Origin of the sequence: Terrisporobacter hibernicus (assembly GCF_020809405.1) — a bacterium.
Taxonomy (GTDB): Bacteria; Bacillota; Clostridia; order Peptostreptococcales; family Peptostreptococcaceae; genus Terrisporobacter; species Terrisporobacter petrolearius.
This window is the reverse complement of the sequence record NZ_CP081135.1, coordinates 3,575,630-3,806,315: the sequence shown is the minus strand read 5'-3', so window position 1 is coordinate 3,806,315 and position 230,686 is coordinate 3,575,630. Positions and strand designations below refer to the sequence as shown.

At 28.4% G+C, this 230,686-nt stretch carries 248 protein-coding genes, 1 tRNA gene, 1 pseudogene, 2 riboswitches and 1 other annotated feature (1 of these 253 only partly in view); of the genes and pseudogenes, 41 read left to right on the top strand and 209 right to left on the bottom strand.

Annotation, left to right across the window (positions count from 1 at the left end; all coding sequences use genetic code 11):
- Nucleotides 1–8 precede the first annotated feature (8 nt).
- Both JW646_RS18610 and JW646_RS18605 read right to left on the bottom strand, forming a co-directional pair.
- Nucleotides 9–410 (bottom strand): hypothetical protein, encoded by a 402-nt coding sequence (locus tag JW646_RS18610; RefSeq protein WP_228415977.1) that lies wholly within the window; start codon nucleotides 408–410, stop codon nucleotides 9–11.
- A 242-nt stretch (nucleotides 411–652) separates the two neighbouring features.
- On the bottom strand, nucleotides 653–829 hold the full coding sequence (locus JW646_RS18605) for a hypothetical protein (protein ID WP_228415976.1): 177 nt from the start codon (nucleotides 827–829) through the stop codon (nucleotides 653–655).
- A 249-nt stretch (nucleotides 830–1,078) separates the two neighbouring features.
- Between JW646_RS18605 and JW646_RS18600 the strand changes: the two genes are divergently transcribed.
- Nucleotides 1,079–1,285 carry a hypothetical protein gene (locus JW646_RS18600; protein ID WP_228415975.1) on the top strand — a complete coding sequence of 69 codons (207 nt, stop codon included), beginning with the start codon at nucleotides 1,079–1,081 and terminating at the stop codon, nucleotides 1,283–1,285.
- Nucleotides 1,286–1,351: 66 nt separating this feature from the next.
- Nucleotides 1,352–1,864, top strand: a complete 513-nt coding sequence (locus tag JW646_RS18595; RefSeq protein ID WP_228415974.1) for a hypothetical protein — start codon at nucleotides 1,352–1,354, stop codon at nucleotides 1,862–1,864.
- Nucleotides 1,865–1,904: 40 nt separating this feature from the next.
- Here JW646_RS18595 and xerA read toward each other — a convergent pair whose 3' ends face one another.
- Entirely contained in the window at nucleotides 1,905–2,900 is a 996-nt protein-coding gene (xerA, locus tag JW646_RS18590) for a site-specific tyrosine recombinase/integron integrase (RefSeq protein ID WP_228415973.1), read from the bottom strand.
- 137 nt (nucleotides 2,901–3,037) lie between these two features.
- On the opposite strand from xerA, the gene JW646_RS18585 reads away from it, so the two are divergent.
- Nucleotides 3,038–3,232 carry a helix-turn-helix domain-containing protein gene (locus tag JW646_RS18585; RefSeq protein ID WP_228415972.1) on the top strand — a complete coding sequence of 65 codons (195 nt, stop codon included), beginning with the start codon at nucleotides 3,038–3,040 and terminating at the stop codon, nucleotides 3,230–3,232.
- A gap of 399 nt (nucleotides 3,233–3,631) precedes the next feature.
- On the opposite strand, the gene JW646_RS18580 is transcribed toward JW646_RS18585, so the two are convergent.
- The 66 genes from JW646_RS18580 to JW646_RS18260 form a co-directional block, all read right to left on the bottom strand.
- On the bottom strand, nucleotides 3,632–5,158 hold the full coding sequence (locus JW646_RS18580) for a fibronectin type III domain-containing protein (protein WP_228415971.1): 1,527 nt from the start codon (nucleotides 5,156–5,158) through the stop codon (nucleotides 3,632–3,634).
- Between the two features lie 493 nt (nucleotides 5,159–5,651).
- On the bottom strand, nucleotides 5,652–6,425 hold the full coding sequence (locus JW646_RS18575; RefSeq protein WP_228415970.1) for a peptidoglycan recognition protein family protein: 774 nt from the start codon (nucleotides 6,423–6,425) through the stop codon (nucleotides 5,652–5,654).
- A 2-nt stretch (nucleotides 6,426–6,427) separates the two neighbouring features.
- Nucleotides 6,428–6,829: a phage holin family protein gene (locus JW646_RS18570; RefSeq protein ID WP_228415969.1), complete on the bottom strand. Its 402-nt coding sequence runs from the start codon at nucleotides 6,827–6,829 to the stop codon at nucleotides 6,428–6,430.
- A gap of 80 nt (nucleotides 6,830–6,909) precedes the next feature.
- Nucleotides 6,910–7,095 carry a hypothetical protein gene (locus tag JW646_RS18565; protein ID WP_228415968.1) on the bottom strand — a complete coding sequence of 62 codons (186 nt, stop codon included), beginning with the start codon at nucleotides 7,093–7,095 and terminating at the stop codon, nucleotides 6,910–6,912.
- 248 nt (nucleotides 7,096–7,343) lie between these two features.
- The gene (locus JW646_RS18560; RefSeq protein ID WP_228415967.1) at nucleotides 7,344–10,622 is read right to left on the bottom strand and encodes a metallophosphoesterase; all 3,279 of its coding nucleotides are present in this window, start codon (nucleotides 10,620–10,622) and stop codon (nucleotides 7,344–7,346) included.
- Between the two features lie 51 nt (nucleotides 10,623–10,673).
- Nucleotides 10,674–10,802: a CD1375 family protein gene (locus tag JW646_RS20180; protein ID WP_255701452.1), complete on the bottom strand. Its 129-nt coding sequence runs from the start codon at nucleotides 10,800–10,802 to the stop codon at nucleotides 10,674–10,676.
- Complete coding sequence (locus tag JW646_RS18555; protein ID WP_228415966.1) at nucleotides 10,802–10,969, bottom strand: hypothetical protein; 168 nt, start codon at nucleotides 10,967–10,969, stop codon at nucleotides 10,802–10,804. Before JW646_RS18555 ends, JW646_RS20180 begins: the two co-directional genes overlap by 1 nt.
- A gap of 7 nt (nucleotides 10,970–10,976) precedes the next feature.
- A complete protein-coding gene (locus tag JW646_RS18550) occupies nucleotides 10,977–14,138 on the bottom strand; it encodes a hypothetical protein (RefSeq protein ID WP_228415965.1) in 3,162 nt (1,053 codons plus the stop codon).
- 11 nt (nucleotides 14,139–14,149) lie between these two features.
- Nucleotides 14,150–18,481 (bottom strand): hypothetical protein, encoded by a 4,332-nt coding sequence (locus tag JW646_RS18545; RefSeq protein WP_228415964.1) that lies wholly within the window; start codon nucleotides 18,479–18,481, stop codon nucleotides 14,150–14,152.
- A gap of 26 nt (nucleotides 18,482–18,507) precedes the next feature.
- Nucleotides 18,508–20,628 carry a distal tail protein Dit gene (locus tag JW646_RS18540; RefSeq protein ID WP_228415963.1) on the bottom strand — a complete coding sequence of 707 codons (2,121 nt, stop codon included), beginning with the start codon at nucleotides 20,626–20,628 and terminating at the stop codon, nucleotides 18,508–18,510.
- Nucleotides 20,621–23,206 (bottom strand): phage tail tape measure protein, encoded by a 2,586-nt coding sequence (locus tag JW646_RS18535; RefSeq protein WP_228415962.1) that lies wholly within the window; start codon nucleotides 23,204–23,206, stop codon nucleotides 20,621–20,623. Before JW646_RS18535 ends, JW646_RS18540 begins: the two co-directional genes overlap by 8 nt.
- Before the next feature lie 287 nt (nucleotides 23,207–23,493).
- Nucleotides 23,494–23,895 (bottom strand): hypothetical protein, encoded by a 402-nt coding sequence (locus tag JW646_RS18530; RefSeq protein ID WP_228415961.1) that lies wholly within the window; start codon nucleotides 23,893–23,895, stop codon nucleotides 23,494–23,496.
- Nucleotides 23,896–23,911: 16 nt separating this feature from the next.
- Nucleotides 23,912–24,487, bottom strand: coding sequence for a hypothetical protein (locus JW646_RS18525; protein WP_228415960.1), 576 nt, complete (start codon nucleotides 24,485–24,487; stop codon nucleotides 23,912–23,914).
- Between the two features lie 15 nt (nucleotides 24,488–24,502).
- Complete coding sequence (locus JW646_RS18520) at nucleotides 24,503–24,811, bottom strand: hypothetical protein (protein ID WP_228415959.1); 309 nt, start codon at nucleotides 24,809–24,811, stop codon at nucleotides 24,503–24,505.
- Nucleotides 24,812–24,859: 48 nt separating this feature from the next.
- On the bottom strand, nucleotides 24,860–25,210 hold the full coding sequence (locus tag JW646_RS18515; RefSeq protein WP_228415958.1) for a hypothetical protein: 351 nt from the start codon (nucleotides 25,208–25,210) through the stop codon (nucleotides 24,860–24,862).
- On the bottom strand, nucleotides 25,203–25,592 hold the full coding sequence (locus JW646_RS18510) for a hypothetical protein (RefSeq protein WP_228415957.1): 390 nt from the start codon (nucleotides 25,590–25,592) through the stop codon (nucleotides 25,203–25,205). The genes JW646_RS18515 and JW646_RS18510 overlap by 8 nt, the downstream gene beginning before the upstream one ends.
- On the bottom strand, nucleotides 25,582–25,887 hold the full coding sequence (locus tag JW646_RS18505) for a hypothetical protein (RefSeq protein WP_228415956.1): 306 nt from the start codon (nucleotides 25,885–25,887) through the stop codon (nucleotides 25,582–25,584). Before JW646_RS18505 ends, JW646_RS18510 begins: the two co-directional genes overlap by 11 nt.
- 78 nt (nucleotides 25,888–25,965) lie before the next feature.
- Nucleotides 25,966–27,063, bottom strand: coding sequence for a major capsid protein (locus JW646_RS18500; RefSeq protein ID WP_228415955.1), 1,098 nt, complete (start codon nucleotides 27,061–27,063; stop codon nucleotides 25,966–25,968).
- A 17-nt stretch (nucleotides 27,064–27,080) separates the two neighbouring features.
- Nucleotides 27,081–27,479: a hypothetical protein gene (locus JW646_RS18495; protein ID WP_228415954.1), complete on the bottom strand. Its 399-nt coding sequence runs from the start codon at nucleotides 27,477–27,479 to the stop codon at nucleotides 27,081–27,083.
- A gap of 15 nt (nucleotides 27,480–27,494) precedes the next feature.
- Entirely contained in the window at nucleotides 27,495–28,160 is a 666-nt protein-coding gene (locus JW646_RS18490) for a phage scaffolding protein (RefSeq protein ID WP_228415953.1), read from the bottom strand.
- Between the two features lie 136 nt (nucleotides 28,161–28,296).
- On the bottom strand, nucleotides 28,297–28,458 hold the full coding sequence (locus tag JW646_RS18485) for a hypothetical protein (protein ID WP_228415952.1): 162 nt from the start codon (nucleotides 28,456–28,458) through the stop codon (nucleotides 28,297–28,299).
- A 4-nt stretch (nucleotides 28,459–28,462) separates the two neighbouring features.
- Complete coding sequence (locus tag JW646_RS18480) at nucleotides 28,463–29,419, bottom strand: phage minor head protein (RefSeq protein WP_228415951.1); 957 nt, start codon at nucleotides 29,417–29,419, stop codon at nucleotides 28,463–28,465.
- A 43-nt stretch (nucleotides 29,420–29,462) separates the two neighbouring features.
- Nucleotides 29,463–29,720, bottom strand: coding sequence for a DUF3307 domain-containing protein (locus JW646_RS20375; protein WP_228417405.1), 258 nt, complete (start codon nucleotides 29,718–29,720; stop codon nucleotides 29,463–29,465).
- Nucleotides 29,721–29,747: 27 nt separating this feature from the next.
- Nucleotides 29,748–30,125 carry a hypothetical protein gene (locus JW646_RS18470; RefSeq protein ID WP_228415950.1) on the bottom strand — a complete coding sequence of 126 codons (378 nt, stop codon included), beginning with the start codon at nucleotides 30,123–30,125 and terminating at the stop codon, nucleotides 29,748–29,750.
- Nucleotides 30,126–30,135: 10 nt separating this feature from the next.
- Complete coding sequence (locus JW646_RS18465; RefSeq protein WP_228415949.1) at nucleotides 30,136–30,363, bottom strand: hypothetical protein; 228 nt, start codon at nucleotides 30,361–30,363, stop codon at nucleotides 30,136–30,138.
- Nucleotides 30,348–30,665 (bottom strand): hypothetical protein, encoded by a 318-nt coding sequence (locus JW646_RS18460; protein ID WP_228415948.1) that lies wholly within the window; start codon nucleotides 30,663–30,665, stop codon nucleotides 30,348–30,350. Before JW646_RS18460 ends, JW646_RS18465 begins: the two co-directional genes overlap by 16 nt.
- Nucleotides 30,658–32,229, bottom strand: coding sequence for a phage portal protein (locus tag JW646_RS18455; RefSeq protein WP_228415947.1), 1,572 nt, complete (start codon nucleotides 32,227–32,229; stop codon nucleotides 30,658–30,660). Before JW646_RS18455 ends, JW646_RS18460 begins: the two co-directional genes overlap by 8 nt.
- Nucleotides 32,230–32,240: 11 nt before the next feature.
- Nucleotides 32,241–33,620 (bottom strand): PBSX family phage terminase large subunit, encoded by a 1,380-nt coding sequence (locus JW646_RS18450; RefSeq protein ID WP_228415946.1) that lies wholly within the window; start codon nucleotides 33,618–33,620, stop codon nucleotides 32,241–32,243.
- Nucleotides 33,604–34,449, bottom strand: a complete 846-nt coding sequence (locus JW646_RS18445; protein ID WP_228415945.1) for a terminase small subunit — start codon at nucleotides 34,447–34,449, stop codon at nucleotides 33,604–33,606. The genes JW646_RS18450 and JW646_RS18445 overlap by 17 nt, the downstream gene beginning before the upstream one ends.
- A 57-nt stretch (nucleotides 34,450–34,506) precedes the next feature.
- On the bottom strand, nucleotides 34,507–34,983 hold the full coding sequence (locus tag JW646_RS18440; protein ID WP_228415944.1) for a hypothetical protein: 477 nt from the start codon (nucleotides 34,981–34,983) through the stop codon (nucleotides 34,507–34,509).
- Between the two features lie 39 nt (nucleotides 34,984–35,022).
- Nucleotides 35,023–35,454: a hypothetical protein gene (locus JW646_RS18435; protein ID WP_228415943.1), complete on the bottom strand. Its 432-nt coding sequence runs from the start codon at nucleotides 35,452–35,454 to the stop codon at nucleotides 35,023–35,025.
- Complete coding sequence (locus tag JW646_RS18430; protein WP_228415942.1) at nucleotides 35,444–36,148, bottom strand: NUMOD4 domain-containing protein; 705 nt, start codon at nucleotides 36,146–36,148, stop codon at nucleotides 35,444–35,446. Before JW646_RS18430 ends, JW646_RS18435 begins: the two co-directional genes overlap by 11 nt.
- A 408-nt stretch (nucleotides 36,149–36,556) precedes the next feature.
- Nucleotides 36,557–36,626 (bottom strand) — tRNA-Tyr (locus JW646_RS18425).
- A 302-nt stretch (nucleotides 36,627–36,928) separates the two neighbouring features.
- On the bottom strand, nucleotides 36,929–37,246 hold the full coding sequence (locus tag JW646_RS18420) for a hypothetical protein (protein WP_228415941.1): 318 nt from the start codon (nucleotides 37,244–37,246) through the stop codon (nucleotides 36,929–36,931).
- Complete coding sequence (locus JW646_RS18415) at nucleotides 37,246–37,740, bottom strand: hypothetical protein (protein WP_228415940.1); 495 nt, start codon at nucleotides 37,738–37,740, stop codon at nucleotides 37,246–37,248. The genes JW646_RS18420 and JW646_RS18415 overlap by 1 nt, the downstream gene beginning before the upstream one ends.
- Nucleotides 37,741–37,759: 19 nt before the next feature.
- The gene (locus JW646_RS18410) at nucleotides 37,760–37,948 is read right to left on the bottom strand and encodes a hypothetical protein (protein ID WP_228415939.1); all 189 of its coding nucleotides are present in this window, start codon (nucleotides 37,946–37,948) and stop codon (nucleotides 37,760–37,762) included.
- Nucleotides 37,949–38,221 (bottom strand): ASCH/PUA domain-containing protein, encoded by a 273-nt coding sequence (locus tag JW646_RS18405; protein WP_228415938.1) that lies wholly within the window; start codon nucleotides 38,219–38,221, stop codon nucleotides 37,949–37,951.
- Nucleotides 38,222–38,230: 9 nt separating this feature from the next.
- Complete coding sequence (locus tag JW646_RS18400; protein WP_228415937.1) at nucleotides 38,231–38,506, bottom strand: MazG nucleotide pyrophosphohydrolase domain-containing protein; 276 nt, start codon at nucleotides 38,504–38,506, stop codon at nucleotides 38,231–38,233.
- 1 nt (nucleotide 38,507) lies between these two features.
- The gene (locus tag JW646_RS18395) at nucleotides 38,508–38,690 is read right to left on the bottom strand and encodes a hypothetical protein (RefSeq protein WP_228415936.1); all 183 of its coding nucleotides are present in this window, start codon (nucleotides 38,688–38,690) and stop codon (nucleotides 38,508–38,510) included.
- Nucleotides 38,683–39,075, bottom strand: a complete 393-nt coding sequence (locus JW646_RS18390) for a hypothetical protein (protein WP_228415935.1) — start codon at nucleotides 39,073–39,075, stop codon at nucleotides 38,683–38,685. The genes JW646_RS18395 and JW646_RS18390 overlap by 8 nt, the downstream gene beginning before the upstream one ends.
- 65 nt (nucleotides 39,076–39,140) lie before the next feature.
- Nucleotides 39,141–39,398: a hypothetical protein gene (locus JW646_RS18385; RefSeq protein WP_228415934.1), complete on the bottom strand. Its 258-nt coding sequence runs from the start codon at nucleotides 39,396–39,398 to the stop codon at nucleotides 39,141–39,143.
- 11 nt (nucleotides 39,399–39,409) lie between these two features.
- Nucleotides 39,410–40,402: a nucleoid-associated protein gene (locus tag JW646_RS18380; RefSeq protein ID WP_228415933.1), complete on the bottom strand. Its 993-nt coding sequence runs from the start codon at nucleotides 40,400–40,402 to the stop codon at nucleotides 39,410–39,412.
- A 2-nt stretch (nucleotides 40,403–40,404) separates the two neighbouring features.
- The gene (locus JW646_RS18375; RefSeq protein ID WP_228415932.1) at nucleotides 40,405–40,653 is read right to left on the bottom strand and encodes a hypothetical protein; all 249 of its coding nucleotides are present in this window, start codon (nucleotides 40,651–40,653) and stop codon (nucleotides 40,405–40,407) included.
- Between the two features lie 13 nt (nucleotides 40,654–40,666).
- The gene (locus JW646_RS18370) at nucleotides 40,667–40,786 is read right to left on the bottom strand and encodes a Spo0E family sporulation regulatory protein-aspartic acid phosphatase (protein ID WP_228104868.1); all 120 of its coding nucleotides are present in this window, start codon (nucleotides 40,784–40,786) and stop codon (nucleotides 40,667–40,669) included.
- An 86-nt stretch (nucleotides 40,787–40,872) separates the two neighbouring features.
- The gene (locus JW646_RS18365; RefSeq protein WP_228415931.1) at nucleotides 40,873–41,853 is read right to left on the bottom strand and encodes a radical SAM protein; all 981 of its coding nucleotides are present in this window, start codon (nucleotides 41,851–41,853) and stop codon (nucleotides 40,873–40,875) included.
- 102 nt (nucleotides 41,854–41,955) lie between these two features.
- Nucleotides 41,956–42,384, bottom strand: coding sequence for an HNH endonuclease signature motif containing protein (locus JW646_RS18360; RefSeq protein ID WP_228415930.1), 429 nt, complete (start codon nucleotides 42,382–42,384; stop codon nucleotides 41,956–41,958).
- 85 nt (nucleotides 42,385–42,469) lie between these two features.
- Nucleotides 42,470–42,724: a hypothetical protein gene (locus JW646_RS18355; RefSeq protein WP_228415929.1), complete on the bottom strand. Its 255-nt coding sequence runs from the start codon at nucleotides 42,722–42,724 to the stop codon at nucleotides 42,470–42,472.
- Between the two features lie 4 nt (nucleotides 42,725–42,728).
- On the bottom strand, nucleotides 42,729–43,322 hold the full coding sequence (locus JW646_RS18350; RefSeq protein WP_228415928.1) for an HNH endonuclease: 594 nt from the start codon (nucleotides 43,320–43,322) through the stop codon (nucleotides 42,729–42,731).
- Between the two features lie 14 nt (nucleotides 43,323–43,336).
- Nucleotides 43,337–43,696 carry a VRR-NUC domain-containing protein gene (locus JW646_RS18345; protein ID WP_228415927.1) on the bottom strand — a complete coding sequence of 120 codons (360 nt, stop codon included), beginning with the start codon at nucleotides 43,694–43,696 and terminating at the stop codon, nucleotides 43,337–43,339.
- Nucleotides 43,686–43,835 carry a hypothetical protein gene (locus JW646_RS18340; RefSeq protein ID WP_228415926.1) on the bottom strand — a complete coding sequence of 50 codons (150 nt, stop codon included), beginning with the start codon at nucleotides 43,833–43,835 and terminating at the stop codon, nucleotides 43,686–43,688. The genes JW646_RS18345 and JW646_RS18340 overlap by 11 nt, the downstream gene beginning before the upstream one ends.
- Before the next feature lie 9 nt (nucleotides 43,836–43,844).
- Nucleotides 43,845–44,567: a hypothetical protein gene (locus JW646_RS18335; RefSeq protein WP_228415925.1), complete on the bottom strand. Its 723-nt coding sequence runs from the start codon at nucleotides 44,565–44,567 to the stop codon at nucleotides 43,845–43,847.
- A 2-nt stretch (nucleotides 44,568–44,569) separates the two neighbouring features.
- Nucleotides 44,570–44,743 (bottom strand): hypothetical protein, encoded by a 174-nt coding sequence (locus tag JW646_RS18330; protein WP_228415924.1) that lies wholly within the window; start codon nucleotides 44,741–44,743, stop codon nucleotides 44,570–44,572.
- Between the two features lie 9 nt (nucleotides 44,744–44,752).
- Nucleotides 44,753–45,493 (bottom strand): sigma-70 family RNA polymerase sigma factor, encoded by a 741-nt coding sequence (locus JW646_RS18325; protein WP_228415923.1) that lies wholly within the window; start codon nucleotides 45,491–45,493, stop codon nucleotides 44,753–44,755.
- Nucleotides 45,494–45,546: 53 nt separating this feature from the next.
- Nucleotides 45,547–46,065 carry a hypothetical protein gene (locus JW646_RS18320; protein WP_228415922.1) on the bottom strand — a complete coding sequence of 173 codons (519 nt, stop codon included), beginning with the start codon at nucleotides 46,063–46,065 and terminating at the stop codon, nucleotides 45,547–45,549.
- Nucleotides 46,066–46,112: 47 nt separating this feature from the next.
- Complete coding sequence (locus JW646_RS18315; RefSeq protein ID WP_228415921.1) at nucleotides 46,113–46,529, bottom strand: YopX family protein; 417 nt, start codon at nucleotides 46,527–46,529, stop codon at nucleotides 46,113–46,115.
- 44 nt (nucleotides 46,530–46,573) lie between these two features.
- Nucleotides 46,574–47,464, bottom strand: coding sequence for a phage replisome organizer N-terminal domain-containing protein (locus tag JW646_RS18310; protein ID WP_228415920.1), 891 nt, complete (start codon nucleotides 47,462–47,464; stop codon nucleotides 46,574–46,576).
- 9 nt (nucleotides 47,465–47,473) lie between these two features.
- On the bottom strand, nucleotides 47,474–47,791 hold the full coding sequence (locus JW646_RS18305) for a phage replisome organizer N-terminal domain-containing protein (protein ID WP_228415919.1): 318 nt from the start codon (nucleotides 47,789–47,791) through the stop codon (nucleotides 47,474–47,476).
- 42 nt (nucleotides 47,792–47,833) lie between these two features.
- Complete coding sequence (bet, locus tag JW646_RS18300) at nucleotides 47,834–48,751, bottom strand: phage recombination protein Bet (protein ID WP_228415918.1); 918 nt, start codon at nucleotides 48,749–48,751, stop codon at nucleotides 47,834–47,836.
- Nucleotides 48,741–49,049, bottom strand: a complete 309-nt coding sequence (locus tag JW646_RS18295) for a hypothetical protein (RefSeq protein ID WP_228415917.1) — start codon at nucleotides 49,047–49,049, stop codon at nucleotides 48,741–48,743. The genes bet and JW646_RS18295 overlap by 11 nt, the downstream gene beginning before the upstream one ends.
- A 90-nt stretch (nucleotides 49,050–49,139) precedes the next feature.
- On the bottom strand, nucleotides 49,140–49,430 hold the full coding sequence (locus JW646_RS18290) for a hypothetical protein (RefSeq protein WP_228415916.1): 291 nt from the start codon (nucleotides 49,428–49,430) through the stop codon (nucleotides 49,140–49,142).
- Nucleotide 49,431: 1 nt separating this feature from the next.
- On the bottom strand, nucleotides 49,432–49,698 hold the full coding sequence (locus tag JW646_RS18285) for a hypothetical protein (RefSeq protein WP_228415915.1): 267 nt from the start codon (nucleotides 49,696–49,698) through the stop codon (nucleotides 49,432–49,434).
- Complete coding sequence (locus tag JW646_RS18280) at nucleotides 49,691–49,873, bottom strand: hypothetical protein (protein ID WP_228415914.1); 183 nt, start codon at nucleotides 49,871–49,873, stop codon at nucleotides 49,691–49,693. Before JW646_RS18280 ends, JW646_RS18285 begins: the two co-directional genes overlap by 8 nt.
- Nucleotides 49,866–50,615: a Rha family transcriptional regulator gene (locus JW646_RS18275; RefSeq protein ID WP_228415913.1), complete on the bottom strand. Its 750-nt coding sequence runs from the start codon at nucleotides 50,613–50,615 to the stop codon at nucleotides 49,866–49,868. The genes JW646_RS18280 and JW646_RS18275 overlap by 8 nt, the downstream gene beginning before the upstream one ends.
- Nucleotides 50,616–50,630: 15 nt before the next feature.
- The gene (locus JW646_RS18270; RefSeq protein ID WP_228415912.1) at nucleotides 50,631–50,819 is read right to left on the bottom strand and encodes a hypothetical protein; all 189 of its coding nucleotides are present in this window, start codon (nucleotides 50,817–50,819) and stop codon (nucleotides 50,631–50,633) included.
- A 78-nt stretch (nucleotides 50,820–50,897) separates the two neighbouring features.
- The gene (locus tag JW646_RS18265) at nucleotides 50,898–51,095 is read right to left on the bottom strand and encodes a hypothetical protein (RefSeq protein ID WP_228415911.1); all 198 of its coding nucleotides are present in this window, start codon (nucleotides 51,093–51,095) and stop codon (nucleotides 50,898–50,900) included.
- A 54-nt stretch (nucleotides 51,096–51,149) separates the two neighbouring features.
- Nucleotides 51,150–51,404, bottom strand: a complete 255-nt coding sequence (locus JW646_RS18260) for a helix-turn-helix transcriptional regulator (protein ID WP_228415910.1) — start codon at nucleotides 51,402–51,404, stop codon at nucleotides 51,150–51,152.
- A 188-nt stretch (nucleotides 51,405–51,592) separates the two neighbouring features.
- Between JW646_RS18260 and JW646_RS18255 the strand changes: the two genes are divergently transcribed.
- The 4 genes from JW646_RS18255 (at nucleotide 51,593) to JW646_RS18240 (ending at nucleotide 54,489) form a co-directional block, all read left to right on the top strand.
- On the top strand, nucleotides 51,593–51,934 hold the full coding sequence (locus tag JW646_RS18255; RefSeq protein ID WP_228415909.1) for a helix-turn-helix domain-containing protein: 342 nt from the start codon (nucleotides 51,593–51,595) through the stop codon (nucleotides 51,932–51,934).
- Between the two features lie 293 nt (nucleotides 51,935–52,227).
- Nucleotides 52,228–52,461, top strand: coding sequence for a helix-turn-helix domain-containing protein (locus JW646_RS18250; protein ID WP_228415908.1), 234 nt, complete (start codon nucleotides 52,228–52,230; stop codon nucleotides 52,459–52,461).
- Complete coding sequence (locus tag JW646_RS18245) at nucleotides 52,458–53,972, top strand: recombinase family protein (RefSeq protein WP_228415907.1); 1,515 nt, start codon at nucleotides 52,458–52,460, stop codon at nucleotides 53,970–53,972. Before JW646_RS18250 ends, JW646_RS18245 begins: the two co-directional genes overlap by 4 nt.
- 37 nt (nucleotides 53,973–54,009) lie before the next feature.
- Nucleotides 54,010–54,489 carry an ABC transporter substrate-binding protein gene (locus JW646_RS18240; protein WP_228415906.1) on the top strand — a complete coding sequence of 160 codons (480 nt, stop codon included), beginning with the start codon at nucleotides 54,010–54,012 and terminating at the stop codon, nucleotides 54,487–54,489.
- A 71-nt stretch (nucleotides 54,490–54,560) separates the two neighbouring features.
- On the opposite strand, the gene JW646_RS18235 is transcribed toward JW646_RS18240, so the two are convergent.
- From JW646_RS18235 to JW646_RS18180, 12 genes are all read right to left on the bottom strand, one after another.
- Complete coding sequence (locus tag JW646_RS18235) at nucleotides 54,561–58,058, bottom strand: FAD-dependent oxidoreductase (protein ID WP_228415905.1); 3,498 nt, start codon at nucleotides 58,056–58,058, stop codon at nucleotides 54,561–54,563.
- A 17-nt stretch (nucleotides 58,059–58,075) separates the two neighbouring features.
- Nucleotides 58,076–59,824, bottom strand: coding sequence for an NADH-quinone oxidoreductase subunit NuoF (locus JW646_RS18230; protein WP_074916560.1), 1,749 nt, complete (start codon nucleotides 59,822–59,824; stop codon nucleotides 58,076–58,078).
- A gap of 15 nt (nucleotides 59,825–59,839) precedes the next feature.
- Nucleotides 59,840–60,349 carry an NADH-quinone oxidoreductase subunit NuoE gene (gene nuoE / locus JW646_RS18225; protein ID WP_074916559.1) on the bottom strand — a complete coding sequence of 170 codons (510 nt, stop codon included), beginning with the start codon at nucleotides 60,347–60,349 and terminating at the stop codon, nucleotides 59,840–59,842.
- Nucleotides 60,350–60,950: 601 nt separating this feature from the next.
- A complete protein-coding gene (locus JW646_RS18220; protein WP_074916558.1) occupies nucleotides 60,951–61,817 on the bottom strand; it encodes a kinase in 867 nt (288 codons plus the stop codon).
- A 104-nt stretch (nucleotides 61,818–61,921) separates the two neighbouring features.
- The gene (locus JW646_RS18215; RefSeq protein ID WP_074916557.1) at nucleotides 61,922–62,623 is read right to left on the bottom strand and encodes a DUF554 domain-containing protein; all 702 of its coding nucleotides are present in this window, start codon (nucleotides 62,621–62,623) and stop codon (nucleotides 61,922–61,924) included.
- A gap of 26 nt (nucleotides 62,624–62,649) precedes the next feature.
- Nucleotides 62,650–63,747 (bottom strand): SIR2 family protein, encoded by a 1,098-nt coding sequence (locus JW646_RS18210; protein ID WP_228415904.1) that lies wholly within the window; start codon nucleotides 63,745–63,747, stop codon nucleotides 62,650–62,652.
- An 84-nt stretch (nucleotides 63,748–63,831) separates the two neighbouring features.
- The gene (locus tag JW646_RS18205; protein WP_228415903.1) at nucleotides 63,832–65,112 is read right to left on the bottom strand and encodes a methionine gamma-lyase family protein; all 1,281 of its coding nucleotides are present in this window, start codon (nucleotides 65,110–65,112) and stop codon (nucleotides 63,832–63,834) included.
- A 150-nt stretch (nucleotides 65,113–65,262) separates the two neighbouring features.
- Nucleotides 65,263–65,511 carry an RNA chaperone Hfq gene (hfq, locus tag JW646_RS18200; RefSeq protein WP_074916554.1) on the bottom strand — a complete coding sequence of 83 codons (249 nt, stop codon included), beginning with the start codon at nucleotides 65,509–65,511 and terminating at the stop codon, nucleotides 65,263–65,265.
- Between the two features lie 67 nt (nucleotides 65,512–65,578).
- Nucleotides 65,579–66,520 carry a tRNA (adenosine(37)-N6)-dimethylallyltransferase MiaA gene (gene miaA / locus JW646_RS18195; RefSeq protein ID WP_228415902.1) on the bottom strand — a complete coding sequence of 314 codons (942 nt, stop codon included), beginning with the start codon at nucleotides 66,518–66,520 and terminating at the stop codon, nucleotides 65,579–65,581.
- Nucleotides 66,521–66,532: 12 nt separating this feature from the next.
- A complete protein-coding gene (mutL, locus tag JW646_RS18190) occupies nucleotides 66,533–68,515 on the bottom strand; it encodes a DNA mismatch repair endonuclease MutL (protein WP_228415901.1) in 1,983 nt (660 codons plus the stop codon).
- A 57-nt stretch (nucleotides 68,516–68,572) separates the two neighbouring features.
- On the bottom strand, nucleotides 68,573–71,416 hold the full coding sequence (mutS, locus tag JW646_RS18185; protein WP_228415900.1) for a DNA mismatch repair protein MutS: 2,844 nt from the start codon (nucleotides 71,414–71,416) through the stop codon (nucleotides 68,573–68,575).
- Between the two features lie 498 nt (nucleotides 71,417–71,914).
- Nucleotides 71,915–73,186 (bottom strand): nickel pincer cofactor-dependent isomerase, group 22, encoded by a 1,272-nt coding sequence (locus JW646_RS18180; RefSeq protein WP_228415899.1) that lies wholly within the window; start codon nucleotides 73,184–73,186, stop codon nucleotides 71,915–71,917.
- 124 nt (nucleotides 73,187–73,310) lie between these two features.
- On the opposite strand from JW646_RS18180, the gene JW646_RS18175 reads away from it, so the two are divergent.
- Nucleotides 73,311–73,922: an NUDIX hydrolase gene (locus JW646_RS18175; protein WP_148556744.1), complete on the top strand. Its 612-nt coding sequence runs from the start codon at nucleotides 73,311–73,313 to the stop codon at nucleotides 73,920–73,922.
- A 32-nt stretch (nucleotides 73,923–73,954) separates the two neighbouring features.
- Here the strand turns inward: JW646_RS18175 and miaB are convergent, their stop codons facing one another.
- Entirely contained in the window at nucleotides 73,955–75,391 is a 1,437-nt protein-coding gene (miaB, locus tag JW646_RS18170; RefSeq protein ID WP_074916542.1) for a tRNA (N6-isopentenyl adenosine(37)-C2)-methylthiotransferase MiaB, read from the bottom strand.
- 186 nt (nucleotides 75,392–75,577) lie between these two features.
- Nucleotides 75,578–76,039 carry a C-GCAxxG-C-C family (seleno)protein gene (locus JW646_RS18165; RefSeq protein WP_206923548.1) on the bottom strand — a complete coding sequence of 154 codons (462 nt, stop codon included), beginning with the start codon at nucleotides 76,037–76,039 and terminating at the stop codon, nucleotides 75,578–75,580.
- A 107-nt stretch (nucleotides 76,040–76,146) separates the two neighbouring features.
- Between JW646_RS18165 and JW646_RS18160 the strand changes: the two genes are divergently transcribed.
- Entirely contained in the window at nucleotides 76,147–76,803 is a 657-nt protein-coding gene (locus tag JW646_RS18160; protein WP_074916538.1) for a DUF421 domain-containing protein, read from the top strand.
- 11 nt (nucleotides 76,804–76,814) lie between these two features.
- Nucleotides 76,815–77,195: a DUF4363 family protein gene (locus tag JW646_RS18155; protein ID WP_148556741.1), complete on the top strand. Its 381-nt coding sequence runs from the start codon at nucleotides 76,815–76,817 to the stop codon at nucleotides 77,193–77,195.
- Between the two features lie 291 nt (nucleotides 77,196–77,486).
- On the opposite strand, the gene uvsE is transcribed toward JW646_RS18155, so the two are convergent.
- Entirely contained in the window at nucleotides 77,487–78,446 is a 960-nt protein-coding gene (gene uvsE, locus JW646_RS18150; protein ID WP_228415898.1) for a UV DNA damage repair endonuclease UvsE, read from the bottom strand.
- Nucleotides 78,447–78,637: 191 nt separating this feature from the next.
- Here uvsE and JW646_RS18145 point away from each other — a divergent pair, with 191 nt between their 5' ends.
- Nucleotides 78,638–79,018: a DUF6483 family protein gene (locus JW646_RS18145; protein WP_074916532.1), complete on the top strand. Its 381-nt coding sequence runs from the start codon at nucleotides 78,638–78,640 to the stop codon at nucleotides 79,016–79,018.
- A gap of 78 nt (nucleotides 79,019–79,096) precedes the next feature.
- Here JW646_RS18145 and nhaA (JW646_RS18140) read toward each other — a convergent pair whose 3' ends face one another.
- From nhaA (JW646_RS18140) to nifV, 13 genes are all read right to left on the bottom strand, one after another.
- Nucleotides 79,097–80,317 (bottom strand): Na+/H+ antiporter NhaA, encoded by a 1,221-nt coding sequence (nhaA, locus tag JW646_RS18140; RefSeq protein ID WP_228415897.1) that lies wholly within the window; start codon nucleotides 80,315–80,317, stop codon nucleotides 79,097–79,099.
- A gap of 102 nt (nucleotides 80,318–80,419) precedes the next feature.
- Nucleotides 80,420–81,583, bottom strand: coding sequence for a cytochrome c biogenesis protein/redoxin (locus tag JW646_RS18135; RefSeq protein ID WP_228415896.1), 1,164 nt, complete (start codon nucleotides 81,581–81,583; stop codon nucleotides 80,420–80,422).
- A 29-nt stretch (nucleotides 81,584–81,612) separates the two neighbouring features.
- Entirely contained in the window at nucleotides 81,613–82,167 is a 555-nt protein-coding gene (locus JW646_RS18130) for a class I SAM-dependent methyltransferase (protein WP_228415895.1), read from the bottom strand.
- 100 nt (nucleotides 82,168–82,267) lie between these two features.
- A complete protein-coding gene (locus JW646_RS18125) occupies nucleotides 82,268–82,606 on the bottom strand; it encodes a rhodanese-like domain-containing protein (RefSeq protein ID WP_206923554.1) in 339 nt (112 codons plus the stop codon).
- A gap of 78 nt (nucleotides 82,607–82,684) precedes the next feature.
- The gene (locus JW646_RS18120) at nucleotides 82,685–85,180 is read right to left on the bottom strand and encodes a CoA-disulfide reductase (RefSeq protein ID WP_228415894.1); all 2,496 of its coding nucleotides are present in this window, start codon (nucleotides 85,178–85,180) and stop codon (nucleotides 82,685–82,687) included.
- A 238-nt stretch (nucleotides 85,181–85,418) separates the two neighbouring features.
- A complete protein-coding gene (locus JW646_RS18115; protein WP_228415893.1) occupies nucleotides 85,419–85,946 on the bottom strand; it encodes a hypothetical protein in 528 nt (175 codons plus the stop codon).
- 23 nt (nucleotides 85,947–85,969) lie between these two features.
- On the bottom strand, nucleotides 85,970–86,713 hold the full coding sequence (gene ymfI, locus JW646_RS18110; protein WP_074916521.1) for an elongation factor P 5-aminopentanone reductase: 744 nt from the start codon (nucleotides 86,711–86,713) through the stop codon (nucleotides 85,970–85,972).
- Between the two features lies 1 nt (nucleotide 86,714).
- Nucleotides 86,715–87,296, bottom strand: a complete 582-nt coding sequence (locus tag JW646_RS18105; protein ID WP_228415892.1) for a hypothetical protein — start codon at nucleotides 87,294–87,296, stop codon at nucleotides 86,715–86,717.
- Nucleotides 87,297–87,501: 205 nt separating this feature from the next.
- Nucleotides 87,502–88,110, bottom strand: a complete 609-nt coding sequence (locus JW646_RS18100) for an SAM-dependent methyltransferase (protein ID WP_074916517.1) — start codon at nucleotides 88,108–88,110, stop codon at nucleotides 87,502–87,504.
- Nucleotides 88,111–88,310: 200 nt separating this feature from the next.
- Nucleotides 88,311–89,120 carry an MBL fold metallo-hydrolase gene (locus tag JW646_RS18095; protein ID WP_228415891.1) on the bottom strand — a complete coding sequence of 270 codons (810 nt, stop codon included), beginning with the start codon at nucleotides 89,118–89,120 and terminating at the stop codon, nucleotides 88,311–88,313.
- A gap of 57 nt (nucleotides 89,121–89,177) precedes the next feature.
- The gene (locus JW646_RS18090) at nucleotides 89,178–90,170 is read right to left on the bottom strand and encodes an isocitrate dehydrogenase (NAD(+)) (RefSeq protein WP_074916513.1); all 993 of its coding nucleotides are present in this window, start codon (nucleotides 90,168–90,170) and stop codon (nucleotides 89,178–89,180) included.
- Between the two features lie 70 nt (nucleotides 90,171–90,240).
- On the bottom strand, nucleotides 90,241–92,178 hold the full coding sequence (locus JW646_RS18085) for an aconitate hydratase (protein WP_228415890.1): 1,938 nt from the start codon (nucleotides 92,176–92,178) through the stop codon (nucleotides 90,241–90,243).
- 38 nt (nucleotides 92,179–92,216) lie between these two features.
- Entirely contained in the window at nucleotides 92,217–93,374 is a 1,158-nt protein-coding gene (gene nifV / locus JW646_RS18080; protein WP_228415889.1) for a homocitrate synthase, read from the bottom strand.
- 914 nt (nucleotides 93,375–94,288) lie between these two features.
- Between nifV and JW646_RS20395 the strand changes: the two are divergent.
- Nucleotides 94,289–94,605: pseudogene (locus JW646_RS20395) on the top strand (transposase); the annotation flags it as partial.
- A gap of 111 nt (nucleotides 94,606–94,716) precedes the next feature.
- Here the strand turns inward: JW646_RS20395 and JW646_RS18075 are convergent.
- From JW646_RS18075 to JW646_RS18035, 9 genes are all read right to left on the bottom strand, one after another.
- Complete coding sequence (locus JW646_RS18075; protein ID WP_074916507.1) at nucleotides 94,717–95,592, bottom strand: MurR/RpiR family transcriptional regulator; 876 nt, start codon at nucleotides 95,590–95,592, stop codon at nucleotides 94,717–94,719.
- A 157-nt stretch (nucleotides 95,593–95,749) separates the two neighbouring features.
- Nucleotides 95,750–96,325 (bottom strand): tRNA (mnm(5)s(2)U34)-methyltransferase, encoded by a 576-nt coding sequence (locus JW646_RS18070; RefSeq protein WP_228415888.1) that lies wholly within the window; start codon nucleotides 96,323–96,325, stop codon nucleotides 95,750–95,752.
- Between the two features lie 9 nt (nucleotides 96,326–96,334).
- Nucleotides 96,335–97,048 carry a pseudouridine synthase gene (locus JW646_RS18065; RefSeq protein WP_148556724.1) on the bottom strand — a complete coding sequence of 238 codons (714 nt, stop codon included), beginning with the start codon at nucleotides 97,046–97,048 and terminating at the stop codon, nucleotides 96,335–96,337.
- 149 nt (nucleotides 97,049–97,197) lie between these two features.
- Nucleotides 97,198–97,800 carry a tetratricopeptide repeat protein gene (locus JW646_RS18060; RefSeq protein WP_228415887.1) on the bottom strand — a complete coding sequence of 201 codons (603 nt, stop codon included), beginning with the start codon at nucleotides 97,798–97,800 and terminating at the stop codon, nucleotides 97,198–97,200.
- A 158-nt stretch (nucleotides 97,801–97,958) separates the two neighbouring features.
- Nucleotides 97,959–99,254, bottom strand: a complete 1,296-nt coding sequence (gene lysA, locus JW646_RS18055; protein WP_074916498.1) for a diaminopimelate decarboxylase — start codon at nucleotides 99,252–99,254, stop codon at nucleotides 97,959–97,961.
- 13 nt (nucleotides 99,255–99,267) lie between these two features.
- Nucleotides 99,268–100,464, bottom strand: coding sequence for an aspartate kinase (locus JW646_RS18050; RefSeq protein WP_228415886.1), 1,197 nt, complete (start codon nucleotides 100,462–100,464; stop codon nucleotides 99,268–99,270).
- An 85-nt stretch (nucleotides 100,465–100,549) separates the two neighbouring features.
- A riboswitch (Lysine riboswitch) is annotated at nucleotides 100,550–100,791 on the bottom strand.
- 82 nt (nucleotides 100,792–100,873) lie between these two features.
- The gene (locus JW646_RS18045) at nucleotides 100,874–101,479 is read right to left on the bottom strand and encodes a hypothetical protein (protein ID WP_074916494.1); all 606 of its coding nucleotides are present in this window, start codon (nucleotides 101,477–101,479) and stop codon (nucleotides 100,874–100,876) included.
- Between the two features lie 130 nt (nucleotides 101,480–101,609).
- Nucleotides 101,610–103,292, bottom strand: coding sequence for a hypothetical protein (locus JW646_RS18040; RefSeq protein ID WP_228415885.1), 1,683 nt, complete (start codon nucleotides 103,290–103,292; stop codon nucleotides 101,610–101,612).
- 117 nt (nucleotides 103,293–103,409) lie between these two features.
- Nucleotides 103,410–103,973, bottom strand: coding sequence for a hypothetical protein (locus tag JW646_RS18035; protein ID WP_074916490.1), 564 nt, complete (start codon nucleotides 103,971–103,973; stop codon nucleotides 103,410–103,412).
- Between the two features lie 329 nt (nucleotides 103,974–104,302).
- On the opposite strand from JW646_RS18035, the gene JW646_RS18030 reads away from it, so the two are divergent.
- Nucleotides 104,303–105,967, top strand: coding sequence for a glutamine--tRNA ligase/YqeY domain fusion protein (locus tag JW646_RS18030; RefSeq protein WP_228415884.1), 1,665 nt, complete (start codon nucleotides 104,303–104,305; stop codon nucleotides 105,965–105,967).
- A gap of 591 nt (nucleotides 105,968–106,558) precedes the next feature.
- On the opposite strand, the gene JW646_RS18025 is transcribed toward JW646_RS18030, so the two are convergent.
- The 16 genes from JW646_RS18025 to JW646_RS17950 all read right to left on the bottom strand — a co-directional run bounded on the left by JW646_RS18025 (nucleotide 106,559) and on the right by JW646_RS17950 (nucleotide 121,684).
- On the bottom strand, nucleotides 106,559–107,443 hold the full coding sequence (locus JW646_RS18025; protein WP_074916486.1) for a YegS/Rv2252/BmrU family lipid kinase: 885 nt from the start codon (nucleotides 107,441–107,443) through the stop codon (nucleotides 106,559–106,561).
- An 11-nt stretch (nucleotides 107,444–107,454) separates the two neighbouring features.
- Nucleotides 107,455–108,096: a lactate utilization protein gene (locus JW646_RS18020; RefSeq protein WP_228415883.1), complete on the bottom strand. Its 642-nt coding sequence runs from the start codon at nucleotides 108,094–108,096 to the stop codon at nucleotides 107,455–107,457.
- A 121-nt stretch (nucleotides 108,097–108,217) separates the two neighbouring features.
- On the bottom strand, nucleotides 108,218–108,433 hold the full coding sequence (locus tag JW646_RS18015; protein ID WP_074916482.1) for a hypothetical protein: 216 nt from the start codon (nucleotides 108,431–108,433) through the stop codon (nucleotides 108,218–108,220).
- Nucleotides 108,434–108,565: 132 nt separating this feature from the next.
- Complete coding sequence (locus JW646_RS18010) at nucleotides 108,566–109,480, bottom strand: N-acetylmuramoyl-L-alanine amidase (RefSeq protein WP_074916480.1); 915 nt, start codon at nucleotides 109,478–109,480, stop codon at nucleotides 108,566–108,568.
- 146 nt (nucleotides 109,481–109,626) lie between these two features.
- Nucleotides 109,627–110,619, bottom strand: a complete 993-nt coding sequence (locus tag JW646_RS18005) for an ABC transporter substrate-binding protein (protein ID WP_148556717.1) — start codon at nucleotides 110,617–110,619, stop codon at nucleotides 109,627–109,629.
- A gap of 239 nt (nucleotides 110,620–110,858) precedes the next feature.
- A complete protein-coding gene (locus tag JW646_RS18000; RefSeq protein WP_074916477.1) occupies nucleotides 110,859–111,167 on the bottom strand; it encodes a DUF4387 domain-containing protein in 309 nt (102 codons plus the stop codon).
- An 18-nt stretch (nucleotides 111,168–111,185) separates the two neighbouring features.
- Entirely contained in the window at nucleotides 111,186–112,547 is a 1,362-nt protein-coding gene (locus JW646_RS17995; RefSeq protein ID WP_074916476.1) for an acyclic terpene utilization AtuA family protein, read from the bottom strand.
- Between the two features lie 16 nt (nucleotides 112,548–112,563).
- Nucleotides 112,564–113,811 (bottom strand): methylaspartate ammonia-lyase, encoded by a 1,248-nt coding sequence (locus JW646_RS17990; RefSeq protein WP_228415882.1) that lies wholly within the window; start codon nucleotides 113,809–113,811, stop codon nucleotides 112,564–112,566.
- A 32-nt stretch (nucleotides 113,812–113,843) separates the two neighbouring features.
- On the bottom strand, nucleotides 113,844–115,301 hold the full coding sequence (locus JW646_RS17985; protein ID WP_330676881.1) for a methylaspartate mutase subunit E: 1,458 nt from the start codon (nucleotides 115,299–115,301) through the stop codon (nucleotides 113,844–113,846).
- Nucleotides 115,288–116,670: a methylaspartate mutase accessory protein GlmL gene (glmL, locus tag JW646_RS17980; RefSeq protein WP_228415881.1), complete on the bottom strand. Its 1,383-nt coding sequence runs from the start codon at nucleotides 116,668–116,670 to the stop codon at nucleotides 115,288–115,290. Before glmL ends, JW646_RS17985 begins: the two co-directional genes overlap by 14 nt.
- Nucleotides 116,648–117,088 carry a methylaspartate mutase subunit S gene (gene glmS / locus JW646_RS17975; RefSeq protein ID WP_074916473.1) on the bottom strand — a complete coding sequence of 147 codons (441 nt, stop codon included), beginning with the start codon at nucleotides 117,086–117,088 and terminating at the stop codon, nucleotides 116,648–116,650. The genes glmL and glmS overlap by 23 nt, the downstream gene beginning before the upstream one ends.
- Before the next feature lie 12 nt (nucleotides 117,089–117,100).
- Entirely contained in the window at nucleotides 117,101–118,015 is a 915-nt protein-coding gene (locus JW646_RS17970) for a lantibiotic ABC transporter (RefSeq protein ID WP_074916472.1), read from the bottom strand.
- Nucleotides 118,016–118,340: 325 nt separating this feature from the next.
- The gene (locus JW646_RS17965; RefSeq protein ID WP_228415880.1) at nucleotides 118,341–119,429 is read right to left on the bottom strand and encodes a dipeptide epimerase; all 1,089 of its coding nucleotides are present in this window, start codon (nucleotides 119,427–119,429) and stop codon (nucleotides 118,341–118,343) included.
- Nucleotides 119,430–119,574: 145 nt separating this feature from the next.
- Entirely contained in the window at nucleotides 119,575–119,904 is a 330-nt protein-coding gene (locus JW646_RS17960) for a DUF3870 domain-containing protein (protein ID WP_074916470.1), read from the bottom strand.
- A 56-nt stretch (nucleotides 119,905–119,960) separates the two neighbouring features.
- Nucleotides 119,961–121,121 carry a DUF819 family protein gene (locus JW646_RS17955; RefSeq protein ID WP_074916469.1) on the bottom strand — a complete coding sequence of 387 codons (1,161 nt, stop codon included), beginning with the start codon at nucleotides 121,119–121,121 and terminating at the stop codon, nucleotides 119,961–119,963.
- Nucleotides 121,122–121,474: 353 nt separating this feature from the next.
- A complete protein-coding gene (locus tag JW646_RS17950; RefSeq protein WP_074916468.1) occupies nucleotides 121,475–121,684 on the bottom strand; it encodes a cold-shock protein in 210 nt (69 codons plus the stop codon).
- A gap of 175 nt (nucleotides 121,685–121,859) precedes the next feature.
- Here JW646_RS17950 and JW646_RS17945 point away from each other — a divergent pair, with 175 nt between their 5' ends.
- Nucleotides 121,860–122,555, top strand: a complete 696-nt coding sequence (locus JW646_RS17945; protein WP_228415879.1) for a CPBP family intramembrane glutamic endopeptidase — start codon at nucleotides 121,860–121,862, stop codon at nucleotides 122,553–122,555.
- Between the two features lie 90 nt (nucleotides 122,556–122,645).
- Here the strand turns inward: JW646_RS17945 and JW646_RS17940 are convergent, their stop codons facing one another.
- The 8 genes from JW646_RS17940 to JW646_RS17905 form a co-directional block, all read right to left on the bottom strand.
- The gene (locus tag JW646_RS17940) at nucleotides 122,646–123,446 is read right to left on the bottom strand and encodes a TrmB family transcriptional regulator (RefSeq protein WP_074916464.1); all 801 of its coding nucleotides are present in this window, start codon (nucleotides 123,444–123,446) and stop codon (nucleotides 122,646–122,648) included.
- 176 nt (nucleotides 123,447–123,622) lie between these two features.
- On the bottom strand, nucleotides 123,623–125,269 hold the full coding sequence (ilvD, locus tag JW646_RS17935) for a dihydroxy-acid dehydratase (protein WP_228415878.1): 1,647 nt from the start codon (nucleotides 125,267–125,269) through the stop codon (nucleotides 123,623–123,625).
- Between the two features lie 10 nt (nucleotides 125,270–125,279).
- Nucleotides 125,280–125,492 carry a tautomerase family protein gene (locus JW646_RS17930; protein ID WP_074916460.1) on the bottom strand — a complete coding sequence of 71 codons (213 nt, stop codon included), beginning with the start codon at nucleotides 125,490–125,492 and terminating at the stop codon, nucleotides 125,280–125,282.
- 36 nt (nucleotides 125,493–125,528) lie between these two features.
- On the bottom strand, nucleotides 125,529–126,515 hold the full coding sequence (locus JW646_RS17925) for an ornithine cyclodeaminase family protein (protein ID WP_228415877.1): 987 nt from the start codon (nucleotides 126,513–126,515) through the stop codon (nucleotides 125,529–125,531).
- A 551-nt stretch (nucleotides 126,516–127,066) separates the two neighbouring features.
- Nucleotides 127,067–128,242 carry a CD0519/CD1768 family membrane protein gene (locus tag JW646_RS17920; RefSeq protein ID WP_228415876.1) on the bottom strand — a complete coding sequence of 392 codons (1,176 nt, stop codon included), beginning with the start codon at nucleotides 128,240–128,242 and terminating at the stop codon, nucleotides 127,067–127,069.
- Nucleotides 128,243–128,626: 384 nt separating this feature from the next.
- Nucleotides 128,627–130,252: an ABC-F family ATP-binding cassette domain-containing protein gene (locus tag JW646_RS17915; protein ID WP_228415875.1), complete on the bottom strand. Its 1,626-nt coding sequence runs from the start codon at nucleotides 130,250–130,252 to the stop codon at nucleotides 128,627–128,629.
- 218 nt (nucleotides 130,253–130,470) lie between these two features.
- Entirely contained in the window at nucleotides 130,471–131,196 is a 726-nt protein-coding gene (locus JW646_RS17910) for a hypothetical protein (RefSeq protein ID WP_074916451.1), read from the bottom strand.
- Nucleotides 131,197–131,219: 23 nt separating this feature from the next.
- The gene (locus JW646_RS17905) at nucleotides 131,220–131,720 is read right to left on the bottom strand and encodes a QueT transporter family protein (protein ID WP_074916449.1); all 501 of its coding nucleotides are present in this window, start codon (nucleotides 131,718–131,720) and stop codon (nucleotides 131,220–131,222) included.
- Nucleotides 131,721–131,937: 217 nt separating this feature from the next.
- Here JW646_RS17905 and nhaA (JW646_RS17900) point away from each other — a divergent pair, with 217 nt between their 5' ends.
- Nucleotides 131,938–133,095, top strand: a complete 1,158-nt coding sequence (gene nhaA / locus JW646_RS17900) for a Na+/H+ antiporter NhaA (RefSeq protein WP_228415874.1) — start codon at nucleotides 131,938–131,940, stop codon at nucleotides 133,093–133,095.
- 207 nt (nucleotides 133,096–133,302) lie between these two features.
- Here the strand turns inward: nhaA (JW646_RS17900) and JW646_RS17895 are convergent, their stop codons facing one another.
- From JW646_RS17895 to JW646_RS17840, 12 genes are all read right to left on the bottom strand, one after another.
- The gene (locus JW646_RS17895) at nucleotides 133,303–133,614 is read right to left on the bottom strand and encodes a hypothetical protein (RefSeq protein ID WP_074916446.1); all 312 of its coding nucleotides are present in this window, start codon (nucleotides 133,612–133,614) and stop codon (nucleotides 133,303–133,305) included.
- A 133-nt stretch (nucleotides 133,615–133,747) separates the two neighbouring features.
- On the bottom strand, nucleotides 133,748–134,692 hold the full coding sequence (locus JW646_RS17890; protein WP_228415873.1) for an L-lactate dehydrogenase: 945 nt from the start codon (nucleotides 134,690–134,692) through the stop codon (nucleotides 133,748–133,750).
- A 156-nt stretch (nucleotides 134,693–134,848) separates the two neighbouring features.
- A complete protein-coding gene (locus JW646_RS17885; RefSeq protein ID WP_074916442.1) occupies nucleotides 134,849–135,715 on the bottom strand; it encodes a methionyl aminopeptidase in 867 nt (288 codons plus the stop codon).
- 27 nt (nucleotides 135,716–135,742) lie between these two features.
- On the bottom strand, nucleotides 135,743–136,981 hold the full coding sequence (locus tag JW646_RS17880; RefSeq protein ID WP_148556700.1) for a peptidase U32 family protein: 1,239 nt from the start codon (nucleotides 136,979–136,981) through the stop codon (nucleotides 135,743–135,745).
- Nucleotides 136,982–137,222: 241 nt separating this feature from the next.
- Nucleotides 137,223–138,653, bottom strand: coding sequence for an MATE family efflux transporter (locus tag JW646_RS17875; protein WP_228415872.1), 1,431 nt, complete (start codon nucleotides 138,651–138,653; stop codon nucleotides 137,223–137,225).
- A gap of 229 nt (nucleotides 138,654–138,882) precedes the next feature.
- Nucleotides 138,883–140,259, bottom strand: a complete 1,377-nt coding sequence (locus JW646_RS17870) for an NCS2 family permease (RefSeq protein WP_074916435.1) — start codon at nucleotides 140,257–140,259, stop codon at nucleotides 138,883–138,885.
- Between the two features lie 277 nt (nucleotides 140,260–140,536).
- Nucleotides 140,537–141,133: a TIGR04100 family radical SAM protein gene (locus tag JW646_RS17865; protein ID WP_228415871.1), complete on the bottom strand. Its 597-nt coding sequence runs from the start codon at nucleotides 141,131–141,133 to the stop codon at nucleotides 140,537–140,539.
- Nucleotides 141,134–141,156: 23 nt separating this feature from the next.
- A complete protein-coding gene (locus JW646_RS17860; RefSeq protein WP_074916431.1) occupies nucleotides 141,157–141,690 on the bottom strand; it encodes a TIGR04002 family protein in 534 nt (177 codons plus the stop codon).
- 144 nt (nucleotides 141,691–141,834) lie between these two features.
- Nucleotides 141,835–142,059 carry a hypothetical protein gene (locus tag JW646_RS17855; RefSeq protein WP_074916429.1) on the bottom strand — a complete coding sequence of 75 codons (225 nt, stop codon included), beginning with the start codon at nucleotides 142,057–142,059 and terminating at the stop codon, nucleotides 141,835–141,837.
- 60 nt (nucleotides 142,060–142,119) lie between these two features.
- A complete protein-coding gene (locus JW646_RS17850) occupies nucleotides 142,120–143,373 on the bottom strand; it encodes a HAMP domain-containing sensor histidine kinase (protein WP_228415870.1) in 1,254 nt (417 codons plus the stop codon).
- Nucleotides 143,345–144,025, bottom strand: coding sequence for a response regulator transcription factor (locus JW646_RS17845; RefSeq protein WP_074916425.1), 681 nt, complete (start codon nucleotides 144,023–144,025; stop codon nucleotides 143,345–143,347). Before JW646_RS17845 ends, JW646_RS17850 begins: the two co-directional genes overlap by 29 nt.
- Before the next feature lie 138 nt (nucleotides 144,026–144,163).
- Entirely contained in the window at nucleotides 144,164–145,522 is a 1,359-nt protein-coding gene (locus tag JW646_RS17840) for a M20/M25/M40 family metallo-hydrolase (RefSeq protein WP_228415869.1), read from the bottom strand.
- 250 nt (nucleotides 145,523–145,772) lie between these two features.
- On the opposite strand from JW646_RS17840, the gene JW646_RS17835 reads away from it, so the two are divergent.
- Both JW646_RS17835 and typA read left to right on the top strand, forming a co-directional pair.
- Nucleotides 145,773–146,294 (top strand): 2'-5' RNA ligase family protein, encoded by a 522-nt coding sequence (locus JW646_RS17835; RefSeq protein ID WP_228415868.1) that lies wholly within the window; start codon nucleotides 145,773–145,775, stop codon nucleotides 146,292–146,294.
- Between the two features lie 184 nt (nucleotides 146,295–146,478).
- Nucleotides 146,479–148,311 (top strand): translational GTPase TypA, encoded by a 1,833-nt coding sequence (gene typA, locus JW646_RS17830; RefSeq protein WP_074916419.1) that lies wholly within the window; start codon nucleotides 146,479–146,481, stop codon nucleotides 148,309–148,311.
- Nucleotides 148,312–148,527: 216 nt separating this feature from the next.
- Here the strand turns inward: typA and JW646_RS17825 are convergent, their stop codons facing one another.
- The gene (locus JW646_RS17825; RefSeq protein WP_228415867.1) at nucleotides 148,528–148,728 is read right to left on the bottom strand and encodes a DUF1450 domain-containing protein; all 201 of its coding nucleotides are present in this window, start codon (nucleotides 148,726–148,728) and stop codon (nucleotides 148,528–148,530) included.
- Nucleotides 148,729–149,275: 547 nt separating this feature from the next.
- Nucleotides 149,276–149,501 (top strand) — a binding site (T-box leader).
- A gap of 57 nt (nucleotides 149,502–149,558) precedes the next feature.
- Between JW646_RS17825 and thrC the strand changes: the two genes are divergently transcribed.
- The 3 genes from thrC to JW646_RS17810 all read left to right on the top strand — a co-directional run bounded on the left by thrC (nucleotide 149,559) and on the right by JW646_RS17810 (nucleotide 153,312).
- Nucleotides 149,559–151,040, top strand: coding sequence for a threonine synthase (gene thrC / locus JW646_RS17820; RefSeq protein ID WP_228415866.1), 1,482 nt, complete (start codon nucleotides 149,559–149,561; stop codon nucleotides 151,038–151,040).
- Between the two features lie 8 nt (nucleotides 151,041–151,048).
- Nucleotides 151,049–151,945, top strand: a complete 897-nt coding sequence (thrB, locus tag JW646_RS17815) for a homoserine kinase (protein WP_074916413.1) — start codon at nucleotides 151,049–151,051, stop codon at nucleotides 151,943–151,945.
- Nucleotides 151,946–152,376: 431 nt separating this feature from the next.
- On the top strand, nucleotides 152,377–153,312 hold the full coding sequence (locus JW646_RS17810; protein WP_074916411.1) for a magnesium transporter CorA family protein: 936 nt from the start codon (nucleotides 152,377–152,379) through the stop codon (nucleotides 153,310–153,312).
- A 108-nt stretch (nucleotides 153,313–153,420) separates the two neighbouring features.
- Here JW646_RS17810 and JW646_RS17805 read toward each other — a convergent pair whose 3' ends face one another.
- A complete protein-coding gene (locus tag JW646_RS17805; protein ID WP_228415865.1) occupies nucleotides 153,421–155,274 on the bottom strand; it encodes an SEL1-like repeat protein in 1,854 nt (617 codons plus the stop codon).
- Nucleotides 155,275–155,522: 248 nt separating this feature from the next.
- Between JW646_RS17805 and JW646_RS17800 the strand changes: the two genes are divergently transcribed.
- A complete protein-coding gene (locus JW646_RS17800) occupies nucleotides 155,523–155,675 on the top strand; it encodes a hypothetical protein (protein ID WP_175487630.1) in 153 nt (50 codons plus the stop codon).
- 65 nt (nucleotides 155,676–155,740) lie between these two features.
- Here the strand turns inward: JW646_RS17800 and JW646_RS17795 are convergent, their stop codons facing one another.
- Together JW646_RS17795 and JW646_RS17790 are read right to left on the bottom strand one after the other, a co-directional pair.
- The gene (locus JW646_RS17795; RefSeq protein ID WP_228415864.1) at nucleotides 155,741–156,763 is read right to left on the bottom strand and encodes a TDT family transporter; all 1,023 of its coding nucleotides are present in this window, start codon (nucleotides 156,761–156,763) and stop codon (nucleotides 155,741–155,743) included.
- 219 nt (nucleotides 156,764–156,982) lie between these two features.
- Entirely contained in the window at nucleotides 156,983–158,143 is a 1,161-nt protein-coding gene (locus JW646_RS17790; protein ID WP_228415863.1) for a ComEC/Rec2 family competence protein, read from the bottom strand.
- 214 nt (nucleotides 158,144–158,357) lie between these two features.
- Here JW646_RS17790 and JW646_RS17785 point away from each other — a divergent pair, with 214 nt between their 5' ends.
- Both JW646_RS17785 and JW646_RS17780 read left to right on the top strand, forming a co-directional pair.
- Nucleotides 158,358–159,218 carry a YitT family protein gene (locus JW646_RS17785; protein WP_074916403.1) on the top strand — a complete coding sequence of 287 codons (861 nt, stop codon included), beginning with the start codon at nucleotides 158,358–158,360 and terminating at the stop codon, nucleotides 159,216–159,218.
- Nucleotides 159,219–159,298: 80 nt separating this feature from the next.
- Nucleotides 159,299–159,601: a hypothetical protein gene (locus tag JW646_RS17780; protein WP_074916401.1), complete on the top strand. Its 303-nt coding sequence runs from the start codon at nucleotides 159,299–159,301 to the stop codon at nucleotides 159,599–159,601.
- A 30-nt stretch (nucleotides 159,602–159,631) separates the two neighbouring features.
- Here JW646_RS17780 and JW646_RS17775 read toward each other — a convergent pair whose 3' ends face one another.
- The 13 genes from JW646_RS17775 to cbiQ form a co-directional block, all read right to left on the bottom strand.
- Nucleotides 159,632–159,865 (bottom strand): hypothetical protein, encoded by a 234-nt coding sequence (locus tag JW646_RS17775; protein ID WP_083399280.1) that lies wholly within the window; start codon nucleotides 159,863–159,865, stop codon nucleotides 159,632–159,634.
- A gap of 14 nt (nucleotides 159,866–159,879) precedes the next feature.
- A complete protein-coding gene (locus JW646_RS17770; protein WP_148556685.1) occupies nucleotides 159,880–160,461 on the bottom strand; it encodes a TetR/AcrR family transcriptional regulator in 582 nt (193 codons plus the stop codon).
- Nucleotides 160,462–160,559: 98 nt separating this feature from the next.
- On the bottom strand, nucleotides 160,560–161,192 hold the full coding sequence (gene thiE / locus JW646_RS17765; protein ID WP_228415862.1) for a thiamine phosphate synthase: 633 nt from the start codon (nucleotides 161,190–161,192) through the stop codon (nucleotides 160,560–160,562).
- Between the two features lie 10 nt (nucleotides 161,193–161,202).
- A complete protein-coding gene (gene thiT, locus JW646_RS17760; protein ID WP_148556683.1) occupies nucleotides 161,203–161,820 on the bottom strand; it encodes an energy-coupled thiamine transporter ThiT in 618 nt (205 codons plus the stop codon).
- Nucleotides 161,820–162,482 carry a thiaminase II gene (tenA, locus tag JW646_RS17755; RefSeq protein ID WP_074916393.1) on the bottom strand — a complete coding sequence of 221 codons (663 nt, stop codon included), beginning with the start codon at nucleotides 162,480–162,482 and terminating at the stop codon, nucleotides 161,820–161,822. Before tenA ends, thiT begins: the two co-directional genes overlap by 1 nt.
- Nucleotides 162,483–162,499: 17 nt before the next feature.
- The gene (gene thiM, locus JW646_RS17750; protein ID WP_228415861.1) at nucleotides 162,500–163,303 is read right to left on the bottom strand and encodes a hydroxyethylthiazole kinase; all 804 of its coding nucleotides are present in this window, start codon (nucleotides 163,301–163,303) and stop codon (nucleotides 162,500–162,502) included.
- An 18-nt stretch (nucleotides 163,304–163,321) separates the two neighbouring features.
- The gene (gene thiD / locus JW646_RS17745; protein ID WP_074916390.1) at nucleotides 163,322–164,116 is read right to left on the bottom strand and encodes a bifunctional hydroxymethylpyrimidine kinase/phosphomethylpyrimidine kinase; all 795 of its coding nucleotides are present in this window, start codon (nucleotides 164,114–164,116) and stop codon (nucleotides 163,322–163,324) included.
- A 108-nt stretch (nucleotides 164,117–164,224) separates the two neighbouring features.
- A riboswitch (TPP riboswitch) is annotated at nucleotides 164,225–164,319 on the bottom strand.
- A 38-nt stretch (nucleotides 164,320–164,357) separates the two neighbouring features.
- Complete coding sequence (locus tag JW646_RS17740) at nucleotides 164,358–164,663, bottom strand: GIY-YIG nuclease family protein (RefSeq protein ID WP_074916388.1); 306 nt, start codon at nucleotides 164,661–164,663, stop codon at nucleotides 164,358–164,360.
- Nucleotides 164,664–164,764: 101 nt separating this feature from the next.
- Nucleotides 164,765–164,953 carry a ferredoxin gene (locus JW646_RS17735; protein ID WP_148556680.1) on the bottom strand — a complete coding sequence of 63 codons (189 nt, stop codon included), beginning with the start codon at nucleotides 164,951–164,953 and terminating at the stop codon, nucleotides 164,765–164,767.
- An 83-nt stretch (nucleotides 164,954–165,036) separates the two neighbouring features.
- Nucleotides 165,037–165,552, bottom strand: a complete 516-nt coding sequence (locus JW646_RS17730; protein WP_228415860.1) for a flavodoxin family protein — start codon at nucleotides 165,550–165,552, stop codon at nucleotides 165,037–165,039.
- Between the two features lie 61 nt (nucleotides 165,553–165,613).
- Nucleotides 165,614–166,222, bottom strand: a complete 609-nt coding sequence (locus JW646_RS17725) for an NUDIX hydrolase (protein WP_228415859.1) — start codon at nucleotides 166,220–166,222, stop codon at nucleotides 165,614–165,616.
- Nucleotides 166,223–166,316: 94 nt separating this feature from the next.
- Nucleotides 166,317–167,087: an energy-coupling factor ABC transporter ATP-binding protein gene (locus tag JW646_RS17720; protein WP_228415858.1), complete on the bottom strand. Its 771-nt coding sequence runs from the start codon at nucleotides 167,085–167,087 to the stop codon at nucleotides 166,317–166,319.
- Nucleotides 167,087–167,899 carry a cobalt ECF transporter T component CbiQ gene (cbiQ, locus tag JW646_RS17715; protein WP_074916377.1) on the bottom strand — a complete coding sequence of 271 codons (813 nt, stop codon included), beginning with the start codon at nucleotides 167,897–167,899 and terminating at the stop codon, nucleotides 167,087–167,089. The genes JW646_RS17720 and cbiQ overlap by 1 nt, the downstream gene beginning before the upstream one ends.
- 193 nt (nucleotides 167,900–168,092) lie before the next feature.
- On the opposite strand from cbiQ, the gene JW646_RS17710 reads away from it, so the two are divergent.
- Nucleotides 168,093–168,320 carry a hypothetical protein gene (locus JW646_RS17710; protein ID WP_018591093.1) on the top strand — a complete coding sequence of 76 codons (228 nt, stop codon included), beginning with the start codon at nucleotides 168,093–168,095 and terminating at the stop codon, nucleotides 168,318–168,320.
- Nucleotides 168,321–168,413: 93 nt separating this feature from the next.
- Here JW646_RS17710 and JW646_RS17705 read toward each other — a convergent pair whose 3' ends face one another.
- The 3 genes from JW646_RS17705 to recQ all read right to left on the bottom strand — a co-directional run bounded on the left by JW646_RS17705 (nucleotide 168,414) and on the right by recQ (nucleotide 172,071).
- Nucleotides 168,414–169,136 carry an EcsC family protein gene (locus JW646_RS17705; RefSeq protein WP_074916376.1) on the bottom strand — a complete coding sequence of 241 codons (723 nt, stop codon included), beginning with the start codon at nucleotides 169,134–169,136 and terminating at the stop codon, nucleotides 168,414–168,416.
- A 162-nt stretch (nucleotides 169,137–169,298) separates the two neighbouring features.
- Nucleotides 169,299–169,547, bottom strand: a complete 249-nt coding sequence (locus JW646_RS17700; RefSeq protein WP_074916374.1) for a hypothetical protein — start codon at nucleotides 169,545–169,547, stop codon at nucleotides 169,299–169,301.
- 46 nt (nucleotides 169,548–169,593) lie between these two features.
- Entirely contained in the window at nucleotides 169,594–172,071 is a 2,478-nt protein-coding gene (recQ, locus tag JW646_RS17695) for a DNA helicase RecQ (protein ID WP_228415857.1), read from the bottom strand.
- A gap of 253 nt (nucleotides 172,072–172,324) precedes the next feature.
- Here recQ and JW646_RS17690 point away from each other — a divergent pair, with 253 nt between their 5' ends.
- Together JW646_RS17690 and JW646_RS17685 are read left to right on the top strand one after the other, a co-directional pair.
- Entirely contained in the window at nucleotides 172,325–173,584 is a 1,260-nt protein-coding gene (locus tag JW646_RS17690) for an ArsB/NhaD family transporter (RefSeq protein ID WP_074916370.1), read from the top strand.
- A 16-nt stretch (nucleotides 173,585–173,600) separates the two neighbouring features.
- Nucleotides 173,601–174,065 (top strand): hypothetical protein, encoded by a 465-nt coding sequence (locus JW646_RS17685; protein ID WP_148556675.1) that lies wholly within the window; start codon nucleotides 173,601–173,603, stop codon nucleotides 174,063–174,065.
- 51 nt (nucleotides 174,066–174,116) lie between these two features.
- On the opposite strand, the gene JW646_RS17680 is transcribed toward JW646_RS17685, so the two are convergent.
- From JW646_RS17680 to JW646_RS17630, 11 genes are all read right to left on the bottom strand, one after another.
- Entirely contained in the window at nucleotides 174,117–174,488 is a 372-nt protein-coding gene (locus JW646_RS17680; protein WP_148556674.1) for a NifB/NifX family molybdenum-iron cluster-binding protein, read from the bottom strand.
- Nucleotides 174,485–174,856 (bottom strand): ArsR/SmtB family transcription factor, encoded by a 372-nt coding sequence (locus JW646_RS17675; protein WP_206923615.1) that lies wholly within the window; start codon nucleotides 174,854–174,856, stop codon nucleotides 174,485–174,487. The genes JW646_RS17680 and JW646_RS17675 overlap by 4 nt, the downstream gene beginning before the upstream one ends.
- A gap of 168 nt (nucleotides 174,857–175,024) precedes the next feature.
- Nucleotides 175,025–175,915: an NAD(P)/FAD-dependent oxidoreductase gene (locus JW646_RS17670; protein WP_074916364.1), complete on the bottom strand. Its 891-nt coding sequence runs from the start codon at nucleotides 175,913–175,915 to the stop codon at nucleotides 175,025–175,027.
- Between the two features lie 25 nt (nucleotides 175,916–175,940).
- Nucleotides 175,941–176,258 (bottom strand): thioredoxin, encoded by a 318-nt coding sequence (trxA, locus tag JW646_RS17665; RefSeq protein ID WP_228415856.1) that lies wholly within the window; start codon nucleotides 176,256–176,258, stop codon nucleotides 175,941–175,943.
- A gap of 122 nt (nucleotides 176,259–176,380) precedes the next feature.
- On the bottom strand, nucleotides 176,381–177,610 hold the full coding sequence (locus JW646_RS17660; RefSeq protein WP_074916360.1) for a sensor histidine kinase: 1,230 nt from the start codon (nucleotides 177,608–177,610) through the stop codon (nucleotides 176,381–176,383).
- Nucleotides 177,600–178,271: a response regulator transcription factor gene (locus tag JW646_RS17655; protein ID WP_018591104.1), complete on the bottom strand. Its 672-nt coding sequence runs from the start codon at nucleotides 178,269–178,271 to the stop codon at nucleotides 177,600–177,602. Before JW646_RS17655 ends, JW646_RS17660 begins: the two co-directional genes overlap by 11 nt.
- An 80-nt stretch (nucleotides 178,272–178,351) precedes the next feature.
- Entirely contained in the window at nucleotides 178,352–179,170 is an 819-nt protein-coding gene (locus JW646_RS17650) for a hypothetical protein (RefSeq protein WP_228415855.1), read from the bottom strand.
- Between the two features lie 49 nt (nucleotides 179,171–179,219).
- Nucleotides 179,220–179,828: a DNA-binding protein gene (locus JW646_RS17645; RefSeq protein WP_228415854.1), complete on the bottom strand. Its 609-nt coding sequence runs from the start codon at nucleotides 179,826–179,828 to the stop codon at nucleotides 179,220–179,222.
- Between the two features lie 184 nt (nucleotides 179,829–180,012).
- A complete protein-coding gene (locus JW646_RS17640; RefSeq protein WP_074916356.1) occupies nucleotides 180,013–180,801 on the bottom strand; it encodes a metal ABC transporter permease in 789 nt (262 codons plus the stop codon).
- A gap of 2 nt (nucleotides 180,802–180,803) precedes the next feature.
- Complete coding sequence (locus JW646_RS17635) at nucleotides 180,804–181,490, bottom strand: metal ABC transporter ATP-binding protein (protein WP_074916354.1); 687 nt, start codon at nucleotides 181,488–181,490, stop codon at nucleotides 180,804–180,806.
- A gap of 25 nt (nucleotides 181,491–181,515) precedes the next feature.
- On the bottom strand, nucleotides 181,516–182,448 hold the full coding sequence (locus tag JW646_RS17630; RefSeq protein WP_228415853.1) for a metal ABC transporter substrate-binding protein: 933 nt from the start codon (nucleotides 182,446–182,448) through the stop codon (nucleotides 181,516–181,518).
- A gap of 213 nt (nucleotides 182,449–182,661) precedes the next feature.
- Here JW646_RS17630 and JW646_RS17625 point away from each other — a divergent pair, with 213 nt between their 5' ends.
- Nucleotides 182,662–183,078, top strand: coding sequence for a Fur family transcriptional regulator (locus JW646_RS17625; RefSeq protein ID WP_074916350.1), 417 nt, complete (start codon nucleotides 182,662–182,664; stop codon nucleotides 183,076–183,078).
- Nucleotides 183,079–183,143: 65 nt separating this feature from the next.
- Here the strand turns inward: JW646_RS17625 and cysS are convergent, their stop codons facing one another.
- The 8 genes from cysS to JW646_RS17590 form a co-directional block, all read right to left on the bottom strand.
- Complete coding sequence (cysS, locus tag JW646_RS17620) at nucleotides 183,144–184,562, bottom strand: cysteine--tRNA ligase (RefSeq protein ID WP_228415852.1); 1,419 nt, start codon at nucleotides 184,560–184,562, stop codon at nucleotides 183,144–183,146.
- A gap of 539 nt (nucleotides 184,563–185,101) precedes the next feature.
- The gene (locus JW646_RS17615; RefSeq protein WP_074916346.1) at nucleotides 185,102–185,869 is read right to left on the bottom strand and encodes an ATP-binding protein; all 768 of its coding nucleotides are present in this window, start codon (nucleotides 185,867–185,869) and stop codon (nucleotides 185,102–185,104) included.
- Between the two features lie 148 nt (nucleotides 185,870–186,017).
- Nucleotides 186,018–186,113 (bottom strand): nitrous oxide-stimulated promoter family protein, encoded by a 96-nt coding sequence (locus tag JW646_RS20305; RefSeq protein ID WP_334302577.1) that lies wholly within the window; start codon nucleotides 186,111–186,113, stop codon nucleotides 186,018–186,020.
- Complete coding sequence (locus tag JW646_RS20255) at nucleotides 186,098–186,220, bottom strand: hypothetical protein (RefSeq protein ID WP_331478038.1); 123 nt, start codon at nucleotides 186,218–186,220, stop codon at nucleotides 186,098–186,100. The genes JW646_RS20305 and JW646_RS20255 overlap by 16 nt, the downstream gene beginning before the upstream one ends.
- 12 nt (nucleotides 186,221–186,232) lie before the next feature.
- Nucleotides 186,233–187,906, bottom strand: a complete 1,674-nt coding sequence (locus JW646_RS17605; RefSeq protein ID WP_228415851.1) for an amino acid ABC transporter ATP-binding/permease protein — start codon at nucleotides 187,904–187,906, stop codon at nucleotides 186,233–186,235.
- Nucleotides 187,899–189,671 carry an ABC transporter ATP-binding protein/permease gene (locus JW646_RS17600; protein WP_228415850.1) on the bottom strand — a complete coding sequence of 591 codons (1,773 nt, stop codon included), beginning with the start codon at nucleotides 189,669–189,671 and terminating at the stop codon, nucleotides 187,899–187,901. The genes JW646_RS17605 and JW646_RS17600 overlap by 8 nt, the downstream gene beginning before the upstream one ends.
- Nucleotides 189,664–190,050: a DUF454 family protein gene (locus tag JW646_RS17595; RefSeq protein WP_074916338.1), complete on the bottom strand. Its 387-nt coding sequence runs from the start codon at nucleotides 190,048–190,050 to the stop codon at nucleotides 189,664–189,666. The genes JW646_RS17600 and JW646_RS17595 overlap by 8 nt, the downstream gene beginning before the upstream one ends.
- A 266-nt stretch (nucleotides 190,051–190,316) precedes the next feature.
- A complete protein-coding gene (locus JW646_RS17590; RefSeq protein WP_228415849.1) occupies nucleotides 190,317–191,087 on the bottom strand; it encodes an arginase family protein in 771 nt (256 codons plus the stop codon).
- A 197-nt stretch (nucleotides 191,088–191,284) separates the two neighbouring features.
- Here JW646_RS17590 and JW646_RS17585 point away from each other — a divergent pair, with 197 nt between their 5' ends.
- From JW646_RS17585 to JW646_RS17575, 3 genes are all read left to right on the top strand, one after another.
- Nucleotides 191,285–192,334, top strand: coding sequence for a hypothetical protein (locus tag JW646_RS17585; RefSeq protein WP_228415848.1), 1,050 nt, complete (start codon nucleotides 191,285–191,287; stop codon nucleotides 192,332–192,334).
- A gap of 104 nt (nucleotides 192,335–192,438) precedes the next feature.
- On the top strand, nucleotides 192,439–192,849 hold the full coding sequence (locus tag JW646_RS17580; RefSeq protein ID WP_228415847.1) for a hypothetical protein: 411 nt from the start codon (nucleotides 192,439–192,441) through the stop codon (nucleotides 192,847–192,849).
- Nucleotides 192,850–192,951: 102 nt separating this feature from the next.
- The gene (locus JW646_RS17575; RefSeq protein WP_228415846.1) at nucleotides 192,952–193,698 is read left to right on the top strand and encodes a DUF6873 family GME fold protein; all 747 of its coding nucleotides are present in this window, start codon (nucleotides 192,952–192,954) and stop codon (nucleotides 193,696–193,698) included.
- A 105-nt stretch (nucleotides 193,699–193,803) separates the two neighbouring features.
- Here JW646_RS17575 and abc-f read toward each other — a convergent pair whose 3' ends face one another.
- Nucleotides 193,804–195,342, bottom strand: a complete 1,539-nt coding sequence (gene abc-f, locus JW646_RS17570; protein WP_331478037.1) for a ribosomal protection-like ABC-F family protein — start codon at nucleotides 195,340–195,342, stop codon at nucleotides 193,804–193,806.
- A gap of 455 nt (nucleotides 195,343–195,797) precedes the next feature.
- Here abc-f and JW646_RS17565 point away from each other — a divergent pair, with 455 nt between their 5' ends.
- Both JW646_RS17565 and JW646_RS17560 read left to right on the top strand, forming a co-directional pair.
- Nucleotides 195,798–196,187 (top strand): GntR family transcriptional regulator, encoded by a 390-nt coding sequence (locus JW646_RS17565; protein WP_148556654.1) that lies wholly within the window; start codon nucleotides 195,798–195,800, stop codon nucleotides 196,185–196,187.
- Nucleotides 196,180–197,283 carry a DUF1648 domain-containing protein gene (locus JW646_RS17560; RefSeq protein WP_228415845.1) on the top strand — a complete coding sequence of 368 codons (1,104 nt, stop codon included), beginning with the start codon at nucleotides 196,180–196,182 and terminating at the stop codon, nucleotides 197,281–197,283. The genes JW646_RS17565 and JW646_RS17560 overlap by 8 nt, the downstream gene beginning before the upstream one ends.
- Before the next feature lie 57 nt (nucleotides 197,284–197,340).
- Here JW646_RS17560 and JW646_RS17555 read toward each other — a convergent pair whose 3' ends face one another.
- The 4 genes from JW646_RS17555 to JW646_RS17540 form a co-directional block, all read right to left on the bottom strand.
- Nucleotides 197,341–198,438 (bottom strand): FUSC family protein, encoded by a 1,098-nt coding sequence (locus JW646_RS17555; RefSeq protein WP_228415844.1) that lies wholly within the window; start codon nucleotides 198,436–198,438, stop codon nucleotides 197,341–197,343.
- Nucleotides 198,439–198,449: 11 nt separating this feature from the next.
- Nucleotides 198,450–198,884 carry a MarR family winged helix-turn-helix transcriptional regulator gene (locus JW646_RS17550; RefSeq protein WP_074916324.1) on the bottom strand — a complete coding sequence of 145 codons (435 nt, stop codon included), beginning with the start codon at nucleotides 198,882–198,884 and terminating at the stop codon, nucleotides 198,450–198,452.
- A gap of 267 nt (nucleotides 198,885–199,151) precedes the next feature.
- Entirely contained in the window at nucleotides 199,152–200,747 is a 1,596-nt protein-coding gene (locus JW646_RS17545; protein ID WP_228415843.1) for a putative ABC transporter permease subunit, read from the bottom strand.
- Nucleotides 200,740–201,450: an ABC transporter ATP-binding protein gene (locus tag JW646_RS17540; protein ID WP_228415842.1), complete on the bottom strand. Its 711-nt coding sequence runs from the start codon at nucleotides 201,448–201,450 to the stop codon at nucleotides 200,740–200,742. Before JW646_RS17540 ends, JW646_RS17545 begins: the two co-directional genes overlap by 8 nt.
- A 238-nt stretch (nucleotides 201,451–201,688) precedes the next feature.
- Between JW646_RS17540 and JW646_RS17535 the strand changes: the two genes are divergently transcribed.
- A complete protein-coding gene (locus JW646_RS17535; protein WP_228415841.1) occupies nucleotides 201,689–202,462 on the top strand; it encodes a sulfite exporter TauE/SafE family protein in 774 nt (257 codons plus the stop codon).
- Between the two features lie 95 nt (nucleotides 202,463–202,557).
- Here the strand turns inward: JW646_RS17535 and JW646_RS17530 are convergent, their stop codons facing one another.
- The 6 genes from JW646_RS17530 to JW646_RS17505 all read right to left on the bottom strand — a co-directional run bounded on the left by JW646_RS17530 (nucleotide 202,558) and on the right by JW646_RS17505 (nucleotide 210,784).
- Complete coding sequence (locus JW646_RS17530; protein WP_228415840.1) at nucleotides 202,558–203,487, bottom strand: alpha/beta hydrolase; 930 nt, start codon at nucleotides 203,485–203,487, stop codon at nucleotides 202,558–202,560.
- Nucleotides 203,488–203,558: 71 nt separating this feature from the next.
- On the bottom strand, nucleotides 203,559–205,310 hold the full coding sequence (gene dhaK, locus JW646_RS17525) for a dihydroxyacetone kinase subunit DhaK (RefSeq protein ID WP_228415839.1): 1,752 nt from the start codon (nucleotides 205,308–205,310) through the stop codon (nucleotides 203,559–203,561).
- 106 nt (nucleotides 205,311–205,416) lie between these two features.
- Nucleotides 205,417–206,547 carry a glycerol dehydrogenase gene (locus JW646_RS17520; RefSeq protein WP_228415838.1) on the bottom strand — a complete coding sequence of 377 codons (1,131 nt, stop codon included), beginning with the start codon at nucleotides 206,545–206,547 and terminating at the stop codon, nucleotides 205,417–205,419.
- A 383-nt stretch (nucleotides 206,548–206,930) separates the two neighbouring features.
- Nucleotides 206,931–207,953, bottom strand: a complete 1,023-nt coding sequence (locus JW646_RS17515) for a PocR ligand-binding domain-containing protein (protein ID WP_228415837.1) — start codon at nucleotides 207,951–207,953, stop codon at nucleotides 206,931–206,933.
- A gap of 51 nt (nucleotides 207,954–208,004) precedes the next feature.
- Complete coding sequence (locus JW646_RS17510) at nucleotides 208,005–208,784, bottom strand: M48 family metallopeptidase (RefSeq protein ID WP_228415836.1); 780 nt, start codon at nucleotides 208,782–208,784, stop codon at nucleotides 208,005–208,007.
- A gap of 14 nt (nucleotides 208,785–208,798) precedes the next feature.
- On the bottom strand, nucleotides 208,799–210,784 hold the full coding sequence (locus tag JW646_RS17505) for a GTP-binding protein (protein ID WP_228415835.1): 1,986 nt from the start codon (nucleotides 210,782–210,784) through the stop codon (nucleotides 208,799–208,801).
- Between the two features lie 276 nt (nucleotides 210,785–211,060).
- Between JW646_RS17505 and JW646_RS17500 the strand changes: the two genes are divergently transcribed.
- The 3 genes from JW646_RS17500 (at nucleotide 211,061) to JW646_RS17490 (ending at nucleotide 213,576) form a co-directional block, all read left to right on the top strand.
- On the top strand, nucleotides 211,061–211,783 hold the full coding sequence (locus JW646_RS17500; RefSeq protein WP_206923638.1) for a helix-turn-helix domain-containing protein: 723 nt from the start codon (nucleotides 211,061–211,063) through the stop codon (nucleotides 211,781–211,783).
- Between the two features lie 123 nt (nucleotides 211,784–211,906).
- Nucleotides 211,907–213,109 (top strand): sodium/glutamate symporter, encoded by a 1,203-nt coding sequence (locus JW646_RS17495; RefSeq protein ID WP_074916300.1) that lies wholly within the window; start codon nucleotides 211,907–211,909, stop codon nucleotides 213,107–213,109.
- Between the two features lie 158 nt (nucleotides 213,110–213,267).
- Nucleotides 213,268–213,576 carry a DUF1540 domain-containing protein gene (locus JW646_RS17490; RefSeq protein ID WP_228415834.1) on the top strand — a complete coding sequence of 103 codons (309 nt, stop codon included), beginning with the start codon at nucleotides 213,268–213,270 and terminating at the stop codon, nucleotides 213,574–213,576.
- A 32-nt stretch (nucleotides 213,577–213,608) separates the two neighbouring features.
- On the opposite strand, the gene JW646_RS17485 is transcribed toward JW646_RS17490, so the two are convergent.
- Nucleotides 213,609–214,349 (bottom strand): lysophospholipid acyltransferase family protein, encoded by a 741-nt coding sequence (locus JW646_RS17485; RefSeq protein ID WP_148556640.1) that lies wholly within the window; start codon nucleotides 214,347–214,349, stop codon nucleotides 213,609–213,611.
- Between the two features lie 148 nt (nucleotides 214,350–214,497).
- Here JW646_RS17485 and JW646_RS17480 point away from each other — a divergent pair, with 148 nt between their 5' ends.
- Complete coding sequence (locus JW646_RS17480; protein ID WP_074916295.1) at nucleotides 214,498–214,770, top strand: hypothetical protein; 273 nt, start codon at nucleotides 214,498–214,500, stop codon at nucleotides 214,768–214,770.
- 46 nt (nucleotides 214,771–214,816) lie between these two features.
- Here the strand turns inward: JW646_RS17480 and JW646_RS17475 are convergent, their stop codons facing one another.
- Nucleotides 214,817–216,424 carry a Na/Pi cotransporter family protein gene (locus tag JW646_RS17475; protein WP_148556639.1) on the bottom strand — a complete coding sequence of 536 codons (1,608 nt, stop codon included), beginning with the start codon at nucleotides 216,422–216,424 and terminating at the stop codon, nucleotides 214,817–214,819.
- Nucleotides 216,425–216,811: 387 nt separating this feature from the next.
- On the opposite strand from JW646_RS17475, the gene JW646_RS17470 reads away from it, so the two are divergent.
- On the top strand, nucleotides 216,812–217,003 hold the full coding sequence (locus JW646_RS17470; RefSeq protein WP_228415833.1) for a hypothetical protein: 192 nt from the start codon (nucleotides 216,812–216,814) through the stop codon (nucleotides 217,001–217,003).
- Between the two features lie 90 nt (nucleotides 217,004–217,093).
- Nucleotides 217,094–217,285 carry a DUF2992 family protein gene (locus tag JW646_RS17465; RefSeq protein WP_018591147.1) on the top strand — a complete coding sequence of 64 codons (192 nt, stop codon included), beginning with the start codon at nucleotides 217,094–217,096 and terminating at the stop codon, nucleotides 217,283–217,285.
- A 103-nt stretch (nucleotides 217,286–217,388) separates the two neighbouring features.
- On the opposite strand, the gene moaA is transcribed toward JW646_RS17465, so the two are convergent.
- The 4 genes from moaA to JW646_RS17445 form a co-directional block, all read right to left on the bottom strand.
- Nucleotides 217,389–218,300 carry a GTP 3',8-cyclase MoaA gene (gene moaA / locus JW646_RS17460; RefSeq protein WP_074916289.1) on the bottom strand — a complete coding sequence of 304 codons (912 nt, stop codon included), beginning with the start codon at nucleotides 218,298–218,300 and terminating at the stop codon, nucleotides 217,389–217,391.
- A gap of 119 nt (nucleotides 218,301–218,419) precedes the next feature.
- Nucleotides 218,420–218,560 (bottom strand): hypothetical protein, encoded by a 141-nt coding sequence (locus tag JW646_RS17455; RefSeq protein WP_175487602.1) that lies wholly within the window; start codon nucleotides 218,558–218,560, stop codon nucleotides 218,420–218,422.
- A gap of 18 nt (nucleotides 218,561–218,578) precedes the next feature.
- Nucleotides 218,579–218,896, bottom strand: coding sequence for a YbjQ family protein (locus tag JW646_RS17450; protein ID WP_074916287.1), 318 nt, complete (start codon nucleotides 218,894–218,896; stop codon nucleotides 218,579–218,581).
- 83 nt (nucleotides 218,897–218,979) lie between these two features.
- Complete coding sequence (locus JW646_RS17445; RefSeq protein ID WP_228415832.1) at nucleotides 218,980–220,320, bottom strand: sodium-dependent transporter; 1,341 nt, start codon at nucleotides 220,318–220,320, stop codon at nucleotides 218,980–218,982.
- Between the two features lie 179 nt (nucleotides 220,321–220,499).
- Here JW646_RS17445 and JW646_RS17440 point away from each other — a divergent pair, with 179 nt between their 5' ends.
- Entirely contained in the window at nucleotides 220,500–221,486 is a 987-nt protein-coding gene (locus JW646_RS17440) for a DMT family transporter (RefSeq protein ID WP_228415831.1), read from the top strand.
- Nucleotides 221,487–221,519: 33 nt separating this feature from the next.
- Here the strand turns inward: JW646_RS17440 and JW646_RS17435 are convergent, their stop codons facing one another.
- From JW646_RS17435 to JW646_RS17425, 3 genes are all read right to left on the bottom strand, one after another.
- Complete coding sequence (locus tag JW646_RS17435) at nucleotides 221,520–222,098, bottom strand: HDIG domain-containing metalloprotein (protein WP_074916281.1); 579 nt, start codon at nucleotides 222,096–222,098, stop codon at nucleotides 221,520–221,522.
- A 322-nt stretch (nucleotides 222,099–222,420) separates the two neighbouring features.
- Complete coding sequence (locus tag JW646_RS17430) at nucleotides 222,421–223,353, bottom strand: peptidylprolyl isomerase (protein ID WP_228415830.1); 933 nt, start codon at nucleotides 223,351–223,353, stop codon at nucleotides 222,421–222,423.
- A gap of 13 nt (nucleotides 223,354–223,366) precedes the next feature.
- Nucleotides 223,367–224,263, bottom strand: coding sequence for a polysaccharide deacetylase family protein (locus tag JW646_RS17425; RefSeq protein ID WP_083399275.1), 897 nt, complete (start codon nucleotides 224,261–224,263; stop codon nucleotides 223,367–223,369).
- Nucleotides 224,264–224,515: 252 nt separating this feature from the next.
- Between JW646_RS17425 and JW646_RS17420 the strand changes: the two genes are divergently transcribed.
- Complete coding sequence (locus JW646_RS17420; protein WP_228415829.1) at nucleotides 224,516–224,677, top strand: hypothetical protein; 162 nt, start codon at nucleotides 224,516–224,518, stop codon at nucleotides 224,675–224,677.
- A 72-nt stretch (nucleotides 224,678–224,749) separates the two neighbouring features.
- Here JW646_RS17420 and hisIE read toward each other — a convergent pair whose 3' ends face one another.
- The 8 genes in view from hisIE to JW646_RS17380 are tightly spaced (at most 23 nt apart) and all read right to left on the bottom strand, a layout consistent with a single transcriptional unit that may run on beyond the window.
- Nucleotides 224,750–225,412: a bifunctional phosphoribosyl-AMP cyclohydrolase/phosphoribosyl-ATP diphosphatase HisIE gene (gene hisIE, locus JW646_RS17415; protein ID WP_228415828.1), complete on the bottom strand. Its 663-nt coding sequence runs from the start codon at nucleotides 225,410–225,412 to the stop codon at nucleotides 224,750–224,752.
- 16 nt (nucleotides 225,413–225,428) lie between these two features.
- Nucleotides 225,429–226,187 carry an imidazole glycerol phosphate synthase subunit HisF gene (hisF, locus tag JW646_RS17410; RefSeq protein WP_228415827.1) on the bottom strand — a complete coding sequence of 253 codons (759 nt, stop codon included), beginning with the start codon at nucleotides 226,185–226,187 and terminating at the stop codon, nucleotides 225,429–225,431.
- Entirely contained in the window at nucleotides 226,181–226,891 is a 711-nt protein-coding gene (gene hisA, locus JW646_RS17405) for a 1-(5-phosphoribosyl)-5-[(5-phosphoribosylamino)methylideneamino]imidazole-4-carboxamide isomerase (protein WP_074916274.1), read from the bottom strand. Before hisA ends, hisF begins: the two co-directional genes overlap by 7 nt.
- A complete protein-coding gene (gene hisH, locus JW646_RS17400; RefSeq protein ID WP_228415826.1) occupies nucleotides 226,888–227,493 on the bottom strand; it encodes an imidazole glycerol phosphate synthase subunit HisH in 606 nt (201 codons plus the stop codon). Before hisH ends, hisA begins: the two co-directional genes overlap by 4 nt.
- Nucleotides 227,493–228,071: an imidazoleglycerol-phosphate dehydratase HisB gene (gene hisB, locus JW646_RS17395; RefSeq protein ID WP_228415825.1), complete on the bottom strand. Its 579-nt coding sequence runs from the start codon at nucleotides 228,069–228,071 to the stop codon at nucleotides 227,493–227,495. Before hisB ends, hisH begins: the two co-directional genes overlap by 1 nt.
- Before the next feature lie 8 nt (nucleotides 228,072–228,079).
- The gene (gene hisC, locus JW646_RS17390) at nucleotides 228,080–229,105 is read right to left on the bottom strand and encodes a histidinol-phosphate transaminase (RefSeq protein WP_228415824.1); all 1,026 of its coding nucleotides are present in this window, start codon (nucleotides 229,103–229,105) and stop codon (nucleotides 228,080–228,082) included.
- Nucleotides 229,106–229,128: 23 nt separating this feature from the next.
- Nucleotides 229,129–229,764 carry an ATP phosphoribosyltransferase gene (hisG, locus tag JW646_RS17385; RefSeq protein WP_139216744.1) on the bottom strand — a complete coding sequence of 212 codons (636 nt, stop codon included), beginning with the start codon at nucleotides 229,762–229,764 and terminating at the stop codon, nucleotides 229,129–229,131.
- Nucleotides 229,765–229,776: 12 nt separating this feature from the next.
- Nucleotides 229,777–230,686 carry the 3' portion of an ATP phosphoribosyltransferase regulatory subunit gene (locus JW646_RS17380; RefSeq protein WP_074916264.1) on the bottom strand. Its footprint extends 35 nt past the window's final position, so 910 of the gene's 945 nt are visible here — the last part of the coding sequence; its start codon lies off the right edge, out of view — the gene reads right to left on this strand; it ends in the stop codon at nucleotides 229,777–229,779.

Here is a 230,686-nt window from a genome sequence, read left to right as displayed (position 1 = left end):
CCCTCCTATTAAAATTTAATCATAGAAAATAATTTAGGATACAACTGTAACACAATATAGAATATAAAATATTGCAACCCAGCTCCTGTAGCTTCTTTTATATTTGCGCCTTGCAACATTTCCTCTATCATTGATTTTATTCCTATACCTAAGCATCCATATTTACCAAATATCAATACCATGTGTATTATTTCACTTGCTGCAGTTCCTAATCCAGCTTCTAAACTTTCTGCATAGATATTATTGTTATTATTTAAAAATACAGCTAATAAAAATACTAACTTAGTATACTCTTTTTTATTCTTCTTAAGATTTCCTAAAAATCTATCTATTAAGTTTAGTTCGTGATTATCTAATTGCATAAACTCACTAATTGTATAGCTTTCTGTACAACACTTTTTTGATAACATTGTATAAACCTCCTTGAATCTGTATAAAATATAACTACAAAATTATAGGACGGTGAATGCATATTATGGGTGAAGCGATATTTTGGTTTGGATGTGCTCTTGCTTTAGATATGATAGAAAAGATTCTATTTTAAATAGAAGGGTTTTTATAAATTATTATAGAAGTAATAAGAGAATTGTATTTATATGCAGTTCACATACCTTAAGAGTGCTATCTATTTGACCGTAGGGGCACTCTTTTATTATTCATTTTTTTCTATTTCTCTTTTCATTTCTGCTTTTAAAACTTGTTTAATATAATTACTTTTTCCGTATACTTCAAACTTATCTTCTAACCAATCCAGTAACATCTTATCATCTAAAGTTGATGTTTTAAAAGATACTGGTATAACTATAGGTTTATTGTTTCTATTTGCCATAACTATCACCTCTCTAAAATTTATTCTATTGTTAATTAAATAATTCTTAAATAGTACCTAATAATTAGTTATACAATTTTTAACTAATACCCTTTTTTACTTTTTATATTGTTAATTAAATATATGTTAATGTTAGTTAATTGTTACATTGAAATTATAAAAAAATTATTTATTTTTTAATTATTGTTAGTCAACTCTTGATTAATTATTGCATATATATAAGCAAGTAAAAAATAAGGAGGATATATAATGAAAGAATATAAAGTTAGTTGGTGTGATTTAGAAGGTAATGAGTTCTTTAGTGAAGAATATGGATACGATGAAGCTTTGCAACTATATAATGAGATTTGCGTTGATAAAGTTGACGATGAACAAATAGAAGCTCGTTTATATGACTTAAATAATGTCATTCTAAAACAATTTGATAATAAAGAAAATAAATACTATATAATGTAGTATTTATGACTAGAGATTAACTTCTCTAGTCTTTTCTGCTACTATATTAAATAAGGGGTGTATATAATGAAGAAAATATTAAGTTTTATAATAAGTGGAGTAATTTGTATTGGTTTATCTGGATGCACTAATAGTAATACTACTAAGGATGAACCAAATGAAGATACAAAAGTTGAACAAAATAAAGATAATAATAATGAAAAAGAAACTGATAAGTCATCAAATGAGTCCGATAAATCATCTGATAAAACTTCTTCCGGAAGTGAATCTGGTACTAAATCAATTAAAAAATCTACTAAAAAGAATACTAAAAAAGAAAATCAAGACGGATATATTAAAGATGGTACTCATTTAGGCGAAGAAGGCAAAAAACAAGATGAAGGTTATGTTTATGATCCTGATGCAGATACAAGGGATAAAGAATATTGGGATAGTTTTAAAGAAGACGAAGATAAAAATACAGATGAACAGAAAACTAAATATTATATAAATGGAAAAGAAGTAAGCTATAAAGAGTGGTTAAAATCTAATAAAAAAGCTCAACAAAGTGAAGAGTACTGGGATTCTAACAAAGAATAATAAAAAAGGCTAACATAGAAATATGTTAGCCTTTTACGCTTTATATATTTAGACATTGTTTATATTGATATCTTACTTTATCCATACTAGTTTCTGCATAAATTTGAGTCGTAGTAATACTTTGGTGCCCTAATAATGCTTGCACTGTTGTTATATCTGCTCCTCCTTCTATCATCTTTGTGGCCATTGTATGTCTTAACACATGAGGTGTAACCTTAGCTTCTATTCCAGCTTTTTTCTTTATCTTGGATATTATATCCTGCATCGCCCTTGAGCTTAATCTTCCATAAGGTTTTCTTACTGATACAAATAAGGCTTTATTATTATCAGTTCTGGTGCTTAAATATCTTTCTAAATAGAATTTAGTTTTATCTGAAAAAAATGTTTTTCTTTCCTTATCGCCTTTGCCTATAGTGATTATGCAGTTATTTGACATATCTAAATCTTTTATATTAACTTCTTTTATTTCACTTACCCTCATACCTGTTGCAAAAGCAAACTCAACTATAGCTCTGTCTCTATCCTTAGTACAATTTATTCTAAGTTTCTCTAAATTTATAGTATTAAGAGACTTAACTAATCTAGTAGGTTCTTTAGATTTCTTTAGTTTTTTAGCAGGGTTCTTTTCTATGTAATCTTCATCCACTAGCCACGCAAAAAAAGTTTTTATTTGAGTTATTATACCGTTTACAGATGTAACTTTAAGTTTTTCTTGCTTATGCATTATGTACATCCTTAAGTCCGATAATGTAATTTTGTCATATGATTTATTTAGATATTTGTCCAATTCTCTTAAAAGATAATATCTATTTTGCAATGTGCCTTTTTCAAGTCCTTCTATTTTCTTTGTTTGAATATAAAGATTTAATATTTCTGAAAAAGAACTCTTTTCTTCTTCTATTTCATAGATATCGTAATTTAATGTACATTTATATATTGTATCTAACACTCTTTGTTGTGAATCAATAGATAATTCAAGACTTTCCCCTATTTCACAAACGCATTTCGTTATAAATTTTTCATTATTTGTTTCCACAAACATTCCCCCTTTTCGTTCTTATATATATCATTAGTTATATAATATTTCTTTTTAGTTATATTTGCAACAAAATTATAACTTTTTATTTATTTTTTATTCCATTTTAGTTATAATATTATAGAAGGGGTGATGTTATGGATATTATAAAAGAAATAAAGAAAATTATGATAGATGAAAATATGAATATGGTTAGCCTAGCTGAAAAATTGAGTACTTCTCAACCTAATTTATCTAAGAAATTTAAAAGGAATAATCCAACTATAAGTGATTTAGAGGAAATAGCAGCTGCTTTAGGTAGAGAACTTGAAATAAGCTTTGTCAAAAAATAAAAAAAGACTGGTAAGGAACTTTATTTCCCTACCAGTCTTTTAAAATTGCACTATAACACGGATTATTAAAATTATGGACATACTTCAAAGGTCCTATACATATTATAATAGTACCTATTATTTAAAAATTATTTTTATTGTTTCATTACTTTAAGGTGGCTAACGGAAAGCCACCTTATTTTTTATTTAAATATAAAAAATAGTAAATGTAAATAAATATAGTAATTTCGATGCATTCACTCTTTTTATTATCAAACTATTTGTTAAACAGAAATTTTAAGACTTGTTACGATTTTAGGAAATAATTTACATATTTATTATAATAATTAAATTAAGTTATATTGTTTAAAGCACCGCCCAACTAAACCTTTGGTAATTATTGTAAGCCTATAATATCATTTACATAGCTTTTGTGTTTTTAATCGGACTGTAATTTCCATATATTGTCTTGCCATTTACAATTCTATAAGCCCTTACTTTGTAATAATATCTACCACCTTTTTTTAATTTACTATTAGTGTAGCTTGAGCTAGTAGTAGTTTTTATTAAGCTATATTTACCGTTTTTACTTGTGCTTCTATAAATTTTATACCCCTTTGCACCATTTATTTTAATCCATTTAATAGTGATTTTCTTACTTCCTGCCTTTAATGTCACATTAGGAGTCTTTAATACTGGTTTTGCAGATACAGTATTAGAGTAACTACTGTATATTTTTTTACCATTAACTACTCTATATGTTCTTACTTTATAGTAATAAGTTTTTCCTGTTGTTAAACTTGTATTTATATAACTTAAGCTACTTGTTGTTTTTACTTTTGAATATGTTCCAGTCTTGCTTGTGGCTTTATAAACTTCATATCCATCAGCCTCTGATACTTTATTCCATGTAATTTTATTTGAGCTATAAGTATTTGGAGTAGCCTTAGCTTTTGTTGAGGTTAATGTAAGTTTTGCAGTTGCGTATGAAGATTTAGACTCAATACTATTATTTTCTGAATTATATGCCTTTACTTTATAGTAATAAGTTTTTCCATATTCTAATCCTTTGTGAGTATAAGATAAAGTATCACCATTTTTTATATCAGCTAATTCAACGTAGCCACCATCAGCGTTAGAGTATAATATTTTATAACCACTAGCATCATGTACTTCATCCCACTTTATCGTATTGGTGTTCTTTAAATTAGTCACTGTTATTGTTGGAGTTTGTAATTTAGTTAATATTTCAACTCTTCCTGTTAAATCACTTAGTACTTCAACTCCGTCTACTATAACATAACTTGCTATTTTATAGTAGTATATTTGATTTGCGACTACATTTGTATCTTCAAAGGTTTGTGTATTTTCTCCTATATATTTAACAGTCCCAATCAATTCATACCCATTATATTTATTTGTAGACCTAAATATTTTATATCCTTCTGCTCCATAAGACTTGTCCCATGTAACTTTATTGCAACTACCATTTATTGGGCACACCGTTACATGGTTAGGGGCAAATAATGTATGTTTTACTGAAATAACATTGCTATAATCACTATAAATAATTTCGTTTGAAGGTAAGACATTATACGCTTTTATTTTAAAATAAAATGTTTGTTCTTTTGGTAAATCACTCATAATATAACGTGTACTCTCTATACTATCGTCGCCAAGGTTTTCAACCTCTGCTACTTCTTCATATTCACCATATTCACTAGTTGACCTAAAAACTTTGTATCCCATAGCATTTTCAATTTTATTCCAATAAAACCAGACTGTATTTGCACTTAATCTAATTGTTGGTGTTGATAGAGACTCATTAACGTTATTAACTTCAACGTTACTACTAATCTCATTTGCAAAAGTTGTACTCGGTAGCATTATATTACTTACTATTAAAACCCCACTTAATACTATACTTGCTAATTTTTTAAATTTCATATAAATCCCCCTTTAATAATATATCCTTTGGGAAGAATAATCCCTATATGTTAAATATTAACATATTTGATTTATAATGACATATTTTTTCTTATATTTATATCTCCTTTTAGCTGATAGTGTTCACCTTATTTAGACTACTTTCACACTGTATTAACTGTACTAGTTCATCATGCAAATTCATAATATTCATTTTTATAACTCTAAAACAGAATATACAACATCTTTATGAATATATTACCTTCTTACTTTTATTGTTATATGGCTCTTTTAAAGCTTCATATCTTTTTACAAACGCATGATTGAGTTATAAATAGTTATTATATAGTACTCATGTGTAGCATATTGAAGTTTTGTAACTCTAATATATAAATAAAAAATACTCTTGATAATATACATTTAGAGGGATGATCAAATAGAAGAAGTAATAAAAAAGCAAAATAATTTCAAAAATAGCTAGGTTGGATAATATAATCCTTCCTAGCTATTTTATTTATACTAATTTTATATACTTACTACTAGTATTTATGTAACCCATATCACCTTCTACCCAAATAGAAGCCCATCCATTAAGAACATATCCTACTTCTATAATATCTCCTTCTTTTAATTTAAAATCATATTTACCAAGCTTTCCATTCTTATCTGGTCTTGATTTTCTTACATTAAGTGTAGGAGTTATTACTATTGCTTTCTTGTTGTAATCTCCATTTTTTAACTGTACATATTTTTCTTTCGAATATACTAAATTAGTAAACCAATCCCAAGTATAGCCTTTCCATTTGGCTCTTAGTTTACTTGGGCAGTTCTTTCCGCTCCAATAGTTGTGTTGTACTACTTTTTTAACTGTTTTAATTTCTGCTAATATAATTTTTACTAATTCAGCTGCATTCTTATAAGCTTTTTCTTGTAATGCTTTATCATCATATTGAACAACTTCTATCCCTATACTAGTTGAACTTCCTGTTCTATTTCCTGCATGCCAACAAGTTCTATATAAATTTACACACTGCATAATTTTTGTTGCAGATACACAAATCTGAAAAGATGCTTGCTTTCTACTTGTATCACTGTTTCCATTCTTTAATGATTTGTATATTTGTTCTGAAGATACATTAGGCATATCTGTCTCATGTATTGTAACAGATGATGGTGTAAATGATACATAAGGTATCATCCATCCTTTTTTTAATAAACCAGAACTATCAACAGTAGCAGTTCCTATTTTAGACCCATTCTTTATTACTCCATTATTAATATAGCTCATAACTATTTTACCTCCTTATTGTCTCTTAATTGAATAAGAGTATCTTTTAATTTATCTGGGATAGGTACAAACTCACCAGCATTTTCAAGCAATGATAAAGATTCATTAGCTATAAAAAATAGTATTGTTATTTCTCTAAGTGGTATTGCATCTCCTACTATACCTTGGATAACATAAGCAGTTGCTATTACAACAAATATAATTATTTTTCTAATCAACCCTTTAAATCCTATTTCACTTGATAGGGATTTGTTATATATAGCCTTTAATAATCCTGTTACATAATCTAGTACAACTAATATTACAATTGCTTTTAGTAACATATCCCAACCTCCTAAGAACTTGCAAATAAAACCACCTATTAAACCAAACCCTACACTTATTTCATTAAAATATTTTTCCATTTCCTTTTCTCCTTTCGTTTTTTGCATTAAAAAAGGACCTAAAATTAATTAGATCCTTTTTTATAAACTAAAATATAATCTTATAATTTATATTTCTTTTTAACTGCATCATATACTTCTTTTGATGCTTGGTATCCTTTGTTATTTACATAAACCATATAATCTGTAATTTCTTCGCTAACTATATCCGTTATAGTATCTACTTCAACATCAGCATCATCTTGCATTATAACTTTAAATCCTTTAATATCTGTAAAACTATTCATAACTAAATCCCCCATAATATATATTTTTCTAACTAATTCTACATATTAGGAGGATATTCCTTCTATAAGCCCTTAAATAATCCTATCATTACAAATAAAGATATAACTAACACCACAAATATACTTGCTAAATATATAAATAACCCTGTTACTAAGTCCACATAATCACCTCGGTAGTGATTATTGACACTATTGATAGTAACTAAACTTATTGCGCAATTGATTCAAATTGTGTATTAGATAATGTACTAAGACACCGTAACGTTGCATGATGCAACAACAGTACCCGATTCATTTATAGCAGTAATTGTGGCTGTACCAGTGTTGATACAATAAACCTTTGCTGTTGTACCAATATTACCATCTAAATAATCAGCCCATACTTTCAGTATAGTTTCATCACTAGATTTCCACACAACAGCTTCACTCGTACTATCTATTGTCGCCGTTAAAATAATTTCATCTCCAACAAATTTATTTTCACTATTAGAAGATAAATTAAGTGTAGTACTTGGCGTATAAGTAAATGGGGCTTTCCAATGATTTAATCCATATATTTCACCGTTTCCTTTTGAAGCCCCTGATACGTTCCAAATTTCAACATCACTATTTTTACGGTCAATTAATGCAAATGTAACTGTATAAGAATTCGCCATATATGCTACTGCACCACTCTTTGAAGTATAGTTATATAAGCTATCAATGCAAGCATCACTATTTATATCGAAATACATGTTTTTAAACAAAATGTCAAGTACTCCAGTACCACTTTGTCCTACATGATACCAACCGTTTGTGTGAGTATGACCATGCAATCCACATAATACATTTCCGTCAAGATTAGTAAAATCAAAACTATGTGGATTACCATAAGAATCAAGTACTGTCCCTGCTTGCTTATTAGCAATACCATTCCATAATTCTACGGCAAGATTATCGTTTTTTTCCCAAACTGCCCAGTTATAAGAATCAAAAGCATAATCTCTTTGTGTTGTTCTAATTACATTACTTTTTTGTTTTTCAATCGCTAATGGACAATGCGAAATAAAAATAATATCATATCCATCATTTCTTTCTAATTCTTTAATAATTGAATCTATTTGGTCTGACGTATTAGCATATGTTCTGGTGTCTACAAATTCCCAACCATTTACACAAACGTATTTTACATTAAATCTATTATCATATAATACAAAATCACCAGTTGCATCATTAAAATATTTAGCCCCTGGATTTGTAAAATATAAATTAGTTATATCCATATCAGATATCCAAGTAGGGGATTCTAATTTAAATACATCATGGTTACCAAGAATATTCATTTGTTTTTCTTTGGGAATACCATCCAATACAGCCTTCATTGTATTGTATACTTCCTCTGAACCATCTGTATTATATTTAGTATTATTAAATACAGCATCTCCAAGATTTATAAATTTAGATACATTATCCCAAGGAACTATGTGTGAAAGATATTTAAATATTGGCTCTCCTTGTTGCCATGTGCCATGTACATCACTAACAACAATAATAGGAATTTTTTTTGTACTACCGTTCCATGCTGTCATCCATGATTCTTTAGCACTCCATAACCAATTTGCAACTTCCGAGTTTAATCCAAAAGATAAAAAAGCGTCTAATGGTTTTACCATTGTTCCTCCAAGTGATAAATCAGTTGAGGTTTCATATTTTTGTGTATCAGCGTAAGCTGTGACAGTTATAGCACTATTATCGTGAATTGCAATTGCTGAACTAGTTCTTTTTGTAGTATCATCTGTTGTGTTTACACTATTTCCAACACACGTTACAAGTTCAATAATTACAAGAGCACGATGGTTCTTTGGAACTACCACATCTAAATTTCCGTTTAATTTTAAATAACGGAAATTATAATAATAGTTCATTTTATCATACATAGCATCTGTTACAACTGAAAATTCACCATTTATATCGTCCATGTATGCATCTGAAAATACAGTTTTAGCCATTTTTTCATTTTTATCAATAAATACAAATGTGAAATTTGCTTTACTTATTTTAGTTGTATCCATAGTTATGGATATTTTGCCACCATATATATCACTTTCAAAGAAAGCATATCTTATACTACCATTATTGTATCCTTCATCAGCATGACCTGTATAATATCTTATGTTATCAATAGTTGTAAAATAGTTATTAAATCCTGTCCATGTAAGATAATATGGCGTTATTGGTTTTGATTTTTCTAGTATAAAATGTTCTTTTTTAAGAGTTAAAATATCTTTTTCTAATTGTGAAATTGTATTTTTTATAGGAGTCGATATAATTGTTGTTAAATTATTACATTCTGAAATTGTTATTGTTGAACCGTCTGATTTGAATAATGTAGCATGAACCTTTAAGTTATCACTTGTTGATGTGAATACTTTGTTAGCAGTTTTTTCTGTATATTTTCCTACTACTTGTCCATTGCCTTTATTTACAACATATATATTGACTTTATACCCATATGCCACCTCGTAAGTTATCGTTGTTCCTTTTGGAAAATTATCAGAGTTTACTAATGAATCTGCGGTACTTATACAAGTAGTACTATCTACAAAGTTAATTGTATTTTTTGTTATATTAATTTGAGCGTTCTTATTATACCAGTTCGTAAAATAAACATCATCAAATATTTTATTATTAATTATATCGTTTATATCATTTAAATCACCTATTTGTGTTCTAATAGCATTACCAATATTCGCATAAGTGTTACCGTCTGCTCCAATTCTTCCATCTATTAATTCAGCATCTCCTGTAGTAGAACCTGTAGTCAAAGTAGTAAAAGAATTTATCCTTTGTCTTTCTACTTCAACTTCTTGTTTTGTAGCTTTGTTAAACTCTATATTATCAACTTGAGTTTGTATATTTGTTGTAGTGGCTTTATCTGCTTTTTCCTGCACAATCGTATTAAATTGCACATCAACGTTAGTGAATTTTTCATCTATTTTCTTATTTGAAAACGTCTTTGTATCAGTTATATTTACATCATCTATGTTATTTACAGTCTGTGCTGTTTCTTTGACTTCTTTTATTAATTGTTTCAATATAGGTAAATCTGGATCTGTTACTATTTCAGAATTTAACCCAGTAAGTTTATCTGCTTCAACAGTATAAGCAAAATACTTCATTGTTAAATTTTGAGTTGAGTTCTTTATATATGTTTGGCATATTACTTCTCCGATTTGATTAGTAAAATCTTCACCTAACTCAAATTTCCATATTGCACAAGTTTCATCTGTCAAATCAGTACTTAATACTCCTGGAACTGTTCGAATCTGATTAGTTTTAGGTTTTATTACATCAATTTTTACTGTATAATTACTTGCTTCATCTACTGCTACTTCTTTTTGCACTCCATCTGAACTTGTTGCCATCAATTTCATATATATGTTTGCAACATTTTTGTCGGTGTTGTAATACTTAATACTACCTTCTTTTGTTATGCTTCTACTCATAAGGTCTGCAGAAAGCAAGTCCTTTCGATCTAAATATGACATTGATTATCTCCTTTCTTTTGCAAAATAAAAGAGCCTACATTTATTAGGCTCTTACTCTATTACTAAGTGTTCACAACCACTTTGGATTAATATTTCTTTTACTTGAACTTTTAAACTTGTTGGTACTTGTTTATAAGTCATATAATCGTACATTATTCTATATGCTAAAAAATTTGCCATTACACTATACCTCCTTCCATAGTTGAAATTATTAAATCTTGCATAGCACTCTCTAAAATTTCTAGTCTCTCATTTTCATTTAAACTTATAGTTGATGGTTGATCTCTATCTAACATTGCTTGTTGTTCTTCTACACTAGGTATATAATCATCAAATTCATTTGCCATGTTATCACTACTCCTTATATGTTATTGTAACCTTAGCCGTACCGCTACAGCCTCCATAACTACCACTTGCAAAATTACTATCATATAATGCAAATCCTTTTAAAGTACCTGCTTTAATTCTATCTAATACTGTTTGATTAGTAATAGTAATACTTACATAGTCCCCACTATAAGCTCCTATATCAGTAGATTGGAAATAAGCTGGCATATAAGGAGTTGTTTGTTTTCCTGTTTGATTATGAAAACCTAGCATAAGACTTAATTTGCTACTCCAAGCCCCAATTTTTAGTCTATTAACTTTTAGTACAACTTTGCTTATTTCACTACAACCTTTTAAGTCTAGGAATTGTGAACCAAAGAACCAATATCCTATACAGTTTCCAGATCCATAAGCATTACCTTGTATTACACCACCATCGTTTCTCCAGCTTGAGTATGTAGTTCTATAAGTATTACCACTATTACTCGTATATGTAACTGATTTTGTTGTATTAACGGTAGTACTTGTATTACTTCCACTTTCTGCCGTTCCTACAAACGTTGCACCACTTCCTGGTATAACTTGCCCTCCACTACTAAAATATGTATTATCTTTAGTTCCTCCTGTATGACTTCCATTACTTAATGTGATGTATCCACCACTTACTGATATAAATCCATATTTACTAGCTTTACCACCACTACTATCTGAGTGTATTCTTCCGTGAGAATTAGTTCTAAAACCATACTCACAGTTTATAGGAGTTACATTACTCACATATGTATAACCGTTATTACCACTTGCTACTGCAACGCTCTCTGTACACCCACTTGCTAAGTTAGCAGCTTTATAAACTTTCATATTGTATAATGAAGTATTAACGCTTCCATAGTTCACAAAAGACGCTGATACACCGCCTTGGTTAAGTCCGATATAAGGCATAATACTACCAATAGCACCGTAAGGATCTTCAACACTTCCTCCAAACATTTGAGTTAATGTTGGAATAGATTCTATTCTTACCCATCCGCTAATTTTATGTCCTTCACAGTAAAATCTAATTCTGCCACAATAAAAATAACTGCTACTTACATTTTCCGTAATATCAGTTTTAAAACTAACATTTATTGTTCTGCCATTAAGATTCTTAGGGCATTTATTAAAAAATCCACCTATGGTTTGAAATGTAGCTCCGTCTTCTAATTCTATATCATCATTTCCATTTGTCTCATCTATATTTATATTCATACTTCCATCTAAAGCTTCTGGATATTTAGGATTATTAAAAGTAGTAATAGCTAAATTTGTACAATATAATTCACCTTTTACTCTTAAGTCTTGAACATCCATATTTCCTTGTTGATCTAATGCAAAGTTTCCCCCATCATTACTTATGTAACCATTCAAATTTATGTTTTTAGCGGTTAAACTTATAGTTTCTGTTAATACTTTAAATAAAGCATCTGTTAACTCCATATTAGATTCACTTGTTCCACTTTTTACTATCCAAGAAAACTTTTCTTTCAATTGTTTATACTGAGTATATACTTCTGCATTAGCTTTCCACGACTGGTCACAAATAGGTGTAGAATACACATAATTAGCGTTATTACTATATTTAATTCTAGTTCTAATCCATAAAAAATAACCCTCTTGATAAGAAGGCATACTTGTACCCCAACCATCTGCAGGAGCATTTATAGTGCTTGTGTTTTTCGAATATTGAATTATAACTTCTTGAACAGATGCGCCATCTTGACCATCTTTTCCTTGTATTTTAATAGGTACACCCCATGTTCCAGTTGTAGAACTACTAGCAACTTTTTGAGACATCCATATCACACTTGAAGTTACATTTGTATGCCAACCATTCGTAGTTCCATTTCCTGTAGGTGTAGCAGGTTGAGTTGCACTATCATTGTAAGTCACGAATATGCTAAGTCCATTTTGACCGTTGGCCCCGTCTTGTCCATTACTTCCATCATAAGTCATAACTTCCCATGCTAAACCAGTGTAGATATATACAACACCATTATCAGAATCTTTATATGTCCAATTTTTAACAGGATTACTAGGAGGACTTGATAACTCTCCTTTATATTCAATTGATAGGCCGTCTTTACCATTATTACCATTTAGTCCATCTTGACCATCAACTGTCATTTGATACCAATTATCATCTTGATATACAAAAGTTTTGCCTTCTGTAGTATTTCTGTAATACCAGCCATTTTGTGGATTAGAAGGATGTGCAGTAAATTCTCCTTTATAAGTCAAACTAACTCCATCCTTGCCGTCTACACCATCTGCTCCATTAAGTCCATCTTTTCCATTCGAACCATCTTGACCAGATATGCATATTGGAGTTGTTTCTTGAGGTAATTTATCTTTGTCTAAGAACGTTGTAACAGTTTTTATCCATAGAAACTTACCTTCTTGCTCAGATGGAGTTGGTAGTACATCTACCCAGGTTCCTCCAATTAATTCAGTTTTAGATGTAGATAAATAGTATTTATTTACTATTTTATTTACGGAATTACCTGCACCTGTATCTTTAACTACCATGTTAATAAAATTTGGAGTTAACTGTATTTCTCCTTCATTTTCTCCATCTGTAGCAATAAGATTTAACTTTTGTACTAATACTGTTAATTCTGGTATTGCAGTTCCATCCATAAGCACATTGCCATCATCATCTTTGTATAGCCAAGGTTTCCTTCCATCATCAGTTAATATATTGAGTATTTCATCAGTAGTCGCTCCAACCATTCCATCTGCTAATTCTTGTACTCTTTCTTCTAATGTTTTCTTTTGTATTACTTCTGTATTTTCCTTAATTGAGTTATAAGCTTCTGAATACTGTTCTTTAACTTGTTCAATTTCTACATTGTCTTCTGCAGTTATTTCTCCCTTTTCGAGTATCGATGTGAATATAGCTACAAGTTGTTCTTTTGCATTTTCGTAATTTTCTTTTGCTTCTACTGTAACTTCCTGTATATTGTCAAACTCTTCTTCCTCTTCACCTTCTTGCACAATATCATTTTCAACACCTTCATAGAATGAATCCGGCTGTTCTTCTAATCCTAAATCTTCTTCTATGAATACATCATCCTCTTCAATTGTTTCTATAAGCTCTCCATTTTCATCAATTTCAGGAGTGTCAAACTCCTTATCTATGTCAGTAAGCATTTGACAACCTCCTAAGTTATTTTTATTCTACCTACAAACAGTACATTTTTACTTGATAATGTACTTACATTTACTTGTTGCACAACATTACTATTATTAGTACATTCAATAACTTCTTTATTTCCTACATATATAGCTGTATGAGATATTCCCATAAACTCATTATTATTAACTGAATCTGAGTCCATGAAAAGTATGTCCCCAGCTTTTAAGTTAGTATAATTTGTTATGTCAGCTTGATGAACTATCCACCCTTTTTCAACAAAGTATTTTGCTATATTTGCTTCATGCCCTACATAAGATTGTGCCCAATTGACTTTTTCATTTTTTTTCCTATGATTTCTTGCAGTTTGATTGCCAAAATGAGAAGTTTTGTAATCATATCCCATGAGTACATAATTCAAGAAAGCTGAATCATCTATATGCATTTTACCGTTACTATCTTTCCAATTAGCTATGTTTGTTAAAGGTTCTGAATAATCTAATGGAGTAGTATTGTTATATGCAAATTTACTTTTGTTAGTTAAAAATGTTTTAGCATAACTCACTAAATTACTTGCATATTTAAATGTATATTGAGTTCCTGCTACTGTACCTTTTCTATATGCTGTAACACTTCCTAAAAACTTTTTAGAAGATATTTCTTGGTCTGGATTATAATATACCTTTATATCATAAGTTGTATTGTCTTTTATTATTAACTGTCCTTTTGATGTATCTGTTCCCATAAGAAATAACCAACCACTTTGAATATACTTTGTGTTAGATCCAGTAGTAAATATTATCCTACTATAAAAGCTATCATCATATAGACTAGGCATTCTTATTTGCATTGATTTTACTTTTTTATATTTAAATGTCCTCTGAGTCCTAAGAAGAACATTCACTGATGTAGAAGTACTTGTTACTACAGGAGTTGCTAGAGATAATATAGCTTTTTTATATGCAGTATAATATATATCGCATGAGGTCTTATCTTTCATACTAAATCCATCATTAGTTAGTGAAGCACTAATACATCCAGTTGAACTATCTATCATTGATGATTGAGTATTTACAAATATTACATATCTTGTTCTATTTGAGTAATCCAGCATCGCATTATTAAAATTATCTATTTGAATATTAATATCTTTGTAGTTGCTTCCGTATTGTGAGTTAACATGATATTCTTTTGCAATAAAAATAGGCTTCTTAGGATATTTCACCATTAAAGCCTTAATAAGAGATTTATAATTTTCAATACCTGTATCTGTTAGATCATTAATTCCAAAGTGGCAAAATACATGACTAACTGTCTTAGGGTATTTATCATCATCATTTATATTATTTATAGTTATATCTTCAACTAGAGTTTTATCATTGTAGTAATCGCTTGGGACTGCGCCATTTAATCCTTTTAGATTTACCTCATTTGTTTCAACTACCTTGGGTGCATTTGTTGTAGTTGTGGTTGGTGCTTTAGTTGCTTCACTATCTTTTTTTGCTAAATCCCATGGTCTTAATATAAAACAATAATTCCATAATCGGTAATCCTTTGTTCTAAATATATTATTATAGGCATCAAAACTCTCATATCTAATTGCTTCTGGATGATGCGCCCACTTTGATGCATGAGCTAACATATGCTTTCCATTTACTTTTCCACAATATATAGCAGTATGGTGAGTGAAATCTTTCCTGATTGCCTGTTCTCTAGTAAATGACGAAGGACACTTATTGTTACAAAACATAATTATGTCTCCTGCGATTGCATCCTCAATTGAAGATTTAGTTAACTTGAACATTTTATAACCGCTTTTCTTAGTAGCGCTAGCCACTAAAGTACCATATTTACAACTTCCAGCATAAGCAGATTTTAGGCCAGCATTTAAATACGAACAAGATACTAAACCACTACAATCATATACATATGGATTCGTCATTCCATAATGTCTACCATACCATCTAACTCTTTTTGTGTCATCTACGGTCCTTGGCGTTTGATTATAAGTTGCTTTTTTATATTTAACATGAAGATTAACTATTTCCTTAGCTTTTGCTACAATCTTATTTCTTACAGCAGTAGCAACACCTGTCTTTATTGTTGTATTTGGATTACTTGTTATAGTAGAAGTTTTATTTGCTCCGTAACCTCTTTTCTTGCCGTTCTTATCTAAAACATAAGGCAATTGTCCATCAACTACCTTATACCATCTCAAATAGTATTCTATATTTGTAGGTGTCCCCCATCCTGTATGTTGTTTATATGTTTTTCTGTAATTACTCCATCTACATTTCATATTTTCAAGTTCTTTAAAATATAAATCTTTAACTTTACTAGATTGTTTGCTTAATAATGTACTATCTACGAAAGTCAAATTATTTTTATTAGCAACATATTTACAAATTACCCAATCTGCTCCACCTAATCCAAAGTTGTATCCAACTAGTGAAGCAAATATATTGTATTGAAATCTTTCTAAAGACTTTCTAAACTCATGACATCCAAACATTATTTGGTTCGATATATTCTTATCTACCTTAACACCATTTATAGTAGTTTTACCACCGCTTCCTGGCCTCATGGTATTGTAAGAAGGTGTAAAGCTCTTAGTAGTTCCATCTAGGAATTTTATAGTTTGTTTTCTGTTAAAATATGCACCTCTTTCACATTGCATTAATCCATATCCACCAACAGAAGATTTCGTAGCACGGTAAGGATGTCCACTACTTTCACCATAAATCATTGCATATACTAATTCTGGATCCAATCCGAATTTTTTACTCCAGTACTTAACTATAGTAGAAATTTTATACTTATTAGAACTACTTTTTAATTTACTCATGCATGACCAATTAGCTCTAGTTCCTAATGAAAATTTAGAATAATAAGCTACTGCATTTTTATACTCGGTAGCACTTGCACTGCTTGATGAGGTAGTAGCTGTATTTTCAGTTTTTTTGCTAGTAATAGTTGCACATTTATTTTTTTTCACTCCATAAATTCTGTTATCACCTAGCCAAAGTCCACCATCAATTTTACTAAGTTTAATAGCACGATAATCTTCACTGTCTTCAGCTATTTCAGTTTTTTCTGTAACGGTATCTTCTAAGCTATCTTCATACTTTTTTAATAACTTTTCTATTTCTTCTGATTGTATATCAAGACTAGCTAAAAACTCTCTTATTCTATCAATATCAGCTTGAGTAAGTTTACCTGTAAATCCTGTTAGTTTATCTATTGTATCTTTAATAATTGTATTACTATCAATATTTTTTATTTTGCTCCTTACTTCTTTATAATTAGAAAGGGTTATTTTATTTTTGTCTCTATCAGTGAAAGAAATCTCTAAATATCCTATTCTAGCTTCTAATTGTACGGGTGGGGCAAATTTATCATTTATTACATATACAGTATCTCCTAAATCAGTATTCTCATAATCTTCATCAGTCATATACACTGGTATATCATAATCAAATTTAGTTTGCTTTATTTCTTGTAATTTATAATAGGTATCCCACAATAAATCAATTGGAGTGGTAGCATCACTCTTATATTTTCCTAGGATAACTTTGCCACCATTATTAAGCATTTCGTGAGCCTCTGGGTCTATTAGAAAGTCATCCCCCATTGGTTTGAAAAGAGGAGGGTTATCTTCCGGTCTCCACTCTATGTCTTTGAATGTAATTCCATTTACTCCTACACCAATAAGTCCAGAACAGAAGTCAGTAATATCACCTTTTCTTTTCATTCCATAGCTATTAAAGTTATACTCAAATCTTTTATAAGTTTTATTGCCACGTTCACCATTGGCATACACATTGATAAGAAATTTATATTTGCCAAGTATGCAATCTATCACATCAACATCAAATTCAAATTCGCAGTTATCGTATAAAGTAATTACGTTTTGTAATATAGTATACACTGCAGTAGGTTCAGAAATCGAATAATACGCTGTTATTGCATCTACATCAGGACTAACATATCCTATTTCGTAGTTAGTTCCTTGAAGTATAGTGCCGAGTAATTTAGTCATATTCCCTTCATGTTTAAATTCTCTTGCATAACTATTCAATAACTCTATTCCTACAAACTCAGAGTATATATTTTTCAAGGTAGAATCTATGTGCTCAACATCCTCAGTTGTTTTGATTTGAAGCATCTTATTTTTTTTATTCCATTCAAATAATACATATTCTCCTTCTTCAATATCACTTAAATTTGTATCAGTCTGAAATGTTTCAGCTCCAGTTGACAGGTCAGAAGTGTATTTATCGTTAAAAAAAATATTATCTCCTTCTGTAGAAGATAATATATGTTTTAATTTTTTATTCTTATCCAAGATTTTAATTTCCATATCCAAGTTATATCTCCTCCAATCAACTAATCTACTATTCCAGACCAATTTTCTCTAAATGTTATATCTGCATTCAATTCGGTGTCATCCGAATTGAATTTTATTTCTGTATCACCAGTTCCTACATTAAAAAATCTGCTTCCTATATCAACGATATCATTACATTCATCATGATTAAGATAAGCAGATCTTGTATTAAAATCTATATCTAATATATCTCCTTCTTGAAAATATATTTTATTATTTTCAACTACCTCTGTTCCGCCACTTGGATTGAGATTGTATATTTTTAAATCAGTTAAAGACATAGCACATGATTTTGCCATAGATGCTGCATTAGTTCCTATGTATAGTACCGCATAAGCTAGCTTATTAATAGGTAAATCCGTATATTTTATATTATGAGTTGCCATAGTCTTTTTCACTACACCATCAACAATCTTTTGAACTACAACATCCCAAACATATTTATTATTTTCTTTGTATCTTTTTAAGGTAACTTTTCCATAAAATTCATTCCAGTCTCCTAATTGACCACTTAAATAATTAGTTGTTTTTAATGTTCCGTTATCATCGACTATACTTGATTTAGGTTTAGGTACTTTTGTTGTGTCTTGCAATACGGTTCTGCTACCTATTCGAACCAAAGGTTTAGTATATTCAAAATACTTTTGCTCATCGATAAATTCTATTTTTGCTAATCTGGATCCATTAATATCAAATAAATATAAGGAAATTACACCTGTTTTATCATCAGCAATGTTTGCATCACTGCTATAATCATAATCCACACTGACTGCGCTTGCACTTTTAAGATTTCCAGTACATATATATCCTGCATATTTACCTTTATATTTTTTTGCTAATTTATAATAATACCTTACATTTCCATCTTTATCTTTATCAGTATGTTTGTATTTAATTACCCTTACTGCTTCTCCTGTTCTTATTGTTGTTACCAATTTCCCAGAATAGTGTGGTGTTGCTCTAAGATTTACATTGCCTTTTCCACTTGATACAACTACCATATTTTGTATTTTTACTGATACTTGACTTGTTTTAGTTACTTTTTTGCAGTGATCATCGCACACATAACCAGTTTTACTAGAAGTATACTTAAACTTTATCCAGCCTTTTTCTAATGTATAACTTGTTATCTTGTGACCTCTTTTTAATGCACCGATTTTTTTATGTTTTGTCCCTGGACCAGTCCTTACATTTAAGCTTGCTACTTTAACTTCATAATAAACAGTTTTTTCATCTACTTCTCCGGTTGAAGTATCAGATTTAATATCTAATATTGTTGGGTCACCGTTTTTCCCAGTTGAATTATGCCTAAAATATGCTTGTACTGAAAATTCATCAAGTTCTTCACTTAAATTTTTTGTTTTCATACATGCACCCTTCCAAGAAGTACTTCCATCTCCCATGGTTGCTAAACATATCGCATTGCCACTATCAGTTATTCCGAATGTACCATTGGAACTTCTATCGCTGTCTATACTTGATCCACTTTGTGACCAATAACTTAAAGTAGTGCAATCATCATGAAGTATTAACGATTGTTTTTTAACGGATATTAGACTTAAACTTGGATAAGCTCCAACTAATATCCTTTGTCCAGTTTCCGTATTTTCCAATTGAACATAATGAGTATCTTTCGAAAAACCAATACTAATAAATGGTATTGCAGGTTCTCCGCCTTCATTTGTAACTACAATTGTTTTATTATTATCTTCCGTATTAAAAAGCTTTAGGTCATTTGAATAGCAATAAGGAATATGACAAATAATTTTTATTGTTGCATGCGATGATAGCTTTGTTTTATTTACTGGCCTGAATTCATCTGATACTATTCCAAATAAAAACTTGTCTTCACTAAAAGCAACCTTTACTTCTTTTGTTGTTTTAAAAATTTCATGTAATGTTTTTAATCTATCTTGATAATCAGCTTCATTATCACCTTGTATAAGCATAGATATTTTTACTTCTATGGGATCATAAGAGCAACCATTGAATATTTCTCCATGTCTAGAAGGGATATTAATTGTATCAATTTGTTTTTTAGACAATGATGGCTTATCTATCTCGTAAACAATTGCTATATCATTTATAACATTGTCATTAAATTCAAAATAATTATACATAATCTACTTCCCCTCTAAATCTTGATTTTTGTTTGTTTGCTATTTTATTTTCTTCATTTACTGTTTTAGCTGTCATTTTACCAACGACAGTTTTATCCATCACTATTGTATTGTCTATCTTGTTTACGGCTTTCTCAAACCCTCTAGCCATTTTGTCATAGTCTATTGTGGAGTTAGACTTAACTGCTTCAATTAATCCTTTTATTTCAGTTACTAGTCCTGCATTTGAATTTTTACTATTAACATTAATGTCACTTGTTCTTATATTTATAGAATCCATTAACCCACTTACATTTATATTACTTGATAAGTTATTTGATAAGTTTCTTAATGTCTTATATACGCTATCTGCATTTGTTTCTATACCTATAGCCATACCTTCTGGTATTGACTTACCTATTCTGTCTCTAAATACTTTTGAAGGTGAATTTATTTTTAGAGCAGCTCTTGCATCCTTTTCCGCTTGTTTTGCAATACCTTTAGCAGCATCAGTTACCCATTTAATTCCTCCCCATATACCGTCAGCTAAACCTTTACAAATGCTTTTGCCTATTTGCAACATATTGCTAGGTAGGTTTTTAATACCATCCTTAACTTTATCTACAAAACTTTTAGCAGTATCTTTAGCTTTCTGTTCCATATCACGTTTCCACTGTAGTACTTTATTAACCGTGTTTACTAACCATTGCCATATACGTCCTGGAAGTGCTTTAAACCAGTTAATAGCACCGTCTATAAATGCTTTACCTGCTTCCCTAGCTTTAGCTACCATACTATTTTTCCATGCAATAGCATTATTAACTGTCATTAATAGCCAGCGCCATATTCTTTCAGGTAGTGTTTTGAACCATTCAATTACACTATGAATAAATTGAGCACCCGCTTCGAATGCTTTCTGCTTCATTTGTGCCACCCATAGTATTGCATATGTGACACAAAATACTAACCAATACCATATCTGTCCTGGTAATTGCTGAAACCACTGAATTACACTATTGAACCATTCTGGCATTGATACGGTAAAAAACGTAACTACACTATTCCAAGCATTTATGCAAGCTGTTTTGATAGTCTCCCATAGATTTATCCAAAATTCTCTGAAGCCTTCACAGTTATTCCATAAATATATAAACCCTGCAACTAAAGCAGCTATTGCAGCTACTACTAAAACTATAGGATTAGCTAATAAGAATGCCCATAAACTAGACAAAGCAGGTATCAAACTATCCAATATCAATGTTTTAAGCATTAATAAACCAGTTTTAATAGGAGCTATTAAAGTTCCTACTATATTTAATGCCTTTAGCATTGCTATACCTTCTCTAATCGCTACTATTTTACTCATAAAAGTACCTATAATTAATAAAATAGGTCCAACTACTGCAAGTACTCCAGCTAATGCCATTATAAAACCCAATACAGGGGCCGGTAATTTTGAAAACCAATTCACAAGATTAGTTACTGCTTGAACTATTAATCTCAAAGCTGGCTCTAATTTATCATAAATTGTTAAGCATGCCTCTTCAAAAGCAGATTCTAATTCCGCTATATCACCTTTTAAATTGTCGTTCATTGTATCAGCCATTTCTTCCGCTGTTCCATCGCAATTCCTAAGAGCATCTTCGAATTCTTTAATATTTCCACTACCGCTTTGTAATAAAATATTTAATGCTTTAATACTATCCGATGTAAATGTACCCATAAGCGCCGCACTCTTTTGCGCATCCCCCATGCCATTTGTAGCACTAGCTACATCTGCTAATATATCAGTCATGCTTCTAAAATTACCATTTGCATCTTGAACTTTAATAGAAGTATCACCTATTTGAATAGCTCCATTTTTCATTTTTTGAGTTATATCTCTGAATGTGGCTGTAAGAGCTGTTCCTGCTTCACTTCCTTTAAGTCCTTGATCTGAAAGTTTTCCTAATAATGCAGTTGTTTGTTCTATATCTAACCCAAAAGCGTTGGCATTTGCAGCACAGTTCTTAAATGCATCACCTAATTGCTCTGTTGATGTGTTCGAATTACCTTGAGCATAAGCTAAAACATCTGCCATTCTTCCTGCTTGGTCTGCACTTTCTCCGAATGCACTTAAATAATCCGTTACCATATCACTTGCCTGCGCAAGATCCATGCCACTTGCAGCTGCTAAATTTAATACTCCAGGTAATGCACTCATACTTTGATTAGCATCCCATCCTGCTAGTGCCATGTAACCGAGTGCATCTGCTGCATCTGTTGCAGAGTATATAGTAGATGCTCCCATCTCTCTTGCCGTTTCCGAAAGTTGTTTAAATTCTTCCTCTGTAGCTCCACTTAATCCTTTAACTTTTGACATTGCAGATGAAAAATTGGAGCCAAGTTCAATAGCTTGTTTTCCAAGTGCCATAACTGGAACTGTAATACCTGCGGTTAACCCAGCACCTACACCTTGCAATGCCTTCCCAGCCGATGTTATACCATTAAAGCTATCAGCAGTACTTGCTACTTGTTGTTGTGCTACATTTAAGTTATTAGTAAACTCTCCCATTTCCAACCTTAAGTGAGCTACAATGCTTCCTATATCTGCTGCCATATATGTTCCTCCTTTCTTTACAAAATAAAAAGGCTATAGACGTTAATCTATAACCTTATCCAAAACCTAAAATCATATCTAATCCTGGATTATCAGATGCATTTTCATCTTCTTCAAATCTAGGCTCTTTACATTTTCCATCTTTATCTGGTTGCATCATATTGTAAATATATGTGCAAGCTTCATCTATACAATATTTTGCATAAGTTTCTTCTTGATCTATCCCAAGTAAATCACTTGGTCTGCAATTACATAATTTAGCAGTAGAAATAATATCTAATATTTCTCTACTTTGGAACAGAGGGTATAACTTGTTTCACTGGCCCCTGTGCTGCATTGAATATTTCTGTTTTCTGAACATCAGTTAAGTAGTCTTCTATCTCTTCAAATTTTGGTTCTACTAAAACTTCCTTGCAAGCTACATCCATAAGCATAGTTATGCTCTTAATATCATCACTTTGAGATAATATATCTTTTTCAGATATTTTCTTTTTCTTAGAATTTGCTCCTTCATTAAATAATTTTTGAACGACTCCTAAAAGTTCATTAGGTATTTTCCCGTTGTTCATCATAGTAAGCAAACTCATTGATTTAATTCTAACTTCTATTTTTTCATTTTCTTCAAAACCACTTATTTCAACTACCCTAGTAGCTTTGCTTTTAAATTGTTCTGCGTTTATTACACTCATTTATATTCCTCCTAATTTAAGCTAATACTTCTGGCAATACATCAACATAATCAATTGATTGTATAGGTAAATTAGCTTTTGTATTTTCTCTAGCTTTTATATTGAATTCAGGAGCAAAAAATTCTTTTCCTATTTTCATATCTGGAAACTTTCCTTCGCATTTATTTAATGTTATTTTTACATAGTTAACTATTGAATCTCCAGAATAATTAGCCACATATAAATCCATTTTAAATGGCTTACCTATATTTCCTTCTGACATCATTGGCGTAGATAATGTTGTTTTTTCAGAACCACTTGAGCCTGTTTTAGTAACTTTATATCCTGCCACTAAGCCTGCTACTGTTTCATCAAATACATTGTCCTTAAATGTTATATCGTACCCATAAAGTAAATCTGGTGTTCTTATAACAGCTAAAATCATTTCGTCGCTTCTTAATATTTCTTCTTCACCCTCTGATATTAATGCTTTTAATTCAGCTTCTTCTGCAGTTTTTATTGTTTTCTTTATTGGAGTTTCAGCTTTAACTTCCCCTGTTGTTGGATCTAATTCAGTTATATCAACTCTTTTTATTCTATTTAAAATAGCCACAGTATCATCTCCTTTTTAATAATAATCGTAAATACTAGGCGTTCTACATGAAATAGTTGTAAAATAACAACATAAAGTTTCATCATAGTGTTCTTGACCTAGTTCATGTGTAACCTCTATATCATTTTTTAGTAACGCTTCCCTAACCCTCTTAATTAATTCATCAAGTTTTACTGGCCCATTAGGTGAATATACATATATAATCCAGTTATCCCAACCCGCTAAACTATTGTCTAAACTAGATAAATTACCTCTTTTCTGGATAGACAACGTGTCTTGATTAATTTTACTTTTTAATTTTTGAGTTACATCAGTTTTACACACGGTCTCAAGTATTCTTTTTATTTTAATACGGCTCACTTTATCACCGTCCTATAGTTTCAATGCTTTTATCATATTTTTAAATTCTTCTATTTGACTATCTCTAGCTTCTTCTAATATTTGATATTTACCATCAAAAGCTTCTCTTGTCTCTAGCCATATACCATAATCTACTCCATGAGTTATACTAATATCCAATGCAGTGCCTTCCCATTTCACTTCTGTTGTAATTTCATCTGTTGCACTATGACTTCTATCAGTCCATGGATGATTAGTTTGAGCGTAAGTTTTCATTTTTTGCGATGTAGTATCACCAATCACATTTAACCCAGTTTGAACTCTTTGATTCATATTTTTCAGATTATTAATTAATTCACTTCCATCTAAAGTAAAATCACTCATTTAATTCAACCCTTTCTAAAGGTATTTCATAAAGTAAGTTATAGTGAACTAAATCTTTTAAGATTTCAACTCTATAATAAACTCCATCTATTTCTATATAATCATTTTCTTGCAAAATTGAATTACTTTCATATGGTATATACAATGATGGCTTAATATCAAGCTTTATAACCCCTTGCCTATCATTTATTTTGTTATCTTTATTATTACTAGAATTGTCTATAATACCTTTTATTGTACTTATATATTTCATACTTTCTTTTAAAACTTCGCATTCATTTTCATCTTCTTCATATATATCTCTAAGTATCTTTATATCAGTACCATAATTTTTTATAGCATTATCAACTTGTATCTTTATTAAATTTACATTAATACTCATCTGATCTACCTACGCATTTTCCTGTTAAGGATTTTGATGTATTTGAATTTGAAGATGTACTAGTTATCCACTTTTTATAAAAAGCATCAGCTAGGTTATTCCACATGTTAGAGTTGTTCTTTATTGTTATCGGTCCTATTGTTATATCTTGAGCATCTGCTTTCATTTTACATGCTATATAACATAATTCATTTATATCATCGTACATATTGCATAGTGATTCTAACTGTTCATCTGAAAAATACGGATACTTTTCTTCTAGTAATAATACTTTTACTTTTTCAACATTTAACATAAATTCCTCCTTGCATTAAAATATCCCTAGAAAGGAAAAATCCTAATCTAGGGACTATATAAAGGAATATAAATGAGCTTATTTTATATCACTTGATGATACAGAAGAAACATCACATATTGCACAATCATCTATTGCTTCAAAAGAAGGTATCATAACAGATGATACTATAGTGTTAACTTGCACAGGATGTTTTTCTTTGTAAGTCATTATAGCAGTACCAGTATTTACTATTGATACTTGAGCATCCGAACCAGTCATAAGGTCTGATTCTTCTGGAGTTGTACCAAATCTAGTTTTACCTAAAGCGCCACCAGGCATTAAGCATACTGTGTTATCTGGAATTAAAGATACTGGTGTTGAATCTGCTAAACCTGTAGTGTGGTTTAAATTAGCAACTTTCTTAGAATATACAAATATAGAACATCCAGTTACAGATTCAACAAATGCCTTTACTTGTTCTTCTGATACAAAGTAGTTCAACTTAGTATCATTTGGGTACATCATTAAGTGTAACAATTTTGAACCATACATTTTTAAGAATGTATTTCTGTTCAACACTACTCTTGCAGGTCTTGTTCCTCTTTGTAATTCCATTTCGTCACACCATGCAATTATATCCTTAACTGGGTCTGCTGTATCTGTACCCCAAGCTCCGGCTCCATTTCTGCATTTAAACTTATTTACTTGGTTGTAATCATATATGTATTTCGCTCTACCATCTGCTGATGTAACATTTATTTTACCTGCAGTAAGTAATTGCATTCTCATTATTTCAGCTTGAACTCTTACACCTTCTACTAATCTTCCTGCTTCATCGAATATTTTTCTTATTAGAGGTAGTGCTACAGCTGATTGAGGACTAGATAATAGTAAATTCATTTGTTGTCTATCTTTTTCCCCTATTCTTATAGCTTCTCTAAAGAATGCCATCTCAATTGATACACTGTCAAATCCTTCTTTTTCTCTTAATCTTGCTTTTGCATCATAATTAGAAGGTTGTATTGCTATTGGTAAGCCATTAGAACCTTTTAACCAAGATGCATCTATTCCCAATTGTTTTTCAGCAGGGAATAATGTTTCACCGAAATACGGTATTTTATTTTCTGGCTTATCTGTTACATAAGCTCCTATTTCTTTTGCATTTATATAATCAAATAAATTTATATTTGCCATTTATATCATCTCCTTTATTATTTACTTAAAACATATATATTTTGATTTGTAAAAGTATCAGCTTCGTATCCAGTTAATCTATCAGCTCTTACAAAACCATGTACCATAACAGTTGCAGTTATTTTATCATCAGTTCCAGATGTATAATCATCAACATTTATTTCATTGAATATAACTGCATTACCCTTTGTTCCTGATGTATTAGATGATGTATAAGTCGGCTTTGTAACTGTCCCATCAGCAGTCATATTTACTACAGTACCAGCTTCTATTACATTATTTCCTGCATCATCTGTAGTTTTCAACTTTGCTAACTCTGCGAAAGCTAATAACCCAGTTAAATTTACATAATGATCTGGTATAGCTAAAAAAGTTTTTTTAGGTGCTAATATTTTCTTAGTTTTTATTTTTGGCATTATTAATTCACTCTCCTATTTATTATTTTTAAAGAAGTAATCACTGTCTATTACCTCTTGTCCATCACTTGCTTGTGGCTGACCTTGTTGCGCTAATGCTTTTCCGAAGTCGCCTTCGTGTGTTGTTTTAGAACCAAATAAATTAAGATTAGAAGGCTTTCCAGGGTTTCCTGTAAATAATCCTGCTAATCCTCCTTGATTACCATTATTTTGTTCTTCCACAACATCAAATAAGTAACTATCGCTTTCTTTTAAAGTTTTTAATTGGTCCTCTAAGCCTTCAACTTTATCTCCGTTAACTTTTATAACTTCCATATTAAGAAGTGCTTTTAAAGCTTTTGTATTTTTGCATTTAGATTCTTTTAATGCAGTATCTAAAGCATAGTTGAAGTCTTTTGTTTCAGCTTCTTTTTTAAGATTTTCTATGGTAGCTTCATGGTCTTTTATAGCCTTTTGAAGAGTTTCATTGTCAGTGTTGTTTTTCTTCAAATCTGCTATAGTATCATTTGCTGTTTTGAGTTGTCCTTCAAAATCCTCTTTTTTACCCTTCATCTTAGAATATCTTTCATCAGCATTTTCTAAAGATGTCTCATATACCTTATTTTCTTTCATTGAAGCTGTTATTTTACTTATCTGCTCATCAGTTAATCCTTGAGCTTTTAGTATGTCTATTAATTTCATATATTTTAATCCTCCTACATTTACGTTTTTTACAAGTTTACTTCTTGAATATAGTTATCTAATTCATTCTTTTACATCTGCGATATAGATAGAAAGATGATTTATTACATAAAAATAAGACCTATGAGGTCTTTGATTAACTTTTATCTTTATTTATTTCTTGCAAAGCTTTTACGTATTTTTCTATCCCTTCTTCACATGATTTATAATAACAATCTAAATCATTTTCATATATGCAATGTTCACACACTCCGTAATCTTGCATTACTCTTTTGTGTCTAAAGTTTTTTTCTTCCATCTATTCATTCTCCTTTCGACACATCACTATATAATATATCCATAGTTCCACTATTTTCTTCTCCTCTAATCCATTTGCCTATGTCATCTGCCATTTGAACATTAGTTACCTCTTTACCATTAATGCAAAAGACATTTTCAAGATGGCACATTCCATTAGGATGGTCGAAAGGACATTTATCAACATCGTATATTTTGCCTTCTCTTTCTATACACTCCTTACAACTTCTATTTGCTGCATGAGCACTATGCCATTTTAATTTCTGTGCATAGGGATTAACTTTATTAGCATTCTTTTGAGTTAACTGTGCTTGATGATTAAGTGTAGTTCTAGCAAGTCTTAAAGCTTCATAGTCTATTCCACCTGCTCCATATCTACCAGCATAAGCACTTCCTAGTTTTTCTTTTATCTTGGCTTTATCCCAAGTCCTATGGCCACTTTTAGCGAATTGAGTAAGGTTTTTAGCTATTTCTGTTGCTCCTTTACCTTCTGCAATAAGACTTGTTATAGCCATTTCTATCTTATCTCCACTTGCATTTACATCTTTCCAAAGTCTTTTGCTTAATCCTTGACCATCTTTATATATAGATCCTTTTATCATTTGTTCTACTACTTGCCTGTTAACTATATTAGCCTGTTTCATAACATTTTTATATAGCTCTGTATCTTTGTAATAATCTACACCTTGCATTAATGCATTAACTTGGACATTTATAATATCATCAGTTACTTTTATGTTATATTCTTTTATCACTGATAAAATTTCTCTATGAAGTTGCTTACAGTATGCTGTTCTTGCTATTTGAGTAGCATTTTTTTTATGTAGATTATTTTTATATTGCTTTAACATGCTATCAAAAGCTTTATTATATACTCTAAGTATTTCTTGTTGCTCTTTATTATTAAGTTTTATTTTATTTTGCTTTAGATATTTATTTAGATCATCTATGTATTTGCTCATGTTATCACCTATTTATTGCATTAAAATAAGCCCTATAAGGACTTTAAATTAAGTATATAATCAAATATAAATAATGATATATTTGGTCTTGAGTGTAATTTATATAGTTATATCTTGCCTTTGAGGTATCTATTATAAAATGACCTATAAACATAATTAATAATCTAATATCTATTCCGAATACTACAGAAAATGGAATACAATATAAAATCGAATGTACTAGCATATGGTATCTGTTACTACCTTTAGTACTAGCTATAAAGTCATTCTGTAATACATAATCGCCAATAAGGTGACACATTACTAGAATTATTATTTTGTATATCATTTATTCACTCCTTTTACATTTTGATTTTTCACATTCTCTTGCAAAGCTACATTTGCCATCTAGATGTGAACAACATAAAAAAGTATTATATCCGCCAAAACATTTAGGTCTTGCACTCCCTTTACCAAAGTTTATTATTTCTTTTGCAACTGTTTCTCTATCTATCTTTAATTCTATTTTTCCCCCACTCTTAGCACTAATATCTATTGTCTTCTCGTTTTCAATTTCTAGATCTACAGCACACAGTTTAATAGTTATATCTGAATAAATCCCAAATTCATCTATTTTGAAATCTCCCACATGCTTCATTTCTATATCATTAATATATAAATCATATCCTTTTTCATATTTAATAACCTTTACTTTATCTCTATCCATTTAATCACCTCTATAAATTATTTCTACATCTAACATAAGTTAATTTATTACCTGTCACTTGAGATTTGAATTTCTTAATGCGGTTGTGATATTTATAATTCTCTAAATATTTGCTTTTGCTTGTATACAATGATTTTATTATAGATTCTAACTCAGACATAATATCACCAATTGGTTTTAATTGTTTCGCAAGCTCTCTCACAATTCTATCTGTATATGAAATCAATTCTTCGTACATATCTTCTTTGATATTCCTCCTAAATACTCTTTTTTAAGTTCTTGCTCTCTTATGCAGTTCTTATTTTTAAGTACATGATAATCTCTAATAATTTCTTTATCGTTACAATCAAGTAGCATTTTATATCTTAAAGAAGCTGCTTCTTTCATATTCTTTCTAAGTTCTTCATCTGTAACAGTTACTATGTACTCCTCATAGCATTTAGGACATTTAAAATAAGTGATTTGTAAGTTTCCTTTTTCTTTTGTGTGAAGTTTTATTGTGAATTTTCTTCCACATTTATCACAAATTGTTTTACTCATCTGTTTCATCTCCATTTTCATCAATAGTATCACTTAAACCACTCATGCTATTTTGAGTCATATTAATTTTATCCATTTCACCAAGTAACTCTTCAAACTCTTTATCTGCTTCTTGTGCATCTCCAAAGTCTCTAATATAAGATTGATGTGAACGTACATTAGCTTCAACTTCTTTCATAGCTAACTCTTTTGTTTGTATCTCATCATCTGGAATAGGATAGTTATGTGAAAATTCTAAGGAAGTATTAATATTTAAATCTTCAATGCCTTGTACATCTCTATAAAGATTCCCTTTGTTTACTACTTCAATTATCAAGTCTATTAACCAGCGTACAGCTTCATCCCATTCCTGCCACTTTTCTTCGCATCTACCTATTAAATCATCATTCAACATTCTAAGTGCTTTACCACTTGCAACATTAACAAGTGATTCTGGTAATGGTTGGTCCATAAGTTCATACATATCCTTCTTAAGTCCTGTCAAATAACTGTCTGCTGCTACTTGAAAATTAAATGCAGAAGCTAATTTACCATATCCAGGAGTAGGAGCACTTCCATCTGTTGAACCTAAAGCTGGGTCACCTTTTAAATCAATTATTGATCCTGGCGCTATTTTTATGTTATCAATACTGTTTGGATCTGCGTTAGTAAAAACATCTTGTTCAAACATTTTAAACTTAAGTGCATCCCTATAGTCCGATTGTGTCCTGTTATAATCCATGGCCATATCTATTAAATCTTTTATATCACTATGACCTCTTATATCTCCTGTAAGCCCATCATTAAATATAACTTTACATGGTAACTGTGATAATCCAGTATCCCATTCTTCTCTTAATTCTTTTTTAACATTCTCACCAGTTTCTTCATCTTCAATTTCCACAAAAGCTTGAGTATCTACTCCGTCTACTATCTGATATATTGCCCAGCAGTTGCCATTATCTCTAATTTCATATATCCATTTGTGCCATCTTTGTTCTTGTTGAATTTTTCCTACTGTACTTTCATCTTGATAAGCTATTTGTACTTTAATTAATTTTTCTGCATCATTTGGATCATATTCATAAGTAAATTCCGGCATTGTATAAAACCTAAATTTGATAGGTTTATCAGCCAGCGGTTTTCCTTTATCATCTACATCAGTAGTCAATGTAAGCATTACCCTCTTGCCAATAGTACAATCTAAAAAAGCTTTGGAAAACTTATTCCAAAACTTGCCGTCATTTAATATTTTATTTATTATAGCTTTTTTATTATCAACCCTTCCAACTTCCGTTCCATCTAATGATTTTATTAGGAAGTCAGGTTTAACTGAAGTCATGAACCTTTTTTGCTTTTTCATTAGCTTCTTAGTAATATTTCTTACCTCACGTGTAGGCTTATAGTCATCTGTTTTAACTCTCCATAATTGTCCTCGGCAATCTTCTTCGTCATCTTCACTTGATTCTGGTCGCCCTTCATAAAACTCATAATATTGTTTTACTTCTTGTAACTCTTTAATGAATCTTGGGTCTGTACTGTATAAACCAAGCAATGATTTATCTATTTGTTTATATATATCCACTCTCTCACCTCCTATTCTCTTGTACCCTTGCCACTAAATAATTTTAATGCTCTATCTAAAGTTCTATGTATTTTTGAATCTGTCATAATTGCATACCTAATTTTATCCATAGCATGGTCATTAAGTTTTACAACTTCTTCTTTTCCTTTATCTAACTTATCGCTATCCCACACATATGAACTAAACTCTTCTATATCATAAGTACAGTTTGGGTCTAGTGTTAACTTATTTATATTAAGCAAATAAGATACCAACTGTATTCCTATCTCAACATTATTTTTAGCTGGTATTATTCTTATATTATGTCTACTAAACCATGTATCTTTTCTTAGTTCTACAATTAAAGCTGCTGCACTAGGGTCAATAGTAATGTATTCTGGCATTACCATATTCTCTCGAATAAAGTTTTTCAAATCTGCTACATATTCTTTTACTGTCTTTTGTCCTTCTTCTCTACCATTATGGTAGTATGAAGCTATTTGATGATATCTTTTTTCCGGCGCATAATATCCAAATATACCAAAAGTAGTAGCATTTTGAATACCGAAGTCACCTGCTATAAATATTCTTGTCCAGTTTCTTTTTATTTCAACTGCATGAACCTCTGGATTAAACATTGGATATACTGCTCCATCTGCTACTGCCCATTGCCCAAGTATATATCTTAAATAGAATACACCTGCATACATACTCTTATATCTATTTTTAATCTTTTCAGATAAGGATAGATTATCATCCATTGTAAAATGCAAGTATAATAGATTTTTTTCCTTTACTTTATCTATCCAGTTCTTTTTAAACCAATGAAAAGGTGCTCCAGGGTTACAGTTAAACCACCATTTACTGCCTTCGACTGAACAACGGCCAGTAGCTTGATTAACGAAACTTTCCGGCATTAATGCAACTTCATCAAAGAACATTCCTGCTAAGGTTATACCTTGAATTAAGTCTTGCGACCTTTCATCTTTACCACCAAATATATAAAAATAGTTAGTAATGTTTCCTTTACTAACTACTAATAAATTATCTGCTCTTTTATCTTGTATTTGGTAGTTCCTCGCTTTTAACATTAATTTAAGCCAGAATAAAACATTACGTCTAAATGAACCTATTGTTTTACCTGCCATACCAAAATTCTGGCCATTAAACTTAGACATTGCCCATATAATATAAGATAAGGACATAGATATGGTTTTACCACTTCTTATAGCTCCATCTGCTATAATTCCATCTTTATCTTTGGCTGGACTATTATCATTCCACCAAGTTAAAACTTTCTTTTGCTTCTTAGAAAATGGTTTAAATTTTATAGTAGCTTTTTTAACTGTATGAGTTTTATTATTTTTTATCTTTGACCATTTCTTTTTTAGATCATCAATCTTCTTCATCATCCCATACCTCTTTTGTTGTATCATCTAAAGCTTCTATAAATCCATCTTCTTCAACTTCTTCTTGAGTATTATCCAACTTATTCATTTCAACTTCTAATTTAAGTATTTCTAAATCTAGTTTAGCTTGAGTATGAGTAGGTAATAAGTCCATTCTGTCTGATAACCATTGTAAGGCTTTCATTTTATCTTGAAGTTTAAGTTTAATTCCATCTTTGCCTTGGCTTATTTCATTTATTAATGTTCCATCTATATTATCACTATCTTCTAGGGTTACATAACTTACAAAATAAGGTCCATTTTCTCCTTTAACCTCTTTATTTCCAAATCCCAAGTAGTCAGTAATATCAGCGAAGGCTATATCAATATATTTTTGAAATATATCATCTTCACTTAACATTGCTCTGTTAAACTTATTTTTCTTTAATTCGCTTATCTCAGCTTTTATACTAGGTTTTACTAGGGTTTTGTATCCTTCAACATTAGCTGTATTATAACTACATTTGTATGCCTTCTGATAAGCTTTTGTAGCATTAAAACACCTTATATAATAAATGCAAAATAACTTTTGTTTTTCAGTAAGTTTATTATTTTCTAGTACTAACTCAACTTCATCATTTACAGCCTGTTTTTCTGCATTCTTTTTATCTATATTAAAAGGTGCACCTCTTTTATTTATAGGTGCACCCTTATTTCTTTTTTCTTCACTCCATTTATACCTCTTTATCCATGATTTTAAGGTGTTTATGGATATATTATATTTAGTACATATATCTTTTTGCTTAGTTCCTTTTAGATATTCTTCTTTGGCATTAATTTTTACATCTTCCATATCACCACCTCATTATCTTTGTATTTAAGAATAAAAAAAGAACTCTATTATAGAGTCCTAAATATGTTTTTCTAATCTTTTTATTTCTTTTTGCATTTTAGCTATTTTCTTTTCATCTGTTGTATTTTCTATCTTATTTTCTAACTTTTCTATTTTATTTATAAATATATGAGCATTTGAATTTTTACTTTCATTCCAGCTTTCTTTAGCTTGTTCTACGAATGAAGGTTCTCCATTTCTCATAAAACTTTTATACTCTGATTTAGTTAATTTATATTTACTTTTACAGTGTTCGCATTCTATTTTAGCACCGCCTATAATTGCACTAATTATTCCGAATACTATAAATGCAAACCCTAGTATAAATGCAACTGGTGCACATACCCATCCTAGAACAGGTATCCATATCAAACACCCTCCTGCTAATAATGTTATTACTCCTAACCCTATCAACCCACTTGATGTAGTTGTTATAAGGGCTTGTTGCCCGCACTTCGGACACTCAATATAAGCTTTATTTTTTATTTCCTTCATACAATCACCCCTTACTATGATTATATATTAATTGTATGCTTATTTCTTCTTGCTATTTATATTTTTATTTCTATATTTCAATTTATCTTTACTTTTCTTAGCTTCAATCAATTCCTCTACTAGTTTTATATATTTTTTATCTGTAGATATTCTTATATGACTTTCTAGTAAATATAAGTTATTTGTTTTAGGTGTTCTTTTGTTAATACAGTTTTCTATAATAGTCTTTGACATATTGAATGAACGAATATGCGTATGAGATTTTTCAAAAGGTTTTAAAGTATTATAAACTATATATCCATTCTTAACTGCCAATATAATATATTCTTTTCTTGAATATACTTTCTTTGCACCATCTACCTTGTTAAAGTTAGGTACAGATTTCATTAGAGATGCTAAATCTTTTAACTCTTCCGGTACTTCTGTTACATTAGCTATTATATTTGCATCTATCCATCTCCTACTCATCATAATACCTCCAAACTAATTTTTCACCTGTAACCGGATGTTTGCCTGCATAATTTCTTTTTCCTCTACAACAATCAACTATATGACATATTTTTAACTTCATTTCTGTTTCTTTAATTGAATTAAATATTTCACCTGTTGTTATGCATATAACTTTTATGGCGTTTGGGTTTTTACTACCTCTTCTACCATACATAGGATTTTTATTACCTGTCATACCATACATAGGATTATTGGGACCTAATTTTGATTTTCTCATTTTATTTATGGTTTCTTCAGAGTATTTCTTGCCTTTATTACTTTCGCTTATTTTCCTTCTAATTTCATCTGTGTGCTTATATCCTTTTCTTTTTTCTACTGCCCTTTCTATTGTTGATCCATAAGTATTGTTATACTCATAAGTACACCATTCAAGATTTTTAACTTTATTGTTTTGTTTATTTTCATCTTTATGGTTTATAATAGGATAATTGTTTGGATTTGGTATAAAAGTCTCTGCTACTAATCTATGAATTAGATAATTTTTAGCTCGTCTGTCTTTATAAAGCACTACTCTCACATAACCACATTTATTTTCTAGTGGTTTTAATAACTTCTCTTCGCCTGTTCTGTTATAATTCAAACTCTTAACTCTTCCTAAATTACTAACTTGATATTTACCTTCATAACCATCGATATCTTTCCAAACTTCTTGCATTAGATCAACTCCTATTCTTTTTAGAATAAGAGGGCTGGTAATTATCCAGCAAACTCTTTATATAATAAAAGCACCTACATTTCTGTAAGTGCTTATTTCACAAAATAAAATAGGAGCATCTATTAAGACACTCCTTAAATTTAGGGGAATATTTTGAGAAATTACATATAAGAAGGTCGTTAGATTTGAACTAACAATTAAAGATACCCTCACCTTCACAAATAAAGCCTAGTTATGTTAGAACTAGGCTTTTTAAAAGTCATTAGGTCTATACAATATATAGTGTTTATTGAAATAATTAAACTATTTGTTACTACTACTATTTTTAAGTAAATGTTAATCGCATTACCCTACGATTAATTTATTATTACAACTTTTATGTTGGGTTTATTAGTTTTCCTTCTATTGAAGCCATAGCAGGATTCGAACCTACATCTACGGATTACGTCCATAATTTTGCCGTTTAAATTATATGGCTTGATTAATTTTATACTGTTATCATCCAGTCTAATACGTATTGGTCAGCCCATGGATTCGAACCACAGTATAAGTTTTTAATATCATTCTTGGCCTTCGATATGATTTAATCCCTTATAATCCAATGCCAACATATTGAGGAAGGCTTTACCGTACCTTCCTCCAGAAACTTAAATTTGTATGAGAATTTAAGTCATTTCTTTGACAGTGAAAAATTATGAAACTATTCTATATTAATAGTTTAGCATCGATTTTACATATTTTTTCCGTACTTTGTCCGTACTTTGTCCTAAAAGTGTCCCTCTATTTATCATATCTTGGAAATCTTCCATATTCATTTGAAGTGCACAATATTTCATCTTCATTCACTGTCATTATATCTATGCATTTGCTGAATATTTTTAATTTATAACATGGCTTATTTTTTACTTTCCCTTTTGTATAATATCTTTTTTCTAATACTTTACATCCAAAGTATTTACCATTGTTATATATTATAACTTCATCTCCAATTTCGTATTTCCATTTAGTTTTTTCACTTCCATTTTGAAAGAATTGTATTATCCATATAAGCATAAGTAATGTAGCATATATGCAGCAACCTGTTTCTAAATCTATCATTAATTCACCATCTTAGTATATATTTCATCTATCAGTATTTGAGGATGCATACTATTAATAGCACTTACCACAAGTGATTTTCTTAACTCATAATATGTAGTCTTACTTATATGCATTTTTGATGTTATTTCTCTTCTACTCACTCTAACTCTTTTGCTCATATACAATATTTCAAATAATTCTTTCTGTTGCATATTGAAATTGTTAATCGCTATTTCAATTTCTCTTTTTTCATATTCTAGATCATTTTTTTCATACTCTAATTTATTTATTTTTTTCTCTTTTGTTATAAGTTCTAATTCAATACTTTTAGGTACATTATAGGTTTTACTTGTTTTTATACCATCATATCTTATCCCAGTACATCCAAAGAACTCATTCTTTTCTTTTAATATCTCTATATTCTTGTTTTCTATCTTTCCTTCTAGGTATTTATATCCAAACAATTTCCCTTCTGTACTTTTATACAACTTATCAAATTCCTCTTTAGTCATGTATATTCCCTCCAGTTTTCTACATCATTTCTTCTATCTCAATTTGTGGAATAAAACTACTTGAGCCACATTCACATCTATAAATCCCTTCTAAAACATCTATATCAAGTTCATTTTTAACTATCCCACAACAACTACATCTTAAATCCATTGTATCTGGTTGTTTTGGTATTAAAAATATAACATTACCTTCTTTAACTTTCCTCATTTATTTCAATTCCTCCATAGCTACTTTATTTATTTTAAAAGAAAACACACAATATCCTTGTTTTAGCCCATATTCTCCACTATTGAGTATATAACTTATCCTTCCAAATACACATCTACCACTAAATTCATTTCTTATATTATCAAATTCTTTCAGCTCTATTTCATCACCAGTTTGAAAATCTCTATCATTTTTTCTTATTTCAAAAGTTTTCTCACGATTAACTACTCTTTCAAAATACTTAGGTAATATCTTTAGTTCATGTATTCTCATATATTCCTCCTACTTAAATATTCCAGTATTTAATCTTGCAACTATTCTTTCTTTTTTTCTATCTATCCAACTATATACCTCTGCTGGACTTATTCCGTATATTTCTTGAATCCAATCTATGCAAATCAATACATCTGCTATTTCTTCTGCTAGATTATCTTTATCAAGTTTACCTCTCTTAGCCTTTGAAATAGCTTGTATAAGTTCTGCATTCTCTTCCATGGCTATTGTACTGCATAAGTCCTTATTGTGTTCTACTGCTTGTCTATAATCTGTATATTCCATTTTATTTATTATCCTTTCTTGTTACATCGTAGTTTTTTAATATATATTCAGTTGCACAAATTCCACACAAATCATTGCAAGTTACACTATGTTCTTTGCAGTATTTCGCCATTTCTTCATTTATATTATCAGTCGTAACTTTCTCTTTTGGGTCTTTGACTAGTTTGCAACTTATATTATTCATTTATTCCTCTCCCTTCAACCATCCTAGTGCAATTATCTATCTTATCAACTATTCCTTTATACTTACAAAGTTCAGTATTTAACTCACATTCATTCTCTTCATGCTGCTTTATAACTTGCTCTAGCAGTTTTATTTTATTCTCTAAGTAATTATTAGATAAACTAAGCTCCTTATTTGCTTCTAACAAATTGCATACACTATTTTCTTTACTCTCTATATCTTTTTTTAAATTCCCAATGTCATTTATCAATTTTATATTTGCCTTTTTATAAGAATCTCTTGAATCCATAGACTTTATCATTTCATATGCATATTCTTCTTTTTGTCTTTTAAGTTTTTCGTTTTCTGATTTTAACTCATTTATATAAGCTCTATTGAATAACATACAATCATCTCCCTATTTTAGAATAGGAGTTAATATTCAAGTACTAACCCCTATTCAGCTATTCTTTAGATATATTCAATACATCCTTTTACATCATTTCTCTGGATCAAACATATTAAAACACCTTGATAAAAGTTACTATGTTCTTCTGAAATAGTCATAACCAAATTATTTTTCTTAGCTTTTTCTGATATTTCTTTTAGCCCCTCAATAGTGTAATGTTCAATAGGAGTACATTGCATAAAATATTCTCCTTTTACTGTCAATTCTATAAGTTCATCTATTTCAACCTTATCTACTGTTGTATAATCATCTACTGCCATTTTCCCACCTCTTATCCTTCATAAAAACTAATATTTTTAATTACTATATCGCACGTTCCATCTTCATTTTGTCTTAGGCTGTATTTCATAGGATCTTCAAAATATACTAAATCTCCACTTATTTTAAATCCACTATCAGTTTTAACAGTTCTGTTTTTAAGTGCCTTTTCAACTACTTTTTTATCTATATTGAAATCTTTATATAATTCTTTTTCTTCCAGATATTCTTTTAATAATTTACTTGTATCTTCATCTGCATTTCCTGTAAATCTATCCATATCAAATACACTATTTTCTTTTAACATATAATTCATTAGAGATTTTATATCTTCTAACTTTTTAGGTTCATTTCCACAGCATACCTCAAGCACTTTATTAGTAACTTTGATAAACTCTTTTGTTTTATAGCTATCATCTACTATTTTTTCTACATCTAGAAATTTCTTAATAAATTTAGATTCTACACCCATATTTTCATACTGCTTGTCCAGTACCCTTAGTTGATATTCATCATTAAGTCCATGTGCTTCTATAAGTGCTGCTTGTTTTGGTTTTGAGTTACTTAAAGCTGATTCATTCTTGTTTATGCTAACATTGAACTTATCATCCACTAATGCAATATCATGATGTATCAAGCCTTTATAGTCTAATTTGATTATCGCAACCCCTCTTTGGTCTTTATTTGTGTACATTACTATTGCTAAATCACAAGATGTTATTTCATCATTATTTTTCATTGCTTCAAATAAGTAACTTGCTATTTCTTTTGAATTTAGTATGAAACTTTTTTCATCGTAGATTATTTGCTTACTACATTGTCTTACTATGTTTTCCTCATAATTATTGAATACTGCTTTTCTTAGATCTGTATCTTTTATTATTCCCTTGATTGTCTTTTGAAAGAAATTACCTATTTCTAAACTAACCTTTCCTTCAAAATCATTTAAGATTGGATTCTCACTATTTCTATCTAAAACATGAACTATATATTTGTTTATTATCATTACTATTTTTCCTCCCAAATATCAAAATCGTTAATTCCAGATTGTTGTATATTTCCTTGCTGTGCTTTATCTACTATATACCAATCATTTACATCGAAATCATTAACTATTTTATTCCCTTCATCATCTACAATGTTTATGTCTAATCCTTCTGCCTCTATAATTTTTTCTTTTGCTTCTTCTAAACTATTTGCTTCAATAGAAAACCCAAAATCTATTACAATACTTCCAGTTCCTTGAAATTCTTTCATTTGTTATTCCCTCCTAATATTTCATTTCTTGATATATAAGTTTATCTAGTACTTGGCTTAATCTTAGAGTGTCGTCTGTTAAGCCATACTGTGCATATAAGTTGCTAAGTATTTCTTTTAACTCCTCTAACAATTAATCACCTCTATTTTTATTATTAATTGATTCTTATTTGAGAATAGAGAATTAAGACTATAACAGTTTAATCCTCTATTCTATTGTTATATAAAACTAAGTTGGTTATATGTAACCTGTGCTTTTATCCACGGTCCATATTCTTCAAATTTGCACTTTTTATATATTCTTCCGTTTACCCATCTAGCAAAATGTTTTAATCTTACATCATTTTTTTGGTTATATATCATTACAAATGGATCTACTTTCATTTCTGTTAATTTTCTAAATCTATACATATCTTCTTCAAAAGTTGTATTAAATCCAACTAGCATGAAACACATATGTTTATACTTCTTAACATATTTCGATAGTATTTCTATACCTTCTAATACTTTATCCTCATAGTCCATTAAGTCCCATGCATAATGAACACTTCTAAGATGCCTTACTTGTCCTAGCCAATAAGCTTTTTCATCATTCATTAATCTAACATCACAACCTTGGTTGATGTCTACTATCAATTTACGTTTTTTTATTTCTTTTAGCTTGTCCACACAATATGGATCCGCTGTAAAATTATTGTCATGTAAAATCATTACATTGCTTTTAGGATTTATAATATCTTTAATTTCTGCTACATCGTGAAACTTGCCCTCTTTAGTTGGAACAAAACAAAATCCACAATTCCTTACACAACCTCTCGATGTAAATCCCATACCTGCATTAACTATTTCTGTTGCTTTTTTAAGTTTCTTTTCTTTTGTCATTATGCCTTTCATTCTTGCTGCTATCTCTTGCGCTGAATACAAGTCATAATCTGGTTTAGTTTTTTCTATTCCTATAGGTAATTCTTTTTTTATATCCCATCCAGTACCACCTATTTCAATTTTGTCTCCATATTTTTCTATAAGTTTTTCAACTTTATCTTTAGATCTAGTGAATATCGTACTTGCATATATTTTTTCATATTCTTTACTTTCTTGTACAAACTCAACTTCCTCGCCTAAGCATTTATAATAATTAGATATTTTCATTAATACTAAATTAGGTATTTTACTATCTACATCAATTAATCCTATCGCCACATTCTCACCTACTTTTTATTTGCCGCTCTAATTCTTGCTAACACAATCAATATATCTAATATCAATACTGCTATTACTGTGTAGATTAATATTTTCATTTAATCACCTTTTCTTAACTTCGCTTATTTTTAACATAAGCCTTGCAATATTAAGTCCTGTAACTGTAAAGTCTTTATTATCATGAATCAGACTATATTTGTTCATTATGAATCGTTCTCTTTTGCTGACTAATAACAAGTTATCCAAAGATACATTTGATTTATCTTTATCTGCAAATAATAAACAGTATCCTTCTGGTACTTTACCATTTACTTTTTCCCATATCATTTTATGTTTGTATTCCCATATATTTGGCTCTGCTATTTTTACCATTACAAAGCCTTTTTTACCTATAGATTCACTTCCAATATCTAATGCGTTTATTGAATGTCCCTTTTTAAAACCACCATTTAATCTAGTACTTACTCTTAATTTTCTTGCCTTCTGTCTTAACTGTTCCTTTCTATATTCATTACCAAATTTATTTTTCATTAACTCGATTATATCTTTGTAGTGCCTTCCTTCTATAATTGATATTAAGTATTTTTCTTCTTCTTTTGTCCATCTATGTGCTTTTTTACTTTCTTTTGGGAGACTCCTTACTAGAACCTAGCATTGGTGGTATTTCTTCTTCTTCTATGGCTCTTTCATCTTGCATTACTTTTATTTTTAAAACTAAATTACCATTATTTATAATTTGACTTGCTACTTTGGCCATTGCATTAGCTCTGTCTATTTCTTCTTTTAGGTTTCCTCCAACTATGCTTTCATCGTTAAGTCTTTCCATTTGTTCAAATAAGTGATTATTCAAATCTGCTAGTGTATTTTTCAAAATATCATCCCCTTATCCCTAAGTAATTTTTTATAACTTGTTCATTTGGTTTATAATATTCCCATATTAACTTCTCTCCTGTTGTTGGATGCTTGCCAGCATAATTTCTTTCACCTTTGCAACATTTTCCAATACTCGCTTGGTATACTCCTGTTTTTCTTTGTGCTTCTTTTATAGATGAATATATTATTCCGGTATTTATACACTTAACCTTTTGTGATCTAGGATTAATTTCACCTCTAAGAGGAATATTAAGGCCATTTTTATAAGCATGTTGTATATTTTCTTCTGGTGTTGACCACTCTAAATTTGATACATTATTATTTGTTTTATCTCCATCAATATGATTCACTTGATGTTTATTTTGAGGATTAGGTATAAAAGCTTCTGCTACTAATCTATGGACAAACTGATTTTTAGCTTTTTTATCTTTAGAAATTCTTACACAAATATATCCGTTTTTGTCTTGAAATATAGCTTTGTGCTTACCTTCTTGAACTATATTCCCACCATTATTCAAAAAGCTTCTCACTCTGCCTAAATTACTAATTTTATACAATCCTTCATATCCTATTACATTTTTCCATATTTCTCTCATATAGCCACCTCTTTTTATTTAATGCCTAAATATTGTTTTATGACTTCGATTCCTTCTTCACTACTCCAACAAACTTCACATTTATAACCTACTGCCGATAATCTTTTAATCCAATCTTCTTGGTTTTCGGTAGGTTTATTCTTACCCCACTTCATTTCTATATATAATCCATGGTAAAAACTATTTGGATAAGCTAGATGTAGATCCGGGACCCCAGATTTAACACCTTGTAGTTTCAAATTTTTTGCTTCTATCTTATTTCTGTATCCTCCATTTGGAATTGCGTATATATTTTTAAGTGCTGGATATATGTTTTCTTGCATTTTACACCAACTTATGACTACAGCTTGCTCCTGTGCTTCTCTACTTTTCATACTTCTCAATCTCCTGTTTTCTTAAATCTTCTTTGGCCATATCTATAGCTTGTCCAGGTTTATATCCAGCATTTACATATTCTTTTGCTATCCCTACCACATTAAGAATCTCTTTGTTATCTTTCTTAGTTCTTTTCATTTGTTCCCCCTAACATTCATCATTTTCAACAAATACTTCTTCGCTTTCTTCAAAGCTATCTACAATTATATTTTTGTAACCTTTGCTTATCCTCATCATTAGGATCTCAAAGTCATTTAAATGTCTTAAGTTTCTTAAATCCCCAACATTTTTATAATTACTAGTGAATCCAGTATCTTCTTTCGGTTCGTATGCTTGAATACTAAATTCAAGCTTTATATCTTCATCTTCTTCACACTCAAATACAACCATATATGTTTTATAAATACTCCAATCATTACTAACATCTTCTACAGTAAATCTAGTGTTTATATATCCACCATCATAGTCCATTTCAATATCATTTTTATCGATTTCTTTTTTGCAGTATTCATTCCATTTATCAAATATATCAGTTAATTTAATTACTTTAGGAATATCTTCACTCGTCATTAAATTTTTAAAATTTTCTAAAAGTCTCTTATTATCTAATGCTGTATTTTTCAATACATCAACTAATACACTATCAAGTTTTGTTATGTATTTAGAATAGTCGTAACTCTCTAAGTAAGGAACCATTACTGATTTAATTTTTTCCTCCACAACTTTTTTAACATCACCACCCCAGCTAAACATATCACTTATTGATTTTTCAATACACTTTTCTAACTGCTGTGCTATTACTTTTTCTATTACACCTTTTTCAAGTTCATTAGCTATACAATCTTTTATGTTATTTTCTAAATTACTCATATTTATCTCTTCTCCTCATAACTATATATTTTTACTTCTTCTTTAACTCTTCCAGATACACAATTGCCACATTCTCGACACTGGCTTACTACTCCAATTCTAGATATATGGATATATATCATAGTTCCTCCGCAGTTAATGCAGCTATGTTCTTTCCCTCCTAATATCTTCTTCATAAATTCCTCCTATATCGCTTCTTTTAATAGCTTTAAGGCTTTCCTTTCTATTCTTGATACATGAACTTGAGTAACATTTAATATCTTTCCTACTTGTACTTGAGTTAGATCATTTATATATCTAAGTTCTATTATTTTCTTTTGCTTTTCATCTAACTTTTTCATTGCTTCTCTTATAATCATTTTGTTTATGAGTTGTTCTTCTGATATGTTGTCTTGGTCCTCTATTGATTCATATATTAATATGTCATCTTTTCCATCTTTGTTATAGTACTTAGTGCTGTATATACTAGTTCGGTTTTCCATTACTCCTATAACTCTTTCAACTTCCAACTGCTCCATACCCAAATATATAGCCACCTCACGATTAGTTGGTTCTCCATGAAATTCTTGAGATAATCTATTTCTAGCTTGAAATATCTTTCTATATGTTTCAAAGTCACTTCTTTTAGGTCTATAAGGTCTATCTTCTTTTAAGTCCCTCATAAATCTTTGCATTTCACCTCTTATTCTCCATACTGCATATGTTGAAAACTGCAATCCCCTATCTACTTCAAATTTATCTATAGCTTTTATCAATCCAATACTACCTTCTTGAACTGCAGTATCAAAATCTAATTTATCGGAATTTTTATAACTATTAGCTATCTTATAAACTAGCTTCATATTCATTTCAACAAGATAGTCCCTTGCTTGTTTATTGCCTTCTTGTGACATTTTGAATAGTTCATTTATACTTTTATCCTTCATTGATATCCACCCCTTATCATTTGATTTTCAAATAAGAATACGAATTCATAATCCTATTTCAAACGTTCTATAGTTAAGCCTTTATACTGTATTTCGTTAGAATTATAATATCTGAATTGATTTACTATGTTTTGCGCTTTATATCCATGTTCTTCACAGAACGCTTTAATACATGGAAAGATTTCTTCTGTATCTGCATATTTATTTACAACTTTAATTGGATGTAAATTTAAATTTTGATTGTTATGCTTATTTTTATATTGTTCAATCTTTTTACGTACTATATCATCATATTTGTTATTAACTTCATTAACTTTTATCATCTGTGATTCCGTTAATATACCTTTTTCTCTATCTTCATCTATTCGCTGCATTGCCTTGTCTGCTTCTTCGCTATTTTCTAAATCTGTGAGATAGTAACTCATTTTGTGATTACTATTTGTATCTAATATGCATTCTGCTAATCTAAGATAATTTATAAGTGTTGGATCTTCTATTGCTTCTATATTGACGTGCTTTGATTTCTCTAAAAGATTTGACATTCTGACTAATTGCCTAGTTTTACCACTCATAATAATCTCCCCTCTTATGATCCAGGAGAAAAATCCCCTGGAATAATTTATTTTAATAAATCTGGATTTTCGTAAATGTTTCCTATAACTTCATCTCCCCATCTTCCACTAGATGTATCGCCTATTTCTAGATATCTAGTTTCTGTATAGGGCTCACCTTGGTATAATCTTTTATATGTGAATTTAAGTTTAAATCCATTATTATGCCACACTACAAGTTGTTTAAAATTTTCGCAAGTTTGAACTATGTCCCCTTCATATATTTCCTTGCCGTTCTTATCTTTCAATCCTGTATATTGACCTACAGATGATTCTTCTACTACATATTCACCATAAGGAGTAAGTAAGAATACTGAACTTGTACCATCTACATATTTGACTTTATCTACTCCAAATCCATTAGTTAGCCATTGAGAACTGGTTAATTCTTCTTTAGCATATCCCCTAAACTTAATTTCTCTCATAATAACCTCCTGGAATAATTTATTTTAAACTACACATAATACTATTAACGACTCACACTTTCTTGACATTTGGATCTATAGTACTTAACCTTATCGGAAACGATAGGGTTATTTGGCTTTTCTAGGAGTTCCTGTTCCCATACTGCCACTAAATTTTCTAATGAAGTCGCATATCTTATTTGATAATCTTCCTTAATTGCTTTTAAAAGATAACCAACTTTATTTTCTATGTTTTTAGCATCAGTTGTTAAAATTAATTTTTCTGATAAGTAATACAAATCCTTATTAGTTTTTAAAAATTCATTTACTATTGTGTTTAAATCTTTTTCATTTAAATAAGGAAAATATACACTAACCAAACCAACAACATCTTTTCTTTCTATATCTTGTTGTTGCTCTAGTTCTTTCTCTAACTCTTGCTCTAAATCTATATCTTGTTCTGTCTCTTTCTCTTGCTCTGTCTCTATCTCTGTGTAACAATTTTCCTCACCTTGGTAACTGCTCGGTAACATATTGGTAACATTGTTACCGTCATTATTAGAATTAGGTAAATCCTTGTCTTTAGCTCGTTTTTTTCTCATTAATTGTGCTTTTGAAGTTTCGCTTCCTACCATATTTTCCAATTGAGTAAGGTAAATTTCACCGTTTTCTAAAACTTCTACCAAACCAATTTTTTTAAATAATTCCATAGCTACTCTAACAGTGTCAATATCTGTATTTGTAATTTTTCCGAGTTGTTTGGCATCGTATGGAACTAACATTGTTCCTACATTTCTTATTAACGTGCCATTTGTTTTTAGTGACTTTAAGCAAAGTTTTAAATAGAATAAGCAATAATCTTTTCCGTTTTCTTGTTCTTCAATCCAGTTTATAGTATCTTCTTCAAAGAAATCCTCTTTTAGTTTAAGCCAGTAATATTTTTTATTTTTACTCATTTGTATCACCTACTTTAATTTTGTCATCGCCTTCATAACTATAGCTCCATCATCTGAAACTTCAATTAAATCTAACTTTATAAAAATATTTAAAGCTTCATTTACAACTTCTTCTTTATGTCTAGTTATAGCTGCTAATTCATTTGTATCGTATGGTCTTATATTTTTATAAAATAATCTTCCATTGTCTTTTATACTTTTCAAATATAATTTAATTAATATATCTGTATATAAAAAGCCATTACTTCGCTTTTCTAAAATTAATATTGCTTCTTTATTAAAAAAATCTTCTTCAAGTTTTAAATAATACTTATCATTCGTATTCATTTACATCACCTTTCCTTCATATAAGAGGGAAATTAATCCCTCCTATAATAAACTAACTTGTCCTTCTATATTTTCTTCTGTATTCTCTTTAACTTCTGTAAATTCTACATCTTGCACTTCATCTTCAATATTTGTGTTTACTTTGGGATCATATTCTATTAATAGCTGTAATACTTCTTCCGCTTCTTCAAACTTAAGATTTTTCAAGTCATATCCGTTCGAAGTACAGAAGTATTCAAGTTCTTTTGTATTTTTCATATCACTAAAATCAAACAGTCCTTTTTGTTTTGCCATAGCCATAATTTTATTTTTTTGTTCTGCTGATGCCATTCCTGGTTCTATAGGTTTCTGTGGCAATTTTCCGTCTATGCCCATTTCCTCTTGCTGATATAATCCTCTAAGCTCATTTGGAAAAGCTTCTCTTAATGCTTGTGACTGTGCCACTTTACGAATCATAGTTCCTGGTTTACTGGTCCACATACTATTCACTTCCCCATTGCCTTTCTTTTGAACATATTCCTCATAAGCAACTATTGCTTTTGTAGGAACTTTTCTATCACTTCTATATACTTCACACCATCCACCGACAATTGTTTCACCTGGTAGTTTAAGAGAACCCTCTCTTTCGTGTATTTGATTTTCTTTGTCTACAACAACTATTCCGGCTTTCATTCCCTCAAATGCTGGATTTTCATTTGCCTTTTTAATAAAAAAGTCTTTGCCTACTATTATTGTTGCTGGTGTATCAAATTGTGGATTTTTACTTTTATATTTAATTAAATAAGCATCTCTTTCAAAAGGATTCATTCCTTTAGCTTTGCACAACTCTACAAACATTAAAACCTCTTGGTCTGATACATTTCCTCCACCATTAACTAAATAGTTTCTAACTGTATCAGCTGTAAGAACCTGTCCACCTTCTAATGTATAACTTGCTAGTTGTAATGCATTATTGTTCATTAGTTGCACTCTCCTTTTTCTCTTGTTTTATATAGTCACGATAAGCTAATATAAAAGCCTTATCATACTCTGTATTGTTATTTTCATTTGATTCATATAAGTCTATATAAGCTTCTAGTTCTTCTATTGGTTTATAGCTATCCAAACATTGTTTAGCTCCGTCAATATATCCCCATTTGCTATCTGCATTGCAGTCATATTGACTTGATAATTGTGCATATAACAATCTATTTTCAAAAGTTCCTTCTTGCTGTCTGAATGCTCTATTGCAACCGCTAAATAAATCTCGCATTTTCATATTCTAAAATCACACCTTCTTTGGTATAATATAATAAATAATATTTTGTTTAACTCTATTTGAATTGGGCCTATTGCAGTAGGTCCTTTTCTATATATAGGCTTCATATCTTTTTTCTCTTAGATCTTGTTCTGCTTCTTCAAATTGCTTTATTTCTTCTTCTTTTGCGCAATTAATATCTAGTAATATTTCTTCTAGAAAATCCGCTTGCTTAGTATAATCTTCTAATCTAACTTTGAATTCTGTATATTTTTCTATTTCTTCTTTGTCTCTTTGTAGCATTACATCCTTACCTTTTTCTGCTATATATGCTGCATTTCTAAGATTGTTTATTTTGTTTTGCATCTTTTCTATTATGAAATCTTGATTTGACCATTCCATGTTAAACCTCCTTAAGAATTTCATTTATCATAACTAATACATTGCTGCTTATATCAATCTTTAAAACCTCTCTATAGTTTTGATAAATTGATATGTAGTTGTTATCTATATCAGTCATAACAAAGTCACCGTCTGTAAATCCACTTCCTATTTCTACTAGAGAACCTTCTTTATATGAATGCATATCAGATACATCTTTTATATTTTCTATTGCTCTTTTGAATAATGTTTCTCTATCGTCTTTCCAAAAGTCTATTTGATTACTCATTTGTGACACCTTCCTTTAATAATCTATTTGCAACGTTTCCATAAAAACTCATAACCTGTAAAAATTCATCTTCTGTTAATGCCTTTCCTATTGTTTGTGTAACTTCTAATAGGTCTCTAACTTGAGCAACTGAAATATTATTTTTTAGCTCTATCATTTCTTCATTTCTATCCATTAGTAACACACTCCATTTCGTCTAATTTAACTTGTCCATTTGCGCCTTGAATTGCATATTGGAGCATTAAACTAGGCTTCCATTTTTCTATATAATTAAGTGCTTTGTCATAATTTTTAAGAGATATATTTTTGTAACTATTTACTTTGAATGCTCCTTTTATATCTCTATAAAGTTCTGAAAATAACTTCTTGCTTAACTTCTTGTAAGCTTCTGAATATTTACCTTCTAATAAATGAACTGCTCTTGTATTTACTGCTGTTCTTAAGTTTTCTGCTAGTTCATAATCAACAGTCATCTTTTCTTCTATCGCTCCAACCCTGCCTTCAATTACTTGTTGCTTTCTGTCTATCATAAATATTGCTTGTAATTCTTTTGAAGCATTTAAAAATGGACTTTGAATTTGTTGTTCCATTTCTGAAAATCTATCCATATATTTGTCTGTAAATATAACACCCTTTTCACCTATAGATTTATTAGCTAAAAAATCACATCCACGTTTAGTAACCTCGAAGCATCTGTAAACTTTACCTCTACTATTTTCATAATTGCTTTCTATCCAATATTTTTTATGGTCGATGTTTCGACCGTCAAATATTTCATTAAATCCATCTATTTTTACTAGTAAGTGTTTGTGTTCAACTTCCATCATGCCTGCAACTTCTCTACTGCTTATTGTTTGAACTGCTTGTCCTTCATTACTCTCCATAACTTTGTAGCTATTATATAAATCACTTTTCATTCCTATTTCCTCCCCTTATTGAGCTATAATAATTAACTTTTTACAATTACCAAAACTTTGAGTTTCATCAAAATAGTTAAGTCTTAGTACATTTACACCTATATCTTCAAGATGTTTTAACTCTGAATGGATATTTCTATCTGTTTTGTATCTAGTTACCTCTTTAGTGCTGTTTGATTTGATTTTTACTAACATGCTTTTCATTATTTACTCCCCTTTTTCATTTATCTTTTGTTTATCAATTTGAACAACTCTTCGTGTGTCATGTTTGGAAATATATCACTAAGTACTTTTAGTTGTTTCAGCGTTATCTTGATTTTCATTTGTATTTTTTAACCCCCTTTGATACTCATAAAGGCAAAGGTTATATGCCGCTTGTGCAAAATCTTTTAATACTTTATCCTGCTGCTCTTCTGTTTGATTAGTCGCAAATGTAATGGTTACTTTAGACACTGCATCTTCCCTATAAATTTGCTTCATACAATCACCCCTAATTATATTTATGCTGTAAATATTTTGTCCTATAGCTATAAATTAGCTATTTTCAACCTCTCGAACCGGACATACTATATAAGTATTCTTTAAGTTGACTCTATCAGCAAAAAAAATATCATCTATACTTGAATTAAATAGTTCTGCTAATTGTTTTGCTTCAGTTACAGTAAAGTCATTCTTACCAGTCTCTTTGTTGTGATAAGTTGTTTTTTGAATGCCTAAATAATCTGCTAGATCTTGTTGGTTAAAATCATGTTCTGCTCTTAAAGATTTTAATTTATTCCTTAGTGTCAATTATGTCACCTCCTTGAGTATTCTTACCGAATACTTTTGATACTTTAATAGTAGTCAACTTTAAGAATACTGTCAACTATATTTTGAACTTTTTTTGAAAAAGTATTCATTTTTTTATACTTTTTTTCATATAATTTTAAATTGGTCAACTTTAAGGTATAATACTTATAAGGATGGTGTTGATAATAATGTTGGGTGATAATATAAGAGAAAACAGAGAAAAACTAGGAATAAACCAAGTTGAATTGGCTAAGTTAATGGGAGTATCAAAACAAACAGTATCTAACTGGGAGAATGATAATAGAATACCTCCTACTCAAACACTAGATAAATTAGCTGATATATTTAATGTAACTACAGATAGTTTATTAGGTAGAAATGAAGATTTAAAATTAGACAATACTTACATGGATATTGAAAATGATGAAGATTATGCTGTAGCTAAAGAAATAAGTAAACTAGATGTAGAAGATAAAGAGTTTATAAAACAAATGATAAAAAAACTAAACAAAAATAAACAAGAGAAATAAGTTAATTAACCTATTTCTCTTAATTTTTGTACTAATTTAATTATTGCTTCGTAAGCTTCTATGTCATTTGCTTTAAGTTTTTTTAAATCTTTCATTATTGCTAGCGTTTCTTCTTCCACCCCAATACCCCCTAATTATATTTATACTTATATTTTAGCGAATATATGTTCTATATTCAATATAAAAATACAAACATTTAATCTATTCAACTTCTATTTATATTATAAAGCAAAAAATATAACTGTCAGTTATATTTTCCAACAAATTAATACAATTTTTTTAAAAGGGAAAACGTGATTAGAAGAAAAAGACTAAAAATGCATATTACGCAAAATGAATTAGCGGAAATGATAGGAGTTACTCAAGCTTATATTTCTAAAATAGAAAATGACAAGTTCGTAAATGTAACTCTTATTGAAATAATAAAAATTAGTAAAGCGTTACAATTGAAAGAACTAGAAGTATGTAAATACTTTTTAGAGAAACACAATGATATTTATGTAGAATTTGAGGGGGAATTATCATGAAAACCTGTATCTACTTAAGAAAGAGTAGACAAGATGAAGAAATAGAAAAAAAAGAAAATACAGATACTCTAGCAAGGCATAGAAGTACTCTTCTTGCTATAGCTAAAAAACAGCACCTAGATATTATTGAAGTAAAAGAAGAAATTGTTTCTGGAGGAAGTATAAGTTCAAGACCTAAGATGTTAGAGTTACTTGAAGAAGTTAAAAATAATAATTACGATGCAGTATTATGTATAGATCTTGATAGACTTGGCCGTGGAGGTATGCAGGACCAGGGACTTATATTAGATACTTTTAAAGAAAGTAATACACTTATAATTACACCAGACAAAACCTATAACCTGAACAATGATCTAGATGAAGAAATGACAGAATTTAAATCATTCTTTGCTCGCAGGGAATTAAAGATGATTACTAAGAGAATGCAAAGAGGACGCGAAAAATCAGTTGAAGAAGGGAAATTCATAGCTTCAACCGCTCCTTTTGGATATAAATTTGAATATACAAAAGAAGGAAATAAAATTCTTGTCATAGATGAAAAAAAAGCAGTTATAGTAAAAAACATATTTGATATGTATTTAAATGGCAATGGTGCTTATAAAATAAAGGTGTGGCTAGATAGTATAGGAGCCAAAACAAATAACAATATATCTTTTTCCGAACAAACTATAAGAAGAATATTAAAAAATGAAATATATGCAGGATATGTATCTTGGAACAACTACAAAAGAAGAGGAACTAAGACTGTTAAACAGAAAAATAAAGATAAAATAATTTATGCTAAAGGTAAGCATGAAGCAATTATATCTGAAGAAGTATTTAATAAAGCTAATGAAATAATTTCTAGTAGAAGTACAACAAGTGTAACTAGCAACAAAGAATTAACTAATCCTTTAGCTTCTATTGTCAAATGTGCTTGCTGCGGTCGAGTTATGACTTGTAATTATGCCACTTATAAAGATGGTTATGTTCAATTTCTAAGATGTAAATCATGCAACCAAAACAGAGGTACAAGACTTGATTTATTAGAAGAAAAAATTTTAGAAAATCTAAAAGATATTTTGGAACATTTTGAACAACAAATATTATCTAATACAGTTGAAAATAAAAATAATGATAGGGTAAATAATTTAAAACATACTTTATCACTCTTGGAAAAAGAATCGTTAGAAATAAATAAGCAAAAGAATAACCTTCATGACTTTTTAGAAAGAGGAGTATATGATGTAGAAACTTACCTTGAAAGAACTCAAATACTATCTAAGAAAAATGATGAAAATAAAAAAGCTATAAAAAATACAATTGAGTTAATAGAAAATGAAAAAACTATAAATATTAATTATAATGATCTAGTTCCTAATTTAAAAACTGTACTAGAAAACTATAATAGAACTAATGATGTGAAATTGAAAAACTTTTTATTGAAAACAGTAATAGATGAAATTATTTATTACAAAGAAAAAGGCAAAAGGACTGCCAAATTTGAAATAGAAATAAAATTAAAGGTATAATAACTGTGATAGTCATACACCTAAACAATTTGGTGTAATGGCCGGCGCATTTGCTGCTGGTGAAGCTGATTATACTACTGCATTTGAACCTACAGCAACTCAGCTAGTAAAAGAAGGTGCAGGATATATTGTAGCATCTGTTGGCAAGGATGCTGGTGAAATACCTTTTACTTGTTACAGCGCTACTAAATCCTATATGGATAAAAATTCAGATTTAATACAAAGATTTACTAATGCCTTATATAAAGGTCAAAAATGGGTCCAACAAGCTTCTGATGAAGAAGTTGCTAAAGCAATGCAACCATTCTTTGAAGACACTTCTTTAGAAGATCTAATAGTTGTGGCACAAAAGTATAAAGAAATTGATGCATGGTCATCAGATCCACTTCTAAAAGAAGACAGCTTAAACAGATTAATGGATGTTATGATCGAAGGTGGAGAATTAAACGATAAAGTACCATATGACTCAGTAGTAACTACAACTTATGCTGAAAAAGCTATTAAAAATGTAAAATAGTCTAATTTAATTTTTATAATACAAGAGCCACCCTTAAAGGGTGGCTCCATTATTATATTGAATAATCCATATTATTTTACTTGTTTAGGTAATCTTTCATTTATAATATTCATTAAATTATCTGTACAATTATGAACATTTACAAATTCACCATCATCTACCACTACAAATTTAGCATCAACTGGAGATAATACATTTCCGTATATTTCCCCAAGTTTTGCGTATTTATATTTTGGTAAAACATCTTCCATTTCAACACTTATATCCGCAGTATCTCTATAGTTAAAGTCTACTTCGTATACATGGGCTATTTCAGCTGCAACTTCATAATTAGATATTACATTTTCATCTATTGCTGCATTTACGCTTTGTATTCTTCTTTCTGTGTTAGTAAATGTTCCATTTACTGAAGCTGATCCAGTACCTGGTATAATAACATCAGCTATATCACAAGTTTCAGTCATATGAGTATCTAAAACCATTAAGAATTCTAAACCAGATAAATTAACATCAGGGTTTTCACCAAAGCATAGAAGACCTTTAACACCTTCCATAGCCTCTGGTCCAGCTTTTATTCCCATATCAATCAATCCTTGAGAATTGTTTTTAGCTTTTATTTGAAGTACACCATCTCTAGGTGATCCTATATGTCCTGAAAGTAGGGCAATATTTCCTATCATAGTAGCTACTTCTACTGAAACTACATTTTGTTGGAATACAAGCATTGCTTTTTTAGCTGTAGCATAAGCATTTGCTATTTCTTTTATTTCATCACTTACAGAAATATTCTCTAGTGAAGCTTTGAATTGTTCAAAGTTATCCATTGAAGAAACTTTACCCATTTCTATTAGTGCCTTGGCCATTTCTTTAACAGCGCTTAAATCATTTTCTACATATACGACTTTTGTAGCAAAATCAAAGTTATTTACTTCATATCCTTTAGGATTTATAACATATACTTTTGCTCCTTGCTCAGCTGCTTGTTTTAACTTAAGTTGAATAACTGGATTATTTTCCATTACAAATCCGAAAGTAACTATTACATTTGTAGCTAATAATTCATCCATTGTATTAGGTGAAGCATCTAATCCTAATACTTTTTCTAATCCGCTTTCAACATTATTGAAGCAAAGTGTTTTCGCTCCCATAGTTTCTGCTAATTTTTTCATTACATAAGCTTCTTCATTTGTAAATCTGTCTGATATGGCAACTGCAACAGCATCTTTGCCATATTTAGCTGCTATACTCTCAGCTTTCTTAGCAGTAAGTATTAGAGCTTCATGATAATCAGCTTCTCTAAATCCATCTTCACATTTTATAAGTGGATTAGCTAATTTTCCTTCTAATACTGAACAATCAAATCCCCATTTACCCTTACCACATAGAAGGCCTCTATTTACAGGACCATTTTTATCTGGATTAGATTTAATTAACATATCTCCATATGATTCTAAATGTAGAGAACATCCTACTGAACAGAATGAACATGTTGTATCAGTAACATCTGTTGCAAGAGGAACTTCTTTTACTACACTTTGTCTCTCTTGAAGTGCTCCTGTTGGACAAACACTTACACATTGACCACAAGACATACATCCAGACTCAGCTAAAGGTTTTTCAAGTGATGGTTTAACAACAGTATCAAATCCTCTATCAACAAGTCCTAAAGCTCCAACACCCATAACTTCATCACAAACTCTTACACAAAGTCCACAAAGTATACATTTGTTAGGATCTCTTACTATAAATGGATGATCATCTTCAAATTCTATTACATTTTTATCTCCAGCTAATCTCTCTGGATGAACATCATATTCATTAGCGTAATCTACTAATTTACACTCAAAGTAATCATGACAACCACACTCTAAACATCTAGAAGCTTCTTTTACTGCTTGTTCTTCGTCATATCCAAATACTACTTCAGTAAAGTTATCTTTTCTCTCTTCCGCTTCTAATTGGTCCATAACTGGTCTACACATTCTTTCCCTATCTTCAAATGTTTTTTCAGTTATATCAAATCTTTCAACAACAAATGGTTTTTCATATTTTAATACTTCACCGTTTAAATAAGCATCTATAGACTCTGATACTTTTCTTGCATCTGCTATGGCTTCTACAGCTATTGATATCTTGTCATTACCACAGTCCCCACCAGCAAATACACCTTCCTGTGATGTCATAAATGTATCTTTATCATAAGCTATAGCATTTTTTCTAGTCTTGTCCATACCTTCAAATTTAGAAGCATCTACTGCTTGACCTATAGCTAGTATCATAGTATCTATATCTATAGTTTCAGTTTTTCCTTCTACTGGCACTGGTTTTCTTCTGCCTGATGCATCAGCTTCACCAAGTTCCATAACTTGAAGTACTACTTGTTTAACTTTTCCATTCTCGTCTGCAATAACTTCTATAGGATTAGTTAAGTTTTTGAAGATTACGCCTTCTTCTTCAGCTTCAACTATTTCTACCATGTCAGCTGGCATTTCATTTTTAGTTCTTCTATATATATTATAAACTTTTTTAGCTCCTAGTCTTACAGCAGTTCTACAAGCATCCATTGCAGTGTTACCACCACCAACTATAGCTACATTTTCACCAAGTTTAATTTCTTCATTTCTAACAACTTTTCTAAGGAAGTCTATACCACCTATAACACCTTCACTATCTTCACCTTTGCATCTAACACCAGTAGATACCCAAGCACCTATTCCAAGAAGTACAGCGTCATAATCGGCTTTTATAGTTTCAAATGGTATATCAACACCAACTTTAGTATTAGGTATCATTTTAACACCCATACTTTCTATTAATGCTATTTCTTCATCTAATACAGCCTTTGGAAGTCTGTACTCTGGTATACCATAACGAAGCATACCACCAAGTTTAGGCATAGATTCAATTATAGTTACACTATGACCCATTTGTCTTAAGAAATAAGCAGCAGATAGACCCATTGGCCCACCACCTATGATGGCAACGCTCTTACCAGTTTCTTCTGCTATTTCTGGTATAAATGGATTTTCACTTTCTAAATCTTTGTCAGCAGCAAATCTTTTTAACCAAGCTATAGACACTGGTTCTTCCACAAGTTTTCTTCTACAGTTTTCTTCACATGGATGAGGACATACTCTACCAATAGCTGCTGGTAGTGGAATTTTATCTTTTATTAATTCAATAGCTGCATCATATTCTCCATTTGCTATTAAGCCCACGTATCCTTGGCAATCAGTGCCTGCAGGACATGCTAGAACACATGGAGGTCTACAGTCTCCCACGTGATTAGATAGTAATAACTCTAAATTTGTTTTTCTTGATTCTATAACTCTGCTTGTATTAGTTTTTATTATCATATTAGGTGATATTTCTGTAGCACAAGCCTTTACCATTTTTGGCATTCCTTCTATTTCAACTACACATAAACCACATGAACCGTATATTTTAGTTCTTTCATCGTAGCATAGAGTAGGAATGAAAACATCATTTTCTCTTGCAACTTCAAGAATTGTTTGACCTGGTAATCCAAATACTTCTTTTCCGTCTATATTTAATCTGAATTTATTCATATTATCATCCTCCTCCCCTAGTCTCTAACTATTGCGCCGAATTTACAAGTTTCTTCGCACTTACCACATTTTATACATTTATCGTGATCTATTACATGCATTTCTTTCTTTTCACCTGATATAGCTTCAACTGGACATTTTTTAGCACAAGCCCTACATCCTTTACAATCTTCAGTTATATTAAATGTAATTAAAGATTTACATGATTTAGCTGTACATTTTTTATTGTAAATATGATCTTCATACTCATTTCTAAAATATTTAATAGTTGTAAGAACTGGGTTAGGAGCAGTTTGACCTAGACCACACATAGAACCATCTTTTATTTTTACTGCTAACTCTTCAAGAAGCTCTATATCTCCATCCTTACCTTCACCTTTAGTGATTCTCTCTAATATTTCAAGCATTCTCTTAGTACCAACTCTACAATAGTTACATTTACCACAAGATTCTTTTCTAGTAAAATCAAGGAAATATCTTGCCATGTCAACCATACATGTAGTTTCGTCCATTACAATCATACCACCAGAACCAACTATAGCCCCAGTTTTATTAATATTTTCATAATCAACAGGAGTTTCTATTAAAGCAGATGGTATACATCCACCAGATGGTCCACCCATTTGAACTGCCTTGAATGCTTTATCTTTTTTGATACCTCCACCTATTCCAAATATAACATCTTTTAGTGGAAGACCCATAGGCACTTCAACTAGTCCACCTTTTTTAATTTTGCCAGCAAGAGCAAATACTTTTGTTCCCTTGCTCTTTTCAGTTCCCATTGAACCAAATGCAACTCCACCATTTACTATTATCCAGGAAACGTTAGCATAAGTTTCAACGTTATTTATATTAGTAGGTTTTTGCCAATATCCTTTTTGTGCTGGGAATGGTGGTTTAAGTCTTGGCATACCTCTCTCACCTTCAAGAGAAGCTATAAGTGCAGTCTCTTCACCACAAACGAATGCTCCAGCACCTGCTTTTATTCTTAAATCAAAATCAAATCCTGATCCAAATATGTTTTTGCCAAGAAAACCTTTTTCTCTAGCTTGTGCCATAGCTATTTCAAGTCTATGTATAGCAAGAGGGTACTCAGCTCTAACATATATAACACCTTCAGTAGCGCCCATTGCATATCCACCAATTATCATACCTTCTATAAGTGAATGAGGGTCACCTTCTAAAACAGATCTATCCATAAATGCACCTGGGTCACCTTCGTCTGCATTACACACTATGTATTTTTGATCTGCTTTATTTTGTAAGGCTGCATTCCACTTAAACCAAGTAGGGAATCCTGCTCCGCCTCTACCTCTAAGTCCTGAAACTTTTATTTCTTCTATTACATCTTCTTGCGTCATTGAAGTTACTACTTTTTTAGTAGCTTCATATCCACCTACTGCAACGTATTCTTCTATTTTTTCAGGATTTATTAAACCACAGTTTCTAAGTACAACTCTTTTTTGTTTTTCTATAAATAATTTATCCTCATCTGATATTGCTAAATCAGTAGCTATTTCCCCATTAACAATATGTTTTTCTATTATTTCTAAAACGCATTCTGGTTTTACCTTTACATATCTTGTCATTACTTCATTATCGTCATATACATCTACAATTGGCTCTAGATAACAAGTACCTACACAACCAGTAATATCAACCTTAACATCTAGGTTTTTTTCTTTTATAAGTCTCTCAAATTCTGCTGCTGTCTTTTTTGCTCCAGTTGCAACACCGCAACTACCTTGACCGATTATAACTTTCATTACTATTCACCCCCCCTATGATCTTTCTCTAATTTCTGTTAATATTTCTTTAACAGAATCTTTAGTTAAGTTTCCATAAGTTTCATCACCATCTGCACTTTTAACCATCATAACAGGTGCTAATGAACAACATCCTAAACATGCAACATTATTTAAAGTAAATAATCCATCTTCTGTTGTTTGGCCATCTTGAATATTTAATAATTCACAAACAGCTTCTTCAATCATTTCAGATCCATTTACATGGCATGCAGTTCCTTGACATAACATTACTAAATACTTTCCTATTGGTTGCAATCTAAATTGCGCATAGAATGTGGCAACACCATATATTTTGGCAGTTTTTATACCTGTTGCCTCTGAAATATAATTCATGGCATCAATTGAAATATATCCATAGATATCTTGAGTTTTTTGTAAAATAGTTATCAAACTTCCAGGTACTTTGGCATATTTGTCTAATACGGGATCAAGCTCTTTGAAGTCTTGACATTTATCAGTCCCGCAACAGCATTTTTCACTCATTTAATTTACCCCCTATTTAAAAATTGTATCTTTATTAGGTATATGTACTACTACTAATAATATTAGCAAAAAAAGGAAATTATAGCAAACAAAAAACTTGTAATTTTGTTATTTATTTAACCGATTTTTAGGTTTTTATATCTTTTCTTCAAGTATTTTTTTTATTATGCTTTATTATCAGAATTTTTTGTAAAAATAACAGTATAATTAACGCATAGTTTATAATAATAATTAACAATATTATTCTATTTAGTAATTAATTATTTTAATCAATAGTATTACCACTTTATAGGGAAGTTTAATAAAAATAAACAATAATACTATATTTACTTTTATTTTATTTGTATATTAGTCATTTTTACTTTAAATATTATTTAATTAAATAAAACTCTCACTTTTAGTAATTATTATAAATAATTATATACATGTGTATAAGTAGCATATTAATCAAAGTAAACATTATTAATTTTAACAATAAAACTATCTTGCATATGTATTTGTTAAATAAATTAACTAAATAAAATATTAACCTAATTTACAAAAGTTTTTTGAATTTTTCAAATATACAAAAAGCTTCTACTTAACAAGTAGAAGCTTTTTTCTATGCATTTTCAAAAGTATATATAGCATCAATTCTAGTTATAAATATACTATCATCTTTACAGCCTATATATTTTGCATACTTTTTAACTTTTTCTTTTGCAGTGTCAATATCAACCACACCTACATCCATCAATTCTTTTATGTACATGTCCATTAAAAAACTTTTATATTCTTTTAAATCAAATCCTAAGTATGTTGCTAGACTTTCTATTTCTCCTGAAAAATCACCATCTTCTTTGATAAGAAACTCATAAACTTCTTTTCTATATGGATTTGACATTATAATCTTTTGTACTACCTTACATCCATCTAACTTGCTAATAAATCCATCTTTATAGTTATTAAAAAGAGCATTGGATTGTCTAATAGATTTTTTGTCTATATAAGAATTAACTTCTGTTACACCATTATCTATTAGGGCATCTAAAACAGCAAGATGTACACTAAAACAATCTTCATAAAGATATCCGCAAAGTTTAGATATTACTGGTTTAATATCAAATAGCTTTATATTTTTTTTATTTTTAGAATTTGATAAATCTCTAGTTACGTTATTAAAAAGTCTTTGAAAATCTAAATACTTATTACAATATAGCTCTTTAAACAAATTAAAATCAATTGTTATAATATTATATCCAACAAGAGTTTCTACACCCTTTCTTATTACCTCACAAACTAAATTTTGACCATATTCTAAGTGCTTTTCACTTATGTGTCTAGTATTTGTTACACTGTCCAAACAGTAATCCATAAATTGTTTAGAACACTCATCTCCATACAATTTAAAATTTTTTCTAATTGTGTTATACTCATCTCTTTTTTCATCAAATTTTATTATTGCTCCGTTTATATCAAAAGTTATCATTTAGTTCCCCCTCCTAAAAATCAAATATTAATTCATTTTATTACTAAATATTTGATTTTAAGAGTTATATTCCTTCCAAATAAATAATTTGTCTAAAACTTCTTCTAAATAATGTTGAAAATCCCCATAATTATAGGAATAAACATAGCTGGTAGCATATTTGCAACTTTTATATCACATGCTTTAATCATGTTTAATCCCATAGCCATAATTAACAAACTACCTACACAGGTCATATATGTTATAACACTGGTACTTAGTATATTTGATAAGCCAGAAGCTCCTATTGTAATTATTCCTTCATATAAAAAAACAGCTATACTTGATAATAATACTCCTACACCCATTGATGCAGCAAAGAATATGGAAGAAATTCCATCTAGTACAGATTTTGCTAATAAAACAGAATTGTCATTTGAAAGTCCGCTTTGTATAGAACCAACTACCGCCATAGCTCCTACACAAAATAATAGACTAGAAGAAACAAAGCCTTTTGATATTTTATTCTCCTCACTTGAATCTGATATATTTTTTTTAGAAAATTTTTCATTTAGATATGAACCTAATTTATTCAACAAATTATCTATATCAATTAATTCACCTATGATTATACCAATAGTCATAGAAATTATTACATATAATGGATTATCTCCTTTTAATGCCCCAGAAATGCCCATATATATAACTACAAGTGCTAATCCATCCATTATAGATTTGTCTAATCGCTTAGGTATTCCTTTATTTATTATTAAACCGAGTAATCCTCCAAAAACTATGGCTAAACTATTTACTATTACTCCAAACATCCCTTTTCCCCCTAATATTTTTAATACTACATTTCATTATTTTTTATAAGACTTATATATTTATTAGGATTCATGGCAAAATCCTGAAAAGAGTCTTTAGTAAAAATAATATCTTCACCCAAAAATCTTTTATATCTCATTTCTTCTTTTTTTAATGCTGAAGTTAATTTATTTTCATGATTATTAAATACAATTATCTTTAAAGGCTTTTTATTTCTACTAGTCTGAACTCTTTTTAACATATATTTAATATGAATATCCGCCTCTGGAAAGGAATATCCACAAAAGATAATCAAATCTGCTTTTCTTAATGAAGCTTCTGCTTTGTTCCATACACTACTTAAATAAACATTAGACATGTTCTTAAAATATGTAGGTGGAACTATTATTGGAATTGTACGCTCATTGCAATTCAAGCAAGTAGCTTCATCTTGATTATTTAAAATCCTCATTACACCACCTTCATATGGAGTAAGTGTTAAACTTGAACATATGGGACAGTATAACCAATTTAGCGAACCATGTATCTTATACAATTTTATAGTTTTTCCACAAGGTCTTTTCCAAGAGCTATTCTTAAAATTAAAATTAGCAAAATCTACTCCATAATCTAGCATTGCAGGCATCTTTTCTTTATTATACAATTTAGAAATTGTATTATCTATATGAATATCATAGTTTGCACTTATAAAAGTAGTATTTAGCAATTGATCTTTTTCCATTAAATTATTTAATAATAATTCATGATATTTATTGCTTGATTTTGCCGCATTGTTAATTGAATTTGCAGTTAATAATACTAAGTATTGTCGTAAAATATTAATTGAGCCACTTCTATTGTTATAAGTATCTGTTCCAAAGTTTTTAAACGATTCTCTTCTTTGTTCTGCCATATCCAAAATACCAAGCACTTCTTCAAACGTTGGAAAGTTAACCTTATCTATATCATCAAGTAAAACGTCAATATTAAAAATTTCTTTAAAAAACTCTCTAAGATTTGTATTCATCTTGCTATATGGATGCAAAGGAAGACTATTCTTAAAATAATTAGAAAATAATTCATTTTGTATAGGTAAATTTTCTGCTGCAGAAGCTCCCGCTCCTAAAAAAACACATATTTCCATATGATTAAACACCCTCTATCCCTTAATATATAAAAAAGCCTTAATACAATTATATATTAAGACTTTTTTAAATTATTATTCTATTTATTTATTTATTTTTTTAATATATTCTACTGCTTTTAATGTTCCCATTTTTGAGTGATCAAATGTAAGCCCACCTTGAAAATAAACATTGTATGGGGGTCTTATTGGGGCATCAGCACTAAGTTCTATTGATGAGCCTTGAATAAATGCTCCAGCTGCCATTATTACTTCATCTTCATATCCTGGCATTGCCCATGGTTCTGGTTTTACATAAGAATCCACAGGAGCTGCAGCTTGTACACCTTGACAAAAGGCTATAACTTCCTCTGCATTTTTAAGTTTTACAACTTGTATAATATCACTTCTTAAGTCATCATATTTTGGAAGTACATCGTATCCTAATTTTTCAAACATTCTAGCACAGTATATTGCACCCATTACAGCTTGAGATGTAACATATGGCGCCATGAAAAATCCTTGTAGTACATTTCTTGTAGTTCCAAATGTTAATCCACATTCTTTTCCTATACCTGGTGTAGTTAATCGATAAGATATCATTTCAACTAAATCTTTTCTACCTGCTATATATCCACCAGTTAAAGCTAGTCCACCACCTGGATTTTTAATTAAAGAACCAGCCATAATATCAGCTCCTACTTCAGTAGGTTCTTTTGTATCTAAAAATTCACCATAACAGTTATCTACCATAACTATTAAGTCTTTATTAACTGATTTAACCACTTCTATAGCTTCTTTTATATCTTCAATTGATAAAGATTTTCTCCAAGAATATCCTTTTGATCTTTGTATCATTACTAATTTAGTTTTTTCATTTATTTTGTTCTTAACACCTTCTAAGTCGATATTCCCATCTGGCAAGAAGTCAACGTCTTCATATGTAACACCAAATTCTTTAAGAGATCCTTTTTCTTCTCTTATTCCTATTACACCTTGTAGAGTATCATAAGGCTTTTCTGTAATTGATAATATCTCATCTCCTGGCCTAACTATACCTTGGATACATAAACTTAAAGCATGAGTTCCATTTACTATTATTGGCCTAACCAAAGCATCTTCTGCTTTAAATACATCTGCAAATATTTCTTCTATTTTTTCACGGCCAATATCATTGTATCCATATCCTGTTGTCCAGTTAAAATGATTGTCACTTAGATGAGCTCTTTGCATAGCTCTTAATACTTTATATTGGTTAAATTCCCTTATTTGTTTTATTTTTTCAAATTGATCTTTTATATCTTCCATTACTTCATTAGATAAATCAAAAGTTTCATCATCTAATCCGTAATATTCTTTTAATAATTCACTTGTCTCTTTAAGCACTTAATCTCACCTATTTTCTTTTATTTGTCACTTTAAAAATTTTATCATAGTAAAAATTTAAGTTCAAGATTTAAAGGAAAATAATTAAAAAAGGTACTTATATTAACCTATAATTTTTGTAGGTTAGTATAAGTACCTTTTATATTTAAATTACTTTGTATTATTTGGGTTTGTGTTTTGTATGTTTATGCTTTTGCCTGGTACTATTGTAGAAACTGCATGTTTATAAATTAGGTTTTGTTGTTTGTTTTCACCCTCTATTAATACTATATAACTATCAAATCCTTTTACATAACCTTTAACTTGAACCCCATTCATTAAATATATTGTTACAGGTATTCTTTCTTTTCTAGCATTATTTAAAAATAAATCTTGTAAATTTAAAGCAGTATTTTTCATTAACAATATCCTCCCGACTAAATTATATTAAATAAACTCTTTATCTATAAACAATTATATTATAATATTATACATTTTTAGATATATTTTCAATAAAGTTCATAATATCTTCTTTAAGTAATTCCATATTGTCATACTTTTCTAAGTCAAACCACTCACTATCTTTATATCTTTTAAACCATGTTATTTGTCTTTTTGCATATCTTCTTGAGTCTCTCTTAATTATTTCTACAGCTTCATCTAAAGTGTATTCACCTTCTAGATATTTTATTATTTCTTTATATCCTATTCCTTGCATAGAAATCAAGTTTTTATCATATCCCATACTTAGCAATTTTTTAACTTCTTCAATTAATCCTGATTCCATCATAATATCTACTCTTTTGTTTATTCTATTGTAGAGAATCTCTCTATCACGGTTTAGTACTATTATTATTGGCAAGTATTGTTCATTGTATCTTAAGTCGTTGGAAAAGTCTTGCATTTTCTTTCCATCTAAACACACCTCTAAAGCTCTTATAACTCTTTTAGTGTTGTTTTTGTGTATTCTACAAGCAGCTTCACTATCTAGTGATTTTAACTTGTCATGCATATAGTCTATGCCTTTATCCTTAAGTTCTTTTTCTAATTCTTCTCTTATTTTAGAATTACTATTAGACTTTGCAAAATCCATATTGTAAATTAATGAATTAAGGTATAAACCTGTGCCACCTGTTATTAGCACGTTTTTACCTTTATTTGCTACTTCTTTTATATATTTATTTGCTCTGTCTTGAAACTCTGAAACAGAAAAAGGAAAATCTGGTTTAACTTCATCTATCATATGATGTGTTACACCATCCATTTCTTCTTTTGTAACTTTTGCACTTCCTATATCCATATATTCATATATTTGCATAGAGTCAGCTGATATAATCTCTGCATTTAAATCCTTTGCTAACTCTATTGATAAAGCCGTTTTCCCAACGGCCGTAGGTCCCGTTAAGATGATAAGTGGTATTTTCTTCATAACAATCCTTTCTTACATAATTCTTTTAAACATTTTTTCTATTTCTTTTTTTGATATTTCAACTATGGTAGGTCTACCGTGGGGACACGTAAATGGATTTTCACATAATTCCATTTGAGACAAAAGTTTTTTCATTTCCATAGTATGAATCTTATCATTTGCTTTTATAGCAGCTCTACATGCCATTGAGGCAAATTTATCTCCTTTTAAGTCGTAACTATTTTTCAAATCCTCTATATTATCAATGATTTGAAGAATAAATTTCTCACTTTCAGGGTTCCCAAAAATAGTAGGTACACCTCTTATCATAATGTGATTATTACCAAATAGCTCAATTTCAAAACCAAATTTTAAAAACAAGTCAAGATTTGATTCTACCTTCAACATATCTACATTTGATATTTCCACTACTATAGGATCTAATAACATTTGCATATCTATTTTGTGGTTTTTGAATTTTTTCATATATTCTTCATAAAGCACTTTTTCGTGAGCTGCATGTTGGTCTAATAAGTACATAGCATCATTTTTTTCAAGTACAATATAAGTGTTAAGTATACTTCCTACAACCCTAAAATCCGTAATAGAAAATCTATTTTCATTTTTTATAGGATTTTCTTCCTTAATTATTTCAATATCATTACTTTTATTATTAACATTACTCAAATATTCTAGTTCATCAAAAGTAAATGATTTACTAAGGTCGATATTTCCATCTATAAAATATTCCCCTTTTTTACTTTCTAAAGGTTGAAGCTTAATATCTTCTTTTTTATCAACACTATTTAAGCTTTCCTTATTATCTTTTTTATTATTTTCTTTACTCAAAGCCTCTTCAAAAGACATAAATTTATTGGTATCATCTAATTCTTCTATTGGCATAGTTTTATTTATTTTATTTGAAATTACAGTATTAGAAGTTTCTTCTTTTTTTGCTAAATAGGCTTCTTTACGCTCACTTATAATAGGTTTTCTATCATAACTTTCATATTTACCAATTAAAGCAGTATTTAATAATTTTCTTTTTAATAAATCTCTAATTTCTATATATAAATCTTTGTCATTTTCAAACTTAATTTCCATTTTTGTAGGATGAATATTAACATCTATTTTTGTAGGATTAATATTAATATTTAAAAAACATACACCATGTTTGTTAATGGGTATAATACTTTTGTATGCTTCATTTATAGCATCTAATATTATTTTACTTTTTACAAATCTATTATTTATGTAGATATGCTGCAAGTTTTTATTTGAACGATAAATATTATTATTTCCTATATATCCTGAAAGACTGCAACATTCACCTTTTTCATCAATTTCAATTAAGTTTTCAACTATCTCTTTTCCATAGATACTTCTAATAACAGAAAGAAGCTTTCCATCTCCTGGAGTATTTAGCATCAACTTTCCATTATTTATATATTTAAATTGTATATGTGTATTTCCTATGGCAAGCTTATTAATTAAATCACTTATATTTATAGTTTCTGCATGTGTAGATTTTAAGAACTTCTGTCTAACAGGAGTATTAAAGAATAAATCTTTTATAATAATAGTCGTTCCGTTTTTTGTTCCCACAGGCTCTTTTAAAATTTCTTTTCCACCTTCTAAAATAACTTTTGTTCCAATGGGTTCTTCCTTGGTTTTTGTAATCATTTCCAAACGAGACACAGAAGCTATGGAAGCTAAAGCTTCACCTCTAAAACCTAAAGAATATAAGTCGTATAAGTCATCTATTTCTTTTATTTTACTAGTAGCGTGTCTTAAAAATGATTTGTCCACTTCACTAGATAAAATCCCGCTACCATTATCTGTTATCCTTATTTGTTTTTTTCCTCCATCAGTTATATCTATAACTATTTGTGTAGAATTGGCATCTATGGAGTTTTCTATTAATTCTTTAGTAACAGAAGAAGGTCTTTCGACTACTTCTCCTGCTGCTATTTTATTTATGGTTATATCATCTAATATGTTTATTTTCTTTGACATAATATCCCTCCAAAGAATTTGTTTTTGTGTGTCCTTTTTTAAGCCTATGTGTGTACTCTATTTCTTGGCTTTCTTTTGAAGATTGAAAAGTGTGTTCATGGCATCAAGTGGTGTCATACTTAATATGTCTAAATTTTTTATTTCTTCTAATATGTCATCGTCTTTAACTACATCAAAAGATATTTGGTCCACACTTACAGCCACTTCTTTATTTACCACATTATCCAAGCTTTCTCCTTTTAGTCTTTCATATTCATCATTTAATTTTTCATATTCTTTTTTTAGCTTTTTATAAGTCTTATTTAAGCTTTCTTTTTCTAATTTCAAATGTTCATTTTCATTTTTTAAATTGCTATCTTCAATTTTCTTTAGTTCTAATTCTAAGTTTAGTGCTGAATTTCCGTTACTCGAACATTCGTTCCTTATATCTAAATTAGCATCTTCCTTATTAGCTCCTCCATTTATGGCGTAGCCGTTATATATATGATTTTTTTCTAAATCCTTTAAAATTTCTGATGATCTATTAATAACTTCATCTGGAAGCTTAGCAAGTTTAGCAACGTAAATACCATAACTTTTATCTGCTGCCTGATCTATGATTTTTCTAAGGAATATTATATTTTCTCCATCGTCTTTAACAGCAATAGAGTAGTTTTTTACTTCATCAAATTCATTTTCTAGTTCAGTTAATTCGTGATAATGAGTCGCAAACAAAGTCTTGCATTTAATATATTTTTCTATATATTCAACTATGGACCAAGCTAAACTTATACCATCGTAAGTTGATGTCCCCCTACCTATTTCATCTAGTATAACTAAGCTTTTGTCTGTGGCATTTTTTAATATATGAGAAACTTCGCTCATTTCCACCATAAATGTTGATTGACCTTGTGATAAGTCGTCGCTGGCACCTACTCTAGTAAATATTCTGTCAGAAATTGGAATATTAGCGTAATCAGCCGGTACAAATGAACCCATATGGGCCATTAAACAAATTATGGCCGTTTGCCTCATATATGTAGATTTACCAGACATATTAGGTCCTGTAATTATATTTATAATATTTTCATTACTATTTAAATAAGTATCATTTGGAACAAAGTTTTCTTCTCCCACTATGTTTTCAATTACTGGGTGACGTCCATTTTTTATATCCAGTTTACTATCATTATTAATATTTGGTTTAACATAGTTATTAATATGAGCCACTGTGGCAAATGAAGTAAATACATCTACATTACCTATGATTTTAGCCACATTTTGAATTCTATCAATGTTGCTATAAATAGTTTGTCTAATTTTCACAAAAGTTTCATATTCTAATGCTTTTATTTTTTCCTCAGCATGTAGGATTTTATCTTCTATTTCTTTTAATTCTTCAGTTATAAATCTTTCTGCATTACTTAAAGTTTGCTTTCTTATATATCTACCTTCTAAATCTAAGTTTGCAAGATTTACTTTAGTTATTTCTATATAGTAACCAAAAACTTTATTAAATCCTATTTTAAGAGATTTAACTCCTGTTTTTTCTCTCTCACGATTTTCTATATCTTTTATCATGAAAGCTCCATTTTTTGAAATATCTCTAAGTTCCTTTAATTCTTGGTTATAAGAGGATTTTATTATATTTCCGTCCTTAATTGTAATACTAGGTTCTTCTATGATCGCTTCATCTATTAATTCATAAATGTCTTTTAAGTCTTCCATATTATCTATATACTTTTTTATAGTATCTCCATCACAAGAGTTTATTCTATCTCTTAAAAGCGGAAGCTTTTCTATGGAATTTTTTAAGTTAATCATTTCTTTGGGTGTAACTTTTTCAAATGCAATTTTTCCACAAATTCTTTCTATGTCGTAGACATTTTTTAAAATATCTATTAAGTCTTCTCTTAATGAAAAATCTTCTTTTATTTCCTCAATAACATCTAGTCTTTCATCTATTTTATTTTTATTAACTAAAGGTTCCTCCACATATTTTCTAAGAAGTCTACCTCCCATGGCAGTTGACGTTTTATCTAACACATGTAATAATGACCCTTTTTTCTTAGATCCTCTAATTGTTTGAGTTAACTCAAGATTTATTCTAGTAAACATATCAAGAACCATATATTCCATAGGATTATATATATTTATTACATTTATATTTGATGTTATTTGTTTTTGAGTATTATATATATAATTAAGAAGTATGCATAAACTAGTTTTTATTAAATTTTCATTATCAAACCTTAAACTTCTTAAATAATCTTCACTGAAGTATTCACTTAATATATTTGTATTTAAATAATTTTCATCAAAATTTTCATTTATATAAATATTCCCCATCATAGCAATATTTTTTAAATTATCTTTGAAGCTTAGATCATTTAATATTATTTCCGAAGGACTAACCTTTGCTATTTCTTCAATAACTTTATCTTTTGCTATACAAGTTGCATTTGTTTCTCCCGTACTTATATCCACATAAGAAAGTCCTATTTTATCATTTACTTTATATAAAGACATAAGGTAGTTATTCTTCTTATTTTCAAGTAAGCTTCCTTCCAACACAGTCCCTGGTGTAACCACTTGAATTACTTCTCTTTTTACTATACCTTTTACGCTTTGAGGATCTTCCATTTGCTCCCCAATTGCAACTTTATATCCTGCTTCTACTAACTTTGATATATATGAAGCGGCAGCATGAAAGGGAATACCACACATAGGTGCTCTCTCTTCTAAACCGCAAGATTTTCCTGTTAATGCTATTTCTAGTACTTTTGATGCTACGATAGCATCTTCAAAGAACATTTCGTAAAAATCCCCTAATCTGAAAAATAATATACAATCAGGATATTTATCCTTACATTCAAAATATTGTTTCATCATAGGAGTAAGTTTATTTCTGTCAATCTCCATATTTCTACCTCCTCATCTTTTGTTATTATATCATATAACACAATTTATATGTTATCTATAAAAACATAGAATTTATTATAAATTTTTGTAGAAGTTTTGCAAAAATATATAGTTTTTGCCATTTTAGTTGGCCCTAGATATTTTTGAAAATAGAAGATAATTTATAAATATATTAACAAAAATAAATAGCTATTTATTTTTTATAAATAAATAGCTATTTGAATATGAATATTATCAATCTTATAATATCATTTGATCTATGATGTAATGAAGTTAATATTAGACCTTATCTGTTACTTTTTAAAATTTTATTAAGAGATAAACCTGCTGCTCCTCCAATTATAACAAACGCCGTTACCATAAATATCCAAGCCGTAGTAGTCATACTATCCACTCCTTTTTATTTTATTATATTACATCACGTATTAATATTTCCCATATTAACATCATCTTAACGGACTTTACAATAATTTAATATTTTAATATGTTTTTAACATTTTATATGATAAAATTACCATTCTCATCAAAATTTATTTCAAAATAACTTCCTTCAGTTTCAACCATTTCTTGTTCACTTACGCTTTCATAAGCCTCTTTGCTCATATAAATTTCATTTAAATTTTTAGTATTTTCTATTATAACTAACTTAATATTTTTGTAATTTAAAATACCGCAGGTTTTAGCGCAAGCTTTAAATACATATTTATCATTTTCTAAAACCATAGGAAGCTTAATACTATTTGGTTCTGTAGAAGTTATGGCATTTAAATATGTGCTTTCAAACTCAATATTATTGTAAAATTTTTTGCTTATAAAATCTGCCAAACCCATTCCATTGGCATTTCCATTTGAACTACTATTTAAACTTAACACACCTATTTTTGTTATATTTGGTCCTCCTGATGCAGCTTTAGTGTGATATCTTCCTATAATATTTGTATCCATACCTGTACCGCTTATATTTTTACCTATTTCTTTTACTATTAACACGTCTATATTGTCCAAATATAATTTTCCCATTAGTTCTTTTGACTTTTCTAATAACAATGGTTCTTTTATAAGAATTTCATCCTTATTTAATATATTTATATTAGCTATATCATCATAAGCATTTTCTATTGTTCCAACTCCAAACAATATATTTAACTTAGATAGGGATACCTTAGCTGATTCTACTATATTTTCAGCCATTTTTTCAAATCTTAAGGAATGGGTAATATCTGCGCCTTTTCTTTTTCCTAGTCCTATTGCAAGCATTTTAACAAGACCGCTTTCATATTCACCTCTAAAGGAAGTATGTGCTTTTATTCTGTTAACAAGTATTATCCCATGGGCATCAAAAGCATTTTTATCAATATAAACAGGTAAACCTTTGATTGTTTTTCCTATTTCAACAACTTCCATGGAAGACTTTATTTCACATCCCATATTTTCCTGCGTAATTCCTAGTTTTTCAAGAATATGCTTTTGGCCTTTTGCATCGCCTCCACCATGACTACCCATTGCTGGAACAATAAATGGAATACCACCTTGGCCTTTTACAAAATCAACTATGGTTTTCATTATAATTTTATAATTACTAATTCCTCTACTTCCCCCAGTTATGGCTACAGTTTTTCCCTTTTTAATTTTATTTTTAAAGTTTCCCCCACTTAATAATCTTTTTATTTCTTCTTCCACGTTATTTGTACTTGTTTTATTAAACATTTGTTTTACTTTTATAACTTCAGGAAGTTTTATTTCTTCTAGTATGTTATTAATTTTATCCATCAAATCCCCCCATTAGCTCATCATTATTATTTTAGTATAACATAATTTTTTTTTAATATCTTTAACTCTATAATGTTATTATAGTATTATATTAATAATAAGTTTAATTTTAGGAGGCTTTATTTTGAAAGACATAATTGACAAATTTAATAATTATCAACCTTATATAAATGGTTATAAAAATATGAATCGTGCTTCTGTATTAATACCTTTAGTAAAAGAAAATGGAAAATACTCTATTTTGTTTGAACTAAGATCAAGAAAAATGAGGCGTCAGCCTGGGGAAATTTCCTTCCCTGGAGGAAGAATTGAGAAAAATGAAACTCCAAAAGAAGCTTGTATAAGAGAAACTTGCGAAGAAATAGGAACAACTGAAGATAACATTAATATTATATCTCCTTTAGATATTTATGTATCACATGCGAATTTAATTATTCATCCTTATTTAGGTGAAATTAAAGACATAAAAAACTTAGATATTAATAAAGATGAAGTGGACCATATATTTTTAGTTCCTCTTGATTACTTAATAAATTACGATGCAAATATTTATACAAATGATGTAAAAGTAGTTCCAAATGAAAATTTTCCTTATGAAAAAATACCAAATAAAGAAAAATATGAGTTTGCTATAGGTGAATATCCTGTTTGGTTTTATGAATATAAGGATTATGTTATTTGGGGTATAACTGCTAGGATTTTAGAAAACTTTTTGAACTTTATAAAAAACAAATAAGGCCTCATAAATATTATGGGCCTTATTTTATATTAAGCTTCCTCGCCAACTAATGAAAATGTTGTGGCTGAACTTATTTTTACGTTCATCAGTTTTCCAACTAAGTTTTCTTCTGGATTTTTAACTGTGAAATTTACTAATTTATTTTGTCTAGTTCTTCCTGTAAATTTACTATCATCAGTTTTACTCTTTCCTTCTATTAAAACTTCAACTGTTTTGCCTACATATTCTTTGTTAAGATCTGCTAGTATTTCATTTACTTTAGCTAAAACTTTATTAAATCTTTCATGTTTTACATCTTCTGGAATTTGATTTTCCATTTTAGCTGCTGGAGTACCTTCTCTTTTAGAGTATATAAATGTGAATGCATTATCGTATTTAACCTTTTCAACCACATCTATAGTATCTAATAAATCTTCTTCGGTTTCTCCTGGGAATCCTATCATTAAATCAGTAGAAAAAGCAATTCCTGGTATTTCACTTTTAGCTTTTTCTATTATTCTTAAATAATCTTCTTTTGTGTAGTGTCTGTTCATCTTTTTAAGAAGACTTGTACTTCCACATTGTACTGGTAAGTGTAAGAATTCACATACTTTGTCACAATCTCTCATGGCATATATAACTTCATCAGATATGTCCTTTGGATGAGAAGTCATAAATCTTATTCTTTCTAATCCTTCTATTTCATTTGTCATTCTAAGTAACTGAGCAAATGTTATAGGCTCTTCTAAAGTTTTACCATAAGAGTCAACATTTTGACCAAGTAGTGTTATTTCTTTAGTCCCATTTGCTGCCAATTCTTTTATTTCATTTATTATGTCTTCTGGAGTTCTAGACCTTTCTCTTCCTCTAGTGTATGGCACTATACAATAAGTACAGAAGTTATTACATCCATACATTATGTTTACAAAGGCTTTAAGCTCAAATTTTCTACTACTTCTAAGTCCTTCAACCACTTCTCCATCTACATCCCAAACATCTACTAGTGTAGTTTGACTATCCATAGTCTGAGTTAATAGTTCAGGAAATTTATATAAGTTGTGTGTACCAAAAACTAAATCTACATGTTTATATTTAGTTTTTATTTCTTTTACAACATGAGGTTGTTGCATCATACATCCACATACAGCAATTTTTAAATCAGGATTTTTTCTTTTAGCTAATTTTAAGTGACCTAAGTTACCATAAACTTTAAGTTCAGCGTTTTCTCTTACTGCACAAGTGTTATATATTATTAAATCACAATCAGAAGTCATTAAAGTAGCTTCGTAACCCATAGCCTCTAACATTCCTGCTAAATTTTCTGAGTCGTGTTCATTCATTTGACATCCAAAAGTTTGGATCATATATTTAGGTTTTCTTTTATTTATAGCAAAATATCTATTATTTTTTTCTCCTATTGCTTCAATAAATCTATTTTGCTCTTCTATCTTTTCCACAGGAACTTGAACTTGTTTTCTTTTTCCCATTTGTCTTCCTCCTTAGTAAATAATGCAAATTCAATTATACCATAATTTTTCTTAAATATACTAGTAAAAAGCACCAGGATATATATCCTAGTGCTTTATCCCTATTTTTTGACCAATTTACTATATTTTAATCACTATGTAAATTAATCCTAAAGTTAGTATCCTTACTTTGCTAGACTAATATATTTAGTTTTCTATAATTTCTATTTCCAACTCTCTACACACAATTTCACATACTCTTTGTGTTGCCATAGCTACTATATTAGTACATTTGCTTTTATGCCCATTGTTATCTCTATCTAGTCCTTCTGTTATTTTCCCACAACATTGATATCCTGCAAACTCAACAAATGCATCACTAAATTCCTTTGTTAAATCAAAACATTTATTTATTTTAGGATCATTTGGATTCCTTCTTCCAAAAAAATACCCAAGGCACATTGTACCCCCAGCCAGTGCTCCACAAATACAATATGCTCTTCCAAGTCCCCAAGGAAATCCTGATGACATGGCAATTACATCATCAGGTAAATCTAGGTTAAAATTTTTTCTAATAGCATAAATTACAGATTCTGAACATGCAAAACCATTATTAAATATATGTTTTGCATCCTCAACAGTATTTTTTATATTAATACTTTCTACCATTTTATCCCCCTCTTAATACATACTTTTATTCTATATACCTAAATTATACATAAAGGATTAAATTTTACAAATAATAAATTATTATATTGTGGAAGAAGGGAGAAAATATGTTAGTTGTATTTATTAGAAGTATAATACTATATATTGCCGTTTTAGTTTCGCTAAGAATTATGGGTAAAGGTGAAATAGCTGAAATGAATTGTTTTGATTTAGTAATAACTTTACTAATAGCAGAAGTAGCCTCAACTCCTATGGAAAACAACGATATTCCTATGCTTTATGGAATAGCTGCTCTAACAGGTTTAGTTTTTATGCAAACATTAATCTCTATTTTAGGACTTAAATCAAAATTTATAGGGAGATTAGTCTCAGGTAAACCTTCCATACTAATTAATAAAGGTAAAATAGATTATAATGCACTAAAAAAAGAAAAGATAACTATTAATGAACTATTAGAACAACTTCGTGTACAAGGATATTTTAATATCAAATATGTTCAGTATGCCCTATTAGAAACTGATGGCAATTTGAGCGTTGTTCCAACAACAACTTATAATACTACGCCAAATCGAGAATATAATCATCTGCCCATATCATTGATACAAGATGGCAAAACTCTTAAAAGCAATTTAAAACTAATTGATAAAGATGATGAATGGCTATTAAATATTCTCAAATCTCATCATATAAATGATGTTAAAGATGTTCTTATTTGTGTATTAGATGAATATGACAAAATATTTATTCAAAAAAAATATGAGTGAGGTGTATTTTTATGAAATCCTCTTATTTTGTAATTGGATGGACAATATTGTTCATCATATTAGGATTATTTAATCATGATAAAATCAATGAGTTTTCTTCAAATTATATAGATCAAGTCAATGTAATAGAAGAAAAAATAAAAGAAGATAAATGGGAACAAGCTTTATATATTTTAAAAGATACTAAAATGAATTTAGATGAAGAAAAAAATGTGTGGTATAAACTAATAAATCATTGTTACTTTAATGAAATATTTGCATCGCTAGAAATTCTTAATCAAAGTATATGTCTAGAGGAAAAAATGATAAGTCTTCAAGAAATTGAAAAAATAAAAATGGTTCTAGAAAATCTAATGGAAGATGAGTGTTATAATCTTAATCGAATTTTTTAAATATATACAATTTTTAAGGTAACTTTAAGTGATTAGTAGTTAATATAAAAACTTTAATTTAAGCATTGCCACCTTACAATATAAGCACTTTAAGCTAATAATTTTAAGTAACGGAGTTATCCGAAGCGAAAGCAAGGATATCTCGTTGACGCCATGAGCGTAGCGAATTTTAGCTTTTAAAACAAATTATATAAAACACTATCTACAAAAATAACGAATTTCTTTATAGGTAGTGTTTTACGATTTTGTTTTTAATAATATATTTATATTGTATCCTACTAGGAAATAATATCATATTTCTATTGTGCTATTATCTATAAACTTGCAGTGATAATTAATTTTTTTCAAATCACTCATCAATTTAAATAAGGCTTGATCTTTCTTTTTAGCCTCTATCATAACGTCAAAATCTCTATCTACATTTTCTTTTGCTAAATCTAAAAAACTACAAAAATCATTAGCATCTATATAATCAGCGTGTTTTCTATCTAGTTGTCCTTCTTTTGGGGTAGAAAAATGGATTTTAGGTGGCAGACTTTCACTATCCCATGTAGAAAATATATGAGGAAGTAAATCTGTAATATTTTCCTTATTATTATTGCAATTATGGTGATGCACATCCACTACCATAGGTACTTTAATTTTATCACAGATTTCAAGTACGTCTTTAGCAGTAAATACTTTATCATCATTTTCTAAAATCAAACGCTCCCTTACTCTTTTTGGAAAAGCTTTATAGTTTGAAATAAATCTATGTATACTCTCATCTTTTCCTCCAGCTGAGCTTCCTGTATGAATTACCAATTTCCCAGCATCATACTTCATAAGTTCAAATAAATCCACTGCATGATTAAGATTTCTTAGGGTGTCTTGTACCACATTATCTTTAACACTATTTATCACATTAAATTGATCTGGATGGGCATCTAGCCTCATGTTTGATGATTTAATTATATTTCCTATTGTCCTTAATTCTTTGCTAAAATACTTTTCATAATCCCAAGTCACTTCTGGGTGTGTCGATAAGGGTATTAATTTTGAAGTTAATCTATAAAAATGTATATTGTTTTCAATATTATATTTTAATATGGTCTCCAAGTCATCTATATTAGAAAATGTTACTCTTTTTAGTTTTCTAAGTTTTTCATCTTCACTTTTTAATTTATTATAGTTAGCAAAAGTCACTGTACTTGAAGATGTAATATTTTTCAGATTTAATGCAATTGCCACATAACCTAATCTAATTCTCATAATTCCCTCCTTAAAAATTTGTTTACTTATATTTTTTTCACTATAGACAGATAGTATTCAAATATTTACTTTAATAATTTTTCTTAAAAGAGTATAATATTTTATAAAATAGCGTGAATATTATTATTATAATACAATTTTATTTAAAACGATAATAATAATATTTATATATAAAAATAGGAGTGAGATGTATGGAACTTGAAAAGGATTATATTTTAAGAATGGTAAAAGATTTAGTTAAATCCATTGCTCATATTGTGCTTGGTAAAAGTGAGATGGAATACGAACTACCAGAAAACGACGAATATTCTAGAATAGATTATTTATATGTTAGGTTATTAGAACTTGTAAATCAAGGAAAGATAAATGACGCTGAAGATATGTTATTTGATGAAATAAATACTTCTGATATGAAACAATTTGAAATGGCAATGTCATTTTATTTGTATCTAAATGATTTTGGAGATGATTATTTAGAGTCAAATGATTATTCTAGAGACGAAATTTCTGAAGGAATAAAATCTATTTGTAAAGAATACGGAGTATCTTCTATGGTGGAATTTTTATTCTAAGTTACAAAATAACCATATATAATTTTCTTTATAAAAAAGTTGGAGATAAGTTTTAATTATCTCCAACTTTTTTATATATTAATGATAAAGTAACTTTTTAAATTTAATACATATGCCACATTTGTTTTTTATCTGTGGTAAAACAATAATTACTAAATAACTAGAAAACAAAGTAATTATTGATGCCATTAATATAGAAATTTTAGCTATATTAATTAAGTTATGATTATAACTAAAAGCTAATTCTGATACAAATATTGACATAGTAAATCCAATACCTGCTAACATGGAAACTTTAAACAACGAAGCCCAGCTAACACCTTTTGGCTTTTCTGTTATATTTAACTTTGATGCAATAGATGTAAATAACATTATTCCTAAAGGCTTTCCAATTACCAATCCTAGTATAATACCATTTATAAGAGTTCCCACTTTATTATGATTAATATTCACATTAAAATTTATACCTGTATTAGCAAAAGCAAATAAAGGTAGTATAATCAAATTACTTATTGGAGACAATACATGCTCTATTTTATTAGCTATACTTTCTGATTCTTTTTCTTTAGATTTTGTTGGAATTGTAAATGCAAGTACAACACCACTAATAGTTGCATGAACCCCACTTTTATAAACAAAATACCAAACAATTAGCCCAAGTATCATATATGGATAAACTTTTCGTACTTTAAATACTTTATTTAGCATAAATAATAACACTACAATTCCTACTGCCAATATAATAAATGAATAATCTATATGAGATGAGTATAATACTCCTATTGCAAATATAGATATTAAATCATCAACAACTGCAAGAGATAGTAAAAATATTTTTAAAGTAGAGTTAAGTTTTTTTCTAAATATCATAAATATGGCTATAGCAAAGGCAATATCTGTAGATATTGGAACTCCTACGCCATGTATAAACTCTGTGTTTATATTTATCAACATAAATATTATTGCTGGTACAATTACTCCTCCTAATGCTGCAATAACTGGAAAAGATGCTTTTTTAAATGAAGATAAATTTCCATATAATATTTCATTTTTTATTTCTAAACCTACTACTAGAAAGAATATAGCCATTAAAAAATCATTTATTATCATATGAAGATTGAATTTTCCTATTAAATTTACCCCACTTAATAAATAATGATATGTTTCTTGTAAATGACTATTGGTCATAAAAACCGCAGCCATAGTAGCACACATTAATAACACCCCTGTAGCCAAGTCCGATTTTATTATTTTTTTTATACTATTCATTACATTAGTTTCCTTTCTAATTTTGTTCATAAAAAATATTTTACAATAATAAAAGCTATATATCTGTGATAATATCACAGATATATAGCTTTTATTATTTTTTTCTCTTTTTTACATTCATAATTTATATCCTTATTTATTACTTTCTATTAAAGATTTCATAGTTTCTTTATCCATAGCTCCTGGTACGTATTCCCTTACATAACCTTCTTTATCAATAATAAATGTTGACGGAAATGATTGTATACTATATCCGTATATTAAATTTGCATTATTATCAAATACTACAGGAAATGTATATTCATTATCTTTTAAGAACTTTGATATATGTTTCTCATCTCCTTCATTTCCCAAGTTAGGCGTGGATACTCCTAATATAATTACATCTTCATTATTTTTGTTGTACTCATTATATAATTCTTCTATATGTGGCATTTCTGCTTTACAAGGAGGACACCAAGTTGCCCAAATATTTAGAAATACTGTTTTTCCTTTGTAATCACTTAATTTATGCTCTTTTCCATATTGATCATATAAAGTAAAATCTAAGGCCTTTACCTTGTTGTTTTCTGTTTTATTTTCTACTTCAGCTTTGTAGTTATCTTTTCTACTTTCATTTATCTTGTTAATTCCATTAAATGACATAATCAGTCCTGATATTATTAGTAATATACCACCAATTTTTTTTAGAGTACCTAAATGTTTTTTCATATTATTAAATTTTTCAAATAATTTTTTATAAAACATTGCTAATATAATAAATGGCAATATAAAGCCAATAGAATATATTAATACTAATGCATTACCAATTAATATGTTTTGTGTACCACTTGCCATTATTAATACAGATGTTAGCATAGGCCCAATACATGGAGTCCAACCAAAACTAAATGTTAATCCTAACATAAATGAACTTAAAATATTCATATCTTTGCTATGCATTTCAAATCTTTTTTCTCTTTGTAATAAAGGTATATTAACATATCCCATGTAAAATACACCCATTATTATTATAAATATGCCCCCTATTAACATTAATAGTTCTTTGTTTCCTATAAAGAATTGGCTAAATGCTCCTATTGCCATACTCAAAATAAAGAATGTAGTGCAAATACCTAAGGTGAAAAATAAAGTATTTTTAAATAATGTACTATTTTTAAATGTTTTGTCTTTCATTATGTCTGTACTACTATTTGATAACATACTTAAGTATATGGGTATTATGGGCAATACACATGGTGAAAAGAAGGATAATAATCCTTCAAAAAATACTAAAACTAAATTAACTTGTTCCATTAATCCCTCCAAAATAAAATTGCTTTTTATTACTTACTTCCTATAATACAGACTAATTTTTCAGATGCATCTACTTCTTTTATATTATTAAAGTTTGAATTTTTCAAATCACTTATAATACTTTCTTTTTTAACAAAATGATGATGTGCTCCTTCTTTCCAGTCACAAATTAAGATTTTACCATTGTCTTTTAAAATCCTATTTGCGTCTTTTAGTAGTTTTTCTCCATTTTCTAATTCATGATGTAGCGTTATCATAAATACAAAATCTGCAACCTTATCTTCTAATGGAATTTTATTTTCTTCCATTAAATCAGCTTTAAGCCTAGAATCCATCTTTTCAACTCTATTTTCTTTAATCCATTCAATCATTTCTTTGGATATGTCGTATGCAAAACATGTAGAGTCAGGTATTAAATTTAGGAACTCTTGTGAGAATATACCTGTTCCAGCTCCAATATCTGCTAACACACTATTAGATGGTAAATCCAGCTCACTTATTAAGTTTTGTAAATCTACCATTTGTAATCTTTGTGGATTATTTAATTTTTCAAGCTTTTTAACATCAAATTTATGTATATTCATTTTTTCTCCTTTGTAGATTAATATTTTTATTATTTATTATATACCCAAAAGAGTGCAGATAACATCTACACTCTATGAATATTTTATTCTTTTTATAAAATTATTTTAGTTTTCCTTTATAATTACTAATTCCACCTAAGTCATATAACTTATTAAATCCATTTTTTGCAAGAATATTTGCTGCGGTTGAACTTCTTGCCCCCGATGCACAATAGACTACAACTTCATTATCTTTATATAAATCTAAAGTCCCTATTTTTGATTTTATTTCTTGAACTGGTATATTTTTAGATTTTGGTATATGGCCACTTCTAAATTCGCCTTCACTTCTCACATCTAAAATTAATAATTTTTTATTATTTTTCATCATATGATTTAATTCTTCATCATTAATTTTTTTAACATTTTTATTTCCAAATAACATTGATAAAAATCCCATAATCACTTTACCTCCTAGTTATACAAATATTTTAATTTTCAAAATGGAAATATAATTAGTAACCTTCATTTATTAGTATTAAATAAATAAGTTTAATCCAGAATCTTCTGTAGCTCCTAAATATGCAGCTACACCTGCTACTTCAACACCATCTATAAATTCTTCATGTTTTATTCCCATTAAATCCATGCTCATAGAACAAGCAACTACTTTAACACCCATATTTATTGCATTTGATATTAGCGTATCTATGTCATCCACGTTGTGTTTTTTCATTATTTGTTCTATCATTTTTGGTCCCATACCACCCATGTTCATTTTAGATAAAGGTAGTTTCCCTGTATGAGATGGTAGCATTACATCAAACATTTTTTCCATAGTATCTTTGCTAACCTTTGGTCTATTTTTCTTTTTCAATATGTTTAGACCCCAAAATGTAAAGAACATTGTTACTTCTTTACCCATAGATGCTGCACCTGTTGCTATTATAAATGATGCTATAGCTTTGTCTAAATCTCCACTAAATACAACTAAAGTTGCTCCATTTTTATCTGTTGTAGTTACGCTAGCTCCTGTGCTAGTTGCTAATTCATTTCTTCCTTTTCTTATAAGAGCAACAAAAGCTTTTTTAGACTTATCAAATTCAGCTTTTAATAAAGTGTTTCCTGTTTTTTCACACCAAGCACTTATATCTTTGCTAAATCCTGGATCACTTGCTTTTACTTCTAGAACTTGTCCCTCTTCCATATTATTTATTTCTTCAAATACTCTTCTTATTGGTCCTGGGCATTGTAGTCCACAAGCATCTAAGCTAACATGTGCATTTATTTCTGCTATATCTATATCTTCTAATTTCATAGTAGTTTTTCCACCTTTTATTTCTAATTTAGCATTGTTATTTTTGTTTTGCTTAGCTATGCTTTCTTCAGCTCTTTTTACAAATTGATAAGTTTTTACACCACCATCTATATTTGTACACTTAATTCCATGTTGTGAAAGTAGTCTGCAAGCCACATATCCTCTTAATCCAACTTGGCAAGTAGCATATAATTTCTTGTCTTTTGGTATTTCATTTAATCTATCTCTTAGTTGTCCAAGAGGTATATGAATACTTCCTGGCATAGAACCTGTAACTAGTTCAAACTCTTCTCTTACATCTATTATTACTCCACCATTTTTAACAATGTCATCAACTTCATGCCACTGCACAGTGTCTACCATGTCTTCTATTATATTAGATGCATAATATCCTAACATATTTACTGGGTCTTTTGCTGAGTTGTATGGTGGTGCATAACAAGGCTCCACATCTTGTAAATCAAATACTGTAAGACCTGCTTTTATAGCTGTAGCCATTACATCTATTCTTTTTTCAACTCCATCCATTCCCACTCCTTGAGCTCCAAATATCTTTCCAGTCTTTGGATCAAATGTCATCTTCATGGCAATAGGAAATGATCCTGGATAATATCCTGCATGAGAACCTGGATGTATATGAACTACTTTATAATTCATTCCTAGTCTTTTTAGAGTCTTTTCATTATTTCCTGTTGTAGCTACTGTATAATCAAATACTTTTGCCACAGAAGAACCTAACGTACCTTTGTATTTTTCTTTTCTTCCACAAATATTGTTTGCTACTATTCTTCCTTGTCTATTTGCTGGCCATGCTAGAGGTATCATAGCTGGCTTTTTATTTACAAAATCCATAATCTCAACAGCATCCCCTAATGCATATATGTCTTTGTGAGAAGTTTTCATATAAGCATCTACTATTATTGCTCCTCTTTCATTTAACTTAAGACCTGCTTCTTTAGCTATAGTAGTTTCTGGCTTAACACCTATAGATAAGATTATCATGTCAGTGTCAATTTCTTTTCCACTACTTAGTATTACTTTTTTACCATTGTTAGCAAAAGAATTAACTCCATCTTTTAAAACTAATTCCACATTTTTGTCTATTAAATGGTCGTGTATTATACTTACCATTTCCAAATCTAGCGGTGCCATTACTTGGTCGCCAGCTTCTACTAATGTAAGTTTTATTCCTCTATCATGAAGGTTTTCAGCCATTTCAAGTCCTATAAAACCTCCACCTATTACTACTGCATGTTTTGGTTTATTATTATCAACATAGGCTTTTACCTTATCTGTATCTGGTATATTTCTAAGTGTAAATAAATTATTACATTCTTTTATGCCTGGTATTGGAGGCATTAATGGGTTAGCACCTGGAGATAAAACTAAAGTATCATAAGTTTCTTCATAACTTTCACCTGTTTTATGATTTTTAACAGTTACTTTTTTATTTTCTTTATCAATTTTAACTACTTCACTTAAATTTCTTATATCTAAGTTAAACTTTGAAATCATAACTTCAACAGTTTGAACTATTAATTTTTCTCTTTCGTTTATAGTTCCTCCTATATAATATGGAAGACCACAGTTTGCAAAAGATATATATTCCCCTTTTTCAAACATTATTATCTGTGCATTTTCATCTATTCTTCTAAGTCTAGCTGCTGTTGATGCCCCACCTGCAACTCCACCTACAATAATTATTTTTTTAGACATAAATTCTCTCCTGTTCTAAATGTATATTTATAAAAATCATAATATTAATATATTATTTGCTAATTATCGCCTTTCTATTGTAATAAGAAATAGTTATTTTCTTAACATACTTTCATTATATCTATTTTTAATAAAGTATCAGTGACATTGTCACGTTAAATGTTTTTTCATCTTAAAGTAACATTAAAAAAGATGAACTTAAATTAAGTTCATCTTTTTTAATCATGTATTACAAATATTATCTCAAATCTTGTAAATTATTTTCTATACTCATACATCCTAAAACACTAGGTAGAGGTAATCTTTTAGCCTCAATTCCACTTCCAAAGTCCTCTAAAGATATTTCCATATCTTTATTATAAGTTTTCATTATACCTTCTTCTAACTCATTTAAATGAATAAACAAGTATTCTTTCACGTCATCAATATTTTTCAATTTATTGATTTCTTCACCACGAAGTATATGCTTAAATATAGCAAACCCTTCTCCTCTAGAAGTCCATATAAATATATTAAAAGTTACAAAAGATTTTTCCAAATATAATCCTGTACTAATGGAATTCATATGGTTAATATCTTCATATAAATGATGATTAAAATCAATAAAACCACTAGGTGCCACTTCATAAGTTTTATTTTCATCGTACTGAATATCACTACTTTTTAATCTTTCATGAAAATCAGAGTAATTTTCACTTGCTAATAATATTTCCGCCAACTTAGTCGCATTGGCAAATATTTTTTCTTTGTTTATAAAATTTGTCATTTTTATTCTCCTTTAGTTGTTTATTAATTTATTACAAATCCTCCATTGGAACTTATTACTTGACCTGTTATAAAATCGCCTCCATCACTGGCTAAAAATAGAGCACACTTAGCTATATCTATTGGTTTTCCAATTCTCATAAGAGGTGTTTCCTCTTTTAACATTTCTACTATTTCACTGTCCACATCTTTCATCATATCTGTTTCTATAACACCAGGTGCTATGGCATTTACTTGTATGTTTGATGGTCCAAGTTCTTTTGCTAGTGCTTTTGTCATTCCAATGATAGCTGCCTTTGATGTGGAATAATGAACTTCATTGGCAGAACCTACTAATCCCCAAATAGATGATATATTAATTATTTTTCCACAATGCTGGGGTAACATATATTGTAATGCTTTTTTTGTAACATAAAATACAGAATTTAAATTAACATTCATTACATTATGCCACTCCTCATAACTTATATCTGTAAAAAGATTATATTTACTAATACCTGCATTGTTAATTAATACATCTATTCTTTCAAACTGACCAATAGTATAGTTTACCAAAGCATTTGCTTCATTTATATTTGAAATATCTGCCTTGAAAATTCTAACACTATAATTTTCATTTGTAAGCTCTTCAAACAACTCCTGAGCCTCTTTTTCTGAATAATTATAGTTTATAACTACGTTATAATTATTCTTAGCGAATAGTTTGGCCATTTCTCTTCCGATGCCTCTTGAAGCTCCTGTTATTAATGCTGTCTTTTTTATACTCATTTTAAACCTCTTTTTTACTAATATAATTTTTACTTCTTAAGTATTTCATCTTATTAAATCTGCAATTATAATCACAACCTTTGCACTGTAATTTTTTATTTGACAAAGGTGAAAATCTTTCAGGGTGTCTTTTTATCATGTATTCCCATTGTATAAATGCAAATAAAGATAGCAAAAACAAACTGTAAGACCAAAAACTTTTTATAAGTAATAATGGTGTGCAAAACATAACATGATCCCAGTTATATATTCTACATTCATTGCAACATTTACTTTTAAAGAATAATTTATGAAAAGGACACCATATATTAACACAAAACATATCAGTCCAGTAATAAATCATAAAGACTAAAAATATATATGGTGTACTTAGGTTGTAATTATAATAAATTATTAATAGTACCAGATTTAAAACTATCCATGCCACAAATACACTTCTGGCATGTTTATTATTTTTTTCTATATATTTATGTAATTTTTTTTCATCATAATTTTCTACTGGTATATAATGTTTTAAAAATAATTTCCCGTTATAAGAATGATTATTTGTATATGGAACAATTAAAATTGCTGTTTCTAACATTAAGTATAACCAAATTAAATGATATAATTTTATGCCATATATTATTTTGTAGTTTAATATACTTATTATTTTATTTTTATCTATCATAAATAATATAATAAATATAATTAGTAACATGGTGCGAAAAATAAACCTAAATCTTGATTCTTTTCCCATAACTACCCCTCAAGTATAAATATTATTATAAAACTTCTATATTATAACTTTAGCATTTTAAACTATATATAACAAACTTTTCTCTATGATCTTTTTCGTATAACTTGGTTAAATTAACTTCTTTATTCAGTGTAAAAGGTGTTTTGTAATCTAAAAAATCTAGGTATTCATTAGATGGATAATACATAATTATATCCATATCTCTAATATTATTTTCATAAGACTCCAATATATTGTCAATAACTTTTGAAAAAATCTGAATAGAAAAAGGATTAAAGAAATAAAACTTATTATCTAAGTAAGAAATTTTATATTGTTGTGCTAAATCACAATAAAAATTTATTTTATCCATATATTTTTTATTTTTCTTTTTATAGTTAATTTTATTTATCAAAGCTTCTTCATAATATCTTTCGTTAATTTCCACACCCTTTGCATATGATTGGAAATGATAATTTATATAAAAAATTAATCTTCCCATTCCACATCCAAAATCAACTATATGATCATCTTCTTTTAACTTGTAGTTTTCAAATAATTCTTCTAAAGCTATATATAAAGTTGGTTCATAAGGATGATTATGAGTTGATGTGCTTTTCCAGTTTTGATTTCCTATCGTATTTATATTTAATAGTTTATCATAGTATTTTTCTTTCATATTTACTCCTATTTTATTTATTTTAATTTTAAATTATTCCCTACTAGGTATTTATAATATCAATAAGAAGGTAATAAGTTATGCATATCTTACTATATTATAAGTTTTAGTATGGAATCAAGTCTATATTAATTTGTAAATATAATTTTTTTGTAAAATTTAATAAAGCCATTGTATAACACTCCAATGGCTTTATTACTTTAATTAATTTCTAATTTTAAACCTACTCCAACTTCTGTTATAGGAATAATACTGTGAATATAACTTTTTACTTCAAAAGATGTACAGTGGCAAAGATAGAGTTTATTAATATTACCTTCTTTAAAATATTGTAAAGTCTTCTTTGCTCTATCATTGTATTCAAATAAATGAGTTCCTCCAATTATACCAATCACTCTGTTATCCTTACATACTTTTTTAGCATATTCTACTGTATTACAAATTCCACTATGAGAACATCCAGCAATAATAAATAAACCTTCCTTTCCTTTATAAACTAATGCTGTATCATCGTAAATAAAATCTTTTTCATACTTATTATCTATTTCTATTTCTCCAATAGAATACCTAGGTTCAAAATCTATAGTATTTGGTATTTCTCCTAAAAAATAAATATTTTCACTTATTTTAATAGGTTCTTTGCTTAATACAACTTCCCCCATGCTTTTTATTTCATTTATATCTAAATGCGATGATATACATTGATTGTTTTTTACTTTTTTATTAAATACTAAGCTGTGTCCTACTATTTTTAGATTTGGATTTAACTTTTTCTGTGCTAAATATTTAATTCCTCCCACATGATCATCATGTCCATGAGAAATTGCCAAAACATCAATATTACCTGGGCTTAGATTTAGTTTTTTCATATTTTTAATAAATACATTGGAATATCCACAATCAAATAATATTTTTATATTTTCATCTTCAATATAAAAAGAAAGACCTGGCTCTCCTATGTAGTATTCATCAATTATGGTATTATTATCAACTAAAACTGTTAAAACCATATTACACCCCTTTACAATAAAATTCTTCCATGATTTATGAAAGAATTTTTATTTAATCTACAAATATTTAATTACTTCTTCTGTAAATTCATCTGTACTGGCATTTCCACCTAAATCTACTGTTAGCTTTTCTCCTTTTAAAAATACTTGTTCTAAAGCTTTTTCTATTTTTTTAGCATATTCTACTTCTCCCAAGTATTTCAACATCATAATAGCTGATTGAATTATGGCTGTAGGATTAGCTATATTTTGATTTGCAATTTGTGGTGCAGAACCATGTACGGCTTCAAATACTGCATAATCCCTACCTATATTTGCACCAGGAATTATTCCAAGTCCACCAACTAAACCTGAGCATAAATCAGATAGTATATCACCATATAAATTAGGCATTACCATTACATCATATTTTTGGGGATTTAAAACAAGATTCATAGCCGCTGCATCTACAATTAAGTCATCACAGCTTACATCATATTTTTGGCTAACTTCTTTAAAAGTGTTTAAAAATAATCCATCGCTAAGCTTCATTATATTCGCTTTATGAACACCGGTTACTTTTTCTCTATTATTGTCTTTTGCATATTGAAAAGCAAACTCGCAAATTCTTTCACATGCTGGCTTTGTTATTAGCTTTATACTTTCTGCCCCATAGTCTCCTATTTTGTGCTCAATTCCTGCATATAAATCTTCTGTGTTTTCTCTAACAATTATTAAATCCACATCTTCATATCTTGATTTTATTCCTTTAAAGCTTTTTATAGGTCTTAAGTTTACATATAAATCAAGATTTTGTCTTAGTGTAACATTTACACTTTTGAACCCTTTACCTACAGGTGTTGTAATTGGACCTTTTATTGCTATTTTATTTCTTTTTATTGATTTAATAACATGATCTGGAATGGCAGTATTATATTTTTCAATAAGAGCTTCTCCAGCTTCTACTTCTTCCCAATCTATTTTAACTCCTGAAGCTTCTACAACCTTAACCATAGCTTTTGTAACTTCTGGACCTATTCCATCTCCGGGTATTAACGTTACTTTATACATTTTATTATCTCCTCCAGTAAAATTCCCCTTACATATAATTAATGTTTTTTCTTTATATAAAATTACTATTTTAGCAAGTTACTTTTTCAAGTAAATTTTTAGTATAGTTTAATTTTCCTCCAGCTTTTACAACTTCCACTTCACTCGGTGATAATTCAACTTTTGCATAAAAGCTTTCATTTTTACTATGATTTATTATTTTTACTCTGTTTTCTATTAAAGCATTATATAAATCACAAATCTCCAATTTATCTTCTAAACTAATTTTTTCATAATCTTCATCACATTCAAATACCATTGGTATTATTCCACTATTGATTAAGTTAGCTTTGTGAATTCTTGCAAAACTTTTTACTAGTACTCCTTTTATTCCTAAATATAGAGGAGCTAGTGCTGCATGTTCTCTTGAAGAACCTTGACCGTAATTCTCTCCTCCAACTATAAAGCCACCCTTATTTTTTATGGCTCTTTGAGGAAATTCTTCATCTACAGTATTAAAACAATAATTAGATAAATAAGGTATATTACTTCTAAATGGTAGTAATTTTGCATTTGATGGCATAATGTGGTCAGTTGTTATATTATCTTCAACTTTTAATACTACCTTTCCATTTAATGTTTCTTCTAAAGCAGTGTTTAAAGGGAAAGGTTTTATATTTGGTCCTCTTACTACCTCCACCTTATTTGAATCTTCCACAGGACTAATTATCATAGAATCATCTATTATAAACTTCTTAATATCCAAATCTTTAAAATCAACTTTCATTTCTTTTGGATCTGTAAGCTCTCCCTTTATAGCTGATACTGCTGCTACTTCAGGACTAACTAAATATATGTTAGCTGATAGAGTTCCACTTCTTCCATAAAAATTTCTGTTAAAAGTTCTAAGAGATACACTATCTGTTCCTGGTGATTGACCCATACCTATACATGGTCCACATGAGTTTTCCAGTATTCTAGCTCCTGCACTAATTATATCTCCTAAAGCTCCATTTCTAGATAACATCTCCATCACTTGTCTAGAGCCAGGTGCTATAACTAAACTTACATCTTCATGTACTTTTTTGCCTTTTAGAATTTGTGCTACCTTCATTAAATCTTCATAAGATGAATTAGTACAACTTCCTATTGCAACTTGATCCACTTTTATTTTTCCCAAATCTTTTACCTTTTTCACATTATCTGGTGAATGTGGAATAGCTGCTAATGGCTCTAATTCACCTAAATTTATTATAATCTCTTCATCATATATGGCATCTTCGTCAGGACCTAATTCTTTATAATCATCTTCTCTTCCTTGTGCTTTGAAAAATTCAAAAGTTTTTTCATCACTTGGGAAAATTGAAGTAGTGGCACCAAGTTCTGCACCCATATTTGTTATTGTAGCTCTTTGTGGAACAGATAAGTATTTTACACCTTCTCCACCGTATTCAAATACTTTTCCTACTCCACCTTTTACACTACATTGTCTTAAAACTTCTAAAATAATATCTTTAGATGAAGTCATATATGAAAGTCTTCCAATTAAATTTACCTTTACTACTTTTGGCGCCTTAATACTATAAGCATTGCCTGCCATGGCAAGTGCTACATCTAAACCTCCAGCTCCAATGGCAATCATCCCCACACCACCTGCTGTTGGTGTATGACTATCTGATCCTAATAATGTATCTCCTGGTGTGGAAAATCTTTCTAAGAAAACTTGATGACATATTCCATTACCTGGTTTAGAAAAATATATTCCGTGTTTTTTTGCAACTGTTTGAATATATTTATGATCATCTGCATTTTCGAATCCTTGTTGTAACATATTATGATCTACAAATGCTACACTTCTTTTAGTTTTTACCTTATCAATATCCATAGCTTCCAGTTGTAAATAAGCCATTGTACCTGTTGAATCTTGGGTTAAGGTTTGATCTATTTTTATTGATACGAAATTTCCTGGTATTAATTCACCTTCTGCTAAGTGTTTTTTCAATATTTTATACGTTAAATTGTCTCCCACTTTATATCCTCCCATATTTGCTAATAAAATTTATATTACTAAATAACACTTCTATTATTTTTTAAATCTTTATATATTGCCACAAGTTCCTTATCGAATAGATTTCTCTTCATTCTAACAGAAGTTTGTCTTACAAGTTCTAGCATAGCTTCTGCTTCTTCTTGAGAAAGATTTATTGCATATTCTTCAAACTTATTAACTATGGCAGCTTTTCCCGAATGTTTTCCTATTACGATTTGTCTTTCTAAACCTACCTCACTTGGATCAAAAGCTTCATAGTTTTTAGGATTTTTCATTGCACCATCAGCATGTATTCCTGATTCATGTCTAAACATATTTATTCCAACTATAGCTTTCCAGTCAGGTAACTGTCTACCAGATGCTTGTGAAACATATTTGGAAATTTCTCTAAATTTTGTAGTATCAATGTCAGTTTCATATCCATAAACAATTTTTAAAGCCATAATAACTTCCTCTAGGGCCGCATTTCCTGCTCTTTCTCCTAAACCATTAACTGTTACTCCTATATGATTTGCCCCACCTACAATCCCTGCTATAGCATTAGCAGTTGCCATGCCAAAGTCATTGTGTGTATGCATTTCTATATCAAAGTTTGTAGCCTTGTGTATTTTTTCTATTGTCTCTCTTATTGTAAAAGGCTCCATAACTCCCACTGTATCACAATATCTAAATCTATCTGCTCCTGCCTCTTTTGCTAAATTAATAAATTCAATTAAAAAATCTGTGTCAGCTCTAGAAGCATCTTCTCCATTAACAGATATATATAGTCCATTTTTTTTTGCATAAGTTACAGCATTGTACATATTATCTAAAACCCACTGTCTAGATTTTTTAAGTTTATGCTCAATATGAATATCTGAAACAGATAAAGATATGGCTACTGCATCAACACCACAATCTATAGACTGTTCTATATCTGTAATAACTGCTCTATTCCAAGCCATAATACTAGAATTTAAATTTCTCTTGCATATTGCCTTTATTGTTGCCTTTTCATCACCACCCATAGTAGGTATACCAACTTCTAATTGATCAATTCCCATATCACTTAAACTTTGAGCTATAGTCACTTTTTCATGATTGGCAAAAGCAACACCTGCTGTTTGTTCACCATCTCTAAGAGTAGTATCTACAATTTTTATTTCTTTTTCTTTTATCTTATCTAGCACACACATATCCAGTTCCCCCTTTTAATTATATTTGCATGGTCATTTCAATACTTTTCAATTATATAAAATAATACAAAATTATTTCTTTAACAATTTTTGTCTACTCGCAGTTTATAAGTCATCTTTATTTAATTTAATTATAATACGCTTTTCTGTATTTTGCATTATTTTTTTTATAACTTGCATAATTAATTAAAAATCAAAGTATTTTATCTTTAAATTTTCAATTTACTTTATTTTAATATAAAATAGCCTCCCTAATTTTTATAAACAAAATTCACTTGTCAAAGTTTATTAATTGATTAATGCTTACATATGAAAAAAGGATAATAAAATTTATTATCCTTTATATACTTTAAATTCTATTTTATGTTAAATCTCCTTGTTTGTTTGAACTGCATAATGCTTCAAGTTTTAATATTTCACACTGCTAATATATGACCTAACTTTTCATGCTTATAAACTATAATTCACACATTGTATTTCTCACGCATAACTTGTATTAAGTTCATAACCAAAGGTGGTGATTTTATTAAAAACTACTATTTCAACAACTTTGTAAATGCCCATGGTAAACATGAAATTCATTCTGAAGGTTGCCCTTACCTATCTTATTCATCAACTAGAACTTATATTGGCTATTTTTCTAGCTGCGATGACGCCCTCAAGAAAGCAAAATCCCAATATCCAGGAAAATCATTCGTTTGCTTTTCGTGTTCTGATTCATGCCCAAAAGATTAATTCTATATCAATAGGCTAAAGCAAATTTTAGTCTATTGATATTAATCCCTCTTTACAAAACACTTTCTTTATCTATTTGTGTATATATTTTAAATTCTCATTTTGGTATTTCCTTTATGTCATTTCCTAAAACTTTCTTTGCATGTTCTAAGGTTTCAAATTTTCACAAAAGGATTTACATCATGGAAATCATACTTGTACATCTTAAGCAATGGCAAAATAAAACCTTAAAAAATTATATACTTTATTATTTGTAGACTGGCTGAATGTTACTATTCGCATGGATTACGGAGTTAAAAACTGTGCAATTTATACAATTTTAGGATATTATTTTGGTGGCGTAGAAGATATTTTGTTCATCTGTATGGATGGGGTTAGTGGTTTAGAAGATGGAGCTATAGATGTATAGAAAAGTAACAAAAAAGGAGTTTTTCCTAATGAAAATGCACTACTTAAATTGCTTTATCTTAGGATAACTGAACTTTATAATCAATATTAAAATTTAAAAATCAGGTAGATTAATTTTATCTACCTGACTTATAAAACAAAAACTACTTACACACTTTTATTGACAAACCCGAATAGTATCCGCACTTATCACTATAAATTACTCATATATAGAATACTGTTCCCAAATTTTTTCCAAATCATCAAAGTATTTTTTTATTTCTTCTTTCTCTTTCATACCTACAGATATGGCAAGTGCATTAGCTACAGTCATAGCAGGAACTAAAGAGTCAACAAATGACGCCATATTACTTTTTACTAAAAGCGTATTGTCAGACAAACACGCTACTGGTGCAAAATAACTATCTGTTATTGATATAATATGAGCTCCTTTATTTTTAGCATAGTCAACAACTTGATATGATTTTTTTGAATACCTAGGAAAACTAAATGCTATTATTACATCTTCCTCGTTTATTCTAACTATTTGCTCAAAAACATCTCCCATGTCTAGTCTTATTACATGAACATTATCTAATATTAAATCTAAATAAAACCCTAGATATTGAGCTATCACATGAGAACTTCTCATACCTAAAATATATATTTTTCTAGCTTTTAATATTTCTTCTGAAGCATCCTTAAAAGCTTTTGCATCAATTTCTTCCAAAGTTCCTCTTATATTATCTATATCACTTTTTAGAACTTTACTAAGTATTGTTGCATCATCAGAATAATCATCATTGGCCATTTCCACCCTTTGCACTGTTGTTAATTTATTTTTTATTAACTCTTGTAATGCATCTTGTAGTTTTGGGTATCCTGGATATCCTAAAGCATTAGCAAACCTTACCACAGTAGACTCACTAACACCTACAGTTTCCCCAAGTTTACTCGCAGTCATAAATGCTACTTTATCATAATTTTTAATAATATATTGGGCTATTAGCTTTTGTCCCTTACTCATTTTAGGATAACGAGATTGTATAATTGAAATTAACTGTTTACTATCATTTATATTATTTGTAAATTCCATAATATGCTCCTCTTTCTTTTGTGAAAAATATGAAGTATTTGTAAATTATTCATACTTATAACTTAATTATACCACTGTTTATATTAAGTTATAAAATATTATTTCATTTTTTCATTATTCAATATATTTTTTATAAGGTAGCAAAATTATATATTTCTTAACCTTTTTTTTCTACTAGTATAAGCTGTGGTGGATTATTTATTTGATTTGTAAATTCCATATGCAATACATTATATTGTTTTTGATCTAAATTATCTAAGTACTCACATATATAATTTTTTTCATCAAGACCACCCTCATGTCCTATATATGCTGCTATACTTATTATTCCATTTGGCTTTAGTAATTCTAAACTTTTTTTGATTGCTTCTAAAGTAGTATCCGGCTTAGTAATAACCATATGCTTAGCCCTTGGTAAGTACCCTAAGTTAAATACAACGCAGCTTACTTCTTCTTTCACGTATTTATCTAAGTTTTCGTGACCATCATGAATTAGCTCAATTCTATCCTCCATATTATCTCTTACAACTTTTTTTCTTGTAGAAGTTAGAGCTTCTTCTTGAACATCAAATGCATATACTTTACCAGTTTCTCCGACTAAATTTCCTAAGTATACTGTGTCATACCCATTTCCCATAGTAGCATCAATTACTACATGGCCTTTTTCAATAATTTTCTCTAAAAATATTTTGTTTACTTCAGTTATTTTATTTATATATTTTGCTCTTAACATAATCTACCTCTATATACTTTTAAGATAATTTATTTCTTCTTCTGTTAAATATCTGTATTCACCCAATTTACAGTCATTTAAAGTTATTTTACCCATAGCTACTCTTTTAAGCCTAAGTACAGGATGATTTATAGCTTTACACATTTTTCTTACTTGTCTATTTTTGCCTTCATGTATTTTTATTTCTAGTTTAGATATATCTCTATTTTTGTCATAATATACAATTTTAATATTGGCTGGTGCTGTTTTATAGTCTTCTATATATAATCCAGATTTAAAATTTTTAATTTCTTCTTCACTTAACTGACCTTTTACCATAGCAATATATGTTTTGTCAATTTCGTGTTTTGGATGGGTTAATTTGTATGTTAAGTCACCGTCATTAGTAAGTAATAAAAGACCACTTGTTTCATAGTCTAACCTTCCAACAGGAAATACTCTTTCTTTTATATCACTTAATAAATCTATTACACTTTGTCTGTCAAATTGATCTTTAACTGTTGTTATGTATCCTTCTGGCTTATTTAATAATATATATACTAAATTTTCATCAAGAGATATTTTCACTCCATCAACTTCCACTCTATCTATTTGTTCATCAACTTGAAAAGATAATTCTTCTATTAACTTTCCATTTACTTTTACTTTTTTATTTAAAATAAGTTCTTCAGCTTTTCTTCTAGATGCTACTCCACAAGAAGCTATATATTTGTTTATTCTCATATTTACTCCTTTAATTATTTTTTTGTCCATAGTAAATACTAATATATGTGACAAATTTTCACAAGATATTTTTATTTATTATTTATATTTCCTATAAAATAAAAAAATAAACTGCATATGGCAGTTTATTTATAATTAGCTTTATTTACTCATTCATTATCACTTGTATCTTTTAATTGTATATCTATATTTATTTGTGAATTATTTTCTTTCTCTTCAGTCTCTTCTTTTGTAGGATCTTTTATTAATTCCTCTTTATTACTTTCCTCAGTTTCTTGTTTTAACTTTTCTTCTTTTATCTGATTATTGTAAATCATATCCGACTCCAACTTATTAATGTCTTTTTCAGAGGCTTTTTTTGCATTTTCTTTTCTTTCTAAAGCTTCTTTTTCAGCTCTTTCTTTTAGTTTTTCTAGTTCAGCTTTTTTGTTTATTGACTCTCTCTTTATTTTTTTAGAACCTGCATTTATATTTACAATTGAGTCCAGTTCTTTTATGGCTTTTTCATAATCATGATTTTTTTCGTAATTTTGTGCACTTTGCATCTTTCTTGCTTGCATATACATTGCTCTAGCTGACTCATTTTGTGAATCTTCATTTAAGACTTGAGATAATAAAGTTAAAGCTTCATCATATTTATGACTTTCAAGCTTTTCTTGTCCCTTTATTAAAGAATTATTTAAAGTTACTTTACTACATCCACCTGTCAAAGCAGTTATTAAAACTAATACTAATAATAATTTCTTTTTCATGAAAATCCTCCCTATTGTATAATATAGTTTATCATACACCCTAAGTTTGCACATTATAAAATTCTATATAATTATATTTGTACATTAGTAAGTATTTATACAACTTTATTTTTAATATAAAAAAGTTCTTTACTTTTTAAGTAAAGAACTTTTTTATATTAAAGCTCTAAAGACAGTAAATCTTCATAACTTTGTCTTTTACATATTAATTTATCATTTCCCTTATTTACAAATACAACTGGGTTTTTAGGTATTTTATTATAGTTTGATGCCATAGAATATCCATAAGCTCCTGTAGACGTTGTTATTAATACATCTTCACTTTGTATATCTAATATATTAGTATTTGATATTAAAATATCCCCACTTTCACAACATTTCCCAGCAATAGTTACTTTATGCTCAGATTTTTCATTATTCATTTTATTTACTATAGCACATTCATACCCTGCTTGGTATAAAGAAGGTCTTATATTATCTGTCATTCCACCATCTACACTTACATAAGTTCTTACATCTTTAATATTTTTAATTGATCCAATAGAATATAGCGTACTTCCTGCATTTGCAACTAAAGACCTACCTGGTTCCAATATAAGAGTAGGAATATTTATATTTAATTGTTTGCATTTTTCATTGCACTTATTTATAATTTTCTCGCAAAACTCTTTAATGCTTCTTGGTTTATCTTCCTTTGTATAGTAAACACCGATACCACCACCAAAGTCTACTTCTTTTATTTCTATATCATAGTCATCTTTTAATTTTTTTACTAAATTTAACATAACATCGACTTCTTCTTCATAAGGTTCCACCTCAAATATTTGAGAACCAATATGAGCATGAATCCCAATTAGTTTTACATTTTTATATCCTTTTAACCTTTCAACTGCCATATAAAAATCCCCATTTGTCAATGCAAAACCAAATTTTGAGTCTATTTGACCAGTTCTAATATATTTATGAGTATGTGCGTCAATTCCAGGAGTTACTCTAAAATATATATCTTGAATCATATTTTTTTCTTCACAAAACTTTTCTAATATATCTAATTCATAGAAATTATCTACCACAAATACACCTACACCTAGGTCAACACCCATTTTTATCTCATCTATTGTTTTGTTATTACCATGGAATAATATTTTCTTCATTGGAAAATTAGCTTTGTACGCTGTAAACAATTCTCCACCAGACACCACGTCTAAATATAACCCCTCTTCATCTATTAAAGTACACATATACTTAGGTAAAAAGGCTTTACCAGCGTATGCAATTTTATTATTATTTTCTTTAACCTTAAAATACTTATTATATTCTTTGCAATTATTTCTAATTAACTCCTCATCAAATACATAAAGAGGTGTATCATATTTTCTTGCCAAATCTAGTGTATTTACACCACCTATGTATAAACTATTATCTTTTATTCCCATTGTGCCATGTAATTTCATATTACCCTCCTATTTATAAATTAAATTCTTTAGCTATTTCTCTTATTGCCACTTCTTTACAAGAAGAATTTATTGCACATGTGATTCTTATTTCAGATGTTGTAATTAATTTTACAGCTATGCTGTTATCACTAAATATCTTAAATACTTTCGAAGCAACACCACTAGTATTTTTCATTCCAAGACCTACTAAAGAAAACTTTGTTATTTCTTCATCTATAATGATACTTCCCTTTGGTACAAAGCAACCTACGATTTCTTTACATTGCATTAAATCATCTTTTGGTATGGTAAATGACACATTTACTTTATCATTAAATGGAGCTGTCTGGCTTATCATATCAATACTAACTCCATCTACGGCTATTTTTTCAAATAATTTAGATACATCTTCCATATTTATATCTACCACTGTTATGGCTGCATCTTCATCACAAGTGGCAAGGCCAGTAATAACTTTATCCTCTAATTTCATTTCTTTACTCCCCCTTATATATGTTCCTTCAATATCACTGCAAGATAAACCTACATATAACTCCACATTATATTTTTGTGCTAACTCCACACTTCTCGAATGCATTACTTGAGCCCCTAAGCTTGCTAACTCCAACATTTCTTCATATTCGATTTCTTCTATTTTTTTAGCTTCACTATATTTTCTTGGATCTGTAAAATAAATACCATCTACATCAGTATATATTTCGCATATACCATCCAGTTTTACAGCTAAAGCCACAGCTGAAGTATCTGAGCCTCCCCTTCCTAAAGTAGTTATGTCTCCTTCATCATTTAAACCTTGAAATCCTGTTACTATAACAATCTTCCCACTGTCTAAACTTTCATTAATTTTACTAACATCAATATCATCTATTAATGATTTCCCATGAAGTCCACTAGTTTTAATATTTAATTGATAAGCATTATAACTTACCGCTTCACATCCTAAAGAGTTTAAACTCATTGATAATAAAGATGCAGATATCATTTCACCAGTAGACATTAACACATCCAGTTCCCTTTTATCTGGAACTTTAGTTATGTCTTTTGCTAAACTTATAAAATCGTCTGTTGTATCTCCCATAGCTGAGACTACTACAACAATTTTAGGATTTTTCTTTTTTCTTTCTATTAATTTACTTGCAATAAGCTTAATTTTTTCAGTACTAGATACAGAACTACCACCATACTTTTGAACAACTACTTTGCTCACTATTACCACCCCTTAAATTATGAAATTGCATAAAAAAAAATAAAACGCCCAAAGGTATACTTTGGACGTTAAAATTAGCCATAGTAAACCTTGTAGCTCAACACTTAGAAAAAATTCGCTTAGATCATGTGGCCAACAACCTTAAAAAAACAAGTTTGTTTATCCATTCCTTCTTGCGAATAAAAGTGACAGCCTTATACATGTTTTGCATAAGTCCAGATAGCTTATATGCCTATATGCTACCTTCGGCTGTAATTCCTTTCCTAACATATAATTGCTCGCCAGCTATATGTTAGTACTATTAAGTACAGCGCCTCTACCTTAGGTTCTTATATTTTTTTATTAATAATATATTAATAACATAACATACTTTAAGATGCAATAAAAATCATAAAACTATTTATATATTTTACAAATAATTAAACAATTTGTTCAAAGATGTATCTAAAAAGTATATATGCTCATTAATATTACATTTATTATGCTTTTGTTCTCTAGAAGATATAACAATAACTTTTGGTACCATAAAAAATGGTATGGTTGAGTTATCAATATCATTATAAATATTGCTATACTTTGAACATCTAAAGCTTTCATCTAGTTCAATGTCTATTAATACTTGCAGTCTTTTTCCACAGGGATTTATATATTCTATAAATATATCATAAGTTTCATCTCCTACTTTTGCATTTCTATAAAATCTAACAGTTTCATATCCTGAACTATTTAATCTAATTGCAATTTCAGAACCTAACAACATTTTTGTTAAACTTTTCCCCTTTTCAATATTACTTCCATTTAGATAATAAACTCCTGAATTATCTTTAAAATTTGTATAGTTAATATTACATGGAAACTTTCTCAAAGTATAATCATTACACATTTTTCTCAATGTCCTCTTTAGGGATTTTTTGCCATTTCTTTTTTTACTATTAAATACTTTTCCCACTTGATTTTCTGTGACGCATCTTACTCTACTTACCAAATACAAAATATCTTTTTCTAATCCCACCATAGTCAATCTCCTTGAAGCTGTTTTTACCAAGTTGTACTATATTATATTAAAATCACTTAATAAAATTTACAAATAAAAAAAGGAAGATTAAAATTTTCTTCCTTTTTTTATTAATATATTCTATTGTATATTACTTAGTTTTTTCTTTATTATCATTTTTTTCACTATTTTCTTCTTTATTTGCAGTTTTTTCTGTTTTTCCAATATTAATATTATCAAACTCTGCAATACTTATTATATTTGAATCTGCTTCATCGTAAGAAATACTTACTTTGTCTCCTACCATTGTTAAAGGTAATTCTGTAGATGTTTTTGATGTTCCTGTAAATATTAGTTCTTTATTATCTTTTAATGTAATATAATAAGTTGTGTTTCCACTTTTTACATCTTGATTTATTCTAGATACAGTTCCTTCTACTTTTTGTAAGCTTTCACTAGAGTCAAAATCTATATCGTTGCCTTTAGATTCTAATGCTTCTTTGTAATTTCTATAAGCATCCTCTTTTGTGTCTCCCATTCCTATTATGCTATAATCTTCAACAGATACAAACGCTACCATTTTTACAAGGTCTGCTTTATCTTTTAAACCTAACACATATGTTGGCTTTCCAAGAATATTATAAGTAACTGGGAAAGTTGCTTTATAATTTTTCTCTTGTACTTTTCCTTCCGCAGTTGTCATAGCTGCAGTTTCTGTTGCTCCTGTTTGCATATACAGTTTTGATTCCTTTGTTCTAGAATCAACTAACATAAATCCTACTGTAGATTCATCTCCTCCTGCTGAAGTAATTCCTGTATACCAATATGATTTTCCATCTTTTCCATATACTAATGAAGTTCCTTCTGACGGTAATAATACACCCTCTTCAGATATTACTGAGTTTAAAAATCCTTTGACATATAGTCCCCAGTTATTTATTTGATCAACTATAAAGCTTTCTGGTTGTATTCTATCTACCCACTTTGGTGTATCTTCAATTGAGTATATTTTAACATCTCCACTTTGAGCATCAACAATAGCTGTTCCAACAGCATTTGACCCTCCATACCCTATAGCATGTTCATATAAAGTTACAACCCAATAAGGCTTTCCATTGTCATCAATTTCAAAATTATAATCCGTCATACCATATTTCATACCACCATTTAGATAAACATGTCTATGTAAATCTTGTAAGAAATATGCTTCTTCTTGATAAACTATTTTAAGTTGCTTTCCATCAAGAGTTTCAACTAACTTTACGTCTTGTGGGTTACTTGCTGATACCATAATGTAACCATTAGTACCCTCTAAATTAGTTATCCATTTTATAATATCTCTATGAACCAGAGGTGCAATCCAATATAATTCACCATTCACACTTTGTATTGAGTACTCCCCAACTTTAGATATACTTCCTATTGCTGGTATTTCGCCAAGTTTTTTTTCTCCCAGTTTTATTGCCATATCTTTGTCAACAATTCTTATTTTGTCCACACTTACCGGACTTACATCTTCTGTAAAAACACTTTCCTCTACTTTCCCAAGCAACTCTTTATAAGAACTAGCTCTAAATATAGGAGATGTTACAAAGAATGGAATAATAATAATTACAACTAACAAAACCCCTGCTATTAAAAAGTTATTTTTTGCACTTTTAGATGTTCTCTCTCCTCTATCAAGCATCATGTCAAGAACACCAGCTAATACTAAGAATAGAATTAGCATTGTAAATCCTGATGTGAAATCAAACCTCAGTACTGGTAATTTTACAAATGCATAAATAGCCACTATTAATAGGGCTATCCCATAAGATTTAAATATTTTTTTCATATTTTCTCCTTTCCATTATACCTCTTATTACTATTATAACCTTTTTTTTACATGTTTAGATTAATAAATAATATATAATAGAAAATAAAAAATTACCATAGTAATATATGGTAATTTTTAACAAGTCATATGACTTAGCATATTTCTTCCACTTTTTATATTATAATTACATAATAATCCTTCGTATTCTAAATTAAGATTTGGGTTATTATAAAAATCCTCCGGCTTTACTAATGATGGTGACTTTTCAAATATGTCAATACCACTTTTATAAAGCATATCTGCCACAAAGTGCGAACATACATATCTATATTCTTTTTCTCTTGATTTATTAAACGATAAATATACTAAAGCTTTAACATCATAATTATATCTATTTCTATTGCTATTTACTTTCATTATATTTTGTACTAATTTTCCATAACTAGAATAATCAACATCTAATGAGTATACTCGGCATAATGCATTTTGCTTTATTTCATATAAGCCTTCATTTATGTGTTCTTCTACAAAACCTGCAAATATAGGTGTTTTAGGATTTAGTCTCCCAAATGAATACATGGGTGATAAATCTTCATTTAAAGATAAAGAAATATGAGCATAGGGACTTTTACTAACTTTTCTTATTAAATAAGATAGAAGAGTTCCTGTATAAGTTGTTACTATATAAATTTTTCTCATTTCTACACCCCCAATTTTCTTACCTTTTGATTTTATCATAATATTCAAATTCATTCAATTCATATTTAGATTTATTATTAATAATGGACAAGATATGTGTACTTTTATACATACTTTTTAAAAAAATTGGAAATATTATATAATTTTTTTTATATTATCTTAATAAAAATATTGATTTTGTTCAATAATGTTAAATATAATAGTTATTAACTAGTAAAATATATAAATATACTTTATTTTTTTTCCATATTGAATTAAAATTAATAATATGATTATGATAGAACTTATTACATATTAAAATTAATAAAATGAATAGAGAGGTAAAAAATATGTCAAACGAAACAATTTCAAATAATTTTATAAAAAACATAATAGTTGACGATTTAGAATCAGGAAAACACGATCATATAATAACTCGTTTCCCACCAGAACCAAATGGGTATTTACATATTGGACATGCTAAAAGTATTTGCTTAAACTTTGGATTAGCTAAGGAATTAAAGGGCACAGTTAATATGAGATTTGATGATACAAATCCATTAAAAGAAGATGATGAGTATGTTAATTCAATAAAAGAAGACGTAATGTGGTTAGGATTTAATTGGAATAATTTATACTTTGCATCTGATTATTTTGATGAAATGTATAAAAGAGCTGTCATTTTAATAAAAAAAGGTAAAGCATATGTGGACGATTTATCTGCTGATGAAATAAGAGAAACTCGTGGTACTTTAACACAGCCAGGGTTTGATAGTCCATATAGAAATAGATCTATAGAAGAAAACTTAGATTTATTTGAAAGAATGAAAAATGGTGAATTTGAAAATGGTCAAAAAGTTTTAAGAGCTAAGATAGATATGTCTTCTCCTAATATAAACTTTAGAGATCCTGTTATATACAGAATTTCTCATGCATCTCACCACAACACTGGAGATAAATGGTGCATATACCCTATGTACTCATTTGCTCACCCACTAGAGGATGCTATAGAAGGAATAACTCACTCTATATGTACTCTAGAGTTCGAAGATCAAAGACCTTTATATGACTGGGTTGTTAGAGAATGCGAAATGGAAAATGTTCCAAGACAAATTGAGTTTGCTAGACTTAACTTAACAAATACAGTAATGAGCAAAAGAAAATTAAAATTATTAGTTGATGAAGGAGTTGCTGATGGATGGGATGACCCTCGTCTTCCTACTATATCAGGTGTTAGAAGAAGAGGATATACTCCAGAATGTATACGTAACTTCTGTGCTGAAATAGGTGTATCAAAAGCTGATTCTAAAGTTGATAGTAGATTGTTTGACCACTTCTTAAGAGAAGACTTACAACCAAAGGCTCAACTTGCTATGGGAATATTAAATCCTTTAAAATTAGTTATAACAAACTATCCTGAAGATCAAAGTGAAATGATAGAACTTGAAAATATAGCTAAAAATGAAGAAGCTGGTACAAGAGAAGTTCCATTTAGTAGAGAAGTTTACATAGAGAGAGATGACTTTATGGAAGAACCTATACCAAAATACAGAAGATTCTTCCCAGGAAATGAAGTTAGATTAAAAGGTGCTTACTTCGTAAAATGCACAGACGTTATAAAAGACGAAAATGGTAATGTGGTAGAAATCCACGGAACTTATGACCCAGAAACTAAATCTGGTTCAGGATTTACTGGTCGTAAGGTTAAGGGTACAGTTCATTGGGTAGATGCTAAAACTGCTGTTCCTGCTGAATTTAGATTATTTGAGCCACTAATATTAGATGATGCTCCAGAAAATGAGGGTAAACACTTCTTAGACCAAATAAATCCTAATTCACTTACAATACTACAAGGTTTTGTAGAACCAACTGCAATAAAGGATGCTAAACTTTTAGATAAATTCCAATTTGTTAGAAATGGATTCTTCTCAGTAGATACTAAGTATACTACTCCAGAGAAACTTGTATTTAATAGAATAGTTCCTCTTAAAAGTTCTTTTAAACCAGGAAAATAATTAAATATAATAAAAAGACTATGATTATCATAGTCTTTTTTTACATTTTAGGAAATTATAGTTGAATTTACGCTGTTGATAAACTCTGGAATTAAGTTATATCAACTCATTTAGGAAATGTAAAAAAATGTATTTTTGAGCAACGTGTTGGCGACATGAAGTGTAGCGCCCACGCAGTGGCTTAAGCGAAGCGAATTTTTTATTAAATAATATATTAAATAGATTTTGAATATAAAAGAAAAGCACTATTTTGGGGATTATAGTCTCCAAATCAGTGCTTTTCCCAGGACAAAAGTTTTCACTTAGCCCTTACCTCAATTGTTTCATCAAACATAGTTTGCAAACTAGTCACTGTTTCAATCCCTGGGTTTTGAATCTTAACTATCTGCACGATAGTAGCTGAGGAATCTAGTATCTTCATTATATTTGATGGATATTTAAAAATATCAAATATACTTAAACTCCCAAGGAAATCACAAATATACATATTTATGATTAGATTAAGTTGGATTGACCTTCATCAATCTCTACATATATATTAACCTTTTTCTTAATAATTATGCATTCTATCTAAACAACTTTACTTAAATTTTAATATCCTAATAATTCAATTCCATCTTTAATACACTCAATTTCCAACGGAAAATCTGGGCCTTTTTCGCCATCGATATCAGTAATTAAGTTATCTTTGCAATCTATTTTTAATTTATTTGTTTTAAAATATAATATTTCGTCTTTGTTATATCCTTCAAGATGCTCACCTTTTAAGATACTTCTAAGCAATGGCAAAATGTTAGGAAACATAACATTCTTAACTATAATCACATCTAATAATCCATCATCTACCTTAGCTTTATATGCCAGATTAATATTTCCAGCAGTTTTTCCATTAAAAATTAACATTAAGTACATGTCTCCATCATACTCTACTTCCTTTGACTTCACTTCAATACTAAACTTTCTCATATACAAAGCTTCTTCAATACCTTTTAAGTAGTATGAAACTTTTCCAATGGAATTTTTAAAGTCTGGATTAATTTTTTGAGATACATCTGTAAACATTCCTGCACTTGCAACATTAATAAAATATTTATCATTAATTTTCCCAATATCAATTTTTTTAGGTCTTGTATTAACGATTCTTTCAATTGCTTCCTTTACGTCAAAAGGAAGATTTACGGCTTTTGCAAAATCATTGGCAGTACCACATGGTAAAATTCCTATAGGAATGTTTACATTTAAGGCTTTTATAGCATTTAAAATCAAATCTACTGTTCCATCTCCACCTGAAATTAATATGTGGTCATAATTAGATTCTATGTCAAAAAAAGCATCGTTTACTGATCTATTTTTGCAAAGTCTAAAAGGTACTACAACATAGCCGTAATGTTGATATACTTCTATTATCTTATCAAGTTCATGAGAAATTCTTCTTTCTCCTGAATTTGGGTTATAAATAAACTTAACTTTTTTCATATTTCCTCCAGTTAAAATCCTAATACATCATTTATAAATATGACATACATTCTATTTTTAGTTCTTTGTCTTTTTATAATTGTATATTCACAGCATATTCTGTCATCGCTTTTGCAGTCCATACAATATCCTACTTTTGCACAAGGAGTAGCTGTATTTAACCTTTTTGCATTTGCAGGGCCACTTATATTTTTATTACGATTTAGAGCTTCATCTATGTTTTTTACTATTTTATTTACCCCAACTACAAGTACAACTTTATCTGGACCATATAACATAGCAGCCACTCTATTACCATTTCCATCTACATTGAAAATTTCGCCATCTTCAGTAATAGCATTTGTAGATGAAAAATATGTATCTGCATAAAAAGATTTTCTGTATATTTCTTTCATATCAGCAGGTGTAAGGTTTTCTTCATATCGATCTAAAAAATTATATCTTCCACTTCTAAGTAAATCTATTACTTTGGTTTCAAAAAGAGTCATAGAGCCCCCAACAGACACCATTTCACCTTCTTTAGCTATATCTTTAATAATATTTATAACTTCTTCATTATTTTTAGCATAATAACCTTTAATATTATTCTTTTGTAAATTGTTTATAGTTTTTTCTATTTTTTTTTCATTCACCCATTGTACACACTCATTCATATTAAATAATCTCCCTATTCTTATTTTCATTATTATTTTAGCACAAATCATTATACTAATATAAGCCAATTTAAAAATACTTTATTGAAGACAACAAAGTATTTATTTAATAACTTATATATTACTTATATTTATTTTGCTTAAATATAAATCCTTTTTTTTGTGGAAATGAGTACCTTTTGCTATTTTCATTTTCATAGTCATCATTAACTGGCACATAGTCATCAAACATCATAATATCATCATTATTCCAATCATAATTATTAAAATTGTGTTCATAATCATTAGTCAAATAAGAGTGGTTTTTTTGATTAAAATTATTCATTTTATTATTCATCTCATCACCTCAAATTTATTATATTGTAATTATTTTCCCCAATATCCAGGTAAATTATTTAATAACAATTAATATATTCTTATTCATACTTAAATAAGCATTTATCCTTAAATAAATGCTTATAATAAATGACTACTTTACAATACTTTCCACGTATTTTGAATTTGCTGTAATAAAGTATCCTGATTTTAGTTTATACATATAACTATTTTCTACTTTTAACTTTTTTACTACAGTAAATATTTCACCTTTTTTCACAGTTCCACTAATTGCATCTTCTTCCCAAGATGCTGAATTTCTTATGTTTAATTCTTTTGCCTTAACTTTTATATACTTTACAGATGTATATTGCTCATTATTTTTTTCATTCTCTTTTTTATCTTCTTTTTCTTCATTACTTGGGTCAATATATTTTACTCCAAAAGTTTTACATATTCCTTTACAAGTTCCTTCTGCATCTGCCTTTTGAAATGTAGGATCTAACATTTTCACAGCTTCAGTAACATTATCCATAAATCCTGATTCAGTAAGAATTGCAGGCATTTTTGTGTTTCTTAATACATACAAACTAAATCCAGAAATATTTGTGTCTTTTCCAACTCCAAAATTTTTACAATTATGATCTTTATGAAGCTTCCAAATCTCTTCATGCACATTTTCAGCCAATTCTTTTGACTTAATTGAACAATTGTAGTGTATTATTGTTACTGGACCTTTCACCTTACTTTGCCATTTCTCCCCTACTGCGTTATAATGTTTGCTAACATAAGCATCTGCGCCAGCTGAGTTAGCTCTATTAACTCTAGTTTTCAAAGGCACATCACTATCTCCTGATGAAACTAATAATACATCAAAACCACATCTTTTCAAAGCTTTTTCTAAATATTTAACAACAGCTCTATTAAACTCATTTTCTTTAATAAATTCGCCTTTTTTTCTTATTAACTTTCCATCTATATACAAATCATTTTTTAGTGGTGGAGTTCGCTTTCCTGGTGTTTCCATTCCATGACCATCATCTAGGGCAATTAGATATTTTTTCCCCATATTAACACCTCCTATATTAATATATTGTGCTTTATATTTTTTGACACAATATAGCATATAATTTAACTTTAATCTAGTTAAAATTAATAGGTAGTAAATAATAAAAAAATTCCTTACTATATGTTAGCAAGGAATTTAAAATTTATTTATTTTTGTGTATAATATATATTTTCATCTGGCACTTTTCCACCTAACACCTTAGGATTAAAAGATAATAAACTTTTGTAATAATTAATATAGTCATCTTTACAATCATCTATAGCTATAAATTTTAAATTAGTTCTATCTATAGCTTTTACTAATAAAGGTGCTTTTACATTAACACCAAATTTTACAGCAAACTCTCCTGCTTCTTTAGGATTGTCATTTGTATACTTTATATTTTCATCTAATGTTTTTATAAAATTTGATACAAACTCAGGATTTTCTTTTGCAAAAGATGATTTAACAATTAAAGTTGATTGTGGATATCCATTTTCATTTTTAAATACATCTTTCCAAGTATCATTTACACCACATATAACCTTTAAATCTGGATTTTTTGTAAGCAATCCACTAAGTGCTGGTTCTGGCACTATAGCTGTTGATAATTTATTTGTTGCTAATAATGATACTAAATCACTAGCTTCGTTAGAATAATTAAATTTAATAGCTGATGAATCAACTTTTTGTTCTTTTAACAATGCTTGCACTGTTATATCTGGAGTCAATCCTTTACCTATGTTTCCTACTTCTTTCCCTTCTAATGATGAGTTTAATCCATTTACATCTTTATCACTACTTACTAGATAAAAAGATCCCATACCTACTGTTCCAGCAATTTGATAATTTGATGTTTTGTTGTAAGCAATTGAAGCCATATTCGATGGTACTATGGCAATATCTAGAGCTTCCTTCATTACATCAGTTGATAAAGCATCAGAAGTTGCTTCAAGAGTATATTTGGCTTTGTAGCCTTCTTTTACTTCAGGATTTTCTTGTGACAATTTTGCAATTGCTATAGCTGGTAATCCATCTGGTGCTCCAACATTTACTGTAACAGGTTCTTTGACCTCTTGTTCAGTATTCTTAGAAGCACAACCTACAGCAAGACTTAAAGTAATTAATGATGACATAAGTACTGCAAAAACTTTTTTCATAAATTTACCCCCAATAATATTTATTCAGCTGATAAATATTGACATTTTAGATGCCTTTTCATAAGAAAATACTTAAGAAATCAGAGATATTTAACACTAATCCCTTTCCCTTTAGACCATGTCTTTAGAGTCAGCTTATATGTAAATGTTAGCATATCTGTATAAGATTATCAATTTCTATCTTATACATAAAAATAAAGACAATTACTTATATATATAAATAATTGTCTTTACCTTAATTAAAATTCTATGCTTAGTAGTGGTGCATGTTGTTGAGCACCATAAACATCAGTTTCACCTAGGTCACCTGATGCAATAGGTCTTTTTATTGTTATTTTTATTGCATTAGCAGGCTTAAATTCTATAATATTAATAATATCTTCTTTGTTTATTTTGTATAATTCACAAATTAACTTCTCATTGATTATTTTACTACTACATACATTTTCATAGTCCTGTAAAGTTTTAAACATTATATCCATAGTTAATTCATAGGGTCCAGAATTTTTGCTACGAATAATATTTGTAATATCAACTAACTTTGTCATTAATCATCATCTCCATTTTTATAATTCTTCATAGTCTATAGTAAATAAATCACATCCATTATCAACTTCCATCAAATGATAAACACTGAAATTATATACTTTTCCTGCATGAAAATCACTTGGAGAGTATGGAAAAGCTAAATTTCCGGCTGTGGCTTTTCTGTTTTCGTATCCAAAATGAAGCATAGATGAACGAGCAAATGCACATATTGTATCTGCTTTTTTTTGATCCTTAGCTACTGCTTCAATTACCACTCCTATTTCATGAGAATTTTTTGTAGAAGGATTAGGTTCAATATTTCCCATTACACCATTTTTACCATATATAGAAATATTAAGATAATACTCCCACTGCTTTGATTTAAAATTATCTTCAACTCTTTCTTTAACACCCTCAATTATTTCATCAATTTTTTCAATCATAATAGGGTCTCTCGCTCCTGCAATAGATACAGTTCTGTAGCCTATTAATTTAGCCCCTTCTAATTTCACCGTATATTTGGGTGACTCAATAAATTTGCTACCTGATACTTTAACTATATTTTCACTATCTTGAATAAACTTACACTCTGTCAGATCTAAATGACCTCCAGGACCAGGTAAAATATACGGATTTGTTTTTTCATATAACGTATGAGCTGCCACAGAAACTGTAGTGCATTTCCTTATAGGATTCAGTGGCTCTAGTCTAAAATAGTCTTCTCCTAAATATCCAAACATACAATCTGAACCGCTTCCTGGTGTGGCACATATGGCAGCACATTCTAAAATTTTGCCAAGATGAAGGGCAAGACCTTTATCATAACCTGCTTTAATAGCTGGAGCAGCAAAAACAGATGGGTCATAAGTTCGTCCAGCTAAAATTATATCAGCACCTTCATTTAATGCATCTATAAAAGGTTCAACTCCCATTTGGCCTACTATTCTTGTAGTTTGTTCTATATCTACTTCACTTAGTTGAGGTACTGGGCCAAGTGGTGAAACTTTGTTATTTTTTAATGCTTCTTTCACCTTATCTTTGGAAATTTCTGAATGTATTAGAGCCAGTTTAAATTTATAGTTGTTTTCTTTTGCTATTTCATATATTATTTCTTTGCACCAATTTAAATGAACTTCTCCTCCACTACCTCCTGCTGTTCCAATAATAACAGGAATTTCATTACTTAATCCACTTTTAATCATTATCTCCAAATCTCTTTTTACAGCATCTCTATCAGTAAATGATTCTCCTGCTCCAAGATAATAAGGACCTGGATCTGTTGATCCTGCATCTACTGCAATAACATGAGGCTTTCTTTTCATACCTTCTATAAATGATTCTTCTGGAAAACCATATCCAAGTATTGCTGTGGAAGATAGTATTTTAAATTCTTCTTTCATCTTATTATCCATCCCCTTAATTATTTAGTACTTTATTTAAAGTTAAAATTCTTTGCATTTCGTTATAAACAATCATGTAGCCTTCGTCAACACCCATGCCTGGTTTTGCTAAAATTTGATCAGGTCCACTTGCCATGGCAATATGAGCACAAATTTTAGCCGAGTTATCTGTTTCGTTACATGTTCCACCTTGATAAGCTCCTATATTTTTTTGCTTGCAATATAAAACAGCTTCAACTATATTATTTATTCCTCCTAAGTCTGGAGTTTTAATCTGAATAATATGACCTGCTTTATTATCAGCAAAATATTTAATATCTTCCAGTGTATTGCACCATTCATCCGCTACAATCTCCACATTAATATTTCTTTCATCTATTAATTTTCTAATTTCTCTTAATGCCAACATTTGCTTTTCTCTCTCTTCTACATCTACAGGACCTTCTATACGAAGTTTAAATGGTTTGGCTATATGACATAATTTTTCCATATAACTTACTATTTGTTCGTAATTATCATTTCCAAATGCAACACCTAAAGTTCCGTATACGTCTATATGAATAACAGGATTATAAGAATTATCATCTCTTAAATTAATTATCCTATCTCTAAGCCAAGCAACATATTCTTCTAATTTTTCTCCATTATAACCTAATTTTTCACTTACATTATTAATTAAAGCATGTGGAAGAACCTGTGCTCCTTTTATAATCATTTTGTCAGCATTTTCATAGCGACTATCCCCACTTTGTGTGAATATTGGAACGATTTCATCTAGAACTTTAGTATTATATTCTTTTGCAATAACTTGACACATTAACATATTATTCGCTTTTGCCACAGCATCAAGTAGTGCTTGTGTTACTCCATATCTAATAGCTGTATGAAGCTTTTTATTATCAACCCTTATATTTTCTATTAAATCACAAAGCTCTTTAAAGCTTGTTATTTCTCTTCCTATTAATATTGGTACTACTTCTTTTTCTATAATTGGTATAAAATCCTTAGCTAAAAAGAGAGGGTCACGTCCTCCTGCACCACTATATTGTACTGCTGCACAATCACCAAGGGCAATTTGATTGTCTTCCAAAATTATCATTACAGATATGGATTCTCCACTTTGTCTTACTCTAGTAAATCCTTTAGTGACCGGCTTTCCAATATAAGTTGAGCCGTCACTTATTGCTCCATTTTTTATTGCACGTTGATCATCAAAGTAAAAACCCGTACGACCTGCTGAGCAAACTACATTTTTTATTTTCATTGAAATATCCCCCTTGTTTTACTTTTGTAAAATTATTTATTTCTAGGACGACCAATAAGTGTTCCTTTACTTATGGCATAAACATCATCGATTACCATTTGGAAAGATTTTTCTCTATTTTCAAATTTAGCACGTTCTTCTATTTTCTTATTATTGAATTCTAGTATTTCAGGTGTAAACGGTAACTTTCCAGCATTAAGAATTCTTATAGCTCCATGATTGTCTCTTGCTGGTAACAATTTGCCTAAAGTATGAATGGACGGTGCAAAAGGAATATCTAAAATACCACTTTTAAAAGCTCTAATCACACCCACAGCAATGTCATTTTCACCTATTTCAAAACATTTATCTATTATGCAACGTGTTTCTCTTTTTATAATTTCTTTTTCTATATCAACCTCATTTGTTTTAAATTCTTGATCTTTTAACATTGCTAAAATTTGTTTTGTACAAAGTAATCCTTGTGCATTTGCTTCCATTGTTGGTACACCTAGGGCTTCGTGTGGTGTTTTTACAATAACTTTAGTTGCTTTAGAAAGAGATGCTAGGGTACTTCCTAAAGAAATCACACTAAATGCTTTTGCTTCATCTTGAGGAAAGCTTCCCATCCATTGATGAAGTACTGTTGTTACAATAACATCATCATGTCCTGATTTTATTAGGTATTCATTAGTAAGTTCTTCTAATGCCCTAATTGCTGCAATATCTTGAATAAAGTTTCCACATTGTCCATATCCTACAGAAATATTTTTTACGCCTTGCTCTGCAGCTAATAAACTTTCTATAATTGCCACTGAGTGAGATATACATGGAGGTACTAAAGTTCCAGTTAAAGGTCCGTAAGGTTCACGATTTATTGATATACCCTCTTCTTCGTATAAACCTGTCAGCCTATCAACATATTGCCAATCTCTAATAGTTTTTTCTAAAGATACGTTTTTTGCATAAGGTATATTATAAGAAATACCTCCACCTTCATAGCTAGTAAATCCTCCAGCATAAGTTATTTCACTTAGAAGTCTAGCATCTGGTGTTCCATGTCTTACTTGTACTGGTGTATCTAGAGCATTTATAATTCTACGACAACTTTCTACTCCATGATTAACAGCTGGAAATCCATTTAACATAGATTTATTATTTTTAATTGACTCAACAATTCCTTTTTGTGCATCTTCATAACAATTTTGTCTTGTATAGCTATCTATAGTCGTAGGTAGTAAGTCTGCTTGACCTACATTTTGCAAATAAGTTAATAGCTTGATTTGATCATCTACTAAAGCCACACCGGCTCTTGGTTGTATTAATGTTATTCCTTCTTCTTTTGCTTTTACAAGTTTAACCGAGAAAATCTTATTTTGAGGAAGAGATTTGTGAAATTCAAACGATTCTTCTAAGTTAACTTCTTTTCCTGTTGGCCATAAGGAAAGAACTTCTTCTCTAGTATGATTAAATTCCTCCTTAGAAATCTTTTTATTTCTAATTTCCACCATATTTTAACTCCTTTTTCATAATTCGAATTGCAATCTTTGGATATGATTTTGATAGTAGACCCATTGCTTGTAAGATATATTTTTTATCTACTAAAATTTCAGCTTCTTTAGGTTTCATAGATTCCTGACTTTTTTCGTTATAACATACATATTCTAAAATATTTTCTAAACAAGGTAAGTTAATCAAAGCACCTCCAGTTAAAATAATTTTTTTTACATGAGTTAAATCTTTACCTTTTTGTAAATATGCTATTCCATTTGATGTGTATATTTTTTCTTTTTTACCACAATGTCTAGTTATTGCTATTTCAACTGCTTTTGCTGCAAGTGCAAAATCTAGATCTTGGACACTTTTTTCACTTGGCAATGTTTGTGGATTAAGTTTAACATACTCAATTATCTCTCTTACTCTTTCTTCACTTAGATTAGATATTTTGGCAATTTCTTCAATTCCCACTTCATCAATAATTCCTTGAGCGCTATATCTCATTCCAATATCGCCTTCTACTGTTCTTTTTATAAAGGGTTCTTCAATTCCTTTATAAATAACATTTGACTCCTTTGGGCTTCCATCTGAAGCAGAATATACATCAGTAGTTGCCCCACCTAAATCAATAGCAATGAGTTCTCCTATCCCTTTTTCATCTTCGTAACCACTTGATAAGAGTTCAATACCACTCATTACAGCTGATGGCGTTGGCATTATTATTTCTGATATTAATTCACTTGCTTTAGTAATACCTTTTGCATTTATAATTTTTTGTAAAAATATTTCTCTTATTTTATTTTGTGCCGGTACTATATTTAATTCACCAAATACAGGCATTACATTTTCCACAATATATGCTTCTTTATTATTCAATATACTTTTGCACTTATGACTTACTTCTTTATTACCTGCTATTATTATGGGGAAATCTATCTTACACTTTGATAACATTTTTGCATTGTGCAGTATGCATCTTTTATCTCCTCCATTAGTGCCCCCTGCAAGTAAAAATATTTCTGGTTTATTTTTTTCTATTTCTGCTATATCTTCTTCATTCATTTCAAAAGAGTATACCTTTATAACCTTTGCTCCAGCACCTAAACAAGCTTCTTTTGCTGCAGTAGCCGTAACACCAGGAACTAAACCACTAGCTATCATTTTTAATCCTCCTGCTGCTGAAGAACAGGCCAAGTACTGGCTATATTCTAACTTTCCTGTTCGTTTTTCTAAAGATTCTATGGCTTTATTAAGTCCTTCATTTATGTCTGTTATTATAGTTGTAAAACTAGACTCAGTTCCAATAATAACTTCTTTTTCCACATCAACAGCAGTTATCTTTGTATAGGTACTACCAAAATCAATTAGTAGAACTACTTGCATTTTCTTCACCAAGTTTCAAATCTTGCTTTAAACAATCTATTGTAATATCCGGGTCTGTTCCTGGTGGGAATACTCTATCAAAGCCCATTTGTTTAAATCTTTTTTCAACTTCCTCAAAAGGTTGTTTACCTACTACTATATTTCCCCCCACATATAATAGTATATTTCTTAGCCCCCATTCTTCACATCTTTCTCTTAAACCTCTGCAATCGATTTCCCCATGACCATATAAAGAAGAAACTAAAATTGCATCTGCATTAGATTCTATAGCTGCTTCTACATATTCTTCTTGAGAGACCATTACTCCAAGATTAATCACATTAAATCCTGCTTCCACAAAGCAATGATATAGAATTTTGTTACCTATTGCATGCACATCAGCTCCTATAACACCAATAACTAATGTTTTCTTCTCCATATCAACTCTCCTTTAAATTTTATTTAAATCCTTATAGCTATGATCCATACTATCACCTACAAGTCCTACTAACATATATACTTTTTTGGTGGAATCATAATAAAACTCTGGCAATAATTTGAAGTTCTCAATTTTAGCTGTGCTCTCAACATGTATTCTTGGACCACTACAAGGATGTATATATTCCCCTATTTTTACATGCTTTTCATCATAGTATTGAATTGGTATATCTTTTTCTATTATTTTATTAACTTCTTCCTCTAAGATTTTAATATCAAAATTTGGTTTAGAATGAAATAATATTAAAAATCCATTTAAAACATCTCCATGCTCACAATTAAATCCAATTTCTTCAGGTAAAAAATGTTCTACTAGATCTTCTGCTGAATGAGCCATTTTTCTTATACTTATAGAGTGAAACACTCTTTTTGCAATATCTCCTGGCTCTGGCCCAAAAATAGTTGGTCTTGTAACAATAATCTCTCCACCAACGCCAATTAATAAATCTGCATTTTTATTCATTAAAGGATAAATAAGCTCAAAATGTTCTACTATAACTCTTTTCCCATATTCAACAGCTTTATTTATTGCATTTACTAGTTCATACATTTGATAAAATGCTGATTCAAATCTTATGTCAATATGATAAGTATGAGGAGAAAAAAAACCTTCATCATCCACATCCATAATCGGCAATGGTCTTACATTCAGCCCATCATCATCATTAGTTAGTTCAAGACCTGGAAACATACCTCTAATTAGCATGCTTTTTCCCGATCCTGGCTCTCCTATTACTCCAATTAATTTATCTGTAGGAGTTAAATATTGTTGTGCTATTTTAATTCCAATTTCGTACATTCTAACTCTACCTCTAGGAGCAAAAAAAACACTATAAAAATGATTTCTAACTACATAGTCAACTGGCATCTCAACCCACCCTTCATATTTGTTCTTAGTCTAAAAATAACTTCCCCTATAATTTTATGTTTGTAATTATATTTCCTTACACCTAAATTATAGGTTCATTAAAATTCATTAGTCAATAATTTTCTTTCATTTTTTTTTATATTTGCAAGTTTTGTTTCATTGTATGTGAATTATACCAATGTGTTTATTATTCTAAAACTATTTTAATATTTATATTTGATTAAAGTTTTTGTTATAATTTTAATCAAAGTGAATGTATCATAATTTATAAAAAGCTCCTTTAGGTTATAATTTTTCATTATAGCCACAAAGGAACTTTTTCATTTTATAAATATTGTATATTCTTTATAGCACTTACTCCCAACCCTTGGCTATCTGGCAAACTTATTTTTCTTTCATTAAATATAGCTCCTCCAACAACAGGATCTTCACTACATAATACAGGACCATCTAAATCAATTTTTGTAATAATGCTTTTAGCACAAGCTAAATGTACCGCTGCATTAACACTAACTTTAGCTTCTAGCATACATCCTATCATACATTCCACATCATATATTTCTGCAAGTGAGCAAATCTTTAACGCATTATATATTCCTCCTGTTTTCATTAGTTTTATATTTATAAAATCTGCCGCTCTATTTTGCAATACTTTTAGTGCATCTTGCGGTGAAAATATACTCTCATCTGCTAATACAGGTATGGATACATTATCCGTTACAAATTTTAACCCTTCTATGTCATTTGCAGCCACCGGTTGCTCCACAAATTCAATATCAAGTCCTGCATCCTCCATTTTTCTCAACAATTTTACAGCCTCTTTGGGTTTCCATCCCTGATTTGCATCTATTCTTAATTTTACATCATATCCCACAGCATCTCTAATAGATTTCATTCTTATCATATCTTTAGTAGCATCTTTTCCAACTTTTATTTTTAATACATCATATCCTCTATTAATTGCATCTATACTATCTCTAGCCATTTCATCTGGATCATTTACACTAATTGTTATATCAGTTATTATTTCATTTCTATATCCACCTAATAATTTATACAATGGTGCACCATATAATTGACCATATAAATCATATAATGCTATATCTACTGCTGCTTTTGCACTATTATTTTTGACTACACATCTGTTAAGTTTAATCATTATTTCTTCAAAGTTTTCAATGTCCATTCCTACTAATGACTTTTTTATATGATCCTTAATAGCTCCAACTATAGCTCCTGTTGTATCTCCAGTTATAACACCGGTTGGAGCTGCTTCTCCATATCCTACATGTCCTGTGTCTGTTTTTACTTCAACTATAATATCCTCCACTCTGCTGACAGTTCTTAAAGCTGTTTTAAATGGAGTTCTTAACGGAACTGAAATTTTTCCTATTTTTATATCTGTAATTTTCATTTTTACCCCCTATTATTAAAAAATATTATATATAAATATATAAAAACCCAGTAAAAGTATCTTGATCTTAAATAATCATTTACTTTTACTGGGTTTTATTCACTCCAAATTAGTTGTATGCTAATTTACATTAAATAAAGCAGCATTAGTTAAAATATTTTTCTTTTATTTCATTATATTTCTTCAAAGCATCCTTATATGCAACTATAATAGCTCTTTGTGATGATCCATGATATCTTTTCTTTATGTTTTTTTCCAAAATTATGTTATAGATGTCCATTTTTTCACCTATAAATAAACTTTGTATAAATTCTTCTGTTGTTCTAATTGTTGATGAGCAACTTAAATCAATTATTTTATCATTTTCTGTATCCACTACAAATCCAATATAAAATGACTTATAAATATCTGTTATCGCATTTTCTGAATTAGTTTTAGAGTTTCCAACTATATATACTGTATTTTCTTTATACACACAATCACCTCTAATGTGATTGTAGCTCATTGTATTTTATTTGTTAATATAAACATTTATAATATAGATAAAACTCTACCTACCATAAGTCCTCCGCCAGTACCAATTATATATCCCATCAATGCCATCAATACTCCTATAGGAACTAATGCCTCACTATAGGCTGCTGCTAATATAGGTGCTGACGCTACGCCTCCTATATTTGCAAGACTAGCTACTCCACATGTAAATAAATCTAATTTTAAAAATTTAGCTACAATAGTTAATACCAAGAAATGAATACCTAATATACAGAAACCTGAAATTATATATATAGGTGCTTGAGTAAGCTCTGTGAAATTTGCCCTTGATGCTATAAGTCCTACTATTGTATAAAGCATTATATTAGAAATTTGTGATGCTCCTGGTACTTTTGAAATAGGAGTCATTGCACATACTATTCCACATACTGTAGCTATTATTACAGTCCATGTACTTCCTGATAAAAATTCACCTTGAGGACAGAGAGTACCTAAATATTGTGATAGAGCAGCAACAAGTAAACTTAATCCTAATAATCCTATTAAATCTGCAAACTCTATTTCTTTTCTCATTTGGTTGCTATCTGATTTTAATTTTTCTCCTATTTCGTCTATTAGTTTAGTATCTGCTTTAGTCCATTTATTAAATTTCGGAGCAAACGAAACTAACCACAGTAAAAACATTACCCATATGGAATAATTTATTGAGTCCATTAGTAATGTATACCCTAATTTTGAATCAGAAACATTAAGTGCCCCTTGGATTGCTACCATATTTCCTGTTCCACCCATCCAACTTCCAGCTAGAGCAGCAAAGGATTTCCATGTATCAGTTTCATAATATCCTTTAAATATAGCATAAGTTATTATAAAACCTATAGCGATGCTTATTGATGCCGCAAAAAATCCTATAAGCATTTTAGGACCTAACTTTAATATTTTTCTAATATCACATCTTAGCAACATCAAAAATATCATTGCAGGTAGTAAATTATCTTTTACTCCTTGATACACCATTGTTATTTCATCTGTTTTTTGCCAAACTCCTAATGTAGAAAGTAACATGGCTGTGAAATACAACATTACAATTGCTGGAATATAATTAAAAATTTTCCACTGAGTCTTTTTTTCTAAATATACTAATATACTTGCGAAAAAAATTATAAATGCTAAATACGAAAATCCTGTTGTAATCATATATAATACCCCCTAAATATATTTCTATATAATTAATTACTTAATTCATAAATAGCAGCCGCCATTATTTGGATATTTTCTTGTACTGATTTAATTATGTCATCTTTTATTATTAAAACTTTTCATCTAATTTCATTTTATCACCACCTTTTAATTTTAAATAACAAAAAAAGTCCATTAAATGATTTTTCATTTACTGGACTGTGTTTACGATTAATGCTTTAGGCATCTAAATAAACATAGAAGTAATTTCTATTTTTATTTAGTTATATATTTTTATTATAGTTTAATAATTTAAAATAATCAATTATTATTTAATTTTAAATTATTATAAAAAATACATTTGTTGTTAATTAAACTTTTCTAACATTGATAGCAGAAGGCCCTCTGTCTGCCTTGGCAATATCGAATGTAACACTTTCTCCTTCATGCAAATCTTTATTATTTCCTTCTTCTTTTACATTTGAGAAATGTACAAAAACATCTTCTCCTTCTTCACTGCTAATAAAACCATATCCTTTTTCCACATTAAACCACTTAACTGTACCTGAATAATTTGCCATTACATAAGTCTCCTTTTATAAATAATTACCTCTTTATATTATTTCAATTAAAGATTTCTTTAATACTAAATTTTCATTATATTTTCTAATTATATATATTTATTTAAAAAGTAAAATTTCATATGGTATAATTTAAATAATTGTTTATTTAATTTGAAAGGAAATATTAATAAATATGAAAAGTAAAGAAGTAGAGTTCAAAGGCAATAAGGTATTTTTAATTACCGTAGTAGTATTAGGATGTCTTATCATGGCTTTTGTGGATGGAGTTATTTCTCCAAGTTATATGACAAAATCAATTTGTAAGTTACTTATTTTTTTGTTACTTCCATATATATATTATTCTAAAAACCCTTGTCCAATAAATTTGAAAAGTTTATTTAAAATAAACAAAGATAATATTATAAAGTCACTTGCTTTGGGTATAGCTGTATATATTTTAATATTATTTGCATACTTTACCATAGGCAACCTATTCAATTTTTCTAGTGTCACAAAGTCTTTAGAAAATAATATAGGCGTAAATAGCAGTAACTTTATATTTGTAGCATTATACATATCTTTTATAAATTCATTATTAGAAGAGGTTTTTTTTAGAGGGTTTGCATTTATAACATTGAAAAATATTTCAAGCAAAAAATTTGCTTATATTTTTAGTTCTATTTCCTTCTCTATTTATCACGTTGCAATGATGTCTACTTGGTTTGATATATTGTTATTGTTATTACTAATTTTATCACTTTTTGTTGCAGGAATATTTTTTAACTATTTAGATGATAAAAATAACAATATTTACAATTCATGGTTTGTACATATGTTCGCTAATTTTGCTATCAATACTATTGGATTTATTCTATTTGGAATAATATGATTTTCCATAAAAAAATGATAAATATCAGGTATTAGACTGATTTTTATCATTTTTTAAACTTATTATTTTACCCTTATAAGCTATTTTCATCTAAAATATTTCTCTTATTTTTTCTAAATCATCACCAAATTTTTGCTTCATTTCATTTGATAATGTATTAGCACTCTTGTAGAAGTAAACATCATGTCTAACATATTCTCCAGCCAACATAACCATCGGCTTACTTTCTGTCCAAATAACTTCAGCAATAGATTTACTAATAATTTGTCCAAAAACAACTTCTTTAGAGTCAGAGACAAGTGTAATCCATCTGCCACCCATTTCTTTCTTTTTTTCTTCGCCCATTCCATGAAAATATAAATTTTTTAGTTCTGGTATATCTATATCTTTAGGGGCTCCAAATATAACCACTGCAATATTATTGCTTTTCTTTTGAAATTCAACTATTTCCGCTAAAATATTATTTAAATCTTCATACCATATTTGAATAAGAATTTCTTTAGTACTATTTTTTATTATATTTCTGCACTTTTCAAAAATATTGTCATAGTTTTTTATATGCCATATATTATCCATATTTGTTCTTAAAGGAAAAATACTAAAACTTTCTTCCAATTGTCCTAAGTTATTTGACATTTCCATTTTTATTTTATTTGATACTTCACTCATAGGAACTGCTACGTATTTATTATTGCTTTCATATTGAGTATATAATGCAAATCCCTTATCTATTAAGGATTGCAGTGTATTATATATTTTTGATCTAGGAACGTTAGCTATTTTGCTAGCCTCATAGCCTGTTAGGCTTCCATTTTGCGATAATGTTAAATACACCTTTGCTTCAGCATCTGTAAGCCCTATTTTATTTAATAAGTTTAATTCATTATCCATTGTTAATCCCTTCTATATTAATATTTTAAAAATTTCACTTTTATGCTTTTGATAGTTCGTATTTTAACATAAACATATTCAATTGTAAATCTTAACCATATCACCATATGAACAGTCTATATTCATTAAAAAGTGCAAAGGAAAAACCTTTGCACTTCATACTTACTATTATAATATTACCAAGGTTGCATTGCTCCACCTTCTTCTGCAGGTCTACAGTTTTTAGCAAATATATTTAAGCATCCCTTGGTTTCTTTAAGTGGTGGTTGTACCCATTTGTCTAGTCTATCTTTTATTACTTCATCTTCAACTAACAAAGAGACTTCTCCATTTGGTATGTCTATAACTATTTTATCGCCATTTTCTACAACAGCTATAACACCACCATCATAAGCTTCCGGTGAAACGTGACCTATAATAGCTCCAAAGTTAAATCCAGAAAATCTAGCATCAGATATTAAACCAACACTCTTATGTAATCCAAGTCCTATTAATGCATCTATACTTAACATTAATTCCTTCATACCAGGCGCACCTTTACATCCTTCATATCTTATTACTATTATATCTCCAGGTACTATTTGTCCTGACATTATTGCATCAAATGCATCTCTATCCGTTTCATAAACCTTAGCTTTACCCTTCATATACTTAACTTCTTCAGGTACAGCTGTTGGTCTTACTATAGCTCCTTTAGGGGATAAGTTTCCTTTTAATATTTTTAATCCAGGTTCAGTAAATAAAGGTTTTTCTAATGAATGAATTACTTCATTTTCACTTGCTGTTATAGCTTGTAAATATTCACCCCATGTTTTTCCTGTTATCATTGGAGCATCTAAGAATAATTTACTTTCCAACATTTTCATAACATTTGGTACCCCACCTGCATAGTGGAAGTCTACAACTGTATATGGACCGCTTGGTATAACCGCATTTATACAAGGTATTTCATTTGCATATTTTTCAAAATCTTCTATGGTAATTCCAATACCTAATTCATATGACATTGCTAAAATATGAAGCACTGCATTTGTAGAACCTGCAACTGCCATATCAAACATTATAGAGTTCAAAAGAACTTCTTTTGTTATTAAATCTGATGGTTTTCTTCCTGATTTAGTTAATTCTACTGCATATTTTCCTGCAATACGAGCTTCTCTCATTCTTGTTGAGTCTGATGCTGGAACTGTAGATGTACCTGGTAAAACCAAGTTAAATATTTCTCCAAGCATTTGCATTGTGTTTGCTGTTCCCATTGATGGACAAGCTCCGCATGTTGGGCATACACAACCCTCCATATAATCTAATTCATCATCTCCTGCTCCAGAAAATCTTGCTGCATCTAAATCAGCTTCCACAACTGTATTTCCTTTATATTGTCCAGCTTGCATTGAGCCTCCAGTTACAACAAGAGAAGGAATGTCAACTCTAGCAGCTGCTAAATAACAACCTGCTATTATATTATCACATGATGCAACCATAACTAAACCATCAAAATTATGTACCTTTGTGACAAATTCAACAGACATGGCAACTATATCTCTTCCTACTTGCTCATATTTTAATTCTTCTGCACCATTTGCAATATTACCACAAGTGGCAGGTATTCCAAATTCTACAGGAACACCACCAGCTGCCCATATACCTTGTTTTACCATTTCAGTCACTTGTCTTAAATGTGCAGTTCCAGGAGAGCCCTCCATAAATGAATTTGCTACGCCTATGTGTGGCTTATTTTTTATATCCTCATCTGAATAACCTGCTGCTTTCATCATAACTCTTCTATGTGCAGCATCTTTACCATTCCAGTAACTTTTACTCATTTTGCCCCTCCTAGAAATTTGGTCTTTCGTATAATTCTTCATCTTTGATTTTATCCATAACTTCAGATTGCCAATTTTCTTTTTCTATTTCTTCAACAGAAACAGAAATAAACTTTTCTTCCATTTCTAGTTCTTTAATCATAAATTCTTTAGTATGTTTAGCTAATTTTGATTTTACTTCTTCACTTCTACCTGGATACATTTTAATATTGATGTGTGGCATATTCCATTCCCCCCATTTTTATAGTTTAATTTTTTATTACTCCCAATTAGTTCCTACTTCTGCTTCTACAGCTTTTAAATATATGGCTCTTGCTGTCATCAAATCTAAGACACCTATGCCAACGTTTTCATAAACAATAATTTCCTCATCATTTTCACGTCCAACAACTTTACCAAGTAACACATCTCCTATATCACCTGTAAAATCGTCTTTTGTTATTATCCCTTGTTCTAAAGGTATTAATATATCTCCTGCTTCTGATAAAACTGCTTCTTCTGAATCAAAGTATATTTTTGAAGCTCTTGGCAATATGGCAGGATCCATCTCTTGCATATGATGTTGATATGCTCCTACACAACTCACTGTTGCACCCTTTTTAACTTTTGTGCCATCAAATACAGGTTTAGTTGAAGGTGTTACTGTAACTATTATATCTGCATTTTCTATGGCATTATCTGAAGATGTAGCTTCTACTATTTTAGTATTATAACATTTAAGTTCTTCTTGCATTTCACTTACAAATGCCTGTCTTCTCTTTTCATCTAAGTCAAATATTCTAACTTCATCTAATTCTCTAGCAACCATCATAGCTTCTAATTGAGTAGCTGCTTGACCACCAGTTCCTATTAACGCACCTATTTTAGCATTTTTTATTGCAAACAAATCAAACGCCGCACCTGAAGATGCACCTGTACGTAATTGCGTAACATATGTTCCATCTAATATGGAAGTAACTATTCCAGTTTTTCCATCTATTAACAATACCTGTGCTGGAGCTGTAGGTAAATTTTCCTTAACATTTTCAGGGAATATATTAACTACTTTTAATCCTGCTGCATCTAACTCTTCAACATAAGATGGCATAAATAAAAACACTCCATTGTGATTTGGTGCTTGTATAGTAGTTCTTAAAGGCACCTCACTTTTACCTTCTGAAAATAATTTAAAACATTCCTTGTTTGTTTCTATGGCATCTTTCATAGTAAACACTTTCTTTATGTCTTTTCTTGATAATAATAGCATCTCATACCTCCACTTTTTTGTTTTTGTAACTCCTTTTAGTAGCTCCCTTTAGTAACTATTGTATTTAGCTGTTATTATTTTGTCAACATAATTAGTAAACTTTTCTATTTTATTTTAATTTTTATTGTTTTACTCCATTTTTATTGACATATGAATTCAAAAAAGATATCATGATGTTATGTAGTTACCAAAGGTTACTACTATACCTAATTTATAACTCCCTAAACTACTTTTAGGAGGATAAATCTATGGTTTTATTTCTATGTGTAGCCATTGTAGTCTAGTGTGGTTTATTCATATTCTGTTTAATTAAGGATTGTATAAATCATAAAGAAGATTTTAAAAAGGACATTTTGTTATTTATGGAATAATGGTGGGTGTATTAAACTTTCTTAATACTTTAGGTTTGGGAAGTAATGATGAAAATCAAGTACGAAACTAAGTAATATATTACTTTAAATATAAATTAAAAACTGACTCCTAATTTTTTAGAAGTCAGCTTTTAATTTATATTTATTTATAATTTTTATTTCTAATTTTAATATTTACTTCTAAGCAAGTAGCATAAATATAAAGTGTGCCGACATACCTGCACAAAGACCACCTATTGTATGTGAAAGAATCGCTTTCCCTGTTAAAGGTCTTGCATCTAATGCATCCATCATACCAACATGTGTACTTAAATATCCACTCCAACACATTCCCATTGCTGTAAATACTGCAATATCATTTGGTGTTACTATACCGTCAGTTATAAATTTAGGAACTAAACTCATTGCTGCTCCAACTGCACCTAAAGATGTTATAGGGAATGCTATAGCTTCTGGAGAAGTAAATCCAAATAAAGGTTCTAATATGAAGCTTAATTTATCTCCTAACATAGGAAGTAATCTTATACCTTCATAAGCAACTCCTTTATAAACAGATTGTCCTGTTTCTGGATCAATTGATGGTCCAAATGTTAAAATCATAACTAATGTACATACAATTAACACTCCTGGAATTATTGCCATACCAAGTTCTACACCATTTTTTCCACCTTCAAGCATTGCTTCTAATGATCTTTGGAATACATTTCCTTCTCTAACTTGACGTACTTCTTCTATTTTTTCGCTTTTGTGTAAAGCATCTTTTGTTCCATCATATTTGTAGTATTTTTTTGTAAAGTGAAGCATTATTCTAACACTTATAATACTTCCTACTATTGCACCTAAGTTACCTACAAGTGCTGGTAGAACAAATTCACTTCCTTGTGAAATCATAAACGTTGTAACTATAAGACCCATTCCAAATGCTGTACCTATATTACATAATGCAGGTATTTGATAATCTTTAAAGTATTTTGTGAAAGACTTATCTTTTGCGAAAGCAATTATAGCTGGGTTGTCAGATAAGTAAGTAGTAATAGCTCCTGCTATACTAGCTCCTGGCAAACCATATAAAGGTTTCATAAACATTGCAAACATCTTATTTAATAAAGATATAACTCCAAATTCAGATAAAAGTGCACTTAAAGCTCCTGCTAGTACTGCCATAGACATGATTAGGAATACAGTATTTAAAAGCAAATCATGAGCAGTGGCCATAATTACTTTAAACATAGTTCCTGCACCCATGACACTACCTACATATCCAAATCCTCCTATTAGTATAGCTAAGAATACAAAGGTTTCTAGGCTTACATTTTTTTTCTTTCGATTTAATTCATTTTTCGATACAACTTCCATTTAGATGTTTCCCCCTCTAAAATTTATAAAAATTTAACATTTAACGTAAGTATACCGAAAATTTGTTGAATTTGCAAATATATTAAAATATGTTTGAATTAAAAATAAATTTTAATTTTTCAAAATATTTACATTACAAGAATTAAATTTTATCCAATATTCAATTATCTCTATATTTAGATCTAATATATTATATTTTTCTATAAATAAATCTAGTTTATATAATACTTTAAGTTCATAAGTCAAATATTGTCATTTTCATAATATTGCATATATTGACATATATTTTTTATATAATTCATATATTTTTTTTCTAAAAAAAACATTTTTTTTATAAAAAAAAGAACAAACTATTATATTATAATTCGTTCTTTTTATTAAAAACTATCTTTCAACAGCATACATTTCTTTTAATTGTTTTTGTATATCTTTATTTTCTAAATACTCTTCTAAAGTAGTTTTTCTATCCATTATTCCACTAGGAGTAATTTCTATTATTCTATTAGCAAGAGTTTGTATCATCTCGTGGTCATGAGAACTAAAAAGCATAACTCCAGAGAATTTTTCTAAACCTTTATTTACAGAAGTTATAGACTCTAAGTCTAAATGGTTAGTTGGATCGTCTAATACTAATACATTTGAGTTTGAAAGCATTAATTTCGATAACATACATCTAACTTTCTCTCCTCCTGATAAAACGTGAGCTTGTTTTAAAGCTTCTTCACCACTAAATAACATTCTACCTAAGAATCCTCTTATGAAAGATTCTGATTTTTCTTCTGAGAATTGTCTTAACCAGTCAACTAGTGAATATTCACATCCTTCGAAGAAGTTATTGTGGTTCTTTGGAAGATAAGATTGAGAAGTAGTTACACCCCATTTGAATGTGCCAGCATCTGCAGTTTCTTCTCCCATTAATATATTGAATAAAGTTGTTATAGCTATTTCATCTCCCATGAAAGCAACTTTGTCTTCTTTATCAAGTCTGAAAGATACATTATCAAGAACTTTTACACCATCTACAATTTTAGTTAATCCTTCAACTTCTAAAACTTCGTTTCCTATTTCTCTCTCAGGAGTAAATCCAACATAAGGATATCTTCTTCTTGATGGTTGTATATCTTCAATTTGTAATTTGTCTAATTGTTTTTTTCTTGAAGTAGCTTGTTTTGCTTTAGAAGCATTTGAACTAAATCTTGCAATGAACTCTTTTAATTGAGCTACTTTTTCTTCAGTCTTTTTATTTTGGTCTTTTTGCAATTGTAATGCTAATTGACTTGATTCATACCAGAAGTCGTAGTTACCTACATACATTTGTATTTTACCAAAGTCAACGTCAACTATATTTGTACATATTTGGTTTAAGAAGTGTCTATCATGTGATACAACTATAACGATAGAATCTTCTAAGTCCATTATGAAATTGTTTAACCAGTTTATTGATTGGAAGTCTAAGTGGTTAGTAGGCTCATCTAGTAATAATATTTCTGGTTTACCAAATAAAGCTTTAGAAAGTAATACCTTAACTTTTTCTCCACCTTCTAATTCTTTTAATTGCTTGTAATGTAAGTCTTTGTCTATTCCAAGACCCATTAATATTTTTTCTGCATTTGTTTCTGCATCCCATCCATCAAGTTCAGCAAACTCTCCTTCAAGTTCTGCAGCTTTTATACCATCTTCTTCTGAGAAATCTTCTTTCATATATAAAGCATCTTTCTCTTTCATTATTTGATATAATCTTTCATGTCCCATTATAACAACATCTAAAACTGTTTCTTCATCGTATCTGAAGTGATCCTGCCTTAAAACAGACATTCTTTCTTTTTCTGTTATGCTTATAGATCCTGTGTTTGGCTCTATATCACCAGATAATATTTTAAGGAAAGTAGTTTTTCCTGCACCATTAGCTCCTATTATCCCGTAGCAATTTCCTTTAGTAAATTTTAAGTTAACATCTTTATATAATTCTTTATCACCGAATCTAAGTCCAATATTAGTAACTTGTAACATATATATCAATCCTTTCTCTTATAGTCATTTATAAAACACAACATTCTAATCTTATAATAAATAATCACTTTAGTCAATAAGTCTATAACTAGAATATATAATATTTTTTTATAAAACAACTATACTAATTTAAATCCCATATAATTTTATTAAAATATAAAAATTGCAAACAAATTTATTTGCTTGCAATCTTATTAATACTACTTAAAATTTCAATATTATTTACTTATTAAACATATTTTAACTTTGTCATTGTTATGCTTAGTAGCATTATATGAAAACATAATATCATAAGTATTTCCTAATATCTCATTTATCTTCATATTAACGTTATTTATAAATATTAATTCATTTTCTATTAAATTTTGAGGCATTTCATAAAATACTAAAGCTTTCTTTTTCACTTCTTGGCCTTCAGTAGTATATGTTTCTTCTGTAAGTAATTTAGCTATTTCATCAACAGTTGCATCTTTTTCAAATTCTTCTATAGAGTAAGATATAGCTGCATCTTTATCAAAAATTTCTTTTAAATCAGTGTAATCTATAGCTAAAAATAAATTTTCATCAACAGCTTCTACTACTATGTTCATTAAATCTTGCACTTTTTCACTATTGTATTTATTTATTTTTATTTCTTTATCTAGACCCATTTCATCTTTATTTTCTTTTAGTGAGCTGTCCAAACCTATACAAATTACTCTTCTCTCATTTGCCATAAAAGAAATAGCTTTTACTATATCTTTTACCTTTGCTTCTTCACTGTTATAAGATATAAATAAAATTTCTATTCCATCTAATAAAGCTCTAACATATTCTTTATCCACATCTTGGTTTAAATTTATTTCTTCAAAACTAAAGTTTTTTTCTAATTTATTTTCAAATGAATTCAGAGTTTTTATCCCCTCAATACCTACTCCTATAAACTTAGAATATTTCTCCTCCATATGTTGCCTCCTTGCAAAATTAATTATTTTAAATTTTTTATTCTATTGCCATATTTATTATTAACCATTTTAAAAACTGGTAAACCTACTATAGTTATAACTACAAATTCTCCAAATCCAACTTGAAGAAATCCTAGAACAAATGGCACTCCAAAGAATTTGTATAATTCCCAACCTATAATTAAAGCATTTATTATTGTTGGCCAAAGAGATGCAATAAATAATGTATATTTATTGTTCCTTGTAAGCTTTGGCGTGTAGTATACTAAAATAGAACTTATTAAAGTTGCCAGCGTACCAAATATTATATCAGGAACTCCAAATGGCCCTACTACATTTGCTAAAAAACAGCCTAGTGTTAAAGCTATTATGTATTCTTTACCAAATAGAGGTAAAAACATTAATATTTCTGAAATTCTAAATTGAATTTGTCCATAACTAATAAATCCAAGTGCTAAAGTTATTACAGCATAAAGCGCTGCTATTAATCCAACTATAGCAATTTGTTTATTTTTATTTGTCATACTTCCCTCCTAAGCATAAGTTATACTTCTTTAATTATTATGCAACATGAACGATTATATTATAAATCCATAAATATCTCAATAAGATAATCACTAAGATTTAATATTTATTTTATTTATTAATCATATACATATATAAGTAATTCTAATTTTTACTCCTTTTTACTATTTAATTTGTATAGTAACAAAAGATTAGTTTTAAGTATGAGGTGATAATATGAAAAAAAAATATAAAACATTGTTTAAAGTTGATATAGAGCCTATAACAAGTATATTGCTTATCTTTTCTACAATTGTTGCTCTTTATATATGCAATAGTCCCTACAAATACTTATATGATAACTTGTTTTATAATACTTACATTATAAATGACTTTAATTTACATAGCTTTGTTAATGACTTTTTAATGTCAATATTTTTTTTATTAGCAGGATTAGAAATAAAAGATGAAATTTTATACGGAAGTTTATCTTCTTTTAAACAAGCCTCTTTTCCTGTAATTGCATCTATAGGCGGTGTAATAATGCCTGCAATAATTTTTACATATTTTAATTTAAATACAAGTTTTATTAATGGAATTTGCATACCCATATCAACTGATATCGCCTTTTCTATGGGTATTTATTTTTTGTTTAATAAGTATTTAAATCCTTCAATAAAAATGTTTTTATTATCTTTAGCTGTAGTAGATGATTTGGTTTCCATAATACTAATAGGCACAGTTTATTCATCAAAAATTAATTTATCTTTTTTTATTTTCTCTCTTTTTTGTTTAATTATAATTTGCATTGCAAATAAAGTTTTTAAAGTTGAAAACATATTTTTCTATCTACTAATAGGACTATTTTTATGGTATTTTATTCACCTTAGTGGAATTCATTCAACTTTAAGCGGAATAATTTTAGCTATAGGAATTCCTACAAAATCATATAAACGAAAACATTCAGTATCTCATTTAACAAGAAGATTTTTTAGTATTTTTAATAATTTTATTATAATACCATTGTTTGCATTTGCTAATACAGGAATAAGTATTGACTCTAGTTTAAACTTGTCAAAATATCCAACTATATTTTTAGGTATATATCTAGGTCTTTTAATAGGTAAACCACTAGGAATAATGCTTTTTACCTATATTAGCAATTTAATAGGGCTATCAAAAAAACCTAAGGAGTTAAACTGGACATCCGTATTTATTGTGTCTCTAATTTCTAGCATTGGTTTTACTATGTCAATATTTGTTTCAGAAGTCGCTTATATTGGCAATGTAGAACTTATAGGTATATCTAAACTTTGCATATTGATAAGTAGCTTAACCTCTATAATACTTTCATCTTTATGTATAAAAACATTTAAAGAATTACATATTATATAATAAAAAATTCGCTCCGCTCATATCGCCAACGAGATGCCTTCGCTACCGCTTCAGGCAACTCCGTTGCTCAAAAGCACATTTTTTACATTTTCTAAATAAATTGATAAAACTTAATTGCAGAGCTGTCAACAGCGCAAATCGAACTATAATTTCCTAAAATGCAAAAAATAGCTATTCACAAATTTAATGTGATAGCTATTTTTATTTTTAGTCTATTTTCTCTTCTTGTGATTTAACATCTTCGTTATTAATAGTAGTAGGATTTAAGTTATTTAATTTATTAATTATATATCCTATTGCCCAAACTACTATTGCATAAAATACATATGGCATTGAAGTACTTACATAGTAACTTATAACGTCTGCTAATTGATCTTTTATAACTATACTACCTGCTGCTACAAGACTAGAAATATATGTATGTGAAGTATATATTGTAAATATAGAATATACTGCTATAAGAGCAGCAACCACATATAATACTATTGGTATAATAGCTTTTTTATTCCCTTTTTTCATTTAGTTGTCTCCTTTTCATTTTTTCTATAATAAAATATTATCAAATCCATATGAATTACATATGAATTAATCATGTACTTTGTATGTATTAATTCTATTATAACAAATAAGATACTTAATCCTCTCCTATTTGTTATATATCTAATTTTTCTATATTTTCTTTCATTATTTCTATTGAATCATCAAGCTTAACTTTTTCTTTCTTCTCCAAAGGAAGCTCAATCACTTCTCTAACTCCAGTTTCATTTACAACACTTGGCACAGCTATAAATACATCTGTATGCCCATATTTATTATCTAAGTATGATGATACTGTTAGTATACTGTTTTCATTTTCTAATATTGCTTGTGTAATTCTAGCTAAAGCCATACCTATTCCATAATAAGTTGAGTTCTTGCAATCTATTATTTTATAAGCTATGTTTCTAACTTCATCTTCTATCAATTCTAAATCTTCAAATTTAACCTTTGCACCCTTCTTTGATGCTACTTGATATATTGGTTGAACTCCCATTAAGGCATAGCTCCATGCCACAAATTGAGAATCTCCATGTTCTCCCATTACATAGGCATGTATAGATTTTGGTGTTACTCCAAGTCTTTCACCTAATCCAAATCTTAGCCTTGCTGTATCAAGAGTAGTTCCTGATCCCATTATTTTTGATTTGTCATATCCTGATGTTTTCCAAACAACATAAGTCATAATATCTACTGGATTTGAAGCAACTATAATTATTCCATCAAAACTAGTTTTCTTGATTTCTTCCACTATTGATTTCATTATTTTAGTATTTTTATGTAATAAATCAAGTCTTGTTTCTCCAGGTACTTGAGTAGCTCCTGCTGTTATACAAATTATATTTGCATCACTACAGTCACTATAATCACCTGAATATATTTTCATTTTTCTAGGTGCATAACTTAATCCATGATTTAAATCCAATGCCTCACCAACAGTTCTATTTTTATCTATATCTATTAAAACCAACTCTTCACATGTTCCTTGGTTTACCATTGAATAGGCATAACTCATACCCACCATTCCTGCACCAACTATAACTACTTTATTCTTTTTCATATTGTCCCTCCTGAAGTCTGTTATATTTCGTAAAATATATTATATATATTAATTTTTATCAACGTCAATACATATTTATTATATATTATTGATTTTTATATTTATTTAATTCACTTAACACATAAAAAAGAACACCTTTAAAGGTGTTCTTTTTTATTAATACGCTAAAATTTCGTATCCATCTTCTGTTACAAGTATCATATTTTCCCATTGTGCAGAAAGTTTTCCATCTTCTGTATATGAAGTCCATCCGTTATCTGCATCTATATATAATTCATGATGACCTTCATTTATCATAGGTTCTATAGTAAATATCATTCCAGGTACCATAAGCATTCCTTCATTTCTAGTTCCATAATGGAATACAAATGGATCTTCATGAAACTCTAATCCTATACCATGACCGCCAAATTCTCTAACTACAGAATAACCATTTGCTTTTGCATGTTGTTCTATTGTATATGCAACATTTCCAAGTCTAGTCCAAGGTTTAACAGCTTCTATACCTTTTATCATACATTCTTTTGTTACTTCTACTAATTTCTTAGCATTATCACTTACTTCACCTATCATATACATTCTAGATGCATCTGAATAATATCCATTTAATATTGTAGAAACATCCACATTTATTATGTCACCATCTTTTAAAATATATCCATCTGGTATACCATGGCATATTTGGTCATTCACTGATGTACAACAGCTCTTAGGAAACCCACTATATCCAAGAGGTGCTGGTATAGCTCCTTGTGATACTGTATATTCATGTACTATTTGATCAACTTCTTCAGTAGTCATACCTGCTTTAATTTTTTGTCCAACTAAATTTAAAATTTCATTATTTATTTTAGCACTTTCTTTTATTTTTTCTATTTGCTGTGGAGTTTTTATTAAACTTCTATGTGGCACCTCATAACCTTTTGACTTAAATTCTTTTATTTTTTCATCAAAATTCATATGGCATTTTTTATATTTTTCACCACTACCACACCAGCATTTATCATTTCTTCCTATAATCATTTATACTCTCACTTCCTTAATATATATCTATAATATTCTTGCTTTTTCTATAGGCTTTCTTAATATATAGTTTTTCTCTAACTTTATTCCAACTTTCATTTTAACTATTTGTCTAGCATGAGGCGCTGACTCTATTGGACTTCCTTCTTCATCATACATTTCTTCAATAACAGTAAACATAGTATCTTTAAAAGGTCCAATAACTTCAATTTTATCTCCTACATACATTTTATTTCTCTGCTCAACTATATATAATCCCGTTTCTTCTTCGTAACCTTTAACCAATCCTATAAAATCGTAATTTCTTATATAAGATGCGGACTCATAATTGTTAGAATTTTCATCAGGTCTATTTAAGAAGAACCCAGTTGAGTAATCTCTATGACTTCCTTTTTTCAATTCTTCTAACCATACGGGATTGAATTTCCAATTTTCAGGATCTTTATAATACTCATCTATTGCCATTCTGTAAGCTCTCACTGTTGTTGCTACATAATAGGCTGTTTTCATTCTTCCTTCTATTTTTAATGAAGTTATTCCACTTTCAAAAATTTGTGGGATATATTTTATCATGCATAAATCTTTTGTATTAAAAAAGAACTCTGGATCAATATCTTCAACAACGGGAGTATATTCACCCTTATTTTCTTCCATTAAAGTATATTTCCATCTACAAGATTGTGCACATGAACCTTTATTTGCATCTCTTCCTGTTGTATAGTTACTTATTGTACATTTTCCTGAATAAGACATACACATTGCTCCATGAACAAATGCTTCTATATCCATATCTTGCGGAATATGTTCTCTTATTTCTTTCGTTTCCTCAAAGGACAACTCTCTTGCCGTTACAATTCTTTGAGCACCCTTGTTATACCAAAAGTTAGCAGCAACATGATTTGTTGTACTTGCTTGGGTACTAATATGAACTTCCATGTTAGGTATAGTTTCTTTTACTATTTTAAATACACCAGGGTCTGATACTATTACAGCATCTACTCCTATTTCTTCTAATTCTATTAAGTAATCTCTAAGCACTTGTAAGTCTTCACTTCTTGGTATTATGTTACAAGTAACAAAAACCTTTTTACCTTTTTCGTGTGCAAAGTTCACACCTTCTATCATGTTGTCTTTAGTGAAGTTTTTTGCTGCTGACCTCATACCAAAAATTTCTCCACCTATGTAAACAGCATCTGCTCCATATTCAAAAGCTATTTTTAGTTTTTCTAAATCACCAGCGGGGGCTAATAATTCTACTTCTCTCATTTCGTCTCCTTTGTTTTTATATATTTCTAGTAATATATACAATTAATATATTTTAATTATTAAATTAAGATATTATAAATATGTTCTATTTGAACTTTTACATACTTATTATACCACAATATCTTTCATATAAATTAAAATTACCCTTAGAAATTATTTTTAAGCACATTAATCTAATGTCACATAACCTAAGACAATAAAAAAGAGCAATGATATAAAAATATTACTGCTCTTTTAAATATTAATTTTCATTTGTGCATTCTATAATTTTAACACTGTTATTTTCCTCATTTAAGCTTCCCTCTCTTTTAGTTAATGGCACTATTTCCTTATTATATACATATTTGAATCCTAAAACGCTTAGAAAAACAGATGCTAATTCTGCAATAGGAAAAGCCCACCATACAAGATTTAAATCGTTTGTTTTGGATAGTAAATATGCTACAGGAAGCAATACAACTAACTGCCTACCTATTGATACAATTAAGCTCATTACTCCATTGCCAAGGGCTTGAAACATGGAAGATACAACTATACAATACCCTGCAAATAAAAAGCTAAGGCTAATTATTCTAAGGGCTGGAATACCGATATTTATCATTTCTTGTGATGCACTAAATAAACTTAATAATTCTTTTGGGAAAATTTGAAATATACATAAACCAATAATCATTATTATTATTGCATAAGTAATGCTTATTTTTACAGTTTTCATCAACCTATCTTTGTATTTGGCTCCATAATTATAAGATACAATTGGAACCATACCGTTATTAATACCAATTACAGGCATAAATATGAAACTTTGTAACTTGAAGTATACTCCAAATACTGCAGTTGCTGTAGAGGTAAATACAAGTAAAATCTTATTTATACCAAATGTCATAACTGAACCTATAGATGCCATTACGATTGAAGGTACGCCTACAGAATAAATATCTTTTATTGTTTTAAGATTAGGCCTGAAACCTTTGATCTTAACTTTTATTTCTTTATTTTTTGTACTATTTAAGTAAATTCCTAAACTCATTCCGCTAATTTGCCCTATTACTGTGGCAATGGCTGCTCCAGCTATGCCCATTTTAGGAAAACCAAGCAATCCGAAAATTAGTATAGGATCTAATATAATATTTATTATTGCTCCAGTTAATTGAGTCATCATAGAATATATTGTTTTTCCTGTAGATTGCATTAGTTTTTCAAATACTAATTGGCCATATAAGCCAAAAGAACAAGTGGTGCAAATAATTAAATAATCATATCCACCTTCTACAATTTCTTTTATATCTGTTTGCCACTGAAAAAAAGATTTACTAAATAATATACCTATGACTAAAAAAACTAAATAACTTAAAACTGCCAAGAATATTCCATTGTTTGCTGCATTATTTGCTTCTTCATATTTTTTTTCCCCTAAAGATCTAGATAGAAGAGCATTTATACCTACTCCTGTACCCACTCCTACAGCTATCATAAAATTTTGAACAGGAAAAGCAAGTGATACTGACGCTAAAGCATTTTCACTAATTTGAGAAACAAAAATACTATCTACAACATTATATAATGCTTGAACTAACATGGACACAATCATTGGAAGGGACATTGTTATAATTAATTTATTTACAGGCATAGTACCCATTTTATTTTCTTGAATTATACTTTCACTTGACATATGTTTAATCTCCCCCTTTTATAACCACAATAGTTGCGTCGACAACTATTATCAAATGAATAATGGGTATTATAACTATACAATAGTTAAGAATACCCATTAATTTAAGTGTATATATAGTAAATTATATTGTCAATATCATCATATATATTATGTTTTTTATTATTTAATATCAAGATTTAATAAACAAAGAGAAATTAGCTCTTAGCTAACTTCTCTTTTATTTTTACTATAAGTAAATAAGTTTTAAAACAAATAATACTGCAAGAACTACCATTACTGCCGAAATTTGTTTTCTTTCTTCTTTTGGTGCAATTAAGTTATATAATAAATTGATCACTACATATGATAAAACTCCAAGTGTTAAGCCATCACCTATTGAATAAGTAAACGCCATAGTCCCTATTGTTATGAATGCCGGAACACCTTCAGTTATATCAGAAAAATCTATATCTTTTACTGTACTAAGCATTAAATATCCAACATATATTAATGCTGGTGAAGTAGCACATGAAGGTATTGCTATAAATATTGGTGAGAAAAACATAGCTACAAGAAATAATACTCCTACTGTTATGGAAGTATATCCTGTTCTACCACCTTCAATTACACCTGTTGAACTTTCCACATAAGTAGTAACTGTTGAAACTCCAAGTCCTGCACCTATAGTAGTTGCAAAAGCATCTGCAAGTAAGGCTCTACCAACATGAGGTACATTTCCATCTTCGTCTATCATATTTGCCTTAGAAGCAACCCCAACTATAGTACCTACTGTATCAAAAAAATCAACAAATAAGAAAGTACAAATTACTAAAATGAAGTTAGTTAGATTTGCAGGATTTGTAGCATAACTAAAATCTAGCTTACCTGCTATTGGCAATGGACTTTCAAATTTAAATATTCCATTTGGTAAATATATTCCTAGGTCTGCAGCAACTGTCGGGTTAGATAAAGCATACCCCCAAGCAATCAACGAACAAATAACTATACCTATTAATATTGAACCTTTAACATTTCTTTTGGATAATACTGCTATTATTACAATTCCGACACAACTTATCAAAACTGGAGGAGTAAAATGTCCCATCGAAATTAATGTGGCATCACTATTCACAACAAGACCACAGTTAATAAAACCTATAATTGCTATGAATAAACCTATACCTCCAGATACTGCCAATTTCATATTTACTGGAATTGCATTTACTACTGCTTCACGTACTTTTAATAATGATAAGACTATAAAAATAATACCTTCAACAAATACTGCTGTTAAAGCAACTTCCCAAGATACTCCCATACCTAAAACTACTGTGTAAGTAAAATATGCATTAAGACCCATTCCAGATGCTAAAGCAAATGGTAGGTTTGCAATAACCCCCATTAAAAAACATCCTATTGCTGCCGCTAAACATGTTCCTGTTACCAATGCTCCTGCAGGCATACCAGCTTCTGATAATATACTTGGGTTAACAGCTATAATATATGCCATAGTTAAAAATGTTGTAACCCCTGCCATTATCTCCTTTTTCATATTTACTTCCTGATTTTCAAGAATAGGAAATAATTTTGTCATAGTATTTGATTCCTGTTTCGCTACTTGCATTAATCAAAACACCTCCGTAATTTAATAATAAATTAATCCCCAAATTTTATACTCTCATATTCCTATGAAATAGTATTTATATAAATGTGGTTATATAAGCACAGTTTTATTTTCCATATAATACCATTTCACAAGTATAATTTTAGAATACAAACATCATAATGTCAACATAATTACGAATATATTTTATTATATCCAAATAATAATTCGTAATTATATCAGATTAATAATATTTCACAATAAAAAATAGCTTATTTTTCAATAAGCTATTTTTCACCTAGTTTTTATGTCTTACTCTAAGGACAATATGCATTTTATCAGCCAGTTTTTGCGCTTCTTCAATTTCATCATTATTAATTTCATCAACTACAGAAAAGTTTACTTCTTCAATATACTCTTTGCAATCCTCCGCAAAGTTCAATAATGCATCAAAGGATTTTTCTCCAAATTTAGGCTTTGTTACTTCATTGTATCTTATTTTATTAGGTGCATTTAAACTAATAGACACAGAATCTATTTTGTCTTTTAGCAAAATGGCTGTTTTTTTATTGTGAATCAAGTCAGATAAACCATTAGTATTGATCCTTATTTTTAAATCAGATATACTTCTGATATATTTTGCAATTTCTATAACTTCATTTATTCTTACTAATGGCTCACCATATCCACAAAAGACTATTTCATCATAATTTTCTAAATTAAATTTTTTAAATTCATTTTTTACTTCTTCTACTGTAGGTTCATGGTCTAGCCATAAACTATCACTGTTTCCCACATGATCTGTTTCTTTTCTTATACAAAAAACACAAGAACATGGACACTTATTTGTTATATTAACATAAAGACTTTCTTTGTAATCATATAAAATTGTCATTTTCAATTCCCCCATTTGTATGCTTATTTTACCATTTCTTTTATTTTTAATTTATCAAATACTAAACCTATAACTACAAATACTATAAAACTTCCTAAAGGTTGAACAAGACCTACCAATGATAAAACAAAAGCACTAACAAAACTTCCATACATTATTCCTTCTGCTATCATATATAAAACTGTCCCAACTATTCCTGCTATTATTGCTGCAAATATATTTCTTGTATTAATAATTTTTTTACTTCTATTTGTAAAAAATAAAACAAGTATTGGTTTTATTATTATTGTTGCTAAAGCCCAGTTTGCAGATCCTGTAAGTATATCTGCCATACCAGCTCCTATTGCTGCTGCACAGGCTGCATAAGGTGTAGGAAGAAGTACTGCTGCCAAATATATAAAAGCATCACCTACATGAACAAAACCACCATTACCCCCTACTGGTACATGAAGAAAATAAGCTATTGTAATACATATAATACCTGCAAATAAGGCTGCAGATACCAATGTTCTAGTTTTCGATGATACATTTGTTTTTTGCTGTTTTGTATTTTCCATTATCTCTCCTCCAAATTCTATACTCTATCAAGATAATTATAATACACTTTTGCATATTTATTATAACTATGTATATTATTCCAACATTGTATTAGTACAATTACTTATGAATAATAAAAAGGAACCTTAAAAGGTTCCTTTTTATTATTTTTTCATTTCATCTTTTATGTCGTCAGCTTTATCAGTAACGTCAGACATCATACCAACCATATCATCTTTAAGATCCATAGTAGTATGTTTTACTGCATTAGTAAATTTCCCAGCTGCATGACCTATACTACTAACAGTATTTTTCATTCCATCTCCTACTTTATCTAAACCTTTCTTCAAATCATCTTTCATATTTCCCATATCATTTTTTAGATTCATATTCATACCTCCTATTTATTTCTTAGATATATTTTTCCTTAATTTATGAAAATTATTTATCTAAAAATAAATAGTAAATAAAACAGAATTTTTTTTACTTTCCATTTTGTAATAAAGGTTATGACTTTTTAGTATTTTGCTTACTATATAAAGACCTAACCCACTACCACCTGTTTTTCTATTCCTAGATTTTTCCACTCTATAGAAAGGATTAAAGACTTCACTTAGATACTTCTGTTCAATTGTAACTCCTGTATTTTCTATTTCTAAAACTACTGTTTTACTTGCTTTTGATTTAAATGCTTTCACAATTATTTTTTCGTTTTTAGGAGAATACTTAATCGCATTATTTATTAAATTATTTAAGACTTTTATGATTTTTTCTTTGTCAGCTTTTATAAATAATTTATCTTCTACCTTGTATACGAGATTTAAATTTTTATTTTCAATTAAATAGCTTTGCCTATTTACTAATTGTTTTAACATCTCACTTAAGTTAATAACCTCTATTTTTAAATCTTTTTCTTGCAGTTCATTTTTTGATATTTCCATCATTTCATCTACTAATACTTTTAGTTCTTGGGTAGATTCATATGATTTTTGTAAGTAGGTATCTCGATCTTTATATTTGCCTACATTATATATCATTCCCTCTAATTGACCACTTATTATTGTTATTGGCGTTTTCAATTCGTGAGAAATAGTTGCAATAAACTCTTTTCTTTTTTGCTCTTCTTCTCTTTCTTTATTAATAATTTCTATTAATGGTTTTGTTATTGTCTTAGAGTAAATATAAGCTCCAAGTAAGGCTATGAAAAAAGCTGAAAATATTATAAATGGCAAAATATTTCTAAGTACTGTATTTGCCTCATCTATTGGTTGAAGAGGCATTGCAATTTCTAGATGATACAAATCAGGACTTTCTTTTATTTTTATAGTTGCCCTTATTGTATATTCCTTTATCTGATTAGACATGGGAATATCTCCAGCATACTTATTAGTAATGTGTTGTTCATTCTTACCAAAAATAATAAATCCTTTATCATCTGTTAATATCATTGCAACATTTTGTTTTTTACCTAAAAAATAAAGTCTCTGTTGTAATTCTTCCAAGTCATAAAACTTAGAATCTTCCACAATGGAATTTACACTATTTTTTAATAGTTCAATTTTATATTGGTGATAATATGCTGGCATAAAAAAATACAAAGTTAAATAAACTATAAATGCTAAGAATAGAAGTAGCCCTGAGGTAATAGTAAATAACTTATATTTTATATTTAAGCTATTCCAAAGCTTCAATATCTTTTTCAAGAGTATATCCTATTCCTTTTACAGTTTTAATATATGGTAGGCTTATTTTTTTTCTAAGATTTTTTATATGAGCATCTACTATTCTTGTATCACCATAATAATCATATCCCCAAATACTATCCAATAAACTTTCTCTTGTTATTACTTGAGGATATTTTTCTATTAACGTTTTTAAAATATTAAATTCTTTTAAAGTTAACTCTATATTATTATCATCTAATTGGACTGAGTAAGTATTTAAATCTAACTTTATTTTTTCGAAGGTTAAGAAATCATTACTTAGATTACTTTTACCACGTCTTAAAACTGCTTTTACCCTCTGAATTAAAACATTAAATGAAAAGGGCTTTGTTATATAATCATCACATTCTAACTCAAATCCCTTCAGTTGATTACTTTCTTCATTCATTGCAGTTAGAAATATTATTGGTACATTAGAACTTTTTCTAATCATTTTACATACAGAATAACCATCTAAATTTGGCATCATTATATCTAACAATACTAAATCATATTCTTTTTTTTTAAATAATTGTATTCCTTCTATACCATCACTGGCATAATCAACATCATATCCCTCTGCTTTTAAAAACTCCACTATTAATTCTTGTATATTCACATCATCTTCCATAACCAAAATAGATGTATTCATTTAATCACTCCTATAATTTTATATACCTTAAATACCTATTATTTTATTTTTTATTAAAAAAATATAAATATTTTACTTATATATTATAATACAGATGTGAATTTATGGTGAAATTTTTATACATTCAATGCATTTAATTTAAATATTATTTCCTACTAGGTATTCATTGTATTGATTGATAAGATTATAAAAAAACTCTATTCCTATTTTTAAATCTTCAAAAGTCATAAATTCATTTATTCCATGAATAACCTTTCGGTCTTCACTATTACATCTAAAAGGGCCAAATTTATATATATGATCACTTAAATCATCGAAGTGTTTAGAATCTGTTCCACCTACCATAATAAATGGAACAACTTCAGAAACATTTTCGTATGCTAACTTAATACTTTTACTTACTAAATCAAACTTATCATCAATTTTAGATAACTTAGAAGGATTTTTAGTAATTAGTGCTTCCAATTGAAACTCTTCTCCAATAACATTTTTAATATGAGCTAATAAGTCATCTAAGGTATCCCCTGGCAATATCCTAAAATTAACTATTATATAAGCACTATTTGGTAAAATATTAGTAGCTTCAGCTCCCTTTGCCATCGTAAGAGCCGTTGTAGTTCTTGCTAATGCATTTGATTCAGGTGATTTAGATAAAATGCTTTTTAATATGGGCGAAAATACTTTATTATTATTTAAGGCAACTTTGCTAATACCATTTGTATATTTACTAAGTCTAGTTAACATTTCACTTAAAGGTTCTGTGATTTTAAGTGGCATTTGGTTTTGTTCTAATTTACGAGCTGCTTCACATATTTTTCCAAGTGCAGTACTCTGTGGTGGCATGGATGAATGTCCCCCTTGTGCATTATAAGAAATTTTTATATCTGCATATCCTTTTTCACAAGTGCCTACTAGAGCAATTTCTTCTTTTAGACCCAATATACCATCTGATATCATTCCACCTTCATCAATTATCATAGCAAATTTTATTTTTTTTTCTTTCAAGTAGTCTGCAACATATTTTGCACCATTTCTCCCCCCTACTTCTTCATCAAATCCGAGTGATAAGTATATATCAAAATCAAGTTGCTTATTTTCATTTAATATATATTCTGTTCCTTCAAACATAGCAATTAGTTGACTTTTCATATCTTTAGCACCACGACCCCAAACTATATCATTTTCTACTATTCCAGCGAAAGGTTCATGTTTCCATTTATCTAATGTATCTTTTGCTGCAGGAACCACATCCATATGAGCCATGAATAATATTGGTAGTTTTTCAGATTTTTCCCCTTTAATTCTATATAAAAATGCGCCTTCATGTATTGTTTCTATATGTGCTTTTTCATGTATTTTAGGGTAAAATTCTTCCAAATATTTTTTAATTTGAAAAAAAGGCTGAAAATCAATTTTAGAAAAATCTTCATTTGACAATGATTCAATTTTGATTAGCTTACTCAAATTAATCGCAGCTTTCTCAATATTTATTTCCATATAAAACCCTCCAATTAGTATTATTTTTTAATTTAAAAATCATTGCTTTATTTTTCCATACATTTATTTTAATTATACATCCAAAAATAATTAACAGACATTAATTATTCAAATATTTTAAATTTTCTTAAATCTTTTACCGACGACTCTAGATGGGAATTTATTTTAATTTTGCTTCTAATATTTAAATATCTGTATAATCTTTGCAAAATCTTATATTATAATAATAAAAAGTTGTGGAGGTATAAAATTGAGATACGTAATTGTTAGCGTTATAAAGGGAGAGGCCGGAAATTTTAATAATAAATTAAGAAAAGAAGTATATGAAATATTTAAAGCAAAATCTTCGAAATTGCCAGCTCATTTTACTATCAAGTCTCCTTTTGAAGAAGAAGATATTAAGTCTCTTGAAGAAGTATTAGAAACTTTTGTAAAAAATAACAAGAAAGCTAATTACATTTTAAATGGGTATGATCATTTTGATGACAGAGTAATTTTTATGAAAGTAAATATGAGTGATGAGGCTAAAAAATTACATGATAAATTAATTGATGAACTAAGCAAAATTAATTATATTAACTTCACTGAAAAAGATGGAAAAAATAAGATTTTTCATGTAACTGTAAGTTCTAAAAAAATCCAAAAGATATATAAGGATTTGTGGAACTATGTAAATCAATTTCCTTTTAAATTCCATTGTGAATTTGATAATATTTGCATATACATGTGGGAAGATAATACTTGGAAACTACATAAAGAATACTTTTTTTAATATAAAAATGTATCTGTTATACATATTCTTATAAAATATAATTATTATTATTTATTTATGATTTTCTTTTATGAATTACGTTAATACTAATAATGATGTAATAATTTGACTTTAATTTATTTTACTTTTTTACTGTGGTATGATATACTATAAAAGTTATTTTTTAGAAAGGAAAATTAAATAAATGACAACAAAACATAAAATTATCAATATAGCTGTTATTGCCCACGTTGATGCTGGAAAATCAACTTTAGTTGATGCTTTCTTATCTCAAAGTGGTGTATTTAGAGCCAACGAAGTAGTTAAAGACTGTGTAATGGATAGTAATGACCTTGAAGCAGAGAGAGGTATAACAATATATTCTAAAAACTGTTCTATAAACTATAAAGATTATAAAATCAATATTGTAGATACACCAGGTCATAGTGACTTCTCTTCTGAGGTTGAACGTGTTATTAAAACTGTTGATACTGTTGTATTACTAGTTGATGCATCTGAAGGACCAATGCCTCAAACTAGATTCGTGTTACAAAAATCTTTAGAATTAGGTTTAAGACCAATACTATTTATAAACAAAATAGATAAGTCAGATCAAAGAGCTGAAGAAGTTGTTGATGAAGTATTCGATTTATTCGTAGACTTAAATGCAACTGATGAACAATGTGAATTCCCTATCATATATGGTATAGCTAAACAAGGTATAGCTAAGAGAGAAATGGATGATGATTCTACAGATTTATCTCCTTTATTCGAAACTGTAGTTGAACATGCTTCAGCTTACCCAAATTATGATGATAAACACCTTCAATTACAAATATCTGCACTTGCATATGATAACTTTGTAGGAAGACTTGGAATCGGTAGAGTTTACAAAGGAACTGTAAAAAGCGGAGAGCAAGTTTCAGTATGTAAAGCAGGAGAAGTTGTAACTAGAGGAAAAATCTCTAAACTTTCTGTTTATGAGGGATTAAAGCAAGTTGACGTTGATGAAGCTCACTCAGGAGACATCGTAGTAATAGCAGGTATACCTGATATATCTATAGGTGAAACAATTTGTGAAGTTGGTCATCACTTACCAATGGAAATGATACATATAGAAGAGCCTACTCTTTCTATGAACTTCTTAGTTAATGATTCTCCATTTGCTGGTAAAAGCGGTAAATTTGTTACTACAAGACACTTAAAAGATAGATTAGACAAAGAATTAGAAGTTAACGTTGGTTTAAAAGTTGAACCTATGGATACAACTGACGGATATAGAGTATCTGGTAGAGGTGAACTTCACTTATCTATACTACTTGAAAACATGAGACGTGAAGGTTATGAAATAGGTGTTTCTAAACCAGAAGTTTTAATGCACAGAGATGAAAACGGAAAATTACAAGAACCAATTGAAAAAGTTATAATAAACTGTCCAGAAGTTTACTCTGGTACTGTTATAAACAAAATGAACTTAAGAAAAGGTATGATGGAAGCTATGTCTATAGAAGGAGATTTCGTTAAAATAGAATTCTCTTGTCCTACTCGTGGACTTTTAGGATATAGATCTGAATTTATAAATGATACTCGTGGTGAAGGTAATATGGTTCGTTCATTTGCTAGATACGAGGATTACAAAGGTGAAATACCATCAAGAGCTAATGGTGTGTTAATATCTCAAACTAACGGTTCTACTATGGCTTACGGATTAGCTGCTTTAAGCGAAAGAGCTACTATGTTCGTAGATCCAGGTGTAGATGTATACGAAGGTATGATAATAGGTATGAACTCTAGAAAAGATGATATGATAGTTAACCCAACTAAAAATAAAAAGTTAACTAACGTTCGTGCTTCTGGTTCAGATGATGCCATAAAGTTAAATGCTGCAAGAACATTTACTCTTGAAGAAGCATTAGAGTTTATAGATGATGATGAATTAGTTGAAGTAACTCCAGATTCTATAAGACTTAGAAAGAAATATTTAAATGAGCATGAAAGACTTCAATACAATAAAAGAAGAAGATCTTCAGGACAATAATTAATAAAAAAACAGAGATTATATTTAATCTCTGTTTTTTATGTTAACTATGAAAAATTCCCTTCGCTTAAGCCACTGCGTGGGCGCTACACTTCATGTCGCCAACAAGATGCCTTTGAGCAATGTATTGGCGAATCATTTCGCTATCGCTTCAGGCAACGACCTTGCTCAAAAACACATTTTTTACTCTAATATTAAATACTCTAAAAATTAATACTACTCTTTACATTGATTAAAAAAATCTTCTTCAGTTTTTGCCATAACATAAACTCCATTAATTTTGCCAAAAAAGTATGATTTTTCTTTTCTACAGGCACTTACACAACCTATTTTCACATTCTCTTCACCTATTATTTTTTTTAATTTATCAACATCAATATTTGAACAAAAAGGGCATACTCTTACTAACTTACTCACTTTTATTCTCCTTACATTATATATATTGTATAACATTAATACCCTTGTATCTAATTTCAAAACTTTTTAATTTAATTATTTGTTATTTAAATAAGTAAAAACATTTTAATATATAAAACTAAAAAAAGATTGATTAAAAATCAATCCTTTTACATATATTTAAATAGATAAAACTATTTTATTCTTTTATGCTCAGAGTTATTCTTCTATTAAACTTGACTCTGATAAGTATGATAAAAATGATAACCCAAGCATTATAACTACTAATACTACTGTTATAAGTACAATTGCCATATTAATTCCTCCTTTTTTTAATATTATAATACCCCAATATGAATAATTTATGAATTTAATAGGAATTCTAATTGTTTTTATATTAAAATACTAATTGATTTCTTTTAAAGATAATAATATAATATCATATTTTCCCTTTGCAAACAGTTAAGACTTTGTAACATTCTAGTCTAAATAGTATTATTTCCCATATTTTTATAATTTTTCTTGACATACTTAAATACATTAGTTAGAATTTATAATAATTTAATATAAATAAGCTGTGATTAGGAAGAGTAAATTTTAATCGATTACCAGAGAGGGAAATTCATGGGCTGTAAGATTTCCTTAATTAGAAATATTGAAAACTACCTAGGAGCTTCATTCTGAAGTTATCTTTTGATTTTAGTAAGAATAGACGGTTTACATACGTTATATGTAACAAGTGGATTTTTTAATCAATTTGGGTGGAACCGCGGGAGTATACTCTCGTCCCTTTTTTAGGGACGAGAGTTTTTTTATTACAAAAAAACATAATTTTATGAGGAGGTACAAATATGCACTTTGTAAGTACAAGAGGATGTAGAGAAAAAATAAAGGGATCAAAAGCTATAGTAAATGGACTTTGCTGTGATGGTGGATTATATGTACCAACAGAGTTTCCTAACTTAAAAGATAAACTTAATAAATTTATTAAGCTTACCTATAAGGAACTATGCTTGGAAATTTTAAAATTATTTTTAGATGATTTTACGGAGGAAGAATTAAAGTCATGTATTGATAAGGCTTATAATGATAAATTTGACACAAAATTAATTGCACCGACTAAAAAAATTAATAATTGTTACTTTCTAGAATTGTATCATGGACCAACATGTGCCTTTAAAGATATGGCCTTAACATTAATGCCACATCTTCTACAAGTGTCACTTAAAAAAAATAATATTAAAGAAGAAGTAGTTATTTTAACTGCAACATCAGGTGATACAGGTAAGGCAGCTTTAGAGGGGTTTAAAAACTTGGATCAAATTAAAATAATTGTTTTTTTCCCAGAAGATGGCGTAAGTAATATTCAAAAACTTCAAATGAGAACTCAAGAAGGTAATAATACTTATGTTGTTTCAATAAACGGAAATTTTGATGATGCTCAATCTGAAGTTAAAAATATATTTAGCAATGACGAATTTAATAAATTGTTATTGAAAAATAATTATATACTATCTTCTGCCAACTCTATAAATATTGGTCGATTATTACCTCAGGTTGTTTATTATTTTTATTCTTACTTAAATTTATGTAAAAATAAGCACATTAATCTAGGTGATAAAATAAATTTCGTAGTACCTACAGGTAATTTTGGTAATATATTAGCAGCATATTACGCTAAACTTATGGGATTACCGGTCAATAAACTTATTTGTGCTTCTAATGAAAATAATGTACTGTATGATTTTTTTGATACTGGTAAATACGATAAAAATAGAGTTTTTCATTTAACAACGTCTCCATCTATGGATATATTAATATCTAGCAATTTAGAAAGATTATTATTTGAAGTTGCTAACCGAGATTATAATAAAGTTAATTCCCTAATGAATAACTTGAAAAACAAAGGATTTTATGAAATTGACCATAATATGAAATTAAACTTAAATACGTTTTACGGAGAGTATGCTACACAGTCTGAGGTAAAAGAAAATATTTGTAAAGTTTTCAAAGAAAACAATTATTTAATAGATACACATACATGTGTAGCCTATACTGCCTACGAAAAATACAAAAAAAATGATTTTGAAAATGTAGCTAATGTCATAGTTTCTACTGCAAGTCCTTATAAGTTTAGCAAAGATGTATTAACTTCTTTAGATAAAAATGTTGAAAATCTAGACGAATTTCTTATTTTAGAAAATCTTAGTTTAGAAACTAATACAAATATTCCATTGCCAATAAAAAATTTAAGAACTGCTAAAATTTTACACAATAGAAATTGTGATATATCTGAATTAAAAAAAGAAATTGAAAATATTTTAAAGGTGTAGGTGATAATATGTTAGAAGTAATTGTTCCAGCTACTAGTGCCAATATTGGGCCAGGATACGATTGTCTTGGGGTAGCTTTAAGTTTATATAATAAATTTTATTTCGAAGAAATAGACGAAGGTATTATAATTGAAGAAAAAGAAAAAGAATATATTAATAAAGATAATTTGGTATACAAGTCAATGCAATATTTTTTTGAAAAAGTAAAACCTAATATTGTTCCGAGAGGTATTAAAATTAAAATTGTAGACGAAATACCTATATGTAGAGGCCTAGGAAGTAGTGCCACATGTATTGTAGCAGGTCTTATGGGTGCCAATCACCTTAGTAAGTCAAATTTAAGTAAAGAAGAAATATTAAAGCTAGCAACAGAAATCGAAGGTCATCCTGATAATGTTGCCCCTGCTATATATGGAAATATGATTGTATCATTTATGGAAAGTGAAAAAATATACTATGATACTATTAACGTTCCTAAACACTTACGATTTTGCGCTCTTATACCAGATTTTAAGCTTTCAACAGAAAAAGCTAGGTCTGTACTTCCAAAAGTAATAGAACACAGTGATGGGGTTTTCAATGTATCAAGGGCCACTCTTTTAGTTACAGCATTTATGAATAATAATTTAGAATTACTAAAAGTAGCATGCAATGATAAATTTCATCAAGAATATAGAAGTCCTCTAATAAACGACTACGACAAAATTGTAAGTCATTCAAATAAGTTAAATTGCTTGGGTACTTTTTTAAGTGGTGCAGGTCCCACTATAATGTGTCTAACTTCTGATGATAATAAGAATTTTTTACCTCATATTAAATCATATTTAGAAACTTTAGAAAATAAATGGCAAGTTAAAGATTTGCATTGTGATTTTCAAGGTGTAGTAATAAATATAGTTGAATAATTCATTTTAGTATGTAGTTTAAAGGCCTACACATTTTTGTGTATACCTTTATCAATTAAAAGATATAATTTTTTAAGATTATATCTTTTTTCTATTTAATCAAATTTATTTTGTCAAATATTAAATTTTTATAAAAAGGATTTTATATTTTTTTTAAAAGGTTTATAATATAATATAGTTCTATTATATTTAATTGTATTTTTTTCAAGTATTGATTTATTTCAAAAAAATTATTACTATATAATATAGAAGTTTAATAATAAAGGAGAGTGATGAAAAATGGACAGTATTCCGATACTCTTGTTTCGGACTGTAAAACTTTTTAATCACTTAATAATATCTATTTATGACTAATACCCTTTTTATATATTGGTCTTTTAATAGATATCATTAAGTGCCAATATATAAAACTGAATAAAGGATGTGTTGCCATGATAAGATATTACAAAACAATTGAGACCAAACTAGAAAAACTTAACGACTTTGAAGAAGGTTGTTGGATAAATCTTGTTGAACCAAGTCATGAAGAAATAAGATATATTTCAGATAGATTTGATATAGATATTGATAGTATAAATGCGGCTCTTGATGAAGAGGAACGTTCAAGAATCGATGTGGAGGATAATCATACATTAATATTAATTGATATTCCCATAGATGAGTCTGACTCTGATTCTGCTCACTACTCTACTATTCCTCTTGGGATAATACTAACAGGTAATTCAATAATTACTGTATGTACTGCTCAGAGTAAAATTTTAAATGACTTTATTGCTGGTCATATAAAAGAATTCTATACTTATAAAAAACCCCGTTTTATACTTCAAATTTTGCACAAAAACGCAACTTATTATCTATTATATCTTAGAAGAATTAACAGGATGACAATAACAATAGAACGTGAAATACACAGATCTATGAAAAATAAAGAACTTGTTCAATTATTAGAACTAGAAAAATCTTTAGTATACTTTTCAACATCATTAAAAGCAATCGAACTAGTTTTGAACAAGATGCTTCGTACTTCTACAATAAAAAAGTATTCTGAGGATGAGGATTTATTGGAAGATGTTATTATAGAAAATAGACAGGCCCTTGAAATGGCATCTATTTATGGAGATATTCTTAGTAGAATCATGGATGCTTTTAGTGCTATCGTTAATAATAATCAAAATAATGTAATGCAACTACTAACTGTTGTAACTCTAATTTTATCAATACCTACAATGATTTCAGGATATTTTGGTATGAATGTGGAGGATCTTCCATTTTCTGAGGATCCAAATGGGTTTTGGATCATATTGTTTTTATCAGCAATTATTTGTTTAATATTATCAATACTATTATCAAAAAACAAACTACTATAAACATGCTTTTAATATTGAATTGTAACTTAAATATATAAAAGCATAAAATAATTTATTACTAATACAAAAAGGTGCTTATATAAATTTTTATTTAAGCACCTTTTATTTTTAATATTCTATTTTCATTTCATATTCAATATCTTCAAATTCATTTTCTAGATTCTCATTTACTTCTAAAATATACTGAGGTATATATTCTTCTTCCTCTTCCTCTAAAACCTCTTCAAAGGCTACAACTAGTCTTTTATTTTTGTCTACATCCAGCTCTAAAAGTTCATTATAAATTTTTTCACTATTTCCATGATCACTTTCACTTAACTCTTTAAATATACTTTTACTTTTTTCATAATATAAATAAGCTAACATATATTCACAGTTTTTATCTTCTCTTTTTAAACCTTCCATAAAGTATTTTTCGCTTTCATCAATTTCTCCTAGTTTAAGAGAGAGTTGACCTAAATTATAAATTGACTCAACACATTCCTGCTGTTTAGACTTTTCATACCAATATTTGGCGTTTATGTAATCATTGTAATAATTTTCATAGATTAAACCTAGCATATGTTGAGAATATTTATTATTTTCATTTGCACTTATATCGAACATATTCTTAGCTTCTTCATAATTTCCTTCATTATAATATATTCTTCCTAAATGAATACGGCTGTTTAAGTGATTATTTTCAACAGCAAAAACAAAATATTTTTTAGCCTCTTCATAGTCTTCTAACTCCTCATATATTAATCCTAGAGAATAAGCCGAATAAATATCATTATTTTCAAATGCTTTTTTATACCATACTATAGCTTCATCCACATTATCAATTCTTCTAAAAATATCTCCCAGTTTTATTTGACAAGATATAAGTGTAGAATTTCGTTGATAGTAAGAAATAGCTTTTTCAATATCTCCAATTTGATCATACAAATCACCAATATTTTCTATAGCTATTTTACATCCATCTACTATTGCCTCATCATAGTTTTTTATAGCTTTATCATAATTTTTCTCCTCAAAATACAGTCCAGCCAAATTATTTTTAGCCTCTACCATGTTATTAGAAGCCAAATCATAATACATCTTAGCTCTTTCTATTTCATTTTCTCTATTACATAAGTTAGCTAATCTAAATTTACATAAAGGATTATCATGTTCAATACCTTTTTCGTAGTATTCAATTGCATTGTCTCTTTTGTCTTGTCTATCATATAAGTATCCTAACCTATATTGTGATTTGGGAAATTCACTTTTGCAGCTTTTCAGATAATACCTTTCGCATTCGCTTTCGTCCTTATTAATTTCCATTATTAAGCCCATATTATAACATCCCTTTGCATGAGCTGAACGATATAATTGTTTATACATAGAAATGGCATTCTTTTCATTGTCATTTTTTCTATGTAAAACAGCTAAATTATATTTACAATCATCAGAAAGTAACACTGACCCTTTCTTAAAGTATTCTATAGCTTCTTCTTCTTTTTCCAAACTAAGATATAAAATACCTAAATTGAAGCATGCACTACCTAAATTATCATCTACTGCAATTTTTAACCATTTCTCACTTCTTGAATAATCCCCTAATTTATAGTGAACTACGCCTAAATTATTTTGTGCCTTTACATTTCCTTCCATTGCGACTTTTTCATACCAATATAGTGCATATTCATATCCTTCTAAGTCGTAATACATGTTACCTAAATCATAAGCAGCAGCCTCATGACCATTCTTAAATGCCATAGAAAACCATCTTTCTGCTTCATGGTATTGCTTTTTGTTTAAAAATATTTTCCCTAATGAATATTGTGATTTTACATTTCCTTCCTCTGCTGAAACTTTATATGATTCAATTGCTTCATCTACTTTTCCCATCTTTTCTAAGATAACAGCCTTTTTATGTGCCAACACAGATTCTTTAGGTAAGTCTTTAATTTTTCCAAAAGAAAATTTTGAACTCTTCATCTTTTAACTCCTATTTATCTTAATATAATAATTCCAATAATAGATATTATATTACATTGTGTATACTTCATGAATAATTTTTCCAAATTGTAATAAAGATGTAATTTTATGTTTGCATTATCCATCTATTATATTATTTTTATAATTAGTTTTATTATGCAAGAAATGAAAAACTTGATTAATTAGTAAAAAGAATATATTATATATACATTGACAATATAATATTCTATATTACAGGAGGAATACACATGGATTTAAATTTATTATTAAAAATTTGTCTTTTAGTAGTTGTCATAGGAGTTGGGTTTAAGCTATTAAAAGTTTTCACATCTATAATTTTTAAAGTAGCATTATTTATTTTAGTATGTTTATTGGTTTTTAAATTTTTCAATCTATATTAACTATAAAACCTCTTAAAACTTATTTTATAAATTAAGTCTTAAGAGGTTGATTTAAATAGCTATTATTACATTTCATTAACATTATTTTCATAAATAACTTTGCCAATTATTTTTTCTTCATCTTCAATAAATTTTCCCACTTTAGAATTTATTGCTTTAATAAACATATTTATAAAGTTTAATAAAACGAAGAAAACTACATAAGTAGCAATAAATATTTCCACATTACCTAAAACACTAAATACATGTCCTAAACTTGCATGTCCTGTTGATAGGAAGAATGTTGATAATTTATATGCTGCTAAAGTTGCAATTGCTAAAGGGAATGTAAACGCTGCATAGGAAGGTTTAAAGCCATCTTTAAATAGTTTAACAATATATCCATAAACAACACCTAAAAGTATTAACCCTGTTACAATTAACCATATTAACATATACATATTTGGGTGAGACTCTATTGCTAATATACCAACTATACCTAATGGTGCTGGCGAACAAATAATCCCAACAGTAGGAAGTTTTTTCTCATCTAGTATTTCACTTTTAAATACAATATATAAAACTACTGGCAATAGTATTGTATAGAAAGTAAATCCAAACATTAACATAAAGTGAGCTATAGAAGGTATTATTCCACCCATTCCAACACTGGCAACACTTCCTGTTATCATACCTGTATATATAATAAAACATGTAGGCATTACATTGCTAAAGTTTCTTTCTTTAATTCTTATTATTGTATAGTAAATTGCTATACAGTAATGATATATAGCGGCCCCTAACCATAAGGCAGAACAAAGCTTTGGTGCACTAGTATAGAAATATGCTGATACTAACCAAGTTACCATACCAAATGTAGGATAAAATGTTCCCATCACTGGGTCTCTAAGTTCTTTTAACATTGTTTTAGGAAATTTAATAAACCTAATTAACATTAAAGACAGCATTATCACTGCTAATATTATTGATAATGGTTTTAAATAATTTATATCCTTTATTAACCAACAGTTACTTAGTGTTATAAATGCTAAACAAGTACCACTAATTCCTATGTGTAAATTCTCTAATTTGTTTAAATATTGTTTCATTTAGTCACCTCTGTATATATTTTATTTAAAATTCATATACTTGCCGGCCTTGAGTATGTAAATTATTATACCACCATTATTTTAAAAATAAATAGCATTTTGGAATTTTATGTATTTGACTTTTTCATGGTAATCATAAGAAATATTTATGATTATACTATAATGTCATACAAAAATATTATGATATTATTTTAATAAACTACTGCATTATTCATTTTATTAACGGCCATAATTATAACTTCCTTTTTCACAGTTAATTACTAAGCCATTTCCTGTTGATTTAAATAAAATATTACCGCATTCATCATTTCTATGAACTTCTATATTTTCTTTTTTTAAAGTTTGCATAGTTTCTTTGTTAGGGTGGCCATATTTATTGTTTTTTCCAACAGTTATTACTGCATATTTAGGATTAATTTTCTTTATAAAATTCATGTCAGAACTAGTATTAGAGCCATGATGACCTATTTTAATTAAATCAACTTCTTTTGCATCTATAATCCTTTCAATATCTGCGCCAGCATCCCCCATAAGTAATATTTTGTCATTTCCATTTGTATATTCTAAAACTATTGAATTGTCATTAACATCATTTAAATCTGCTGCTGATAATACCTTAAACTCTGATGTTCCTAAATAAAACTTCGCACCCAATAAAGGCACGCTAGGATATAAATTTTTACTAGACATTGCATTAATAAAGTCCGAATAAGTTTTTGTATTAGCATCACCATTGCTTACATAAACAGTTTCTACAGGTATTGAATTAATTACAGCATCTAATCCTCCTATATGATCAGCATCTGGATGTGTAGCTACAACATATTTTAGTTTTTTAACACCTATATCTTTCAAATAGTTAACAACAGTTTTTTCATCATCATTGTCTCCTCCATCAATAAGGGCTGCTTCTCCTCCTTGTCTAATAAGTATGGAATCTGAATTTCCCGTATTTATAAAATGTAGTTGAGCTTCATAAACATTAGATATTGAATCTTTGCTTTTTTCTTTACTTGATTTTATTTCTTTTTTATTTGTACTTAAGGAAATTCTACTCATTGTCTCTGGTAACAACTGTGACTGCGCTATTGTTTCCTTTAAGACAGGTGTTGAAGTTATGAAAACACACAAAATTATTAAATAGCACATTAAAGTACGTAAAAATATTTTTCTTTTATTTTTATTTTTTATTTTTTTGATAAAAACTTTAAAATTACAAACTAAGGATGGTGTCATCAAAAGAAGTAAATAAAGTGATATATCACTTATATCTTTGGATGTTCCTAAAATAAAAAGCAATGTAATTAAAATATAATATATACTAGCTTTCTTTTTTTTCTTAGAATTATTGCTCCTAAACCCTGCAATATACTTTTTCATATTATTTCTCCCCTTAAATTTTATACTTAAGTATGATTATAACTGAAAACTTTGAGTATTTATGTAAATTTTTGTAAATTTATTATGTTGAAATACCTCTTTAATCTTTTATATTTGTTCTTATTTTCAGAATAAAGTTAATATTACATATTATTTCAAAATATTAGTAAAATTCTATTTTACTTGTTATAATATACCTTATGGAGGGATATACATGAAAAATAATTTTAAAAATATGATTACGGAAGTTTTAGGTATGATTGTAGGATGTGTACTACTAAGTTGTGGTATAAACATATTCTTAGGTCCTCATACTATTGCACCAGGTGGCCTAAGCGGTCTATCTGTAGTTTTAAGTAAAGTTAGTGGTTTATCTGTATCGACAATAATGTTAATCTTAGGTGTACCACTAGTAGTTTTTTCAATTAAGATTTTAGGGAAAAGGGATTCATTAAAAACTTTATTTGGGATGTTACTACTATCTGGATGTTTAGAATTAACATCTTCATTTTCTCAAATTTCAGTAACAAACGATGTTTTATTATCAGCAATTACAGGAGCTATATTTAACGGTCTTGGACTTGGAATTATATTTAGTGTTGATGGTTCCACTGGTGGAACAGATTTAATAGCCTTAATGATTAACAAAGCAATACCAAGCATTCCAATATCAAAATGCCTAGTATTTCTAGACGGACTTGTTGTACTATCATCTGGTATAGTTAATAAAAACATAGAGACAGCTTTATATTCTGCAATTAGCTTATATGTTATAGTAAAAATGGTAGACTTTATTGTTGCAGGATTTAATTATTCTAAGAGCTTTATGATAATAACAAATGAAGAAGAAGCTCTAAAAAATGCTATTGTAAATGAGATGAATAGGGGTATAACAATTCTTGATGGAAAAGGTGGTTATACTGATAGTAATAAAAGTGTATTAATAGTTGTTGTAAATAAAAATCAAGAGATTCACCTAAAAAAATTAATTAAAAAAGTTGACAAAAACGCCTTTATTATAGTTAGTGATGTCCACGAAGTGTTTGGAGAAGGATTCTCACCTATAAGTGCATAAATTTATACAAATACAAGACTTGTAATTTCTTTACAATATATTATAATTATATTTACTTTATAAAAAAGAGGTATAAATTAATGAGTATAAAAATAGCCGCAATATGTGATAGTGAATTAAGTGGAGAACTTCTTAAAGAAGCTGGAACTAAACTTGGAATAATTGTAAATTATGAAATACAAAGGGAAAAAGGTATAATAAATAAATTGCCTGACAATATTATACAAAATTCAAATATAATATTATTTGTAACTGAAAAAGAAGTGGAACAAATTGAAGAAATAGAAAGGTTCATAGATAGGGAGTACTATGAGGTGTTGCCTCAATTTGTTATAAAAAATCCTGATAATGTAATTTCGGAAATAACCTTAGACTTAAATTAAAAGAGAGAGAGAATAAATTCTCTCTCTCTTTTAATTTATTTTATTTAGATCAATATACGCCTCAATTTGAGGAATATAAATCATACTCTCCTTTAAATGAGTATTACCAAATTCTTTTAACTCATTGCCCTCTTTATCTTTAGTGATTTTATATTTTACAACTTCACTATTGTCATTTATTTCAGCATGAAAATACATTCCTTCATATTGTTTAAATTTAAAATCAAAATTTTCTCTAGTGAGTTTAATACTAATATTGCTCATATTTACCATCCTTATTAACCTATTCTAATATCTGTTAAAAACATTTCTAAAAGTTCAATACCATAAGAAGATAAAGGATAATTGCCTTCACAAATGCACCAATCATATAAAACTGCTCTTTCTTGCATAGCATAAATTTTAGCTAATTCCCAAAATGATTTATCATTTTTTATTTGATTTCTACTTTGACCTTCACTTATTATCTGTTGTAAAACTTTATAATATACTCTTTGCTGATCGAGTAAATGCCTTTTGCCTTTTTTAACAATTTGTGATGAATATAAAATAGACAATAATTCAACAGGTACACTTTCTTCTATAAAACGAAATAAATGCCTACTCGTTGCTATAAGCTTATCAAAGCTATTCATATCCTCATCTAATGTATTCATTATTTTTGTGTATTCTTCGTCAAATATATCTGATAATGTATTCAATAAATCATCCTTTGCACTAAAGTAATGATAGAAATTTCCTTTTGATATGCCACATTCATTTATTATTTGATCCACTGTTGTTGCTTCATATCCCTGTTCATAAAATAATTTCCATGCAACAGAAGATATTCTATTTTTTGTTGAGTTTAATTGATCCATTTACTTTCCCCTTTATAACTTATTACTAAAACATACATCCTTTTTCAAGTTCATTATAACATAAAGAAATGACCTATTTCTAGGTCATTTCAATATATCTATATTTTATCATTCCACAGTTTAACTCTTTTATCTATATCTGTTGCTGACAATATTCCTGAAACAAGAGCATACCCATCTGGGTTAAATGTTCTTAGCTTGTGTACATTTTCCAAACTTATTCCTCCGATTAAAACAAATGGCAGATTAACTTCTTTTATTATTTCATTTAAAGTATTAAAAGAAACTTGCTTCGCATCTAGTTTTGTGTTTGTTGAAAACATAGAACCAATGCCCAAATAGTCAGCGCCATCCTTTTTAGCTTGTATAGCCTCTTCAACAGTCCTAGCTGACACTCCTATAATTTTATCTTCACCTATTAATCTTCTTACTGACACAGCGTCAATATCACTTTGACCAACATGAACTCCATCAGCATCAACTAGCAATGCTATATCTATTCTATCATTAATTATAAACGAAACATTATATTTTTTAGTAAGTTCTCTAAGTTTCCTTGCTTTTTTTAAAAACTCCTTACCATCAGCATCTTTTTCTCTAAGTTGCACCATAGTAACTCCAGCTTTAATAGCATCTTCTATGCATTTATAAAAATCTCGTCCTTTTAATAAATCTGAATCTGTTACTAAATATAATTTAAGTGATTTTTTTAACTTATTCTTATCAATCATAATAGTCTCCTTAACTTGCCTTATTTAGTGTAGTTATATTAGCCATTTTCATAATCTTTCCTATAGGAATTATTGTTATAACTACTGAACTTAAAAATGCTTCTATTCCTTCTCCTGTTAAATTGTATATTAAAGAATACACTAATGGACTCTGTCCAACAGGCGCATATTCATAAAAGTACACACACCCAGATATTACATGAACGGTAACTTTCAGCCCTACTGCTATTATACATCCTAAAAATATCTTACTTCTCTTTTGTGAACCACATATTCCACTTAGACCTAATAGCATTGTTGGTAGTATATAGTCTAATAAAAATTGAGCAGGGTGAACTATAAATAACTGTCCACCTATTAAAGTTATCAGGCCTGACACTAAACCACAAGTCATACCTATTGTAGGTCCATATAAAACACCAACTAAAAGTATTGGTAAGGATGCCAGTAAATTGAATCCTCCACCTTGAGGATATTGAACAAATTGTATTTTTGATAAAACAAAATGAACACCTGCAAATAAAGCTATCATCACCATTGTTTTTGTATTTAGTTTAAAGTCCTTAAGCTTAAAAATATAATAAATTATAGGTATTAAACATAAACCTAGTATAAATGTATTTAACATTATTTTATCTCCTTATAAGCCATCTGCCAAAATTCCATTTCATATAAACTTCCCTTTATAAAAATCTCTTTTAGCTTTTCTTTTTTATTATCATCTATATTTACACAAAGTTCATTTGCCAAATCTATATTTTCCTTGGCGCACATTCTATATTCTTCACAAGAATATGAGTCAATCCATGCAGCATAATAATTATTTTCTAAATTATCCTTATATATTTCTTTCATTTCTTTAGCTATATAATAATAACTCCAGGCACATGGAAGTACTGCTATTATTAAATCCTGAATATCTCCTGTTAATGCTACACTTTTCATAAAATTAGTATAGTTTTCATTTTCCAATTTAAGCTTATGTCTTTGAAGTGTTTTAATATCTTCACCTAGCTCTTTTAAATAAGCTATATGTGTCGCACTTTCATCTTCCATAATTCCATTTACACTATCTTTGAAAAACTTCATATGATTAACGTCATCGCTTTTTATAAGCCCCATGGCATAAACCTTTGCATAATCCAAAAGATATAAATAGTCTTGTACTAGATAATTTCTAAACTTTTCCTTATCTAAAGTCCCTTTTCCCATTTCTACTATAAAAGGATGTTTTAAATATTCATCCCATATTTTCTTACTTTCATTAAATAAATAATCTGTTAATAACATAGTTTTTCCCCCTTTTGCTATAATGAGCAATTAAGTTGTGATATCTCAATTTTTCCATATTCATTGCAAGTATCTTCATTCAATACAAATATTTCATCAAATAGTTTTGTTTTAAAACTTCCTATTGATGGATTTTCTCTATTAGCTAATTCTCCACAAAGAGACATAACTAAAGTTCCCATTACAGCTGCATCTATTTTATCTTTTGTACATGGTAAGAAACTTCCTATTAAAGATGTGCTCATACACCCTGTACCTGTTATAAATTTAAGTTTTGGTGTACCATTACTTATTTTATAAATCTTATCTCCATCACTAACTACGTCAGTTTTTCCTGATGCAACAACAACACACTCAAGTTTTTTAGCCACTTCTTTAACAATAAATGATGGGTCACTTCCATCATCAAAAGAATCTACACCTTTACCTTTAACATCTAGTCCACCTATAAACTGAATTTCAGATATATTTCCTCTTATTACATCAAATTTAACATCATTTAATAATCTATTAGTTAAATCTGTTCTTGCCTTTGTAGCAAATACACCAACAGGGTCTAATATAACTGGTTTATTATACTTATTAGCAGTCTTTCCAGCTAATACATATAACTCCAATGACTCACTATTCATTGTTCCTATATTAATAACTACACTACTAGCAACTCTAACTATGTCATCAACTTCTTCATAAGAAAAACTCATTAGTGGACTTGCCCCTATAGCTAGTGTTGTATTAGCACAATCTGTTATAGTAACATTATTTGTGTAATGTAATACAAGTGGATTTATTTCCTTAACTTTTTTTAATAATTTGTACATAACATATCCCCCCTATGTTTAATCAAATTTGTAAAAATGATGCACTGGTCCTACACCTTCACCTATATCAAAGCTATATCTAATAGCCTCTGTAATATATTCTTTGCTAAGTTTTACTGATTCTTTAATGTCATATCCTAAAGCTAAATGAGATGTAATGGCAGAAGATATAGTACAACCTGTTCCATGTGTATTTTTTCTATTTATTCTCTCACATTTGAAAACTTCAAAAGTATCTTCGCCCATTAACACATCTACACAGTCTCCATCTAAATGGCCACCCTTCATAAGTACAAATTTAGGTCCTAGTTCAAGAATTACTTTACCTGCTTTTTTCATATCTTCCACTGTTTCAATTTTTATATTACTTATTTCTTCAGCTTCAGGAACATTTGGTGTCACTATGTATGCCTTAGGTATAAGATATTTAATTAAATTATCTTTAGCTTCTGGTCTAAGTAGTGAATATCCACTCTTAGAAATCATAACTGGATCCACAACTAAATATTTACAAGGATAATTTTCCAATGACTCAACAATATCTTTAATTATCTCTGGAGAAGATACCATTCCTACTTTTATTGCTTTTGGTGGTATATCTTCACATACAGCTTTTATTTGTTCCTTAATTATTTTTGAACTAAGTTCTTCCACATAGAAAACCCCTTTTGTATTTTGAGCTGTAATTGCTGTAATCACACTCATACCATAGGTACCTAGAGCAGAAAACGTTTTTAAGTCAGCTTGTATTCCTGCTCCTCCAGATGAGTCTGATCCTGCAATTGTTAAAGTTGGTATTTTGTAATTTTTCATATCTTTACTCCCTTTTTTTTATAAAAATCATATAGTTTTTGAACATAAAAAAATGCTACACCCGTAGGCATAGCATAATATAAACAAATTCAAAACCCTTGTATGGTTATAAAATTCATAGTGCTTTCCTACGCTGGCATTATCCAGATCAGGTACAAGGGTTGGTATAAACCTCTCAGCCAATGGCGCCCCTAGCAATTTATTTACTTTCAACTTCATTATAATACTTTTGTAAAAATTGTCAACTTTTATTTATTACTCCAATTCTTATTTGAAATTTATCTTTAACTTCATCTATAAATAATTTTGGATTATTTATTATCCATAATTTTTTAGATCTACTTTGTTTTTTAATATAGTATTCTAATTTCATAGCTTGACTTTTATTATCACTTTCAAAGAATATTTCTAATCTATCAAAACCTTTTGCTTTAGTGTATTTAGAATTAATACCTAACTTATGTTCTTCCATACGCCTTATTATATCTGTAGTATAACCTGTGTATAGAGTATTGTTTTTGCATCTAATTATATATGTATAACACATGAATATCCCCCAATAATTTTATATTTTTAATTATAGCTTTAGTAAACAAAATTTTCAAATTAAAAAGAGTTATCAAAAATTTGATAACTCTTAAATAAGTACTATTCAACTTTTATTGCATCTACTGGACAGCTTCCTTCTGCATCTTTAGCATCATCTTCAGATCCTGATGGAACAGTATCAACTATTACATGAGATAAACCATCATCACCCATTTCAAATACTTCTGGACATACAGATGGACAAACACCACATCCTATACATAAGTCTTTATCTACATATGCTTTCATATTTTACCTCCAAATATAAATTTCAATATCGTATATATTATTATCAGTTCATAATAAAATAATACATTAGACTATATATATTTTTAGTAGGTTTTATCTAAAACATAATTAATTATTGGTGTTATAGTTTGCTTATTGCTTCTATCAATACTCATATATTTTTCTAAATTTATCATTTCAAAAGATTGATTTTTATTTATACTTTTTTTTAATTTTACTTTATCTATTCTACTTAAATCATTAAGATTAATACACCCTTGCAAGAAAAAGAATTTTATTTTTTTTTTAATTTCTTCATCCTCAAAATTGTATTCAACTACATCTTCTCTACTTTGTAAATTCATACTAACACAAAATAGAACTATGTTTTTATTTTTTATAATATTGTATTTTTCTTCTAAATAATCTCTTAAATATATTTTAGAATTATATATGGGGCTACCAAATATAATTGTTTTGTATTTTAACAAATCCCATCTTCCAACATCTGATATTTCATACAAGTCTGCATTTAGTTTTATAGCTAACCATCCAGCATATTTCATAGTAGATCCATATTTAGTTTTATACACAATAGCTATTTTTTTATCATAAGGCACAATAATCCCTCCATATTTTTATATATTAAAAATACGGAGGGATTATGAGTTTTTTAATGAATTATAAAAACATTTTTTCTCCTAAAATTGAAAATGACTGTAATGCCAAATATGCTCTAATATCTAAAGAAGTTTGATTATTTTTAATTATTTCTTTTGCTTCTTCTTTTGAAACTAATACAGCTTCAATATCTTCATCATCTTCTAAATACTCACTACTTATCTCACCTTCACATATGCAATAAACAAAGGCTGCAGATTCATCTGTCATTCCTGGTGATAAATATACTTGATTACAACTAAGATCTTTTTTTATTTCAATTACATCTAAGCCTGTCTCTTCCTTTAATTCTCTTATTACAGCACTTTCAAAATTTTCATCATCACTATCTACAAGTCCTGCAGGCAACTCATAAATATGTTTATTTATTGGAACTCTAAATTCTTTTATTACAACTAACTTTTCACTTTCTTTGTGATATGCACATATTATTACTGCATCTACTTTATCTTTTTCATTTTTAAGGTAAATGCCTTCTAATACCTCTTTTTTCTTTCTTGATGCAACCGTCCAGTTTTTCTCTTTGTTATTTTTATTTAAATATTTAACATTGTATAAACTTATAAATTTTGTTTCTACTAATGATGTAATATTTTTTATTCTGCTCATATTTACCTCCTAATAAATCAAATTTTATTTACTTTCTTTTATCTTTTTATTTCAATAATATTCTTTTACTATTTTAATATTGTCATTTAATAATCTATTTATTTCTTTCTATTATTAACCTATTTAAATTATCAACATTTTGTACAGATAGTGGTAGCTCTAAGTTACTCTTTTCCATAAGTTCTTTATTTAATAAAATATCTTTTGTATACCCACTCTCCACTATTGTACCTTCTTTTAATACTATTGTTTTATTGCAAGTATCCAAAATCATATCTAAGTCATGACTTGCAATTATTTTTGTATATTCAAAGTTATTTAGTATATTTATTAACCTTCTTCTAGCTTTAGGATCAAGAGCTGCTGTAGGCTCATCCATTATTAATATTGATGGTTCCATAGCTACTGCTGTTGCAATTGCAGCCAAATTCTGTTGACCACCAGAGAGCCTATAAGGAGGCCTATTTTTTAAATGTTCTATGCCTACCTTCTTTAATGCACTTATTGTTTTATTTTCTACCTCTTCTTTATTTAGTCCATAATTTTTAGGACCAAATGCCACATCTTCGTATATACTTGTTGTGAATAATTGATTTTCCGGATTTTGAAAAACAAATCCTAATAATCTTCTTATTTTCCCTAAATTTTCTTTTGTCATAGGCATTCCTTCTATACTTATACTACCTTGTGATGGCATTAAAATCCCACAAAGTTGTAACAATAAGGTTGACTTTCCTGCACCATTAGAACCTACTATACCTAGAGAGTCTCCTTTATCTAATCTAATATTAATATTGTTTAAAGCTTGAAATTTATCTGGATAAATAAAGCATAAATTCTCAATTATTAAACTAGTGTCATTCATTATATTCCCCCCATTACTAATGAACCTAAAAATAATGGTATATTTATATATTTAACAACAATAAAAAATACAAGCCAAAAAATAATATAAATAAAATCATTTTTTTTAAATCTTTCATTTTCCAAAGATATGTATTCTCCTGAAAACCCTCTAAGTATCATTGCATTATAAACTACTTCTGCTCTGTCAAAACTTCTAAGTAGAACTTGGCCTAGAAGAGAACCACAAAATTTTAAATTTACGCCTTTTTCATTTGGCGCTCTTAACATATAAGCATTATAAACTTCTCCAACACTTTCTATCAGCACGAAAATATATCTATAAGTAAAAACTATTTGATTAGTAAATATTTTAGGTACTTTTAAAAATCTCAGTCCTCTTGATAAACCCTCAATGCCTGTAGATGATATTAACAAAATACCACTAGATATTGTTAATAGGCCTTTAAGGATTAAGCTTGTAAAAGATATCATTCCTAAAGTTATTGGAATTATTCCCATATAACTTATAATTGTCCTTTCAAATATAAGATTAAATATACCTATGCCTAATAAAAGAGGTAATCCAATTAATGATATTTTCCATATACTCTTAAATGGTATATTACCTAAATACACAGTAACCACTATAAATAATAGTAATGGTAATAATCCTATTATCTCATACTTATCAAAGGAAATTACTGTTATTATGTATAATATTGTGGCTAGTATTTTTACAACTGGATTCAAGTTATGAATTATGCTTTTCTTATTTGATATATCATCTACACGTTTTAAATTGTAAATTGATTGAATAAAATTAATTTGCATATTAACATCCCCTATTTATAAATAGTTTAATTTAATTATACTATAACCACTACATTTTTTAACAATTACTACCAATTTATTTATTTCAAATAAATCCTTTAATTCATTTTTTCTTTTTATAGTGAATATATTGTCATAAATATTTAATAATATTACTATATATACATTTTATTACTTAAAAGGAGTGAAAATAATGGATAATAATAATTCATATAATAATTTTTTACAAAAACCTGTTGAAGTAAATACTTATTTAAGCTCAGTTCCTATAGTTGGAGAAATAGTTGATTCTGACGATAATTCAATTACTATAGCTCCAACTTTATCAAACTCAGGTTCTGACTATCACAAAAGTAATTATGACAAGGAAAATACTTATTATTTACCTAATAACTCAATTATTTCACTTAAAGAAATTTAAAGAATCGCTGCATAATAAAATCGTCAAACATTATTTAATCACACTATGTTTGACGATTATTTCTTAAGCACATATGATTTTTTATTATATTGCTTATTTAAATTCTTCTAATCTCATACGATATGCATTTATTGCTACTTCTCCTAATTTATCAAGTAACTTTCCATTAACATAAAAGCCAACAGCTGCACCTATTACTGGCACTAATTGAAGCAACTTAGCCAAATCTAAGTAATCTCTATATTCTTGTTGAAATGATTCCCAATCAAAATCATTAATATTACCTGGTAAATGATTTGAATACTCATCCCAACTTTCCATTTTATTAAAAACATCTTTACTATAACCTTGAGAAGAAAAAGCCAGCTGAATAATATTAAGTATATATAATCTTTCTTTGTAATCCCTCACATCAAATCCATAAATTGCAGCAATATCATATAATAATTTTACCTTTATACTAAGAAGTAATGGAAAATCAGTCAATCCTAATACAAACCCACCTGCCCCTGTAGCAAAACCTTCCGCCATAGCAGTCTTTTTATAAAAATCTATTTTGCTTTTAACAATTTTTTCTCTTTCTTCTATTGAAATATAATTAAGAGGCTCTTTAGTAATATACTTATATCCAAACAATACTGTTTTTACCATAGTTTTAACTGCATTAGTTAATATTTCATGATATTTTCGAGGCAACATGCTATTAAATTTCTTTTGTGTTTTTGATGTTATCTTATTTATTAAGGATACTTTCTTTTTCATTTCTCTTTTCCATAATTTATGTTGGACTTTTGCATCAATCATATAATCATCCATATAAACCTCCTTATTTAAAGCATATAATAATTTTATTTTTCATACATATTATTGATATATGTAATATATATTTCCCAAGAAATGCATATATATTTTTATACTCTAACTTAGTTATATAAAATATAAAGCCATAGTAATAATATACTATGGCTTTATAAATAATTATCTTTTTCTTTTCTTTTTTTGCTTTTTATTTTTTACCACGTTTTTATCATAAGGGTTTGATACTTTTTCCCTATTAGGTGGATCCACATTTTTATAAATATTCTTAAAACCCTTCCATGCAACGCCTAACCCAAATGCAGCCAAACAAAATATTAAAGGATTGTATTTAACAAATAATAAACTAACTAAAAAAAATGCTAAACCTCCTACGCTTACAAGTACATTGAGTTTTTTCCATCTCTCCATATTAAGCCTCCACCTAAATATAATTAGATAATTAATTCTATAATACTTAACATAATTCCTTCTTTTTATTTGACAAATTCAAATTATTTTCAATTATAACTGCCATAATACTTTCATATTTAATACTAGATGGAAGTATTTTTTTGATTAAGTTTAAACTCTGGCTTTTACACTCATCTATGGCTTTTAATATTTTATTTTTTTCATTTTCATTATAGTATTCACATAATTCTAAATCAAAGTTTAAACTATTACCTTCTACAATATAGTCATTAACATAAGTCAGTAAAGTTGCAGGAGATACTTCAACTTCTAAACTTACATCATTTAAGTCTTTACCTTGATTAAGAAGGTCTAATGCTATTTCGTTATTTTTACGATTGTCTCCGTCTATAACTATATGAAGCTTCTTTTTTTCTTGCCAAACAGGATTCATATTTTTTTCTTCTAAGTATTCCTTTACAACTTTAATAATCTCTTCCCCATATTTTTTGAATTTTACTGAGCCTATTCCACTAATATCTAATAGCTCTTTTTCACTAACAGGATATCTTCCACTAATTTCTTTTAATGTATTTTTAGATAATATTTTATAGAAAATAGTATTTTCTTTCTTTGCATAAAAAGCACGAAGCTCTTTAAGTCTGTTAAAAAGTTCCGTGTTGCTATTTACATATAAAAATTCATCGTATTGTTTTAAATTACTATTTTCTTCATTTGTCTTACTTATTTTTATATTATTTTCATCTGTATATTTTATTATTTCTTCAATAAACATTTCACCATATTTATCAAACTTAACTTCTCCTACACCAGATATGTCTAGCATTTCTTCTTTGTTTATTGGATACTTCTTGCTCATCTCCATTAAAGTAGAATCTGAAAATACCATATATGGTGCAATATTATTTGTCTTAGCCATAATAAATCTTATATCTTTCAATTTATCATATAAGTGATTAACTTCTTTTTCATCTTCTTGTGAAGAAATTTCATATAACATTACTTTTTTATTACCCTTAATTACATCTTTTGACATATTGTTCATTCTTATAGTTGCAAAAGAAGTATTATTTGAAACACTTTCTACCATATCTAAATAACCATGAGATATTAAAGTGTTAATAAATATTTTTAAATCTTCACTTTTGTAATTTTTCATAATACCATATGTAGATAAACTATTAAAACCTAAATTAATCACTTTTTTGTTTTTAGATCCTCTAAGTACATCCACAATCATATTTATTCCATAACTTCTTTTCATTCTGATAATGCATGAAATTACCTTCATTGCATCCTCACTCTTATCAACCATAATACCTCTATTTAAACAATTACTGCAGTTATCACATTTATTTTCGAACTCTTCTCCAAAATAATTTAAAATACTTTTTCTATAACAATCATTGCTATAAACGAAATCTATTATCTGTTGTAATTTTGTATAGTGATTTTGTTTTCTTTCCATATTAGGTATGCCAGAATCAATAAGTAGTTTTTGTGTCTGAATATCTTGTGGTGAAAATAATAAGGTACATTTACTTTTTTCTCCATCCCTTCCTGCTCTACCAATTTCTTGATAATAGTTTTCTACACTTTGCGGCATATTATAATGAAGGATCCATCTAATATTACTTTTATCTATACCCATTCCAAAAGCATTTGTTGCTATCATTATATTTTTCTCATCCTTTACAAATAGCTCTTGATTATGCTGTCTCTCTTCATTATTTAAACCACCATGATATTTTACAACAGAATAATTTCTTCTTTTTAGACTTTCATATATGGCATCTACAGATTTTCTAGTAGCAGCATATACTATTCCACTATTGTCTTTATTTTTTTCAATATAATTTAATATATATTCTCTTTTGTTACAGTTTTTAACTATGTTTATTTCCAAATTATCTCTATTAAATCCTGTAATATACTCCTTATAATCTTGTAGATTTAAATTCTTTATTATATCTTCTTTTACTTTAGTAGATGCAGTAGCAGTAAAGGCAGTAACTATTGGTCTTTGTTCTAAGTCACAAATAAAATGCGATATTTTAGTGTAACTTTTTCTAAAGTCATGACCCCATTGTGAAATACAGTGAGCCTCATCTACTGCAATTTGACTTATGTTTGTTCTTTTAATAACATTTAAAAAATCATAATTATCTAGTCTTTCAGGGGCAACATATATAATCTTATATTCCTCATTACATATGCCATTTAATATATTTTTAATTGTATTGTCTGATAAAGAACTATTTATATATGTAGAGTTTATGTTCATTGAGTTTAAAGTGTCTACCTGATCTTTCATTAATGATATTAGCGGTGATATAACTATGGTAATACCATCTAAGATAAGAGCCGGAATTTGGTAACATAATGACTTACCACCACCTGTTGGCATTATAGCTACCACATCTTTTTTATTTAGTATAGAGTTAATTATCTCTTCTTGCCCTTTTCTAAATTCTTTATATCCAAAATACTTTTCCAGTATTTCTATAGTTTTTTTATACATATTTAATCTCCTATATACGAACTTGTGTTTGTTAATAATTATATCCTAATTTACTTCCTTAATACAAGTTTATTATCTTAATTTAAAATACCTCTACATGAAATAAAGGCCTTCACATAGCAATTTTTTATTTTTTTAATTAATATATTAACAATATAAAAATTTCTTTTATTATCAACTTTTTGGAAATATATGCTAATATTAATATTGTGGCTAGTCTTTCTATTTATTCAATGACTATGGAGGTGATTTTATGAGTAATCAAATTATATCAGTTTTAATCTTCGCTGCAGTAATACTATTTATTGTAACTGAGAAAATAGATAGAACTGTAGCTGCTATTAGTGGTGCTGTTCTTATGATAATTACCAATGTTTTAACTTTAGAGAAAGCTATTTCACATATAGACTTTAATACTATTGGGGTACTTATGGGTATGATGATTGTAGTATCAATAGTTAAAAATTCTGGTTTATTCGAATATATTGCTATTTATTCAGCAAAAAAGTCTAAAGGAAATCCTTGGAGGATAATGATATATTTTATTGTTATTACAGCTGTATTATCTGCATTGTTAGATAACGTTACAACTGTGTTATTAGTAGGTCCTATGACCATTGTAATATGTCAGATTCTTAATGTTAATCCAATTCCATTTCTTATGACAGAAATAATTGCATCTAATGTGGGAGGTACATCTACTTTAATTGGTGACCCTCCAAATATAATGATTGGTAGTGCTGCAAATTTAAGTTTTTCTGATTTTATTGTTAATGTTGGTCCTGTTGTTATTGTTATTTTATTTGCCATAATTTTATGTTTTAAGGCAATATATAAAAAAGATATTTCAAACATGGCTAATGAAGCATGTATTACATCTTTAGATGAGGAAAAAGCTATACAAGACAGACCTCTACTTTACAAAAGTATCTGTGTTTTATTTTTAATTTTACTTGGATTTATTTTCCACAGTAGTTTAAATATAGAATCCTCTATGATTGCTTTGTCTGGTGCATGTGTTATGCTTATAATAGGAAAACAAGATACAAATGAAATAATAAGTAGCGTTGAGTGGAGTACAATATTATTTTTTATAGGTTTATTTATAGTTGTAGGTGGACTTTCTGAGTCAGGTGTTATAGATAACCTTGCACAGTTTTTAATAAATTTAACAAAAGGAAATACTACATATACAATGTGTCTTATATTATGGATTTCAGCTATAATATCTTCTTTCCTTGATAACATACCATTTGTAGCCACTTTAATTCCATTAATACTTACTATGGAATCTCAAGGAATGGATGTTATGCCACTTTGGTGGGCAACGTCTTTAGGCGCTTGTCTTGGTGGAAACGGAACTTTAATAGGTGCTTCAGCCAATGTGGTTTTAGCAAATATTGGAGAAAAACACGGATATGATATTTCTTTTAAAAAATACTTTAAACTTGGCTTCCCAATCATGTTACTGACAGTTTTTATTTCAACCATATATTTATTATTAAAATTTTAACTAGGATGGTGATATAGTGAAAATCATAGATACTTATAGCACAAAAGGTGATTCTATTGAAATACTACTTAGACAAATTGGAGCAACTAAAATAACTCGTGTTAGAGGATATTTATATTTTATTAAATTTAAAATTGATGATTTAGATATTACGTATACGTATAATATAAATCATAAAAATCAATATTTCTTACAAAGAATTGAGCCTTATCCACTGGGTAAGGGTATATTTGATAAAGAAATTGAAATAGTTTCATTTATACAAAAAGATTTAAGTAAATTTAAAAAAGCTAAAAAACTTGATAATTTCAATAATTTTTTAAACTTGAACAATGCAATAACTTCTTTGACAACAGACGTAGAAAACTTGTTTTTAAACTATGATATTTCTGACGTTAATATTAGTCAACTTGAAGAAACTTTAAATGCATTTTCAGACAAAATCGAGGAATGTAAAAAAAATATAAATAATATAGAATAATAAGTAAAAACATCTTGAAGCTAATACTAGCTTCAAGATGTTTTTTATTTCTTAGTGATTTCCACAATCATGGTGATTACAACCATTATTTACAGTAAACTCAACTAATTTATTTTCTTTTAGTAGTTGAATATTTTCTTTTACGTTTCCTTCAACACCTCTAAATACTTTTGTTCCCATACTATTTAATTTAGATATTGCTCCAGCACCTATTCCTCTTACTATAACAACATCTACCGCTTTGTTAGCTAATGCCTTCATTGGTTGACATTTCCCGTGTTCATGATTTAAATCACCATTATCTATTACTTCAACTTCTTCTCCATCTAAGTTTACAACTAAAAATTTTGGAGCTGACCCAAAGTGATTGTATGGAGTACTTTCCATTCCTTTATTTTCTACTACTGGTATACAAATTTTCATATTAAATCCTCCCTATTCCTACAACATTTTGACTTGCCTTTACAGGTATTTCCACAACAGTTTTTACTTGTTTCTATATTTGTCATATGTATAAAATTTTGATTATCATCATTTATAAGTTTCATAAAAGATATACATTCATTAAAAACTGCTTCATTAATTTTATAAAAAACATAATATCCTTCTTTATATCCTGTTAAAATATTTGCTTCTTTTAATATTTTAATATGCTGAGAAACTGCTGAGTCTGAAATCTGTAAATGCTTTGATATGCCTTTTTGGCAAATAACTTTACTAGATATAATCATTAAAATCTTTAATCTAGTTTCATCACTTAATGCTTTAAATACTTTTACTAAAGTTTCCATGGGTACCTCTTTTTATTTAAGTACTTACTTAACTAAATAATAGTACACTTAATTAGTTTTATCAAGTATTTTTTATTATTTTATATATAATAAATATTTTTCCAGTAAAAAAGAGTTAATATATGATTAATTTTGAATTAAAAATCATTTATATTAACTCTGAAAATTTTACTTAATATTATTTTCTTTCACTTTTAATTGATCTATATATGACACTGCATTAATTGCTGCTATTTGTCCTTGGCCAGCTGATTTAATATAAGAATAAGGTTTACCAGCTATATCTCCACATGCAAAGCATCCAGCAATATTAGTATTCATATTTATATCAACTTTGACATGTGACCCATCAACTTCAAGGCCTGGAACTAAAGTTTTTGGTGATGCACTATCTTTTATTACAAAAACTCCATCTACATCTATAAAACTATTTTTAAAAGATACTTGATTTACTAACATTTCTCCTTTTATTTCAACAGGTCTTTCATTTATAACTTCTATACCTGTATCTAAATTATTTCCTCTCATAAGGCCTTCATTTTTGTACATTGGTATAAAATATGTTTTAGAGGCTATTTCATTTAAGAAATTTGCTTCTTCTTCAGATTCTTTATTGTAACCGATAATCGCTACAGTTTTTTCTCGATACAAAGGAGCATCACAAGTAGCACAATATCCTACACCTCTGCCTAAATATTCTTCTTCACCTTTAATTGGTTTGCCATATTGAACTCCTGTTGCTAAGATAACTGTAGTAGCTTCAAACATATTTTCACCACTCATTAAAGCAAAATAATCTCCCATAGCATAAATATTTGTGATTTTATTATTGGATACTTTAATTCCCATGCTATCTATATGGTACTTAAATTTATTTTTCAAGTCTTCTCCACTAATTTCGTGAAATCCTAAATAGTTGTTTATTTCTGGAGCTTTTTCTAGTTTGTTACTTAAATTTTCATTTCCAAATACTATTATATTTTTATTTCTAATTTTTGCGTTTATTGCCGCTGAAAGGCCTGCTGGCCCACTTCCTACAATTGCTATATCATATCTCATTATTATTCACCACAATTCACAGCTCTTATAAATGAGCCTTTATTTTTGATTTTATTTGTTCCTTTGGAACAAACCCCACTATTCTTTGAACTTCTTTTCCATTTTTGAATATTATCATTGTTGGAACAGAAACTATTTTGTATTCCTCTACTACTTCAAGACTTCTATCAATATCAATTTGTGCAAAGTCAACTTTATCAGACATTTCACTACTTAATGATTCAAATATAGGTGCTAACATTTTACAAGGTCCACACCAGGTTGCAAAAAAATCCATTACTACTAATTTATCTGACGTTCTAATCTTATTATAAAATTGAGAGTTATTTACTAACTTAGCCATTATTTCTCCTCCTAATGTATCACTATATAATATTAATTTTTTACAATAAAGGTTAATATTATATGAATAGATATGTATAAAATATTTCATTTATAACCATTTTATAATGACCAAAGCTTTATTTAGGAAATTTCTCTAGGTATTATTATTTCAAATTTAGATCCTTCATTTACAACAGAATAAGGTTTTATTTTGCAATTAAGGTTTACACTTATCATTTTTGCAATTGATAAACCAATTCCTGATCCATCAATATCTTGATTTCTTACGTTATCACTTCTAAAGAATCTGTCAAAAATATGTTTTAAATCACTTTCTTTAATTCCAATACCTGTATCCAATATTGTACAAATTATTTTATTATCTTTTTCCTCTAACATAAATTTTATCTCGTCATTTATATCCGTGTATTTAAATGCATTATCTATAAATATTAGTAATAATTGTTTAAGTTTATTTTTATCACTTAAAATCAATGGATTTTTAAGATTGTTTTCATACTTCAAATCTTTATTTTGAATATTTGCTATATCAACATAATCTCTGTATATTTCTTCAACTAGATCTACCATATTTATTTCTTCAACTTTTAATTTTGTTATAGAGTCTTCTTTTGAAAGAGATAATAAATCTTTAATCATCTTTTTAAGTCTTCTAGTCTCATTCATAGCATCTGCAATTGTTTCCACTTCATCACTTATTGTACTATTTGGAACAGTTAAAAGACTTTGCAATTTGGATGATACTATGGTAATTGGAGTTCTTAGCTCATGAGAGGCATCTTGAATAAATTTAGCTTGTGTATTCCACGCATTTTCTATTGGTAACAAGGCTTTTCGTGTCAAATATAGGGCAACAAAATATGTAATAATAATAGAAAATACTATTCCAATGCCTATGACAAAAAGTAATTGTTTTAGTGAAGAAAGCTCAGAATCAATATTTCTTATTATTCTAATTTTCATATTATTTATTGTTATTGATAATTCTCTAAATGTATAATTACCTTTTTTATAAGTAAAGCATGCATTTGTTTTATTAGTTTCTTCTGAAGGTACATATTCATTAAAATAATCACTCTTTGTATAGTATATAAGCCTACTGTTTTTATAAATATATACTAAATCCCTCGGATCATTTAAAACTATAGGATTTAGATATGAACTCCTATTTACTTGCATACTAATATATTCGTATTCTTCTTTTAACTTATCATCTATACTATTATAAGTTATGCTTTGAAAGTAAAAAAATGTAAAAAGAGAAAAAATAATTAAAAAGCTAGATACTACTAAAACATTAATTTTAATCAGTTTATCTTTAGTATCATTAAAAACTTTTTTATTTATCATCAAACATATACCCCACCTTACGCTTAGTTTTTATGCATTTATCATATCCAAATTTGCTTAATATTTTTCTCAAATTACTTATATATACTTCTACAATTTCAATAGTTGCGTCAGATTCCATCCCCCATATTCTGTCATATATTTGTTCTTTTAATAAAATAGTGCCTTTATTTAATAAAAAATACTCTAACAAGTTAAACTGTTTGTTTTGCAATTCTATTTCTTCATTTTTATAAAATACTCTTCTTTTACTCAAATCAAGATGCAAATCATAAAAATCTAATGTATTTTTTGTTTGCAATTTTCCTGTTGTTCTAAGCATAGCATATATTCTGGCAACTAGTTCTTCCATATAAAATGGCTTTGTTAGATAATCATTAGCTCCAATAGAAAAAGCTTCTACTTTTTCATCAAGACTTTCTTTCGCTGTTAAAATAAGAACAGGTGTATCTATATGATTATTTCTTATATTTTTTAGAATATCTATTCCACCTAAACTTGGTAACATTAAATCTAATACAACTAAGTCATATATTCCTTGTTTTATAAGATAAAGAGCTTCTTCTCCATCTTCGCAACATTCAACTTCAAAGTGTTTTTTTAATTCTTTTTCAATAGTTTGTAATAACTTTTTATTATCTTCTACTACTAATATTTTCATTTTTTTCTCCTATTATTACCTATTATTTCTTATATAAACAAAAGGAATACCCCAAATAAGATTTGAAATATTCCTAATTATTATTGTCCATTCTCAACTATATTTACTTTATTTGTAATTAAATCAATATCTACATTGCTCTTATTTTCCATATCATCATATGTGTAACCTAAAATTTTAATATCATAATTGGAATCATATAAAGAACTTACTATCTTATCTTGTTGTTCTGGCTTTAATATAGAGTTATATATTATATGATCAATTTTTACTATTTCTTTATTTTTATCTATTTCTGCAACTTTCAAAACAATATTTCCTAAATTTTTATTTGATACATTCTTTATTTCTATAGTGAAATTTAAATCATCTTTTTTAGGTTTAGTCTTGCCTTTACTTATTGACATTACATCATAGTTTTTGCTGTTTTCTAAATACTTGTTATTCTCATATGTTTTTGTTTCATTATCCTTTAAATTCACAACCACGCTACAATCTTCTGCTATATATGTATAACCTGTAATTTCTATGGAATCAGTGTAATCTTTCGGTGTAAATTGCACCTGCATTACATCATTTGGACTTAATGTTATATCTATATCAGTTTTAGATTGAGATATGATATTGTCATTTTTATCTAGTTCATCATAAAATAATACTATTTGACTTAAATTCAATTTAGAGATATTTTTTATCTTAGTCATAGCAGTAACATCATTTCCAGTTCTATCTGATAAATTAGTAATTTTATTATTATCAATTTGTAATGTTTTTGCATTACTACTATTTATAGTACCTGTTTCATATTCCCTGTATTTTGTTTCTTTAACACTTGTAATAATATTTATACCTATCATTAAAACTATTAATATAAGAATAAGTAAAACTGATTTTTTCATAATGTTATTCATATACTTGCACCTCATTTTCATTCTAATAGGTCATTACTTAAAGAAGGTTCTTATATACTTTCATAAAATCTTTTAAGGCTTGTGTTAAAATTTCTTTCTTATTGTAAGATGAGTTACTACATAGTCTCTCAAAGTCTTCCCAAGTTTGCTTATCAACTCTAATATTAGCTGATTTTACATCACTAATTTCTTCAGTGTCTAATACAATGTCTTTTTTGTTAGACACCTTCTTAGGTCTAAAAACTTTATTATCTTTTACTTCTATGTACCAATCATAAACTTCACACAATTTATCTATGTCATCTTGACATATATTTATCTTTTTATCCTTCTTAGGTATAGTAGATTTCTTTTTATTTACTTTTTCTTTAGGTTTTATAGTTTCTTTAGTTTTACTTTTTTCTTTTGTATCCTTTGTTTTTAACTTGCTTTTAGAACTTTTTTTTGTACTATTAACATTGTCAAATGATATTTGTGACTCATCAATAGATTTTACATATATTCCTTTTTCTGATTTATATCCATTTTTGTTTAAATTTCTTCTAAGTGTAGCAGGTTTCATTTCTAACTTTTCAGAAATATCTTCAAAGGACATATTTTGATTTTGATATTTTAGAAATAATTCTATTCTGTCTTTAGAATTCATAATTGCCTCCGTCATATTCCTTTTTTATAATTGTAACATAAATTTCTTTCAACACATATATTTTTCAAGAAATCTGCTCCATATTATTATTTTTTTCTTCTTATTATATAAGTAAGTTACATAATAACACATATAAATACTTTATTTTTGTGGAAATAAAAAGCAAGTGAAGTATTCACTTGCTTTAATCTTTTTTAATTATCATCGTCAATATAAGGAATAAAATTCCAGTTAAAACAATAGTCCCTCCAGGCTTCAAACCTATGTAATATGATATTGTTAGCCCTATGATTGTAAAAATCACAGCAAACAGTATTGATAATAATACTGTATGTTTATAACTTTTTCCAAATTTCATTGCACAAGCAACTGGTACCACCATCATAGATGAAACTATTAATGCACCTACTGTCCTAGCAGCTATAGATACTGTAAAAGCTGTTAATATAGTGAAAATAAAGTTAACAGTTTTTATTGGTATACCTACAAGTCTTGCCCCTTCTTCATCAAAGGCAATATACATTAATTCTTTATATAAAAATATAAAAGCAATTATAACTAATAAACTTATTCCTATTACCATAAATAATTCAAAATCTGTTATTGCAACAATACTACCAAATAAGAAGCTATTAAATGATGCAGAATCTTTTACAAATCCAGATAATACACCAGCTAAGCCCACTCCAGCTGACATAATAATTGCTATTGACATTTCCGAGTACTTTGGTATTTTTTTTCTTATAAATTCTATACTAAAAGCAGATGCCAAAGAGGCAATTACAGCTGCAAGTACAGGGTTAATATTAAATACTAAACCTGCTGCAATACCTGCAAGAGATGAATGGGATAGTGCATCTCCTATCATAGATAATCTTTTTAGGACTACTATAATGCCTATACAAGGTACAATAATAGCAAGTAATATTCCTACTATAAATGCCCTCCTCATAAAATCATATTCAAAAATCATGTCTACACCTCATTCCCCTTACTCATTAAAGATACCTTATTGTTTTCAACAACAAATATTTTATTTGTATATTTTGATATTTTTGCAAAGTCATGACTAACAATAACTATTGTTATTTTAGATTCTTTATTTAATCTTTCAAGAAGAGTATAAAGTTGCTCCTCTGAAGCAGCATCAATACCTGTTGTTGGTTCGTCTAAAATTATAATTTTAGGATCACTAACTAAGGCTTTTGCAATCATTACCCTTTGTTGTTGACCTCCAGATAAGTTACCTATTAATCTTTTTGAGTAGTCCTGCATATTTACAATTTTTAGAGCTTCTTTTACCTTTTGCTTATGTTCCTTTTTAGGGAATTTCATAAAGCCAACTTTGGAGTATAAATTTGCCATAACAATTTCTTCTACTGTAGCTGGAAAGTTTGCTCCACTAGATAGTGATATTTGTGGTACATAACCTATTTTATTTAAATTATTACTTTTATCTAAATCTTCACTAAATAATTTTATTTTTCCCTTTGATGGATTTAACTGTCCTATTAAAAGCTTCATTAGTGTACTTTTACCACTACCATTACAACCAATAATACCGACAAAATCGCCTTCATCTATAGATAAAATAATATCTTGTAGTACATTTTCCTTATTATAAGCAAAGGATACATTTTCAATAGATATTATATTTTTCATATATGCCTCCCAAATTTAGCATGAATTATTTCATTGATTCATACAATACTTCTAAATTCTTTTCCATTACACTAAAGTAATCTTCGCCATTATTTATTTGCTTTTCACTCAAACCTTCTAATGGATTTAATACTTCTGTTTTTGCATTTATTTCTTTTGCTATTGTCTGCGCAACTTTTGGGCTTACAAGTTCTTCAAAGAATATTGTCTTTACATTATTTTCTTTTGCAAATTTGATTATTTCTCTCATTCTAGCAGGGTCTGGTTCGCTATCAGGTGTTAATCCTTCTATTCCCTCTTGATTTATATCATATTCTGAACATAAATATCCAAAAGCTTCATGAGCAACTATAATTGTTTTATTTTTAATTGGGCCTAATGTATCAGTGTATTTTTTATCTAGTTCATCAAATTTTTTAGCATATTTTTCATAATTGTCCTCATAATACTTAGCATTTTCAGAATCGTGCTTTATTAGAGCATCCTTAATATTTTCCATTTCCTTTTTTGCATTTTTTATACTTAGCCATGTGTGAGGATCGAAATTTCCGTGGCTATGTCCATCATCTTTACTGCTATTAGATTTTTCCGCTGCCTTATGTATGTCTAGTCCTTCACTAGTTTTCACATATACTATATCTTTGTTTTCTAAGGTATCTATAACTTTATCCGTCCAGTTTTCAATACCTGCTCCATTATAAATAAGCATATCTGCTTTTTCTAAATTTACAATATCACTTGTTGATATTTCCCAGTCATGTGGTTCTGTTCCTGCGGGAACTAAGTTTGTTACCTCAACTTTATCTCCTCCAACTTTTTTAGCAAAATCGTACAGAGGGTATATACTAGTATATATTTTTATCTTCCCATCTGAATTTTCATCAGTTTTATTTTCTTTACTACAACCTATTGTAAACAACATAGGTATAACTAGTAGTAATGATATTATTTTTTTCATATTTATTTTCAACTCCTTTTAATTATTATTTATTAAATGATAACACCTCTCATTTGCATTGCTAAATAAATAATACTACTTATATATATATTAGTCAAGTGCAAATCATATGCATTTATATTTTATTGACAAAGTCATATAATAAGTTTATCCTTTTCTTAGTATTACTATAAGAAACATATTATTTTTTATTTTTTTAAGGATGTGATAACTATGAATAATGAAGATAATATTTTAAAAGGAGCTAATTTAAAAACTACTAAAAAAAGAATGACAATACTTTCCGTATTAAATAACTCTAATAGCCCTCTTACATCTGAAGATATATTAGAACAAGCTTCAAAGGAAGTTAATATAAATTTATCTACTGTTTATAGGGCATTAAATGCTCTAACTGAAAAAAATATCTTATTAAAACAATTGAGCAATGATGGAAAAACATATTTTCAAATTAATAATAGAGAACATAAACACCAATTAATATGTACTTTGTGCAATAAAGTTGTATTAGTGAATTGTTGTCCTTTAAAAAAATTCGAAAATGATTTATGTGATGAAACAGGCTTTACCATCACTAGTCATAATTTAGAATTCACAGGCATATGTCCTGAATGTGCGAAGAAACTATAATTCCTAACATATAAAAAAGTCCTACTCTAGATTATATCTAGTTAATAGGACTTTTATTTTTATAATTATATTCTTACTTTCCAAGTTGTATTATCTTTATTATCCATTATTTCAATATTATTTTGTAACAAATAGTCTCTAATCTCATCAGATTTTTTATAGTCTTTATTTTTTCTAGCAGCTTCTCTTTCTTTTATTAATAAATTGATCTTGTTAACAAAATCTTTATCAAGTTTTTCTTTGTCATCACTTAATTCATTTAAATTCAAACCAAATACTTTATCAAAATCATCTATTATTATTTTCTTTTCTTTATTATTCAAATTCTCACTTCTTATAACTTCATGGAGTAGGGTAAAACCATTTGCTATATTTAAATCATCATTTATATATTTCAAAAACCTATTTTTGTATTCTTTAATTATATTTTCATTTATTAATATTTCATTGTCCACATTATCATTTATTAGTTTTATTTTATTTTTTAATATTTCAAAAGAGTTAGATGCATCTTTTAATCTATCATAGCTAAATACCAAAGGTTTTCTATATTTTGATTGTAGTACATAATATCTATAAACTAATGGGTCTATATTATTTTCTATTAAACTATTTAATGTAATAAATGATCCACTAGATTTTGACATTTTTCCTTTGTCAAGAATTAAAAACTCACCATGTAGCCAATAATTTACCCATTTGTGTCCAAGTGCTCCTTCTGATTGTGCTATTTCATTAGTATGATGCACTGGTATATGATCTATTCCTCCACAGTGAATATCCATATACTCACCTAAGTATTTTATTGCCATTGCTGAACATTCCACATGCCAGCCCGGAAATCCTACACCCCATGGAGAGTCCCACTGTAATATATGATTTTCAAATTTTGAGTTAGTAAACCACAAAACAAAATCAAGAGGATTTTTTTTATAAATATCTACTTCCACTCTATTTCCTGCATTCATTTCTTCTAAGCTTAAATTTGCCAGTTTATTATAATCTTCAAACTTATCAATAGAAAAATATACATTATTATTAGCTATATATGTGTATCCTCTTTTTTCTAATTTTTCTATTAGCTCTATCATTTCTTTTACATGATCTGTTGCTCTTGGAATATGATTTGCTACTTGGATATTTAAAGACTTTAAGTCTTTTAAAAACTCGCCTTCATAAAATCTTGCTATGTCTAGAACGTTTTTATTTTCTCTTTTAGCGCCCATTTCCATTTTATCTTCACCAGTGTCCCCATCTGATTGTAAATGTCCCACATCTGTTATATTCATTACATGATCAACTTCATATCCATTGTATTTAAGAGTTCTTTTTAATACATCTTCAAATATATAAGTTCTTAAATTCCCTATGTGGGCATAGTTGTATACTGTTGGTCCACAAGTATACATTTTAACCCTCTTTTCTTCAATAGGTATAAATTTTTCTACATTTCTGCTTAGTGTGTTATACAGTTTTAAATCCATAATAAATCCTCCTTAAATAAAAAAATTCGCTTCGCTCAAATCGCCAACGAGATGCCTTTGAGCAACGTGTTGGCGAATCATTTTGCTATCGCTTCAGGCAACGACCTTGCTCAAAAATACATTTTTTACATTTTCTAAATGAGTTGGTATAACTTAATTCCATAGTTTATCAAAAGAGCTAATCCAACTATAATTTCCAAACATGTAAAAAACTGCAAGCATATGAAGTTTCTCTACAAAAAGAAAAACTCCAGATACACCTGCAGTTTAATATTATTAATTATCTACATTTTGACTTAAAATTAAATATTAAAATAAACACAGGTATGCTGTTTTTTTGAAATTTTTAAGTTTTTCAAACAACAGCAACAACAAGTTTTCATTTTAATATCCTCCTTTAATAAATTATATGATTTAATTATATGTAACTATAATCCATTTTGCAACTAGTTATAACTAATAACTTATTTTTTGAACAAATAAATCATAATATTAAATAGAAAAACAGTATAAATTAAATTTATACTGTTTCTTTTATATTAAACATTCAATTTTTCAAAAATATCTTTCATAGCTACTCTAGCTTTAGAAGTCTCTGGTAATTCAACTAATGGTTTTCTATTACAGTCGTATTCAAATATCATTTCATCCATAGGAACTACTCCAAGTAAATCTAAGTCAAATCTTTCAATTTCTCTTTTTACACCATCATTTAACTCTCCATTAGGTGCTTTATTTATTATTAAAGATGTTCTTCCAACTCTAATTCCCATTTCTTTAGCTAAATCTCTTATTCTTGCAACAGCTTCTATACTTCTAGCTGAACAATCACTTATTAATAATAAATCATCTATTTCTCTAAGTGTTTTTCTACTTAAATGTTCCATCCCAGCTTCATTATCCATAACAACATAGTCATAGTGATTAGACATTAATTGAATTTGTCTTTTTAAAATAGAATTGACAAAACAATAACAACCTTCACCTTCTGATCTACCCATTACAAGTAAATCATATCCATTTCCTTCTTCCACAATAGAATTTAATTCATATTCTAAATATTGAGATTTAGTCATTCCCCCTGGATATTGTTCTCTTTTTTGCTCCATTTGATTTGCTTTTTCTTTTATTTGTCCTATTGTACCACTTAATTCCATTCCTAATACATCATTTATATTAGAGTTTGCATCTGCGTCTACTACTAAAGTTTCACCCTTTTTTTCTTTAGTTAGGTAATCAATAAGTATACCTGTTAAACTAGTTTTTCCTGTACCACCTTTACCTGCAACTGCTATATTGTATGACATAGTTACTTTCCCCCTTATGCCTTTAGATTTTTTGTTAACTATCTATCTAAATTATAGCAAAGTTCTACCAGATTAAACATTTTTTTATATAAAAAATTTGCTTCTTCGAAACAACTCCCTTGTAAAAGAGAAAAATCTGCATTTATTTTTATTTTCCAAATATATGTTTTATAAATTGAATTGGACTGTAAATTATAAGTCTGGGTCCTGAGAATTTCATAACATCTTTTACTTTAGCTTTGATATCTTTTTTGTAGCAATGTATTGGACACTTACTACAAAAGCTTTTTTCTTACAATAAATATTTATCATAAGACTAATTGTATTTTTTTCTTTTTCTATTCTTCTCATTTCATTACCTTCTTAAGCTAAGTTTAGCGTATTGTTTTTCACGTAAATCTTTTTATCACAAATTGATACACTGGATTTTCTGTGAGAAACCATTACTATGGATTTGTTTTTACACTCATTATTTATTGATTTTAGAATTTGCGCTTCGTTTAAAGTGTCTAGGTTGCTTGTAGGCTCGTCCAATATTAGTATATCTGCATCATGTAAGAATGCTCTAGCTATTCCTATCCTTTGCTTTTCTCCTGATGAAAAATTTGAACCAAGTTCACCTGCATTAGTTTTGTAACCTTGTGGTAGTGTACTTATAAATTCGTGAATAGATGCTTTTTTACAAGCTTCTATTACTTCTTCTTCACTGGCATCTTTTTTACCTATTTTTATATTATTTTCTATACTATCGTTGAATAAGAATGTCTCCTGTGTTACTAAGGACTGAGATCTTCTAAGGGTTTTAGTTGGAATACTTTTAAGGTTTTTATTATCTAAAGATATACTTCCTTCATTAACATCCCAAAATCTCATTAATAATTTTAATAATGTAGACTTTCCACATCCACTTTCTCCAAGGATACCTATTTTATCTCCTGGTTTAATTTCTAAGTTTATATCGTTCAAAAGATTTTTGTCTCTATCTGCATAAGCAAAATTTACCTTTTCTATATTTATGAGAGAAGAACTTAACTTCGTATCACCATCAACTTCCTCTACTGCTGGTACTTCATCTAATATATCAAATAATCGACCTGCACAGGCAAAAGTTTGAAGTAAGTTATTTGATAAGTTACTTAAAGCAACAACTGGACCAAAGGAGCTTGAAAGAACAACTATGGCAACTAGGCCTTGACCTATATTTACGCTTCCTTCATTGTATAGTTTTATACTTATAAATAAAAATGTAAGTATTGCAATCATTATAGTTACATCTGTAAAAGCTGTGATCATTCCCTCATGTTTTTTAATTCCAGCCATTTTTTCATCTAATATATCACTATTTTTATTTATTTGATTCAATCTATTTTTGCCTTCATCGAATAATAATATTTCTTTTATACCTTTTAATGATTCTAATAAATAAGAGTTTGTTTTTGCAAATTCATTTCTATATTCAACACCTGGATCTTTTCCAAATTTAGAAGAAGTAACAGGTATTAAATATCCTACTATTATATAAAAGACAGCTGATGTAGCACCATAAATAGGATTAATACTCCAAAGTATTAAACTCATTATAATTGAAGTAATTATTGCTATGGCAATTGGAGCCACAGTATGAGCATAAAATACTTCTAATAATTCTATATCACTTGTTATTACAGAAATTAAATTTCCTTTTTCTTTGCTTTCAAGCTTTGCTGGTGATAATTTTCTAAGTGCTCTAAAAACTTTATCTCTAAGTATGGCAAGTATGTTAAATGCTATAAAATGTCCTGAGTATTGTTCTATATATCTAAGTATTCCTCTAAGTATTCCACATGATATTATTACCACCATACAAGTTTTGAAAGAAACTCCCATGTCTATATTTAAAGCAGTGGCAGTTGCTATCATTCCAAATGATGTTATTGCTATGGCTGCTAAAAATCCAAGTACACCAAATGATATAGTAATCATCATGATAGGCGCTAGCGGTTTTAAAACTTTTATAAGCCTTGTCATTATTTCAAGTCCTGATTGTCTATTATTCATTTACTGCCACCTCCTTCATTTCATTATCTACTTTGTATATATTTTCTAAATTTTGTTGATGAGTTACTAATTCGTGATATTTACCTTTTATCATTAACAATTCCTTATGTTTTCCACTTTCAACTAGGTTACCTTTATCTAGTACATATATCATGTCTGCCTTTGTAACATTTGCAAGCCTATGAGATATAACTATTACAGTTTTATTTTTAGCTAGCTTATAAATACTTTCCCAAACTTTTGCTTCACTTTCCACATCAATGTTAGAGGTAGCTTCGTCAAATATGTATATTTCAGGGTCTGTTATTATTGTTCTAGCCAATGCTAATCTTTGTTTTTGACCACCTGATAAAAGTGAACCCCCTTCACCCACATTAGTTTTTAACTTATTAGGTAGCGTCATTACAAATTCGTAAAGATTTGCTTTTTTTAGAGCAACATATATTTCTTCATTAGTTGCATTGTTTTTGCCCATTCTTATATTATCTTCTATACTTCCATTGAATACATAAGCACTATGATTTATAAATCCTATCTTTTTAGCTAGTATATCAAATGGTATTTCATTTAAGTTAACTCCATTTAATAAAATTTCTCCACTATCAACTTTATTTTGTTTTAGAAGTAAGTTGGTAATTGTACTTTTACCACATCCACTTTCTCCAACTAAAGCTATCATTTTATTACTTTTCATTTCCATATTTATATTTTCTAAGACTTTTCTTTCTTTATCATAACTAAAGTCCACATTTTTTATTTCTATATTTATATTATTTAACTTATTTATTTTTTCTTTATGTAAAGTATTTATTTCTTCAACTTCTGTATCTAATAATTTAAACATTCTTTCACTGGCAGATATACCGTTCATTGCCACGTGGAAGAATGACCCTAAAAGTCTCATTGGTATAAAAAATTCTGCAGATAAAAGTATTATTATCAAAACATCTCCTGCACTTAATACTCCTGCTTTAAATTCAAATATTGCTATAAGTATACCAAGGGCAGAACCACCAAAAGCTATTATATCCATTACGATTATGGAATTTAATTGCATTGATAATACTTTCATAGTTATTTTTCTAAAATGCTCTGCATTATCATTCATTTCTTTATTTTTATCTTCGTCAATATCAAATATTTTTAAAGTTGTAAGTCCTTGAAGATTTTCTAAAAATGAATCTCCTAGATCTGTATATACACCCCAGTACTTGCTAAGTAGCTTTTTAGCTATTTTCATAACTACCATTATTGTAATAGGTATTAATGGTACACATATTAAAAGTATTATTGCTGTTTTCAAACTTATAAAGCTCATTGCTGCAAATAAGGTTAATGGCGCTACCACACAATAAAATAATTGTGGCATAAATCTACCAAAGTATATTTCTAACTGTTCCACTCCATCTACTGCTATTTGAACTGTAGAAGATGTAGATATAGTATTTGTATAATTCACTCCTAAACTTAATAGTTTTTCATATATTGTACTTCTTAGAGTTTTTTTAACTTCACTTGATGAATAAAGAGAAAATTTAGTAGATAAAAAGTTTGCTGCAAATCTTATTCCTAACATTCCTATTATAAATATAGATGTACTAATCATATTTAAGTTTAAATTTCCATTTATTAATTTATCTACAGTAGTTCCTATAAATATAATTAGGGCTATATTACATATTATAGAAATCCAATTCATTAAAACTGTAAGTCCAATCCATTTTTTTGAACTATCACAAATTGATAGTAATCTTTTACTAAACATTGTTTGCCTCCACTTTAATTGTCTTCATTTTTGTAAATACAATAACTTTAGCTAACCACATAATAATTATTATTACTCTCATAACAAAACTATCAATAGTTATAAACATAAATAATAATAGTAATGATACAGGTATAGTTAAAGCTAATTTTGCTTTTAAAGTCATTCCTCCTTGTTCTTGGAATTTCTTTACATATTTTTTATATATTTTAGTTTGCATAAATTTTTCATTTAACTTATCGCTGCTTTTTAATAAGCAGTAGGATGTTAATAATAATAACGGCGTTGTAGGTAATACTGGTAAAAATATGCCTATAATACCAAGTATTAAAGAAATTAAGCCTACTATTAAAAATAAAGCCTTTTTTGCTATATTCATTCCTATTCCTCCTAACATACTTTTGTTGGAACAAAATACATTTCTTCTTTGTCTATATTGGAAATTATACCTTCCACATTGTAAACATATTTTATCGTATTTTCATTTATAACCTTTTTGGGATTTCCTCTCTACCTGAATTATTTTTGTAATATAAGTCTATCATAATTGATATCCATTTTCAATAATTAACCATTATCATTTTTATTAATATATATACGAAAAAAGCTAAATATATTAATAATTCAATATATTTAGCCCTTTATCTATAGGTTTACTTCTAATTCATTTGTAAACTCTTCTTCTATTATATGTAATATTTCTTTATTACTTTTATTATTTATTTTATTGTAATTGTTAGGTAATAGTTTATTATCATAAGTGGAGTCACCACAAATATCAATTCCTATTATTTCATGTTCTTTGCATATACCCATGTAAATTTCCTTTAATTCATTTAATGTAAGATTTCCTTGGTCCCAATCAGTTTTTGCTTCTTTAGGATTTATAATATCTTTATCAATAGAAATATATATGGGAAAATCAATATGTTTTTGAGAGAAGGCTTCCCAATTATGCTTTTCTTCAATAAACTCATCACTAAAACAAATTATTTTATCTCTATATTTTTCTTCAATTAAATTAATTTGTTTTTCCCTTGCTCCAATAATTATCACCCTTTGAATATATTTATTTTCATCCAACACCTTTTTCACCCAACAACCGCAAGACATTAGCTCATTGAAAAATGAAGGTTGCATATCTGTATGGTGATCAAATAAAACTAAAATAAATGGTTGCTTAATTTTTTCCAATAATAAGTATGTTACATAGTGATAATTGCCAGAGTCAGTAAACTTTATCTTTGAATCATAAAATTTACTAAGTCTTTTCCGTATCAATTCTAAGGACTTTTCGTCACAATATCTACTAACATTTTTTAAATCACTTAAATCAACTATTTCGTAGTTTTTATTTTTGTAAAAATCTTGATTTTTATAAGTATTATTGAAATTTAATATACATATTTCTTCCATAAATACTCTCCCCCTTTGTTCATAAATTTTTCTCCCTAACTTAATTCTATTACATTTTATACATGTATTTACCATAGTTTTTCTTAATTATTCCTACAAATAGTATTCTAAATTGACAAAATATGATAGAATATCATTTGTAATAAATATTTAAATATTTATTATTAAATTCTTTGTTTAAATAAAAGGAGAGAAAAATGAATAAAAAAATAATTAGTCTTATAATTGCTCTAAGCCTTCCACTAGCTTTTTTAGTTGGATGTAATAAATCTAAAGATGAGAAATTTATAATGACTGAAGATACTACAGCTTTAGATGGAAGTGTTGAGTACAGCGCAAAAACTTATAAAGATGCCTTTTATTCAACAGAAAACTATTCTGATGAATATTTACAAAAGGAATTTGAAACTATTGTAAAAGAAGTCACTTCTAAGGAGGATAAAGAAGAATTAGTTGAGCTATTAAAATCTTATTCTAGTTCACAAGAGGGAAGTCTTGATGTTGTCAAATCATGTTTCGAAAAATATGGTAAGCAAAGTGGAAATTCTCAAGATGTTACTTTAGATAGTAATGGAATGCATGAGATTTCAACTAGACTTTATAAAGCTACTTTAAATGCTACTAAGAAATACTACGACATTAACGATTTTTACATATACTATAAAGATCAATTATCAACTTCTTCTACTTCAAAAGATGATGATTTTGAAAATGAAGTTAAGATGACAACAATAAAAGAATATACTATTGCAAATATTTATAAAAATGCTTATAATGATTCATTTATTTCTAAAATAATAACTTCAATTGAAAAGCCTTCAAGCGGTGATGAATCTACAAATGGCACAACTGAAAATGTTGCAAAACCAGAAACAAATAAACCAGTTGTTGATAATAATAACAACAACAATAGTAACAATAATAATAGCAACAGTAATAACACTAATAATAACAACAACAATAGTAACAACAATAATTCTTCTAACAAAGATGATTCAGATGATACTTATCCTGAATACTTAGAATTATCAGAAGCTGTAAAAAGTCAAATATATGATGCAGGAGTTAATGCTGCTATAGAATATATAGGTCAAAACGTTTCTACATCATCATCAAGTTATTGTAGAGAAATATACGATGCTTTAGAAAATGATAATCCTCTTGGTAAAAACAAAGAAGAAGGATATAAATCTTTCTTAAAGGGATTTAAAACTACATTACAAAACAATAAGGTTGAGTTTAAATAATAAAAGAACTATGCATTTTTATATGCATAGTTTTTTTTATTTCTTTTTATGATTTATGTATTTTATATAATTTTCAACTATAATATTTATAGGGGGGTGTTATTATGAATTTTGGAGATAGAGTATTATATAAAAACGATGACAATATATTAAAAGGCGTTTTTATAAAAGAGCTAAACCAAGTAGAAGTATTAATAAAGCTAGATGATAAAAAAGAAAAAAGTATAGTTTCAAAGAACGATATTAAATTTGTAAGTAATATGGATCATATGGACTTAAGTCATGCAATAGCCGTAGCAGATTACATTTCAAAAGAAAAATATGATGGTCACTTCACTCTTCTTTGTTTTACATCAGGGTGTAAGTTTTGCTTTGGAACACTAGATAAAATCAATTATAATACAACAAGTCTAATGGCTTCTGGAAAAACAATTGAAGATGCTATAAAAGCTGCTATTGACAAAAAAATAGATGCTGACAAAATTTTAGATAATGAAGATAAAATGTATAAATAAAGCTACATAGTTTAATATTTAGATAATCCATTAAATATTTAATGGATTATTTTTTTTATTTGTTTTATATTATAATTAGAAAAAAATCAAGGAGAATTCATAATGAAATTTATAAAATCATCATTTATTCCAAATAAGAAAATAAGTTTAGCATTAATTGATAATAGAGCAGGTGAAGATATTATTAATAATCTAAATAAACTTAATATAAATGTAATTAAAAGTGTAAAATGTAAGGAAACTTATAATGCCATAAGTTGTCATCCTGATATATGTGTTGTTAAGTTAAATGATAATAATATCTTAGTAGCTCCAAATGTTTATGATTATTACTATGAAAATTTAACTCCTCTAGGTTTTAATGTAATTAAAGGCAGCTTACCTATAGCTAGTAAATATCCTAATAATATTTCATATAACCTTGTTATATTAGGGAATAAAGTAATTCATAATTTTAAATATACAGATAGTGTCCTACTTGATTATATAAAGAGAAATAACATGGAGAAAATTAATGTGAAACAAGGGTATTGTAAGTGTTCCACATGTATAGTTGACGAAAATTCAATTATCACTTCTGATGAAGGAATTTATAAGGAAGTTATTAAGCATAATATTGATTGCCTATTGATTGACAAGGGCCATATAGATTTATTTGAATTAAACTATGGTTTTATTGGAGGATGTAGTGGATTAATAAGTAATGACACCCTTGCTTTTTTTGGAAACATAGAAAACCATCCAAACTTTAAAGAAATTGAAAATTTTGTTTATAGACGAAATAAAAAAATACTTTCTCTTAAAGAAGAAAAACTTACTGATTTAGGTTCCTTAATTCCTTTGCTTTAAATTAAGTTTACTTTCATCTAGAAGTTTTTCCAAGGGAAAAAATATTATAATATCTCAGTAAATAAAAAGGCATATCTAATAAAATATGCCTTTTTTACTTATAACTTATATATTAACTATCTTTGTTGCTATTTTTTCTCCAAATGAAGTGTCATGTTCTACAAATAGCATGGTGGGATTTTCACTAAGTATTAACTCTTCTATTTGCATACGAGAAATAACATCTATAAAGTTTAGTGACTCATCCCAAATATATAACTCTGCTTTTTCACATAAGCTTTTGCTTATAAGTAGTTTTTTCTTTTGTCCCTCACTCCACTCATTAATATCTTTTTCAAATTGAATATTATTAAGACCCAATTTTACTAAAGTTCTTTTAATTGACTCTACATCTATATTATAAGATTTTGCAAAATCATTTAGATTACCATTTAAATGAGATGTATCTTGACAAATATAGGATATATTCTTTACTGTTTTGATATATCCATCATGAGAAATATTTTCTCCCATTATGAGTTTAATAATGCTTGATTTTCCAGATCCATTTTTGCCACATAACCAAACTCTTTCTCCAGGTTTTATATTAAAACTTACATTTTTAAATATGTCCTTATCTCCATAGTTAACTTTTAAGTTATGAACTTCTAACACATCTATATTTGATGACTTTGATTTTGATAAGTCCAACTTTTCAGCCACATCTAAATTTTTTAGTAGTTTTGATTTTTCCTCTATGGCTTTATTTTGCCTTGTTTCTATACACTTGGCTCTTTTCATCATTTTTGCTGATTTATGTCCTATAAAACCTCTATCACAAGGTCCATTCCCCTTCTTTTTTGATTCAATTTCATAAGACCAGTTTGATTTTTGTTTTGCTGTCGTTTGTAATCTTTGTATATCCTTTTGTAATTTTTCATTTTGGGCTTTTTCAAACTCGTCTTCTCTATCTTTATTAAAATGATAAGTTGAAAAGTTTCCCTTTTGTATTTCTATATTTGCTTTGTTAATAGAAAGTATATGATCAACTACTGTATCTAAAAAATTTCTATCATGAGATATTACTATAAATCCTTTTTTACTTGCCAAGTATTTTGCCACAATTTCTCTTCCATCTACATCTAAATGATTTGTTGGTTCATCTATTAATAAAAAATGATTTTTTCTTAAAAATAACCCTACTAAAAGTAACTTTGTCTGCTCTCCTGAACTGAGTGTAGCAAAGTTTCTAGTCAGTATACTTTTATCTAGGCCAATTAAGTTTACTTCTTTTTCAATTAATTCATCTATTATATATCCATCATTATAGATATACTTTTCTAAAATTTCTCCGTAAATATCTAGTTTATCTGGTATATTACAATACTTTTCCATGTCTTCTTCGTATTTAGAAAATGGAGCTATAGAATTTCTTATAACCTCCAAGGCCGTATCATTTTTGTTACCCCCTTTAATTGGAAAGTATTCAAACTTAACCGTGGTACTAATTATTCCACTATATTCATATTCTCCCATTAGAAGTTTTAAGAAGGTTGTTTTTCCTCTACCATTTCTACCAATTAAACCTAGCTTCCAATCAGTATCTATACTAAATGATACATTTTTGAATATATCTTCTCCATGTGTATCATATTGAAAACTCAAATTATTAATATTTATTTGTGCTATGACAATCATCTCCTATCAAAAGGAAAATTTATTCATATATGATTACATAAAAAAATCTTCCTCAAATTTAAGTATTTTTCTACCTTAAATCAAGAAAGACATAATTCTTCTAAGTATTTACACACAGAAATAAAGCTACATTTAGCTTGTGTTTCAGGTAATTAGAGTACTCTACATTAATCTTATCCTCAATTTAAAGTAGTTTTAGGCTCAACAAACAGAGTATTTGTAAACACTCTAAAAAACCTATTAAACTATCTATTTTGAATAAGATTATTTTCTCACTTTACCTGATCACCTCCCATATTTAATGTAATCATTATATATCCATAATAGTAAATAGTCAAATTTTATTTTGAATTTAGTTGTAATATATTTATTTTATGTTATATAATATATAGAACAAATATATTATAGTCTGGAGTGATAAAATGATATTAAATTTGGATTTTAACAGTGATGTTCCCATATATACACAGATTAAAGAAGAAATAATAAAGTCAATTGCCCGTGGAGATTTAACCATCAATGAATCTCTACCTTCTGTTAGAAATATGGCTGAAGAAATTGGTGTAAACCTTCACACCGTAAATAAATCTTATAATCTACTTAAAGATGAAGGCTATATTAATATTGATAGAAGAAAAGGTGCTATGGTAAATACATTGCCATTACCTAAAAAAGATGATAATACAGAAAAAATAAAATCTATGCTTGAACTTTTGACTGCTCAGAGTTACCTTTTAGGTATATCAAAAGAGGAATTTATAGATTTTACTAATAAATTCTTTGACGATTATGAGGTGAAAAATTATGAATAGTACCATGGCAGTTATTATAAATCTTCCAACATTATTTTTATTGTATATTATGATATATTTTACTCAATCTTTAAGTGGAAAAAGGCAGTTTTATGGAGTTAGTTTAAATAGTGATTATTTTACTAAGGATGACTTTAAAGCCTTAGACAAGAAATTTAAATTGCTAGTTACCATAGGATTTATTGTATTTGCAATAATTACATTAATATGTATTTATGTGTTTAAAGCTTATGAATTTTCCTCTATATTTCCCATATTAGTCTTTTGTTTATATCAGTTTGGTGTATTTGTCTATATCCATAACAAGGTAAAAGCTTTGAAAAAGGAATTATCAATAGAAATAAAGGATTTAGAATTAGAAAGAACTCCTCTAGTATTAGACACAGATTTTATTAATGAAAAAAATAGAATTATAAAAAAATATTCCATATTATTTATAATTCCTGTAGTTGTTACTGTGCTAATGGGAATTTATACTCTTACACAATATAATTCCATGCCTGATATTATACCCACTCATTGGGGTATAACTGGTGCACCTGATGCTTTTTCACAAAAATCCCCTACATCTGTTCTAGGACCCATAATTATGAGTGTTGGAATTGGAATTATTATTTGTATTAGTTCTATATACTCTCTAAAAACTAGAGGTAAATTAAATATTGATGATATTGCAAAAAGTAAAAAACTTCATTTAAATTACTTAAAGAAATTTGCACTTACTTTTTTCGTCCTAAATTTATCTTGTCAGGTTTTATTTATTACTATATTGATTGCTACTGCTAATGCAAGTGGAGTTAATGTTTTTGTCATGTGTACTTGTGCAATATCACTAATTTTAGCTGCAATTTACCAAACGTATTTATATTATAAATCACCTAGTAAATCAAAATCTGCTGTTTATTCAGTAGATGACGACGATAATAACTGGTTATTAGGTACTTTTTATAATAATCCTAACGACCCCTCGTTATTTGTACAAAAAAGATTTGGTGTTGGATGGACTGTAAATATAGGAAATACTAAAGGAAAATTATTATTTATTTCTCCTTTTATATTAATAATCTTTATATTAATTATTGCTTTTGGTATATAGTTAATTATACAACTAGGTAAAAAGTCGACGAATAAGTTTTCGTCGACTTTTTAGTATCTATATATTTATTTCAATTTGTTCAAATTCGTCTTCATTATTAAATCTGTTATCTATAAGATTAACTACTTTGTCATATAAATAGTCAAACAATTTACTATATAAGGATCCAAAAACATTACTTGCTATACGAAATACTATGGTATTTGTTAAACCTAGTGTTACAACTGCAGATGGTAATGCGGAAAAACTATTTACTACTGTTTGCCATTCATAAGTAGCACAAAAACCAATCATTACTCCAGCCACCAGTGGCATTATAGTTATAAGATTTTCTGGCAATATCATATAAATAAGAAAAAATGTAATGGATCCAACAATTGCAAATACTGCTCTTTTTTTACAACGTATGCTTAATTTTTCCTTAGTTGTTTGTTGAATTACTGACATACATGCAAAAGCTATCCACATGGTTTTAGGAAAATGAAAAAATTCTCCTATTAGTACTGCAGTATTTACTCCAAGGGCAAGTTTTAACTGCCATCTACTTCTCTGTGTGTTTATATCAAAACCTTTTATAACATCTAAAATAGTATTATCGTATTCTTTTTCTGCTTTTTTGTGTTTAATATAAAATATTGAGGCTACAATTATACCTCCAAGCAATAATCCAATAACACGAGATATGTATACTTCTATGCTACTAACACTATTACCATATAAAAGAAAATATGATAATATTAGCACTATGTGATTTGCATATGCCGTGTTATGACAAGTTAATACTACTATAGTTATTATTGAAGTAAAGTTAATAATAAATCCTAATACTGGATTTAATATATTTGATAAATAAGGGCTAATTGCATATATTAAGAATACTCCAATTAATGTAATTGCCGACTGTTTTATTTTGAAATCTAAATTTGCAAATCTAAAAGTTAGTATTAATATTACTGTTACAACACCTACTATACTGTTCTCTTTTCCAAAAATATTACTAAAAGACGACACTACTAAAATGCAAAATAGCATACATAAAATATTTTTAGTTATTAATGCCCCTGTATATTTTTGTTTTAGTTTTTTATCTGATTCTTCTTTTATCAAAGGTTTCAGTTGTGCTGCTCCTAGTTGCATAGCCTGATAAAAACTCATTGTTCACTCTCCTATTCTTCATTCATTATCTTATTTGCTTTTTCAATAGATGAAATCAATTTAAAAAACTCTTCATCACCTAATTTTTTACGTAACTTATATATTGGTGATAGATAAAATTCATATATCTTTTGCAACTCTTTTCTTCCCATTTCTGAAATACAAACAGAGTAGCTTCTTTTGTCATTTATATCTGGTTTTTTTGTTACATATCCATTTTTGCTTAAACTATCTATTAGTCTACTTACAATTGTTTTATTTAAGCACATTGCTTTGCTAAGTTTAATGGGTGTCATACCTTCTTCATTCTTAATAAGTTGAGACAATAAATCATATTCTTGGTTTGTTCTTTCAAGTGCTGGTGTATAACGATGCACTAATGTTCTACTAAATAATCTTACTTCATTCATTTTCATTGTCATATCTATCCAATCAAAATTATCCATTTCTTCACCTCTTTATAATATAGTTTACTTTGTTAACTATATTATATATAATATGCAATTTAGTTCACTTTGTCAACTATCTTCAGCGTACAAACTCTCAATCCAAAGTTATTTTTATACCTTAACCCTTGCATAGGCTCTACGAACATTGTCTCCAGCTCTACTTTCTAATTTATTGCCATAATAAAAAAATAGAGTTGATAAGTTGCACTAATGCACGTATTTATCAACTCTAATATAATATTTTATATTTATTTTTTAACTTTGCTACAAGCTTCTAAACATTTTCGTTCCTTTATTTTTTAATAATTTATAGACAATAAAAATACTTATAACAGTAATTATATTACCAAATATTAAAAATGTATTAATGTTGCTTATGCCTAAAATATATCCTAGTCCACAAATTAAAGCTATAAACGCTACATTAGAAATCATACTTATTATTACACTTGCTCCTCTTTTTACAACAGCTACATCACTTGTAAAATCCATTTTTGGATAAAGTAAATTAATAAATATCCCAAGTGTAGCACTAAATATTGAAATCAAAATAATTGTAAGTATTACTAAAGCTGTAGATTTTATATCAAATCCCAACCTAAATGATAAAGTCATAAAACAAATTATAGCTATGGGCATAGTTAAAATAATATTTAATAAAATCTTGCTTTTAAAAATATCCATTTCTTTAATTGGAGAAGATTTTAAAATCCATAAGTTTTTACCCTCTAAAGAAATTGAAACGCAAGCCGTATTAGTCATTATTATACAAAATAATGTTATACCTATAATTTGAAGTACTATCATCTCTTTTACTACAGCTATTTCTAATATTTGAGCAATTTTATCATATCCTATTACAACTATTGCAACAGTAAATATGAATAACATTATCATACCTACAAAAGTATTCATTACATATATTGTTGATGAAAAATATCTTTTAAATTCTTTTTTTAATAAGGCTATTACAGGCTTTGATGATTTTAGGCCTTTAAATTTATAATTATTCGTCTTGTAAGTTTCACTTAATTTGCTGTTTATCTTGTTAAAATTATTTGCAAATATATATACAAATAAAACTGTTGGAACTATGGAAATTAATACAAATGTTAATAAAGATCCTATATTATCATTTTTTAATGCATCTACAAAATAATAAGCAGGAATATATAATTTTTGTGTAGCTTCAATAATAGAACTACTATTTTGGATAAGGCTCATCATAACATTTTGTAGATTAAATGATAAAAGTAAAATTATAGCAACTAATGATAAATTTAATATTATTGATAGTAAATTATTTTTCTTACTTCTTGATGAAATATTTGTAATTATAAATGCTATAATTGATGAAATTATTGTTGGTATTAATGGTGTTGTCAAAATTAATATTATTAAAAAGGGAAAGTATAATATTCCAGTATCAACTTTTATAAAATATACTATTCCAGGTATAAGCAAAAATGGTATGGCAAATAAATAATTATTAATAACTAGCATTATAATTTTACTACTTAATATGCTAGATTGATTTATTGGTAAACTTGCTAACATTTCATAATCTTTACTTTGGAAAAGATATGAAGATGCTTTATAAATTGAAGTAAAAAATGTTGCCATTGTACATCCAATAATGCCTAAAATAAGAAGTAGTTCCATTTGGTTTATTTTAACTAAGAAATCTGATAAATAAAAACATGCCATAAAACCATAAACACTTAACATGATCACAGTAAATACTATTATCAAAACCATGCATATTGCTTTTATTTTATCATTTTTATCAGCGTATTTTAATTTATTAATTCCACTTTCATTTATTAAATTATTTTTCATTAACAAAGCTAAATTACCCATTATCAATCATCTCCATAAATATATTTTCAAGGGATTTATCACCTTTAACTTTCTCAGTTTCTCCACAAGTTACTAATTTCCCATCTTTTATTATGGCAATTTTATCACATATTTTTTCTGCTACTTCTAATACATGTGTAGAGAAAAATATGCAACCACCATGTTTACAAAATTCCTTCATAATTACTTTTAAAGTAAATGCTGCTTTAGGATCTAATCCTACAAAAGGTTCATCTAATATTAATATCTTAGGACTGTGAATTAATGCGGATATAATAGCTAGCTTTTGTTTCATTCCATGGGAATAAGATGAAATTAAATCTCCTAAGGCCTTATCTATTTCAAATTCCTTTGAGTAATATTTTATTTTTTCTTCCCTTTCTTTTTTCTCTACTTTAAATATATCTGCAATAAAGTTTAAATATCCTATTCCAGTAAGACTTTCATACAAATCTGGATTATCAGGAATATAAGCTATTTCTTTTTTACATTCTATTGGATATTTTTTTATGGATTTTGAATTTATTAGTACATCTCCTTCTTCAAAGTTGTGTATTCCAACTATGGATTTTATTGTAGTAGTTTTGCCTGCTCCATTATGTCCTATAAATCCAAATATTTCTCCTTCTTTAACATCCATGGATATATTATCTATGGCCTTTTTATTTTTATATGATTTAGTTAAATTTATTATTTTTAACATTTTATCTCCCTCTTTATATATTTTATAGTTTTTCTATCTGTTATATATAATATATAACAGATAGTATATTTGCGCAACATTTTTATAATAGTTTTTTTCATTCCAATAAATCATAATTCAAAGTTTCTAATTTTTATGTTTTGTATACAACATTAAATACTCTACTTTCTATTCGCAAGTATATAAACTATAATTATAATTAAATACAAAAGTAAATTACTAATTGGAGGAATACATATTGGAGTCACTTACTATTTATCTAATCGTTTGTCCCCTTGTCTTTCTTGGTGGATTTGTTGATTCAATTGCTGGGGGTGGTGGGTTTATTTCACTTCCTGCCTATATGATGTCTGGTTTACCTGTTCATATGGCAATTGGAACAAACAAATTAAGCTCAGCCATGGGAACTTCCCTAGCCACATATAGGTTTGCAAAAAAAGGATATATTAATTTAAAAACAGCCATATACTGTGCAATTTGTGCCTTAATTGGGTCTATGATGGGCGCAAAAACAGCCTTGTTGATTGATGATAAGATTTTCAAGTTAATTATGCTTGTTATTTTACCTATAACAAGCTTATATGTTATTTTTAATAAAAGTTTAGAGAGAAATAAAAAACAATGCAATGGTGAAGATGATTTTTCATATAAAAAAACTTTGATTATAGCTATGATTGTAGCTTTGTTTATAGGTTTTTATGATGGGTTTTATGGACCTGGTACTGGAACTTTTTTAATGATAGCTTTAACTAGTTTTGCTCATATGACTTTAAATGAGTCTGCTGGAATTACTAAAGTTATTAATTTAACTACTAATATAACTAGTTTATGTGTTTTTCTTTTAAATGGGAAAGTAATGTTTGGCCTAGGCCTTGTTGCAGGTTTCTTTGGAATTGCAGGAAATTATATTGGCACTAATCTATTTTCAGATAAGGGTGTTAAGGTTGTAAAACCTCTTATGATTGTAGTATTATCCATATTTTTTATAAAGCTTATTATGGAGACAATATAAAAATACTATGTTAATTAATAAAAAATTTTGTAGAAATCAAAAATAAAGTGGGTATCATATCTGATCCCACTTTATATATTTTAAGTATTAAAACCTTATTTTTCTCTTTCATTAAGCCAAGAAATTATATCTTTAATTACTTCTTCTTTATTTATTTCATTTAACATTTCATGTCTACCACCTTCGTATAGCTTACATAAAACCTTTTTAACACCTAAATTCACATATCTATCTTTAAGTCTAAGAACACCTTTCCCATTTTTCCCGACTGGGTCTTTATCTCCAGACATAATATAAATAGGTAAATCCAAAGGAACTTTCTTTAAGTTTTCTTTATCTTCAACTTCTTGCAAACCTTTTATATAATCATAGAAGAATCCACAAGTAAATAGCACACCACAGAAAGGATCATCTATATACTTTTGTACTTCTTTTTCATCTCTACTTAGCCAATCAAAGTCAGTTTTAGATGGTTTAAATCCTTTGTTATTTCCACCAAATATTAAATTGTCCAACTTTTTACTTCTATGTCTTCTTCCATGTTTTTTTATTTCAGATTTTGATATTAATTGAGCTACTTTTAAAATCTTACCCTGTTTACCGTTTGATCCAGATAGTATTAGACCTGCTAAATTGTCACCATATTCCATTATATATCTTTGACTAACAAAAGAACCCATACTGTGTCCAAATAAATATATTGGCAAATGAGAATTTTCTTCCTTAATTATGTTAGTAAGAATATTCATATCTTCTACTAAACATGTAAATCCATCTTTTTCTGCTAAATATCCAATATTATCTATAGTTTTAGCTGTTATACCGTGACCTCTATGATCATTTATATAAACAACATAACCATTTTTAGTTAGTTCTTGTGCAAATTCTTTATATCTAATTGCTGTTTCTGACATACCATGAGCTATTTGTACCACTGCTTTTGGTTTTATGTTTTCACTTGTATATTTATAAACATGTATATTTAAATCTTCTTTTCCTTTAAAATAAAATTCTTTACACTTCATTATTTTACCTCATCTAAATATGTTTTTAAGAGTATTAAAATGATCATTTTAATACTCTTTTACTTATTTTACTACTTTATGCAATTAGATACTTCTGTGAAAATCACGCCTAGTCCATATGCCCCTGCATCTGGATGACCTAAGCTTCTCTCTCCAACTGTTCCTGCACGTCCCATACGTGCTACTATTTTTTCTGTAGATTTGGCACCATCTATAGCAGCTTTTGCGCCAAGCTCAAAGGCTTTTTTAAAAGTATGATTTTCTTTTGCACTTTTGGTCCAAGCATCTGCACAAGGAGCTAGGGCATCTATAAGAGTCTTATCCCCAACAACTGCACCACGTCCAAATGATCTCTCACCTGTAGCTTGAATTCCTTTGACTGAAGCTTGCATCATATTGGCGAAATCTTTTATATTTAACTCTTGTTTATTTCCTACTTCTCTAGAAGCTGCTCTAAAAGCAGAGCCCCATATAGGACCTGACGCTCCTCCACAATGCTCCATTATAACCATAGAACAGTCATCTAGGAATTTGCTTATAGTTAAGTTATCCTGTAATAATATTTCCTTCCACTCTCTTTTTAATTGTTTAAATCCTTTTGCAACACTCATACCAAAGTCTCCGTCACCTGCAAAAGAGTCTAGTTCACAAAATGGAACTTCGTTTTCTATTATTACTTCACTCATTTTGTCCACTATATATATCATATTGTCTAGTGTTATTTTTTCATCAACTACATGTGCCATTTCTTCTTTTGATTCAACTTCAAAAGATGTAAGTGCAAGCTCTTCATTTGTATCTAAAGGAGAATACTTAACATAGTCAACTGGTCCACTAACCTTAAAGGCTGGTGTATCACTTTCACATGATAATAATTCTTTTAACTCTTCATCAAGCTTCATTATAGACACAGATGCTCCTGCCATATCTATACTTGTCATGTAATTTCCTACAAAAGTTCTGTTTATTTTTATATTCTTCTTAGATAATTCACCTGTGACAGAGTTATTAAATAAATATAATTCTTGTAAAGGTGTTCCCCCAAATCCATTTATTAATAAGGCGATTTCATCAGTTTCATTTAACTGCATATCCTTTGATAAGGCATCCACAATTTTTCTAGCTAAGTCATCTGCTGTAGTAATTTTTTCTCTTTTTATACCTGGCTCACCATGTATACCCACACCAAATTCCATCTCGTCTTTTGCTATTTCAAATGTTGGAGTTCCTTTTGCTGGCACTGTACAAGAAGTAAGTCCAAAACCTAAACTTCTAACATTGTCAGCTGCCTTTTGTGCTACAGTTTTTACTTCTTCTAAAGACATTCCTTTTTCTGCTGCTGCACCTGCAATTTTATGAACAAACACAGTTCCTGCAACACCACGTCTTCCTACTGTATATAAGCTGTCTTCCACTGCTATATCGTCATCTACTTTTACATAATCTACAGTTATTTTATCTTCACTTGCTAAATGAGCAGCATTTTTGAAATTCATCATATCTCCACTGTAGTTTTTTATTATAAGTAAAGTACCTTTTTCACTGGCAGTAGCTTTTATCCCTTGGTAAACTTGAATTTGTGAAGGGGAGGCAAATACATCTCCACATATAGCTGCATCTAGCATTCCTTTTCCTATAAAACCTGCATGAGCTGGCTCGTGGCCACTACCTCCACCACTTATTAAGCTTACCTTATTTTTATTTATTTCCTTTTTCTTTATTATTTTATACTTTTTTACAAACTCTAACTCAGGGTGAGCTAAGGCTATTCCGTTACACATTTCCATAACAACATTTTCTGGTTTATTTATGATTTTTTTCATCTATTCCACCTCATAAGCTATATTTTAAATTTAAACTACTATAAACTGCATAAATATAAGTACCTGTTTTATAAAGCACTTATATTTATGATTTATTTTTTATATTCTATTTATTATTTTTATAGTTTTTCCCAAGTCTATCAGCAGTTATAATTGCAGCTGCCACAGCTTCTACACTTATAGGGAATGGCATAGAATGTACTGATTCTTCTGGTATACAAGATTTTGCTGCAACTTCCATTAACTCTTCTTCACTTATTTCATCTACCCCTATATCTTCTAAACAAACTGGTAAACCTACTTCCACACAGAAGTCTAATACTTGATTTATTTCTTCTTCAGATGCATTTTCTAGTACTAACTGAGCCAAAGTACCAAAGGCAACTTTTTCACCATGGAAATACTTATGTGTTCCTTCTAATATAGTAAGGCCGTCATGTATAGCGTGGGCTGCTGCAAGTCCTCCACTTTCAAAACCAAGTCCTGATAAAAGGATATTTGCTTCTATTATATTTTCAAGGGCTGGAGTAACTAAATTGCAATCACAAGATACTTTTGCCTTAGGTCCATCAGCAAGTAAAGTTTCGTAACATAATTTTGCAAGGGCAAAAGCAGTATTAGTACCTTTTGCTGGAGATGTTAAGTTTTCTCTTGCTCCACAAGGAAGACCAGCATTTACATTTGAATATGATGCTCTTGTTGCTCTAGCTTCAAAATAAGTTGATAAGGCATCACCCATTCCAGATACTAAAAATCTAGTAGGTGCTTTAGCTATTACAGTTGTATCTATTAATACAACACTTGGGCTTTGTTTAAAATATGCATAATCATCAAAAGATCCATCTGGAGTGTATAGTACTGCTGAATGACTAGTAGGTGCATCTGTTGCTGCAATTGTTGGAACTATTATTAAAGCTTCACCTTCAGCCACACATTTTGCAGTATCTATGGCTTTACCTCCACCAAGTCCTATTGTACAATCACAGTTATTTTCTCTAGCTACTTCTTGTAATCTTACTACTTCTTGTCTTGAGCATTCTCCTGTAAATCCACTTTCCACAAAAGTAATATTAAACTTGTCGCAAGTTTTCTCTAGTTTATCTTTTACACGATTTACATCATCTGGATGTGCTATAAGTAGTGCTGATTTTCCGAAAGTTTTTACGAAATAACCTAAATTTAATAATTCATCTTCACCTTGAACATATTTTGTTGGACATATTAATGCTTTTCTCATATTTTAATTACTCCCATCTATTTTAATTTTATTTTGTTGAAATTTTATATTTTAATTATAATATCGTTTTCCTTTTTAATCATTAGGCTTACATGTCATAAAATTACAATTTGTAATCGTAATTTTATGAACTAAAATAATAAAATTGTACTATTTCTACTTTTCGTTAAGTACTTAACTATTTTTTTACACATAAAAATAAATTGCTCTTTGTAGAAAAATTAATTTTGCCTATTATTTAAGTAAACTCTTACTAAAAAAAGCTATAAATATAATAGAGTTCATCTCTTTTATATTTATAGCTTTCTTAATATTATCATTAAATTGTTAATATTTTATTTATAAATAAAACTTATATAAATTTTCTGTGAAATCATTGATTTTTACATATTTTTATAATATTTTCTATAAACAGAAGGTGTTACTCCTTCATGTTTTTTGAAAATCTTAATAAAATAACCTGGTTCATTAAACCCAAGTTCATCACTTACTTGACTTACACTCATATCACTTTCTTCTAAAAGTTCTTTAGCCCAATTAATTTTCAATTTTGAAATATAATTAGAAAAACTATCGCCCATTTCCTTTGAAAACAATCTACTAAAATAACTTTGACTTATATGACAAACCTTCGCCATATTTTCAACAGTAATATTTTCACTTTTATTTTTGTATATATAATCAATTGCTGGCTTTAAAGTTGAACTAATTTTTTTATCACATTCATAATGTGAAACATAGGCGTCAATCATAGCATTTGATATTCCCTTTTTTAATTTCTCAATATTATCTACACTATATCCTTGGAAAAAATCTTCATCTATTTCTTTATTACTACCAATGGATTTTTTGTACATTTCTAAAATCAAATTTTTATCTAATGCTTCCTCCACTAAGTAATTACAAAGAGAAGACAACATATTAGCTATATTTTTCACTTCTTCATAAGTAAGTAAAGGCAGCTGCTCATAATATTTTTTATATTCTTCCAAAACTTCTATAGACAACGGGTCATTGGAGGTATCTACTATTTTTTCCATATCTTTAGCATAATTATCACTTAATTTAACTTGACCTGCCATTATTGCCCCCATGTACCTACCATCAATAATTATAGGCACTGCCACATCTACTATATTGTAGTGGCACAAGTAAATATATGGTTCATTTGATCTAACAGCTTCTAGCCCACCTCTAGAGTCACATTTTTGACAATATTTCACCATTTGAGGATGATTTCTTACAGATTGGCAAAACCTAGAACATTTACTATGTTTACTTATGGGATTTCCCTTATAGTCAACGGTTATAATAGCCATGTTTGTAACTAAAGATAAATTATCTTGAAGAGTTTGCCATTTTTTAAAATCTATTACTTGGTCCAAATTTATTTTTTCTTTTTTCAATTTGTAACCCTCCTCTATAATACGATTATTGGTTTACTACAAATATGAAGATTACAATGTAAGTTTGTATGAATTTTCTTTAAGCCACTTTTCACTTTTCCTAAAATCAGGTAATATTTCTTCTACAAGATTATAAAAATCCTTTGAGTGATTCATATGAACCAAGTGTGATAATTCATGAACAATAATATAATCTATTACATCCACTTTTGCCATGGAAATTCTTGAATTAATATAAATAGTTTTTTTTGATGTACAACTTCCCCATCTTTTCTTTTGTTCTTTAATTTTAATTATATTAGGGACTAGCCTATTTATCATTGGCTTTTCAATTTTCAATACTTCAAGTCTTTTCAAAACTATTTTTTCACTTTCTATTTTGTACCACTTTTTAAGTTCATCTTTAATATACTCACCTTCATTATTGTTAGTAGTAATAATTAAGTTTTTCTCCTTTATATCTATATGACAATAATTTTTTTTGTTATTTTGAGTATTTTTATCTTCGACTATTTTTAGTTTGTATTCCTCTCCTAAGTAATAAAAAATCTCATCATTTACATATTTTCTTTCCTTAAAACTTTCATCCACATTTTCAAATTTATCTAAAGTCTTCATTATCCAAGATGATTTTTCCTCAAGTACTTTTTTTAAAAATGAAATAGATACAGATCTTGGACTAATTATTTCTATAGTATTTTTTGGAATTATCCTAATTGAGATATTTTTTCTTTTTCTATATTCAACTTTAACTCCTATATTTTCTTCTTTATATAAGAAACTAATGGAGTTATTTTTATTATTTAAAAGTACTTCATATTCTTCTCTCATTTTTCTCTCCCAAGCTATATATTTATCTCACAGTGCATGTGATTTTTCACATCTTCACCTTTCACAGTATAACCTTGTCCTTTTGAACAAAATATGGAATTGGAAGTATAAAGCATATCACTATCTTTATCGTAATTTCTTTTTTGTAAAACCTCTTCACTATTGTGGCATTGATCATATCCATCATAATTAAAAGTGATTCGCCCTCTACCCTTAGTAAAGGATATTAGCTCTAATGGATAATCCATAAACTCACTTACAGGACCTCTTCCACTTATTACTGACTTATTGTTACTAGAATCTTTAATATGGAAGCTTCCACTCATTTTTTGAATATCTGAAATTACTCTTCCCAAATAATCATTGTCTATTTCTATTTTAAATTTATAATAAGGCTCTAGCAATATGTTTTCCACTTGTTCTAGCCCTTGTCTTAAGGCTCTAAATGTGGCTTGCCTAAAATCTCCACCTTCAGTATGCTTGTTGTGTTCTTTTCCAGTTAGAAGAGTTATTTTAACATCTGCAACTTCATATCCACCAAGTATACCTCTATGACTTCTTTCAAATATATGAGTTTTTACTAAGTTTTGGTGACCAACTGTAATATTATCCACATGTGCTAAACTTTCAAAGCTTATTCCACTATTTCTTTTATTTGGTTCAATTTTTAGAACAACTTCTGCATAATGTCTTAGTGGTTCAAAGTGACCTATACCTATTGCTGTATCCTTTATAGTTTCTTTATATAAAATTTCACAAGGACCAAAATCCACATTTAAGTTAAATCGTTGTAAAACTATTTCTTTTAATACTTCTAATTGGATTTTACCCATTATATTTATCTTAATTTCTTTAAGATCTTCACTATATATGGGATTTAGTGAAATTTCTTCTTCTCCTAAAATTCTAAAATAAGAGTAAACATCTTTAATATTTACATTTTCATCAAATAATACTTTTGTACTAAGTGTTGGCACTATAAAGTTATTATCTTCAGTGTTTAGCGTAGAGAGTTTATCCTCCTCTTTACTTAATACTATAAAATTAGAAGGATAAGGTTGGCTTAGCCCTTTTATAGCTACTATTTCTCCAGCATAAGCTTCATCTCTATTTATAAATTTATCTCCCTTATAAATTCTTATTTCATTTACTTTTTCTCTTAGTATATGCTTTTGTGCCATGTAACTTAGTTCATCTTTAATTTTCAACTTACCTGACATAACTTTTATAAATGTTAATTTTTGTTTGTTTTCTTCACTTTTTATTTTATATACTTTTCCAATAAAATTTTCATTTTCATTATAGTTTGTTACACTTAAACAATCCAATACTTCTAAAAGATTGTCTACATTTTCATCAAACAAAGCTGATCCAAATACACAAGGATAAATATTGCAACTATTAAATAAAGCTTTTATTTTTTCAAACCATAAATCATAATCAAAATTTTCATCTAAAAATCTTTCTAATAATTCTTCATCTTTTTCTGCAATAAATTCTATTAATTCTTCACTCATTTTATTGTTTAATTCATTTGTAAAATCAAATATGTCCTTAGATAAGTTTTCTTTTAAACTTATATTTATCTCATCTTTATTAGATGTATCTCTATCCATTTTATTTACAAAAACAATAGTTGGAATATTATGTTCTCTTAAATAGTTAAATATGGTTTCACTATGAGACTGAACTTTTTCCACACCACTTACTATTAAAATAGCATAATCTAGCATTTTTAAACTTCGCTCCATTTCAGGACTAAAATCCACATGTCCCGGAGTATCTATTAAATAGTAGTTTGAGCCTTTGTAGTTAAAGTAGCCTTCCTTTGAAAATACAGTTATACCTCTTTGTCTTTCTATATGATTGTTATCAAAGTATGAATCTTTGTGATCTACCCTTCCTCTTTTTCTTATGGAATTTGTATGATAAAGTATTTGCTCACATAAAGTAGTTTTTCCACCATCCACATGAGCTAAAATACCGATTATTTTATTCATCTTACACCTCATTTTTTATAATATATAAACTTATCTTATCATATTGTATAATCATTAGTAAAATAGATTAAAAATAAAATGACTGGCATATTAACTTAGTCTTTTACTACCTGTTTTCATTGACAAATTTATTGTTTTTATTTAATATTATATGTGATAGTTATTCTCACTTGTTAATTAATTATAATTGAAAATAATATTCTATCATGTCCGTATTTTTTTATTTATTAATATATTGGCATTAAATTTATACTAGAAATTAAGGAGTAAAATAAGATGTTAAATATAAATTATATCTCAGAAACATTTTATAATTGCTGTAATATACCTATTAAAGCAATATCTAAAGAATATAATGAAATCTATAAATTTGGATACAATGATTATTTAGATCAGCTGTACCCAAAAGATAAAATAAATGACTTTATATTAAATGAAATGAATAGTAATAAAGATATTTACACTGTATCTATTGATAATGAAATTCAATATATTATTACAGATGCTTGTAATGTTTTGTTTATCCTAGGCCCCATATCAACAAATCCTTCTAATAAGTTAGTTTGCTATAAGCCAGCTACTTGTTTTGAATATATAGAGTGTATGCTGTGCAAAATAATTGAAAATAATCTTATTTATGACGTTAACAGTCGTTCATATAATATATATGTTAGAAAAGCAATACATTATATACATAAGTATTACCATGAGGATATATCCATAGATGATTTATGTGAAAAATTAAATATAAATAAGTCATATTTTTGTAACTTATTTAAAAAATCCACAAGTCAAACCTTTTCTAACTTTTTAAATTATTTTAGAGTGGAAAAGAGTAAAAAGTTACTTGAAGATCCTAAACTCTCTTTATTAGAAGTGGCTTTAGATGTTGGTTTTACAAATCAAAACTATTATACAATTGTTTTTAAAAAAATAACTAAACAAACTCCTTCAGCTTATAGAAAAGCAATGGTTTCTCTCAAAAATCAAGTATATTAGTATTATCTCTAGAATATAATCTATAAATATTTCCTTTTAATTGCATACAATAATATTTTAAATTTAAAGACGTTGATTTATCAACGTCTTTAAATAATTTTGTATATAAAGGTAGGTGAAAAGATGTATAATCTAGATTTAAACATAGTAAGCACTTTAATATTATCCATTGTATTATATTTGTTTGGAAATTTTCTTACTAATAAAATCTACATCCTTAATAAATTATGTATTCCCTCTCCCGTTGTAGGGGGTCTCACATTTTCATTATTTGTTTTTATTTTAGAATATTTTAAAATAGTAAATGTATCTATGAATACTCTACTTATGCCATATTTTATGTCATTTTTCTTCACAATAGTAGGGCTAAATGTGAGCTTTAAGTTGTTAAAAAAAGGAGGAAAAGTTTTAATTATCTATTGGTTACTATGTGCCCTTTTAGGATTTTCTCAAAATATAATAACTTTTGTTTCATCAAAACTTTTAAATATTAATCCTCTTTTAGGTTTAATGTGCGGCAATATCTCTATGGAAGGTGGACATGGTTATTCTTTGGCTTTTGGAAGGACTCTAGAATCTTTAGGTGTAACTAATGCTTGTAGTGTAGGATTTGCTTCTGCTACTTTAGGTTTAATTATGGGTGGAATAATTGGAGGTCCTGTTGCCAAGATTTTAATTGAAAAGTATCATTTAAAGTCTTCAAGTATACATAAAAAAAATAAATCCGCTGTAATAAGCAGTAACTCTTCTATATTAGATATTAATGAAACTTTATTCTTTGAACAAATTTTAATTGTTTTGGTTTCTATGAGTATTGGTAGTGCTTTAGCAAACATTATTAATGTATATTTTCATATAGTTGTACCTAGTATTGTTGGTTGTATATTTATTGCAGTATTATTTAGAAATTTTAACGATAAGGCTAAAATTATGACTATGGATTTTAAACTACTAAATTTTTTACAAGAATTATCCCTTGGTATGTTTTTGACTATGGCTCTTATGAGTATTGACTTTTTCACTTTGTCTAGTTTATTTGGACCTATAGTTTTTATAGTAATTTGCCAAGTATTATTTATTGTTATATTTACTACTACACTTGCTTTTAGGGCTCTGGGAAAAGATTATGACGCTGCAGTAATGATAAGCGGAATGTTGGGTCACGGCCTTGGGGCAACTCCTAATGCGTTGGCTAATATGGGTTCAATAACTAATAAATATGGACATAGCCAAAGTGCCTATTTAGTAGTGCCCTTAGTTGCAGCTTTTTTGCTAGATATTTTCAGTATTCCATGTATTCTATTTTTTATTAATATTCTTACATAAACAAAATTTCTACAAAATATATTATCATACTATTTAATTAATTTTTTTATTAACTTTATTTTTAAATATAAAATACCTTAAATTATCATATTTGTATTAAATTTATAAAAAATATCATAATAATAATAGTAAAGTAAATATTATGAAGGAGGTACATTATGAATAGCAATTTAAATTGCATTGTTTCAAATTGTGCTTATAATAAATCTGGTTATTGTTATGCTTCACATATAAAAATAGAAGGCTTTGAGGCTACTGTTACTCCAGAAACTTACTGTGAAAGTTTCATAAGTAAAGCAGAGGCTAATTTTACAAGTAGTGTAAATGATGGTACACTAACTAATACTCAAAACATTTCTTGTAGTGCCAAAAACTGTACATATAATATTCAAGGGGCTTGTAATGCAAATCATGTTCTTATTAATATGAAAAATGCCCTTTGTGATACATTTAGACTTAAGCATTAGTATATAAAAAAGAGAGGTTACCCTCTCTTTTTTTAATTTATTTTCTTTTCCATAGCAGCAATCATTTTTTCTTTTATTATTTCTGCCAATACTACTGTTTTAATTCTTGGATTTTCAATATGATCATATATAGGGTCTAAATACTCAACTTCTACACTGCCCGAATTAATTTTACCCACTGGTTCATATCCTTCATAAGTACTTCTAGAGTTTTTTATTACCATGGGTACTATAGGGCATTTAGCCTTATATGCTATTTTTAGAGATCCAGCTTTAAAATCAGAAACTAAAGCATTAGGGTCTTTTACCCAAGTCAAATCTCCTTCAGGAAAAACAGCCATACTTTGACCATTCTTTATATTTTCTGAGGCTTTAATTATACTTTTCATACCTTCTCTATTATTTTCTCTATTTATAAAAACACACTTTATTATGTTTAGCCAGTGACTAACAATAGGTATATGTCTCCATGTAGGCACGTCAGCAATTATAACACCTACTGGTTTTTCTATACTAGATACCAAAATATAACTATCTAACATGCTGGCATGATTTGATACAAATAGGACCTCTTCTTTAGGTACTTTTTCTTTACCTGTGATTTTTATCTTTATTTTGACTAAATTAAGAGATCTTTTTGCATGATTTTTTACAAATCTAAATTTTTCAATACTACTATATTTTTTTTCATTGTACTTTATTTTTATTAGCTCTGGTATAGACAATATAAATCCAAAAAATTGATATAATGCAAACTTAATATAATTAAACACTAACTCCACTCCTTAAAATAATGTTAACAATTAATTCTAGCACACTTTGATTTATTTTTTAAGTATTTATATTTTGTTATAAAATCAGTAAGTCTATGAATATAAATTAATAAATAGATAAAGCTTTTCTATGTAAAGGAGGATAAATATGGCATCTACCATAAAAAACTATAATGATAGATTAGTTATCATAAATATAAACTCTCATACAGGTGATAAAATAAAACTAAATCTGCCTGTGGAGTTTGTAAAAAAACTAATAAAAAACAATGCTTTGAATTTTTTTATATTTGAAGAAGAAATAGTTGATACACAGAAAATGATAAAATCTCTTTTAGACTCTTTTAATTACAATCTAACAGGAGAAATTCTTAATTTGGAAAGATATAATGGTGATTTAGTAAAAATTAAAATTCAATAAATTAATACCATAATTAAAAAAGTTGTCTCCTAAGAGACAACTTTTTTTAGTTTGATTCAACTTGATTAGCTATATTACATGCATGATCTGATACTCTTTCTAAATTTGTTAATAAATCTAAGAATAGTACTCCAGAATCAATTGTACATTTTCCTTCATTTAATCTTTCCATATGAGTTTTCTTATAAAGCTTATTAAGAGCATCTACTTCGTCTTCTACTTTATATATTTCAGCTAAATCTTTTTTATTATTTTCGCCTAAACAACTTAATGAAGACTTGAAGTTTCTTTGAGCTTTATTGTATATGTTAGTCATTTCTTCAATAGCACCTTTAGAGAATTCTAAGTCTTTATCTATTGCTATTTTAGATAATTCAGATATATTTTCAGCATGGTCAGATACTCTTTCAATATCATTAACTGTATTGAATAATAAGTCAACTTTGCTTCTTTCCTCATCATTTAATGATGACTTAGAAAGTTTTAATAAATAGTTTAATATTTCTTTTTGTAATATATTTACAGTTTCTTCATGTTTTTCTGTTTTATTAACAGATTCTATTGATTTATTTAATAAAGAATCCATAGAAGATTCTAATGCATAGTTTGCTTTTTCACCCATTCTTAAAACTTCTTTTACTGTGTTTCCAAGAGCTATAGATGGAGTTTGAAGAATTCTTTCATCTAAGTATTTAGTTTTAACAGATGCTTCACTTTCTTCTTCAGTTATTGGCATAAGTTTTAATACTATTTTTACTATATATTTTGCAAATGGTAATAAAATTAATACATTAACTACGTTGAATATTGTATGAGCATTTGCTATTTGTCTAGCTGCATCATTTGGATCTAAGTACTGAACAACCATACTTATTGGTTTACCTAATATTAGCATAAATATTATTGTTCCTATTACGTTAAATGTTAAATGCATTGTTGCTGCACGTTTGGCATTTCTAGATGCTCCTATACTTGATAATAATGAAGTAACACAAGTTCCTATATTATCTCCATACAGTATTGGAAGTGCTGCACTAAGTGGTATTAACCCTTGTGACGCTAAAGCTATAAGCATACCCATAGATGCGGAAGAACTTTGTATTATACCTGTTATTGCAAACCCTGCAAGAATTCCTAGAACTGGATGTTTACCAAAATAAATAAATGCATCTCTGAAACCTTGGTATTCAGCTAAAGGTTTAACAGCATCTTTCATAAATTCCATACCTGTAAATAAGATACCAAATCCTAAAAGTATAGTTGCTAATTCTTTTGTTTTTTGTTTTTTACTAAATAAGTATAGTATTATTCCTATTCCAAGTGCAATTGGTGCGATTGATTCTAATTTAAATGATACCAGTTGAGCTGTAACAGTTGTACCTATATTCGCTCCCATTATAACACCTATTGCTTGGCTTAAAGTCATAATACCAGCATTAACAAAACCAACAACCATAACTGTTGACGCTGATGAACTTTGTATAATTCCTGTAACTACTGTTCCTACTAGAACTCCCATTACTACGTTGCTAGTTAACTTTTCAACTATTTTTTTTAATTTTTCTCCTGCTGCTTTTTGTAGACCTTCTGCCATTAAGTTCATTCCATATAAGAATAAACCTAAGCCTCCTAATAGACTTATTGCTATTTCCAAAATAATTTCCTCCTTAAGTTATACCTAGTGATTATTATCTGCTTTTATGTACAATTTTATCTTGTCATACATATTTAACAATTTTTTTGCCCTTTAACAATTATTTTTGCCATTTAACAAATATTTAATAAATATTAAGTTCCTATGAAATAATAATACATTTTTCGACTTTTTTGGTTAAGGATAGGTTAAATAATTGTTAAGAGAATGTTAAATCATATATTAATTTATAAAATACATTTTTATTTTTTACAGTTGAAATGAAATTATTATATTATTTTGCTACTATTTTTCCTTCCATATTCCCACTAATTTATTTAATAAAATTTAATCTTAATTTATTAGATTAGTAAAAAATTGGGTATTTATATTTTAGGAGGTGATTTTATGGAAGAAATAATGGCACTAATAAATAGAAAGTTTTTAAAAGATAATGAGTTATTATATTTAGAAGATCATGATTTAGTTAAGTCTTGTGAGTTTATGAAACCACATAATGCCCATTATAAAGAGTATTTAGTAGTAATTAATAATAATGGTAAGGATGAAGAACATATTGTATGCTGTAAGTTCATATAGTTTTCTAATTTTTTTCTCCTTTTGTCATAGTCAAATCACATCATGAATAATTATATATAAATCAATTGATAAACTTTAGGAGGTATGTGAATGAAGGAAGTATGTGCAGATTTGACTGTTTACTTTCAAGAGCCTTATTGGGTAGGAGAATACAAACGCATTTCAGAAGAAAAAATTGAAACAAGTAAAGTATTTTTTGACTATGAACCGTTAATTCATCAAGTTTATAATTATTATTTGAAAAATTGGAACAAACTTAATTTTACCATATCTTATGAATAAATAAATGTATGGAAAAATAGCTAGACTTATGTTTTATGATATAATAATCTAGCTATTTTTATATTAAGTTTTTCATTGCAATATTTGCATCTCCTAGTACATATTAAACTAATGTATGATTTCTTGTTTTTTCTTTAAGTACGTCTTTTACTACCTCTTTAAACATTATTGGTTTATGTAAAAAATCTGTCAAATCAATTTCTTCATCTGCATAAAGACAAAGTCTTAAAAATCCATCATTAGTAATAATCATTTTATTGCACTTTTCACAAAAACAATCACTAATTGGTGAAATAATTCCCACTCGTCCTTTTGACTTTTCCATCTTATAGTATTTAACATTATGATCTTCCTCAAATCCTGATATATTAATATCTTCAAGGTTTTCCATTAACTGTTTTGTATTAACATAACTTAAATCATAAAGTTTTTTACTGCTACCCCATGGTGTAAGTTCTACAAACCTAACATCCACATTATTGTATTTTGTCAGTCTAATAAAATCATATACTTCGTCTGTATTAAATTCATCTATAAGTACACAATTAATTTTAACTGGCAATTTAAGTCTTATACATGTATTTAAAGCATTTAACACTTCTGTTAAACTACCACCTCTAGTTACTGCATTATATTTATATTCTTTTAGAGAATCAATACTTAAATTTACCCTATCAAGACCGCTATTTTTCAACTCCAATGCTTTTTCACTGAAATGTTGACCGTTTGTTGTAATAGAAATATCTTCTATATTACACTCATGTTTAGCAAAATAAATTAAATCCTTTAAATAAGGATATAAAAGAGGCTCTCCTCCTACAAACTTTATTTTGTTTACACCAAGTTCTTTAAAGTTTTTTATTATAAACTTATAATCATCAAAACTTAGTATCTTATTAACATATTCATCTTCAACTGTTTCGTCTTCCTCTTTACAGTAAACGCACCTTAAATTACATTTATCTGTAAGAGAAATTCTAAGATAGTTTATTTCTCTTGAATAGCTGTCTTTCATTTAGTTACCCTCTTTACTTATAATTTTCCTCTTTAATTATATAATATTACTTAAAGTCAATTAATTCAAATATTTTCATAAAAAATAGCATAAAAATATAAATTTTTATGCTATAAGTCTTAATATTTATCGTATTTATCTAAATTTTCTTCTTTTTTCTCTTTTTGTCTCTCAATAATTTTCATAATAAGTAGAATTATGGAGCCAATTATTATTACTCCATAAAATAATATAAATATACTAAAGATAATCATATCCATAAATATGCTCCCTAAAAATTACTCCTCTATTAAAACTGCTGTACCATAAGCAATTACCTCACTAGCACCAGTCATAATTGCTGAAGTACCTATTTTCATACCTATAATAGCATTTGCTCCCATATCCTCAGCTTTTTCTACCATTCTTCCTACGGCAATTTTTCTAGCCTCTTCCATCATTTCTTGATATGCTTTTATTTCCCCACCAACTAAAGTTTTAAAACTAGCACCTATATCTTTACCTATATTTTTTGTTCTAACTGTACTTGCTGATACAAATCCATAAACTTCTTTTATTTCTTTTCCTGGTACATTATTAATTGTAGTTATTATCATATATACCCTCCCAAAACTCTTTTTACTTTAATTGTAACAAATTTTGATATTTTATTTCATTACAATATTGTTAGATAATTATATTATCCTATTCCTCCAAGTAGTATTCCTGCTATTAATACTATTAATGTTAAAAATACATATATATATTTGGCCATAGGATTAAACCAAGAGCCAAGTAATTTTTTAGAACCAGTCTCAATTTCTGATTTTGCCTTATCGATACCAATTACCCAGAAAAACATTATTGCTGCTATAAATGCTCCAAGTGGTATTATATAAATTGATACAAAATCCATCCACTTTCCTAGAACATCTCCACTTTCCACAAATAATCCAAATATAAATGCCAAGAAGCAAACAAGTATTACAGATAATTTTCTACTTAATTTTAAATTACTTTGTATAGCTTCTATTGGTACTTCTAATAAATTCATTAATGATGTTATAGATGCAAATAATACTGATATAAAAAATACTATGGCAAATATTCTTCCAAAAGGCATTAGTTTAAATACTGATGGCAGTGTTATAAAAAGTAATGGTGGTCCTGCAGTTGGGTCCAAATTAAATGCAAATACTGCTGGAATAATTACAAGCCCTGCAGTTAAAGCTGCTAAGGTATCAAATACAACTGTATTCTTTGCTGCATTTGGTATGTCTATATCTCTTTTTAAATAACTTCCATATACTATCATTCCAGACCCTGCAATGGATAATGAGAAAAATGCTTGACCTAGGGCATAAATCCAAGTTTTTGGTTGAGATAAATACTCCCACTTTGGAACAAATAAATAATTTATTCCATCCTTTGCTCCATCTAACATTAAAACTCTTACTAAAAGTAATAAAAATAAAATATAAAATGTTGGCATCATAATTTTATTTACTTTTTCAATGCCATTTGAAACACCAAGTAGTAAAATTAACGCTGTAATTAACAAGGCTAAAAAGTGCCACATTACACTACCAAAAGGTCCTGCTATAGCTACAAAATATGCACCTGAATCTATAGCATTTAGGGCTTCTCCAGAAATACTTCCTACTAAGAACTTTATAAACCACCCTACTACAACAGCATATCCAACAGCTATACCAAAAGCTCCCAGTACTGGTATAATTCCAAATAAACCTCCGCCTTTTTTATCTTTTGTTTCTAATGCATTTTTAAATGATCCTATTGGACCACTTTGTGTCATTCTGCCAAAAGCAAACTCTCCCATAAGTCCTGTGCATCCTAATAAAACTATAAATAAAATATAAGGTATTAAAAAAGCTGCCCCTCCAAATTGACCAATTCTGTATGGAAACATCCATATGTTTCCCATTCCTACAGCTGAACCTATACATGCTAATATAAATCCTGCTTTTGAGGTAAAAAGGTCTCTATTTTCTCTTTGACTTTTTGCATTATTATCAGACATAATCATCTCCTCCTTTGATTTTTTCTGTTATAATTATATGAATCTTTTTATTTTAAATCATATGATTTAAATAATTTTACCATAAAATGTAAATATTAACTATAATTTACTATATGAGCTTAATGGATAGTTGAATATTGATTATTAAAGTACTACTCTTATAATTGGAGGTGTGTAAAGTGAAAAAGGGATATTTATACATAGCTATAGCAACAATTTTATTTAGTTCTATGGAAATAATGTTAAAAACCATTTCTCAAAGCTTCAATCCCATACAACTAACTTTTGAAAGATTTTTTATTGGGGGCTTAATATTACTGCCCTTTGCAATTAAATCACTTAAATCTAAAAATGAATCCCTTAACAAAGAAGATATAAAACAATTTCTATTATTAGGATTTATGTGCGTTGTTGTCAGCATGACTTTTTATCAACTTTCTGTAAATTATACAAAAGCTTCTGTTGTTGCAGTTATTTTCAGCTGTAACCCTGTTTTCGTAATGATATTTGCTTATATGTTCTTAAAAGAAGAAATCCACTCCCATAATATCCTCTCCCTTATTCTAGAAATAATGGGAATTATTATAATCATTAATCCCTTATCAATTAAATTATCACCTATAGGCCTTACTTTAACCATTCTTGCAGCTATTACATTTGCTTTGTATGGTGTATTAGGTAAGAAAAGTACAAAAAAATTTGGTGGAGAAGTTGTAACTTGCTTTAGCTTCATTTTTGGAAGTATTGAAATGCTTATTTTAATATCAATAGGACATGTTTCTTCTATATCAACTCTTTTAACTTCATTTAACCTAGATAACTTTGCAAATGTACCTTTATTTACTGCATATAATATAAGTAATATTTTAGTTGTAATTTATATTTATGTTTTTGTGACAGGTCTTGGATATGCTTCTTATTTTAAGGCTATGGAAGAAACTTCGGCTAATACATCATCTTTAGTATTTTTCTTTAAACCGGTTCTCTCTCCTATTTTCGCTTTTATTTTTATAGGGGAATTCATTCCTATGAATATGATTGTGGGAATTTTATTTATAGTTATTGGTTCTATTTTTACAATTATGTGTAATATGTCATTGGACAAAAGGTTATTAGGAGGAGGAGGAGAAGATGAAATAAGTTCAAATCAGGAAAACTTCACGTAAAAAAAGTATAAGCTTATCGCTTATACTTTTATATTATGAACTAACAGCTTCTCCTACAAGTCCTATTTCTTTTGCCACTGATTTCATTCCTTCTATTGTTTGTTCTATAACCTCTTCTAAAGGTTTATCTAACATTTCACATCCATTTTTTATAACTTCTCTATTTACACCTGCAGCAAAGCCACTAGATTTAAATTTTTTCTTAACTGATTTTACTCCTAAATCTAATACGCTCTTAGATGGTCTCATAATGGCTGTAGCATTTATAAGACCTGTTAGTTCATCAATTGTATATAATACCTTCTCCATGTTGTTTTCTGGCTTTACATCACAAACTAGACCATATCCATGACTAACAACAGAGCGTATTAATTCTTCGTCTAAATCTTTTTCTCTCATTATTTCTATTACTTTCTTACAATGCTCATCAGGATATTTTTCATAATCTAAGTCATGTAATAGTCCTACTATTCCCCATCTTTCTGGATCTTCATTATAAAGATTTGCAAAATGTCTCATAACACCTTCTACTGCAAGAGCATGATTAATCAAATGCTCATCTTGGTTATACTCCTTTAGTATATTCCACGCTTCTTCTCTTGTTGGATACATATATTACTCCTCCTATGATTAATATTATCTTATATTATTGTATCACCAATTAATACCAATTAACTTAAGATATTATAAATTATTCCAATTTTCTTGAAATTTAAAACAATATTTATCATATAAAAAATTCGCTTCGCTCATTTCGCCAACGAGATGCCTTTGAGCAACGTGTTGGCGAATCATTTCGCTACTGCTTCAGGCAACTCCGTTGCTCAAAAATACATTTTTTACATTTTTAAAATGAGTTAATATAACTTAATTCCAGGACTTATGAACAGCGTAAATCGAATTATAATTTCCTAAAATGTAAAAAAACAACCACTTATTCAGTGATTGTTATTTTTCCGTTTTTATATAATGAGTCTATATGTTTTGTATATTTTTCATTTAATATTTTAGCTTTTATATCATCTTTACTATCTTCAAAGGACTTTGTAACAGACCTTTTATCAGTTACTTTTACAATGTGATATCCATAAGGTGTTTCAATAAGATTTGAAACTTGGTTTGTATCTAGTTTAAACACTTCTTTGGTAAATTCAACGTTTTTATCACTCTTAGCAAAGTATCCTAAGTCTCCACCGTCTTTTCCTGAATTTTTATCATCAGAATATTCCTTTGCTAAATTAGCAAAGTCCTCATTATTTTTTATTTTATCTAAAACACCTTGTGCCTTTTCTTTTAATTTTTCTTTTTCTTCTTTACTTACTTCTTTATTGTCTTTATCTAAAGTAGATATTAAAATTTGACTAGCTTTTACTTCTTCAATATTAAATTGGTCTTTGTTATTATTGTAGTAAGCTTCCATTTCCTTATCTGAAATCTTAATATCTTTTATAAAGTTTTCCTTATATTTTGCTACAACCAAGTCTTTTTTAATTTGTTCCTTTAAAAAGTCCTCTGTAACACCAGCTTTTTCTAATTTTTCTTTATAAAGTGGATTTGTATTTAATGCATCTTTAAGTTGGGCAAACTTTTCATTTACTTCACTATCTTCTATTTTAATATTTTGCTTTTGTGCATCTTGATAAGCCACTTCATTATCTATAATAAATGATAATACATCATTGTTTATTTTATCACTATTTTCATCTTTTTTTTCTATATATCCTGTGGCATATAAAAATTCTTCTGTCTTTTTATAAGCGTCTTTACTTATATCCACATCATTAACCTTTGCTACGTTTTTATTGCCGCATGCTACCATATTTATAGAGATTAAAATTGTTAATCCCATAAGAGTTATTTTTTTCAATTTTTTACCTCCATTATTTCACTGACTTGAATAATTTACCATTCCAATAGTTTCTTTGTTCATCACTTTGCTTTACTGGTAATATTTCAAATCCCTCTTTTTTAAAATGCTTTATCATTTCATCTAGAACTGCTACGGTTTGCTTTCTTTCGTGCATTAATAAAACTGCATCATCAGTATCACTTGTATGTTTTATAACAGATTGAATTATTTGTGGAGAAGTTGATCTCCAATCTTCTGTATCAAGTGTCCAGTCCCATAACTTGTATCCAGATTCCATAAGAGCATTGTATGAGCTTCGTGGAGTATATGGCTTACTACCAAAAGGAAGTCTGATAACCTTTGATGTTTCTCCTGTTATTTCTTTAAATGTTTTTTGATTAGTATCAAATTCATTTTTTGCTGCTGTTGGTGATGCATATAATTTGTGAATGTCATGACTTACGCTGTGAAATCCTGCTGTGTTTCCATTTTTGACTATATTTTTTACTTGCTGAGGATAAGCTTGCATATTTGAATTAATCATAAAAAATGTGGCTTTTACATTGTTTTTATTCAATATTTTAATAATTTCATCTGTATATTCTGATGGACCGTCATCAATTGTAATATATACTACTTTTCCATAACTTTTTGATGGACCTTTTTCTATCTCCCTTGAGCCACTTAGTGTAACATCAGTTATTGTTTCTCCTTGAAGCATAATATTTCTGCTCTTAGCACAAGCTAATGCTTCTTTAGCGTTTAATTTTACAATAGAAACTACACCTACACATATAACAAGAATAGCAACACCTGCTATAACTTTTGTTTTATTTTTATTGTGCCTTATATAATTCAAAACGTGTTTTATTGTTTTCAAAATTTTTTCTTTTGACTTTTCTTTAAATGTTAAATCTTCTTTTTTCATTTTCAAAATCCCCCAAATTTCTTACATTTTTCACAATACAAATTACTACATTTTTTCATAAATTCTAATCCAAACAATACTACAGCGTCAATACTATTGTCTTCCAACATAATGGTGGAAGTCAATAAAAAAATTGAATCAAAATTGTTACATCTATTTTGTAATACCATTTTTTGTTTGTTATTTTCATGAATATTTTTTCTTGTAACGAGCATTATATTACTGAAATTAATTAATAAAGGAGATTTGAAAATGGCTAAAAAATCAAACGAAAAAAGTAAAATGGTAGACAAAATGAAAAACAAAATGGAAGACAAAAAAGCTAACAAAATGACAGACAAAGTCGAAAACAAAATGACAGACAGAGTCGAAAACAAAGCTAATGAAGTAGATAAATTTAACGATTGCAAATAGTATTTTAAAAAACATAGCTAAAAAAAGTAAGCACACATATATTACATAACTGTGTGCTTACTTTCATTTTTCTTAACTTTCTCTTCCTTGTAATTCATCTTTTATATCTTCTATGGATATATTGGAATTTACCATTAATACTAAAACATGATAAACCAAGTCGCTTATTTCATAAATAGTTTCATTTTTATTTTCATTTTTTGCTCCAATAATTACTTCTGCACTTTCTTCTCCTACTTTTTTTAATATTTTATCCAAACCTTTATCAAACAAATAATTTGTATACGAGCCTTCTTTAGGATTATTCTTTCTGTCTTTTATTAACTCATATAACCTTTGTAACAATTCATTACTTGAAACTTCCTTGGCACAAAATACTTCATTAAAGAAACAAGAATAATTTCCACTATGACAAGCTACACCCTTTTGCTTAACAAGTAGTAGTATGGCATCTTTGTCACAGTCATAATAAAATCCTTCAACCTGCTGAGTGTTTCCTGAAGTTTCTCCCTTTGTCCAAAGCTCTTTTCTACTTCTGCTATAGTAGGTTACTCTTTTCTCAGTTAAGGTTTTTTTCATAGATTCTTTGTTCATATATGCAAGCATTAATACTTCCTTAGTATCCACATCTTGTACGACTGTTGGAATTAAACACTTTTCATCAAATTTTAGAGTATCTATAAAGTCTAGGTCAATTTCTTTATTTTTATTTTTTTCAATTAAATTGTCTCTCATTATTTCATCTCCTAATTTAGAGTCTCACTTCTATTCCCTCTTTTTTCATATACTCTTTCAAATCCTTAATTTTTATTTCTCCAAAGTGAAATACTGATGCAGCAAGTACGCCATCACAGTTAGCTATCTTTGTGGCTTTACAAAAGTCTTCCATTTTTCCTGCACCTCCAGAAGCTATAACAGGAACATTTACAGCATTTGTTATTTTTGATAGTAATTCTATATCATAACCTTTTTTCATTCCGTCTTCGTCAATACTGTTTACAACTATTTCACCCGCTCCCAGATTCACTCCCTCTTTTGCCCACTTAACAGCATCCAAATTAGTTTTTTCTCTTCCGCCTTTTACATATACATCCCAAGAACCTTCATTATTTTTCTTTACATCCATGGATAAAACTACACACTGATTTCCAAATTTCTCTGCAGCTTCTTTTATAAGATTTGGATTTTTTACGGCAGCTGAGTTTACAGAGACCTTATCTGCACCTTTTCTAAGTATATTAGTAAAATCATCTATTGATGAAACTCCACCACCAACACAAAAGGGTATGGATAAATTTTTTGCAACTTTTGAAACAAACTCTAGATAAGTCTTTCTTTCTTCATTTGAAGCTGTTATATCGTAAAATACAAGTTCGTCTGCACCACTATCACTATAATATTTTCCTAGAACTTCTGGAGAGTCCACATCTTCTATATCTTTAAATTTTTTCCCCTTAACTACTCTCCCATTTCTAACATCAAGACATGGTATAATTCTTTTTGTTAACATAAACTTAAAACCTCCTTTAGTTCTATTTTATTTTCATAAAGAGATTTTCCTATTATAGCTCCATATAAGTTCATCAGATTTAGTTTTTTCACATCTTCTAAAGTTGTAACTCCTCCAGATGCTATAATATTTAAATTTGTTTCCTTTGACAGTTTTTCGTAAATATGAAAGTTTGGACCAATCATCATTCCATCTTTTGATATGTCAGTATAAACTATGGTTTTCACTCCTATTTCTTCTAGTTCTTTACATAGGTTAATTGAATCTAGACTACTTACTTCTTCCCAACCTTCAATGGCAACTTTTCCATTTGTAGCATCTATAGATACTACAATTTTTTCTTTGTATTTTTTTACTAAGTTTTTCAGTAGCTCTTTATTTTTTACTGCCATGCTACCAATTATTACTCTATTAACACCCATAGCTAAAAGGTCTTCTATTCTTTTTTCATCTCTAACTCCCCCACCAATTTGTATAGGAATATTTATACTTTGTAGTATTTTTTTTATGCTGTAGTCATTTATATTGCCTTCTCCTCTTGCTCCATTTAGAGAAACAATATGAATAAATTTAGCTCCTTTTTCTTCCCATTTTTTAGCCATTTCACTTGGATCATCACCATAAATATTTACTTTGTTAAAATCACCTTGCAATAGTCTTACACATTTATTATCTTTTATGTCTATTGCTGGAAAAATTATCATCTAACAATCAACTCCTTATAAGCCTTTAATATGTTTTCGCCCACTTCACCGCTTTTTTCTGGATGAAATTGAAGGCCATATATGTTGTCTTTTCTAACTATTCCTGGGATCTTTTTTTCATATTCTGCAAATGCTATTAATTCTTTATTTGAAGAATTTGCAAAATATGAGTGTACAAAGTAAACATAAGAATCTTCATTTATATATTTTAGTATTTCATCATCTTTTTCAAATTTTAAATTATTCCAACCCATATGAGGAACTTTTAGGTCAACATCAAGAAAGTTTATATCTCCTTCAATTAAGCCTAGTCCTTCATACTCTCCATGTTCATAACTTTTTTCATAAAGTAGCTGCATACCTAAGCATATACCTATCATATGCTTTCCACTTTTTACAAAATCTTTAATAGGCTGAACTAACTCTAAATCATTTAATGAATTTATGGCATCTCTGAAAGCCCCCACACCTGGAAGAATAAGAGAGTCTGCATTTTTTATTTCATCCAAGTCTCTAGATATTTTAGTTTCAATTCCTACCCTAGCAAACCCCCTAATAACTGAACCTAAATTACCTAGACCATAGTCAACTATTATATTCATTATAAAACTCCTTTCGAAGAAGAAATATGGCCAGATACAACTTCACTTCCTTCTCTTAGTGCTCTTGCAAAAGATTTAAATACTGCCTCAATTTTATGATGGTCGTTTTCTCCATAAATAAGGTTTATATGAAGAGTTATTCTACTTTCATTTACAAAAGCTCTAAAAAATTCCTTAAACATTTGAGTAGACATATTTCCTATTCTTTCACTTTTGAAATTTACATTAAAAACTAAATATGGTCTATTACTTATATCTAAACTTGTATATGCCAAGGATTCATCCATAGGTATATATACAGTGGAATATCTTTTAATTCCTATTTTTTCTCCAAGGGCATCTTTAAATGATTGACCTAAACAAATTCCCAAATCCTCAATAGTATGATGATCATCCACCTGTAAATCTCCTCTACATTTTACAGTTACATCGAACTTGCTATGAAAAGTAAACAAGGTTAACATATGGTCTAAAAATCCTATTCCTGTGTCTATCTCGGCTTTTCCGCTACCATCAAGATTTATCTTTACTTCAACCTTTGTTTCCAATGTATTTCTTTCTACAAAACCCTTTCTCATATTTCCTCCTAAACAAACTTTTTCATAGCTTTAATAAATTCATTGTTTTCATCCACAGTTCCTATAGTAACTCTGTAGTGATTATCTAATTTCCCACCAAATTTTCTAATTAACACATCTTCTCTTATTAATTTATCTTCTAAATTTTTTATATTACTGTGAAAGAAAAGAAAGTTAGCTCCTGATGGAAATACTTTTATATTCATATCTAAAAGAGATTTATACACTTTTTCTCTTTCTTTTTTTATTCCTTTTACATAGGCTATCATTTTATCTTTTTCTTCTAATGCCTTTGTTGCTAAAAAAGCTGATATGGAATTTAAGTTATAAGACGGTCTTACTTTTTCCACAGTATTTACAAGCTCCTCACAAGCTATTAAATAACCTGTTCTAATTCCTGCCATGGAAAATGCTTTAGATAGGGTTTTAACTACTATAAGATTTTTATAGTTTTCAATTTCTTCCACTACACTTTCATCTCCAAACTCCATGTATGCTTCGTCAACTATGACAATGTTGTCTGTAGATTTTATTATTCTAATTACATCATCTTTTTTTATCATACTTCCTGTTGGATTGTTTGGATTACATATTATAGTTACTTTAGGGTCTTTTTCTTTTATAAGGTCTATAACTTTATCAGTATTTATTACAAAATCATCATCAGACGTAGCTCCTATGTACTTAGTATCAAAGATTTTTGCATAGATACAATACATGGCGAAACTTGGGTCTAAGCTTAAGATTAATTCGTCTCTATCAACAAATGTTTTTATGCATAAATCCAGTAACTCACTAGAACCATTACCCACACATATATTTGAAGTTTTGCATCCAACATAGTTACATATTGCCTTTTTCAAATCAATGTAAGAATCATCGGGGTAAACATTTAGATAAAACTCTTCTCCCAATTGTTTTACTAAATCTTTAAATAAACCTTTACTTCCTTCATTTGCATCTAATTTTACTGAACATACTATTGGATTTACTACGTATGGTTGTAACTCCTTTACACTTTGTTTTTCTTTCATAACTAACACCCCTTTTAATATTTTTATTTATCTAAAGTTGAAGCAAATTTATTTACAATTTCTTCAATCTTATTTTTATTAAATTTATAACTTACTCTATTGGCTATTATTCTGGAACTTATGTTGCACATATCTTCCACAATTTCTAAACCATTTGCTTTTAAGGTATTACCCGTTTCTACTAAGTCAACAATAACATCTGATAGCCCTACTATGGGTGCAAGCTCTACAGATCCATTAAGTTTTATAATTTCTATTTTTTGTCCCCTAGATTTAAAATAATTTCTTGCAATTGTTGGATATTTTGTTGCAACTTTTAAAATTTCTTCTTTTGCATAATTGTTTTTACCTTTTACTCCTGCCACAGAAAACTTACATTTTCCAAATCCCAAATCAAGTAGTTCATATACTTCATTGTCATTTTCATTTTCCAAAATAGTGTCTTTTCCTACTATCCCAAGATCTGCCACTCCTTTTTCAACGTAAGTTACTACATCAGATGGCTTTACATGGATATAAGTTATTTTATTTTCTTCATCTTTGAAAATTAATTTTCTGCTATCTGTTTCTATACACTCTTCCATTTTTAGAATCTTCAGTCTTTTGTAAATATCTTTTTCTATTCTTCCTTTAGCTATGGCTATTACAATATTATCCACCTTCATCAACTCCTATTTTTTTGATGCTTTTATAAGTCCATCCACATCTATACAAAACCCAATAGCAGGAACTCTTCTTCCAAACTCCTGGGTAAGGGAATCGTATCTTCCTCCACTTAAAATCTCTTTGTACACATTAGCATAATAACCTTTAATCATTATTCCTTCATAATAATCAAACTTTCCTACCATAGATAAATCACAGTTTGTATATTTTTTATACTCACTATTTTTCAGTAAAATACTTATTTCTTCCAACTCTTTTAAACCTATTTTCATTAAATCATTTGTGTATAACTCTCTAGCTTTTAATATTACATCTTCCATATCTCCATTTAAGTTAAAGAGATTATATATAATTTCTTTTATTTCTTTTCTTGTGGTGAATTTTTCAATATAATCTTTTATTTCAATTTTGTTTTTTCTAAGTATTAAACTTTTTAATTTGTTTTCTTCCTGTTCCTTAAGATCTAATTCACTAAGTAGGCCATTAATGTAGTTACTATTTCCAATTTCTAAAATAAACTTTTCCCCAAATTTTTTTAGTATATCTAAGGACATATTTACTATTTCTAAGTCTGCTTTTATGGAGTTTTCACCTAAGTACTCACAGCCAAATTGTCTTATTTCCTTTATACCTTCTTTGTTTTCGTTTTTGTAAACTGTAGAGTGATAAAATAATTTAAGCACTAAATCATCTTCCCACCTAGGTATTAAGCTTTTTATAATACTTGTTGTAATATCAGGTCTTAATACTAAAATCTTGTCACTAACTATCTTCACCATAGATTTTGTGGGAGTTCTCTTATTTATGGCAATAAAGTTGTCGTAATCCTCAAATATACTTGGTTTTATTTGAATATAATTATTTTTTACAAATATAGATTCTATTTCTTTTGTAAATTCATATCTTTTCTTCGAA

Coding starts and splice junctions, on each gene's coding strand:
- JW646_RS18530 (WP_228415961.1), bottom strand. CDS start 23,895: ATGAGTGTAATAAACGCAGAACAATTTAAAAGCAAAGCTACTAGGGTA.
- JW646_RS17520 (WP_228415838.1), bottom strand. CDS start 206,547: ATGAGAAAAGCATTAATATGTCCAACAAAATATGTTCAAGGTGAAGAT.
- JW646_RS17995 (WP_074916476.1), bottom strand. CDS start 112,547: ATGAAAGAAGAATTTAAAATACTATCTTCCACAGCAATACTTGGATAT.
- JW646_RS18565 (WP_228415968.1), bottom strand. CDS start 7,095: ATGAATAGTTTTACAGATATTAAAGGATTTAAAGTTATAATGCAAGAT.
- JW646_RS17690 (WP_074916370.1), top strand. CDS start 172,325: ATGAGTAATCAAATTATATCAGTTTTAATCTTCGCTGCAGTAATACTA.
- JW646_RS17775 (WP_083399280.1), bottom strand. CDS start 159,865: ATGAGCAATATTAGTATTAAACTCACTAGAGAAAATTTTGATTTTAAA.
- JW646_RS17600 (WP_228415850.1), bottom strand. CDS start 189,671: ATGTTTAGTAAAAGATTACTATCAATTTGTGATAGTTCAAAAAAATGG.
- JW646_RS17420 (WP_228415829.1), top strand. CDS start 224,516: ATGGCTAAAAAATCAAACGAAAAAAGTAAAATGGTAGACAAAATGAAA.
- JW646_RS17725 (WP_228415859.1), bottom strand. CDS start 166,222: ATGAGCAGAATAAAAAATATTACATCATTAGTAGAAACAAAATTTATA.
- nhaA (WP_228415897.1), bottom strand. CDS start 80,317: ATGAACAAAATTAGAAAGGAAACTAATGTAATGAATAGTATAAAAAAA.
- JW646_RS18505 (WP_228415956.1), bottom strand. CDS start 25,887: ATGTTAAATGTTGAAAAAGTAAAAGTATTATTACTAGAAGAAAAGTAT.
- tenA (WP_074916393.1), bottom strand. CDS start 162,482: ATGTTATTAACAGATTATTTATTTAATGAAAGTAAGAAAATATGGGAT.
- JW646_RS18245 (WP_228415907.1), top strand. CDS start 52,458: ATGAAAACCTGTATCTACTTAAGAAAGAGTAGACAAGATGAAGAAATA.
- JW646_RS20255 (WP_331478038.1), bottom strand. CDS start 186,220: ATGAGAAGAATAGAAAAAGAAAAAAATACAATTAGTCTTATGATAAAT.
- JW646_RS18145 (WP_074916532.1), top strand. CDS start 78,638: ATGGAACTTGAAAAGGATTATATTTTAAGAATGGTAAAAGATTTAGTT.
- JW646_RS18100 (WP_074916517.1), bottom strand. CDS start 88,110: ATGAAAGAAAAATACTATGATAAACTATTAAATATAAATACGATAGGA.
- JW646_RS18490 (WP_228415953.1), bottom strand. CDS start 28,160: ATGAAATTAATAGACATACTAAAAGCTCAAGGATTAACTGATGAGCAG.
- JW646_RS18395 (WP_228415936.1), bottom strand. CDS start 38,690: ATGAATAATATAAGTTGCAAACTAGTCAAAGACCCAAAAGAGAAAGTT.
- JW646_RS20375 (WP_228417405.1), bottom strand. CDS start 29,720: ATGTGTCACCTTATTGGCGATTATGTATTACAGAATGACTTTATAGCT.
- JW646_RS18030 (WP_228415884.1), top strand. CDS start 104,303: ATGTCAAACGAAACAATTTCAAATAATTTTATAAAAAACATAATAGTT.
- moaA (WP_074916289.1), bottom strand. CDS start 218,300: ATGAAAGACAGCTATTCAAGAGAAATAAACTATCTTAGAATTTCTCTT.
- JW646_RS17495 (WP_074916300.1), top strand. CDS start 211,907: ATGTATAATCTAGATTTAAACATAGTAAGCACTTTAATATTATCCATT.
- JW646_RS17735 (WP_148556680.1), bottom strand. CDS start 164,953: ATGAAAGCATATGTAGATAAAGACTTATGTATAGGATGTGGTGTTTGT.
- JW646_RS17530 (WP_228415840.1), bottom strand. CDS start 203,487: ATGAAGTGTAAAGAATTTTATTTTAAAGGAAAAGAAGATTTAAATATA.
- JW646_RS18165 (WP_206923548.1), bottom strand. CDS start 76,039: ATGGTAGAAAGTATTAATATAAAAAATACTGTTGAGGATGCAAAACAT.
- miaA (WP_228415902.1), bottom strand. CDS start 66,520: ATGAAGAAAATACCACTTATCATCTTAACGGGACCTACGGCCGTTGGG.
- JW646_RS18550 (WP_228415965.1), bottom strand. CDS start 14,138: ATGCTTACTGACATAGATAAGGAGTTTGACACTCCTGAAATTGATGAA.
- JW646_RS17565 (WP_148556654.1), top strand. CDS start 195,798: ATGATATTAAATTTGGATTTTAACAGTGATGTTCCCATATATACACAG.
- JW646_RS18215 (WP_074916557.1), bottom strand. CDS start 62,623: ATGTTTGGAGTAATAGTAAATAGTTTAGCCATAGTTTTTGGAGGATTA.
- JW646_RS17785 (WP_074916403.1), top strand. CDS start 158,358: ATGAAAAATAATTTTAAAAATATGATTACGGAAGTTTTAGGTATGATT.
- JW646_RS18335 (WP_228415925.1), bottom strand. CDS start 44,567: ATGAGTAATTTAGAAAATAACATAAAAGATTGTATAGCTAATGAACTT.
- JW646_RS17930 (WP_074916460.1), bottom strand. CDS start 125,492: ATGCCACACATCAATATTAAAATGTATCCAGGTAGAAGTGAAGAAGTA.
- miaB (WP_074916542.1), bottom strand. CDS start 75,391: ATGGGAAAAAGAAAACAAGTTCAAGTTCCTGTGGAAAAGATAGAAGAG.
- JW646_RS17670 (WP_074916364.1), bottom strand. CDS start 175,915: ATGAGATATGATATAGCAATTGTAGGAAGTGGGCCAGCAGGCCTTTCA.
- mutS (WP_228415900.1), bottom strand. CDS start 71,416: ATGGAGATTGACAGAAATAAACTTACTCCTATGATGAAACAATATTTT.
- JW646_RS17985 (WP_330676881.1), bottom strand. CDS start 115,301: ATGGTGGAAATTAGAAATAAAAAGATTTCTAAGGAGGAATTTAATCAT.
- trxA (WP_228415856.1), bottom strand. CDS start 176,258: ATGGCTAAGTTAGTAAATAACTCTCAATTTTATAATAAGATTAGAACG.
- JW646_RS17595 (WP_074916338.1), bottom strand. CDS start 190,050: ATGAATATAGCAAAAAAGGCTTTATTTTTAATAGTAGGCTTAATTTCT.
- JW646_RS17645 (WP_228415854.1), bottom strand. CDS start 179,828: ATGAATTCTAAAGACAGAATAGAATTATTTCTAAAATATCAAAATCAA.
- JW646_RS18345 (WP_228415927.1), bottom strand. CDS start 43,696: ATGAAAAGTAGAGAAGCACAGGAGCAAGCTGTAGTCATAAGTTGGTGT.
- JW646_RS17890 (WP_228415873.1), bottom strand. CDS start 134,692: ATGAAAAAGAATAAAGTAGTTATAGTTGGTGCAGGAATGGTGGGTATG.
- JW646_RS17860 (WP_074916431.1), bottom strand. CDS start 141,690: ATGGAAAATACAAAACAGCAAAAAACAAATGTATCATCGAAAACTAGA.
- glmS (WP_074916473.1), bottom strand. CDS start 117,088: ATGGAGAAGAAAACATTAGTTATTGGTGTTATAGGAGCTGATGTGCAT.
- JW646_RS17865 (WP_228415871.1), bottom strand. CDS start 141,133: ATGACAATTTTATATGATTACAAAGAAAGTCTTTATGTTAATATAACA.
- JW646_RS17445 (WP_228415832.1), bottom strand. CDS start 220,320: ATGTCTGATAATAATGCAAAAAGTCAAAGAGAAAATAGAGACCTTTTT.
- thrB (WP_074916413.1), top strand. CDS start 151,049: ATGTTAGAAGTAATTGTTCCAGCTACTAGTGCCAATATTGGGCCAGGA.
- JW646_RS18555 (WP_228415966.1), bottom strand. CDS start 10,969: ATGGCAAATGAATTTGATGATTATATACCTAGTGTAGAAGAACAACAA.
- hisA (WP_074916274.1), bottom strand. CDS start 226,891: ATGATAATTTTTCCAGCAATAGACATAAAAGATAATAAATGTGTAAGA.
- JW646_RS18045 (WP_074916494.1), bottom strand. CDS start 101,479: ATGGTGGGATTAGAAAAAGATATTTTGTATTTGGTAAGTAGAGTAAGA.
- JW646_RS17675 (WP_206923615.1), bottom strand. CDS start 174,856: ATGGAAACTTTAGTAAAAGTATTTAAAGCATTAAGTGATGAAACTAGA.
- JW646_RS18015 (WP_074916482.1), bottom strand. CDS start 108,433: ATGAATAATAAAATGAATAATTTTAATCAAAAAAACCACTCTTATTTG.
- JW646_RS18315 (WP_228415921.1), bottom strand. CDS start 46,529: ATGAGAGAAATTAAGTTTAGGGGATATGCTAAAGAAGAATTAACCAGT.
- JW646_RS17925 (WP_228415877.1), bottom strand. CDS start 126,515: ATGCTATTATTATCAAGAAAAGACATAAAGAAAGTGTTTACTATGAAA.
- JW646_RS17450 (WP_074916287.1), bottom strand. CDS start 218,896: ATGATAATAACTACAATTAATAATGTACCAGGAAAAGAAATAAAAGAA.
- JW646_RS17580 (WP_228415847.1), top strand. CDS start 192,439: ATGAATTTTGGAGATAGAGTATTATATAAAAACGATGACAATATATTA.
- mutL (WP_228415901.1), bottom strand. CDS start 68,515: ATGTCAAAGAAAATAAACATATTAGATGATATAACCATAAATAAAATA.
- JW646_RS18025 (WP_074916486.1), bottom strand. CDS start 107,443: ATGAAAAAAGTTAAGTTTATTTATAACCCAAATTCAGGAGAAAGAAGA.
- JW646_RS18495 (WP_228415954.1), bottom strand. CDS start 27,479: ATGCCAAAAATAAAAACTAAGAAAATATTAGCACCTAAAAAAACTTTT.
- JW646_RS18415 (WP_228415940.1), bottom strand. CDS start 37,740: ATGACTAAAGAGGAATTTGATAAGTTGTATAAAAGTACAGAAGGGAAA.
- JW646_RS18350 (WP_228415928.1), bottom strand. CDS start 43,322: ATGAGAGAAATATGGAAAAATGTAATAGGATATGAAGGATTGTATAAA.
- JW646_RS17940 (WP_074916464.1), bottom strand. CDS start 123,446: ATGGATAATGAATTAAACTTATTAAATAAAATAGGGCTTACAGATGCT.
- JW646_RS18570 (WP_228415969.1), bottom strand. CDS start 6,829: ATGGAAAAATATTTTAATGAAATAAGTGTAGGGTTTGGTTTAATAGGT.
- JW646_RS18390 (WP_228415935.1), bottom strand. CDS start 39,075: ATGTTATTCAATAGAGCTTATATAAATGAGTTAAAATCAGAAAACGAA.
- lysA (WP_074916498.1), bottom strand. CDS start 99,254: ATGAAATTACATGGCACAATGGGAATAAAAGATAATAGTTTATACATA.
- JW646_RS18325 (WP_228415923.1), bottom strand. CDS start 45,493: ATGAAGGATAAAAGTATAAATGAACTATTCAAAATGTCACAAGAAGGC.
- JW646_RS18440 (WP_228415944.1), bottom strand. CDS start 34,983: ATGAAGGAAATAAAAAATAAAGCTTATATTGAGTGTCCGAAGTGCGGG.
- JW646_RS17555 (WP_228415844.1), bottom strand. CDS start 198,438: ATGAGTTTTTATCAGGCTATGCAACTAGGAGCAGCACAACTGAAACCT.
- JW646_RS18460 (WP_228415948.1), bottom strand. CDS start 30,665: ATGAGTAAAACAATTTGTGATAAATGTGGAAGAAAATTCACAATAAAA.
- JW646_RS18005 (WP_148556717.1), bottom strand. CDS start 110,619: ATGAAAAAAGTTTTTGCAGTACTTATGTCATCATTAATTACTTTAAGT.
- cysS (WP_228415852.1), bottom strand. CDS start 184,562: ATGGATTTAAAACTGTATAACACACTAAGCAGAAATGTAGAAAAATTT.
- JW646_RS17470 (WP_228415833.1), top strand. CDS start 216,812: ATGGAAGAAATAATGGCACTAATAAATAGAAAGTTTTTAAAAGATAAT.
- typA (WP_074916419.1), top strand. CDS start 146,479: ATGACAACAAAACATAAAATTATCAATATAGCTGTTATTGCCCACGTT.
- JW646_RS17650 (WP_228415855.1), bottom strand. CDS start 179,170: ATGAAAAAATCAGTTTTACTTATTCTTATATTAATAGTTTTAATGATA.
- JW646_RS17990 (WP_228415882.1), bottom strand. CDS start 113,811: ATGAAAATAAAAAATGTAGTTTGCTCAGCAGGTCGTACGGGTTTTTAC.
- JW646_RS18595 (WP_228415974.1), top strand. CDS start 1,352: ATGAAGAAAATATTAAGTTTTATAATAAGTGGAGTAATTTGTATTGGT.
- JW646_RS17615 (WP_074916346.1), bottom strand. CDS start 185,869: ATGTCATACAATATAGCAGTTGCAGGTAAAGGTGGTACAGGAAAAACT.
- JW646_RS18580 (WP_228415971.1), bottom strand. CDS start 5,158: ATGAAATTTAAAAAATTAGCAAGTATAGTATTAAGTGGGGTTTTAATA.
- JW646_RS18470 (WP_228415950.1), bottom strand. CDS start 30,125: ATGGATAGAGATAAAGTAAAGGTTATTAAATATGAAAAAGGATATGAT.
- JW646_RS17540 (WP_228415842.1), bottom strand. CDS start 201,450: ATGTTAAAAATAATAAATTTAACTAAATCATATAAAAATAAAAAGGCC.
- JW646_RS18380 (WP_228415933.1), bottom strand. CDS start 40,402: ATGATAATAAACAAATATATAGTTCATGTTTTAGATAGAAATAGTGAG.
- JW646_RS18010 (WP_074916480.1), bottom strand. CDS start 109,480: ATGGGGAAAAAATATCTAATTGCCCTAGATGATGGTCATGGAATGGAA.
- JW646_RS17950 (WP_074916468.1), bottom strand. CDS start 121,684: ATGGCAAATTATTCAGGTACAGTTAAGTGGTTTAATGTGGAAAAAGGA.
- JW646_RS17630 (WP_228415853.1), bottom strand. CDS start 182,448: ATGAAAAAAATAATATCATTACTACTAGTTATACCTATGTTGTTTACA.
- JW646_RS18060 (WP_228415887.1), bottom strand. CDS start 97,800: ATGAAAAAGAAATTATTATTAGTATTAGTTTTAATAACTGCTTTGACA.
- JW646_RS18560 (WP_228415967.1), bottom strand. CDS start 10,622: ATGTCATATTTAGATCGAAAGGACTTGCTTTCTGCAGACCTTATGAGT.
- thiE (WP_228415862.1), bottom strand. CDS start 161,192: ATGATTGATAAGAATAAGTTAAAAAAATCACTTAAATTATATTTAGTA.
- JW646_RS17550 (WP_074916324.1), bottom strand. CDS start 198,884: ATGGATAATTTTGATTGGATAGATATGACAATGAAAATGAATGAAGTA.
- JW646_RS17500 (WP_206923638.1), top strand. CDS start 211,061: ATGTTAAATATAAATTATATCTCAGAAACATTTTATAATTGCTGTAAT.
- JW646_RS18270 (WP_228415912.1), bottom strand. CDS start 50,819: ATGAAAAGCATGTTAGTAAAAATCAAATCAAACAGCACTAAAGAGGTA.
- JW646_RS18155 (WP_148556741.1), top strand. CDS start 76,815: ATGAAATCCTCTTATTTTGTAATTGGATGGACAATATTGTTCATCATA.
- JW646_RS17805 (WP_228415865.1), bottom strand. CDS start 155,274: ATGAAGAGTTCAAAATTTTCTTTTGGAAAAATTAAAGACTTACCTAAA.
- JW646_RS18130 (WP_228415895.1), bottom strand. CDS start 82,167: ATGAATATACATAAATTTGATGTTAAAAAGCTTGAAAAATTAAATAAT.
- JW646_RS18040 (WP_228415885.1), bottom strand. CDS start 103,292: ATGAAAAAAATATTTAAATCTTATGGGATAGCCCTATTAATAGTGGCT.
- JW646_RS17480 (WP_074916295.1), top strand. CDS start 214,498: ATGGCATCTACCATAAAAAACTATAATGATAGATTAGTTATCATAAAT.
- JW646_RS18180 (WP_228415899.1), bottom strand. CDS start 73,186: ATGGATAAAATTAATAACATACTAGAAGAAATAAAACTTCCTGAAGTT.
- thiT (WP_148556683.1), bottom strand. CDS start 161,820: ATGTTAAATACATTTATACTAGGTTTATGTTTAATACCTATAATTTAT.
- JW646_RS18210 (WP_228415904.1), bottom strand. CDS start 63,747: ATGGAAATATGTGTTTTTTTAGGAGCGGGAGCTTCTGCAGCAGAAAAT.
- JW646_RS18540 (WP_228415963.1), bottom strand. CDS start 20,628: ATGTATAATTATTTTGAATTTAATGACAATGTTATAAATGATATAGCA.
- JW646_RS18290 (WP_228415916.1), bottom strand. CDS start 49,430: ATGGAATGGTCAAATCAAGATTTCATAATAGAAAAGATGCAAAACAAA.
- JW646_RS17660 (WP_074916360.1), bottom strand. CDS start 177,610: ATGATAAATAAAAAAGTTTTTAATGATACTAAAGATAAACTGATTAAA.
- JW646_RS18465 (WP_228415949.1), bottom strand. CDS start 30,363: ATGTACGAAGAATTGATTTCATATACAGATAGAATTGTGAGAGAGCTT.
- JW646_RS18020 (WP_228415883.1), bottom strand. CDS start 108,096: ATGAATGAGTGTGTACAATGGGTGAATGAAAAAAAAATAGAAAAAACT.
- JW646_RS17845 (WP_074916425.1), bottom strand. CDS start 144,025: ATGAATACATCTATTTTGGTTATGGAAGATGATGTGAATATACAAGAA.
- JW646_RS18480 (WP_228415951.1), bottom strand. CDS start 29,419: ATGAGCAAATACATAGATGATCTAAATAAATATCTAAAGCAAAATAAA.
- recQ (WP_228415857.1), bottom strand. CDS start 172,071: ATGTATAAAAAAACTATAGAAATACTGGAAAAGTATTTTGGATATAAA.
- nhaA (WP_228415874.1), top strand. CDS start 131,938: ATGAAAAAAAAATATAAAACATTGTTTAAAGTTGATATAGAGCCTATA.
- JW646_RS18285 (WP_228415915.1), bottom strand. CDS start 49,698: ATGAGTAATCAAATAGACTTTTGGAAAGACGATAGAGAAACATTATTC.
- JW646_RS18075 (WP_074916507.1), bottom strand. CDS start 95,592: ATGGAATTTACAAATAATATAAATGATAGTAAACAGTTAATTTCAATT.
- JW646_RS17800 (WP_175487630.1), top strand. CDS start 155,523: ATGGATTTAAATTTATTATTAAAAATTTGTCTTTTAGTAGTTGTCATA.
- JW646_RS18305 (WP_228415919.1), bottom strand. CDS start 47,791: ATGAATACGAATGATAAGTATTATTTAAAACTTGAAGAAGATTTTTTT.
- JW646_RS17965 (WP_228415880.1), bottom strand. CDS start 119,429: ATGAAAATTACAGATATAAAAATAGGAAAAATTTCAGTTCCGTTAAGA.
- JW646_RS17640 (WP_074916356.1), bottom strand. CDS start 180,801: ATGATTTTTGAATATGATTTTATGAGGAGGGCATTTATAGTAGGAATA.
- JW646_RS18330 (WP_228415924.1), bottom strand. CDS start 44,743: ATGAAGAAGATATTAGGAGGGAAAGAACATAGCTGCATTAACTGCGGA.
- JW646_RS18485 (WP_228415952.1), bottom strand. CDS start 28,458: ATGGAAGAAAAAAACTTTAGACACAAAAGAGTAATGCAAGATTACGGA.
- nuoE (WP_074916559.1), bottom strand. CDS start 60,349: ATGAGTGAAAAATGCTGTTGCGGGACTGATAAATGTCAAGACTTCAAA.
- JW646_RS17895 (WP_074916446.1), bottom strand. CDS start 133,614: ATGAAAAAAGGGAATAAAAAAGCTATTATACCAATAGTATTATATGTG.
- JW646_RS18120 (WP_228415894.1), bottom strand. CDS start 85,180: ATGTCTAAAAAAATAATTATTGTAGGTGGAGTTGCAGGTGGGGCATCA.
- JW646_RS18430 (WP_228415942.1), bottom strand. CDS start 36,148: ATGCAAGAAGTTTGGAAAGATATCGATGGTTATGAAGGTAAATATCAA.
- JW646_RS17795 (WP_228415864.1), bottom strand. CDS start 156,763: ATGAAACAATATTTAAACAAATTAGAGAATTTACACATAGGAATTAGT.
- JW646_RS18105 (WP_228415892.1), bottom strand. CDS start 87,296: ATGTTAGAAACAGCAATTTTAATTGTTCCATATACAAATAATCATTCT.
- nifV (WP_228415889.1), bottom strand. CDS start 93,374: ATGTGTGTGCTAGATAAGATAAAAGAAAAAGAAATAAAAATTGTAGAT.
- hisB (WP_228415825.1), bottom strand. CDS start 228,071: ATGAGAAAGGGTTTTGTAGAAAGAAATACATTGGAAACAAAGGTTGAA.
- JW646_RS18135 (WP_228415896.1), bottom strand. CDS start 81,583: ATGGAACAAGTTAATTTAGTTTTAGTATTTTTTGAAGGATTATTATCC.
- JW646_RS17905 (WP_074916449.1), bottom strand. CDS start 131,720: ATGACAAATAAAAATAAACAAATTGCTATAGTTGGATTAATAGCAGCG.
- JW646_RS18255 (WP_228415909.1), top strand. CDS start 51,593: ATGTTGGGTGATAATATAAGAGAAAACAGAGAAAAACTAGGAATAAAC.
- JW646_RS17545 (WP_228415843.1), bottom strand. CDS start 200,747: ATGGGTAATTTAGCTTTGTTAATGAAAAATAATTTAATAAATGAAAGT.
- JW646_RS17740 (WP_074916388.1), bottom strand. CDS start 164,663: ATGTGTTATACATATATAATTAGATGCAAAAACAATACTCTATACACA.
- JW646_RS17575 (WP_228415846.1), top strand. CDS start 192,952: ATGAAATTTATAAAATCATCATTTATTCCAAATAAGAAAATAAGTTTA.
- JW646_RS17590 (WP_228415849.1), bottom strand. CDS start 191,087: ATGGAAGAAATATGTATATTAAATTTCAATAATACTTATAAAAATCAA.
- JW646_RS17810 (WP_074916411.1), top strand. CDS start 152,377: ATGATAAGATATTACAAAACAATTGAGACCAAACTAGAAAAACTTAAC.
- thiD (WP_074916390.1), bottom strand. CDS start 164,116: ATGAAAAATTACAAAATACCAACTTTAACAATTGCAGGATCAGACTCA.
- JW646_RS18535 (WP_228415962.1), bottom strand. CDS start 23,206: ATGGCAGCAGATATAGGAAGCATTGTAGCTCACTTAAGGTTGGAAATG.
- thiM (WP_228415861.1), bottom strand. CDS start 163,303: ATGTACAAATTATTAAAAAAAGTTAAGGAAATAAATCCACTTGTATTA.
- JW646_RS17705 (WP_074916376.1), bottom strand. CDS start 169,136: ATGGATGATTATATGATTGATGCAAAAGTCCAACATAAATTATGGAAA.
- JW646_RS17635 (WP_074916354.1), bottom strand. CDS start 181,490: ATGAAAAATATAATATCTATTGAAAATGTATCCTTTGCTTATAATAAG.
- JW646_RS18600 (WP_228415975.1), top strand. CDS start 1,079: ATGAAAGAATATAAAGTTAGTTGGTGTGATTTAGAAGGTAATGAGTTC.
- JW646_RS18310 (WP_228415920.1), bottom strand. CDS start 47,464: ATGAGTAAAAATAAAAAATATTACTGGCTTAAACTAAAAGAGGATTTC.
- JW646_RS17605 (WP_228415851.1), bottom strand. CDS start 187,906: ATGAATAATAGACAATCAGGACTTGAAATAATGACAAGGCTTATAAAA.
- JW646_RS18360 (WP_228415930.1), bottom strand. CDS start 42,384: ATGAAAAATAAATTTGGTAATGAATATAGAAAGGAACAGTTAAGACAG.
- JW646_RS17510 (WP_228415836.1), bottom strand. CDS start 208,784: ATGAGAGAAGAATATGAAGTACTTTTAAATAATAAAAATAACTCCATT.
- JW646_RS18340 (WP_228415926.1), bottom strand. CDS start 43,835: ATGAAAAGAACTAAGAAAGATAACAAAGAGATTCTTAATGTGGTAGGG.
- JW646_RS18515 (WP_228415958.1), bottom strand. CDS start 25,210: ATGAGTGATTTTACTTTAGATGGAAGTGAATTAATTAATAATCTGAAA.
- JW646_RS18240 (WP_228415906.1), top strand. CDS start 54,010: ATGGCCGGCGCATTTGCTGCTGGTGAAGCTGATTATACTACTGCATTT.
- JW646_RS18420 (WP_228415941.1), bottom strand. CDS start 37,246: ATGATAGATTTAGAAACAGGTTGCTGCATATATGCTACATTACTTATG.
- JW646_RS17585 (WP_228415848.1), top strand. CDS start 191,285: ATGAATAAAAAAATAATTAGTCTTATAATTGCTCTAAGCCTTCCACTA.
- JW646_RS18095 (WP_228415891.1), bottom strand. CDS start 89,120: ATGGTTTTAACAGTTTTAGTTGATAATAATACCATAATTGATGAATAC.
- JW646_RS17720 (WP_228415858.1), bottom strand. CDS start 167,087: ATGAATGACACTAGTTTAATAATTGAGAATTTATGCTTTATTTATCCA.
- JW646_RS17770 (WP_148556685.1), bottom strand. CDS start 160,461: ATGGATCAATTAAACTCAACAAAAAATAGAATATCTTCTGTTGCATGG.
- JW646_RS17840 (WP_228415869.1), bottom strand. CDS start 145,522: ATGGAAATAAATATTGAGAAAGCTGCGATTAATTTGAGTAAGCTAATC.
- JW646_RS18435 (WP_228415943.1), bottom strand. CDS start 35,454: ATGATGAGTAGGAGATGGATAGATGCAAATATAATAGCTAATGTAACA.
- bet (WP_228415918.1), bottom strand. CDS start 48,751: ATGAACAATAATGCATTACAACTAGCAAGTTATACATTAGAAGGTGGA.
- JW646_RS18605 (WP_228415976.1), bottom strand. CDS start 829: ATGGCAAATAGAAACAATAAACCTATAGTTATACCAGTATCTTTTAAA.
- JW646_RS18160 (WP_074916538.1), top strand. CDS start 76,147: ATGTTAGTTGTATTTATTAGAAGTATAATACTATATATTGCCGTTTTA.
- JW646_RS17885 (WP_074916442.1), bottom strand. CDS start 135,715: ATGATTATAGGAAGAAATGATAAATGCTGGTGTGGTAGTGGTGAAAAA.
- JW646_RS18115 (WP_228415893.1), bottom strand. CDS start 85,946: ATGACAAATTTTATAAACAAAGAAAAAATATTTGCCAATGCGACTAAG.
- JW646_RS18375 (WP_228415932.1), bottom strand. CDS start 40,653: ATGAAAGAATTTCAAGGAACTGGAAGTATTGTAATAGATTTTGGGTTT.
- ymfI (WP_074916521.1), bottom strand. CDS start 86,713: ATGAGTATAAAAAAGACAGCATTAATAACAGGAGCTTCAAGAGGCATC.
- JW646_RS18500 (WP_228415955.1), bottom strand. CDS start 27,063: ATGGCAAATATAAATTTATTTGATTATATAAATGCAAAAGAAATAGGA.
- JW646_RS18220 (WP_074916558.1), bottom strand. CDS start 61,817: ATGATAACTTTTGATATAAACGGAGCAATAATAAAATTTGATGAAAAA.
- JW646_RS17920 (WP_228415876.1), bottom strand. CDS start 128,242: ATGGAAGTTGTATCGAAAAATGAATTAAATCGAAAGAAAAAAAATGTA.
- JW646_RS17700 (WP_074916374.1), bottom strand. CDS start 169,547: ATGGAGAGATGGAAAAAACTCAATGTACTTGTAAGCGTAGGAGGTTTA.
- JW646_RS18000 (WP_074916477.1), bottom strand. CDS start 111,167: ATGACAAAGTTAGTTGATATTACAAATATTATTCGTAGCAAAAATTCT.
- JW646_RS17955 (WP_074916469.1), bottom strand. CDS start 121,121: ATGATTACAACAGGATTTTCGTATTTAGCATTTATAATTTTTTTCGCA.
- JW646_RS17655 (WP_018591104.1), bottom strand. CDS start 178,271: ATGAAAATATTAGTAGTAGAAGATAATAAAAAGTTATTACAAACTATT.
- JW646_RS17560 (WP_228415845.1), top strand. CDS start 196,180: ATGAATAGTACCATGGCAGTTATTATAAATCTTCCAACATTATTTTTA.
- JW646_RS18385 (WP_228415934.1), bottom strand. CDS start 39,398: ATGGCAGTAGATGATTATACAACAGTAGATAAGGTTGAAATAGATGAA.
- JW646_RS17875 (WP_228415872.1), bottom strand. CDS start 138,653: ATGTCAAGTGAAAGTATAATTCAAGAAAATAAAATGGGTACTATGCCT.
- thrC (WP_228415866.1), top strand. CDS start 149,559: ATGCACTTTGTAAGTACAAGAGGATGTAGAGAAAAAATAAAGGGATCA.
- JW646_RS18230 (WP_074916560.1), bottom strand. CDS start 59,824: ATGAAAGTTATAATCGGTCAAGGTAGTTGCGGTGTTGCAACTGGAGCA.
- JW646_RS17910 (WP_074916451.1), bottom strand. CDS start 131,196: ATGGAGGAGAAATATTCTAAGTTTATAGGAGTAGGTATTGAGGGGATA.
- JW646_RS17490 (WP_228415834.1), top strand. CDS start 213,268: ATGAATAGCAATTTAAATTGCATTGTTTCAAATTGTGCTTATAATAAA.
- JW646_RS17780 (WP_074916401.1), top strand. CDS start 159,299: ATGAGTATAAAAATAGCCGCAATATGTGATAGTGAATTAAGTGGAGAA.
- cbiQ (WP_074916377.1), bottom strand. CDS start 167,899: ATGCAAATTAATTTTATTCAATCAATTTACAATTTAAAACGTGTAGAT.
- glmL (WP_228415881.1), bottom strand. CDS start 116,670: ATGCAAGTAGTTCTACTAATTGATTTTGGTAGTACCTATACAAAGATA.
- JW646_RS20180 (WP_255701452.1), bottom strand. CDS start 10,802: ATGGCAAATTTTTTAGCATATAGAATAATGTACGATTATATGACTTAT.
- JW646_RS17455 (WP_175487602.1), bottom strand. CDS start 218,560: ATGGATATGATTATCTTTAGTATATTTATATTATTTTATGGAGTAATA.
- JW646_RS17505 (WP_228415835.1), bottom strand. CDS start 210,784: ATGAATAAAATAATCGGTATTTTAGCTCATGTGGATGGTGGAAAAACT.
- JW646_RS18235 (WP_228415905.1), bottom strand. CDS start 58,058: ATGAATAAATTCAGATTAAATATAGACGGAAAAGAAGTATTTGGATTA.
- JW646_RS18265 (WP_228415911.1), bottom strand. CDS start 51,095: ATGAAGCAAATTTATAGGGAAGATGCAGTGTCTAAAGTAACCATTACA.
- JW646_RS18400 (WP_228415937.1), bottom strand. CDS start 38,506: ATGGAATATACAGATTATAGACAAGCAGTAGAACACAATAAGGACTTA.
- JW646_RS18295 (WP_228415917.1), bottom strand. CDS start 49,049: ATGAAAATGCGAGATTTATTTAGCGGTTGCAATAGAGCATTCAGACAG.
- JW646_RS18445 (WP_228415945.1), bottom strand. CDS start 34,449: ATGGAAGATGTAAAAATTAATGCCAAAGAAGAATATCTAAAAGGAACT.
- JW646_RS17465 (WP_018591147.1), top strand. CDS start 217,094: ATGAAGGAAGTATGTGCAGATTTGACTGTTTACTTTCAAGAGCCTTAT.
- hisC (WP_228415824.1), bottom strand. CDS start 229,105: ATGAAAGAAAAACAAAGTGTAAAGGAGTTACAACCATACGTAGTAAAT.
- uvsE (WP_228415898.1), bottom strand. CDS start 78,446: ATGAGAATTAGATTAGGTTATGTGGCAATTGCATTAAATCTGAAAAAT.
- JW646_RS17880 (WP_148556700.1), bottom strand. CDS start 136,981: ATGAGAGAAGTAGAATTATTAGCCCCCGCTGGTGATTTAGAAAAACTA.
- hisIE (WP_228415828.1), bottom strand. CDS start 225,412: ATGAGAGACAATTTAATTGAAAAAAATAAAAATAAAGAAATTGACCTA.
- JW646_RS18575 (WP_228415970.1), bottom strand. CDS start 6,425: ATGAGCTATATTAATAATGGAGTAATAAAGAATGGGTCTAAAATAGGA.
- JW646_RS17915 (WP_228415875.1), bottom strand. CDS start 130,252: ATGTTACAAGTTACTAATATTGGACTTAGATTCGGTGATAAAGAATTA.
- JW646_RS17855 (WP_074916429.1), bottom strand. CDS start 142,059: ATGAATCTAAAAAATGATATGGGAAATATGAAAGATGATTTGAAGAAA.
- JW646_RS18280 (WP_228415914.1), bottom strand. CDS start 49,873: ATGGATAGAAATGAAGAAATGATAGAGCTAAAAAATAATATTTCAGTT.
- JW646_RS18450 (WP_228415946.1), bottom strand. CDS start 33,620: ATGATGAAGAAGATTGATGATCTAAAAAAGAAATGGTCAAAGATAAAA.
- JW646_RS18405 (WP_228415938.1), bottom strand. CDS start 38,221: ATGAGAATACATGAACTAAAGATATTACCTAAGTATTTTGAAAGAGTA.
- JW646_RS17425 (WP_083399275.1), bottom strand. CDS start 224,263: ATGAAAAAAGAAGATTTAACATTTAAAGAAAAGTCAAAAGAAAAAATT.
- JW646_RS18090 (WP_074916513.1), bottom strand. CDS start 90,170: ATGTATAAAGTAACGTTAATACCCGGAGATGGAATAGGTCCAGAAGTT.
- ilvD (WP_228415878.1), bottom strand. CDS start 125,269: ATGAGTAAAAGTTACTGGAATGGTAAAGATGCTGCACATAGAAGAGTT.
- JW646_RS18275 (WP_228415913.1), bottom strand. CDS start 50,615: ATGAAAAGTGATTTATATAATAGCTACAAAGTTATGGAGAGTAATGAA.
- dhaK (WP_228415839.1), bottom strand. CDS start 205,310: ATGAAAAAAATCATAAATAAACCAGAAAATGTTGTTATGGAAATGTGT.
- JW646_RS17870 (WP_074916435.1), bottom strand. CDS start 140,259: ATGCAAGTAGCGAAACAGGAATCAAATACTATGACAAAATTATTTCCT.
- JW646_RS17680 (WP_148556674.1), bottom strand. CDS start 174,488: ATGAAAATTTGTATACCAGTAGTAGAAAATAAAGGAATGGAAAGTACT.
- JW646_RS17790 (WP_228415863.1), bottom strand. CDS start 158,143: ATGAAAAAGTATATTGCAGGGTTTAGGAGCAATAATTCTAAGAAAAAA.
- JW646_RS18585 (WP_228415972.1), top strand. CDS start 3,038: ATGGATATTATAAAAGAAATAAAGAAAATTATGATAGATGAAAATATG.
- JW646_RS18610 (WP_228415977.1), bottom strand. CDS start 410: ATGTTATCAAAAAAGTGTTGTACAGAAAGCTATACAATTAGTGAGTTT.
- JW646_RS18070 (WP_228415888.1), bottom strand. CDS start 96,325: ATGTTAAGAGCAAAATATATAAATAAAATAACTGAAGTAAACAAAATA.
- JW646_RS18035 (WP_074916490.1), bottom strand. CDS start 103,973: ATGAGAAAAATTTATATAGTAACAACTTATACAGGAACTCTTCTATCT.
- hisF (WP_228415827.1), bottom strand. CDS start 226,187: ATGTTAACAAAAAGAATTATACCATGTCTTGATGTTAGAAATGGGAGA.
- JW646_RS18545 (WP_228415964.1), bottom strand. CDS start 18,481: ATGGAAATTAAAATCTTGGATAAGAATAAAAAATTAAAACATATATTA.
- JW646_RS17625 (WP_074916350.1), top strand. CDS start 182,662: ATGAATAATGAAGATAATATTTTAAAAGGAGCTAATTTAAAAACTACT.
- JW646_RS17710 (WP_018591093.1), top strand. CDS start 168,093: ATGGATAATAATAATTCATATAATAATTTTTTACAAAAACCTGTTGAA.
- JW646_RS17435 (WP_074916281.1), bottom strand. CDS start 222,098: ATGTATCCAACAAGAGAAGAAGCGTGGAATATACTAAAGGAGTATAAC.
- JW646_RS18320 (WP_228415922.1), bottom strand. CDS start 46,065: ATGAGTGGTAAAACTAGGCAATTAGTCAGAATGTCAAATCTTTTAGAG.
- JW646_RS18065 (WP_148556724.1), bottom strand. CDS start 97,048: ATGAGAATAAACAAATATATAGCTTCTTGTGGAGTAGCATCTAGAAGA.
- hfq (WP_074916554.1), bottom strand. CDS start 65,511: ATGAAAAATACTGCTTTAAATTTACAAGATTTATTTTTAAATAATGCT.
- JW646_RS18410 (WP_228415939.1), bottom strand. CDS start 37,948: ATGAGGAAAGTTAAAGAAGGTAATGTTATATTTTTAATACCAAAACAA.
- JW646_RS17945 (WP_228415879.1), top strand. CDS start 121,860: ATGAAAAGTAAAGAAGTAGAGTTCAAAGGCAATAAGGTATTTTTAATT.
- JW646_RS17970 (WP_074916472.1), bottom strand. CDS start 118,015: ATGCCAGTTGACTATGTAGTTAGAAATCATTTTTATAGTGTTTTTTTT.
- hisH (WP_228415826.1), bottom strand. CDS start 227,493: ATGAATATAATAGTTGACTATGGTCTAGGTAATTTAGGTTCAGTTATT.
- JW646_RS18125 (WP_206923554.1), bottom strand. CDS start 82,606: ATGGGATTTTTATCAATGTTATTTGGAAATAAAAATGTTAAAAAAATT.
- JW646_RS18510 (WP_228415957.1), bottom strand. CDS start 25,592: ATGAGTATTAATGTAAATTTAATAAAGATACAAGTTGATAATGCTATA.